Annotated in this window: 163 protein-coding genes and 9 pseudogenes; 89 read left to right on the top strand and 83 right to left on the bottom strand. The window is 63.7% G+C overall.

Translation table 11 applies throughout. The features are described 5' to 3' along the window. Nucleotides 1-176, bottom strand: a pseudogene (locus H3V53_RS05480) (2-methylcitrate synthase); the annotation flags it as partial. 20 nt (nt 177-196) lie between these two features. Beyond that, entirely contained in the window at nt 197-1090 is an 894-nt protein-coding gene (prpB, locus tag H3V53_RS05475) for a methylisocitrate lyase (RefSeq protein WP_336597073.1), read from the bottom strand. A gap of 199 nt (nt 1091-1289) precedes the next feature. Here prpB and prpR point away from each other — a divergent pair, with 199 nt between their 5' ends. Next, entirely contained in the window at nt 1290-3236 is a 1947-nt protein-coding gene (gene prpR, locus H3V53_RS05470; RefSeq protein WP_336597072.1) for a propionate catabolism operon regulatory protein PrpR, read from the top strand. 81 nt (nt 3237-3317) lie between these two features. Here the strand turns inward: prpR and H3V53_RS05465 are convergent, their stop codons facing one another. The 4 genes from H3V53_RS05465 to H3V53_RS05450 all read right to left on the bottom strand — a co-directional run bounded on the left by H3V53_RS05465 (nt 3318) and on the right by H3V53_RS05450 (nt 9204). Continuing rightward, nucleotides 3318-3896, bottom strand: coding sequence for a DUF4337 family protein (locus H3V53_RS05465; RefSeq protein WP_054922948.1), 579 nt, complete (start codon nt 3894-3896; stop codon nt 3318-3320). A 109-nt stretch (nt 3897-4005) separates the two neighbouring features. Then, nucleotides 4006-4935 (bottom strand): helix-turn-helix domain-containing protein, encoded by a 930-nt coding sequence (locus tag H3V53_RS05460; protein ID WP_336597071.1) that lies wholly within the window; start codon nt 4933-4935, stop codon nt 4006-4008. Nucleotides 4936-5429: 494 nt separating this feature from the next. Further along, nucleotides 5430-6551 carry a glycosyltransferase family 4 protein gene (locus tag H3V53_RS05455; protein ID WP_336597070.1) on the bottom strand — a complete coding sequence of 374 codons (1122 nt, stop codon included), beginning with the start codon at nt 6549-6551 and terminating at the stop codon, nt 5430-5432. Nucleotides 6552-6807: 256 nt separating this feature from the next. Continuing rightward, the gene (locus tag H3V53_RS05450) at nt 6808-9204 is read right to left on the bottom strand and encodes a PIG-L family deacetylase (RefSeq protein ID WP_336597069.1); all 2397 of its coding nucleotides are present in this window, start codon (nt 9202-9204) and stop codon (nt 6808-6810) included. 453 nt (nt 9205-9657) lie between these two features. On the opposite strand from H3V53_RS05450, the gene H3V53_RS05445 reads away from it, so the two are divergent. From H3V53_RS05445 to H3V53_RS05435, 3 genes are all read left to right on the top strand, one after another. Beyond that, nucleotides 9658-10848 (top strand): glycosyltransferase family 4 protein, encoded by a 1191-nt coding sequence (locus tag H3V53_RS05445; protein WP_336597068.1) that lies wholly within the window; start codon nt 9658-9660, stop codon nt 10846-10848. Nucleotides 10849-11138: 290 nt separating this feature from the next. Beyond that, nucleotides 11139-11876, top strand: a complete 738-nt coding sequence (locus tag H3V53_RS05440) for a class I SAM-dependent methyltransferase (RefSeq protein WP_336597067.1) — start codon at nt 11139-11141, stop codon at nt 11874-11876. Between the two features lie 72 nt (nt 11877-11948). After that, entirely contained in the window at nt 11949-13295 is a 1347-nt protein-coding gene (locus H3V53_RS05435) for a chloride channel protein (RefSeq protein ID WP_336597066.1), read from the top strand. Nucleotides 13296-13333: 38 nt separating this feature from the next. Here H3V53_RS05435 and H3V53_RS05430 read toward each other — a convergent pair. Together H3V53_RS05430 and H3V53_RS05425 are read right to left on the bottom strand one after the other, a co-directional pair. Beyond that, nucleotides 13334-15036, bottom strand: a pseudogene (locus tag H3V53_RS05430) (methyl-accepting chemotaxis protein). Nucleotides 15037-15208: 172 nt separating this feature from the next. Further along, on the bottom strand, nt 15209-16144 hold the full coding sequence (locus H3V53_RS05425; protein WP_336597065.1) for a LysR family transcriptional regulator: 936 nt from the start codon (nt 16142-16144) through the stop codon (nt 15209-15211). Nucleotides 16145-16334: 190 nt separating this feature from the next. On the opposite strand from H3V53_RS05425, the gene H3V53_RS05420 reads away from it, so the two are divergent. Then, complete coding sequence (locus H3V53_RS05420) at nt 16335-17675, top strand: MFS transporter (RefSeq protein WP_336597064.1); 1341 nt, start codon at nt 16335-16337, stop codon at nt 17673-17675. 68 nt (nt 17676-17743) lie between these two features. Continuing rightward, nucleotides 17744-19300 carry a M81 family metallopeptidase gene (locus H3V53_RS05415; RefSeq protein ID WP_336597063.1) on the top strand — a complete coding sequence of 519 codons (1557 nt, stop codon included), beginning with the start codon at nt 17744-17746 and terminating at the stop codon, nt 19298-19300. Nucleotides 19301-19302: 2 nt separating this feature from the next. Here the strand turns inward: H3V53_RS05415 and H3V53_RS05410 are convergent, their stop codons facing one another. From H3V53_RS05410 to H3V53_RS05395, 4 genes are all read right to left on the bottom strand, one after another. Further along, nucleotides 19303-19725, bottom strand: a complete 423-nt coding sequence (locus H3V53_RS05410; protein WP_336597062.1) for a TlpA family protein disulfide reductase — start codon at nt 19723-19725, stop codon at nt 19303-19305. Then, nucleotides 19707-20045, bottom strand: coding sequence for a prolipoprotein diacylglyceryl transferase family protein (locus tag H3V53_RS05405; protein ID WP_336597061.1), 339 nt, complete (start codon nt 20043-20045; stop codon nt 19707-19709). The genes H3V53_RS05410 and H3V53_RS05405 overlap by 19 nt, the downstream gene beginning before the upstream one ends. Before the next feature lie 392 nt (nt 20046-20437). After that, complete coding sequence (locus tag H3V53_RS05400; RefSeq protein ID WP_336597060.1) at nt 20438-20995, bottom strand: phasin family protein; 558 nt, start codon at nt 20993-20995, stop codon at nt 20438-20440. 147 nt (nt 20996-21142) lie between these two features. Continuing rightward, nucleotides 21143-21340 (bottom strand): hypothetical protein, encoded by a 198-nt coding sequence (locus H3V53_RS05395; protein WP_054922957.1) that lies wholly within the window; start codon nt 21338-21340, stop codon nt 21143-21145. 362 nt (nt 21341-21702) lie between these two features. On the opposite strand from H3V53_RS05395, the gene H3V53_RS05390 reads away from it, so the two are divergent. Then, the gene (locus tag H3V53_RS05390) at nt 21703-22119 is read left to right on the top strand and encodes a cupredoxin domain-containing protein (RefSeq protein WP_336597081.1); all 417 of its coding nucleotides are present in this window, start codon (nt 21703-21705) and stop codon (nt 22117-22119) included. Between the two features lie 28 nt (nt 22120-22147). Here H3V53_RS05390 and H3V53_RS05385 read toward each other — a convergent pair whose 3' ends face one another. From H3V53_RS05385 to H3V53_RS05370, 4 genes are read right to left on the bottom strand one after another with little or no spacing between them, the layout of a single operon-like run. Beyond that, a complete protein-coding gene (locus H3V53_RS05385) occupies nt 22148-22897 on the bottom strand; it encodes an amino acid ABC transporter ATP-binding protein (protein ID WP_336597059.1) in 750 nt (249 codons plus the stop codon). A 3-nt stretch (nt 22898-22900) separates the two neighbouring features. After that, complete coding sequence (locus H3V53_RS05380; RefSeq protein WP_336597058.1) at nt 22901-23593, bottom strand: amino acid ABC transporter permease; 693 nt, start codon at nt 23591-23593, stop codon at nt 22901-22903. A gap of 2 nt (nt 23594-23595) precedes the next feature. Beyond that, entirely contained in the window at nt 23596-24291 is a 696-nt protein-coding gene (locus H3V53_RS05375) for an amino acid ABC transporter permease (protein WP_336597057.1), read from the bottom strand. A gap of 54 nt (nt 24292-24345) precedes the next feature. Then, on the bottom strand, nt 24346-25191 hold the full coding sequence (locus tag H3V53_RS05370; RefSeq protein WP_336597056.1) for an ABC transporter substrate-binding protein: 846 nt from the start codon (nt 25189-25191) through the stop codon (nt 24346-24348). 784 nt (nt 25192-25975) lie between these two features. On the opposite strand from H3V53_RS05370, the gene H3V53_RS05365 reads away from it, so the two are divergent. After that, the gene (locus H3V53_RS05365; RefSeq protein ID WP_336597055.1) at nt 25976-29980 is read left to right on the top strand and encodes a response regulator; all 4005 of its coding nucleotides are present in this window, start codon (nt 25976-25978) and stop codon (nt 29978-29980) included. Beyond that, nucleotides 29974-30927, top strand: a complete 954-nt coding sequence (locus H3V53_RS05360; RefSeq protein WP_336597054.1) for a diguanylate cyclase domain-containing protein — start codon at nt 29974-29976, stop codon at nt 30925-30927. Before H3V53_RS05365 ends, H3V53_RS05360 begins: the two co-directional genes overlap by 7 nt. Before the next feature lie 155 nt (nt 30928-31082). Here the strand turns inward: H3V53_RS05360 and H3V53_RS05355 are convergent, their stop codons facing one another. Continuing rightward, nucleotides 31083-31964 carry a LysR family transcriptional regulator gene (locus H3V53_RS05355; protein ID WP_336597053.1) on the bottom strand — a complete coding sequence of 294 codons (882 nt, stop codon included), beginning with the start codon at nt 31962-31964 and terminating at the stop codon, nt 31083-31085. A gap of 127 nt (nt 31965-32091) precedes the next feature. Between H3V53_RS05355 and H3V53_RS05350 the strand changes: the two genes are divergently transcribed. From H3V53_RS05350 to H3V53_RS05325, 6 genes are all read left to right on the top strand, one after another. Beyond that, on the top strand, nt 32092-33114 hold the full coding sequence (locus H3V53_RS05350) for an ABC transporter ATP-binding protein (protein WP_336597052.1): 1023 nt from the start codon (nt 32092-32094) through the stop codon (nt 33112-33114). After that, a complete protein-coding gene (locus H3V53_RS05345; RefSeq protein WP_336597051.1) occupies nt 33111-34244 on the top strand; it encodes an ABC transporter ATP-binding protein in 1134 nt (377 codons plus the stop codon). Before H3V53_RS05350 ends, H3V53_RS05345 begins: the two co-directional genes overlap by 4 nt. A gap of 42 nt (nt 34245-34286) precedes the next feature. After that, a complete protein-coding gene (locus H3V53_RS05340) occupies nt 34287-35783 on the top strand; it encodes an ABC transporter substrate-binding protein (protein ID WP_336597050.1) in 1497 nt (498 codons plus the stop codon). Nucleotides 35784-35788: 5 nt separating this feature from the next. Further along, the gene (locus H3V53_RS05335; RefSeq protein WP_054922970.1) at nt 35789-36733 is read left to right on the top strand and encodes an ABC transporter permease subunit; all 945 of its coding nucleotides are present in this window, start codon (nt 35789-35791) and stop codon (nt 36731-36733) included. Next, nucleotides 36733-37617 (top strand): ABC transporter permease subunit, encoded by an 885-nt coding sequence (locus H3V53_RS05330; protein ID WP_054922971.1) that lies wholly within the window; start codon nt 36733-36735, stop codon nt 37615-37617. Before H3V53_RS05335 ends, H3V53_RS05330 begins: the two co-directional genes overlap by 1 nt. A gap of 66 nt (nt 37618-37683) precedes the next feature. After that, entirely contained in the window at nt 37684-39321 is a 1638-nt protein-coding gene (locus H3V53_RS05325; protein ID WP_336597049.1) for a gamma-glutamyltransferase family protein, read from the top strand. A gap of 96 nt (nt 39322-39417) precedes the next feature. Here the strand turns inward: H3V53_RS05325 and H3V53_RS05320 are convergent, their stop codons facing one another. Beyond that, the gene (locus H3V53_RS05320; protein ID WP_336597048.1) at nt 39418-40338 is read right to left on the bottom strand and encodes a response regulator; all 921 of its coding nucleotides are present in this window, start codon (nt 40336-40338) and stop codon (nt 39418-39420) included. Between the two features lie 479 nt (nt 40339-40817). Here H3V53_RS05320 and H3V53_RS05315 point away from each other — a divergent pair, with 479 nt between their 5' ends. The 9 genes from H3V53_RS05315 to H3V53_RS05275 all read left to right on the top strand — a co-directional run bounded on the left by H3V53_RS05315 (nt 40818) and on the right by H3V53_RS05275 (nt 49639). Then, nucleotides 40818-41834 (top strand): VTT domain-containing protein, encoded by a 1017-nt coding sequence (locus tag H3V53_RS05315; RefSeq protein WP_336597047.1) that lies wholly within the window; start codon nt 40818-40820, stop codon nt 41832-41834. A gap of 245 nt (nt 41835-42079) precedes the next feature. Continuing rightward, on the top strand, nt 42080-42997 hold the full coding sequence (locus tag H3V53_RS05310; protein ID WP_336597046.1) for a sterol desaturase family protein: 918 nt from the start codon (nt 42080-42082) through the stop codon (nt 42995-42997). A gap of 276 nt (nt 42998-43273) precedes the next feature. Next, on the top strand, nt 43274-44302 hold the full coding sequence (locus H3V53_RS05305; protein ID WP_054922975.1) for an aldo/keto reductase: 1029 nt from the start codon (nt 43274-43276) through the stop codon (nt 44300-44302). Between the two features lie 170 nt (nt 44303-44472). Beyond that, the gene (locus tag H3V53_RS05300; protein WP_336597045.1) at nt 44473-44877 is read left to right on the top strand and encodes a response regulator; all 405 of its coding nucleotides are present in this window, start codon (nt 44473-44475) and stop codon (nt 44875-44877) included. Nucleotides 44878-45148: 271 nt separating this feature from the next. After that, nucleotides 45149-46309, top strand: coding sequence for a porin (locus H3V53_RS05295; RefSeq protein ID WP_054922977.1), 1161 nt, complete (start codon nt 45149-45151; stop codon nt 46307-46309). 191 nt (nt 46310-46500) lie between these two features. Further along, entirely contained in the window at nt 46501-47379 is an 879-nt protein-coding gene (locus tag H3V53_RS05290; protein WP_336597044.1) for an RNA polymerase sigma-70 factor, read from the top strand. A gap of 185 nt (nt 47380-47564) precedes the next feature. Then, the gene (locus tag H3V53_RS05285; protein WP_336597043.1) at nt 47565-48044 is read left to right on the top strand and encodes a carboxymuconolactone decarboxylase family protein; all 480 of its coding nucleotides are present in this window, start codon (nt 47565-47567) and stop codon (nt 48042-48044) included. 68 nt (nt 48045-48112) lie between these two features. Then, complete coding sequence (locus H3V53_RS05280) at nt 48113-48520, top strand: cupin domain-containing protein (protein ID WP_336597042.1); 408 nt, start codon at nt 48113-48115, stop codon at nt 48518-48520. 117 nt (nt 48521-48637) lie between these two features. Beyond that, complete coding sequence (locus tag H3V53_RS05275) at nt 48638-49639, top strand: LysR family transcriptional regulator (RefSeq protein ID WP_336597041.1); 1002 nt, start codon at nt 48638-48640, stop codon at nt 49637-49639. A gap of 50 nt (nt 49640-49689) precedes the next feature. Here the strand turns inward: H3V53_RS05275 and H3V53_RS05270 are convergent, their stop codons facing one another. After that, a complete protein-coding gene (locus H3V53_RS05270) occupies nt 49690-51432 on the bottom strand; it encodes an FAD-dependent oxidoreductase (protein ID WP_336597040.1) in 1743 nt (580 codons plus the stop codon). A 239-nt stretch (nt 51433-51671) separates the two neighbouring features. Here H3V53_RS05270 and H3V53_RS05265 point away from each other — a divergent pair, with 239 nt between their 5' ends. The 4 genes from H3V53_RS05265 to H3V53_RS05250 all read left to right on the top strand — a co-directional run bounded on the left by H3V53_RS05265 (nt 51672) and on the right by H3V53_RS05250 (nt 55100). After that, nucleotides 51672-52112: an Ohr family peroxiredoxin gene (locus tag H3V53_RS05265; protein ID WP_336597039.1), complete on the top strand. Its 441-nt coding sequence runs from the start codon at nt 51672-51674 to the stop codon at nt 52110-52112. Nucleotides 52113-52237: 125 nt separating this feature from the next. After that, nucleotides 52238-52966, top strand: coding sequence for a hypothetical protein (locus tag H3V53_RS05260; protein ID WP_336597038.1), 729 nt, complete (start codon nt 52238-52240; stop codon nt 52964-52966). Between the two features lie 278 nt (nt 52967-53244). Beyond that, complete coding sequence (locus H3V53_RS05255; RefSeq protein ID WP_054923031.1) at nt 53245-53898, top strand: redoxin domain-containing protein; 654 nt, start codon at nt 53245-53247, stop codon at nt 53896-53898. A gap of 122 nt (nt 53899-54020) precedes the next feature. Then, on the top strand, nt 54021-55100 hold the full coding sequence (locus H3V53_RS05250; RefSeq protein WP_336597037.1) for an MBL fold metallo-hydrolase: 1080 nt from the start codon (nt 54021-54023) through the stop codon (nt 55098-55100). Between the two features lie 89 nt (nt 55101-55189). On the opposite strand, the gene H3V53_RS05245 is transcribed toward H3V53_RS05250, so the two are convergent. After that, complete coding sequence (locus H3V53_RS05245) at nt 55190-56632, bottom strand: aminotransferase-like domain-containing protein (protein WP_336597036.1); 1443 nt, start codon at nt 56630-56632, stop codon at nt 55190-55192. A gap of 260 nt (nt 56633-56892) precedes the next feature. Here H3V53_RS05245 and H3V53_RS05240 point away from each other — a divergent pair, with 260 nt between their 5' ends. From H3V53_RS05240 to H3V53_RS05230, 3 genes are all read left to right on the top strand, one after another. After that, complete coding sequence (locus H3V53_RS05240) at nt 56893-58344, top strand: amino acid permease (protein WP_336597035.1); 1452 nt, start codon at nt 56893-56895, stop codon at nt 58342-58344. Continuing rightward, a complete protein-coding gene (locus H3V53_RS05235; protein ID WP_336597034.1) occupies nt 58344-59576 on the top strand; it encodes an NAD(P)/FAD-dependent oxidoreductase in 1233 nt (410 codons plus the stop codon). Before H3V53_RS05240 ends, H3V53_RS05235 begins: the two co-directional genes overlap by 1 nt. Before the next feature lie 87 nt (nt 59577-59663). Beyond that, nucleotides 59664-60812 (top strand): branched-chain amino acid ABC transporter substrate-binding protein, encoded by a 1149-nt coding sequence (locus tag H3V53_RS05230; protein ID WP_336597033.1) that lies wholly within the window; start codon nt 59664-59666, stop codon nt 60810-60812. 132 nt (nt 60813-60944) lie between these two features. On the opposite strand, the gene H3V53_RS05225 is transcribed toward H3V53_RS05230, so the two are convergent. From H3V53_RS05225 to speC, 4 genes are all read right to left on the bottom strand, one after another. Further along, nucleotides 60945-61409, bottom strand: coding sequence for a GNAT family N-acetyltransferase (locus tag H3V53_RS05225; protein WP_336597032.1), 465 nt, complete (start codon nt 61407-61409; stop codon nt 60945-60947). Further along, nucleotides 61406-61579: a hypothetical protein gene (locus H3V53_RS05220; RefSeq protein WP_336597031.1), complete on the bottom strand. Its 174-nt coding sequence runs from the start codon at nt 61577-61579 to the stop codon at nt 61406-61408. The genes H3V53_RS05225 and H3V53_RS05220 overlap by 4 nt, the downstream gene beginning before the upstream one ends. 67 nt (nt 61580-61646) lie before the next feature. Next, nucleotides 61647-63896, bottom strand: coding sequence for a putrescine-ornithine antiporter (potE, locus tag H3V53_RS05215; protein ID WP_336597030.1), 2250 nt, complete (start codon nt 63894-63896; stop codon nt 61647-61649). A gap of 32 nt (nt 63897-63928) precedes the next feature. Beyond that, entirely contained in the window at nt 63929-66292 is a 2364-nt protein-coding gene (speC, locus tag H3V53_RS05210) for an ornithine decarboxylase (protein ID WP_336597029.1), read from the bottom strand. 691 nt (nt 66293-66983) lie between these two features. Between speC and H3V53_RS05205 the strand changes: the two genes are divergently transcribed. The 8 genes and pseudogenes from H3V53_RS05205 (at nt 66984) to H3V53_RS05170 (ending at nt 75749) form a co-directional block, all read left to right on the top strand. Beyond that, a complete protein-coding gene (locus tag H3V53_RS05205) occupies nt 66984-67262 on the top strand; it encodes a hypothetical protein (protein WP_336597080.1) in 279 nt (92 codons plus the stop codon). 659 nt (nt 67263-67921) lie between these two features. Continuing rightward, complete coding sequence (gene arcA, locus H3V53_RS05200; protein WP_336597028.1) at nt 67922-69175, top strand: arginine deiminase; 1254 nt, start codon at nt 67922-67924, stop codon at nt 69173-69175. 55 nt (nt 69176-69230) lie between these two features. Then, nucleotides 69231-70241, top strand: coding sequence for an ornithine carbamoyltransferase (locus H3V53_RS05195; protein WP_336597027.1), 1011 nt, complete (start codon nt 69231-69233; stop codon nt 70239-70241). A gap of 81 nt (nt 70242-70322) precedes the next feature. Beyond that, nucleotides 70323-71261 (top strand): carbamate kinase, encoded by a 939-nt coding sequence (arcC, locus tag H3V53_RS05190; protein WP_054923036.1) that lies wholly within the window; start codon nt 70323-70325, stop codon nt 71259-71261. A gap of 51 nt (nt 71262-71312) precedes the next feature. Continuing rightward, nucleotides 71313-72653 carry a DUF3300 domain-containing protein gene (locus H3V53_RS05185; protein WP_336597026.1) on the top strand — a complete coding sequence of 447 codons (1341 nt, stop codon included), beginning with the start codon at nt 71313-71315 and terminating at the stop codon, nt 72651-72653. Between the two features lie 12 nt (nt 72654-72665). Next, nucleotides 72666-73599, top strand: a pseudogene (locus H3V53_RS05180) (DUF2950 domain-containing protein). Between the two features lie 254 nt (nt 73600-73853). Beyond that, nucleotides 73854-74663 (top strand): hypothetical protein, encoded by an 810-nt coding sequence (locus H3V53_RS05175; RefSeq protein WP_336597025.1) that lies wholly within the window; start codon nt 73854-73856, stop codon nt 74661-74663. A gap of 396 nt (nt 74664-75059) precedes the next feature. Then, on the top strand, nt 75060-75749 hold the full coding sequence (locus H3V53_RS05170; RefSeq protein WP_336597024.1) for an HAD family hydrolase: 690 nt from the start codon (nt 75060-75062) through the stop codon (nt 75747-75749). A gap of 16 nt (nt 75750-75765) precedes the next feature. On the opposite strand, the gene H3V53_RS05165 is transcribed toward H3V53_RS05170, so the two are convergent. Continuing rightward, nucleotides 75766-76626, bottom strand: a complete 861-nt coding sequence (locus H3V53_RS05165) for a LysR family transcriptional regulator (protein WP_336597023.1) — start codon at nt 76624-76626, stop codon at nt 75766-75768. Between the two features lie 174 nt (nt 76627-76800). Between H3V53_RS05165 and mdtD the strand changes: the two genes are divergently transcribed. After that, nucleotides 76801-78252, top strand: coding sequence for a multidrug transporter subunit MdtD (mdtD, locus tag H3V53_RS05160; RefSeq protein WP_336597079.1), 1452 nt, complete (start codon nt 76801-76803; stop codon nt 78250-78252). 436 nt (nt 78253-78688) lie between these two features. On the opposite strand, the gene H3V53_RS05155 is transcribed toward mdtD, so the two are convergent. Next, entirely contained in the window at nt 78689-80866 is a 2178-nt protein-coding gene (locus H3V53_RS05155) for a malate synthase G (RefSeq protein ID WP_336597022.1), read from the bottom strand. A gap of 57 nt (nt 80867-80923) precedes the next feature. Further along, entirely contained in the window at nt 80924-81340 is a 417-nt protein-coding gene (locus H3V53_RS05150; RefSeq protein ID WP_336597021.1) for a heme-binding protein, read from the bottom strand. A 337-nt stretch (nt 81341-81677) separates the two neighbouring features. Between H3V53_RS05150 and H3V53_RS05145 the strand changes: the two are divergent. The 7 genes and pseudogenes from H3V53_RS05145 (at nt 81678) to H3V53_RS05115 (ending at nt 87555) form a co-directional block, all read left to right on the top strand. Further along, nucleotides 81678-82440 (top strand): annotated as a pseudogene (locus tag H3V53_RS05145) (fumarylacetoacetate hydrolase family protein). Then, the gene (locus tag H3V53_RS05140) at nt 82437-83207 is read left to right on the top strand and encodes a fumarylacetoacetate hydrolase family protein (RefSeq protein ID WP_336597020.1); all 771 of its coding nucleotides are present in this window, start codon (nt 82437-82439) and stop codon (nt 83205-83207) included. The pseudogene H3V53_RS05145 and the gene H3V53_RS05140 overlap by 4 nt, the downstream one beginning before the upstream one ends. A gap of 16 nt (nt 83208-83223) precedes the next feature. After that, a complete protein-coding gene (gene hpaE / locus H3V53_RS05135) occupies nt 83224-84681 on the top strand; it encodes a 5-carboxymethyl-2-hydroxymuconate semialdehyde dehydrogenase (RefSeq protein WP_336597019.1) in 1458 nt (485 codons plus the stop codon). Between the two features lie 33 nt (nt 84682-84714). Next, entirely contained in the window at nt 84715-85578 is an 864-nt protein-coding gene (gene hpaD, locus H3V53_RS05130; protein WP_336597018.1) for a 3,4-dihydroxyphenylacetate 2,3-dioxygenase, read from the top strand. A gap of 16 nt (nt 85579-85594) precedes the next feature. Next, a complete protein-coding gene (locus tag H3V53_RS05125) occupies nt 85595-85993 on the top strand; it encodes a 5-carboxymethyl-2-hydroxymuconate Delta-isomerase (RefSeq protein ID WP_336597017.1) in 399 nt (132 codons plus the stop codon). A 24-nt stretch (nt 85994-86017) separates the two neighbouring features. Then, nucleotides 86018-86821: a 2-oxo-hept-4-ene-1,7-dioate hydratase gene (gene hpaH, locus H3V53_RS05120; protein WP_336597016.1), complete on the top strand. Its 804-nt coding sequence runs from the start codon at nt 86018-86020 to the stop codon at nt 86819-86821. A gap of 119 nt (nt 86822-86940) precedes the next feature. Continuing rightward, nucleotides 86941-87555, top strand: a complete 615-nt coding sequence (locus H3V53_RS05115) for an HAD-IA family hydrolase (RefSeq protein ID WP_336597015.1) — start codon at nt 86941-86943, stop codon at nt 87553-87555. Nucleotides 87556-87565: 10 nt separating this feature from the next. Here the strand turns inward: H3V53_RS05115 and H3V53_RS05110 are convergent, their stop codons facing one another. Both H3V53_RS05110 and H3V53_RS05105 read right to left on the bottom strand, forming a co-directional pair. Beyond that, nucleotides 87566-88540: a bifunctional helix-turn-helix transcriptional regulator/GNAT family N-acetyltransferase gene (locus tag H3V53_RS05110; protein WP_336597014.1), complete on the bottom strand. Its 975-nt coding sequence runs from the start codon at nt 88538-88540 to the stop codon at nt 87566-87568. A gap of 114 nt (nt 88541-88654) precedes the next feature. Next, nucleotides 88655-91393 (bottom strand): MGH1-like glycoside hydrolase domain-containing protein, encoded by a 2739-nt coding sequence (locus H3V53_RS05105; RefSeq protein ID WP_336597013.1) that lies wholly within the window; start codon nt 91391-91393, stop codon nt 88655-88657. Nucleotides 91394-91572: 179 nt separating this feature from the next. Between H3V53_RS05105 and H3V53_RS05100 the strand changes: the two genes are divergently transcribed. Continuing rightward, entirely contained in the window at nt 91573-92517 is a 945-nt protein-coding gene (locus H3V53_RS05100) for a pseudouridine-5'-phosphate glycosidase (protein ID WP_336597012.1), read from the top strand. A 22-nt stretch (nt 92518-92539) separates the two neighbouring features. Here the strand turns inward: H3V53_RS05100 and H3V53_RS05095 are convergent, their stop codons facing one another. Continuing rightward, the gene (locus tag H3V53_RS05095) at nt 92540-93151 is read right to left on the bottom strand and encodes a hypothetical protein (RefSeq protein WP_054923012.1); all 612 of its coding nucleotides are present in this window, start codon (nt 93149-93151) and stop codon (nt 92540-92542) included. Nucleotides 93152-93400: 249 nt separating this feature from the next. Between H3V53_RS05095 and H3V53_RS05090 the strand changes: the two genes are divergently transcribed. After that, on the top strand, nt 93401-94252 hold the full coding sequence (locus H3V53_RS05090) for an alpha/beta fold hydrolase (protein WP_336597011.1): 852 nt from the start codon (nt 93401-93403) through the stop codon (nt 94250-94252). 18 nt (nt 94253-94270) lie between these two features. On the opposite strand, the gene H3V53_RS05085 is transcribed toward H3V53_RS05090, so the two are convergent. From H3V53_RS05085 to H3V53_RS05070, 4 genes are all read right to left on the bottom strand, one after another. Then, nucleotides 94271-94786, bottom strand: coding sequence for a GNAT family N-acetyltransferase (locus H3V53_RS05085; RefSeq protein WP_336597010.1), 516 nt, complete (start codon nt 94784-94786; stop codon nt 94271-94273). Nucleotides 94787-94850: 64 nt separating this feature from the next. Continuing rightward, on the bottom strand, nt 94851-95822 hold the full coding sequence (locus H3V53_RS05080; protein WP_336597009.1) for a LysR substrate-binding domain-containing protein: 972 nt from the start codon (nt 95820-95822) through the stop codon (nt 94851-94853). A gap of 80 nt (nt 95823-95902) precedes the next feature. Beyond that, nucleotides 95903-96982, bottom strand: coding sequence for a tartrate dehydrogenase (locus H3V53_RS05075; protein ID WP_336597008.1), 1080 nt, complete (start codon nt 96980-96982; stop codon nt 95903-95905). A 329-nt stretch (nt 96983-97311) separates the two neighbouring features. After that, nucleotides 97312-97440, bottom strand: coding sequence for a hypothetical protein (locus H3V53_RS05070; protein ID WP_336597007.1), 129 nt, complete (start codon nt 97438-97440; stop codon nt 97312-97314). A gap of 634 nt (nt 97441-98074) precedes the next feature. On the opposite strand from H3V53_RS05070, the gene phbB reads away from it, so the two are divergent. Beyond that, nucleotides 98075-98818, top strand: a complete 744-nt coding sequence (gene phbB, locus H3V53_RS05065; protein ID WP_336597006.1) for an acetoacetyl-CoA reductase — start codon at nt 98075-98077, stop codon at nt 98816-98818. A gap of 294 nt (nt 98819-99112) precedes the next feature. Then, nucleotides 99113-99271, top strand: a complete 159-nt coding sequence (locus tag H3V53_RS05060; RefSeq protein ID WP_336597005.1) for a hypothetical protein — start codon at nt 99113-99115, stop codon at nt 99269-99271. Between the two features lie 244 nt (nt 99272-99515). Here H3V53_RS05060 and H3V53_RS05055 read toward each other — a convergent pair whose 3' ends face one another. Beyond that, nucleotides 99516-100613 carry a TIGR03118 family protein gene (locus H3V53_RS05055; protein ID WP_336597004.1) on the bottom strand — a complete coding sequence of 366 codons (1098 nt, stop codon included), beginning with the start codon at nt 100611-100613 and terminating at the stop codon, nt 99516-99518. Nucleotides 100614-101031: 418 nt separating this feature from the next. On the opposite strand from H3V53_RS05055, the gene H3V53_RS05050 reads away from it, so the two are divergent. Beyond that, nucleotides 101032-101277, top strand: coding sequence for a hypothetical protein (locus H3V53_RS05050; protein ID WP_336597003.1), 246 nt, complete (start codon nt 101032-101034; stop codon nt 101275-101277). Between the two features lie 16 nt (nt 101278-101293). On the opposite strand, the gene H3V53_RS05045 is transcribed toward H3V53_RS05050, so the two are convergent. Then, nucleotides 101294-102394 (bottom strand): helix-turn-helix transcriptional regulator, encoded by a 1101-nt coding sequence (locus H3V53_RS05045; protein WP_336597002.1) that lies wholly within the window; start codon nt 102392-102394, stop codon nt 101294-101296. A gap of 41 nt (nt 102395-102435) precedes the next feature. Here H3V53_RS05045 and H3V53_RS05040 point away from each other — a divergent pair, with 41 nt between their 5' ends. Then, nucleotides 102436-103671, top strand: coding sequence for a helix-turn-helix transcriptional regulator (locus H3V53_RS05040; protein WP_336597001.1), 1236 nt, complete (start codon nt 102436-102438; stop codon nt 103669-103671). A gap of 2 nt (nt 103672-103673) precedes the next feature. Here H3V53_RS05040 and H3V53_RS05035 read toward each other — a convergent pair whose 3' ends face one another. Next, nucleotides 103674-104963 carry an APC family permease gene (locus tag H3V53_RS05035; protein WP_336597000.1) on the bottom strand — a complete coding sequence of 430 codons (1290 nt, stop codon included), beginning with the start codon at nt 104961-104963 and terminating at the stop codon, nt 103674-103676. Nucleotides 104964-105278: 315 nt separating this feature from the next. Here H3V53_RS05035 and surE point away from each other — a divergent pair, with 315 nt between their 5' ends. Then, nucleotides 105279-106073, top strand: coding sequence for a 5'/3'-nucleotidase SurE (gene surE / locus H3V53_RS05030; RefSeq protein WP_336596999.1), 795 nt, complete (start codon nt 105279-105281; stop codon nt 106071-106073). A gap of 83 nt (nt 106074-106156) precedes the next feature. Here surE and H3V53_RS05025 read toward each other — a convergent pair whose 3' ends face one another. Further along, the gene (locus H3V53_RS05025; RefSeq protein WP_336596998.1) at nt 106157-107857 is read right to left on the bottom strand and encodes a purple acid phosphatase family protein; all 1701 of its coding nucleotides are present in this window, start codon (nt 107855-107857) and stop codon (nt 106157-106159) included. A 525-nt stretch (nt 107858-108382) separates the two neighbouring features. Between H3V53_RS05025 and H3V53_RS05020 the strand changes: the two genes are divergently transcribed. Further along, nucleotides 108383-108688, top strand: coding sequence for a hypothetical protein (locus tag H3V53_RS05020; RefSeq protein WP_336596997.1), 306 nt, complete (start codon nt 108383-108385; stop codon nt 108686-108688). A gap of 6 nt (nt 108689-108694) precedes the next feature. Here H3V53_RS05020 and H3V53_RS05015 read toward each other — a convergent pair whose 3' ends face one another. Next, a complete protein-coding gene (locus H3V53_RS05015) occupies nt 108695-109561 on the bottom strand; it encodes an alpha/beta hydrolase (RefSeq protein ID WP_336596996.1) in 867 nt (288 codons plus the stop codon). A gap of 27 nt (nt 109562-109588) precedes the next feature. Beyond that, nucleotides 109589-109804 (bottom strand): hypothetical protein, encoded by a 216-nt coding sequence (locus H3V53_RS05010; RefSeq protein ID WP_054923040.1) that lies wholly within the window; start codon nt 109802-109804, stop codon nt 109589-109591. 286 nt (nt 109805-110090) lie between these two features. Between H3V53_RS05010 and H3V53_RS05005 the strand changes: the two genes are divergently transcribed. Then, complete coding sequence (locus H3V53_RS05005) at nt 110091-110855, top strand: ParA family protein (protein ID WP_336596995.1); 765 nt, start codon at nt 110091-110093, stop codon at nt 110853-110855. Between the two features lie 114 nt (nt 110856-110969). Here the strand turns inward: H3V53_RS05005 and H3V53_RS05000 are convergent, their stop codons facing one another. After that, nucleotides 110970-111374 carry a hypothetical protein gene (locus H3V53_RS05000; protein WP_336596994.1) on the bottom strand — a complete coding sequence of 135 codons (405 nt, stop codon included), beginning with the start codon at nt 111372-111374 and terminating at the stop codon, nt 110970-110972. Nucleotides 111375-111735: 361 nt separating this feature from the next. Between H3V53_RS05000 and H3V53_RS04995 the strand changes: the two genes are divergently transcribed. Next, on the top strand, nt 111736-112728 hold the full coding sequence (locus H3V53_RS04995) for a zinc-dependent alcohol dehydrogenase family protein (protein ID WP_336596993.1): 993 nt from the start codon (nt 111736-111738) through the stop codon (nt 112726-112728). A gap of 20 nt (nt 112729-112748) precedes the next feature. Here the strand turns inward: H3V53_RS04995 and H3V53_RS04990 are convergent, their stop codons facing one another. Beyond that, nucleotides 112749-116093 carry an adenylate/guanylate cyclase domain-containing protein gene (locus H3V53_RS04990; protein ID WP_336596992.1) on the bottom strand — a complete coding sequence of 1115 codons (3345 nt, stop codon included), beginning with the start codon at nt 116091-116093 and terminating at the stop codon, nt 112749-112751. A 361-nt stretch (nt 116094-116454) separates the two neighbouring features. Here H3V53_RS04990 and H3V53_RS04985 point away from each other — a divergent pair, with 361 nt between their 5' ends. Next, on the top strand, nt 116455-116826 hold the full coding sequence (locus H3V53_RS04985) for a YciI family protein (RefSeq protein ID WP_336596991.1): 372 nt from the start codon (nt 116455-116457) through the stop codon (nt 116824-116826). After that, nucleotides 116823-118089 (top strand): annotated as a pseudogene (locus tag H3V53_RS04980) (RNA polymerase sigma factor). Before H3V53_RS04985 ends, H3V53_RS04980 begins: the two are co-directional and overlap by 4 nt. Nucleotides 118090-118099: 10 nt before the next feature. Here the strand turns inward: H3V53_RS04980 and H3V53_RS04975 are convergent. Continuing rightward, complete coding sequence (locus H3V53_RS04975) at nt 118100-118453, bottom strand: hypothetical protein (protein ID WP_336596990.1); 354 nt, start codon at nt 118451-118453, stop codon at nt 118100-118102. Between the two features lie 259 nt (nt 118454-118712). Here H3V53_RS04975 and H3V53_RS04970 point away from each other — a divergent pair. The 3 genes and pseudogenes from H3V53_RS04970 to H3V53_RS04960 all read left to right on the top strand — a co-directional run. Continuing rightward, a pseudogene (locus H3V53_RS04970) lies at nt 118713-119294 on the top strand (cysteine hydrolase family protein); the annotation flags it as partial. Nucleotides 119295-119481: 187 nt separating this feature from the next. Then, complete coding sequence (locus tag H3V53_RS04965; RefSeq protein ID WP_336596989.1) at nt 119482-120477, top strand: ferritin-like domain-containing protein; 996 nt, start codon at nt 119482-119484, stop codon at nt 120475-120477. Next, entirely contained in the window at nt 120478-122334 is a 1857-nt protein-coding gene (locus H3V53_RS04960) for a beta-galactosidase (protein WP_336596988.1), read from the top strand. A gap of 16 nt (nt 122335-122350) precedes the next feature. Here the strand turns inward: H3V53_RS04960 and H3V53_RS04955 are convergent, their stop codons facing one another. The 8 genes from H3V53_RS04955 to H3V53_RS04920 form a co-directional block, all read right to left on the bottom strand. Next, nucleotides 122351-124300, bottom strand: coding sequence for an alpha-galactosidase (locus H3V53_RS04955; RefSeq protein ID WP_336596987.1), 1950 nt, complete (start codon nt 124298-124300; stop codon nt 122351-122353). Between the two features lie 15 nt (nt 124301-124315). Then, nucleotides 124316-124630, bottom strand: coding sequence for a heme-degrading protein HmuQ (gene hmuQ, locus H3V53_RS04950; protein ID WP_054923046.1), 315 nt, complete (start codon nt 124628-124630; stop codon nt 124316-124318). 130 nt (nt 124631-124760) lie between these two features. Further along, the gene (locus H3V53_RS04945; protein WP_336596986.1) at nt 124761-126029 is read right to left on the bottom strand and encodes an MFS transporter; all 1269 of its coding nucleotides are present in this window, start codon (nt 126027-126029) and stop codon (nt 124761-124763) included. Between the two features lie 54 nt (nt 126030-126083). Then, complete coding sequence (locus H3V53_RS04940; protein WP_336596985.1) at nt 126084-126794, bottom strand: SDR family NAD(P)-dependent oxidoreductase; 711 nt, start codon at nt 126792-126794, stop codon at nt 126084-126086. Nucleotides 126795-126911: 117 nt separating this feature from the next. Beyond that, entirely contained in the window at nt 126912-127838 is a 927-nt protein-coding gene (locus tag H3V53_RS04935) for a LysR family transcriptional regulator (protein WP_336596984.1), read from the bottom strand. A gap of 94 nt (nt 127839-127932) precedes the next feature. Continuing rightward, on the bottom strand, nt 127933-128553 hold the full coding sequence (petA, locus tag H3V53_RS04930; RefSeq protein ID WP_336596983.1) for a ubiquinol-cytochrome c reductase iron-sulfur subunit: 621 nt from the start codon (nt 128551-128553) through the stop codon (nt 127933-127935). Further along, on the bottom strand, nt 128550-129005 hold the full coding sequence (locus tag H3V53_RS04925; RefSeq protein WP_336596982.1) for a carboxypeptidase-like regulatory domain-containing protein: 456 nt from the start codon (nt 129003-129005) through the stop codon (nt 128550-128552). The genes petA and H3V53_RS04925 overlap by 4 nt, the downstream gene beginning before the upstream one ends. Before the next feature lie 533 nt (nt 129006-129538). Next, entirely contained in the window at nt 129539-129724 is a 186-nt protein-coding gene (locus H3V53_RS04920; protein WP_336596981.1) for a DUF3563 family protein, read from the bottom strand. Nucleotides 129725-130107: 383 nt separating this feature from the next. On the opposite strand from H3V53_RS04920, the gene H3V53_RS04915 reads away from it, so the two are divergent. Continuing rightward, a complete protein-coding gene (locus H3V53_RS04915; protein WP_336596980.1) occupies nt 130108-130341 on the top strand; it encodes a hypothetical protein in 234 nt (77 codons plus the stop codon). Between the two features lie 45 nt (nt 130342-130386). On the opposite strand, the gene metE is transcribed toward H3V53_RS04915, so the two are convergent. Beyond that, nucleotides 130387-132678: a 5-methyltetrahydropteroyltriglutamate--homocysteine S-methyltransferase gene (metE, locus tag H3V53_RS04910; RefSeq protein ID WP_336596979.1), complete on the bottom strand. Its 2292-nt coding sequence runs from the start codon at nt 132676-132678 to the stop codon at nt 130387-130389. Between the two features lie 112 nt (nt 132679-132790). Between metE and H3V53_RS04905 the strand changes: the two genes are divergently transcribed. Then, entirely contained in the window at nt 132791-133699 is a 909-nt protein-coding gene (locus H3V53_RS04905; protein WP_336597078.1) for a LysR family transcriptional regulator, read from the top strand. 120 nt (nt 133700-133819) lie between these two features. Here the strand turns inward: H3V53_RS04905 and H3V53_RS04900 are convergent, their stop codons facing one another. Together H3V53_RS04900 and H3V53_RS04895 are read right to left on the bottom strand one after the other, a co-directional pair. Then, entirely contained in the window at nt 133820-135145 is a 1326-nt protein-coding gene (locus tag H3V53_RS04900) for an epoxide hydrolase family protein (protein WP_336596978.1), read from the bottom strand. Nucleotides 135146-135401: 256 nt separating this feature from the next. Further along, on the bottom strand, nt 135402-136280 hold the full coding sequence (locus tag H3V53_RS04895) for an aldo/keto reductase family oxidoreductase (protein WP_336596977.1): 879 nt from the start codon (nt 136278-136280) through the stop codon (nt 135402-135404). Between the two features lie 103 nt (nt 136281-136383). On the opposite strand from H3V53_RS04895, the gene H3V53_RS04890 reads away from it, so the two are divergent. Both H3V53_RS04890 and H3V53_RS04885 read left to right on the top strand, forming a co-directional pair. Next, a complete protein-coding gene (locus H3V53_RS04890) occupies nt 136384-137298 on the top strand; it encodes a LysR family transcriptional regulator (protein WP_336596976.1) in 915 nt (304 codons plus the stop codon). A gap of 354 nt (nt 137299-137652) precedes the next feature. Beyond that, nucleotides 137653-138750 carry a sensor histidine kinase gene (locus H3V53_RS04885; protein ID WP_336596975.1) on the top strand — a complete coding sequence of 366 codons (1098 nt, stop codon included), beginning with the start codon at nt 137653-137655 and terminating at the stop codon, nt 138748-138750. Nucleotides 138751-138804: 54 nt separating this feature from the next. Here the strand turns inward: H3V53_RS04885 and H3V53_RS04880 are convergent, their stop codons facing one another. Continuing rightward, complete coding sequence (locus H3V53_RS04880) at nt 138805-139455, bottom strand: DUF1003 domain-containing protein (RefSeq protein ID WP_336596974.1); 651 nt, start codon at nt 139453-139455, stop codon at nt 138805-138807. 356 nt (nt 139456-139811) lie between these two features. Between H3V53_RS04880 and H3V53_RS04875 the strand changes: the two genes are divergently transcribed. Next, nucleotides 139812-140633 carry an alpha/beta fold hydrolase gene (locus H3V53_RS04875; protein WP_336596973.1) on the top strand — a complete coding sequence of 274 codons (822 nt, stop codon included), beginning with the start codon at nt 139812-139814 and terminating at the stop codon, nt 140631-140633. A 70-nt stretch (nt 140634-140703) separates the two neighbouring features. On the opposite strand, the gene H3V53_RS04870 is transcribed toward H3V53_RS04875, so the two are convergent. Further along, nucleotides 140704-140826 (bottom strand): hypothetical protein, encoded by a 123-nt coding sequence (locus tag H3V53_RS04870; protein ID WP_336597077.1) that lies wholly within the window; start codon nt 140824-140826, stop codon nt 140704-140706. A 69-nt stretch (nt 140827-140895) separates the two neighbouring features. Between H3V53_RS04870 and H3V53_RS04865 the strand changes: the two genes are divergently transcribed. Then, a complete protein-coding gene (locus H3V53_RS04865; protein ID WP_336596972.1) occupies nt 140896-141141 on the top strand; it encodes a hypothetical protein in 246 nt (81 codons plus the stop codon). On the opposite strand, the gene kdgD is transcribed toward H3V53_RS04865, so the two are convergent. The 6 genes from kdgD to H3V53_RS04835 form a co-directional block, all read right to left on the bottom strand. Further along, complete coding sequence (gene kdgD / locus H3V53_RS04860; RefSeq protein ID WP_336596971.1) at nt 141119-142036, bottom strand: 5-dehydro-4-deoxyglucarate dehydratase; 918 nt, start codon at nt 142034-142036, stop codon at nt 141119-141121. The genes H3V53_RS04865 and kdgD overlap by 23 nt on opposite strands. Before the next feature lie 82 nt (nt 142037-142118). Then, complete coding sequence (gene gudD / locus H3V53_RS04855) at nt 142119-143468, bottom strand: glucarate dehydratase (RefSeq protein WP_336596970.1); 1350 nt, start codon at nt 143466-143468, stop codon at nt 142119-142121. A gap of 66 nt (nt 143469-143534) precedes the next feature. Then, on the bottom strand, nt 143535-144614 hold the full coding sequence (locus H3V53_RS04850) for a lactonase family protein (protein WP_336596969.1): 1080 nt from the start codon (nt 144612-144614) through the stop codon (nt 143535-143537). A 46-nt stretch (nt 144615-144660) separates the two neighbouring features. Further along, complete coding sequence (locus H3V53_RS04845) at nt 144661-145554, bottom strand: 2-hydroxy-3-oxopropionate reductase (RefSeq protein ID WP_336596968.1); 894 nt, start codon at nt 145552-145554, stop codon at nt 144661-144663. 65 nt (nt 145555-145619) lie between these two features. Beyond that, entirely contained in the window at nt 145620-146405 is a 786-nt protein-coding gene (garL, locus tag H3V53_RS04840; protein WP_336596967.1) for a 2-dehydro-3-deoxyglucarate aldolase, read from the bottom strand. A 399-nt stretch (nt 146406-146804) separates the two neighbouring features. Beyond that, nucleotides 146805-147563, bottom strand: coding sequence for a FadR/GntR family transcriptional regulator (locus tag H3V53_RS04835; protein ID WP_336596966.1), 759 nt, complete (start codon nt 147561-147563; stop codon nt 146805-146807). A 310-nt stretch (nt 147564-147873) separates the two neighbouring features. On the opposite strand from H3V53_RS04835, the gene H3V53_RS04830 reads away from it, so the two are divergent. The 5 genes from H3V53_RS04830 to H3V53_RS04810 all read left to right on the top strand — a co-directional run bounded on the left by H3V53_RS04830 (nt 147874) and on the right by H3V53_RS04810 (nt 152748). Further along, nucleotides 147874-149037 carry a GGDEF domain-containing protein gene (locus H3V53_RS04830; RefSeq protein ID WP_336596965.1) on the top strand — a complete coding sequence of 388 codons (1164 nt, stop codon included), beginning with the start codon at nt 147874-147876 and terminating at the stop codon, nt 149035-149037. A gap of 139 nt (nt 149038-149176) precedes the next feature. Next, nucleotides 149177-149656, top strand: coding sequence for a DUF1348 family protein (locus H3V53_RS04825; protein WP_054923071.1), 480 nt, complete (start codon nt 149177-149179; stop codon nt 149654-149656). 200 nt (nt 149657-149856) lie between these two features. Further along, entirely contained in the window at nt 149857-151179 is a 1323-nt protein-coding gene (locus H3V53_RS04820) for a TIGR00366 family protein (protein ID WP_336596964.1), read from the top strand. Between the two features lie 58 nt (nt 151180-151237). Continuing rightward, the gene (locus H3V53_RS04815) at nt 151238-152269 is read left to right on the top strand and encodes a histone deacetylase family protein (protein WP_336596963.1); all 1032 of its coding nucleotides are present in this window, start codon (nt 151238-151240) and stop codon (nt 152267-152269) included. Between the two features lie 194 nt (nt 152270-152463). After that, complete coding sequence (locus H3V53_RS04810; RefSeq protein WP_336596962.1) at nt 152464-152748, top strand: hypothetical protein; 285 nt, start codon at nt 152464-152466, stop codon at nt 152746-152748. 35 nt (nt 152749-152783) lie between these two features. Here H3V53_RS04810 and H3V53_RS04805 read toward each other — a convergent pair whose 3' ends face one another. After that, nucleotides 152784-153392, bottom strand: coding sequence for a CDP-alcohol phosphatidyltransferase family protein (locus tag H3V53_RS04805; protein ID WP_336596961.1), 609 nt, complete (start codon nt 153390-153392; stop codon nt 152784-152786). A gap of 266 nt (nt 153393-153658) precedes the next feature. On the opposite strand from H3V53_RS04805, the gene H3V53_RS04800 reads away from it, so the two are divergent. The 6 genes from H3V53_RS04800 to H3V53_RS04775 all read left to right on the top strand — a co-directional run bounded on the left by H3V53_RS04800 (nt 153659) and on the right by H3V53_RS04775 (nt 162269). After that, nucleotides 153659-156910 (top strand): efflux RND transporter permease subunit, encoded by a 3252-nt coding sequence (locus H3V53_RS04800; RefSeq protein ID WP_336596960.1) that lies wholly within the window; start codon nt 153659-153661, stop codon nt 156908-156910. Then, complete coding sequence (locus H3V53_RS04795; RefSeq protein ID WP_336596959.1) at nt 156903-158147, top strand: efflux RND transporter periplasmic adaptor subunit; 1245 nt, start codon at nt 156903-156905, stop codon at nt 158145-158147. Before H3V53_RS04800 ends, H3V53_RS04795 begins: the two co-directional genes overlap by 8 nt. Nucleotides 158148-158149: 2 nt before the next feature. After that, the gene (locus tag H3V53_RS04790; RefSeq protein WP_336597076.1) at nt 158150-159661 is read left to right on the top strand and encodes an efflux transporter outer membrane subunit; all 1512 of its coding nucleotides are present in this window, start codon (nt 158150-158152) and stop codon (nt 159659-159661) included. Nucleotides 159662-159799: 138 nt separating this feature from the next. Then, nucleotides 159800-160486: a heavy metal response regulator transcription factor gene (locus H3V53_RS04785; protein WP_054923077.1), complete on the top strand. Its 687-nt coding sequence runs from the start codon at nt 159800-159802 to the stop codon at nt 160484-160486. Then, nucleotides 160483-161943 (top strand): heavy metal sensor histidine kinase, encoded by a 1461-nt coding sequence (locus tag H3V53_RS04780; protein ID WP_336596958.1) that lies wholly within the window; start codon nt 160483-160485, stop codon nt 161941-161943. Before H3V53_RS04785 ends, H3V53_RS04780 begins: the two co-directional genes overlap by 4 nt. Before the next feature lie 140 nt (nt 161944-162083). After that, nucleotides 162084-162269: a hypothetical protein gene (locus H3V53_RS04775; protein ID WP_054923079.1), complete on the top strand. Its 186-nt coding sequence runs from the start codon at nt 162084-162086 to the stop codon at nt 162267-162269. Nucleotides 162270-162288: 19 nt separating this feature from the next. Here the strand turns inward: H3V53_RS04775 and pqqE are convergent, their stop codons facing one another. The 7 genes from pqqE to H3V53_RS04740 form a co-directional block, all read right to left on the bottom strand. Beyond that, nucleotides 162289-163503: a pyrroloquinoline quinone biosynthesis protein PqqE gene (gene pqqE / locus H3V53_RS04770; protein ID WP_336596957.1), complete on the bottom strand. Its 1215-nt coding sequence runs from the start codon at nt 163501-163503 to the stop codon at nt 162289-162291. A gap of 4 nt (nt 163504-163507) precedes the next feature. After that, nucleotides 163508-163801: a pyrroloquinoline quinone biosynthesis peptide chaperone PqqD gene (gene pqqD, locus H3V53_RS04765; protein WP_336596956.1), complete on the bottom strand. Its 294-nt coding sequence runs from the start codon at nt 163799-163801 to the stop codon at nt 163508-163510. Beyond that, nucleotides 163798-164505 carry a pyrroloquinoline-quinone synthase PqqC gene (pqqC, locus tag H3V53_RS04760; protein ID WP_336596955.1) on the bottom strand — a complete coding sequence of 236 codons (708 nt, stop codon included), beginning with the start codon at nt 164503-164505 and terminating at the stop codon, nt 163798-163800. The genes pqqD and pqqC overlap by 4 nt, the downstream gene beginning before the upstream one ends. A 42-nt stretch (nt 164506-164547) precedes the next feature. After that, complete coding sequence (gene pqqB, locus H3V53_RS04755) at nt 164548-165468, bottom strand: pyrroloquinoline quinone biosynthesis protein PqqB (protein ID WP_336597075.1); 921 nt, start codon at nt 165466-165468, stop codon at nt 164548-164550. A gap of 232 nt (nt 165469-165700) precedes the next feature. Continuing rightward, nucleotides 165701-165775, bottom strand: a complete 75-nt coding sequence (pqqA, locus tag H3V53_RS04750) for a pyrroloquinoline quinone precursor peptide PqqA (RefSeq protein WP_082426903.1) — start codon at nt 165773-165775, stop codon at nt 165701-165703. Between the two features lie 397 nt (nt 165776-166172). After that, a complete protein-coding gene (locus H3V53_RS04745) occupies nt 166173-166379 on the bottom strand; it encodes a CstA-like transporter-associated (seleno)protein (protein WP_054923083.1) in 207 nt (68 codons plus the stop codon). Nucleotides 166380-166391: 12 nt separating this feature from the next. Continuing rightward, nucleotides 166392-168470, bottom strand: coding sequence for a carbon starvation CstA family protein (locus H3V53_RS04740; RefSeq protein ID WP_336596954.1), 2079 nt, complete (start codon nt 168468-168470; stop codon nt 166392-166394). Nucleotides 168471-168678: 208 nt separating this feature from the next. Between H3V53_RS04740 and H3V53_RS04735 the strand changes: the two genes are divergently transcribed. After that, on the top strand, nt 168679-170094 hold the full coding sequence (locus H3V53_RS04735) for a cache domain-containing protein (RefSeq protein ID WP_336596953.1): 1416 nt from the start codon (nt 168679-168681) through the stop codon (nt 170092-170094). After that, complete coding sequence (locus H3V53_RS04730; protein WP_336596952.1) at nt 170091-170732, top strand: response regulator transcription factor; 642 nt, start codon at nt 170091-170093, stop codon at nt 170730-170732. The genes H3V53_RS04735 and H3V53_RS04730 overlap by 4 nt, the downstream gene beginning before the upstream one ends. Nucleotides 170733-170763: 31 nt before the next feature. On the opposite strand, the gene H3V53_RS04725 is transcribed toward H3V53_RS04730, so the two are convergent. Further along, nucleotides 170764-171444, bottom strand: coding sequence for a Vgb family protein (locus H3V53_RS04725; RefSeq protein WP_336596951.1), 681 nt, complete (start codon nt 171442-171444; stop codon nt 170764-170766). A gap of 36 nt (nt 171445-171480) precedes the next feature. Continuing rightward, complete coding sequence (locus H3V53_RS04720) at nt 171481-172698, bottom strand: helix-turn-helix domain-containing protein (protein ID WP_336596950.1); 1218 nt, start codon at nt 172696-172698, stop codon at nt 171481-171483. A gap of 90 nt (nt 172699-172788) precedes the next feature. Here H3V53_RS04720 and H3V53_RS04715 point away from each other — a divergent pair, with 90 nt between their 5' ends. Next, entirely contained in the window at nt 172789-173658 is an 870-nt protein-coding gene (locus H3V53_RS04715) for a DUF2182 domain-containing protein (protein WP_336596949.1), read from the top strand. Nucleotides 173659-173696: 38 nt separating this feature from the next. Here the strand turns inward: H3V53_RS04715 and H3V53_RS04710 are convergent, their stop codons facing one another. The 3 genes from H3V53_RS04710 to H3V53_RS04700 all read right to left on the bottom strand — a co-directional run bounded on the left by H3V53_RS04710 (nt 173697) and on the right by H3V53_RS04700 (nt 176386). Next, a complete protein-coding gene (locus H3V53_RS04710) occupies nt 173697-174467 on the bottom strand; it encodes an SDR family oxidoreductase (protein WP_336596948.1) in 771 nt (256 codons plus the stop codon). 28 nt (nt 174468-174495) lie between these two features. Beyond that, on the bottom strand, nt 174496-175467 hold the full coding sequence (locus H3V53_RS04705) for a zinc-binding alcohol dehydrogenase family protein (RefSeq protein ID WP_336596947.1): 972 nt from the start codon (nt 175465-175467) through the stop codon (nt 174496-174498). A gap of 64 nt (nt 175468-175531) precedes the next feature. Continuing rightward, a complete protein-coding gene (locus tag H3V53_RS04700) occupies nt 175532-176386 on the bottom strand; it encodes an alpha/beta fold hydrolase (RefSeq protein ID WP_336596946.1) in 855 nt (284 codons plus the stop codon). A gap of 213 nt (nt 176387-176599) precedes the next feature. Here H3V53_RS04700 and H3V53_RS04695 point away from each other — a divergent pair, with 213 nt between their 5' ends. Together H3V53_RS04695 and H3V53_RS04690 are read left to right on the top strand one after the other, a co-directional pair. Next, nucleotides 176600-177232 carry a CGNR zinc finger domain-containing protein gene (locus H3V53_RS04695; protein ID WP_336596945.1) on the top strand — a complete coding sequence of 211 codons (633 nt, stop codon included), beginning with the start codon at nt 176600-176602 and terminating at the stop codon, nt 177230-177232. Nucleotides 177233-177274: 42 nt separating this feature from the next. After that, a complete protein-coding gene (locus tag H3V53_RS04690; protein WP_336596944.1) occupies nt 177275-177946 on the top strand; it encodes a haloacid dehalogenase type II in 672 nt (223 codons plus the stop codon). Nucleotides 177947-177956: 10 nt separating this feature from the next. Here the strand turns inward: H3V53_RS04690 and H3V53_RS04685 are convergent, their stop codons facing one another. From H3V53_RS04685 to H3V53_RS04665, 6 genes and pseudogenes are all read right to left on the bottom strand, one after another. Then, nucleotides 177957-178586 carry an ABC transporter substrate-binding protein gene (locus H3V53_RS04685; RefSeq protein WP_054923104.1) on the bottom strand — a complete coding sequence of 210 codons (630 nt, stop codon included), beginning with the start codon at nt 178584-178586 and terminating at the stop codon, nt 177957-177959. Between the two features lie 260 nt (nt 178587-178846). Beyond that, nucleotides 178847-179008: a hypothetical protein gene (locus tag H3V53_RS04680; RefSeq protein WP_419539421.1), complete on the bottom strand. Its 162-nt coding sequence runs from the start codon at nt 179006-179008 to the stop codon at nt 178847-178849. 70 nt (nt 179009-179078) lie between these two features. After that, nucleotides 179079-179198: pseudogene (locus H3V53_RS43575) on the bottom strand (CoA transferase); the annotation flags it as partial. A 31-nt stretch (nt 179199-179229) separates the two neighbouring features. After that, nucleotides 179230-180394 (bottom strand): annotated as a pseudogene (locus H3V53_RS04675) (acyl-CoA dehydrogenase family protein). Between the two features lie 30 nt (nt 180395-180424). After that, nucleotides 180425-181267, bottom strand: coding sequence for an HTD2 family dehydratase (locus tag H3V53_RS04670; protein ID WP_336596943.1), 843 nt, complete (start codon nt 181265-181267; stop codon nt 180425-180427). A 64-nt stretch (nt 181268-181331) separates the two neighbouring features. Beyond that, a complete protein-coding gene (locus tag H3V53_RS04665) occupies nt 181332-182258 on the bottom strand; it encodes an ATP adenylyltransferase family protein (RefSeq protein ID WP_336596942.1) in 927 nt (308 codons plus the stop codon). 141 nt (nt 182259-182399) lie between these two features. Between H3V53_RS04665 and H3V53_RS04660 the strand changes: the two genes are divergently transcribed. The 3 genes from H3V53_RS04660 to H3V53_RS04650 all read left to right on the top strand — a co-directional run bounded on the left by H3V53_RS04660 (nt 182400) and on the right by H3V53_RS04650 (nt 184441). Beyond that, nucleotides 182400-182651 carry a hypothetical protein gene (locus H3V53_RS04660; RefSeq protein ID WP_054923105.1) on the top strand — a complete coding sequence of 84 codons (252 nt, stop codon included), beginning with the start codon at nt 182400-182402 and terminating at the stop codon, nt 182649-182651. A gap of 125 nt (nt 182652-182776) precedes the next feature. Further along, on the top strand, nt 182777-183286 hold the full coding sequence (locus H3V53_RS04655) for a DUF1269 domain-containing protein (protein WP_336596941.1): 510 nt from the start codon (nt 182777-182779) through the stop codon (nt 183284-183286). Nucleotides 183287-183493: 207 nt separating this feature from the next. Further along, nucleotides 183494-184441, top strand: a complete 948-nt coding sequence (locus H3V53_RS04650; RefSeq protein ID WP_336596940.1) for a DMT family transporter — start codon at nt 183494-183496, stop codon at nt 184439-184441. Between the two features lie 60 nt (nt 184442-184501). On the opposite strand, the pseudogene H3V53_RS04645 reads toward H3V53_RS04650, so the two are convergent. Beyond that, nucleotides 184502-185357: pseudogene (locus tag H3V53_RS04645) on the bottom strand (metallophosphoesterase family protein). Beyond that, a complete protein-coding gene (locus H3V53_RS04640; protein WP_336596939.1) occupies nt 185354-186352 on the bottom strand; it encodes a diacylglycerol/lipid kinase family protein in 999 nt (332 codons plus the stop codon). The pseudogene H3V53_RS04645 and the gene H3V53_RS04640 overlap by 4 nt, the downstream one beginning before the upstream one ends. Nucleotides 186353-186913: 561 nt before the next feature. Here H3V53_RS04640 and H3V53_RS04635 point away from each other — a divergent pair. Together H3V53_RS04635 and H3V53_RS04630 are read left to right on the top strand one after the other, a co-directional pair. After that, a complete protein-coding gene (locus H3V53_RS04635; protein WP_336596938.1) occupies nt 186914-187930 on the top strand; it encodes an alcohol dehydrogenase in 1017 nt (338 codons plus the stop codon). 223 nt (nt 187931-188153) lie between these two features. Continuing rightward, nucleotides 188154-188621, top strand: a 468-nt coding sequence (locus H3V53_RS04630) for a DUF3348 family protein (RefSeq protein WP_336597074.1), incomplete at its 3' end; no start/stop codon positions are given.

Genomic DNA, 188621 nt, shown 5'->3' with positions numbered 1-188621 from the left:
TCGAATTCGCACGCGCCCGCGAGATCGAGAATGTCGTAGCCGCGGTAGTGCAGGTCGTTGCCCGTCTTGCCGACCGTGCACAACGCGGTATTGCCCGCCCTCACGCCCGACAGGGCCACGGATTTCTTCGGTTTGAATGCGCCCGCGTTCTGCGTGCCGTTGTCTGCTTCGCTCATGTGTCTTCCTCCAGATGCCATTACTTGTGTGCGGCGAACAGCGCGTCGAGCTTGTCCTCGTACGCGTGATAGCCAAGATATCTGTACAGGTCTTCGCGCGTCTGCATCGTCGGCACGGCTGCTTTTTGCGTGCCGTCGCGCATCACCGTCTCGTAGAAGTTCAGCGCCGCCGCGTTCATCGCGCGATAGGCGCCGCAGCAGTACAGCGCGATATCGACGTTCGCTTCGCGCAATTCCGTCGTGGTGAAGAACGGCGTCGCGCCGAACTCGGTCAGGTTGGCGAGAATCGGCACCTTCACGGCGGCCTTGAAGCGGCGATAGTCGTCGAGCGTTTTCATCGCTTCGGGAAAGATCATGTCCGCGCCGGCTTCGACGTACGCGACGGCACGTTCGATTGCGGCGTCGAGCCCTTCGGCGGCGGCGGCGTCGGTGCGGGCCATGATGACGAACTGGTCGTCGGTGCGCGCGTCGACGGCGGCCTTCACGCGATCCACCATTTCCTCTTTCGCGACGACTTCCTTGTTCGGGCGATGGCCGCAGCGCTTCTGTCCGACCTGATCTTCCAGATGCACGGCCGCGACGCCTGCCTTGATGAACGAGCGCACCGTGCGCGCGATGTTGAAGGCGCCGCCCCAGCCGGTGTCGATATCGACGAGCAGCGGCAGGTTGGTCGCATCGGTGATGCGGCGTGCGTCGGTCAGTACGTCGTCCATGGTGCTGATGCCCAGATCGGGAACGCCGAGCGAGTTCGCGGCGACGCCGCCGCCCGACAGGTACACGGCCTTGAAGCCGACGGCTTCGGCCATTTTCGCGGCATAGGCGGTGATGGCGCCGACGACTTGCAGCGGTTGTCCTTCGGCGACGGCCTGGCGGAACGAGGCGCCGGCGCTAGCGGGTTGTCTGATCGAGTTCAATTTGAGGCTCCGTTATTTGCGGGCCCTTATCTGCAAGCACCGTGCCAATTTGCGAACCACCGCTAAGTGACTGATTTGACGAGGTGCGCCGGTCGGCGCGGCTATGCGCAGATTGCAGAACTGAAATCTCCGGTTTCGATTGTGGAACGGCGCGCGCATAATGACGGCTGGTCCGTTCGCATTTCCCCAGGTCGAATTCATGAGTATCTCCACCGCTGTTTCGAGCCCGCGCCCGCGCGTCTGGGCGATGGGCATCAGCCGCTTGCGCGATCTGTTCGTGGACATTGCCAGCGAATATGCGGGCCGCGCCGACGTGCGCGTGGTGCCGCGCGGCTTCGGCGATGCCGTGCAGGAAATCGAGGCGGCAGGCAGCGAGCGTCCCGATGTGATCGTCGCGGGCGGTTCGAACGGCGCTTATCTGCGTACGCGCGTCGACGTGCCCGTCGTGGTGATCGCGCCGACGGGTTTCGACGTGATGCAGGCGCTGGCGCGCGCGCGGCGCGACGGCGATTCGGTGGCGCTCGTCACGCACGGCGAGACGCCCGACGAAGTGAAGCGCTTTGCGGCGGCGTACGGCATCGACGTGATTTTCGCCTCGTATCGCTCGACGGAAGATGCGCAGCAGTGCGTGCACGCGTTGCGGGAACGCGGCGTGGATGCCGTGGTCGGACCGGGCCACGTGACCGATCTCGCCGAGCGCGCGGGAATGGCGGCCGTCTTCGTGTATTCGCGCGCGTCGGTGCGCGGTGCGTTCGACACGGCGCTCGACGTCGCCCATGCCACCCGCGCCGAAGGCGTGCGCCGGCAGCGTCTGGACAATCTGCTGCAGCACCTGCGCGACGGCGTCGTGGCGCTGGACGCGCAAGGACGCGTCGAAGCGATCAACCAGCGCCTCGCGGGCGTGCTCGGCATCGATGCGGCGAACGCCGCGGGCATGCCGCTCCAGCAGCTTGCGCCGGAGCTGTCGAGCGCGCTGCCCGACACGGACGGCGACACGCTCGTGTCGTTGCGCGGCGCGAGCTATCTCGTGCATCGCGGGCCGCTGGCGGGCGCGGGCGCCGCAGCGGGCACCGTGCTGACATTCCAGGAGTCGCGCGCCGTCGAGCGGCTCGATCGCACACTGCGTTCGCGGCAGCGCGTGCAGCAGTTCACCGCGCGCTACCAGCTCGACGATCTGATCGGCGGATGTCCGTCGATCGAGCGCGTGCGCACGCTGGTGCGCCGCTATGCGAAATCCGATGCAACCGTGCTGATACTCGGCGAAAGCGGCACCGGCAAGGAAATGGTCGCGCAGAGCATGCATCGGCTGAGCGCGCGGCGGGACTTCGCGTTCGTCGCGATCAATTGCGGCGCGTTTCCGGAAGCACTGCTCGAAAGCGAATTGTTCGGCTATGAAGAGGGCGCGTTCACGGGCGCGCGCAAGGGCGGCAAGGCGGGGCTGATCGAAGCGGCGCATCGCGGCACGCTGTTTCTCGACGAGATCGGCGAAATGCCGCTGCCGTTACAAAGCCGGCTGCTGCGCGTGCTGCAGGAACGCGAAGTGGTGCGGCTCGGTTCGACGGAACCGACGCGCGTCGACATACGCGTCGTCGCCGCGACGCACCGCGCGCTGACGGAGGGCATCGAACTCGGGACGTTTCGCGCCGACCTCTATTACCGGCTGAACATTCTGAGCATTGCGCTGCCGCCGCTGCGCGAACGCACGACGGACGTCATGCCGCTTGCCGCCGAACTGTTGCTGCAGGCCGCCGCGCGCGAGCCGCGTCTGGCCGCGCGCGTTCCCGACCTGGAGGCGGCGACGCGCGTGCTCGCACCCGTCGGCGAGCCGCTGCGCCGCTACGCGTGGCCCGGCAACGTGCGCGAATTGCAGAATGTGATCGAACGGATTGCCGTCGAACTCGCGGATGCGGAAGGCGCGGCAGACGACGCTTTCACGCGCGAGATGCTCGACGTCGTGGCGCCCGAGCTGATCGCGTCAGCCCAGCCGCAAAAGAAGGGCGCATTGACGTTGCGCGAGCGCAGCCGGCATGTCGAAGCCGATGAAATACGCGCGATGCTCGCAGCTTGCGGCGGCGACCGCGACGCCGCTTGCAAGGCGCTTGGCATCAGCAAGACGACGCTGTGGCGCAAGCTCAATCCCGCGTGATGAGCGGTGCAATGAGTCACGCAACGAGTGACGTAACGAGTGACGTAAAAAGCGGCGCAAACAACCGCGCGCCCCGCTCGTTCACACGCCCAGCCATGCAGTCACGAACAGGCCGACTGCGATGACAGCCATGCCGACCGTGACCTTCTGAAGCCAGCGCTTTTTCGTGAGCAGCGTGATGGCGGCCAGCGCGATGGAGATCTGGATCAGGGTTGTGGCTTGCGCCCAGCGATGATGCTGATGTTGCAAGGATTCGCTTACTTCATTGTCCTGCTTGACCTGCTTCTCCAGCGATTCCGCCTGCTGGCGAATCGGCTCTTTCTCGGTCTTGTAGCGCTGCACGTCGGCGATGAACTTCGCGTGCGGCGCCGACGCGGGATCGCTTAACGCCGCGCCCAGTTCGGCGAGGTTCTGCTTTTCGCCCTTGGCCTGGTAGTACGCCCATTGATTCGCGGCTTCCGTCTTGAGGATGGCGGCTTCGTTCTTGTAGAAGAGCGCCTGGTTTTCGTTGGCGCCGCTCTGGTACGCGGCGATAGCGCCGACGCTCGCGAGAATGGCGGTCATCACGGCGATGCGCGACGCGCTGCTATCGCTTGCATGAGCACCGCCGTGCTCGAGCGCATGATCGTGCGGGCCGTGTACTTCGTATTCGTCGGACATCGTGATTCGGGAGGTCGGAAAGCCGCCAGCATACCGCAGCGCGGCAGCCGCGCAAAAGCGTTTTGCGTCGGTGCAAACCGCGTGTCGGGCAGCGCGCGGCGCGCGCGTTTCAGCACTGCATTCTGCGCTGCGCGCGATATTCCGTCGGCGACGTTTTCATGTGCCGCCGGAAGCTGCGCGCCAGATGATCGCCGCTCGTCAGGCCGGCGCGTTTGGCGACCTTGTCGACGGGCAGATCGGTTTCGACGAGCAGGTTGCAGACGAGCTGCAGCCGCGCGTGCATCAGATAGTCCGACGGCGTCATGCCGAGTTCGCTGCGGAAATGGCGCAGCAGGCTGCGCTCGCTCATCGCGGCGACCTGCGCGGCGTCTTCGATCGTCACGGGGCGGCGGCAGTTGTCCTGCAGCCAGTGCGCCGCCACGCGAACCTTCTCGGCGGGCGTACTGCCGACGACATCCTCGAAGATCGCATTGAGCATGTCGCGCGAGCACACCGAAAGTCGCTCGGCGACGCGGCGCGCCATGCCGTCGCCCATGTCGCGGCGAATCAGCTTCAACGCGCCCGTGAGCGCGTCGTTGAGGCTTTGCGATTTCGTCTTGCGCTCGCTTGCCCGCACGGCCGCGGCGGACATGTCGTCCTCGTTACATTCCCGCCCCGGAAGCGGCGCGCCGACAAACCGCACGTCGGCTGCTTTCGAGCGCGCGCGATGAATCCACGCGAGCAGCGTCACCGAGCGGGCATCGATGTGCCTGTCGTCGCCGATCAGCGCGAAGATCGCGTCGAATTCGTCCTCCGCGTGCGCATCGAATGCTTCCGTGCCGACGAGCAGCGCCGCGGAACTGGCCACGTAGCCGTCGTGATCCGATAGCGTGGCGATGTGATACAGCCATTGAATGGGGCCGCGCCCCGACAGCTCGCTGGCGATTTCCAGCGTGTTGGCGATGACGCTCGCGCTCAACAGGTCGAAGCCGTCGAACAGCGCAATGGCGACGCGGCGCACGCGCCGGGGGATGACGTCGCTGCCCTCCGGTTCCTTCAAATCGCTCGTTTGAGGCAGACGTGTCGACATCATTTTCTTCCCCAACCTGAATGAACTGGATCAGAAACACGAAGACCCGACCTCGATACGGTATAGCGCTCGCCCCCGTCACGCGTATCGGATAGGCGAAGCGCTCCAGTTCGGCCGCCGAATGCCCATGCTGCCTCGACCCAGCGACCAGCGGATGTGTGCAAGCGCACATAGCGCGATGCTTTCTTTCGGCGCGCAGCGCATCAGCAGTGCATGAATGGACGGTCAGCGGCGTGACGTTCGGCCGCCAGGCGGCGCGCCGTATCCGGCAGCGCGAGAAGGGTTCGCAGCGGGTGGCGCTGCGGGCTCAATGGCTATTGCAGCGCACGGATGAAGCGCTCCCGCCGCTGGCGGTCGCGCTCATGCCGGTTTCGTTGGGCGTGTATGGCGTTGGCCGGTTGAGCCGTGAGCCGTCGTGTCGGCACACGGACGAAACGATGCCGGAAGGGTTCGTATTCCCTCGCTCACATGGACTGGTTGTGCTTCCAGCTGGATATCGACGATCCCCCCGCATTGATGCCCGCGCCAGAAATGGCCTGCGCCACTTTCAGATAGCCCTCTGCGCTATCGCGCAACGTGTAGCCGTCGAGCGCGCGCCACGCGCGTGGCGCGTGCAGCGCGTCGACCAGCGCGCGCGCAAATGCGGCGGGGTCTTTCGTATCGACGAGTGAGACGGCGGGAAGCTCGCGCGCAAATTCGAATGCTTCGATGTGGCTTGCGACGACGGGAATACCCGAGGCCAGCGCTTCGAGAAAGCCAATGCTGTGCGCTTCCACATGAGAAGGCATCGCAAAGACATGCGACGTTTGCAGGATCTCGGCCACATTCGAGGTCGGACCAAGCAGCGTGACCCGCTCGTCCAGATTCAATCGATGCACGAGGTTCATCGCCGTATCGTGATACGCGAGATCTTCAATGGCGCCGTGCAGCAGCAGGCGCGCATCGGGCTCCGATTGCAGCACGATTTCAAACGCGCGAATGGTATCGAGTTGTCCTTTGTCGGCGATATAGCGGCCCAGCTGCACGATCAGCCGTGTGGGGTCGGCAGCGTCGATGTCCGGGGGCGCCGCGTGCTGATAGCGCGGCAGGTCGACGCCGTTGGGAATGACGGTCACGAGCGGATGCGGGCCGAATTCGCGCAGATAGTCCTGCGCATTGCGCGGCGACACGCCGACCACGGCTGCCGCGCGACGCGACAGGACACGCTCCGCCCAGCGCAGTTTGGGATCGGCGAAATCGTTGGAGCCGGAGTGCATCACGTAGATGACGGGCGCGACGTTCGGCAACAGACGGACGTAGAGCGCCGCGATCGTCGCATGCGCGATGATGATGTCGGGACGGAACTGGCGCACCACGCGCCACAGATGCGCGAGACGCCGGATTCTTCCTTGCGGGGTGTCCGGAAAGCAGCACAGCACGTTCGCGGCTTCGAGCTCGCGCCGGCTGTGTTCGAAGTCGTCCAATTGCGGTTCCATCGATGCAATGCAGACTTCGTGGCCACCCTCCCTGTGCTGGACCGCGACGCCCTTTGCGAGAACCTCGGCACCAGACAAACGTGGCGTATAGACGACCTGTAGTATCCGCACTTGTTACCGTTCCGATCGAGTCTTGTAGGTAGAGAACCGGTTCAACGAACCGTGTATCTCTTTCTTTTGTACAGCGTACGGTTGCGTGGGGCTATTGATAATTCGTTGGACCTTAGTGCCTATAACATAGCGCCTTGCCACAGTGAGCTTCGGTCAACGACTAGTCATTACTGGACACGCCCCCGGAAAAGAGGCATGGACAGGCCTCTTTTGATTCGAAGCGGCATGGCGGCCCGCCTCGCACGCACGCGTATCGCTATGGCGAGAGTCGTTCGAGCCATAGGGTTTCCGAGTACACGGCGGGTAATGGCTGAATGTCCATAGGCGTGATTTGAATCTCATTCGCATGAAAGCCATAGCGCACGAGCGATGCCGCACCTGCCGTGTAGAGCGTGTTGTTGAGGATCGCGTCGGCCCGCTCGTAAAAGATGAGCGCCGCCTGGTTGCCGGTTCGAATCAGCGCGGGCGTCGCATCCGCCCATCGGATATCGCGCAGCCAGCCAAGTAGAACGGGCGCGGTACCGGGATGCGCGAGGCTCCATTTCCATGCATCGACGCCGCCGGGTTCCGCATAGTGCGGGACGGTCATCACGATCGACGCATCGTCATCCGGGTAAACGTGAGCGCTGGTGAAGCGCGTGCTGTCGCGTCGGAATGTCGAGGGCAGCCACGACGTTGCGTTGACGCGCGCAGTGGCGCCGTCGACGTCGAGTTGCGTGACGGAAATACGGCGCTTGTCGTCGCTGGCGGACTGCAATGCGATAAACGCTGCGCCGCTTTTGCGAATGCCTCTCACGGCAAGCAATTGAACGTTGGCGGCAAGGCCGCTGTTGTTGAGGACTTCCGTTTGCTGAACACGGCCCGATTCGTCGGCGGCGACCGTCCATAGATCGATGCCGTTGGCTGCGTTCTGAACCGCAATGAGGATTCTTTCGCGCGACGACGCTTGCGTGGAGAAGGCGACGTATTGCTGCACGCGTTCTCCTGCTATTCGGGCGTCGCTCTGGAACCAGAGGACAGGCGCGGCGAAGCGGGTGCCCGTGCTGCGCAACAGCCAGAACGCCGAGCCGCCGTTACGCGGCGTCACGACCATCAGATCGGCGCGGCCATCGCCATCGAAGTCGCCCAGCAGAAAGCGCGCGCTATCGAAACACAGTGCGTCGGCGCCGCACGTCGGCGTCGTGGCGCGGCTGTCGAAGCGCACGGAACCTTCATACCAATGCTCGGGTTGCGCGGCTTTTCCCAATGTGGAGGTTTGCACGAGCACATCGAAGCCCGGGCCGTCCGCACGTCTTTGAACGAATACCGTGGACGGCTCGCCACCTCCCGTCACGTCGCCGTACATCGCGCCTGCAAGGCGCAAGTCGGTTGCCCATGACGGACGCGCCGTCGACCATCGGTATCGCGTCGTCAGGGACGCGCATCCGCGAATACGCAGGCGATTGTCGTCCTCGCCCAGGCAGCGCCGCGACGGCGTGAAGATCAGGCCGAAATCCCACGGCGTCCAGCGTTGCGCCGCGTCCCAGTCGTCGCACGGTTCTTCGGCGAGATTGCCATCGCGTTCCGCCACGCATTGGCCCGTCGAAACGGACACGAGCGCCGCATTGCGCTGGTTGCCCGCATACGTGGGCTTCGGTTGCCATTTCCATTGCTGGCCGGTCGAATCGTCGCAGGGTGCGAGTTCGGGTTCGTGGCCGCCGCCTCGCGACGTCAGGCACTGATTCGACGCGGCGTTGAACAGGACGGTCGGGCGGACGACGAAATCCGGCACGCGATCGAGCGTGGAGTCGGTGCGTTTGTAATTGCGCAGAATCCAGTTGCCGTCCCACTGGTATTCGCCGAACACGTGCGCAAAATCGTCGCCGTCGATCGAGAAATAACTCGCCGCCACATCGCGCTTGCGTTGCGCTTCTTCTCCAAAGAGCGTGGCGGGCCAATTCCCCGTCGGATACGTGACGTAGTACGAGATCGGCAACGACCGGCCCAGCGTCTGCGCGACATGGCGCGTGATGCGAGCGGCATAGATGTGATCGGGATGCTCGATGAAAGGCACCGTGTCGGGATTGAGCGTGTCGATTTGCGTCGCGTCCTGCAGGATCGACTTGAGCACATTCGAGAGCGAGTCACGCGTATAGCGCGCCGGCGTGAGTTCTCCGCGGCCCATCGGGTAGGTGGTCAGCGTGGCGCCCTGATCCCAGAGCAGCGCGAGCGGCACGCGACCGCCGCGCACCGCGCCGCCGGGAAGCCGAAGTTCGAGTAGCCGCACGCGCGGTTGCCCTTTCAATGTCAGCTGGAATACGGGCTTGCCGGCTATCTGCACCATCGACTCTTCCCAGTCGTTCGGGACACCGGCCACGCGCGCATACGCGAGCCGCGACGCTTCTTCGCGTTTTTGCACGTAGGCGAAGTTGGTGCCGTTAGCGCCGCCGATCAGATGAACGGTGGTGACGCACCATCCGGCGCGCAGTTGCTGACTGATTGCGGGTTCAACGAACAGCAGGTCGTCGTCGAGATGCGCGACGACCGTCACGAGCTTGCCAGCGCGGCAGTCAGGATCGGCCGCATATGCAGTGCCGTCGAATGCCGACCCTATGCAAAGAAGATAAAGGAAATAGCGCAACCACCGGGAAAGGGAGAGTGACGACGTTTTCATATGGTTGAGTTCTTCTCTGTTCTTCTTGGTGTTGTTCCCGAGAGCCGCTATCTGACGAATCGAGTAGCCTCGCGCTGTCCGCCCCGGCTATTCGCGGTTGTTTTTCGTTTGCAAATTGAAAGGCATGTGCACGCAGGTCGTTATCGATCGCGGAACGGCTCTGTCGATTGAACATGATGACGGTGTCGATGCGTTGTGAGCCGCCTTTTAATAGCGCGTCGTTGACGGATGATACAAAGAACGCCGCACATAAATCAGTACGGAATAGACAGAATTCAGTGTCGAATGGCAATTCATACCTTCTTCACGTGGAACCCGTAATAAAGTAACTTCCGACAGGCGCAACGTTCGACTGTTGTCTGAACATTGAAGCAAAGTCGATTTAACAATGGCATCCCGACGGGATAGCGCTACGCGCGCGTTTCTGCCAAAACTGCAGCGATTGAGGGCGTCATGCGGATGCTGTTCGTTATCGGTCACCTGGGTGACTATCATGTGCCGCGCTATGAAGCGCTGATGCGACTCGCTGCGAGGCGCGGCGACGAAGTCTGTCTGGTCGAGGTATTCGGCCGCTCGGGCTTTTATTCGTTTCCGCAAACGCGGCGCGCATCGTTTTTCGCGCAGTGTCACGAACGGGTCACGACGCTGGAGAACGACATCAGCGACGCGGGCGGACGCTGGCCAAGCGTGTTCGCGCAACTGGCGTCGATCGTGCGGCGCGTCGAGCCGGATGTCGTCGTCACGCTGGGCTATGACACGCCGTATTCGCTGTGGCTGTGTCTGCTCCGACGGTTCACGCGGCCATTCGCGCTCATCTACATGTCAGACTCGAAAGCCGACGATGGCGCGCGCAGCAGCATCAAGGAGCGCCTGAAGAAGATCCTGGTGCGCCGCTTCGACGGCGCGCTGGTCGCGGGAGAAAGGCACCGCGACTATGCGGAATTTCTCGGCATTCCGCGCTGGCGCTCGCGCATCGGTTTCGACGTGATCGATGTCGAGCAGTTCTCGCGCCGCGCGGCCGTCGCGCACGACACGGCCGACGAGGTGCGCCGCCTGCGTGGCTTGCCGCATCGCTATGTGCTTTGCGTCAGCCGCTTCGTCGCGCGCAAGAATGTCGATGTCGTGATCGACTCGTTCGCGCGAGCGCGTCTCGCGGAGCATGGCATTGCGCTGGTCCTCGTCGGCCAGGGGCGCGAGGAGCGAGCGCTGCGCAGCCTCGTGTCGCAAAAGGAACTGGACGCGAACGTCCATTTTCTCGATGCCTTACCCAATGCGGAGATGCCGGCCATCTACGGCCTTGCGGATTTCGTCGTGCTCGCGAGTGCATTCGATCAGTGGGGCCTGTGCGTGAACGAAGCGTTCGCGGCATCGCGCACGGCGATCGTCACGCACACGTGCGGCGTGGCGCGCGAACTGGTGATGAACGACATCAACGGCTACGTGGTCGATCCCGGCAACGCGGACATGCTGGCCGCGCGCATGCGAAGCCTTGCATTGGACGACGCGCTGCGCGAGCGGCTGTCGGCGCGGGCGCGTATGACAGTCGAGCAATGGAAGCCAGCCGTGTTCGCCAGCAATCTGATGGAACTCGCCGATTGCGTGCTCGAAGGCGATCAACTCGTTTCGCGAGCCGAACATGAGTAATGTGCGTTGGCGTACGTTGCATGAATGAATCGCGCTAACGCTTTGCTCGCGAGGCGCTCACAAATAATCCGCGCACTCGCGCGAGTGCTATTTCACCGATTCGACCGTGCTTCGCGCACGTGCGAATGTCATCGACGATGGTCGCCATCGCGGCTCATTGGCTAACGCCGAACTAATTCGCGCCCGATAGCCTGAGCAGAGAAATCAATCGGATCATGGGCGCGCTGCATTTGCGCATGCGTGCTCTGCGTCACCGTCCGATTGCCTTTGCCAGCCCAGGAGCATTAGCCATGTATGACCGTTCACCGTTTGCGACCTTGCTCGAAACCGCCATCGTGAAGAAGCCGCAGCCGAGGCGATCTGAAACCGGCTATCGCGAGATGCTGGAACTCATGAAACGAGGCGGGGAATATCAACTCGCAGGTCTTGAACTGGAGGTGCCGCGCGGCGTCTATCCGCCGCGACCGGGCAGTTCGACGGAGTTCTTTTTGAGGAACTGGTCCGCAGCGGGATTGAACGAGTCGGCAGGCTCGCTTCTCGATCTGCGAACCGGCTCGGGCGCGCTGGCGCTTCACGCCGCGCGTCGAGGCTGGCACGTGACGGGGTCCGACATCGACCCGCAGGCTGTGAACGCCGCGCGGCGAAATGCGCGCAACAACCGGCTCGATGTCGACTTCGTGTGCTCGGATCTCTTCGAAGCATTCGAACATTGCCGCTTCGATGCGATCACCTTCACGCCGCCGTTCGTCCCCAAGCCGGCTGCGGTTCAGTCGGGAGGGCGGACGCTCGCGCCCGTTGACGGCGAGCTGACGCAGCGCTTGCTGGACCAGGCGTCGCAGTTCCTGCGTCCTGGCGGCAAGCTGGTGTTTTCATATTCCAACTGTTCGGACGATCGCCTGCTGGACCGCGACGATTGGACTTTCGAGCTTGTCGCGTGCGACTACGAGGCGCTGGGGCAGTCCTGGCGCGCGCTGCTGGTCGCGACGCCCAATCTCGGTAAAAAGTCGTGCAAATCATCAATCAAGTAAATAAAGTCGTTGGATGAATCTGAGGGAAAACCCTATAGTAGGTACTTCCCAGTCTCATCGAGCAACGCCGCCATGCCGTCTTCGTCTTCCATCGCACGTGAGCGCAACGCCGTCATCCGCCTTGCCGTCGTCACCGTGCTGACCGGCGTCGGGGCGGGGCTCGGCGGCATGTTGCTCGCACTGCTTTTGCACGCGATCCAGCATCTCGCATACGGCTACAGTCTCGACGCGCTGGTCGGCGGCGAGAGCTTTCTGCAAGGCGTCGATGGCGCGTCGCCCGCACGGCGCGTCGCCGTGATGACCGTTTGCGGTCTGGTGGCGGGATTCGGCTGGTGGGCCGTGCGGCGCTTCGGGCGTCCGCTTGTCAGCGTCGCGCAGACGGTGAAATCGCCCGATGGCCGCATGCCGATGCGCAGCACGCTCGCCCACGCGGTGCTGCAGATCGTGACGGTCGCGCTGGGCTCGCCGCTCGGGCGCGAAGTCGCGCCGCGCGAAGTCGGCTCATTGGTTGGTGGATGGCTTGCGCGTAAGGCGGGGCTGTCGGCGCGTCAAACACAGGTGCTGATCGCGTGCGGCGCAGGCGCGGGGCTCGCCGCCGTGTATAACGTGCCGCTTGGCGGCGCCGTGTTCGTGCTCGAAGTGCTGCTCGCGACGTTCGACGCCACGACGGCCGCGATGGCGCTCGTCACGTCGGTGATCGCCGCCGTCGTCGCGTGGGTGGGCCTCGGCGACGAGTCGCAATACGCGATTCCGTCGTTCGCGCTGAGCGGCAGTCTCGTGGCGTGGTCGGTCGCTGCCGGCCCGCTCTTCGGCATTGCCGCCTACGCGTTCTCGCGGTTGATGGATCGGGCGCGCCAAGCCGCGCCGCGCGCGGGCTGGCGCATCATTGCGCTGAACGTGCTCAACTTCTCGGCGATCGGTTTGCTCGCCGTGCACTTTCCGCAATTGCTCGGCAACGGCAAGGGCACCGCGCAGTTGGGTTTCGACGGCCAGTTGAGCATCGGCCTCGCGGCGGCCCTGCTCGCGCTGAAGGTCGCCGTGAGCGCGAGCAGCTTGCGCGCCGGCGCCCACGGCGGCTTGCTGACGCCGGGCCTGACAGTCGGCGCGCTGCTCGCCGTCGTGCTCGGCGGCGCGTGGAATCTGCTCGGCGCGAGCGTGCCGTCCGGCGCGTTCGCGCTGGTCGGTGCGACGGCGTTTCTCGCGTCGTCGATGAACATGCCGATCACGGCGATCGTGCTCGTCGCCGAGTTTACGCATCTGGGCCACGACATGCTGTTCCCCGTCGTGTTCGCCGTGGCGGGCTCCGTCGGGGCGAGCCGTCTGTGTGGGCTGCTCGCGAACCGCGCAGCCCACCCCGTGGCGCAGCGAGCGTATGAGCCGTCAGCTGCGTTGAAGGTCTTGCCCGTCACGCGCAAGTGATGAACGGGCGGCGCGTCACCGGGTGTTAGCGCGTCGCCTCAGAACGTCTCCCAATCGACTTCGGCGCCTGCGAAAACCGTGGGCTGCGGTGCGGACGCGCTGCGCGGCGACACGCCGACAGCGGCGACAGCTTCGGTCGCGTGCGCCCGCGCAGCGGAAGAGGGCGCCGCATGGCTCGCCAGCTGGCCGCCCGGCAGCCTGAACACCGACACCAGCTCGCGCAGCGACGCGGCCTGCGAAGCCATCGATTGCGCCGCCGCCGACGCCTCTTCGACAAGCGCCGCATTTTGCTGCGTCACTTCATCCATCTGCGAGATCGCGACGTTGACCTGGTCGATGCCGCGATGCTGCTCGCCCGAAGCGACGCTGATCTCGCCCATCAGATCCGACACCCGACGCACGGAGAGCACGATCTCGCTCATCGTGCGACCTGCTTCGTCGACGAGCGCCGTACCGCTGCTCACGCGGTTAACCGATTCGTCGATCAGTTCCTTGATCTCCTTCGCCGCCGACGCGCTGCGCTGTGCGAGCGTGCGCACTTCGCCCGCGACGACCGCGAAGCCGCGTCCCTGTTCGCCCGCGCGCGCGGCCTCGACGGCGGCGTTCAACGCGAGGATGTTGGTCTGGAACGCGATCCCTTCGATCACCGAGATGATCTGCGCGACCTGTTGCGAACTCGTCGAGATGCCACGCATCGTTTCGACCACGCGGCCCACGACTTCGCCGCCGCGCGCCGCCGTCTGCGATGCGCGCGCCGCGAGCGCGTTGCCCTGGCTCGCGTTCTCGGCGTTCTGCTTGACGGTCGCCGTCAGCTCTTCCATGCTCGCGGCCGTTTCTTCGAGCGATGCCGCCTGTTCTTCCGTGCGCTGGCTCAGATCGGTGTTGCCCGACGCGATCTGCGCGGAGCCCGTCGCGATGCTCTCGCTGCTGGTTCGCACGCGGCCCACGGTATCGAGCAGACGTTCGTTCATGTGGCGCAGCGCGGCGAGCAACTGGCTCAGTTCGTCGGCGCCGTCGGCGCGTATCGTCGCCGTCAGATCGCCGCGCGCGACGGTTTCGGCGACATCGACGGCGCGTCGCAGCGGGCCGACGATCGAACGCGTGATGACCACGGCAATGGCTGCGCCCACGACGAGCGCCAGCGCGGACAGCGCGAGCGTCATGCGCGCGCGCTGCCGAACGCGGCGGCCGCCTGTTCGACTTCGCGCGTCGAGCCTTCGTGATTGAGCTTGATGTCGCTGTCGATCAGTTCGAGCGTGGCGTTAAAGCGCTGCGACGCCTCGCCTTCCGCGAGTTGCCGCGCGTCGGCGGCGCTGGCTTCGCCGGCTTCGATCAGTTTCTGCACCTTGTCGTCGACTTCGAGATAGCTCGCCCACGCCGACTTGATGTTGTCGAACAGCTGCTGCTCTTGCGGCGACGAAATCAGCTTCGAATACGCATCCATCGATGCCGCGAACGCATTCACGGCGTCGGCGTGCTGACCGCGCGCGGTGCGCAGGCGTTCGGCGTCTGCGCTCATCAACTGGCGCAATTGCAGGCGGCGCACGTCATCCGCGTGCGTGCGCAGCGTGCCGAGCGTTTCGATGCTGGGCAGCCAGTCGTGGCCGATCGCACTCGTGCCCTCGTAAATGCGCGAAGCCTGCTGCAAGCCGACGCCGCCGACAGCGCACAGCAAAAAGAGAACGATTGCGAAGCCAGCGCCGAGGCGAGGACCAATTCTGAGTGTGTTGAGAAACGCCATTGACCGTCTTTGCAGGGGTGAACGAATAGGCGTCTTATCGACCGCGGGATATCCCTTCTGCAATAAAGTTTCAAATTTGACGGAAGGCCGACAGCGGTACGACTGACCAATTACGGATTCGCGTCGCGTGTAAGGTCGAGAGGCAACTTGCGCGCGAGAACCCGGCGTGCGTTCACTTTCGGTTCGACGCGCGTACGCGCGGCGCGAACATCGACATTCGCGTCTCGATCCAGCCGAGCATTTCCTGCGCAGCGGCCGCGAGCGGCCGCCCCGATTTCACGAGCAGCCGCGCTTTTGCGCCTTGAAACAGCGGGTGATCGATGGGCACGATGGTCAGCTCTTCCGAGACAAGCTCGCGATGCGCCGCGAACTCGCCGATCAGCGTCACGCCGTCGCCGTGCGCGACGAAGCGCTTGAGGGCCGTCAGCGAATTGCTGGTCAGCGTCGCACGAATCTCGATGTTCTCGGCGAACTCGAGCATTTTCGCGGCATGGCCGATGCCGAACGTGGCGGGCATCAGCGCGAGCGGCCATTCGAGCAGGTCCTTCACGCCCGCCGGCCCGCCGCGCCGCGCGAGAGGATGATCGCGCCGCACCAGCAGCACGACGGGCTGCGCGGAACTCGCGCGATATTCGATGCGCGGATGCGGCGGCGGATTGTACGCGAGCCCGATATGCGCGCGGCTTTCGGCGACCTGACTGAGCAGATCGTCGACGGCGAGCATGTCGATGCCGACGTCCAGTTTCGGGTATTGCGCACAGAACGGCGCGATCACTTCCTCGATTAGCGTATCGACATAGCCTTCGCTGACGGCCAGTTGCACCTGGCCTTGCTGCAGCCCTTTGAGCAGATGGAGCTGGTCCTCGAGCTTTTCCTGTTGCGCCCGGTATCCGCGCCAGAATTCGAGCAGATGCGCGGCTGCCTCGGTGGGTTTGACGCCGCGCGCCTCGCGCTCGAACAGCGTCGTGTCCAGTTCTTCCTCCAGCAACCGGATCTGCCGCGTGATGACGGACGGCGACGTGTTGAGACTGTCCGCCGCGCCGCGAATGGTGCCGTGCGTCAGCACTTCGTGAAAGTAGCGCAGCCGCTGCTGATTGATTTCGCGCATGTCCGTCTCTCCCGACTGTGAAATGCCTGCCGTTGCCCGCCAAGCAACGAAGTGTGAACTTAGTTGCTCTTGCTCGCGCATTATGACGCCGACAACATGGCGGAACGCAAGCACCGTTTTCGAACCGGACAAGCCTTGCATGTACCGGAGGAGCGCCGACGCGCGCAGCCGGTCGATATCGGAGACAGACATGACAGCGATTCACACCCTGACGACGACCGTGAAGGAGAGCGACGCGGTGCGCGCGCTCTATCACCGGCTCAACTGGCGGCTGTTGCCGTTCCTGCTCGCGTGCTACATGTTCGCGTACCTGGATCGCGTCAACGTCGGTTTCGCAAAGCTTCAGATGCAAACCGATCTTGGTTTCTCCGATGCCGCCTACGGCGTCGGCGCAGGCATTTTCTTTCTTGGGTACGTGCTGTTCGAATTGCCGAGCAATCTGCTGCTGCCCAAAGTCGGCGCGCGCAAGACGTTCAGCCGCATTCTCGTGCTATGGGGTGTGACGTCGGCGTGCATGCTGTTCGTAAGCAACGTGCCGATGTTCTACGCGATGCGCTTTCTGCTCGGTATCTTCGAAGCGGGCTTTGCGCCGGGCATGATTTACTACCTGTCGTGCTGGTACGGGCCGACGCGCATGGCGCGCGCCATCGCGATCGTGTTTCTCGCGGGGCCGCTGGGCGGCATCGTCGGCGGGCCGTTGTCGGCGTGGCTGATTACGGCGTTCTCGGGCGTCTACGGCCTCGCTGGATGGCAATGGATGTTTCTCGTCGAAGGGCTGCCGTGCATCGCGCTGGGCGTCATCACGCTGCTCGTGCTGTCGAACCGTCCCGCCGACGCCCGCTGGCTCAATGCCGACGAAAAGCAGCTGCTCGAAACCGAAACCGGCGCGGCACAGGCGCACAACCATTCGTTCAAGGCGGTGGCGCGTGATCCGCGCGTCTATCTGCTCGCGTTCGCGTACTTCTCGATCATCTTCCCCATCTACGCGATCAGCTTCTGGCTGCCGACCTTCATCAAGGAGCAAGGCGTGAGCGACACGTTGCGCCTCGGCTGGTACGTGGCGATTCCGTATGTCGCGGCGGGCATCGGCATGTATGTCGCGGGGCGTCGCTCCGACCGGACGGGCGAGCGCCGCCTGCACTGCGCGTTGCCCGCGCTGACGGGCGCGCTGCTGCTCGTCGCGGCGATCTTCGCGCAGGGGCACCTGTTCGCGACGCTGGCGCTGCTGACGGCCGCGACCGCGATGATGTGGATGGCCTACACCGTCTTCTGGGCGATTCCCGCCGAATACATCAAAGGCCCGGCCGCTGCCGGCGGCATCGCTCTCATCAATACGATCGGGCTGTCGGGCGGTTTCTGGGGACCGGCTGCCATCGGTTGGGCACGCACGGCAACGGGCAATTCGCATCTCGCGCTGATCGTGATGGCATGCCTGCCGGTGATCGCGGGCCTGCTGATTCTCGCCAATCGCCAGCGGAGCGAACCGGCACGCGATGCCGCGCAGCTGGCACTGCATCCCGAATCGAACTGATGCCCGCCGCGCGTGGTCACGCATCGTGATGCGTGATCGCGCGCACTGAACGGAAGGACGCACGAATCATGAAAATCCTGATCGCCGGTTTCCAGCACGAGACCAATACCTTCGCGCCGACCAAGGCGTCGTACCAGAGCTTCGTTCAGGGCGAGGGCTTTCCGCCGCTCGCGCGCGGCGCGGACGTGCTCGCGCTGCGCGACGTGAACGTGCCCGTCGGCGGCTTCATCCGCGCGGCGCAGGCGTCGGGTCACGAACTGCTGCCTGTGATCTGGGCGGGCGCGAGCGCATCCGCGCACGTGACGCAGGACGCCTACGAGCGCGTCGCCGGTGAGATCGTCGAAGCCGTGCGCGCGGGCGGCTTCGACGCGATCTATCTCGACCTGCATGGCGCGATGGTGGCCGAGCATGTCGACGACGGCGAAGGCGAGTTGCTCGCGCGCGTGCGCGGCATCGTCGGCGAGGCGATGCCGGTCGTCGTGTCGCTCGATCTTCACGCGAACGTGACGCAGGCCATGCTGGCACTCGCCAATGCCGTCGTCGCGTATCGAACTTATCCACATGTCGATATGGCCGACACGGGCGAGCGCGCTGCCGCGCTGCTCGACGCGCTGCTGCAGGGCGAACGCCCGTTGAAGCGCGCGTGGCGGCGCCTGCCGTTTTTGATCCCCGTGAACGCGATGTGCACGCTCGTCGAGCCCGCGCGCGGCATGTACGAGCGCCTCGCCGCGCTCGAACGGGGCAGTGTGGCGTCGCTGTCGTTCGCGCCGGGTTTTCCGGCCGCCGACTTCCCCGAATGCGGCGCGATGATCTGGGGCTATGGCGACGACGACGAAGCGCTGACGCGCGCAATCGATGCGCTGTACGAGCGCGTGCTTGCCGACGAAGCGCAATGGGACGTGAATTTCCTGTCGCCCGACGAAGCCGTCGCGGAAGCCACGCGTCTCGCGCTGCAAGCGGACAGGGCACAGGCCGCCGGGCCTGACGCGGGCCGGCCCGTGATCATCGCCGATACGCAGGACAACCCGGGCGTCGGCGGCGACTCGAATACGATGGGCATGGTGCGCGCGCTGTTGCGCCACCGCGTGCGGGATGCCGCCGTCGGCGTGATCTGGGACGCCGATGCGGCTGCGGCGGCGCATCGCGCGGGCGTCGGCGCGCGAATCGAACTCGCGCTCGCGGGCCGTTCGGGCGTGCCGGGCGACGCGCCGCTCACGGGTGTGTTCGAAATCGAGCATCTGTCGAACGGCCGCTTTCGCTTCGACGGCCCGATGATGAACGGCATGCAGGGCGATCTCGGGCCTGTCGCGTGTCTGCGCATCGACGGCGTGCGGATCGTCGTCAGCACGATCAAGATGCAGATTTTCGAGCGCAACTTCTTTCGCGTCGCGGGCATCGAGCCGGAGCAGATGAAGATCCTGGTCGTGAAAAGCTCCGTGCACTTTCGCGCCGATTTTCAGGCGGCCGCGCATGCGATCCTCGTCGCGAAGGCGCCTGGCCCGATGGCCGCCGATCCTGCCGATCTGCCGTGGCAGCGCCTCGCCGCGCAGATGCGCGTGCGTCCCCTCGGACCGACCTTCGACGCATGGCGCGCGGCGCGTCTGGACGCTGTCACACCTGGGTGAAGTTAGCGTGACGTCTCGTCCAGCGAAGGATAACGACGCGCAAGCGCAGAATCGAAGGTCGCCTGCGATAACCGGCCCAGGTGTTTCTCCAGCAGTCGTCCTTCGGCATCGAAAAAGAGCGTGGTGGGATAGGCCGCGACGTTCATGCTTTTGGCGAGCGCCAGTTGAGGATCGAAACGCGAGTTGTCGAGGCGTAATTGCAGGCTGGCCAAAAACGCGTTCACTGCTTCTGTGCTCTCTGCCTGGTTCACGAACATCAGATCGATCTCGGGATGGCTTGCCTGCTCTTGTGCGAGCACGGGCATTTCCGCCCGGCATGGTCCGCACCATGTCGCCCACATGTTGACGACAAGCGGTTTGCCGTTGGGCGCGATGTGTCGGGGAATGCCTGATTCGTCGTAGAGCGTTATCGACGGCATGCGCATCCTGGGATCGGTGCGTTCTGCGCAGCGCTACCCCACGTGAGCAGCCCCGAGGCTACGACAGCGGCCAGCGGACGCCGTAGCGCGGCGCGTCGAAGCGCCACGACGAACGCGACCACGATGCCGGCGGCAATGCCAGGCGCCGCCGCGAAACCCGCATCTCTGAAGTCCAGCATGTGCACGAGGTTGCCGCGATAACTGGGCAGGTACTGAAGGACGAACACGACACGAGCGACGAACAGACCGGCAACTACCGCCGCGAAGACGGCGCGCTCGACCTGCGATCTCCGCTCGCCGCAGAATCGGCTGGCGAGCAAGGCCACGGCAACGCCAGCAAATAGTGCAAGAGGTCCGGCAGGAAACGCCAAAGGGCCGATATTCATTCAATGATTCCGGATATATTGCCGCGAACTGAATGGCCCGCAATATACCGCTGACGTCGCCAACCTGTGAACACGCAGGATGCTCACGAATATGCTCGATCGTCTCGCGGTTGCAGCGTCGGATCGATGCCGAAGCCAGGCTACCCGCGACCATCGCGCCTAACGAGCGTGACGGGGCGGGCATTCGGGAGAGCACGCCCGCGACAATGCGATCGCATCGCGCGCCACTGAACTCGAACCGTCCCATTGGCCGAGATCGATGTTCGCGCACACGTTGCCGATGCAACCCGGCAAGCGGTGGCACGCTTAACGCGAGGCGCGTTCCGAAGTTGTTATCGCTTCGCTGCCTGCAATGCGGGATCGACTGCGCGTCTCGCATTCTTCGCGGCTGCCGACGCTATTTCAAGGTTGCTTCGCGTCGCCTCGACCGCCTGCTGACCGGTGCTGCGCAGGGTTTCATAGAGTGTCGTGGCAGCCGCAATCGCGGAGTCCAGCGCGGTCATCGTGGCCTGGGAGCCCGCCGGCGCGCCTCTGGTGACATCCTCTACAACCGATTTCATCTGGCGCCCGTACGTCTCGCACTGGGCCTTTCCAACGCGCGCAAAATCGGCCTGCGTGGCTGACATCAGATCGAACACCTCGCGCCAATAAGTCTGCATGCGCTCTGCCGTCAGCGACGCCATGCTGTCCTGCAGCGCGAGCCATTCCTGCGCCTCCTTGATCGATAGCGACTTCTGCGCCAGGCCGAACATGTCCTCGAGCGTCGAGCGCATTGTATGCGCGTTCAGTGCGGCCAGTTTCCCGACGTTGTCGACTGCCTTGTTGCTCAGTTCGAAAAAGAGGCCAAGATTGGCCTTGCGGGTTTCAGCAACCTGTTCCGGGGTCAACATAGAAAAGCTCCTGTATGGGCGATCGGACGCAGACGCCGCGCCGATAGGCGCGCGCGATCTGCGACAGCGTGAGCGCGTGAGCGAATCGGGTAATGCGTGCCCGACGTGGCAGACGCACGACGGGTGTTCAGCAAGCGGCTTTGAGGATCAGTGTTTTCGGGCGACGGCTCGAAGAATCGAATCGCCGTCGCGGGTGAGAAAGAGGCGCCTGGCTCCCGACGAGAGTTGCTCCAGGGCGATGAGTTGGCGTTCCAGCAGCGTATCGAGTTCCTGGCGGTTCAGGTCGATCTGCTCGGGCGCAGTTGCGACCAGCATCAGGGTGGCGAATTCGTGCGGGCTCAGCATAGATGTGTCTCCGCTTTAATCTGGATTGAACGTTGTCGGGAAGCATCAGTACTTTGATGCGGCCGACCGTTTCCTATTCACTAGTAGTTCCAGTCTTTATTAGCGCCGGCATTGCGAATTCTGTGGCTTCAACGCCGGGACACAAATGTTAAATCCGAATGAGGGACGATACCGGATGAAAATAATGTATGAAGACGGCATCGTTGATAGAGCGTGCAGCAGGCCACCGTCGAAAGTCGCGATCGAAAGCGCGCTTACATTTGTGTCGCCAGGCGGAATTTTCTCGCGCCGCTTTTCGTTCTTACGTCGGGGTCGAACTGACGAACTGCAGTTCGAATATTCCGTTCGCGAGGAGAACCGCCATGAACCATGGGAAGCACGCCGCGCTGGTTTGCGCGGCCGCGATGCTCTTTATCGCCGCGCAACATGCCCGCGCCGACGAAACGATACATGTGATGCTGACCGACAACGAGATCCGACTCGATAACAACGAGGCAAAAACCGGGCGAATCACCTTCGACGTCAACAATGCGGCGAAAGACAAGACCGAACACGAGTTTGTCGTTCTGAGAACCGATAAGGACGCGGCGCACCTCCCGGTCCGCAAAGGCCAGGTGCCGGAAAGCGATTTCAGGAAGGTGGGCGAGGTAGAGGATATCGCGCAGGGCGCAAGCAAGCGCCTGTCGTTGAAGCTCGCCCCCGGACGTTATGTGCTGATTTGCAATCGTCCGGGACACTACGCGATGGGCATGCATACATCGTTTGTCGTTGCTCGCTGATCCGAATGGGGCGGATGGGAGACGAAGGCTAGACCGTCACGGCATTCGCCCACGGCGAGCGAATATCCGATAAGAAGCGCTGCGCGCGCGGATGTCCGGGCCGCTGGAAAAAGCGGTCCGGTTCCGCGCGTTCGAGCACCCGGCCCTGATCCATGAACAGCACACGGTCGGCCACTTCGCGCGCGAAGCCCATTTCATGCGTGACGCACATCATCGTCATCCCGTCGCGTGCGAGGTCTTTCATCACGAGCAACACCTCGTTCACCATTTCGGGGTCGAGCGCCGAGGTCGGCTCGTCGAACAGCATCACGGGCGGTTTCATCGCCAGCGCACGGGCAATCGCAACACGCTGCTGCTGACCGCCCGACAGCTGCCCCGGATAAGCATTGGCCTTGTGCGGCAGTCCCACACGCTCCAGCAGGCTCATCGCGAACTCCCGCGCATCCTTTTGCGGCATGCGCTTCAGACGCACAGGCGCAAGCACGCAGTTCTGCAAGACTGTCAGATGGGGAAACAGGTTGAACTGCTGGAACACGAAGCCGATGCGCGAGCGCAGCGCATTCACATCGACGCCGCGCGCATGCACATCCTGGCCGTCGACGACGATGCGTCCTTTCTGAATCGGCTCGAGCCGGTTCAGCGTGCGGATCAGCGTCGATTTGCCGGAACCGGACGGCCCGCACACCACCACGACCTCGCCTTTGCCGACGCTCTCCGTCACATCCACCAGCGCCTGATATTCGCCGAACCACTTATTGACGTTTTCGATCTCGATCATGATTCACACCTTGACGGGGGCGCGTGAGGCAAGCCGCCTTTCGAGCAGATACGCAAAGCGCGTCAGCCCGAAGCACATCACAAAGTAGCTGAACGCGAGCAGCAGATAGATCTGCGCCGATTGCGTCAGGGCCTGAGTACTGATCTGTCCGGCGACGAAGGACACTTCCGGCAGACTGATGATGTAGCCAAGCGATGTCTCCTTGATCGTCGATACGAGCTGATTCACCAGCGACGGCAGCATGTTGCGCAATGCCTGCGGCAGGATGACGAACGCCATCGACTGCATGTACGACAGGCCGAGCGAGCGCGCGCTCTCCGTTTGGCCTTTCGGCAATGCCTGAATGCCCGCTCGTACGATTTCGGCAAGATACGCGCCGTCGAACACCACGAGTGCTGTGAGCATCGTGCTGAACTGATTCGTGCGATGACCGGTCAGCGTCGGCAGGAGAAAGTACGCCCAGAAAATGACCATCAAAAGCGGCGTGCCGCGCACGCCATAAACGAGCGCGGTGGCGGGCCAGCGCAGCACGCGGAATGTACTGATGCGGCTTAGGCCGAACGCGATGCCGACGGGCAGCGCCAGAGCGAGCCCAGCGGAAGCAAGCAACAGCGTCAGCACGAGACCGCCGAGCGGCCCATGCGGATACTGGCCGACGAGGTAGTACATGCCGTAGGTCTGGAGTATGTCGATCATGGCTACATGCTCCGTACTGGATAGCGCTGCTGATACCACGCGGAAAACAGCGTGATCGCAATGGATACGGTCAGATATCCGGCCGTCGCGACGCCAAACGACTCGAAGCCCCGGAAGGACGCGCTTTCGACCTGCTGCGCCTGGTACATCAATTCGGCGACGCCGATCACCATCGCGATGCTGGAGTTCTTCCACAGGTTCAGCGTCTGGCTGACGAGCGGTGGGACCGTCACGCGCAACGATTGCGGCAAGACGACGAGCCACATTGCGTGAAGGAAACGGAAGCCGAGCGCGCGGCTGGCTTCGAGTTGTTCTTTGGGAATCGAGCGGATGCCGCTGCGAATGTCTTCCGCCATATACGCGGACGTGTACAGGACGAGCGCGATCAACGCGCTAGCCGCTTCGTAATTCCTGTTATAGAGCCACGTCTTGATGACGAGCGGCAGCAGTTCCGGCGCGCCGAAATACCAGAACAGCATGTGCGCAAGCAACGGAACGTTTCGGATCGCTTCGACATAGGCTTGACCGATGCCGCGAATGAACGCGACGGGCGCGAGGCGTGTCAACGCGACGGCGATGGCGAGCGGAAGCGAAAACACAAAGGCAAGTACGGACAGCTTGACCGACATCAGGAAGCCGCTGACGAGCCAGTGGCCGTATTGCCCTGAGAGCAGCACCGACAGATTCAATGTAGGCATGGTGTGTTTGGCCGCCCGGCGTCGGAGCGGGCGGCGGCCATAGATAGAGTGAAGTTAGTCGATCTTGTCGGTGGCGATCTTGAACGCGCGCGGCGGGAAGTTCATCTTCGTGCCCGGACCGAACCATTTGTCGAACTCTTGCTGCGCCTGACCATCGGATTCCATGCCGAGCAGCACCTTGTTCACCTGCTCGCGGAATGCCGGCTCGTTCTTGCGGATGCCCAGCGCGATGTGTTCCGTCGAGATGTTCTGCGGCACCAGCGCGTAATCTTTCGCCGCCGGGCCGAGCTTCGCGAGATTGCCGACCAGTGTGGTTTCATCGTTCACATAGGCTACGCCCTTACCCTGCTGAAGCGCGAGCAGCGCCTGCGGGCTGGTGTCGAACGACACGACATCCGCGTTCTTGATCGTCTTTGCGATGTTGGTTTCCATCGTCGAGCCTTTGACGGTCAGCACTTTTTTGCCGTCGAGTTGCGCGAGGCTCGTGATGCCGCTGTTGCGGCTGACCATCGCCTTCTGGCCCGTGATGAAAGTCGATACCGAGAAGTCGATCTGCGCTTCTCTTTCCTTGTTGTGCGTGAGCGACGCGGCAAGCAGGTCGACGCGGCCTTGCTGCAACTCGGGAATGCGCGCGGCAACGGCCAGCTGCTTGAGCACCGGCTTCACACCGATGCTTTTGGCAACCGCGTTGCACATGTCGACGTCATAGCCGACGATCTCGCGGCTCATGGGATCTTTCATGTAGCTAAAAGGCTCGTCCGTACCCAGCACACCGCAGACGAGTTCGCCGCGCTGCTTGATGTCCGCGAGCTGATCCGCTTTTGCTGCAAGCGTCATAGCCGACAGCACGGTCAACGCGGTAACCTGCGCAATGACGTGAAGTTTATGGATGCGTTTCATGGCTCTCCTCACATGTGTTGGACAACTAATAGATTTGTCATGGGCATGGCACATCGATGCACGCGGCTTTCGCACCGGTGCGAATTGTTTCTGACGCGTGCTGGATGTACTGGGTCTGGTCGCCGCCTCGTGAATGATCACGACAGCGGAGAACAAAAACATAAGCGCCGCGGCGGCTAGCCGGACGCGCGCGAAATGGGCAAGAAGAACCGGCCCTTAAAGAACATGGTGGACATGGCGGACATGCTGGGTGCTTCGAAAATGCGGGCCAATGTATTCATAACGAGTTGGTCGACTGTGATTATCGTCTTGCGTACCGCGCCTGTTGGTCCGCTTCTTTTAATGCGGTGTGCAACTATCTTACGGAGTCCAATCAGGAATATGTTTCCAAAGAGCCCGCCGATTCTCTTCAAAAGTAGATCGTGTTTTTTGATTCTGGCGGAATCGAAGATATTTATTCCACGTTTGGGGTAATCCCCAGGGTTGCGCTGAAAGAGTTGTTGCTGGCAGAAAGTGGGGTTTTGAAGCGACGCTGAGTTGGCTCGCGGGAGCCGGCGCTTTAAAGAACTCCGGGCGGTTGTCGTTAACGGGAATGTCAAGGTAGTCTCGGACATCGGCACCACCATAAGGCGCTGACCTTGCCTCCGCGAACGACGGGACGCGCGCGCCCGCGCCCGTCCGCATGCGGATGCCGGGCGCCGCAATTGGCCTCGACGTATCAAGGCCGCAAACATTGCTGGCGGGCCATCTTCAAATGATGTTGTACGCATGTCGGAGACTTTGTTTGGCCAGTCGGATTTCACTTCCTGTCCGGGTGACGTTGTTCATCGTCGTCGTGTGCGCGCTGCTGATCGGCAGCGACGTATGGCGCAGCATCGAATCGCGGCGTGAGCAGATGGAAGAAATGTCCGTCGCGACGGCCAACCTGGCGCGCGCGATGGCGCAGCACGCCGACGACACCATCAAGCAGGCCGATACGACGCTCGTCGGCGCGGTGGAGCGCGTCGAGCACGATGGCGCCGGACCCGCCGCCGTGGAGCGGCTGCACCGGCTCTTCGTGCAGCGCGTCGCCGAATTGCCGCAACTGAACGGCCTCTACCTCTACGACCGCGATGGCAACTGGCTCGCGAATTCGCAGCCGGTGCTGGCCAGGCACTTCAATAACGCGGACCGCGAGTATTTCATCTATCACCGCACGCACGCGGATCGCGGGCCGCATGTCGGCATGCCCGTGCAAAGCCGTTCGACGGGCAAGTGGGTCATTCCCTTGTCGCGGCGCATCGATGGGCCGGACGGCCAGTTCGCGGGCGTGGCGCTCGCGACCATCGACATCGACTTCTTCTTGCACTTCTACGACAGCCTCGACATCGGCCGCTATGGCGCGGTGGCACTCGTCGCGGACAACGGCACGATGGTCGTGCGCCGTCCGTACGAAGCGCGCTTCGTCGGCAAGGACGTGCGCGACACGATGCTGTTCAGGTCGCATCTGCAGCCGGGAGGCACGGCGCGCTTCGTGTCGAAATCCGCGCAGGACGGCGTGACGCGTCTGAACAGCGTGCGCAGTCTGAGCCAATACCCGTTGTTCGTCGCCGCCGCGCTCGCGCAGGACGAAATCCTCGCACCATGGCGCTCTGATACCGCATGGCATGCCGTCGGGACGGCGGCGCTCGTGCTGATGCTCGCCGTGTTCGGCTGGCGTCTCGTGAGAAATGCGAACACGCGCACGCGCATCGAACGCAAGCTGGCCGCCAGCCTCGACACGACGCGCGCGATTCTCGACACGGCTGTCAATCCCATCATCACGCTCGACCGCTCGGGCGTGATCCTGTCGCTGAACCCGGCGGGCGAGAAGGCGTTCGGCTATGCCGAGCACGAGATCGTCGGCAAGGACGTGCGCGTACTGGTGTCGGCCACGGTCAACGAGCTGTTCACGCGCTACGCGGCGCAATTCGCCGAGCGCAACGCGAAGAGCGCGAACGGCGCGCAGGACGCGCAAGAGATCGTCAGCGAGTGCGAGCTGGCCGGCTTGCGCAAAGACGGCAGCGAGTTCCCGATCCATGTGTCGACGGGCACGATGGTGACGGGCCGCGAGCGCCGCCTCGTCTGCGTGATCACCGACATGACCGTGCAGATTCGCGAGCGCGAGGAATTGCAGGAAGCGCGCGATCAGCTGCTGCTCGCCGCCGACATCGCGGAGCTCGGCATCTGGTCGTGGGACTTTTCGAACGATGCGCTGCGCTGGAACACGCGCATGTTCGAGATTTTCGGCTACGGCTCGACACCCGCCGACGGCCTGCGCTTCGAGCATTGGCTGTCGCGCGTGCATGAAGAGGACCGCGCGAGCGCCGTCGAAAAACTCGAAGCGGCGTTCGCCGGCGAGATCCAGACGAAGCAGATTCTTTTGCCGCTGTACCGGATCGTGTTGCCGAACGGGGAAATCCGCCACATCCACACGACGCTGACGGTGAAGCACGACGCGTCGGGCAAGCCGGTCGGCATGACGGGCGTGAACATCGACGTGACGAAGCAGCGCAACATCGAGCTTCGTTTGCGCGACGCGAAGCAGCAGGCCGACGCCGCGAATGCCGCCAAGTCGGCGTTCCTCGCGAACATGAGCCATGAAATCCGCACGCCGCTGAACGCCGTGCTCGGCATGCTAGACCTCGTGCAATCGACGGGTCTCAACGACCGGCAAGGCGGCTACGTCGTCAAGGCGGAAACGGCGGCGAAATCGCTGCTCGGCCTGCTCAACGACATCCTCGACTACTCGAAGATCGACGCGGGCAAGCTGCAGCTCGACACGCATTCGTTCGAGATCGAGCCGCTGATGCAGGATCTTGGCGTGGTGCTGTCGGGCAACCAGTACGACAAGGAAGTCGAAGTGCTGTTCGACATCAGCCCCGATCTGCCGCCCGTCGTGATCGGCGACAGCCTGCGGCTGCAGCAGGTGCTCGTCAATCTGGCGGGCAATGCGCTCAAGTTCACGATCAAGGGGCAGGTGGTCGTCAGCTTCACGCTGCTGTCGCGGCTCGATTCGGGCGTGCGCGTGCGCATCGCGGTGACGGACAGCGGCATCGGCATCAGCGCGGCGCAGATCGCGCAGATTTTCGATGGCTTCAGCCAGGCCGAAGTATCGACCACGCGCCGCTTCGGCGGAACGGGCCTCGGGCTCGCGATCAGCAAGCGGCTCGTTGAGCTGATGGGCGGCAAGCTCGAAGTGGCGAGCGAACTCGGCAAGGGCAGCCGCTTCTGGTTCGACATCAACCTCGGCGTAAGCGACGAGGCGCCCGTCGACGACATCGATGCCTATCTGCCGCGTGACCGCCGGCTGCGCGTGCTCGTCGCCGACGACAACGGCATCGCCCGCGAAGTGCTGTCGCGCACGGCGCGCGCGCTCGGCTGGGAAGCCGATGTGGTGCCGGGCGGCATTTCGGCCGTCAAGCTGACGAGCGCCGCCGAGCGCGAAAACGAAGGTTACGACGTGATCCTGCTCGACTGGCGCATGCCCGATCTCGACGGCCTCGCGGCCGCGCGGCGCATTCACGCGGCGCGCGCGGGCGGCAGCACGCCCGCCATCGTGATGATCACCGCGTACGGGCAGGAAGTGCTGGCGGCGGCGCAGGACTCCGACGACATGCCGTTCGATGCGTTCGTCACGAAGCCCGTCACGCCGCGTCAGCTTGCGCAGACCGTGCAGCGCGTGCTGACGGGCGAGAAGGTCACGCAGGCCAGACAGATGGCGCGCGCGCCGGCAGGCGCGGGGCGCCTGAATGGGCTGACGTTGCTCGTCGTCGAAGACAACCCGCTGAATCGCGAAGTGGCCGAGGGCCTGTTGAGCCGCGAAGGCGCGCAGGTGGCGCTGGCCGAAAGCGGGCTGGAAGGCGTCGAGAAGGTGCTGACGGGCACGCGCGTGTTCGATGCCGTGTTGATGGACATGCAGATGCCCGATGTCGACGGTCTCGAAGCCACGCGCCTGATCCGCGCGCACGCGCGCTTCGCCGCGCTGCCGATCATCGCGATGACGGCGAACGCGACGCGCGCGGATCGCGACGCGTGCCTCGCGGCGGGCATGAACGACCATGTCGGCAAGCCGATCGACGTCACGCATCTGGTGAACGTGCTGCGCTCGCATACGCGCGCGGGCGCGCTGGCTGCGCCGGCGACCCTTGTGCGCGCCGATGCGGCTGCGGCTGACGAACTGCTCGAACGGAAGGAGTCGATCGTCGCGCGCTTTGGCGGCAGCGAGGATCTGATCCGCAAGGCGCTGGGCGTGTTCGTCGACGAGATGGAGCGGCATCTCGACGACCTGCGCGACTCGACGCAACAGGGCGGCGCGCGCTGCGCGGCATTGCTGCACGCGATCAAGGGCAGCGCGGGCACGATGGGCGCAAAGAAGTTGTCGGAAACTGCGGCGGCGCTCGAGCATCGCGTGCAGGAGGCGGGCGATGGGACAAGGGCGGCCGTGTCGTCGGCTGAGGCGGACAGCCTCGAACGGCTGCTGCTCGACAGCGTCGCGCAGTTGCGGCTCGCGTTCGGCAACCGGCAGAACGCGGCTGCCGCCGACGCCGCGCAGATGAAGGCCGACGAATATCGCGCGCAGCTTGGACGGCTGCTCGAAAGGCTGGAGTCGTCGAATCTCGAGGCGCTCGATCTTGCCGAAACGCTCGCGCCGCATGTGCCTTCCGCGCAGCAGCCCGGCTTTGACCGGCTGCTGGCCGAAATCGAAGCGCTCGACTTCGTGACGGCGGCAGCGAGCACGCGGCAAATGCTGGACCAACTGACATGCTAGAACACCTTCCCGGAGACTGGGCTCACACGTTCACGCTGCGCCCCAAGCTGCTGATCGCGGACGATCAGCCCGTCAACGTTCGCGCGCTGCACGCGCTGTTCAAGGACGATTGCGACGTCTTCATGGCGACCAACGGCGCGCAGACGCTCGATCTGTGCCGCAAGGTGATGCCCGACCTGATCCTGCTCGACGTCGTGATGGACGGCATGGATGGCCACGAAGTATGCCGCCGCCTGAAGGCCGATCCCCTTACGCACACGATTCCCATCATCTTCGTCACCGCGCAGACCGACGAGGCGGACGAAGAACATGGCCTGTCGCTCGGCGCCGTCGATTTCATCACCAAGCCGATCAAGCCGGCCATCGTGCGCGCGCGGGTGCGCGCGCATCTGTCGTTGAAGATGCAGGGCGATGTGCTGCGTTCGATCGCCCTCGTCGACGGGCTCACGGGCGTCGGCAACCGGCGCAAGTTCGAAGAGGATCTCGACACGAGCTGGCGGCACTGTCTGCGCGAGACGATGCCGCTGTCGCTGGTGATGGTCGATGTCGACTACTTCAAGCGCTACAACGACCGTTATGGGCACCAGGCGGGCGACCGCTGCCTGCAGACGGTGGCGAAGCGGCTGACGCAGATGCTGCGCCGTCCCTATGACACCGTCGGACGGTATGGCGGGGAAGAGTTCGCGTGTCTGCTGCCGAACACGCCGCTCGAAGCCGCGACGCGCATCGCGCTGGGCATGGAAGAGGGCGTGCGCGCGCTGACGCTGGAGCATCTCGACTCAGGCTGCGCGGAAACGGTGACGATTTCGGCGGGCGTCGCGACGTTGATTCCCACTGCGGAGATCAGCCCAGCCGAACTGCTCGAAGCCGCCGACCAGCAGTTGTACGAAGCCAAGCATGCGGGACGCGCGCGCGTCGCTTCGGCGCTGAAGTCGCTGACGGGCTAGCGCCGCGCATTCCTATCTAGCGGTTTGCGCATGGATCAGTACCAAGGGTGACGCTTCCAGGCTTCGCGTGCGCGTGACGCGTCGCGTGCTGAATGCAGCCGGGCACGCACAGTGCCGTGAACCCCATCTCGAAACAACGCCCGACGACCCCTTCATCACGAACGATCGCGCGGCATCGCTTGCAACGTATCGACGATCTCGCGCATCAGCGCTTTTCTGTCATCCGATGCGCGTTGCACCATGCCGACCGTGCGCAGCGTCGGCGGGCTCGAAATCGGGATCACGCGCAGCAGCGGGTCGTTCAGCCAGTTGCCGCGAATCAGCAGCGGCAGCACCGCGACGCCCACTTTCTCGCGCACCAGCGCGGCAATCGTCTCGATCGAATTCAGTTCGAGATACTCGTTGACCATCAAGCCCGCTTTCTCCAGCGCCTGCTCGACCACCTGCCCCGTGCGCACGCGCCGGTCGAAGCGCAGAAAGCCGTGCCCACGCAAGATGCGATGCGGGTCGTTATCGGCGATGTCGCGGCTCACCACCAGCACCATCGGTTCGGTGTAGAGCGTGGTCCATTTGAGCGTGTCGGGCAGCGTCTCGTCCGCGCGCGCGACCACGGCCGCGACGTCCACGTCGCCCGCTTCGACCATGCCCGCCAGTTCGTCCGAGCGCGCCGACAGCAGCCGCACGTCGAGCCGCGGATGCGTCGCCTTCAACCGCGCGACGGCGAGCGACAGCGCGCCGATCACCGACACCACCGCGCCGATCGTGACGGGCCCTTCCATCGCGTCGGTGGGCTTCGCTTCGAGGTCGGCGAGCAGGTCGAGAATCTGCTCGACCTTCGGCCAGATAGTCAGCCCGTGCTGCGTCAGCGTGATCTGCCGCCCGCGGCGGTCGAACAACTGACGGCCCAGCGCTTCCTCGAGCCCGCGCATCTGCAGGCTGACAGCCGCCTGCGTCAGCGCGACCTTGTCGGCGGCCGCCGAGAACGAGCCGGTGCGGGCAACGGCCCGGAAAGTCTTCAGCATGCGTAGCGTCGGCATTCGTTCGATCCATGAGAAAAACTTAAGCGTCGAAAAGAAAGTTTAATATTTTTTGTACGTTGGCAGCCAGATAATCGATTTCATAACGATCTGGAAGGACGAGCCACGCAATGCGGAGTAAACAGGCATGACCGCAGCAGAACGCCGGCCGGTTCTCGATGTACAAGGCTTCTCGCTGAAGTTTTCGAATGTGCCCGACGTGCCGAACGTCGTCGACGACGTGTCTTTTCTCGTCCACGCGGGCGAGACGCTGTGCGTGGTCGGCGAGTCCGGCTGCGGCAAGAGCGTGACGTCGCTCGCGCTGATGGGGCTGCTCGCCAGCCCGCCCGCACGGCGCGTCGCGGGCACGGCGCATTTCGAGGGCGTGGATCTGTTCGGGCTGTCCGAGCGCGAACTCGCCGACATTCGCGGCAACCGCATGTCGATGATCTTTCAGGAGCCGATGACCTCGCTGAATCCCGCCTACACGGTCGGCGAACAGATCGGCGAGAGCATCCGGCGGCATCGCGGCGTCAGCCGCGCAGCGGCGCGCGAAGAGGCGCTCAAGATGCTGCGGCTCGTTCATATTCCCGCGCCGGAAACGCGGCTCGATGCGTTCGCGCATCAGCTGTCGGGCGGCATGCGCCAGCGCGTGATGATCGCGATGGCGCTCGCGAACAGCCCGCGCCTGTTGATCGCCGACGAACCCACTACCGCGCTCGACGTGACCATTCAGGCGCAGGTTCTGGCGCTCGTGCGCAATCTGCAGAAAGAGACGGGCACGGCGATGCTGCTGATTACGCACGATCTCGGCGTGGTCGCTGAAGTGGCGGATCACGTCGCGGTGATGTATGCGGGCAAGATCGTCGAGTACGGCACAGTGTCCGATCTGTTCGACGATCCGCAGCATCCATACACGATCGGGCTGATGGGCGCGATTCCGTCCGTCGGCAAGCGCGAAGGGTCGCTCGCGACGATACGCGGCTCCGTGCCGACGCCCGAGCAGATGCCGCGCGGCTGCCGCTTTGCGCCGCGCTGTCCGTTTGCCGAACAGCGTTGCATCGACGCCGCGCCGCCCGAGCGACCGCTCGAAGGCGAGCATCGCGTTGCGTGCTGGCTCGCGCCCGTCGAGCAGCTCGTGAAGCCCGCGCAGCAAAAGGAGCTGACATGAGGCCCACGGACACGTCACACATCGCGTCACAGATCGCAACGCCCATCATCGAAGCGAGCGCGCTTACCAAACGCTTCGGCGGCGAGCGGCAGATGTTCACGCGCACGCCCACGGTTCATGCCATCAACGAAGTCTCGTTCGCCGTGCAGACGGGCGAGACGTTCGCAATCGTCGGCGAATCGGGCTGCGGCAAGTCGACGCTCGGGCGCATGCTGCTGCGGCTGATCGACGCGACGCAAGGGCGCGTGCTGTATCGGGGCGAGGACATCACGCATTGGCAGGGCGCGAAGCTGCGCCGCCTGCGCCGCGACATGCAGATCATCTTTCAGGACCCGTTCGCGTCGCTGAATCCGGGCATGACGGTCGGGCAGATCATCGGCGAGCCGGTTGCGTTTCACGGTCTCGCCAGCAGCGGCAGCGCGCGCCGCGAACGCGTCGCGCAACTGCTGGCCAAAGTCGGCCTGCAGCCGGCGTATGCGCAGCGCTATCCGCATGAATTTTCCGGCGGCCAGCGGCAGCGCATCGGCATCGCGCGGGCGCTGGCGGGCGAGCCGAAACTGATCGTCGGCGATGAGCCCGTGTCGGCGCTCGATGTCTCCGTGCAGGCGCAGGTGATCAACCTGCTCGAATCGCTGAAGGCGGAACTCGGTCTCACGCTGATCATGGTCGCGCACGATCTGGCCGTGATCCGTCACATGAGCGACCGCGTCGCGGTGATGTATCTCGGCGAAATCGTCGAACTGGCGCAGGTCGACGAACTGTTCGACGCGCCGCTGCATCCGTACACGCAGGCGCTGCTGCGCGCGATTCCCGCCAGCAGTCCGCACGAGCGGCGCACGAAGCCCGCGCTGCAAGGCGATCTGCCCAGCCCGACGGCGCCGCCGCCCGGCTGCCGCTTTCATACGCGTTGCCCGCACGCGAAGCCGCGCTGCGCGCAGGAGCGCCCGCTGTCCGAAACGCTGCCGGGCGGACGGCAGGTCGCGTGTCATTTCTGGCGCGACGTGCAGAACGCGGGCGGCGGCGCGCCGCTCGTCGCGAGCGTCAGCACGAAGCTCAACCAGCGCCTCGCGATGTATCGCGAGAAGCAGAATCAGACGCAGGCTGCACTGAGCGCCGAAGCGAACCGCTAACGATCACCCATGGCAACCCGAACCGCAACAAGGACACGACGCATGCGAAGAATGTTGATTGCCGCCGCGCTCGCATTGAGCGCTTCCGCCGCAATGGCGCAGACCACCATCCGCATCGGCCTGCAGGACGATATTGGCTCGCTGGACCCGGCGCGCAGCGTGCAGTTCGAGGACCGTGTCGTGTTCGCGTCGCTGTGCAATTCGCTCGTCGATGTCGCGCCGGATCTGAAAATCGTGCCGATGCTCGCCACGTCGTGGACCACGGGCGACGACGGCAAATCGCTGACGTTCAAGCTGCGCCAGGGCGTCAAGTTCCAGGACGACGAGCCGTTCAACGCCGCCGCCGTGAAGGCGAACCTCGACCGCTACCGCACGCTGCCGACCAGCAACCGCAAGAGCGAACTGTCTTCCGTCGATCATGTCGATGTGATCGACGACAGCACCGTGAAAATCGTGCTGAAGCAGCCGGATGCGGCGCTTCTGGCCACGCTGTCGGACCGCGCGGGCATGATGCTCGCGCCGAAAACGCTGAGCGACGCGGCAGGCGTCGCGTCGCATCCCGTGTGCTCGGGGCCGTACAAGTTCGTGCAGCGCGTGCAGAACGATCGCGTGGTGCTCGAGAAGTTCGCCGGTTACTGGGACGCGGACAAGTATCCCGTCCAGCGCGTCGTGTTCCAGCCGATTCCCGACAGCACCGTGCGTCTCGCGAATCTGCGCTCGGGCTCGCTGGATATGCTGGAGCGTCTCGCACCTTCCGACGTCGCCGCCGTCAAGAGCGATGCGAATTTGCAGTTCAAGCCGGTCACGGGCCTCGGTTTCTACTACGTGACGTTCAACATCAACAACGGCCCGCGCGGCAACGGTCCGCTGAAGGACAAGCGCGTGCGCCAGGCGTTCGAGCTGTCGATCGACCGCGACGCAATCGACCAGGTGATCGGCGCGGGCATCTTCACGCCTGCGAACCAGGGCATTCCGAAATCGAGCCCTTACTACAACGCGTCGCTGCCGACCACGAAGCGCGACGTCGCGAAGGCGAAGGCGCTCTTGAAGGCGGCGGGCCAGGAGCATCCGACCATCGAGTTTGCGTATCCGAACAACACGGTCGCAAGCCAGATCACGCAGATGCTGCAGGCGATGCTCAGCGAAACGGGCATCACGCTGAAGCTGCGTCCGAGCGACTACGCAACGGAATTGAACGCGGGCCACAGCGGCGACTTCGAAGCGATGTACACGGGCTGGTCGGGGCGCGTCGATCCCGACGGCAACCTGCATCAGTTCAACACCTGCGCGGGCAACCTGAACTACGCGCACTACTGCAACCAGCAGGTCGATTCGCTGCTCGACTCGGCGCGCACCAGGCAGACCCAGGCCGAGCGCAAGTCCGACTACGACGCCGCGGGCAAGATCCTCGCCGACGACGACCCCATCGTCTATATCTACGCGCAGCCGTGGCCGTTCGTGCTGTCGAAGAAAGTGCAGGGCTTCACGCCTTACGCCGACGGTCTGGTGCGCCTGCGCGGCGTGTCGATCAAGGGCTGAGCGTCATGCTGCCGATCATCGCGAATCGCCTGCTCGTGGCCGTGCCGACGCTGATTTTGGTGTCGATGCTGATTTTCGGCTTGCAGAAGCTGCTGCCGGGCGACCCGGTCCGCGCGATGGCGGGCGAGGATCAGGACCCGCAGCTGATCGCGACGCTGCGCGTCAAGTATCACCTCGATCAGCCCGTGCCGACGCAGTACGCGCTGTGGATGCGCGATGTCGCGCACGGCGATCTCGGTTCGTCTTTGCGCACTGATGTGCCCGTGCGCGCGCTGATCGCGCAGAAGCTGCCCGTCACGATCCAGCTCGCGGTGATGGCGATGATTCTCGCCATCGGCATCGGCATTCCGGCGGGCGTGATTTCGGCGGCGAGCCGGGGCGGACCGCTCGACTACGCGGCGAACATCTTCGCGCTGTCGGGCATGTCCATACCGAATTTCTGGCTCGGCATCATGCTGATTTTCATCGTGTCGGTGCGCTGGCATCTGTTGCCGTCGTCGGGTTATGTGTCGCCGGGCGAGGACTTCTGGCTCAGCATCAAGACGATGCTGATGCCCGCGTTCGTGCTGGGCGCCGCGCTCGGCGCGCAGCTGATGCGCCATACGCGCAGCGCGATGCTCGGTGTCTTGCGCACCGACTACATCCGCACGGCGCGCGCGAAAGGGCTGCTGCGCGGCGCCGTGGTCGTCAAGCACGCGTTCCGCAATGCGCTGATTCCCATCGTCACCGTGCTCGCGCTGCTGTTCGGCGAGCTGCTCGCGGGCGCCGTGCTGACGGAACAGGTGTTCACGATTCCAGGCTTCGGCAAGCTCGTCGTTGATGCCGTGTTCAATCGCGATTACCCCGTCGTGCAGGGCGTCGTGCTCGTCACGGCGGTCGCGTTCATCGTCGTGAACCTGTGCGCGGATGTGCTCTATATCCTGCTCAATCCCCGACTGAGGCGCAGTTGATGGCTACTTCAATCGATGCCCGATCCACGTCGGCGGCCGCCGCGTTGCCGCGTCGCAAACGCCGCGGGCTCACGCGCTTCATGCGCAATCGCGCGGCTGTGTTCGGCGCGTTTCTGGTGGCGCTCATCGTGGTCATGGCCTTGTTCGCGCCGTGGCTCACGCACTACGACCCCGTGCAGGCGAGCTTCATGACCGTGCGCCAGGCGCCGTCGGCGGCGCACTGGTTCGGCACCGACGAACTCGGCCGCGACGTGCTGAGCCGACTCTTGTACGGCGCGCGTGCGTCGTTGCTGGCGGGCGTCGTGTCGGTCGGCATTGCGGTCGTGCTCGGTGTGCCGCTGGGTTTGATCGCCGGTTATTTCGGCAGGTTCGTCGACGGCGTGATCTCGCGCGTCGCCGATGCGCTGCTGTCGATCCCGTTCCTGATTCTCGCGATCGCATTGAGCGCATTTCTCGGCCCGAGCCTGACGAACGCGATGGCCGCGATCGGCATTTCGGCGATGCCGCGCTTCATCCGCCTCACGCGCGGCCAGGCCATCAGCGTGAAGGCCGAAGAATATGTGGAAGGCGCGCGCGCGATCGGCCTCGATCACGCGCGGATCATTCTGCGCTACATTCTGCCGAACGTGCTGCCGCCCATCATCGTGCAGGCGAGCCTGACGGTGGCGAGCGCGATCATCGCCGAAGCGAGCCTGTCGTTTCTCGGGCTCGGACAATTGCCGCCCGCGCCGTCGTGGGGCTCGATGCTCAACACGGCAAAAGACTTCGTGAGCCAGGCGCCGTGGATGTCGATCTTTCCCGGCATTGCGATCTTCCTGGCCGTGCTCGGCTTCAACCTGCTCGGCGACGGCCTGCGCGACGCGCTCGATCCGCGCGAATCGTGATGTTTTTTGCGCGCCACGGCTTTCGATGGCGCGCGGCCGTACCAGCAAAACCACCAGAGTGACAACATGACAAGCTTCAACTGGCAGAACCCTTATCCGACGCTGCGCATGCCCGTGTTCGCGCGCAACATCGTGTCGACGTCGCAGCCGCTCGCCGCGCAGGCCGGCTTGCGCATGCTGTGGAAAGGCGGCAATGCGATCGATGCGGCCATCGCGGCGGCGGCGGCCATCACTGTCGTCGAGCCGGTGTCGAACGGACTCGGCAGCGACGCGTTCGCGCTCGTGTGGGACGGCAACAGGCTGCACGGGTTGAACGCATCGGGCGTCGCGCCCGCTGCGTGGAACGTCGATTACTTCAGGCGCAAATACGGCGAAAACAACGGCCTCGCCGTGCAGCCCGTGCGCGGCTGGGACACGGTGACGGTGCCCGGCGCCATTGCGGGCTGGGAAGCGCTGCATCGCAAGTTCGGCTCGCTGCCGTTCGCCGATCTGATGGAGCCTGCCATCGAGATCGCCGAGCGCGGCCATGCCGTGGCGAGCGTCGTCGCGCGCAAGTGGGCGGCCGCCGTGCCCGAACTGAAGAACCAGCCGGGCTACGCCGATACGTTCATGCCGCGCGGCCGCGCGCCCGAAGTCAGCGAACTGGTGAAGATGCCGGGCCACGCAAAGACCTTGCGCATGCTCGCCGAACTCGGCCCGCGCGCCTACTACGAAGGCGAAATCGCGGAACGCATTGCGGCGTTTGCGCGCGAATGCGGCGCGGCCATGACGCTCGACGATCTGCGCAACTATCAGCCCGATTGGGTCGAGCCGATCGGCAAGAACTATCGCGGCTACACGGTGCACGAGATTCCGCCGAACGGGCAGGGCATTGCCGCGCTGATCGCGCTCGGCATTCTCGAACAGTTCGACGTGGCCGCGCTGAAGGTCGACGGCATCGAATCGCAGCATCTGCAGATCGAGGCGATGAAGCTCGCGTTCGCGGATGTGTACCGCTACGTCGCCGATCCGCGCTCGATGGAAGTGACGCCTGAGCAAATGCTCGACGACGCCTATCTGAAATCGCGCGCGAAGCTGATCGATCCGAAGCGTGCGACGCAGTTCGGCTTCGGCATGCCGAAGGCGGGCGGTACGATTTACCTGTCGGCGGCCGACGAGCGCGGCATGATGGTCAGCTTCATCCAGTCGAACTACATGGGCTTCGGTTCGGGCTGCGTCGTGCCGGAGATGGGCATTTCGCTGCAGAACCGCGGCTGCGGTTTCTCGATGGACCCGAAGTCGCCGAACGTGGTGGAGGGCGGCAAGCGGCCGTTCCACACGATCATCCCGGCGTTCCTCACGCAGCAGGTGGACGGCAAGCAGGAAGCGGTGATGAGCTTCGGCGTGATGGGCGGCGACATGCAGCCGCAAGGGCATCTGCAAACGGTGGTGCGCATGCTCGACTACGGCCAGCAGCCGCAGGCGGCATGCGATGCGCCGCGCTGGAAGGTCAACCGCGATTTCTCGATCGATATCGAATCGACGCTCGATCCGCAAACCTCGCGCGCGCTCGAAGGCCTGGGCCACACGATCAAGTCGATCGATGATCCATATATGGATTTCGGTTCGGGCCAGTTCATCTGGAAGCTCGACCGCAACGAGCCCGAGCGCGGCTATGTCGCTGCAAGCGACAGCCGTCGCGACGGGCTGGCTGCGGGCTTCTGAGCGGCGCGTCGGGGCAGAGTGCATCGGCGCGTGGCGTCGCGCGCCGGCCCTTTCTGCGGCAAACCGCGAAGGCGTCGGCCGACGCCTTCGCCACTTTCATTCGGGAATATTGCCCTCGTCGTTCTTGCGCTCGACGCGCCGCGCCGCCTTTTCGACCGCGAGCCAGTACTCGCGCATCGCGCCGATCCGCTTCTGGTCCGCGTGCACGGCAGCCATCGCGTTACGCACGCGCGCCTTCAGGACGGTGGGCTGCGCGTACTTCAGCACGCTGTCGGCGAGTCCGAGCAGCAGCGCCTGTTCGTAACGGGCGGCGTCGCCCGCGACGCCATTCGCGAGCAGCAGGATGGGCACGCCTTCGATCCGCGGCTCCTTTCTCAGGGCCGCGCACAATTCCAGTCCCGTCGTGTCGGGCAGCGTCGCGCTGACGAGGATCACCGTCGGCAGACTGTGCAGCGCGCGTTCGAGACCCTGTGCGCCCGTGGCGGCGGACGTGCAGCGGCCCAGGTCGTGCAGCAGATCCTGCAGGCTGCTCAAGCGGCCCGCATCGCTTTCGACGATCAGAATGTTGTCGGGCAAGGCGCCAAGTGTGGGCGGCAGGTACGAGCCGGAGCGAAAGCGCTCCGATTGCGTGAGAATCTTGAGCCGCTTGCGTAATTGCGTTTCGACGCGCGCGCGCAGTTGCGTGGCATTCAGCGGCTTTGTGACGTAATCCGATGCGCCGAGGCGGAACGCGTCGATCTCCAGCGCGGGCGCATCGTGGCTCGTGACGAAGATGACGGGGATTTTCGCGAGTTCGGCGTCGGCCTTCAGAATTTCGCAGAAGTCGAAACCTGTCATGCCGGGCATGCTCGCGTCGAGCAGGATCAGGTCCGGCGTGGACTGCCGCGCGAGCAGCAACCCCATTTCTCCCGACAGCGCGAAGCGCCGTTCCCCGTAATCGGAAAGCATATCGCTCATGATGCGCACGGTCGCGACGTCGTCGTCGACGATCAGGAGCTTGAACTTGTACGCTGACATGTGGTGTGTGTAGCGCCTCGGAGTGGAATGCTCAATGCGGCGTTTCGCGGACGCCGCTTGCGATGGGTGACCTGCCGTCCCTGAACGAACACAAGATTAGGCGGAGATTTGCCGATCCGACAATAGCGATTTCCCGATATCCGTTGCGAATGAACGTGCGTTCAATCCTCTCACGACGTGATATGACGCGCGTACGTCCGAAGTGTTCGGCTTTTCGCGGCGATCACTTTCTCATTTTCGGCACGTGTGTTCAAAATGGATTCGGATCAAGCGGGCGCGGCGCTGGCGCCGATGCGCGCGGTGTTTTCCGTTTGCATACGATGCGCAAATTGCGCAGCCGGACTCCATGCTTGCGCGAACTTGTCTAGAATCGCACGGGCGTCGTTGGCTGCGAAGGTCGGACATTCGCGCCGCGGCGCTGCGTTTTTATGCGCGGCACGCATGGATGCCGCCCGACCTTGCCTGAAAGGACCGCTGCCGTGTGGCATTTCCCCACTGCTGTTCCGCCTTCGCTCGGCCCGTGGGCCGTGTTTCTGAGCGTGCTGCTCACGCAGCTCGGCGTGCCCGTGCCCGCCGCGCCGATGTTGATGCTGGCCGGGACGATGGCGGCGATGGGCCAGGTGTCGTATGCGAGTGTGTTCTGCGCGGCCGTCGTCGCGACGCTGCTGGCCGATTCTCTATGGTTCTTCGTCGGGCGCGTGCGCGGCCGGCGGCTGCTGAACGGGCTCGTGCGCTTTTCGCTGTCGCTCGATACATCGCTGCGCGTGGCGCGCGGCGTGTTCGAACGGCACGGCGCGCCGATCCTGATGCTCGCCAAGTTCATCCCGGGCCTCGGGCTCATTTCGGCGCCGCTGCTCGGCACGACGGCGATCGCGCCGGGCGTGTTCCTGCTGTGGGACGCTGTTGGCGCGTCGCTATGGGCGGGCGTGTATCTGGTCGGCGGCGCCGCCTTGCATGACCAGATCGTGCAGGCGATGCTGCTGGTGCGGCACAACGGCGGCACGATTTTCGATGCGTTCGCCGCGATCGGCGTGACGATGCTGCTGTATCGCTGGGTGCGACGCATCCAGTTCCGGCGCGCGCTCGCGGAGCGGCGCATCAGCCCGGAACAGCTCGACGCGATGATGCGTTCCGACGCACCGCCGCTGATCTTCGATGCGAGACCTCGCAGCGTGCGCGAACAGGAGGCGTACCGGATCGCGGGCGCGTACCCGCTGGATCTCGATTCCCCCGGCCAACTGGAACCCGCCGTGCTCGCGCATCCCATCGTCGTATATTGCGTGTGCCCGAACGAAGCGACGGCGCGGCGCATCATCGAGCAGCTGCATCGCAAGGGCATTCACCATGCGCGCGCGCTGAAGGGCGGACTCGACGCGTGGGAAAAGCGCGGCTATCCCACGGAGCCGCTGCCCGCCGATTTCTCCACGTCGCTGCAACGCCTGGCCGTGGCCGTGCCGGAAGAAGAGTACACGGTCCGCGCGACCGTGGCGGGCTGAACGCGGGCGAGTCGCCGCGCCTCGATTCCTGCGTCCTCCCAGGCGCTTTTTCCGCTGCCGCTAAAACGCCGGAAACCCTTGCCGCACAACGGTCGGCGCGTGTGCGCCGCCTCGTGACACAGGTTGAAATAACTTCCGCATAGCCTGTAACGGCTGTCATCTCTACAGTGCACACATCGGATGCGATGCACTGATCGAACTCCACCGCAGACGATACCTCCGCCACCAACCGTTATGGCATCGTCATGGAATACGTCACCAAACTTGTTTTCGGCTTCACGGGCTTCGTCGTCGCGATATCGCTGATCGAAGCAGTCGTACTCAGCCGCAGGAAAAGCGCGACCACACCCTTCGCATGGCACGAGGTGTGGATTTCCCTCCTCGACCTCGCTGTGCGCAGACTGATGTCGCTGCTGCCGCTCTCGCTCGCGACACCGTTGTTCAGCTTCGCCTACGAGCATCGCCTGTTCACTGTCGATATCAATAGCGCGCTCATGGTGTTCGCGCTCTTCATCGGCCAGGAGTTCTGCTACTACTGGTATCACCGCGCCTCGCATCGCATGCGCTTTTTCTGGGCCACGCACGCCGTGCATCATTCGCCGAACCAGTTGACGCTGTCGACGTCATACCGTCTCGGCTTGACGGGCAAGCTGTCGGGCGCAACGCTGTTCTTCGCGCCGCTGGTCTGGCTCGGCGTGAAGCCAGAAGTCGTGATGCTGACGCTGTTCCTGAACCTGATGTACCAGTTCTGGCTGCATACCACATGGATTCCGAAGCTCGGCTGGTTTGAGTACGTGTTCAACACGCCGTCCGCTCACCGCGTGCATCACGCATCGAACGTCGACTATCTCGATGCGAACTACGGCGGCGTGCTGATCGTGTTCGACCGCCTGTTCGGCACGTACGTCGAAGAGCGCGAAGACGAACCCTGTGTGTACGGTTTCGTTACGCCGACCACGTCGCGCAATCCGTTCGTCATCGAGTTCGAACACTGGGCCACGCTGATTCGCGACGTCGTCAAGGCGAAGAACCCGTGGATCGCGCTCAACCACATCATCCAGCCGCCGGGCTGGCTGCCCGACGGCGGCGGCGAAACGACGGAAGAACTGCGCCGCAAGAACAAGGCCGTGGTGCAGAGCGCTTGCGAGACCGTCAACGGTTGATGTGTCACCAAGACGCAAGCCTGGATAATGGAAGGACCAGGCGGGGCGCGCAGACGGATGCGCGCCCCGTTTCTATTGGCACTCTGCTTGCTCAATCGCCGCAAATATCCATTGCGAATCGCGGCGTCTTTCAGAACGAGTCACGCTGATTCAGGTTGTATGGCACGCCAGCACGCCGCAGGCCAATGGAGTAGTCTATCGACCTGGCAGCCGCGCGCATGCGGCTCGCGAGCACGAAGCAACATCATCCAACCCGATCTCATCGATGAGGCCACTATGGAATATCGTCACCTGGGCGCGTCAGGATTCAAGGTTCCCGTACTGAGCTTCGGCACGGGAACGTTCGGCGGTAAAGGCGAATTCTTTCAGGCGTGGGGCGGGGCGGATGTCGCGCAGGCTCGCAAGCTCGTCGATATCTGTCTCGACGCAGGTGTGACGTTGTTCGACAGCGCCGACATCTATTCGAGCGGCGCATCGGAATCGATTCTCGGCGAGGCGCTCAAGGGTCGTCGCGACAAGGCCATCATCTCGACGAAGGCCACGTTCCGCTTCGACGAAAACGATCCCAATGCCGTCGGCTCATCGCGCTTTCATTTGATCAAGGCCGTCGATGCCGCCCTCGCTCGCCTGCAAACCGACTACATCGATCTGTTCCAGCTGCACGGCTTCGATGCCAAAACGCCCGTCGAAGAAACGTTGTCGACGCTGAACGATCTCGTGCGCGCGGGCAAGATCCGCTATACAGGCGTGTCGAATTTTTCCGGCTGGCATCTGCAGAAGTCGCTCGATGTCGCGGACCGTTACGGCTATCCGCGTTATGTCGCGAACCAGACCTATTACTCGCTGATCGGACGCGACTACGAATGGGAACTGATGCCGCTCGGCATCGATCAGGGCGTGGGCGCCGTCGTGTGGAGCCCGCTCGGTTGGGGCCGTCTGACGGGAAAGATTCGCCGCGGCCAGCCGCTGCCCGATCAGAGCCGTCTGCACAAGACGGCCGACATGGGGCCGCCCGTTCCCGACGAGTACCTGTATCGCGTGGTCGATGCGCTGGATGCCATCGCGGAAGAAACGGGCAAGACCATTGCGCAGATCGCGCTGAACTGGCTGCTGCAGCGGCCAACCGTGTCGACGGTGCTGATCGGCGCGCGCGATGAAACGCAGCTGCGCCAGAATCTGGGCGCCGTCGGCTGGAATCTTACGCAGGAACAGGTGGCGAAGCTCGACGAAGCGAGCAAGCTGAGGCCGGCTTATCCGTACTGGCATCAGGAAGGTTTCGCGGAGCGTAATCCGTTCCCCGTATAAGCAGCCGGTCCGCTGCTTGCGATGAAGTGAAGCAGGCCGGCGCGTCCGTGCGCAACGGGCAGCGCGACCGGCCCATCGATTTTTTTTTGCGGCAACATGTGAGGACGCGCTCGAACGGCACGAAGCGGCCGCGAGCGTCGTGCATCGAATGGTCATGAGCGAGGCCAGATATGCCGACAGTGCTGCTTGTAGACGACGACGCTGGAACGCTGGACGCATGGCAGACGGTCTGCGAGGCGCACGGCTATCAGACGTGTCTCGCGCAAGACGGACGCGCCGCACTCGATCTTCTGCACAAGCGTGAAGTGGACATCGTGGTCGCGGATTGGCGCATGCCCGTCATGTCGGGCAGCGTGCTGTGCTATCACGTGCGCAACGAGCCGAGTCTCGCGGATATCGTGTTCATCCTCGTGTCGGGCGAGCCGAGCCCACCCGCTTTCGTCTATTACGACGGCTTTCTGCGCAAGCCGCTCGACCCGTCCGATCTTCTGTCGGCAATGGACCGGCTGCTGCAGGAGCGCGCCGCCGACGGCCGCCGCCGGCGCAACATTCCCGCCATGCCGAAGAGTCAATAAACGTTCTCCTGATGTCGGCAAAAAAGAAGAGCATCTTTATCTGACTGAAAGCCGGGTCTCGCAGGTCGCGCTTCGTTCGCATCGTTTTTTGCGCACTGTCTCACTTCGACGCCGGATATTTTTGTCACGCCTATGATGGAAGCGCTGCGTTGAGCTGGCGCGTTGGTGGTTGCCAAACCGTTGTCCATTCTCTATGATCGCGCGCCCAAAATCGCAGACTCGTTGTCATGCGATCCGACTCGGCACAGCACCATCACGGAGCCTATACAACATGAAGAAATCACTACTTGCCCTCGCGACCCTCGGCGTTTTTACTGCATCCGCGCACGCGCAAAGCAGCGTGACACTGTATGGCCTGATCGATACGGGTCTCGTCTATACCAACAATCAGCAGGGCCACAGCAACTGGCAAATGCTCAGCAGCGCGACGCAGAATACCGTGTTCGGCCTCAAGGGCTCGGAAGATCTGGGCGGCGGCCTGCATGCGGTGTTCAAGCTCGAACAAGGCTTTCTGCTGAATAACGGCGCGCAGGCGTTCTCCGGCGATGCCTTCGGTTCGCAGGTGTGGGTCGGTCTGCAAAGCGATCCCTATGGCACGCTGACGTTCGGCCGCCAGTTCGACGTGATGAACGACCTCGTCGGCCCGCTGACAGCGGAATTCAACACGTGGGGTGGCAGCATGGCCGCGCATCCGTTCGAGAACGACAACCTCGCTGCGAACTCCGTCGTCGTCAACAACACGGTCAAGTACACGAGCCCCGTCTATCGCGGCATCACGTTCGCGACGATGTATGCGTTCAGCAACAAGGCAGGCGACTTTTCGAACAACCGCTCGTATGGCTTCGGCCTGTCGTACGCGATGGGCCCCGTCAATCTCGCGGCCGGCTATCTGCAGTTCAACAACGCGGGCAACGAAGGCGGCGCGATCACCGCATCCGATACGAGCGCGAACTTCATCGCGGAACGACAGCGCATCTGGTCGCTCGGCGGCAACTATACGTACGGCCCCGCGACGGTTGGTCTCGTCTGGAGTCACACGCAGCTCGACAACGTGGCAGGCGTGTTCTCGTTCGGCACGGGCAGCTATCTCGGCGCGAACGACTCGTCCGCGGGCACGTTGAATGGCTCGCTGCGCCTCGACAACTACGAAGTGAACGCGAAGTACGCGCTCACGCCCGCCTTGAGCGTGTCGGGTGCGTACACGTACACGCATGGCGCGTACAACGGCTCGTCGCCGGGATGGAACACGGCGATGCTGCAAACGGATTACGCCGTCAGCAAGCGCACGGATTTCTACCTCGAAGGCGTCTATCAAAACGTGCATGGCGCGCCGGCGGGCACGGTGCTCTCGCACGCGATGATCAACACGCTGTCGCCTTCGTCGACGGATACGCAGGTTGCCGTGACGGTGGGCCTGCGGCACGCGTTCTGATGCCACGCGCCCGTTCGCGCCACGCATAGCGACGCTGCGCCTGGCGCGAGGCGGGCGCCTGCGCCGTCATGTGCGGCGCTTTCTCATATCTGCCCCATACTCCATCGCTGTCGCGCATCCGTGGCAAACTTTGGTTTTGCCACCTTGCGCGCCGTCACGCTTGCGCGGCGGCCCCACGACACGAACCGTTCATGGACGACGTATCCGCCTTCGACCCGCTACGCCCACGCCTGCAGAAGATCGCCTACCGGATGCTCGGCTCCGTCGCCGAAGCCGAAGACATCGTGCAGGACGTCTGGCTGCGCTGGCACGGCGCCGACCGTCAGGACATCGACAACGCGGAAGCGTGGCTCGTTTCCGTGACGACGCGCATGTCCATCGACCGCTTGCGCGCCGCGAAGGTCCAGCGCGAGCACTACACGGGTATCTGGCTGCCGGAGCCGCTGATGACCGATTCGCCCGCCACCCCCGAAGAGATGAAGGAGCGCGCCGACGATGTCTCCGTCGCGTTTCTGCTGCTGCTCGAACGGCTGTCGCCTGAAGCGCGGGCGGCGTTCCTGCTGCGTGAAGTGTTCGACGCGGACTATGACGAAGTCGCCGGTGCAATCGGCAAGACGGAAGCCGCGTGCCGTCAGCTGGTGAGCCGCGCGAAGGCGCAACTGCGCGATGAACGTCCACGCTACGCAGTGCCGCGCGAGAAGCATCAGCAGCTGCTGCAGACCTTCGCACAGGCACTCGAACGCGGCGATTTTCCCGCCATCAACGCGTTCCTCGCGCAAGATGCCATCCTCATCGGCGATGGCGGCGGCAAGGTACAGAGTTTCCCGAAACCGATGGAGGGCGGCCGGCGCATCGCGCAGCTGTTCTACGCCGCCGCGCTGCGCTACAAGAGCGGGTTGCGCGTGAAGCTCGTGATGCTCAACGGCGAGGCCGCGTTGCTGCGCTATTTCGAAGGCGAGCTGGAGTCGGCGCAAACATTTGAAACGGACGGCGAGCGCATCGTCGCCATTCACGTACAGCGCAATCCCGACAAGCTCGCGCGTATCGCCGCCGCTTATCCCCACCCCTGAGCGCTGCGTCGTCATTTCTTCTGGTTGCCGATTGGTGTCCGGTGGGCAACACCGTGAGCCCGTCGGCGCGTCTACCGCGCTGCGAACCGCGAACCTAACATGACTGCATGCGGTTCACGACCGCTCGCGGCGCCGCCGCATCCGTCATCGCGGACGCCGCCGTCACCGACACCAGGAGAACGTTCATGACCCAGCGCGTCAACTACTTTCAGCAGTCGCCGGAACTGTCCAAAAAATTCATCGAGTTCAGCAATCTGCTGAAGGATTCCGCGATTGAAGCGGGAGTGCTCGACCTCGTCAACATCCGTGCATCGCAGATCAACGGCTGCACCTTTTGCCTCGACATGCACGTGAAGGAAGCACGCATTCACGGCGAGCGCGAGCTGCGCCTGCATCATGTCGCAGCCTGGCGCGAATCGACGCTGTTTTCGCCGCGCGAACGCGCCGCGCTCGCATGGACGGAAGTCCTGACGACGCTGCCCGAACACGGCGTGCCCGACGAAATCTATGAGCGCGTGCGCGGCCAGTACTCGGAGAAGGAAGTGTCCGATCTCACCTTCCTGGTGATGGCGATCAATGCCTGGAACCGCGCGAACGTCGCGTTCAGGCCCGTGCCGGGTTCCTTCGACAAGGCATTCGGCCTCGACAAGGCGAACCTCGCCTGAGCCCGATACGGTTGTTCTTTTTTACCCTGCGGCCCGCTTGCGGGCCGTCCCCATTGAAGGAGCACACAATGTTCCGCTCGAAGAAAAGCCTGGCGGCCGCGCTCGCGATCACGGGCGCGTTGACGGGCAAGGCATATGCCGAGGCCCCGGACGCGATCGTTACGCCCGTCATGACGAAGGCGCTTGCCGATTACCCCGGCAAGGAAGCGATGATGATCACGGTTGTGTATCCGCCCGGCTCGCAGGACCCGGTGCATCGGCATCATGCCCACGGCTTCATCTACGTGCTGGAGGGCTCGATCGTGATGGCGGTGAAGGGCGGCAAGGAAGTCACGCTGACGCCCGGCCAGGCCTTCTATGAAGGCCCCGACGACGTTCACACGGTCGGTCGCAACGCGAGCCAGACGAAACCCGCGAAATTCCTCGTGCTGCTGCTGAAGGACAAGGGCTCGCCCGTGCTGGTGCCCGAGAAGTAGGCGTGCGCCTGACGCGGCGTCGGCGCGGGTGCGCCGGAAAAAATCCGACGGACGGCGTCACAGACGGGAGCGCTCGAACGTCTAGTCTGTAAACGGACTCCACTTCTTTGGGCTTCCATGTCAGACTTCGCACCGCGCCGCTTCCGGTCCGGCGCCGACGACCCGATTGCAAGCACGTTTGCAACCAGTTTCGCCGGTGTCGTCGCGTTTCTTGCCGTTGCCAATGAGGGCAGCTTTGCCAGAGCGGGCGACCGTCTCGGCATAGGACGCTCGTCGGTGAGCCGCAACGTGCAGAAGCTCGAGGCCCAGCTCGACACTCGCCTCTTTCTGCGCACGACCCGCAGCACGTCGCTCACGCGCGAAGGCGAACTGTTCTATGAGAACTGCCAGGCGGGCGTCGAGCGCATCGTGCAGGCACTCGAAGAAATGCGCGAACTGCGCAATGGTCCGCCGCGAGGGCAGCTGCGCATCCATTCGACGCCGGGCTTCGGACGCAGGATCGTCGCGCCGCTGCTGCGCGGCTTTCGGGCGAGCTATCCCGACATCTCGCTCGAACTGCTGCTCAACGACCGTCCCGCCGACTTCACGGCCGAGCGTATCGACGTGTCGTTTCGCGACGGTCGCATGGAGGACAGCGAGATCGTCGCGCGTCAGTTGATCCCGATGCAGATGATCGTGTGCGCATCGCCTGCGTATGCGCGCACGCACGGCTTGCCGCGTGAGGTCGACGAACTGCCCGCGCACCAGTGCATCAACTTCCGGACTGCATCGGGCCGCGTGAAGGAATGGGAGTTCAAGATCGGCGGCGTGCCGCAACGCCGCCAGCCCGCCGCGACACATACGTTCAACGATGCGGAGCTGATCCTGCAAGCCGTGCTCGACGGGCAAGGCCTCGCGCAACTGCCGGGCTATCAGGTGTGCGACCTGCTCGGCGACGGACGCCTCGTCAGCTGTCTCGCGCAGCATGCGCCCGACGACAGCGGTCACTACATCTGCTATCTGAGCCGCAAGCACTTGCCTGCGCGCATCCGTGTATTCGTCGATTACATGACCGAGCACACGCGCGCACTCGACCTGGACTGTTTCACGCCGATGACCGCGCTGGCCGAGTGCGCGTAGCGGCGCGATGTCCTGGCGCGTGAACGCGCGCCAGCGGGTCTCGCGCCGCGCTAACCCGTCACGCGCGCATCCGCCAGCAGCCGGTGAATCTGCGCGACGACGGCCGCGCCTTCGCCGACCGCCGACGCCACGCGTTTGGTCGAGCCCGAGCGCACGTCGCCGATCGCAAACACGCCGGACACGCTGGTTTGCAGCGACATCGGCTGCAGGCCCAGACCGGGAATATCGGCGCCCGTCAGCACGAAGCCCTTGTCGTCGAGCGATACGCCGCACGTCTTCAGCCAGCCCGTATTCGGCTCCGCGCCGATGAACACGAACAGGTGATGCGCGGTCATGGTGCCTTCGATGCCGCCCGCGCCGCGAAAGCTCACGCGTTCGAGCCGCGCGTCGCCTTCGAGCGCGGTCAGCTCGAAGCGCGCATGGAGCGTGACGTTCGGCAGCGACATGATGCGCTCGACCAGATAGTGCGACATGCTGTGCTCGAGGCTCGCGCCGCGAATGAACATATGCACGTGCTCCGCGTGCGACGCGAGATAGACGACCGCCTGTCCCGCGGAATTGCCGCCGCCGACCAGCAGCACGGGTTCCTTGCGGCACAGCCTTGCTTCGATCGGCGTCGCCCAGTAGTACACGCCGGAACCTTCGAAGCGCGCGAGCCCGTCGATATCGGGGCGCCGATACTCCGCGCCGCTCGCGATCACCACGCTGCGCGCCGTGATGCGCCGTCCGTCCGTCAGTTCGACGACGGGCGGCTGTTTGTCGCAATAGAGCGCCTTGACCTCGCACGGAATGCCGATGTGCGCGCCGAACTTCTGCGCCTGCACGAACGCGCGGCCCGCGAGCGCCTGCCCCGTGATGCCCGTCGGAAAGCCCAGATAGTTCTCGATGCGCGAGCTCATGCCCGCCTGGCCGCCCGGCGCGCGGCAATCGAGCGCCGCGACCGACAGCCCCTCGGAGGCCGCATAGACGGCCGTGGCGAGGCCCGCCGGACCGGCGCCGACGATAGCGACATCGTAGACATGCGCGGGATCGAACTCGGGTATCAGACCGAGACACGACGCGAGCTGCCCTTCGTCCGGATTGCGCAGCACCGTGCCGTCAGGACACAGCACAAGCGGGAAGTCGTCGGGTTGCGGCGTCAGACGTTCGAGCAGCGCGATGGCTTCGGCGTCCTGGTTCGCGTCGAGCGTCAGGCTCGGGAACGCGTTGCGGCGCAGAAAATTCTGCAGCGCGACCAGCCTTCCATTGCCGGACGGACCGACGAGCACCACGCCGTGGCCGCGCTCGATCACGAGCACGCGCCGCAGGATCAGCGCGCGCATGATCTTCTCGCCGAGATCGGCCTCGCTGATCATCATCGCGCTCAGTTCCTCGGGACGCAGCAACATCGCCTCGACGTCTTCGGTCACATGCGCGTCGACGACGGCCGGCTTGTTCGACAGTTGCGTGACGTCCGACGTGAATTCGCCGCGCCGCGTGTACGTGTGAATGACGCGCGCGTGACCGAGGCCATCGCGGCCGACGATGCGCACCTTGCCCGACAGCAGCACGAACACGCCAGGGCACAGGCTGCCCGCGCGATACAGAAGCTCGCCCTTCGCATACCGCGACGCGTGACCGAACCGCCTGATCCGCTCGATCTCCGCTTCCGCGAGGACGGGAAACATCTGCTGATGACGCGGATGGTCGCGCACGCTCGGGTCTTCGAGGAGAGCATCGTCGGCGCCCCAGGGAGCGTCCGTCGCCTGCGGGCGGCTGGGCGTTTCGTCTGACGGCGTCGGCTCGTTGCTCATCGCGGATTCTCCTGCGTGGATGCATACGCAAGGGACAGCGTAATCGCGGCGAAAAATTCCTGCATGCGTGCGTTCGCGCCCTTCATCAGCGCGTATGCAGCCGGTGCTTAACTATCGAAAGTATTCGCGCTATTAAATCGTATGCGATTGACATGACATGCGCTTTCGTACAATATGCATCGCATGCGATTGAATCGCATACATAGGAAAACCCGATATCCAACATCCAGGAGTTCAGCATGACCAGAATCGACACCGTTCTCTTCACCGGCAAGACCCACACGACGGCAAGCAGCGGCGCAGGCGAGGCGCGCGGGCATGAAGGGCGTCTCGACATCAGCCTGTCCTCGCCCGGACAGGCGTCGCACCGGTTCGAGGCCGCCCAGCCCCATCCCACCGCGGAGCAACTGTTCGCGGGCGCGTGGTCGGCGTGTCTGTTCACGGCGATCGGGCTCGCGGCCCAGGCGCAGAAGGTCACGTTGCCGCCCGATCTCGCGCTCGACATCGAGATCGATCCGGGCATGACGAACAAGGCCTACTTTCTCGGCGCGCGCATCGACGTGAGCATGCCGGGTGTGGCGCGCGACATCGCCGAAGCAGTGGTGCACGCAGCGGACGACATGTGTCCGTATTCGAAGGCCACGCGCGGCAACATCGACGTGGCGATCAACGTGATCTGATCGCCTAAGCAGCGGCATGGCCCGGCGCGAGCGCGTCTGCCATGCCGCCGCCATGCGACTTCCATCGCGATCGAAGGGGCGCGCTAGAATAAAAATCCGCGCCTTTTGATCAACGGCAGATGGCCATGAACTTCCGCATCGCTCGCATCGTTCGGCCGACGCTGTCAGTCGCATGTGCCGCAGCCCTCAGTTCGTGCGGCGGGAGCGTGTGTATCGGTTTCAACGGTTGCACCGGACCGGTCGCGGCGCCCAGCCTCGCGCTTTCGGGCACCGCTGCGACGGGCAGGGCGCTCGCCAGCGCGACGGTCAGTGCAACGTGTGCGCAAGGCTCGGGCGCGACGCTGTCGGATGGTGGCGGCCGCTATAGCCTCACGTTCAGCGCAACGCTTCCTTGCGTGCTCACGGTCACGTCGGGCGGCACGACACTGCATTCGCTTGCATTCGCGGGCGGCGTGTTCAACACGACACCTGAAACGGAGCTGATGCTCGTCTACCTTGCCGCGCAACTCGGCACGAGCGAAGCCAATCTGCTGGCGAGCTTGTCCAGCGACACGCGGCTTCAGCAGGCGCTTTCGAGCCAGTCGAATGTGCAGGCTGCGCAAGCGGCCGTCGTGGCGAATCTGCAGCAGCGCTACATGCTCACGCTCGCCGTGCCCGCGTTTCTCACGACGCCGTTCAGCGTCGGCCAACCCGGCGTGGACAGCGATCTCGAAGCGCTGCAGGCGGCGGGCGCGATCGACTCGAATGGCATGCCCGATCCCGCAGCCGTGTCGCTGATGACGCAGGCAGGCGTGGCGCAACCGCTGGCGAAGGCGCCCACGCTTTCAGCCGTCGGCGCGACGCCCGGCATGTGAGACGGCTCGGTGCCCGCTCGCCTGCCCATCTTCGGGCGTGCCGCCTGGGTTGCTTCGTTGCGCTCTTCCAGCGCGCGGCCGCGTGCGTTCTCTGTGGCGCAACGCACATTGGAGCCGCAATATCTCGCGCCGACGGGCGGCTTACGAAAGCTGCAAATTGTTCTACCCTATAAAAGTTACCGGCCGCGCTTTTCGGCGGTGGCGGCTGCCGTCTGTCGCGCGGACGACGGCCGCAACACTCGACGCATCCATTCGCGCCATTCACAAGGAGGATGAAGATGACGATTCGACTAGGCGAAGTAGCACCCGATTTCACGGCGGAAACCACGGAAGGCACCATCAAGTTCCATGACTGGATTGGCGACAGCTGGGCCATCCTGTTTTCGCATCCGAAGGATTTCACGCCCGTCTGCACGACCGAGTTGGGCTACATGGCGGGGCTGAAGCCGGAATTCGACAAGCGCAATACGAAGATCATCGGTTTGAGCGTCGATCCCGTCAGCGATCACCAGAGGTGGGTGAAGGACATCGAAGAGACGCAGGGGCATGCGATCAACTATCCGATGATTGGCGATGCCGACCTGACTGTCGCGAAGCTCTACGACATGATTCATCCCGAAGCGAGCGGCGGCCCACGCACGGCCGTCGACAATGCGACGGTGCGTTCGGTATTCGTGATCGGCCCGGACAAGAAGGTCAAGGCGATGTTCGTCTATCCAATGAGTTCAGGCCGCAACTTCGACGAAGTGCTGCGTCTGCTCGACTCGCTGCAACTGAACGCGAAGCACACGGTGGCGACGCCCGTGAACTGGAAGCCCGGCGAGGACGTGATCATCCCGACGTCCGTGTCCGACGATGCCGCGAAAGAGAAATATCCGCAAGGCTTCAGGACCTTGAAGCCGTATCTGCGTTACGTGCAGCAACCGAAGTGACATCGTGACCCGCATGCCGATGCGCGCCGCCATGCATGGCGATGCGCGTCGGCGCCGAGTTCTCCTGCGTCCGGGCGTCGCGACGAAGCGCGTCCCCGGCGACCGCTACCAGCCGGGGCAACGTGAGCGCGCTTATCTTTCGACAGCTGTTCGATCAGCAATCGTCCACCTACACCTACCTGCTCGCCGACAGCGGCACGCGTGAAGCCGTGCTGATCGATCCTGTATTCGAGCAGGCGCGACGCGATGCGGCATTGCTCGACGAACTGGGCCTGCGTCTGCTGTACACCATCGACACACACGTGCACGCCGATCACGTGACGGGCGCATGGATGCTGAAGCAGCGCACGCACAGCGAGATTGCGATATCGGCGGCCAGCGGCGCCGGCGGCGCGGACCGCTATCTCGATCACGGCGACCGCGTGACGTTCGGCGCGCGGCATCTCGGCGTGCGCGCCACGCCTGGTCATACGAACGGCTGCATCAGCCTCGTGCTCGACGATCAGACGCTGGCCTTCACGGGCGACTGTCTGCTGATTCGCGGCACGGGGCGCACGGACTTTCAGAGCGGCGATCCGCATGCGTTGTTTCGTGCCGTGCACCAACAGCTCTTCACGCTGCCCGACACCTGTCTGCTGTATCCGGCGCACGACTATCGCGGCTTGACCGTGACGAGCGTCGCTGAAGAGCGGCGCTTCAATCCGCGCCTGGGCGGCGAGCTGTGCGAGGACGATTTCGTGGGCTACATGACCAATCTGGGACTCCCGCATCCGCGGCAGATCGACGTGGCCGTGCCCGCAAACCTCAAATGCGGCGTCGCGGCGAGTGATCCGTCGCAGAAACCGCTGCCCGGGTGGGCGCCGCTGACCTATACGTTCGCGGGCATCTGGGAGATTCACCCGCAGTGGCTCGAGGAGCATCTGCAAGCGGTGCAGATCGTCGATGTGCGCGAGCCCGACGAATACGACGGCCCGCTCGGGCGTATTCCGCGCGCGAAGCTGATTTCGCTGGGCAGCCTTGCGGGGCGCGCGGCGGAACTCGCCAAGGCGCCGCCCATCGTCACCGTCTGCCGGGCAGGGGGCCGCTCGGCGCAAGCGACGGTGATTCTGCGCCAGGCGGGATTCGACGACGTCGCGAATCTCGCGGGCGGCATGTTGCGCTGGCGCGCGGAAGGGCGCGTCGTCGAGAACGGCAGCTTGTAGTCCGTCTACCGTCTGTCCACGCGTGGCGCTCGACGCGAAGTGCACGCCGCGAAGTGTGTACCAAGCGGCCGCAGCATCGCGGCGCTGTATCAGATCGTGCCGAACAACGCGCGCGGACGATCGCGCAACGCCTGCGCGAGGGTTTGCAGCGCGCTTACCAGCTGTTCGCGCGACGACGCGCACGCCAGATTGATCCGCACGCCATGCTCGACTTCGGCGCGATCGACTGCGAACGCCGATGAGGGCATCACCACCACGCCGCGCGCCTTGGCATTCGCGGCGAAATCGTCGGCGCGCCACGGCGGCGGCAGCTTGAGCCACACGAACATGCAGGCCGGGTCCGACTCCAGCCACTCCTGTGGCAGGATCTGCCGCGCCAGATCGTGCCGCACGCGGATCTCGGCAAGCTGCGCATCCATGATGCGGCGCGCAGTGCCGTCTTCGATCCACATCGTCGCGATCAGCATCGACATCGGCGCGGGCATCCAGGCGGTGGTGCGCACGGCCTCGGCTGCCAGCGCCGAACGCTCGGGCGGACTCAGCAGGTAGCCGAGGCGCAATCCCGGCGCGAGGATCTTCGAGGTCGCGGCAATATGGAACGTCAGCTCCGGACAAAGGCTCGCGAGCGTCGGCAGGCGCTGCGAGACGAGCGGGCCGTAGACGTCGTCCTCGATGATCGCGACGCCGTAGCGGCGCGCGATATCGACGAGCGCAACGCGCCGTTCGAGGCTCATCGTCGTGACCGTCGGGTTCTGCAGGTTCGGCACGGTGAAGATCGCCTTCACGGGCACGCGGCTGCAAATGCGTTCGACTTCCCCCGTGATGAGCCCGTCGCGGTCGCTCGGCACGCTGACGATCTCGAACTGGAACACGGGCGCGAGCGCCTTCAGGCCGTAGTACGTAAGACGGTCGGCGACGATTACGCCATCCGTGCCGATCAGGCTGTTGAGCACCGCATAGAGCCCGTGCTGCGCGCCGCTCGTGACCACGAGATGCTCGTGCGACGGCGCGAAGCCGGGCGCCGTCATCCATTTCGCGCCCGCCGCGCGCGCCCACTCGGGCCCTTGCGGCGGCTGGTATTCCTGCAGGGACGCATAGCGCGGATCACGCGGCAGGTCGGCGAGCGTCGTGGCGAGCGCCGACAGGAACTCGCCCGTCGCGGGTCGGTTGACGGTCAGATCGATCGCGCCGCCGGGCGCTGCATTCGGCGCGCTCGCGGTTTCGACGCGCGGCATTGCGCCACCCGTCACGAGCGAGCCGCGCCGCTTGCTGCCGATCACGAGGCCGCGCAACTGCAATTCCTTGTATGCGCGCGACACCGTCGACACGTTGATGCCCAGTTCGGTCGCCAGCTGGCGCTGCGGCGGCAGCCGGCTGCCGGGCGGATAGATGCCGCCGCGGATCTCGTCCTCGATCGAAGCGGACACCTCGATATAGGTGGCGCGTTTTGTCTGGACGGGGTCGCCGTTTGTCTGGTCGATTTCGGCCGTGACGCCGTTGCTGCGCGGGGACTTGTGTCTGCTGGAAGCCATTGTCTTGCCCGTCTCCATACAAAACAGGCTTTGTCTGCCTGTTTGTGCCAGTTCGCCGGATTGTAATACCAGTTATGCCGCAATGCCATATCTTTCAAGGCCGGCAAGGTCCACGCCCGGCGATGCCAGGGAAACTCCTGGACCACACAATGCGGTTTTTAATTGCACACAAAAATCGGTTGTGTGATCCTTTGAATCAGGTTTTGTATGGTTTTGTTTGTATGGCATTCAACCTCGGTTCGAGCTGGAGGAAATTTCGCATGGCAGAGAGCAGGACACAGATGGGAGGACCGCGCGAGGCGGCAGGGAGCGCGGCGCCGCGTCTTGGCGCCGCATTGCGTCAGCGGCACGTGACGATGATTTCGCTGGGCGGCATCATCGGCGCGGGGCTTTTCGTCGGCAGCAGCGCGACGCTCAGCACGGTCGGACCGGCCGCGTGCCTGTCGTATCTGGTGGCGGGCATCGTCGTGCTGCTGGTCATGCGCATGCTGGGCGAAATGGCGCTCGCGGTGCCGGGCGTCGGCTCGTTCACGGAATACGCGCGCATCGGTCTCGGCGACTGGGCGGGCTTCACGAGCGGCTGGCTCTACTGGTACTTCTGGGTGATCGTCGTCGCCGTCGAGGCCGTGGCGGGCGCGGCCATCCTGCAGCGCTGGATACCTGCGCCCGTCTGGATGATCGGGCTCGTGCTGCTGTCGGTGATGACGTTCATCAACCTGATGTCGGTGAAGTCGTACGGCGAATTCGAATTCTGGTTCGCGTCCATCAAGGTCGCGGCCATCATCGTGTTCATCGCGATCGGCGCCGCGTGGGTGTTCGGCTTCGGCCACACGCACAGCGCGTTGGCCAATCTGACGGCCGCCAAGGGCTTTTTGCCGTTCGGCGCGATGTCGGTGTTCGCGGCCGTGCCGACTGTGATCTTTGCCGTCGGCGGCGCGGAGATCGCCACCATCGCCGCGGCCGAGTCCGACAACCCGGCCAAGAGCGTCGCCGCCATGACGCGTTCGGTGATCCTGCGCGTGATCACCTTCTACGTCGGCTCGATGTTCCTGATTGCCTGCATCGTGCCGTGGACCAGCATCGTCACGGGTCATTCGCCGTTCGTCGCTGCGCTCGAGACGATGCGCGTGCCCGGTTCCGCCGACATCATGAACGCGATCGTGCTGGTGGCCGTGCTGTCGGCGCTGAATTCGGGGCTGTACGTGTCGTCGCGCATCCTGTTTCGTCTCGCGGGCCGGGGCGATGCGCCGCGCGCGCTGTTGCGCCTCACGCCGTCGCGCGTGCCGCGTCTTGCCGTGCTGCTGAGCAGCGTGGTCGGCTACGTGACGATCGTCGCGGCCATCGTGTCGCCGCAGGGCGTGTTCCTGTTCCTCGTCAACGCGTCAGGCGCCGTGATGCTGTTCGTCTATCTGGCGACGGCGCTCGCGCAGATCCGCATCCGCCGCCGGCTGGCCCGCGACGGCGAACAGCCCGAGTTGCCGATGTGGCTCTTTCCGTGGCTCTCGTATGCCGTTGTCGCCGCGATCGTCGGCGTGCTGATCGCGATGGGCATGGATGCCGAACTGCGCCCGCAACTGATGGCGAGCATCGCGAGTCTCGCGTTCGCCTCTGCGGCATGGCTGCTCGCGGCGAAGCGCCGGCCTGCCGACGGCGGCACGCGCACCGGCTATCTCGCCGCCGCCGACGGTCGCGTCTTGTCGGGAGAACGTTGATGGCGGAGATCGGCATTGTCGGCGCGGGTTTCATCGGGCTTGCGAGCGCCGGCTGGCTGATGCGCGACGGGCACCGCGTCACGCTGTTCGATGCGTCGGGCGTCGCGCAGGGCGCGTCGTTCGGCAACGCGGGCACGTTCGCGCCGTATGGCTGCATTCCCGTGAACAACCCGTCCGTGTTTCGCGATCTGCCGCGTTTCCTGCTGTCGAACGAAAGTCCGTTCCGTTTGCGCTGGAGCTATCTGCCGCATCTGCTGCCGTGGCTCGCGCGCTTCATGGTCAACTCGACGCAGCGCCGCTACGAAGCGAGCGCCGGCGCGCTCGCCGCGCTGCTCGCGCAGGCGCAGGCGGGCTATGCGCCGCTGCTCGAAGAACCGGCACTGGCGAAGTACGTGCGGCCGCGCGAGTGCCTCTATCTGTATTCGAGCGGCGCCTCGTTCGAGGCATCGCGCGCTTCGCTGAGCTTGCGCGAGCGGCTCGGTGTGTCGTTCGACGTCTTGTCGGCGGCGCAGGTGCGCGAACTGGAGCCCTCGCTTGCGCCGATTTTCGAGCGCGGCGTGCTGTTTAGCGACAGCTGGCACTTCTCCGATCCGCAAGCCTTTCTACAAACGTTGTACGAACTGCTCGCGGCGCGCGGCGCGACGCTCGAGCGCAAGAACGTGACATCGATCGAGCCTTCGGCGCAAGGCGTCACGTTGACGACAGACGACGGCATGCCGCGCCGCTTCGATCACATCGTCGTCGCGACGGGCGCGCGCTCGGCGAAATTCGCGGCGCAGTGCGGCGACCGCGTGCCGCTCGATACCGAACGCGGCTACCACGTGCGCTACGGCGGCGCGACGCAGCTGATATCGCGCCCGTGCGGCTGGGCCGAACGCGGCTTCTACATGACGCCGATGGATGACGGCATTCGCGTCGCGGGCACCGTCGAGCTAGGCGGCTTCACCGAGCTGCGCAACCGTTCGCTGCTCGACCTGCTGACGTTTTCGTCGAAGCGGGCGTTGCCCGCATTGCAGCAGCCCGACAGCTCGTGGCTGGGCTTTCGGCCCACGCTGCCCGACGGCGTGCCCGTACTGGGCCGCGCAAGCGCCAGCGAGCGTGTGATCTACGCATTCGGTCATCAGCATTTGGGGCTGACGCTTGCGGGCGTGAGCGGACGCATCGTCGCCGATCTCGTGGCGCGACGTGCCCCGCCGCTCGACCTCGCTCGCTACGCGGCCACGCGGTTCTGACGTATTCATTCAGACGACTTCGACGCGTCGCGCATCGGGTCAGTCGGCGGACAAAGCGCGCGACATTTTTCTCGACAGGAGCGCATCATGAATCGACGTACATGGCTGGTCCGGTTGGCAGTTTGCGCTCTAGCAGCGCAAGCTTCGTTCGCCTTTGCCGCCGATCCGGAGATCGTCAAGATTGGTTTTGTCGGCCCGTTGACGGGGCCGGTGGCGCGGGTCGGCAAAGACCTGCAATACGGCGCGCAACTCGCGCTCGACGAGGAGAACGCGAAGCATCCGACTATCGCGGGCAAGCCCGTGAAGTTCGTGCTCGACGTGCAGGACGATCAGGCCGATCCGCGCGTCGCGATTCAGGTCGCGCAGAAGCTCGTCGATGACGGCGTGGTCGGCGTGATTGGACACTACAACTCGGGCTGCAGCATTCCCGCTTCGGCTGTCTATCACAACGCCAATGTCGCGATGATCACGCCGGGCTCGACCAATCCGCAACTGACCAAGCAGGGTTTCAAGAACGTGTTCCGCACGATGGGGCACGACGGCGTAGGCGGCGTGGTGGCGGGGCATTTCGTCGTCGAGCAGATGAAGGCGAAGCGCATCGGCATCATCGACGATCGCACGGCCTTCGGTCAGGGTCTGGCCGATGCGTTCGAAAAAGGCGTGAAGGAAGCGAACGGCAATATCGTCGCGCGCGAATTCACGACCGACAAGGCCGTTGATTTCCGCGGCATTCTCACGTCGATGAAGAGCAAGAACCCCGATGTGATTTTCTTCGGCGGCCTTGACGAGCAGGGCGCAATGCTCGTCAAGCAGATGCGCTCGCTCGGCATGCAGACGCAGCTGTTCGGCGCGGGCGCGCTGAAGAGCAATGCGTTCCTGCAGATCGCGGGCGCTTCCGGCGAACGCACGCAAGACCTCGAACCCGGGCCCGCGCTCGACAAGCTGCCCGCCGCGCAGGACTTCGGCAAGCGCTACAAGGCGCGCTTTAACCAGGACGTCGAACTGTACGCGCCGTTTGCGTACGATGCGGCGCTCGCGATGATCAAGGCGATTCACGATGCCAACTCGCTCGACCGGCAGAAGATCGTCGACAGCCTTGCGAAGGTCTCGCTGACGGGTGTGACGGGCAAGATCACGTTCGACCCTTACGGCGATCTGATCAAACCGCCGTACACGCTGTTCGAAGTGCAGCAAGGGCAATGGAAGAGCATCAAGACGGTTGGCGGCGGCGCGTGATTCACACGTCTGGCCGATAGTGGACGAAGTGCTGGAGATTGACTTCGGCAGCGAGAACCCGATAGCCGCCGCGCACGGTATTCGTCCGTGCGCGGCGGCTGCACCACAGGCGCGCCTCGCGCGGGCGCGCTGTCACAGATCGAGTTCCAGAAACCGCGTGCCTTCGACCGGATTGAACACGTAGGCGGAGATGGGCCGGAACCCGAGCGTCGCGTAGAGCTGTTGCGCGGCTTGCATGGTGGGCAGCGTGTCGAGCCGCATTTTCCGGTAGCCCGCTTCTCGCGCGGCCTGCACGACCGCTTGCGAAAGACGCCTGCCGAGTTGCTGGCCGCGGCCTTCGGGGCGCACATAAAGACGCTTCATTTCGCAGATGTCGTGCTCGAACGGACGTAGCGCGACGCTCCCGATTACGCGTCCCGTTTGACGTGCGAGCAGAATGATGCCGGCGGGCGGCGCGTATTTGCCGGGTAGCGCGGCCAGTTCGTCCTCGAATGACTGGAAGCTCAGGTCGATGCCGAGGCTGTCGGCGTATTCGCGGAAGATGGCGTGCACGGCATCGAGGTCGTCGGGAAAGCGAGCGGGTTCGATTGCAGTCATGGAGATGTCGCGGCGCTCGTGCGGCTCGCGAGCAGGAAGGTCAGCACGGTTGCGCTACGCACGCGTTGCGCATCGCGCACGCGTCGCGAGGGCGTGTGGGTCTCGTCGTCCCCGAGGTTCCAGCTCAGCAGCAGACACTGGATCAACGGATCGGAAGGGATGGCGGACACGGTGTCATCCGCCGAAGCGGCGATAGACGGATTCGGTCACGCAAGACATGTCGATTTCCCTCGTGCGTCATTCGGGCAAGATCGCCGCCCGGTAGAACTTTTTCGTGTCCTCATCCGGCTCGCCGAACCACTTCACAAAGAGTCCGCGATAGGCACCTGACGTGTACATCTTCGTGAGCGACGCGTCGACGAACAGCCGCATGTCCTCGTCGTCGCGCGCGACACCGAGCGAAACGGGCACGATGGTGAAGCGGCGCTGCAGGACCACCAGGCTATCCGACGCCGTGCTGCGCTTGACGGCATCCTGCAGGATCTGCCGCTCCGCAAAGAATACGTTGGTTTTGCGGTCGAGCACGAGCCGCACGCCTTCTTCGTGGCTCGACACGTTCACGACGCGCGCCGTCAGCTTGAACTCGTTGATGCGGTCATTGAGCCAGCGCGCCGTGGGCGAATCTTTCACGGCGGAAAACGTCTGCGCATTCAGCAGTTGCGCGGGCGACGCGCGCCAGATCGGGCCGTGCGGCTCGATATCTCCGCTCAGCAGTTCCCTGAGACCGCGCGGCGCGTCGGTGCGCATCAGCGCACCGACGCCGCCCGGATAGACGGGCACCGAATAGCTGATGAATTTGCGTCCCGTCAGCGTTTCAGGATCGCCGCACAGCAGGTCGATCCGATGATCCTGCAGCGCGCGATAGCGCTCGTCGAATGAAACCTGGGTCCAGTTCACCGTCAGCGCGGGCAGGCCCAGTCCATTCTTCACCTGATCCGCGATGCCCTGGCAGATCCCCGCGAGATAGCCGACGGCGCGGCCTTCGTTGTCGCGGTAGACGAACGGGCTGGCGACATCGACATAGCCGATGTTGATCTTGCCCGACTGCTTGATCCGCGCCAGCGCGCCCGACAGCGCAGTGCTCGCCCCCGCCGCATGCGCGGGACGCGGAGCGGGCGCACACAGCACGGCAAAGGCAATGATACTGGCGGCCGCGATGGCGGGCTTGCGCGCCTTCGCGCCGAGCAGCGAAAGCCGCGGCGCGATGAAGCCGTAGATCACGTAGCCAATCGCCATCACGAGCATACCGCCGAGCACGGCATCCTTGCCCGACGCATAGAGCGCGTAGACCGAGTAAGCCATGGCGATCACGGCGACGATGCCGTTGCGGCGGTAGACGGCGGGTTCCGTGCCCGCGTCGCGCATCATCACGAACAGCGCGGACAGCGACACGATATACGGCAACACGTTCGTGACGACGGCGAGATTGACGAGCGCGGCGAACTGCTCGGCGAGATTCGGCGATATCGTCGACAGCGCCATCAACGACTGCACGACGCCCATGATGATCATGCCGGGGATCGGCGCGCCGCTGTGACTGGCTTTGCTGAAGATGGACGGGAACATGTTGCTGTCGGCGGCGTCCTTGGCGGTCTGCGCGAGCGTGAACTGCCAGCCGAGCAGCGAGCCGACGCACGCCATGGCCGCGAGCGCCATGACGATGGAGCCGATGACCGGGCTGAACATGTGCGCGAACGCAAGGCCGAACGGGCCCGTCGATTTAGCGAGTTCCGCGTTGGGCACGATGCCCTGGATGGCCGTCGTCGACAGCACATAAATGACGGCTGCGCCGAGCGTGCCGAACAGGCACGCGAGCGGCACGTCGCGCTTCGGGTTTTCGACGGCCGACGAATTCTGCACGGCCGATTCCATCCCCAGAAACGCCCATAGCGTCAGCGCAATGCTCGAACCCATGCCGTCGATCAGCCGCAGTCCCTGCGGATTCCATGCGGCCGCGAAGATGTCGGAGCGGAACCAGAACCATCCCGCGATCGACATGAACCCGACGGGCAGGATCACGCCCCAGACGGTGACCGAGCCGATGCGCCCCGTCAGCTTGGGACCGCCGAAATTGGCGGCTGTGGTGATCCACAGCAACGCGATCACGCCGACGCAGGTGGCGACGGGCGACGACGTCAGTACAGGGAAAAACGCGGCCAGATAGCCGAGCGCCGAACTCGCGACGGCGACGTTCGCGATCGCCAGCGACAGGAAGTACAGAAAGAACACCTGGAAGTAGCCGGGTTTTCCGTAAGCATCTTCGGCATACGCGGCCATGCCGCCCGCCCGCTGGTTGAGAATGCCCGCTTGCGCGAAGCCGTAAGCGATGGCCATCGAGCCAAGCGCCGTCACGACCCACGACAGCAGTGAAATGGCGCCGACTTTCGCCATATTGGTTGGCAGCATGATGATGCCGGAGCCCATCATGTTGACGGTCACGATGAACGTCAGTTGCACGACATTCATCTTTTTCGGTTGATCAGCCATGGCGCAACTCCTTGGTGGCTTTGTCTTGTCGCTTATTCACTGACCACATAGGTGTAGAAACGGATACGACCATCCTCGCGTTCCTGGAACACGCCCTGGACTTCGTAATTGAAGCCGGGGAAGCGATTGAAGGATTCCTGGAACGCCATGAAGTAGTCCAGCATCGGCTGGGCGCGATCGTCCCAACGTTCGCCGGGCAGCACGACGCCGATGCCGGGCGGATAGATCAGCGCCAGCGTCGCGGAAATGCGGTTCTTGACCTGATCGAGCGGCACATAATCGACACGGTTCGCGACGAGCGCTTCGTAAGCGTCTTCCGGCGACATCGCCAGTTCCGGAAAGCTCGACGCGCGGAAACACAGCCGCTGCAGATTCTTGACGTTGGCCTCGCGATAGAACGCGTGCATTTCGTTGCAGACGCGGCGCAGCGTGTATCCCTCGTATCGTTCGCCGTGCACGGCACAAAGCGTTGGCAGTACTTCAGCGAGTGCGGCGTCGCGATCCCAGAGGTTCTTGAACTTGACGAATCTCGCGATCAGCGTGTTCAGCTTGCTTTCGTCTTCGGCGGGCGTCATCAGGAAGAGCAGGCTGTTCAGATCGCATTTCTCCGGCACGACGCCTTCCTCGCGCAGGAAGTTGGCCACCACCGTGGCGGGCACGCCGAAGTCCAGATATTCACCCGTCTTTCTGTCGATACCGGGCGTCAGCAGGTTGAGCTTGTTCGGGTCCGCCATCACGTAGCCTTGCGCGTAGCCCGTGTAGCCGTGCCAGGTTGCTTCGGGACCAAACTCCCAGCATTGCTGCTCATGCTTGATGACGTCAGTGGGAATGTCTTCCCACGCGACGTTCGACGCGTCGCCCATGAAATTCGAATGACGGATATCGACGACGTCGGGCACGAATGGATCGAAGAACCATTGTTCCAGCGCGCTCTTGCCCGTCGTTTCATAGTGGCGCGCGAACTGTCTGAACTTCTTGCGCGCCTCGATGCCAAGCTCGATACAGCCGTCCCACAGCATTTCACCCGCTTTCCCTTCATGAACTTTCGCGTTCACGTCGAGCGACGCGAACAGCGGATAAAAGGGCGACGTGCTGGCGTGGATCAGGAACGACTCGTTGAAGCGCTTGTGCTCGATATAACGCTTCTGGCCGCGAATATGATCGTCTCGCTTGTGGATCTGCGATGCCTGAGAAAAACCCGCTCCCTGCTTGTGGACGGACTGGGTCGAAAAGAGACCCGGCATCTCGGGCGTGAGATCGCTTAGACGCATCGGGCTGTGATCGTTGAACAGCGGATGAAACGCGTTGTAGCCGATCCACGCTTCGTCCCATAACACGTAGTCGCAGAGATGGCCGATCTTGTCGAGCACCTTGCGGACGTTGTAGATCGTTCCGTCGTAAGTAGCGAGCTGAATGCACGCGAGCCGGAACGGCCGCTCTGCATTCGCGCGCCCAGGGTCTTTCACAAGCGGGTTGTTGCGGATTTGCTGGCGTAAATAGTCTTCGCTCCAGGCTTGCCAGTCGACGGCGCCGATCATGCCGAACGCGTTGCGCGAAGTCGGAAGGAAAATGGGAATGGCTCCCGCTTGCACGAGTGCGCCCTGGTGAAGCGACTTGTGGTTGTTGCGATCGAATAGCACGAGATCGCCGCGTTTGAGCACGGCAGCCGTCACGATCTTGTTCGACGTGCTGGTGCCGTTGAGAACGAAATACGTCTGATCTGCTCCGAATACGTCGGCGGCGTGGCGCTGCGCCTCCGCGGCGGCGCCTTCATGCATGAGCAGGTCGCCGAGATCGACGTCGGCATTGCATAAATCGTTTCGAAAGATGCTTTCACCGAAATGCTTGAAGAACAATTGCCCCGCTGGCGACTTCCGATAAAACTGCCCGCCCTGATGACCGGGACAGTCGAAGGCGATATTCGCTTCGGCGTCGTACGCAACGAGTCCGCCGAAGAAAGGCGGCAACAGGCTTAAGCCGTATTTGACGAGGCTCGCCATGACCTGCTTTGCGTAAAAGCCTGGCGTTTGCTGTCCCAGGTAGATATATCCGTCGAGTTCGCCCAGGCCGCCCGTTATCGCGAGGTCCGATAGCCGGTGCGAGTTGGCGAGCGCCCACAGCGGCGTGCGAAAGCCGAGCGCGCGCACGGCAGCCGCCAGTTTGCGCGCGGGTTCGAGGCGCGCACCGTCGACGAGAACGATATAGGCGCCGACGTCGGCGTCTTCGTTGACGTCGCGAGTCAAGCTGTCGGTGACCTCGACGCCGTAATGTTCTGCCGTGATTTCGTCGAGTAATTCACGGGTCTGCGCGTCGGTGCCGTCCGCGATCGCGACGACCTTCAGGAGCTTGTGAAAAGGAATCGGAATAGTGGGTGCCTTGATGGGACGAGGAACCATGGTCACTCCTTTCGACAGGCGGCACTGACAGGCTTTGGGCAAGCCAGCGGCAGAGCCGGCTGCGCCGGGCTGCTACGCAAGATCATAAGCGCGCTGCTTTCAGCGATACGGGGCAAGTTCTTGTTACAGCTGAACAAGAGGCGGGAAGGTGGCCATCAAAACAACGTCTACCGAATCTTTTGAATCAACAAGACAATCTGCGCGGTTCTTTGGCCGAGCCTTGCCGTTGGTCTCCGGGTTTCTATTGATGTTCGATAAAGGGCGAGCCGATGCATGAATTGCAGGCGTTAGCTATATAGTTGGCACGCTTTTCGAACAATGCAAATTTTTTTTTAAAGTACTCTGTCGAGCCTCAACGTAACCAGTTAAACGTACTAAGAGAGTGCCGGCGATTCTGCCGGACGGGGTAAAAGGTTTAGAGGTAAAAGCTCATCGGAATGACGGCGTGACGCCGACGCGACATTCGCTTGCGGCCATGCGGCGGGTCGCCTATAACAGCCCACAGACCTCGTGTACACGGTCTGATTGCAGGCTTTCCAACTCGAGCGGGAGTTCGGCATCACGTTCGACGCCGAGCGATTCGCATTCGCACCAACGTCTCCACATTCCATTTGCCGCAATCGGTTTCAGCCGGCGCCTTTTTAGGCGGCACTACGCCTCCGGATGTGGTGGCCATGATCGGGAGAACATGATGAAAGTCATCGGAATCATTCTGTCTGCGGGTGCAGTCGCGCTCGCATCGACGGCATGGGCGCAAAACGATGCTGCATCGACGCCAGCCGCCGCGCAGGCGGGGCAGGGCGGCAGTAACGATGCGATCGTCAAGATGCGTCAGCAGGAAGCGGCCGCCAACCGCGCCTATGACAGGAAGGTGGCTGCCGCCAGGAAGGTCTATGACCAGAAGAAGGCAGAGGCCAGGAAAGAGCGTGACGCGGCGATTGCGGCGGCCCGCTACGGCAACACGCAATAACGGCGTGTCGTTTCCGACGAAATGCCGGCGTGCGGCGAACCTGACCGTTACGGTTCGTGAAAGTATCGACCGGATCGTTTCCTGCGTTATTACGCTGCAGAGCAGCGTAATAACCATTGTTTTCCCGTTGGTTGGAAATCTTGACAAACCCGTTTCATCAACCAGAATTGTGTGCAGGCGACTCGCCAATTCGTAGAAGATCTGAGAGGTAAAAGAGAACGTTCACAAGGGGATTATGCAGCGATTGATAAATACAACGGCTTGCCGGCATGCAACGGCGCAAACAGGAAATCGATGCGAGCGTGGGCGAGTCCATGCAACCCCTATGCTGCGTGGCCGCGCATGAAGACAGCATCGCGCCGAACTCGAAGCGAGTGCTTCGCTTCGACGGGGACGGGTATCTGCATTTGAAAATTGTCGCCGACGCGTCGTCGGTTCGCACGGATTCGGAATCTGCCAGACCAGTCGTCGTCGGAACTGCGCTGCGTGCCACAGCAATCTTTTTGTCGTAGAAAAACGCACATGTACTTCGTCCGGCTTTCAACGTTCGCGTCGAAAGCGGCGCGCTGCCCGGCCGCTGTTGCGGTCTTGGCGGCGTTGGCGGAATCCGTTCGTTGAAACGGACTCCTGATGCTTCAATCGGGATAGGGGATAGCGCGATGAATGCAGAGGTCGCCAGGCTCGGAGCGTATTCCGAGGTAGGTAAGCTGCGCATGGTCATGGTCTCGTCGCCAGGGCTCGCTCATCAGCGTTTGACGCCGAGCAATTGCGACGAATTGCTGTTTGACGACGTCATCTGGGTGAGCCAGGCCAAGCGCGATCACTTCGATTTCGTGTCCAAGATGCGCGAGCGCGGCGTCGAAGTGCTCGACGTGCACAACTTGCTGACGCAGACGCTAGACGTGCCGGAAGCCCGTCAATGGGTGCTCGACAGGCGAATCAGCGACGACAGCATGGGCATCGGCCTGAGCAGCGAAGTGCGCGCATGGATGAACGAGCTGGAGTCGCGCAAGCTGGCGGAGTTTCTCATTGGTGGCGTGTCGCTCGACGACATTCCTGCGAGCGACGCGCCCGTCGTCAAGCTGTTCCGCGAGTATTTGAATTACTCCAGCTTTTTGCTCTCGCCGCTGCCGAACATGGTCTTCACGCGCGACACCACGTGCTGGATTTACGGCGGCGTTACGCTGAACCCGATGTACTGGCCCGCGCGTCGCCAGGAAACGCTGCTCGAAACGGCCATCTACAAGTTTCACCCCATGTTCGTGAAAGCGGACTTCGAATTCTGGTGGGGAGACCCCGACCGCGATCATGGCGCATCGACGCTGGAAGGCGGCGACGTCATGCCGGTCGGTAAAGGCACCGTGCTGATCGGCATGGGCGAACGGACGTCGAGACAGGCCATCGGCCAGGTCGCGCGAGCGCTATTCGAAAAGGGCGCAGCTGAAAGGGTGCTCGTGGCAGGCATGCCGAAGTCGCGGGCGGCGATGCATCTGGACACGGTATTCAGTTTTTGTGACCGCGATCTCGTGACGATTTTCCCAGAGGTCGTCGGGCAGATCATCACGTTCACGATTCGACCCGACGACAAGACTCCATATGGAATGAGCATCCAGCGCGAGGACAAGCCCTTTGTCGAGGCTGTCCGCGATGCGCTCGGCCTGAAGGAGCTGCGCGTCGTCGAAACGGGTGGCAACCGCTTCGCGGCGGAGCGCGAGCAATGGGACGACGGCAACAACATGGTGTGCGTCGAGCCAGGCGTCGTCATCGGTTACGACCGCAATACGTTCACCAACACGCTGCTGCGCAAGGCCGGCGTCGAGGTGATCACGATTGCCGCAAGCGAGCTTGGACGCGGTCGCGGCGGCGGCCATTGCATGACCTGCCCGATTGCGCGCGACGCCGTCGATTACTGACAGGTTCGGCTGCGCGCCAATACGCGCGCAGCCGGCCGATAGATGGAGACAACTCATGGCCTTCAATCTGCGAAATCGCAATCTTCTAAGCCTGATGCATCACAGCGGACGCGAATTGCGCTATCTGCTCGATCTGTCGCGCGACCTGAAGCGCGCGAAATATGCGGGCACGGAGCAGCAGCATCTGTCGCGCAAGAACATCGCGCTGATTTTCGAAAAGACCTCGACGCGCACACGCTGCGCGTTCGAAGTCGCCGCCCACGATCAGGGCGCGCACGTCACGTATATCGATCCGAACTCGTCACAAATCGGCCATAAAGAAAGCATGAAGGATACGGCGCGCGTGCTGGGCCGCATGTTCGATGCGATCGAGTACCGCGGATTCAGTCAGGATATTGTCGAAGAACTCGCACAATACGCGGACGTTCCCGTCTTCAATGGCTTGACGGACGAATACCATCCGACGCAAATGCTTGCGGATGTGCTGACGATGCGCGAATACGCCGACAAGCCGCTGCACGATATCAGCTACGCGTACCTCGGCGACGCGCGCAACAACATGGGCAACTCGCTGCTGCTGATTGGTGCGAAGCTCGGCATGGACGTCCGTATCGCCGCCCCCAAATCGCTGTGGCCGGCCGATGCGCACGTTGCCGCATGCCGCGAATTCGCGCAGGCGAGCGGCGCGCGCATCATGCTCACTGAAGATCCGAAGGAAGCGGTCAAGCTGGTCGACTTCATTCATACGGATGTCTGGGTGTCGATGGGCGAGCCCGTCGAAGCGTGGGACGAAAGAATCAACGCACTCTTGCCGTATCAGGTGAACAAGGCGCTGATCGAGTCGACGGGGAATCCGCGAACCCGCTTCATGCACTGCCTGCCCGCGTTTCACAATTGCGAGACCAGGGTCGGGCAGCAGATCGCGGAGCGCTATCCGAATCTCGCGAACGGCATCGAAGTGACGGAAGAGGTGTTCGAATCCGATTACAACATCGCATTCGAGCAGGCGGAAAACCGGATGCATACGATCAAGGCCATTCTCGTTTCGACATTGGCCGATATCTGAGCGTACGAAGTGGCGGGCACACGCATCGACGGGCGGCATGCAACGGCTGCGCGTCGATGCGCACTGCAGGAGGAATGCATCATGCGCCTCGTAATTGCGTTGGGCGGCAATGCGCTGTTGCAGCGCGGCCAGCCGATGACGGAGAGCCAGCAGCGCGAGAACGTCAAGGTGGCCGCCGCGCAGATTGCCAGAGTGGCGGCCGGCAACGAGCTCGTGATCGCGCATGGCAACGGTCCGCAGGTTGGGCTGCTGGCTTTGCAGAGCGCCGCCTATGCGGATGTCGCGCCGTATCCCCTCGACGTGCTCGGCGCGCAGACGGAAGGGATGATCGGTTATCTGATCGAACAGGAACTTGGCAATCTGCTGCCGTTCGAGGTGCCGTTCGCGACCATCCTGACGCAGGTCGAAGTGGACCTCGACGATCCCGCGTTCAGTCATCCGACCAAGCCAATCGGTCCCGTCTATTCGGAAGAAGAAGCGCAGAAGCTGGCGCAGGAAAAAGGCTGGAGCATTGCGCGGGACGGAGACCGCTACCGCCGCGTCGTAGCGAGTCCGCGGCCGCAGCGGATCTTCGAGATTCGCCCGGTGAAGTGGCTGCTCGAAAAAGGGACAGTGGTTATCTGCGCGGGCGGCGGCGGCATTCCCACGTGCTACGACGCGGATCACAAGCTGCGCGGCGTGGAAGCCGTGATCGACAAGGATCTGTGTTCCGCGTTGCTCGCGCAGGAGCTCGACGCTGACCTGCTGATCATCGCCACCGACGTGAACGCCGCCTATGTGGACTGGGGCAAGCCCACGCAGCGGGCGATCGCGTCCGGTCATCCCGATGCGTTCGACAAGCTCGGCTTTGCGGCGGGATCGATGGGACCGAAGGTGCAAGCGGCCATCGAGTTCGCGCGGAACACGGGCAAGGACGCTGTGATCGGCGCGCTGCCCGACATCGAGGCGATCACGCAAGGCACGGCGGGGACGCGAATCAGCGTGCGCGAGCCGGGCATCGGTTTTTATCCGCTCGCGTAGACGGCCCCGGCGTGTGCGCAACGACGCGGTATCGATCGGACGGGAGGGCACATGAAACCGTGGAACAGACGACACGCAGCGGTCGTGTTCGTGTGGCTGTCTCTGCTGCTGTCCACGGCCACGTCCGCGTTCGCGCAGGGTGGTCCGCCAAGCCCACCCGCGTTCAAGCCTGAAGAGATCGAGGCGCTGGTCGCGCCCATCGCGCTCTATCCCGACCCGGTGCTGTCGCAGGTACTGATGGCGTCGACGTATCCGCTGGAAATCGTGCACGCGGCGCGCTGGGTCAAGGCGAACCCCGGCGTGAAGGGCGACGCCGCCGTCCAGGCCGTGCAGGACCAGACGTGGGACGCGAGCGTCAAGTCGCTGGTCGCGTTCCCGCAGATACTCGAGCCGATGAGCGACAAGCTCGACTGGACGCAGAAACTCGGAGACGCCTTTCTCGCGCAGCAGAAGGACGTCTTCGCCGCCGTGCAGCGGCTGCGTGCGCGCGCGAAGGAGTCGGGCAACCTGGAGTCTAACGAGCAGCAGAAGGTGATCGTCGAGCAGGCGCCGGCGGGCGCGCAGACCACGGTGGTGCGCATCGAGCCGGCCAACCCGGAGGTCATCTATGTGCCCGCGTACAACCCGACGGTCGTGTACGGCGCATGGAGCTATCCCGCCTATCCGCCGACGTATTGGCCGCCGTACCCCGCGTACTATCCCGGCGCGGCGCTCGCGACAGGCTTCGCGTGGGGCATCGGCCTCGCCGCGGCGGGCGCCATCTTCAGCGACTGCAACTGGAATGGCGGCGACGTGAACATCAACTACGACAAGGTCAAGAACGTCGACCGTAATTTCGATCGCACCAAGGTGCAAGGGCAAGGCGGCCGTTGGCAGCATGACGCGGGCCATCGCCAGGGCGTCGCGTATCGCGACAACGCGACGCGCGACAAGTTTGCGGGCCAGGTAGCGGGTGCCGATGGGCGCAGCCAGTATCGCGGCCGTAACACGGACGCCGGCACACGCGCCGGGGTGACGGACCGCGCCAACGCGGGTAATCGCGCAAGCACGGCCGACAGAGGCGGCGCAGGGAATGTCGGCGCTGGCGCGGACAGATCGGCGGGCGGCGATCGCGCGACGGCAGTGGACCGTTCCGGCGCTGCGGCAGATCGCGGCGGCGTCGCGAATCGCAATGCCTCGGGCGGCATGGATCGCGTCAGCAGCGGCAACCGCGCCGGTTCCAGTGGCGCCGGGCGGGACAGCGCGTTCTCCGGCGTAGGAGGCGGCGGCGCCGCCACGCAGCGCAATTACGACCGGGGCAGGTCGAGCATGCAGGGTTCGGGCTTCAGCCGACCCTCGGGCGGAGGCGGCGGCATGCGCGGCGGCGGCGGCGGGTTCGGCGGCAGGCGATAAGGAGCGAGAGCCATGAATGCCCTTTCACGCAGTGTGCCGGCTCGCGTCGCGTCGCGGTCGATGCGTCTCGCGGCCGCCGCCGTGCTTGCCGCCGCGATGACGACGGCCGCTCACGCGCAGCAGAATTTCAGTTCGCCGCAGGCAGCCATGGACGCCTTCGGCGATGCCGTGGTGAAGGATCGGGAAGACGCATTGCGCACGATCTTCGGCAGCGACTTTCGCGAGCTCATTCCTCCCGTCGGCGCGCGGGTGCGCGAGACGTTTGTCGCGCAATGGGCGAAGTCGCATACGATCGCGCCCGACGGCCCGACCGACACGCGCGCAGATCGCCGTCGGCGATGACGGCTGGACGTTCCCGATTCCCCTCGTCAAGACCGACAAGGGATGGCACTTCGATACGCGCGCAGGCGTGGACGTGATGCGCACGCGGCGCATCGGCCGCAACGAACTCGCCGTGATCCAGACGATGCTCGCCATTTACGATGCGCAACGCGAATATGCGCAGACCAATCACGACGGCGAAGGCGTGCTGGCGTATGCATCGAAGATGGTGAGTTCGTCCGGCAAGCGCGACGGCTTGTACTGGCCGACGGGGCCGGACGATGCGCCGAGTCCGCTTGGCGCCGCGTTCGTCGACGCGAGCGCGCGCAATACGCAGAACGCCGGCTATTACGGCTATCACTACAAGCTGCTGGAATCGCAGGGGCCGCATGCGCCCGGCGGCGCGTATGACTATGTCGTGCGGGGCAAGCTGTTCGGCGGATTTGCCGTCATTGCGTGGCCGGTGAAGTACGGCGAGACGGGCATCAAGAGTTTCATGGTGAGTCACGCAGGGCAGGTCTACGAGCGGGACCTCGGGCCGCAGGGCGCGGCGAAGGCGGAAGCCATGAAGTCGTTCGATCCGGGGCCGGGCTGGAGCAAGGTGAAGCACGACGATAGCGACTAGCCCTCGCTCGCAGGTGCGGGCCGCGCAGGTTGTCGACGCGTGCGGATGCCGGGTTCGCGCGGCGGACGACAGTCGATACGCAGCTCGACTACTTCGGTCTGTCCATCGGACGGACGTCGCTCATAGCCGGGACAGAACGCGTTCTACATCCAGGTGGACAGCGCATGGCGATAGTTCCATTCGCTTGCGATGGCAGGGTTGCTGCGCGGACGAACACGCGAAGAATCGCGTGTTCGATGGCGCTTATCGGCGGGTTGGCTGCGCTCGCGCCTGCTGGCGCGACCGTCCGCGAGCACTTGCCGCAGACTCTCACGCTGGTGCCGCAAGCACCTTCCCAGCCCGCGGAGCAACCTTCACCGATCGATCATGTCCTTCGACAGAACGGTCTCGAGCCGGGCTCGAAAAAAGCGCAGATCGTGGCTGCGTGGCTTGAGAAAGTGCACACCGACCCGGCAATCAAACGAGCCGTGCCCGGTGGACCGGATGCGCTGCACCGCATACTCAGCGACGCCAACACGCGCGATTCACTGATGACGAATGGCCTGGCGCGCCTGAGTCCGGCCGACCGCCTGCGCTACCTGAAGGTCTACACGCGCATCCTGGACGAACAGGTGCCCGTGAACTGCTTCGGCGTCTCCGACATGGGCGAGGTCATGGACCGGATCACACTGGGCGCGATGGCGCAGGGGGAGATCGAAGAGTACCTGGGCCTCTTGTACAAGGTCATCGTGAAAAGCGCGTCGTCCTCGGCGCTGCCGACGCCAACGCAGCGCCAGTACGAGAAGGCGCAGGGGATCTTGACGCGTGCGCTCGTGAACGAACTGGCAGGCGACAGCAACAATATCGAGCGATACCGGTATCTGGCGCTTCATCCCGAGTCGGCGACACCCGCCGATATGTGCTGGGTGACGAGAGTGACATTGCATGCGGTGTTGTCGATGCCCGATCCGTATCGCGACTTCATCGTGCTCCCGGCGATGACGAAGGACAGCGAGATCATCCCGTCCCGCGGCAAAAAGACCGATTCCGATTTCAGGCGCCCGCCGCCCACGCAAACCCCGTAAGGAAACGCGAGCGACCCGACGCGTCTCTCGAGGGACGATCGACGCTCCACAATTCGCAACTAACTGTCTGGCAGACCCACGCGCCCAACTGGCTGACGCGCACCCAAACCGTCTTCACCCGCGACGGGAGTACCGCGGCTCTGCCGCGCGCCCAAGGCCCGCGCGGGCCTTGGGCACCGTCGACGGCGCGCGGCGCGCGACAGTGCTAGGCTTTGCGCTGATCGCGCGTCGTGCGGCCCGACGAATCTGGTCGCGCTCGCGGGCGGCTGGCGCAGCACGGCGATGCGTCGCGAGCACGCCCGCCTTGGCTTGCACGACGCTTTCGCCGGGCGCCCACCGCGTGCCACGCAGGCCGACGCGCTCATCAACACAGACGACCGAGGCGAGGTAACGTGCATGAACACACCAGCAAGCAACGACGTTGTCTTTCTGTTCGATGTCGATAACACGCTGCTCGACAACGATCACGTGCTGACTGACCTGCGCGCGCACATGATGCGGCAGTTCGGCGAGGAGAACAGCGCGCGCTACTGGCAGCTTTTCGAGGAACTGCGCAGCGAACTCGGCTATGCGGACTATCTGGGTGCGTTGCAGCGCTACCGTAACGTGCATCACGACGACACGCAGTTGCTGCTGATGTCGTGCTACCTGATTGACTATCCGTTTGCGAACCGCGTGTTCCCCGGCGCGCTCGATGCGCTTCGCTACGCGAGCCAGTTCGGCAAGACGGCGATCCTGTCGGACGGCGATGTCGTGTTCCAGCCGCGCAAGGTGTCGCGCTCGGGCCTGTGGGATGAAGTCGAAGGGCGTGTGCTGATTTACATCCACAAAGAGCTGATGCTCGACGACGTGATCGCGCACTATCCCGCACGCCATTACGTGATGATCGACGACAAGCTGCGCATCCTGACGGCGATGAAAGAGAAGTGGGGTGACCGGCTCACGACGATCTTTCCGCGCCAGGGACACTACGCGCTCGATGTCGCGGAGATCGCGAAGTATCCCGACCCCGACATCACGATCGAACGAATCGGCGAGCTGACGTCGATCGATTTCGATGCGCTGAAGGTGAAAGGGCGCCGTTAGACGTCGCTAGACGCCGCTATTCGCTCATCCACTGGCCGCGCAGATCGCTGCCCTGGAGCAATTCGAGCAGCGTGCCCGCGGGATGACTGAGCCGCCTTGCGGCCAGCGCGATGAATTCCACATCGGGAAGCCCCGGCAGGCTCGCGCTGTTGACAGGCGGCGCGAGCCCACGCGCGGACACATACTGCGATTTCGCTGTGAGCCCGAGCCCGCCGCGCGCCGCGGCGATGCAGCCCGCGTGGCTGCTGCTCGTGCACACCACTTCCCAGCCGAAGCCTTTTTCCGCGAGTGCATTGAGCACGACGGCGCGCGTGACGCTCGGCTCCGCGACCAGCACCAGAGGCAGCGGCTGTTCGAGATCGACCATGGTGCCCGGCCGCGCGCTCCATTCGAGGCGCGAACGCAGCAACGGCGTGCCGCGCCGCTCGCCGAGACGCCGCTTGCCGACGAGCAGGTCGAGCGCGCCGTCATCGAGCAGTCCGTACAGGCGGCTCGTCATGCCGATCGTCAGTTCCAGTTCGACATCGGGATGCGCGTGGCGAAACGCGGCCAGCACGTTCGGCAGCGCGCCAAGCGCGATATCGTCCGAGGTGCCTAGCCGGACGCGTCCTTTCAGCCGTGGTTTGCGAAATTGCGATTCGGCGCGGTTCATGGCTTGCAGGATCACGTTCGCGTGCACGAGCAGCGCCTCGCCGTCGGCCGTCATCGCCAGCGAGTGAGTGTCGCGTACGAAGAGCCGTCTGCCGACGCTTTCCTCGAGGCGGCGAATGTGTTCGCTGACGCTCGACTGGTTCAGCCCGAGCCGCTTGCCGGCTTCCGTGAAGCTGCGGCAAGTGGTGACGGTGGCGAACGTCCTGAGCCAAAGGGGATTGAGCATGCGGCATTGTCATCGGCATCGACGATGACAGTCAATGCCTCCAGGCGACTTCCCGATTGCCGTTGGAATCGATACCATGGACGCTTGCCTCTGGACGAAGCGGCGCGTGGCGCCTGGCTGGTAGCTCGCGGCTCGTGTGTCCACGTTTGACGGCGCACACCGACGGCGAAACGCATCTCCGAGGCGCAGTCGCGAGGCCGGATTCAGCGGCTTCGTCGCGCCTTCGCAAACTTCATCATGACCCGGGATTCCTCACACACCGCGCTGCTCTGGATCGTCGCCGCCGCATTTTTCATGCAGGCGCTCGACACGACGATCGTCAACACGGCTTTGCCGTCGATGGCGAGCAGCCTGCACGCATCACCGCTGGCCATGCAGCCCGTCGTCGTGGCGTACACGCTGACGATGGCGCTTCTCACGCCCGCTTCCGGCTGGTTTGCCGACCGCTTCGGCACGCGCCGTGTGTATTTCGCGGCAATTCTCGTGTTCGTGCTCGGCTCGCTGTGCTGCGCGGCCGCGCATACGCTCGACCAGTTGGTGATCGCGCGCGTGCTGCAAGGCGTGGGCGGATCGATGCTGCTGCCGATCGGGCGGCTTGCCGTGCTGCGCAGGGTGCCGGGCGAGCAATACGTGTCGGCGCTCGCGTTCGTGTCGATTGCGGGACAAGTGGGTCCCATCGTCGGGCCGACGCTCGGCGGCTGGCTCACGCAGGCCATTTCGTGGCACTGGATCTTTCTCGTCAACGTGCCCGTCGGCGCGATCGGGCTTCTGGCCGTGCAGCGTTTCCTGCCGCACGACAACGCCGCGCATCCGCCGCCATTCGATTTCATCGGCTGCGCTCTCCTGTCGTTGGCCATGATCCTGCTCTCGCTCGCCATCGATCCGCCGATGAGCACGCACCGCGTCGAATGGTCGTCGGGCCTTGCGGTGGCGGGTCTGGCTGCCGCGCTCGCCTACATTCCGCATGCGCGCTCGCACACGCGCCCATTGTTCCGGCTCGCGCTCTTCAGTGAGCCGAACTTCAGTGTCGGCCTGGTCGGCAATCTGCTGTGCCGGATCGGATCGAGCGCGGTCCCGTTCATGCTGCCGCTGCTGATGCAGGTGCAACTCGGCTATTCGCCGCTGCGCTCGGGGCTGATGATGCTCCCGGCGGCCATCGCGGGCACCGTGTCGAAGCAATGGATTGCGCCGCTGATCAAACGCTACGGCTACGGGGCGTTTCTGCTCGTCAATACGATGATCGTCGGCTCGACGATCGTCGGCTTCGCGCTCGTGTCGCGCGAGTCCGCGCCGCTGCTTGAAATCACGTTGCTCGTCATCTTCGGCGCGGCCAATTCGATGCAGTTCGCCGCGATGAACAGCGTGACGCTCAAAGGCCTGTCGCATGCCGACGCGGGCAGCGGCAACAGCCTCTTCTCGATGGTGCAGATGCTGGCGATCGGGCTGGGCGTGTCGATCGGCGGCGGGCTCGTGAATCTGTTTTCGGTGCGGCTCGGTTCGGCATCGACGGGATTCATGCTGAGCTTCGCTTGCGTCGGCGTGATCACGTTGCTGTCGGCGCTCGTGTTCCGGCGGCTCGACATGTCGACGGCGCGGCCTGCTGTCGCGGCACGCACGGCGCGATAAAGAGGCACTGGCGCGTCTGATGTTACGTCCGTGCGCAACGCCGTAGGCTGTAGCGCTGCGAAAGCAAAAGCCATAGCGACAATTTCGCGCCCCACTACGCTGGAAAATTTCCCGCCTGGCACGATGAAAAAGCTCGGGCTCGACTACGGCGCGCTGTCGAGAAAATAGCGGTGTTGTTGCCGCTGACGCTCGGCGGCCGCAGACCCAGCGCGCGTCAGGCGCTGGCGAAGGTTGACGAGCATACGCAGGAAATCCTCTCGCGGCTCGCGCGCCGCGCGGCGGGCTGAGTCGTCGGCTGAGTCGTCCGTCGGCGCGTTGCGCGTGGTCACTCGCGCGAGCCGGTCTCGCCGCCTGACGACCAAACAATAAACGCCGGCTGGGTCTGAAGCGACCCTGCCGGCGTTCGCGTTCGCCTTTCGGCCGTCGACGAAAAACGCTATGCGTTGCCCGCCTTCAGTGCCAGGCGGAACTTGTGCAGCAGCGGTTCCGTATAACCGCTCGGCTGCGCGGTGCCTTCGAACACGAGCGCGCAAGCCGCCTTGAACGCGATCGACCGGTCGAAGTCCGGCGCCATCGGCCTGTAGTTCGGATCGCTCGCATTCTGCTGGTCGACGACCTTCGCCATGCGTTCCAGCGTCTGCCGCACGAATTCGGGCTTGACGACGCCGTGACGCAGCCAGTTCGCGATGTGCTGGCTGGAAATGCGCAGCGTCGCGCGGTCTTCCATCAGGCCGACGTTGTTGATGTCCGGCACCTTCGAGCAGCCGACGCCCTGATCGATCCAGCGCACCACGTAGCCGAGAATGCCCTGCGCGTTGTTCTCGACTTCATGGCGGATTTCGTCGTCGCTCCATTGCGCGCGCTCGACGACGGGAATCGTCAGCAGGCCGTCGAGCAGTTCGTCGCGCACGCCGGCGAGGTCGGTGCGCTCCAGTTCCTTCTGCACCGCCTGCACGTCGACCTGATGATAGTGCAGCGCATGCAGCGTCGCGGCCGTCGGCGAGGGCACCCACGCCGTGTTCGCGCCCGCTTTCGGATGGCCGATCTTCTGTTCGAGCATGGCCTTCATCAGATCGGGCATGGCCCACATGCCCTTGCCGATCTGCGCGCGGCCGCGCAGGCCCGCCGCGAGACCGACCAGCACGTTGCTGCGCTCGTACGCGGCAATCCACTTGCTCGACTTCATGTCGCCCTTGCGCATCATCGGGCCGGCTTCCATCGAGCTGTGCATCTCGTCGCCCGTCCGGTCGAGGAAGCCCGTGTTGATGAACGCGACGCGCGCCGCCGCTTCGCCGATGCACGCGGCGAGGTTCACGCTCGTGCGGCGTTCCTCGTCCATGATGCCCATTTTGATCGTGTTGCGCGCGAGGCCCAGCAGATCCTCGACACGCGAGAACAGCTCGCTCGCGAACGCAACTTCGGCGGGACCGTGCATCTTCGGCTTGACGATGTAGATCGAGCCCGTGCGCGAATTCAGCTTGTGCTTGCGGTCGTGCAGCGCGCACAGCGTCGTGACGACGCCGTCGAGAATGCCTTCGGGAATCTCATTGCCGTTGCGATCGAGCACGGCCGGGTTCGTCATCAGATGGCCGACGTTGCGGATGAACAGCAGCGAGCGCCCATGCAGCGTGACGGGCTGCCCGTTGGCGCCGTGATACTCGCGATCTGGGTTCAGGCGGCGCGTGAAGGTCTTGCCGCCCTTCGTGACTTCTTCCGTCAGGTTGCCGACCATCAGGCCGAGCCAGTTGCGATAAAGCTGGACCTTGTCGTCGGCATCGACGGCCGCAACCGAGTCCTCGCAGTCGATGATCGTGCTCACGGCCGCTTCCATCAGCACGTCCTTGACGTTCGCGGGATCGGTCTTGCCGATGGAATCGTTCGCGTCGATCTGGATCTCGAAGTGCAGGCCGTTGTGCCTCAGCAGGACGGCGGAAGGCGCGCTTGCGTCGCCCTGATAGCCGACGAACTGCGCCGGCTCCTGCAGGCCCGTCGTGCCGCTCTTGAGCGCGACCACGAGCTTGCCGTTCTCGACGCGATAGCCGGTCGCATCCTTGTGCGAGGCGCTGGCGAGCGGCGCGGCGTCGTCGAGAAACTTGCGCGCGAACGCAATCACGCGGGCGCCGCGCACCGGGTTGAACTTCGCGGTGCGCTCGGCGCCGTCGGTTTCGTCGATTGCATCGGTGCCGTACAGCGCGTCGTACAGGCTGCCCCAGCGCGCATTCGCCGCGTTCAGCGCGTAACGCTGGTTCGACAGCGGCACGACGAGCTGCGGGCCCGCCTGTTCGGCGATTTCGCGGTCGACGTTATCCGTCGTGGCCTTCACGCTCGCGGGCGCGGGCACGATGTAGCCGATGCTTTCCAGAAAGCTGCGGTAGGCGCGCAGATCGCGCACGGGGCCGGGGTTCGCGCGATGCCAGGTATCCAGTTCGACCTGCAGGCGGTCGCGTTCGGCGAGCAGCGCGCGATTTTTCGGCGCGAGGTCGTGGACGAGGGCGTCGAATCCCGCCCAGAACGCGGCGCTGTCGACACCCGTTCCAGGCAGGGCTTCCTGTTCGATGAACTGTTCGAGATTTGCGGCGACCTGCAATCCGCCGCGTTGGGTCAATTGAGTCATGGGCTGTTCCAAGAAGGGCGTAATCGAATAACGTTGGTCGAATCGTTCAGGGCGCGCTCAGACACTCGTCGTGCCGGCGACGGCCGCGGCACCGGCCTTTGCCACCTGCGCATCCTGATTGGCCTTCACGCCGGACACGCCGACGGCGCCGACCACCTGACCGTTTACCACAACGGGCACGCCGCCTTCCAGCGTGCCCGATAGCGGCGCGCTGAGAAACGCGGTGCGCCCGCCGTTGATCATGTCTTCGTACTGCTTCGACTCGCGCCGGCCCAGCGCCGCCGTGCGGGCCTTGTCCGTGGCGATATAGGCGCTGACAGGCGCGCAGTTGTCGAGGCGCAACAACGACAGCAGATGGCCGCCGTCGTCCACGACCGCGATCGCGACGGCCCACTGGTTGCGTTCGGCTTCGGCGCGAGCCGCTTCGATGATTGTCGTCGACTCGGCGACCGTCAGTACGGATTTTGTCTGCATGGTGCGGTTTCCTGAAACGATTGAGGTGATTCCGGCGACGGACCGTCCGCGCAGGCCGCCGCGATTTGCAAGGCGGCGACCACGCGCACGCACTGCCGACGTGCATGCGAGGCCCAGTCTTATATATGACTTGGCACCCATTGTTCCGCGTTCCGGCCGGCTTGTCGACCCCGATCGAACATGCGTCACCTCCGTTTTTCGCGCCCCAATAAACGCCGGCCCGCGATCCCGGCTGCGCGCCAGGGAAAACCCGCGCTGCGCCGCGATCCGCTTGACCGTCCGGCATATCGCGCGAATAATGCTAATATGTTAGTGAATTGCGGATCCGACCGGGCCTATGTTCGCACTTGACGATCATCTGATTCATCTCGAAGCCGAACCGCTCGCGCGCGATGTCGATGCGCGGAGCGCGAACGCGGTGCTCGCGGCCGGCGTGGCGTGCAGGGCGCCCGTGAACGGCTCGGTGTATGGAACGCTGCTGAACGATCGCGCCGCGCTCCAAGCACTCGGCGAGTCCGTCCACGCCGCGCCGTACAAGGCGCCGCCCAGGGCGCCCGTGCTGTATGCGAAGCCGCGCAATACGCTCGCGGGGCACGGCGCGCGTGTCGTGGTGCCCGACGACGCGCAAGGTGTGCAGGCGGGCGGCTCGCTTGGCATCGTGATCGGGCGAACGGCGTGCCGCGTGCCCGTCGGTGACGCGCTGGCGTGCGTCGCCGGATACACGATCGTCGCGGACCTGTGCGTGCCGCACGAAAGCGTGTATCGGCCGTCCGTGAAATACCGGGCGCGCGACGGCTTTTGCGTGATCGGACCCACGATCGTCGCGAGCCGTCATGTGCCCGATCCCGATACCTTGAACATCGTGATCCGTCGGGAAGGGCGCGAGGCGTTTGCGGCGAGCACGGCGACGTCGATCCGCCGCGTCGCGCAACTGGATCGCCGATGTCACCGACTTCATGACGCTCGCGCCCGGCGACGTGCTGACGCTCGGCGTCCCGCACGGCGCGCCCGTCGCGCATGCGGGCGACGCAGTCAGCATCGCCATCGCCGATTGGCCGCCGCTGCACTTTTCGATGACGGCGAAAGGAGGCGAACGATGATGCGCGGCCGGGTTGCCTACGCAGGCGCGATTCACGAAGCGTATCCGCACGAACGCGGCGTGCGGCTGGCGGATGGCCGCGTGCGCCGCGAGGATGAACTCGTGTGGCTTGCGCCCATCGAGCCGGGCACGATCATCGCGCTCGGTCTGAACTATGCGGAGCACGCGAAAGAGCTGCAATTCTCGAAGCAGGAGGAGCCACTCGTTTTTCTGAAAGGGGCGGGCAGTGTGATCGGTCATCGCGGCGTCACGCGGCGTCCTTCGGATGCGACTTTCATGCACTACGAGTGCGAACTGGCCGTCGTGATCGGACGATCGGCGAAAGGCGTGACGCGCGAGCACGCGATGCAGCACGTGGGCGGCTACATGATCGCCAACGACTACGCGATCCGCGATTACCTCGAAAACTACTATCGGCCGAACCTGCGGGTAAAGAACCGCGACGGCGGCACGGTGCTGGGCCCGTGGTTCGTCGATGCCGGCGACGTGACCGATGTCGCGCAACTCGAATTGCGCACGTACGTGAACGGCGCGCTGCAGCAGCGAGGCAACACGCGCGACCTGGTGACGGACATCCCCGCGTTGATCGAATACCTGAGCAGCTTCATGACGCTTGCGCCCGGCGACATCATCCTGACGGGGACGCCCGAAGGCGTGATCAATGTGAACGCGGGCGATGAAGTCGTGTGCGAGATCGACGGTCTGGGCCGACTCGTCAACGTGATTGCTTCCGACGCCGACTTTCATCGCGACCGACCGCGCGACTGATCCTTCAGGACTTGCAATGCGAATCGACCATCTGATCAACGGCAAACCGAAAGCCGCGCGCGACTACTTCGAAACGCTGAATCCGGCGACGCAGGAAGTGCTCGCGGAAGTGGCGAGCGGCACGGCAGACGATATCGATGCCGCTGTGCGCGCCGCGAAAGACGCGTTTCCCGCATGGGCCGCGACGCCCGCGAGCGAGCGCGCGAAGCTCGTGCGCAAGCTCGGCGAGCTGATCGCGAAGCACGTGCCCGAACTCTCCGATACGGAAACGCGCGACACAGGGCAGACCATTTCGCAGACGCGCAAACAACTGGTGCCGCGCGCCGCCGACAACTTCACGTACTTCGCCGAAATGTGCACGCGCGTCGATGGCCACACGTATCCGACGCAGTCGCATCTGAACTACACGCTGTTTCATCCTGTCGGCGTGTGCGCGTTGATTTCGCCGTGGAATGTGCCGTTCATGACGGCGACGTGGAAAGTGGCACCGTGCCTCGCGTTCGGCAACACGGCCGTGCTGAAGATGAGCGAACTGTCGCCGCTCACGGCTTCGATGCTCGGTCAGCTCGCGCTGGAGGCGGGCATTCCCGCGGGCGTGCTGAACGTCGTGCACGGTTACGGCAAGGACGTGGGCGAGCCGCTCGTCGCGCATCCCGATGTCCACGCCATTTCGTTTACGGGTTCGACGGCGACGGGCAACCGGATCGTGCAGACAGCGGGCTTGAAGAAGTTCTCGATGGAACTGGGCGGCAAGTCGCCCTTCGTGATCTTCGACGACGCCGACTTCGAGCGCGCACTCGACGCCGCTGTCTTCATGATCTTCTCGAACAACGGCGAGCGCTGCACGGCGGGCTCGCGCATTCTGGTGCAGAAGTCGATATACGCGCGCTTCGCGCAGCGTTTCGTCGAGCGCGCGCAGCGTCTGAGTGTCGGCGATCCCCTCGACGAGAAAACGGTCATCGGACCGATGATCAGTCAGGGGCACCTCGCGAAAGTGCGCAGCTATATTGAACTCGGTCCGAAGGAAGGCGCGACGCTCGCATGCGGCGGACTCGACACGCCGTCGCTGCCGCACGCGCTGAAGCACGGTAATTTCGTCACGCCGACCGTATTCGTCGACGTCGACAATCGCATGCGTATTGCTCAAGAGGAAATCTTCGGCCCCGTTGCGTGCCTGATTCCGTTCGACGACGAAGCGCACGCGATTCGCCTTTCCAACGATATTTCGTACGGTCTGTCGAGCTATGTCTGGACGGAGAACACGGGCCGCGCGCATCGCGTGGCAGCCGCCATCGAGGCGGGCATGTGCTTCGTGAACAGCCAGAACGTACGCGATCTGCGTCAGCCGTTCGGCGGGACCAAAGCGTCGGGTGTCGGTCGCGAAGGCGGCACGTGGAGTTATGAAGCGTTTCTGGAGCCGAAGAACGTGTGCGTCTCGCTCGGTTCGCATCACATTCCGCGCTGGGGCGCATGAGCGCCGCTCGCAACGAGCACACAGGAGAACGCGATGGGCAAGCTCGCATTGGCCGCGAAAATCACCCATGTGCCTTCGATGTATCTGTCGGAGCTCGATGGGCCGCACAAGGGTTGCCGGCAGGCCGCCATCGACGGGCATCGTGAAATCGGCCGGCGCTGCCGCGAACTGGGCGTCGACACGATCGTCGTGTTCGACGTGCACTGGCTCGTCAACAGCGAATATCACATCAATTGCGCGCCGACCTTCGCGGGCATCTACACGAGCAACGAGTTGCCGCATTTCATCAACAACATGGCCTATTCGTATGCGGGCAATGTCGAACTCGGCAAACGCATTGCCGAAGTCGCGAACGAAATGGGTGTAAAGAGCCGCGCGCATAGCGATACGTCGCTCGAACTCGAATACGGCACGCTGGTGCCGATGCGCTATATGAACGCGGACCAGCGCTTCAAGACCGTGTCGATCGCGGGTTGGTGCATGTGGCACGACCTGCCAACCAGCGCGCGTTTCGGGCTTGCGGTGCGCAAGGCAATCGAGGAACGGTACGACGGTACAGTTGCGATTCTCGCGAGCGGCTCGCTGAGCCATCACTTCGCGAACAACGGCACGGCCGAGCAGTTCATGCACAAGGTGTGGGACCCGTTTCTCGAACAGACGGACCGGCATGTCGTGTCGCTGTGGGAGAACGGCGACTGGAAAACTTTCTGCGCGATGCTGCCGCTTTACAACGAAAAGTGCTGGGGCGAGGGCGGCATGCACGACACGGCGATGCTGCTGGGCGCGCTCGGCTGGGATCGTTACGAAGGCAAGGCAGAAGTGGTGACGCCTTATTTCGGCAGTTCGGGCACGGGGCAGATCAACGCGGTTTTCCCCGTCACGCCGCTGCCCGCCTGATCGAAGGAGCATAGACGTGCCGCATCTCACACTCGAATACAGCGCCAATCTGGCGAACGACGAAAGCATCGCCACGCTGTGCCGCCTGCTGGCTCAATGTCTGGATGCGCAACGCGAGAACGGCGAGCGTGTGTATCCGACTGGGGGCATACGCGTGCGTGCTTTGCGCTGCGAACAGTTTTGCATGGCCGACGGCAGGGCCGACGCCGCGTTCCTGCATGCGAATCTCAAGATCGGCGCAGGCCGGTCGGAGCGCGCAAAGAAATCGACGGGCGATGCGCTGTTCGACGTCATTAAACAGCACTTCGCGGAAATCTTCGAAAAACAAGGGCTGGCGCTCTCGCTGGAAATCAACGAATTCAGTGAAGCGGGCACGTGGAAGCACAACAATCTGCACGCGCGCGTGAAGACCTGACGGCGCGCCTCGGAGAGAACCATCATGCTGGACGAACCAACCATTCGCGAGCTGGCCGCGAAGCTGGATCATGCCGAGCGAACCCGCACGCAATTGCGCCATTTTTCCGCTGCGTATCCCGACATGACCATCGAAGACGGTTATGCGATCCAGCGCGAGTGGGTGAAGATGAAGCTGGCCGACGGGCGTGTGATCAAGGGGCGCAAGATAGGTCTGACGTCGCGCGCGATGCAGCGTTCGTCGCAGATCGACGAGCCCGACTACGCGCCGCTTCTGGACAGCATGTTCATCGAGAGCGGTCAGGACATTCGCGCGGACCGCTTTATCGCGCCGCGTATCGAAGTGGAACTCGCGTTCATTCTGGCGAAGCCGCTCAAGGGGCCCGGCGTGACGCTGTTCGACGTGCTCGATGCGACGGCCTACGTGTCGCCCGCCGTCGAGATCATCGATGCGCGCATCGAGCAGTTCGATCGCGAAACCAGGGCGCCGCGCAAGGTATTCGACACCATTTCCGATTTTGCCGCCAATGCAGGGGTGGTGCTGGGCGGCCGTCCCGTGCGTCCGATGGAGGTCGATCTGCGCTGGGTCGGCGCGTTGCTCTACAAAAACGGTTCGATCGAAGAGAGCGGTCTCGCGGCCGCCGTGCTCAATCACCCGGCGACGGGCGTCGCGTGGCTCGCGAACAAGATCGCGCCTTACGACGAAAGCCTGAATGCCGGCGACGTCATCCTCAGCGGCTCGTTTACGAGTCCGCTTCGCGCGAGCGCAGGCGACACGTTTTACGTCGATTACGGTCCGCTCGGTAGTTTCGCGCTCAATTTCGTCTAGGCGCTTTTTTGAAAACTGCCTGATTGTCGGCGCATCGCGGCACAATGAGCGCTTCGTGCCTCGCGTTGCGTAGCCGGATGCACGCATAGCGTGGACGCTTTCGATGCGGAGCCGGCGCCATGACGTCATCCATCAAGCTCGTGCTGTTCGACATGGAAGGGGTGCTGTCGCACTACGATCGCGCAGCGCGCACGCAGCGCATGGCGCAACTCACGGGGAAGTCGCCCGATGCCGTGCGCCACGCAATCTGGGATTCGGGACTCGAAGCGCGTGCCGACTCGGGGCAGATCGGCGACGACGCCTACCTGCGCGAACTTGGCGACATGCTCGGCTGCACGGTCAGCCGCGATGATTGGCTGACTGCGCGGCACGCGTCGATTACGCCGAACCTGGACACGCTGGCTGTCGCAAGACGTGTGGCCGCCCGCCGCGCGATCGCCGTTCTGACCAATAACTGCCATCTCGTCACGGACTACATCGCGTATCTGAATCCGCCCGTTGCGCAGCTTTTTGGTGCGCGCGTGTTCGCTTCCGCCGCGTTCGGCGCGGCCAAGCCCGCGGCAAGAGCATATCTGGGGTGCGTCGCGCGGCTGGGTGTCGACGCGAGCGACACGCTATTCATCGACGATTCTGAAGCGAATGTCGCGGGCGCTATGGCTGCGGGACTTCGCGCGTATCGGTTCGTGAGCGCCGAGGCCTTGTCGGAAGAACTGGCGCGATTCGATCTGCTTTGACGCGAGCGTGTCATGCCCCCGCGTTGCGTCGCACGAAGCGCTGTTCGACGACCGTCTTTCCCCAATGTGTGCCTTCCGCCTCTTCGACGAGCCGGAAGCCGAACGCTTCATAAAGATGACGCGCGGCGTCGAGGCCTTTGAAAGTCCATAGATACGTTTCGTCGAAACGCGCATCCACGAAAGCCATCGCACGCGTCATCAGTTGCCGGCCGAGGCCCGAGCCGCGCAGCGTGTCGTCGACGATGAACCAGCGCAAATGCGCAACCCGCGTGGCCGGGTTGCCGTCGATCGCGAGCGATGCGAGTGTCCGGCTGTTATCGACGACGAGCCAAAGCTGCTTGTCAGGATCGGGCAGCGACGCCGCAAACTCTGCAAGCCCCGTCGCCACGATCTTCTCGAAGTACGCGCCGAAGCCCGAGTGCTGCGAGTAATAGCGCGCATGAAGGCTGGCGACATCGCCGATGCAGCCCGGCTGATAACCCTCGACGATGGGCGCGGTCACCACCGGCGGCTGCAATTCCTTCGCGTCGTTGTCCTGCGCGAGCGCGCTCGCATACAGCGACAGCGCGCGCACCAGCGCTTGCTGATCCGAAGGCGCGAGCTTGCGCAGCGCGCTCGACACCTGTTCCGTCGCGAACTTGTCGATTTTCTTGCGAAGCTGCTGGCCCGCCCTGGTCAGATAAAGCTCGGAGGAACGTGCATCGTCGCTCGAAACCGTGCGCTCCACGAGCCCCGCTGTTTCCAGTTTCGCGATCTGCCTGCTCGCGTTGGACTTGTCGAGCCGCAGCAAATGCGTGAGATCGCGTGCCTGCATGCCCGGCGTCGCGCCGATTTCCAGAATGGCGTGCACGGCGGACGGCGCAAGGTCACTGTCGGCGAGCGTGGCGCGCATGAAACCGAGTTCGCGCACGAGCTTGCGCGAGAATTCGCGCAATTGAAGAATGGTGCTGTCGCGCGACTGAGCGGGTCTGTCGACGATATCCATGGCTGTTCCTGAACAGTGCATAAGTTGCGGTATGCAACCATATGCAACGCACTATAGTTGCGATCCGCAACTTATGCAAGCGGCCGCGAAGCGCGCGAGCCGACGGCGACCGGCTTAGCGTCCCGTCTCGGGCACAGCGTCTTGCGCGACGGTCACGACGGCGGGCAGCGAGTCATGCGTGACGTGCGAGAGCTTCATCATGCGTGGCTGCAGCAGCAGCGCGACGAGGCCGCTCCAGCCCGTCTGATGCGATGCGCCGACGCCGCGTCCGTTGTCGCCGTGAAAGTACTCATGGAACAGGATCAGATCCTGTGAGCGCGGATCGGCTTGCAATAACGGATACGCAGTCATCACGGGCCGCACGCCTTGCTCGTTCTTCAGAAAGAGCGTGGTGACACGTCGCGCGAGATCGTCGGCGACCTCGCTGAGCGAGCTTGCATCGCCCGAGCCCGCGGGATGTTCGATGCGGAATCCGTCGCCGTAGTAGCGATGGAACTCGTACAGCGATTCGATCAGCAGATAGTTGACGGGCATCCAGATGGGGCCGCGCCAGTTCGAATTGCCGCCGAACACGCGCGAGTTCGACTCGGCAGGCTGATACTGGACGCACACGTTCACGCCGTCGTGGCTGAACTCATACGGTGCGTCGAGGTGCACGCGCGACAGTGCCCGCACGCCGTGCGCGGAGAGGAACTCGTTTTCGTCGAGCGCGCGCCTGAGCAGCGATTTCATCCGGTGGCCTCGCAACAGCGACAGCAATGTCGTGTTGCCTTTGCCGGGCTCCGTCCATCGTGACACAAGCTTTGCAAGATTCGGCCGGTGATCGAGAAACCACGCGAGACGCTCACGCAGCCCCGGCAAATGGCCATAGATGCCTTCGTCGAGCACGTGCACGGCGAAGAGCGGAATCAGGCCGACGATCGAGCGAATGCGCATCGGCACACGCGTTCCGTCGGGCAGATGCAGCACGTCATAGAAAAATTCGTCTTTTGTATCCCACAAGCCCGTGTTGCACGTCTCACCGCAACTGACGGCTTCCGCGATATACAGGAAGTGCTCGAAGAACTTCACGGCGATCTCGACATACGCGGCGTTTTCCATCGCGAGTTCGAGGCCGATCTGCATCAGGTCGAGCGCATACGAGGCCATCCACGCGGTGCCGTCCGCCTGATCGATGCGCCCGCCCGTGGGCAACGGAGAAGAGCGGTCGAAGATGCCGATGTTGTCGAGCCCCAGAAACCCGCCCTGGAAGATGTTGCGATCGTCGGCGTCCTTGCGGTTGACCCACCACGAGAAGTTGAGCAGCAGCTTATGGAACATCACTTCGAGAAACTCGTGATCGCCGACGCCCGTCACTTCGCGGTCGAGTTCATACACGCGCCACGTCGCCCATGCATGCACAGGCGGATTCGCGTCGCCGAACGCCCATTCGTAGGCGGGCAGCTGGCCGTTGGGGTGCATGTAGCGCTCTTTCACGAGCAGTTGCAGCTGCTTCTTCGCGAAGTCGGGATCGATCAAGGCGAACGCCACGGCATGAAACGCGAGATCCCATGACGCGTACCACGGGTACTCCCATTTGTCCGGCATCGACACGATGTCGCCATTGCACATGTGCCGCCAGTCGGCGTTGCGGCCATGTCTGCGCTCGCGCGGCGGCGCCGGTTGGCCGGGATCGCCGTCGTGCCAGCGCGTCACGTCGAACTGGTAATACTGTTTGGTCCACAGCATGCCGGCGAGCGCCTGCCGCTGCACGAGACGCGCATCGGCGTCGGCGATGTCGTGCTGAAGCGCTGCGTAGAACTCGTCGGCCTCCGCTTCGCGGCGCGCGAAAAGCGCCGGCAGATCGAGCGGCGCGGCATCGTCGGGCGACTCGGGACGCCAGCGCAAATACATCACGGCGCGTTCGTGCGGCGCGATCTGCATCGACACATGCGCGGCGGCGCGCGTGCCGGCATCGCGGCGGATGGCCTTTTCGTCGCCGTCGACGAGGTAATCGTTGAAGCCGTCCTTGAATGGTCCTTCGCCGTCGATGCCGAAAATGCGGCGCACGTTGGTCTCGTTCTCGCAGAACAACCATTCGACGGGCTGTTGCGCATGCGCCGTCACGATCGTCGTGCCGAGCGAGGGATTGCGGGCGATCACGCGCGCGCCGTCGGCACGCGTGTCGAGCGTCAGCGAAGGCTTGCCGGGCTTGCCCGACCACGACCAACGGTTGCGCGCCCAGAACTGCGGCAGCAGATGCAGCGCGGCTGTGCGGTCGGAGCGGTTCTCGACACTCACGCGCATCGCGATGTCATCGGGCGTGTGCTTCGCATATTCGATCCACACGTCGAAGTAGCGGTTGTCGTCGAACACGCCCGTGTCGAGCACTTCATATTCGGGCTGATCCGCGCCGCGCCGCGCGTTTTCCTCGATCAGGTCCCGATAAGGGTAGGCGTCGTGCGGATACTTGTAGAGCATCTTCATGTACGAATGCGTCGGCGTGCCGTCGACGTAGAAGTAAAGCTCCTTCACGTCCTCGCCGTGATTGCCTTGCGCATTCGTCAGCCCGAACAGCCGTTCCTTGATGATGGCATCGCGCCCGTTCCACAGCGCGAGCGACACGCACCAGTCGAGGGGGTCGTTGCCGAATCCGCCGATGCCGTCCTCGCCCCAGCGATACATGCGGCTGCGCGCATGATCGTGCGGAAAGTACTCCCACGCCGTGCCGTATTCGCTGTAGTCCTCGCGGACGGTACCCCACTGGCGGTCGCTCAGGTACGGTCCCCAGCGGCGCCATCGGGCGATGTCGGGACCGTGAAGACGCGCACCTTCCTTCGACTGAAGCAGATTGATAGCGCCTGGCAGCTGCATGGTGCCTCCCGAATCGAACGTCCGGCACGTTCATGGATGAACGTCCGTGCTTTTTCCATCACGTCTCGCGCCGCGCCGCTCTGATCGCGCAGCAGCCGACACCTCACGGAACCTATCATTTTCATTCCGTCGCGCGATGTGTGCATACTTGGGGACATCACATCGCTGGAAGCTTCGACATGGTTGCGAACCTCGCACGCGCGTGGCTGAGCTTCAGTGCGCCGGTGGCCGCCGCGCAGGCGGCCGGCCGACCGCTCGTAGCGCTGGAATCGACGATCATCGCGCACGGCATGCCTTACCCGCACAACGTGCGCACCGCGCGCGAAGTGGAGGCGCTGATTCGCGGCATGGGCGCCGAGCCCGCGACGATCGCCGTGCTTGGCGGGCGAATCCGCATCGGGCTGTCGGACGACGAGCTCGAACTGATCGGCCGTTCCGATGCGGTGCACAAGGTCAGCCGCCGCGATTTGCCTGCCGTGCTCGCGAGCGGTGCGCCTGGCGCGACGACCGTCGCGGGCACGATGATCTGCGCGGCGCTCGCGGGCATCGAAGTGTTCGTGACGGGCGGCATCGGCGGCGTGCATCGGGGCGCGTCCGAAACCTTCGACATTTCCGCCGACTTGCAGGAGCTGGCGAAGACGTCTGTCGCCGTGGTTTGCGCGGGCGCGAAATCGATCCTCGACATCGGCCTGACGCTCGAATACCTGGAGACGCATGGCGTGCCCGTGCTGAGTTGCGAGCAGGACAATTTCGCCGCGTTTTACACACGCGACAGCGGCTTTCGCGCGGATTTCAGACTCGACGACCCAGCCGCGCAGGCGCGCTTCATCCGCGCCAAATGGGACCTGGGGCTCGCGGGCGGCGTGGTGTTGAGCACGCCCGTGCCGCAGGCGGTGGAGATGCCGTCCGCGGAGATCGACGCGTTGACCCGCCAGGCACTCGCCGAGTGTGCCGCGCAAGGCATCACAGGGAAGGCTGTGACGCCTTTCCTGCTGGCGCGGATCAAGGCCCTGACGGGCGGACGCAGTCTCGCGACCAATATCGCGCTGGTGAAGCACAACGCCGAAGTTGGCGCACGGCTCGCGCTGGCGCTCGCCGACACGCAGCGCGATCGGGCGGACTAGCGTGTGGTCGGCGGTGGCGCTGTTACGCGGCCGTCACCTGTATCTGATAGAGACCCCACGGGCTCAACACGAAGCGGTCCTTCAGCGGCTTGGTCGCGAGTTCGGCAATGTGGTCCGCGTCGTAGATGGCCCACAACGGGCCCAGCCCGCCCAATGCCATCGGCTTGCCGTCCAGATGTGTCGCGACGATGAAGCGCCACGCGCGCACGTTCTCGAGCGTGGTCTGCACGACGTAGCCGTCGACGGCGCGCATGCCGATTCGGGTGTCGCCCGCCGTGGGCGCGCCGGCCTGCTCCAGCACGCTCGTCAGCAACGGACCACTCAGCGTGTGCGGCTTCGCGTCGTATTCGATCGTGGGCTTGATCGTCACGGCGGGCATGGCAGTGAGCGTCGGATAATCGAACGTGTAAGCGCCCGAGAATTTCACCAGCTGCCTGTTCATCATCTGGTCGAACGCCGGGTCGAGCGCGCCGCGGTTCGTGCGGCTGATCGCCCCCGAGAGCGTCAATATCGCAGGCGCTGGTGCGCACGCAGCGTGGTCGCGTTTCGCGCCTGTTGCGCTCGTCGCAGTGAATGCAGACGTCGTGGTAACGCCCAGCATAGCGGCGCTGGTCAGGAACTCGCGTTTTTTCATCTTCGATGGCTCCGCTGATGGCGTCCTGTGATCATCGTCGGATGATAGGGCATCGCGATGAACGTGCGTGTGACTGCGGACTCGGGCGGTTTCAGTGAATGCTTCACGAGCACACAGCCATTCGCCGACGTTGGATGGTCCGTGCGCCAATCAGAAAATCTGAACGCTTCGATCCGAATTACGCGTTTTTCTTACGACGCGGATTCCGGCATAGTAGCCGCAACACACCCCCGCGAGACTGCGACTGCCATGAACATGCGCACCGACCCTTCGTTGCTGGTCGATCCTCAACTGAACTTCGCGACTGCGGCATCGGGAATCTGCATTCCCTATGTCGAGCGGGGCGCGGGCGAGCCCGTTGTGTTCGTGCACGGCTCGCTGTGCGACTACCGCTATTGGGACGCGCAGATCGAACCACTGTCCGCGCATTTCCGCTGTATCGCACCGAGCCTCAGTCACTATTGGCCCGCCGCCGAAGCCTGTATTCAGAACGAGTTCGGCTGGCATGCGCATGTGGGCGAACTGGCGGAATTCATTGCGGCGCTGGATCTCGCGCCTGTTCATCTCGTCGGGCATTCGCGCGGCGGATGTGTTGCGTTTCAACTCGCGCGCGACTATCCGCGTCTCGTCAAGACGCTGACGTTGGCCGACCCCGGGGGTCCGCTGCAACTGGATAACACGCGCGAAGCGTCGTTGCCGCCGTCGATGAACGCGTTGCGCGCCAAGGTAGCGGACATGATCGAAGCGGGCGTCGTGGAGGCCGGTCTCGAACTGTTCGTCGATTCCGTCAGCGCGCCCGGTGCGTGGAAAAAAAGCACGGCGGCTTTTCGCAGAATGGCCGTCGACAATGCGAGCACGCTGCCCAAGCAGTTCAGCGATCCGCTGCCCGCCTATTCGCGCGACGCAGCGGCGCAGGTCGCATGCCGCACGCTGCTGATCGATGGGCAGAAAAGCCCGCGCATGTTCCGCAACAACGTCGACAGCCTCGAACAGTGGATCTATCTCGCGCAGCGCGAAACCATAACGGGGGCATCGCACGGCATGAACGTGGCGAACCCGGCGGCGTTCAACCGCATGCTGCGCTCCTTCCTCGATCACTGAGGCCCGTCGCGCGTCTCGTCAGACGAGACGCAACACCATCTGGACTTCGCGTTCGGCATCGTCGGCGAAATCGTCGTCGCACGGATCTTCTTCGACCGCTTCGAAACCCGCCGACCGGTACAGCGCGATTGCGCTGGCATTCGCGGCGCCCGTGTTGAGCGCAATATGCGTGAGGCCCATCGCGCGCGCGTGCTCGGTCGCGGCGACGATCAGTCGCCGCGCGATGCCGTTCCTGCGATGCGTCTGCACGACGAACAAGCCCCACAGAAAGCCTTTCTGCTGGACGGGGCGTAACGGATAACGCCTCAGCCCCGCCACGGCGACGAGCGTGCCCGCAGCAAACGCGCCGAACACGACCTGATTGGCCGTTGCGGCGATGCGCGCCACGATTTCATCGATCGATCGTTTTTCTTCTTCTTCTCGCGTCGACAGGAACGACTCCGGCGCTTCGTCGATAGCGAGCAGACGCAGCGACGCATACGCCGTGGCATCGCTTGCGCTCAAGGGACGGATGGTCGGGTGGTCGGTTGCCATCGCGTGAGTTTAAGGCACGAGCGCAAAGGCGTTGCCTGCTGCGTTTTCCTAAGGCACCCGACGCTCAGGCGAATCTCAACCCGGTTTCCTGCATCGCGTCGCGCAAGCCCAGCTTTGGATAGTGCTTGTCGATAGCTAGCAGATCGCTGTGCATTTCTTCGAGCAACCAGTCGCGCAGCCTATCGACAAGCGGGCGCAATGGCTTGTTCGCGGGCCGCACCAGACAGCATCGGCGGTCGGTCACGATCACATCGTCGTGCGCGGGCCGCAGCGCACCTCGCGCGAGCCAATGCGATACCACGTCGAGCCAGCCGGCCGCGATGCCCTCGCCGAGCAGCGCAGCCTGCACGACGGCCGCGCAATCGCCGGGACTCGACGTGTTCGCGGTGCAACGCCCCTGTTGAACCAGCGTATTGAAGCGCGTCTGCCAGCCATCGTGGTCCTGGTCCGCGACGAGCAGCGTATCCCCATGCGCATCGCCCGCGTCCGCTTCTGCAGCCTCCAGATAGCGCTCGCTGCACACGGGCACCCACGTTTCCGGCATCAGCAGCAAAGCGTGTTCGTCGATCTCGCTGTCGTGCAGAAAACGCATGCCGAGATCCACATCGTTGACGGGGCCGCCGTCGCGCGACGCAAGAAGCTGGAAGCGCAGGTCGACATGAGGGAAGGCGCGGTTCAGCCGGCTCATGCGCGGCATCAGCCAGTGCGTCGCAAAGCCCGTGGACACGGACAGCGTGACCGGCTCGACGCCAGTCGCGCGCGCTTCGATTTCGCTGATGGCGTTTTCGATGCCGTTGAAGCCTTCCGAGATCGCGCGATAGAGGATCTTGCCGCTCCCCGTCAGTTCGATGCCGCCGCGCATGCGTTCGAACAGACGCACGCCGAGATGGTCCTCCATCCGCGCGAGCATGCGGCTCACGGCGGGTTGGCTGACGACGAGTTCCTGCGCCGCGCGCGTGAAGTTGCCGCAGCGCGCGGCCGCTTCGAACACGAAGAGCGCATTGGCACTCGGCAATTTCTTGCGGAGATTGGGCATGACCTGATGTTATGTCTGATCCAGCCGCGCAAACATTGCGGCAAGCCCGTAGTGCCGCCGCGTTCGTGTATCCGCATGCTTCATGCAAGACGCTGCGCGATGGCCGCGCCGACCTCCTCCGTGCTCGCCTTGCCGCCAAGATCGCCCGTATGCGGGCCTTGCTTGAGCACGGCTTCGATGGCGGCGAGGATTGCGTCGTGGGCTTGGCGCTCCTGGCCCTGGCCGTTGCCGAGAAAGTCGAGCATCATCGCCGCGGACCAGATCATCGCGATCGGATTGGCGATGCCTTTGCCGGCGATGTCGGGCGCGGAGCCGTGTACGGGTTCGAACAGGGACGGGAACACGCGATCCGGATTCATGTTGGCGGAAGGCGCGATGCCGATCGTGCCCGTGCAGGCGGGGCCGAGATCGGACAGGATGTCGCCGAACAGGTTGGTCGCGACCACGACGTCGAAGCGGTCCGGATTCAGCACGAAGCGCGCGCACAGAATGTCGATGTGCTGCTTGTCCCACGTCACGTCGGGATATTGCGCGGCCACTTCGGCTGCGCGCGCATCCCACCAGGGCATGCTGATCGAGATGCCGTTGCTCTTCGTCGCCACGGTGATCTTCTTCGCGCGACGCTGCGCGAGATCGAACGCGAACTTGAGCACGCGCTCCGAGCCTTTGCGCGTAAAGATCGACTGCTGCACGACGAATTCGCGCTCGGTGCCTTCGAACATCGTGCCGCCCACCGACGAATATTCGCCCTCGGTATTCTCGCGCACGATCATGAAATCGATATCACCCGCCTTGCGACCCGCCAGCGGAGACGGCACGCCGTCGAACAGACGAGCGGGGCGCAGATTGATGTACTGCTCGAACTCGCGGCGGAACTTCAGCAGCGAGCCCCACAGCGAGATGTGATCGGGCACGGTGGCAGGCCAGCCGACCGCGCCGAACAGAATGGCGTCCATGCCTTCGAGCTGTGTCTTCCAGTCGTCCGGCATCATCTGGCCGTGCTGCGCATGGTAGTCGCAACTCGCCCATTCGATATGCCGGTAATCGAGGCCGATTCCGTAGCGCTTGCTGACGATATCGAGCGCGCGCAGCGCTTCGGGCATGACTTCCTTGCCGATGCCGTCGCCGGGAATCACTGCGATGCGATAAGTGCGGGTCATATGCGAGTCCTTGTCGGAAGATGGTTGAAATGCAGCTGCGTTGGGTTCGGCCTGTTGGCGCCGTTATTCGCGACTATGCACGAAGTGTGAATGAAGCGCTCAATTCGAAACCGTACCGATCATGTGTAAATAGCGGTGCGACAGGCGTCTTGCACAGCGCCGCGGAACGTAATGTCGGCGGCGTTCGTGCGCAATAGGCCGTTTATTGCGGTCTATCATGTCAGGGACAGCATTCGTTATCGAAGGAGACGATCATGCCTTCTCATCCGCCCGCCACTGCGGCCGACAAGCCTCGAGACCCCAAAAGAAGCTCGACGGGCAAGCCACCGTCACAAGCGCCACGCAACGACCAGCTCGATGCCGATGCAGCCGAGCCAGTACCACACGAGCATCTTCCTAGCCGCAGCGACGATAACTGAGGTGAGCGCGTGCGCGCCGGCAGAGGTGACACGCTTCATCTCGCAACCCAATCTGTCGAAACGAAATCGCGCCGCACAGCCCGTCGGCGCGTTTCGATCTTGTGCCGTATTTGCCTTCGCACTGACATGTCACGCAAACCGTCCGGTCGGTAACGCGGACCGTTAAGTGACGCCACCGAACCCTCGTGTTGCCACCCAGGGTAACTACCGACGCGAGAGTGCTCATCAATTGTCAAATGATGTGTTTAGAATGACGCTTCTATTGCTGCTTCGCACAAACAACTATTCATTGCGAACAGCCATGCTATTCGAATGACACAGTGCGGCCCCGCTGTGAACGTGGCGTCAGTCCATTTAGTAAGACTAACGGGAGTCGCGTGAATGCACACTCGGCATCGGGCAGTCCATACGGCATCGGAGTGGGTCGTTCCAGTTCATCGGCAAGCAGGACTCAATCTGCATACGAATAGGCGATTGAGTGACAAGGCGGCTACAGCGCGCGTGCGTCAGGCCGCCGTCGAGTAACTCGTCCACATTTAGCGCAGCGAAAGCAATGCGCAGGCCGCGCAAGCGGCCGGAACGATCAGTCGGGGAGACCAGTCAACGGCTGCATCTGCGAACCAGCCTTTGACGATCGGAGAGTTTCGCAACGAACGTCTGATAGGTGTAAAGGATGACTAATCGAATTGCTGTGATAACGGGCGGTATGGGCGGCCTGGGCGAGGCCATCAGTATCCGTCTGCACGACGCGGGATATCGTGTGGTCGTGACGTGCTCGCCGGGAAACACGTGCTCGGACGATTGGCTCGCGTCGATGGAAGCAGCGGGCCGGGTGTTCTACGCCTATCCTGTCGATGTCGCCGACTACGACTCATGCTATGCATGCATCGCGAAGATCACGGCAGAGGTCGGACCCGTCGATATCCTCGTCAACAATGCCGGCATCACGCGCGACATGACATTGCGCAAGCTCGACAAGGTGAACTGGGACGCTGTCATGCGCACCAATCTCGATTCCGTCTTCAACATGACGAAGCCGGTGTGCGAAATGATGATGGAGCGCGGCTGGGGCCGGGTCATCAATATTTCGTCGGTGAACGGCTCGAAGGGTTCTGTCGGGCAGACCAACTATGCGGCAGCGAAGGCCGGCATGCATGGCTTCACGAAGGCGCTTGCGCTTGAAGTGGCGCGCAAGGGCGTGACTGTCAACACGATTTCGCCCGGCTATCTCGCAACGAAAATGGTTACGGCGATTCCGCAGGACATTCTCGACACGAAGATCCTACCGCAGATTCCCGCTGGCCGACTCGGCAAGCCGGAAGAAGTGGCCGCGCTCGTCGCATTTCTCTGCACGGACGACGCGGGCTTCATCACGGGCGCGAACCTGGCCGTCAATGGCGGCCAGCATATGAACTGATCACATAACGACATACAAGGGCCCATGCATGTCTGGCGAAGGCGGACCAAGGGGCCCGACGAGGAAGAAGTGGTGGAGACAAAACAACAGCTTTATCAATGCCGGTGCACGAACCAGGTCGTCGTCGTGAATCGTACTTTCGGACCGCGCACTTCTGCGGATCGCGATGCGGGCCGTTATCGCGAACTGGTCTTCGAGCAGTGCATGCATGCCGCTAGCTGTCCGAAGGCAGGTCAATGCCCGCTTTGAATACATCGCGTATTACCGCGAGAGTGGTTGCTATAGGGGATGGCAATGAACGAAACATGGATTGGTGTTTTGCTGGGAGGGTCCGTGCTGTTGATTGCGTTGCTGTCGGTGGTGCAGCACTATCGCCGTGAGCGGTTGCGCGCGGAGTTGCTGAAGAATCTCGATCATCACAGCTGGTGCCATTTTTCGCGCGCGCGACGATAGGCAACGTTTGACAGCTTCGCGCCCTTGCGACATGCAAGGGCGCTCGCCTGGTTTATTCCGCGTTGCCGCCATACGAGCAAAAGATAAAACGTTTGCGCGGCACGTCAGAAGCGGTGAAAGAAGCGCTCAATTACGTCAAAGAGAAGCGCTCAATTACGTCAAAGCCAAACACGGCCAGACTGGTCGACTTATTTCCGGCTTATTTCCGCTAAGAGCGCCGTTCGCAAGACGATCGCGACCTGGTTCAATTCGCGGAGGCGTCGATACGTCCAAACACGCCTGTCGTCTTGCTTGGCCCTGCCGCATAGAAGAGGGTGTTCTTCGGCTGATTATCGACGTCGTTGCCGAAACTCATACCCCATAGCCCTGCTTGCGTGAACGGCTGCCCGCTATGCAGCGTGAGTTTGCCGAGGTCTTTGGCGCTGTTCGGATCGAATGCTTCGATCGTGCCGTCGCCGAAGTTGCCGACCAGCAAATCGTTGCTCAATGGCCCGAAGTTCGCCGGCGCCAGCGCGATGCCCCACGGTGCATTCAGCGCGCCCCCCATGCCCACGAACTGCCTGACGAAATGCCCGTCGAGATCGAACTCGTCGAGCACGCCCAAACCCGCACCGACAACCTGAGCATTGGCCGTTGCGTTCTGCTTCGCGTAGCTCACGAAGATGTTGTTGCCAACGGCCTGAATGCCGAACGGCGCAAAACCCGCGGGCAGGTTGGGGTCCCGGAACTGTCCGTCGAGCTGGATCTTCTCGAAAGCAGTATTGAACACATCGACCTTGCCGTTATGGAAATCCGCTGCGTACAGCAGGTTCTGGCCGTTCAGCGTCGCTGCCGTGAGTCCTTTGTAGATTGCGCCGCCCGTCGAATCGTCGAATGCGGTGACCGCTTGTGTCGGCAAGACTTTCGGCGACCATGCTGCAATCGTGCCGGCGTCCGTGGCCCATACGAACACGGCACTGCTGCTGTTGCCTGCGCCACTGATGACGAAATCGGATGTGGCGTTGAAGATGATGCCGGTCGGACCGGCGGGGCCGCGCGAGCCGTCGGGGATCGTCACGACGAGCGATTGCACCACGCCATTGCCGTCATATAGCGTCGACTTGTGCGTCGTGTTGTCGGATACCCAGAACGTGCCCTTGGGGTTGAACGCGATTCCCCAGCCATTTTGCAGATTCGCGTCGGTGTGCGCGGCGGGAATGCTGCCGTCGGAGACGAGCGTCGTCGACGTGAACGGACTGGGCGGCGCGGCAGGCGGGTCATCGCTGCCGCCTCCGCATGCTACGAGTCCGCTCGCGAGTATGCCGGCGATCGCAATAGTGCTAAACGATGTGCGTGCTTGCATGTTCCTCTTCCTCATGATCTGAAGTATCGATAAGAAGGATGACTTATCGATTGAATATGGCTCAATGAGTCGATTCGCTCATACGGGGAGAGCCTTCTTCAGAACGCCCATGCAAGTCTGTCTATTCCATCGGTTATATCAAACGACGTTGTCGGGGTCGCGGGCTCATTCAAGCCGCCAAAATGGCGCGATGCATGGCTCGAAGCGAAGCGATGTATCGCGAATGCGAAGTAATTTTTCAGGGCAATGACACGCGGCTATTGCGCGTGCCACGCAATGCTTTGAAAGTCGATCGACACGAGCAGCAGACCGTCGATCGCACGGCCAGCCTCATCATGCGCGAACACGCGGCGCCATATCGGCACGATAATGCCGCCGACGTTGCGGTAGTTACGGGCATTTCGAGTCGCGCGACGCAATGATTGCCGAGGCCGCCCGGCGGGCGATGCAAAAAGGTCAGGAGAAGCTCGACCCGTTATTTGCGGGCAAGAAGCGGCCGACGCTGGAGCAGGTGGTCGACATGTGGCTCGATCCTGACCATGTCGAGAATCGCACTGACGGCTGCGGAATCTGCACGCTGGCGGGCGAGGCGCGCTACGCGGGGCCGCAGGTTCAGCAAGTAGTGGCCGACTTGCAACGGCGAAGCCGATTGTTCCGCACCTGACTATTACGCTCGAGGTTCAGGCTTCGCGCTCCGCGTGAGAATACGCGTTGCGAAACACGGCCTTCAACTGCCCTTGACTGTGAACATCGAATTTGCCGTAGATCTTTCGAACATGATCGATAACGGTGTTTTCGCGGATACCCATCAGGCGCGCGATCTCGGCGTGCGAGCGTTCCAGCAACAGGTGCGTGCAGAGTTGCCTCTGCCGCTCGCTTAGGCCTAGCTGAAATCCCAATGTTTCTATTTCGAATGCGAGCGGCGGAAAATGCTCGACGTATATCGCAATGAGCGCGCGGTCCGCTATTGCATTCGCACCGTCAAACCGATATGCCTTGAATGCAAAGCGGCCGGCGGCATTGAACCGTTCGTAAGCAGGGGGAGCAGCATTGCCGCCGCGCCAGATTCTATTGAAGTTCGCGATCAGCGGTGTGAGCCATTCAGGAATTCGCGCATTGTGCGCAAGGCCGGACGTTTCGCCGCTCGCCAATGCAAGCAGCCTGCTGCCAACCGCATTTTGCATCACGACTTTACCCATATCGTCCGCCACGATGATGGACGATCGGCCATTTTCCCAATGATGCAGATGCCTGACTGTGGGGCAGGCGAGCGCGTGAGCAATATGCCTCGATAAAGGCCGAATGCTTGCCGAGTCGCTGTCGGAGAATGGCCGCGTATTCGGTGCGCGCTGCAAAGTAAGGCTGCCGCGCCCGCGCTCGCCGTCGAAAGCAGTAAGTTCCAGGCTGTAGCGAATCTGGAGCGGTCGCCAAAGCTCGTTGTATATGATGCTTTTGAGCAGTCTGCCGTCAACGCGTTGGCTGTTTTCATAGCCGCGGCCGCGGCGCATCGCGTGGCTAAAGTCGACGCCCATTACCCGGGCTTCTTCGTCCGTATTGTGTATCTGCGACAGGTACTGCGGCATGGCGGCGTACGTTGCGTCGTTCTGACTGAATACGTCGACCATTGCGTAATGCTCGTCCGCGTAAAAGAACATCCCGAATTCGGCGCCAACCATCGCTCGAACCGATTCGACGACGTGAGGAATCACGACGTGCGGCTCTACGCCAAGCGAGCATAGCCTTCGCACGTGACCGGCCAACGCAGCATGTTTGGACGACATGTCGATCTCCGTGAATCGTCGACCATGCGTTTCGGTTCGACATGACTATACTGTCAGACGGTAAGAGCAATCGTTACTCCCATTTGGGAGGGAAACGATTTAATGCAGAGGTGAACATGGCTCGCACCGATGACATTCATGCTGCCGTTCGCCACATCTATCAGGCGTCTCTGGTGCCAGGCGAATGGCAGCGTGCGCTCGAACAGATTACGCGCGCTCTTGGTGCGCACAAGGGCATTCTGAATGAGACAAGCATCGGCGACACGGGCTTGTTTGTGTTCACTGGTCTCACACGCACTTGCGCGTCGCGGTTACAGCGCGAATTCGACATGCGCGCTCCGGAGTGGATTCGCTCTATTCCCGTTGGTACGTCGCTGCGTCAGACATCGGCGATATCGGATGCGGACTTCATTCGGTCCGATATCTATAACGAGGCGGTGCGACCGGCAGGCGGGTTTTATGGAATCGTTGCATCGCTCGTGCGCACGCCGGTTCACGAAGTCTACTTCACGGTGGGCCGGGAATTGGGCGCAGCGGATTTCAGCGATGCAGATGCTGATGCAATGAACCTCATCGTTCCGCATTTAGTCAACGCAGTGGAAGTGCGACGCCGGCTCGTCGCCACGGATATGCAGGTTCGATCGGCATTTGATGTACTTGCCTATGTGGATATCGGCGTAATACTTTTCGACGTAGCGTTGCGTCCCGTGTTCGTGAATCGATGTGCGGAAGTACTCGCCTCACGCGGCGATGGTTTGCAGTTGAGCACGCGTGATGTTCTCGCCACGAGGCGAGACGAATCCGATGCGTTGCACCGAGCGATGGCGTTGTCAGCCGCGTGGTTTCAATCGGGCCGCGATGCGAGAGAGCGTGTCATCCAGCAGAAGCCGGCTGCGCGCCTGTGTTTGTCGCGAGAGCCGCCGCGCCTGCCGCTTGTCGTCAGTGTGATGCCCTTTGCAGCGGATGAAGGAGCGATTGAGCCGCTCGGTGCCAAAGGCGCGTGCGGCATGCTGCTCGTGAGAGAACCCGACGGTCCATTACGCCTCGATCTCGACGTGTTGATCGCCAGATTTCAGCTTACCCGTCGCGAAGCGCAACTGGCGGCGCTGCTCGCGCGGGGCAGCGATCTCGCGCAAGCCGCCGCGCGGCTCGGCATTGGTATCGGAACGGCGAGAGGCTATCTGAAGCAGATACTGACCAAGACATCCACGCACAGGCAGGCTGAACTTGTTGCGATGGTCTTGCAAAACAGTATGCGAGTTGCCGATGCAGCCTGATGCTATCGCGTGTTCGGCGGCATGGTGTTCTCGGCCAGATTGATGAGTCCGGGTCTGGCGCGCGAGCGCTGGCACATCACGCCGACGGCAAGCAAAAGAAGGGGATAAAGGATCGTGTAACTGAATCCCGCGAGCAGAAAGCCACAGGACAATAGCGCGAGCGGCGTGAGAAGCCAGCGCTGAAGTCGGGTCCCGATCTTCCAGCAGGCGAAGATGCAGACGAGGTACAACACCAGGAAGTTCTGATCGACCAGCATCACGAGATGCTGCACGCCGAGGTGAAGAGCCGCCGTCGCAATCAGCACGATCGCAAAGCACGCGGCAACGAGCAGCACGGCATTGCGCGGATTGCCTTTCTTGTCTAGGGCAGCAAAGATCTCCGGCAGCAAATGATTGCGTCCGGCCGAGTAGAAAAGACGGCTGGCGGCAAACACCCAGGCGTTGGCCGTCGCCTGTATCACGGCGAGCGTGACGAGTGCAAAGGGCGTTTGCCATTGCGACGGAACCAGCCGGGCAATGCCTTCCGTCGTGTTCACGCGCAGGTCATCGCCTGCGCCGTTCACAGCCGCGGCCAGGAAAAAATACAGCACGACCACGACGACAAAGCTGAAAAAATAGACGCGTTTGATGGTCCGCTGCGGCTCTTCAAATTCTTCGAGCCCGAACGAAACATTCTCCCAGCCCAGAAATGCCCAGAAAAGCAGGGCGCTCACTTTCCATATCTGCGATAGCGTCATGCCTGACCAGTCCGGGTGCGTCCATAACAGGATGCCCGCATGCACAGTCTCTGGACGCGCGGCACCGAGCGCAAGTACCGCCGTGACGATGAGACCCAGCGAAACGGTATTGACGAATGCAGTCGTGCGCACGCCGCACAGGTTGGAGATCACGGCGATGCCCAGGATCATCGCGGCCAACGGGAGCAGCGCGCGTTGATCCAGCCCGGAAGCGACCAGCGCATAGCTTGCGCCGATCATCGACTGCACGGGGACCGTCAGCGGAAAAGTGCCGCACAGTACGGCCGTGACCGCGTACTCGGCGCGTCGGCCGAGGGCGGCTTCGGCATAGCGCGAGATACCCGCTGCGCTCGCGTAGCGAGTGCCGAGAATCGCAAACACGCAAAGCAGCGGAGAACAGGCGACTGCGCAGACGAGCCATCCGAACGCGGCGATTTGTGGTGAGCTCACTTGCACCGCAAGGCCTGGAAGTCCGAATACACCCGAGCCGACAACCATGCCGACGGCCAACGCGGTGCCGCCAAATGGCGAAATCCGGCGACGCAGTTCGGTCATCTCAGTGCTCCTTGATTGCGTCGCTGATCGGGCAGTTCGCGGCGCGCGTCACGAGAGTGCAGGCATACGCGATGTCACCGGCGCGAGCGAAACGCGCTTCGCGTACGGGCGTATTTGATTCGCCGGCGATGGGATCTTAGCTACGCGAGCCTCGCGAGAGGCCCCCTTGCGAGGGGGTATCCGTTCGACGCTGTTTCCAGCTCGCCGCGCGGGCTGCGCGAACGTATCGCGCGCGGCGAGTGTGGTAGCGTGAAGACTTCCGCTTGCGCACGCCTGTTCGACGTTGCGATCCAATCACATAGAGGAGTTGTCTCGATGTCCGTCCTTCCCCGCAAAGTACAGCGTGTTCTGCTCACCAACGACGACGGCATCGACGCGCCTGGCCTCGCCGTGCTCGAAGCCGTCGCGTCGGAGATCGCCGACGAAGTATGGGTCGTCGCGCCCGAACACGATCAGAGCGGCACTTCTCATTCGATCAGCCTGCATTCGCCGCTGCGCGTGAGCCGCCAGGGCGAGCGCAGGTTCGGCGTGGTCGGCACGCCCGGCGATTGCGTCGTGATGGCCGTGCGTCATCTGATGCGCGACACACCGCCGACGCTGGTGCTCTCGGGTATCAATCGCGGCGGCAACCTGGGTGTCGAGACGATGTTCTCCGGCACCGTCGGCGCGGCGATGACAGGGCTGCTGCTCGGCCTGCCGTCGATCGCGTTGAGCCAGACCTTCACGGATCGGGAGAACGTGCGCTGGGACACGGCGCGCGAACTGGCGCCCGGCGTGATTTGTCAGTTGCTGGCAATCGAGCACGACGTGCCGGTGTGCCTGAACGTCAACTTTCCCGATGTCGATGCATCGGCGGCGGGCCCGCTCACGCCGACGAAACAGGGCGTGGGTCTCGTGCAGGGCATCGACGTGCTGCCGCAAGTCGATCCGCGCGGTCTCGAGTACCACTGGCTGCGATTCCAGCGAGGCCCGCGCGATAACGCGCCGGACAGTGAAACGGCGGTGGTCGCGTCGGGGCGCGTATCGGTGACACCGCTCTATTTCGATCGCACCGACGAAGCCACGTTTGCGAAGCTCGCGACATCACTGGGCACGTCTCGAAGCGCGTGACGCGCGGTGCGCCAATAAGAAAAACGCGGGCACATGGGCCGCGTTTCTGTTTGTGCGTTCATGCACGCAATCAGCTACGGCGATCAGCCGCGCCGATGCTTCGACAGCGTGATGGTTTCGAACAGGTCATACGTCGCCGTCGCTGTCTGGTCCGCGCCGAGGGCGTGATAGTAGTTCATCGCGATCGTCGTCTTGCCGCCGTGCGACCCCGGGTCGTAATCGAACACGGCGATGCCGTAGCCCGTGCCCGTGTCGCGCTGCGCCGACCAGATCGCATCTTCGAGCGCGTCGGCGTTGGCGCGCGTGAAGGTGCCCGCCGACGTGCCGGGTATCGGTCGATTGGGCTTCGTGAACACCTTCGCCTGCGGATTGCCGTTACCCGCATCGATGCCGTACACGTCGAGCGGCGCGCTTGTGCCGCCGCCGCCGAGAATCAGGTGGATCGTGCCGTGACTCGTGTCGAACGTGTTGCCGCTGCCCGCGTGCGGATGCGTTGCGGGCTTCGGCTGCAGCGTATCGACTTTCTCGCCCGTCGACGCATCGATCCCCGCGTGATGGTTGCAGCCGCGCACGGGGTAGCTGCGCTCGTAGTCGTGATCGTGGCCGCATAGCACGAGATCGACCCCGTAGCGGTCGAACAGGGGCAGCCACGCTTCGCGGATGCCCTTATCCGAGCCATTGCCTGTCTTCGACGAACTCAGCGCGTCCTGATGCATCTGCACGATGATCCAGTCGACGTCGTCATCGTCGGCGGCATGGCGCAGCGTCTTTTCGAGCCACCGTGTCTGCTCGCCGTCGCTATAGCCGCGAACGTAGAACGACGTGCCGGGCGGGATCGGCGGGTTTCCTGTACTGGCGGCGGGCACGAGCGGCGCCGGACCGGTGACGAACGCGGCGCCGTCCTGATAGACGATATCGTCGGCATCGAGCGAGATGAACAGCACGGAACTCACGCGGAAGCTATACCAGCGGCCTGGGAAATGCGTGCCGTTGTTCGGCAGCGTATAGCGCGTCAGATACGAATCGAAGCCTTGCGCGCCGTTGTTGAACTCGACTTCATGGTTGCCGGGGCAGGGCATCCACGGCCGGTTGGCGGCCGACGACTGGTTGTTGTTGCCGAAGTCGCGCCACACGTCGGGCTGGCTCTCTGGGTTCAGGTTCGCGTAGCACAGGTCGCCGTTGAGCAGGTGAAACAGCGGCTGAAAGCGCTCGACGGCCTGGACGGCGAAGCGGCTTTGCGGCGACGACAGCACCCAGCCCGTGTTCGGCGTCGCGAGGTCGCCATAGCTGGTGAAGCGGAATGGCGCGCGGCCGCGCGGCGCCGTTTTGAATGTCGCGGAGAACGGCGTGCCTGCGTTGCCGTCGTTATCGGCCGTGACTTCGTATTGATATGTCGTCGCGGGCTTGAGGTCTCGCAAACGCGCGTGATACGTGAACACCACTTCGCCGTTCAGGCCGTCGGTGTAAGTGCGTTGCACGGCAAGCACGGTCGCGTTCTGCTCGCCCGATGCGCTGTAGCGCACGCGCGGATTCGTCGCGGCTGCCAGCGACGCCCACGACACGACCACTTCGTCAGCAGGATCGTCGCCCCACGTCAGATGGATCTGTTCGGGCGTGCCGTCGGGTGTCGACGGGTCGGCCTTCGCGGAACCGGCCAACGTGCCCGCGGCCGTTGCGAATCCCGACGCGCCAGCGAGCTTCAGAAAGCCGCGGCGCGAGAATGTGTTGCCCTGCGTGGTGGCGGAATCGGCGGGTGGGGTATCGGGAGTGTGCTTTTTCGACATGTCGTTTGTTCTCGCGGTGGAAGGCAGACGACGCACGAAGACGCAGCGCAGCGGGCGCGTCGGCGCGGCTAAGGAACGGGAACGAAGTGCATTCCGGGCAACACGATATACCGGACTGTGTTGCCTCGTTGTGACAGCGCCGACGGTTGTCCGCCCTTCACCCCGTCATACCTGCACGAGACATTTGCATGCGGACATGAAGCCGCATTGCTGTATTAGACGATCCAGCGCTCGAAGTTTTCATCGCGCAGCATGACGTCTGCGCATTGGCCGCCAGGCGCGGCAAAGTGTTGTAACCACGCACACGACGCAACGTTTCGGAACGCCGTCGTTACAGTTGGCCTTGTCTGCGCGGTAGATCGCTTGCGTCATTCACGTTTGCTTACATACGCACACAGCTTGGCGGTTGCGGTTTGCATATAGTGCCCCCGATACACGAAGCCGGGAGTGCATGATGCAAGCAACATTCGCATTGTCGATGGATCTGCGTTTGTCACGCACCTTGCTTGCGGGAGGATGTCGACGATGACCGACTCATACGAAAGCGCGGGCGACGCGGACGTGATCGTCAGCGTCGACGAGCAGCCGTCGACGAAAGGGAGATGCGTCACGGTGCACGCGAACGGCCGGGCATTGTCGGCCGAATTCAGCGAATTGACGGGACAGCTTTGCCTGAGGGAGAACGGCGTGATGGTGCAGGAATGGTTCCCGCCGCATTCGTGGTTCGCGATTGCTTCTGTTGCGGGCGCGCGCAGCTGGGGCACGCAGCCGAGCGCGGACGACCTGCACGCGCTGATCCGCAACGAGCTGATCACGCGACGCATCGACTGACGCGCTTTAGTTCGGGCTCGAAGCGCGCAGCCAGTCAAGTACCTGTTGCCAGCGCTCGTCGTTCATCGCGTCGAACCAGCTGTCGTGACTGGCGTTTGGCAACAGCATCAGTTCCGAGCCTGGGTGTTCGCTCGCAAGCCGACCCGCATGCGCGACGGGTATCAGCGTGTCCTGCTGTGCACCGATTACGACGAGGGGCGCGCGGTAGCGCTCGAGCGCGGCGATGGAATCGAACGGATCATGCAGCATCCAGCGCACGGGGAAGAGCCTGTAGTGCTCCGCTGCCACGCTTGCGAGCGAATCCCACGGCGTAATGAGCACCACGCCGGCAACGGCCGTCTCGTTGCCGCGCACCGCCTGCGCGGCCATGCCCGCACCGAGCGATTCGCCCAGCAGATAAAGCGGCCCGCTCCATTGAGCGCGGGCTGCGCCGAGCGCGTCGCGCGAGGCCGCCAGCGCGGCCATCATCGTGCGCTCGCCTTCGCGTTTTCCCTGGCCCGGGTATTCGGCCAACACGACTCTGTAACCGTTGCGCACGAACACGTGGGCGACGGGCAGTTTGTCGCCGGCGGTTTCCGCATTGCCGTGAAATACGATGAAAGTGCCGCGCGGCGCCTGGGCAGCAGGTGTCACCACGTAGCCCGTGAACTGGCCGCCGGGATGCCACGGCTCGACGTCGTAGGCGCCACGATGCCCGGGCGGCGGATCGGGCATCTGCAGCGGCGCAGGCAGCAGCATCCTGTCCTGCATGCAGTAAAGCGCTACCAGCGCGAGCAGATAAACGGCCAGCGCAATGCCGACACAGAGCGCGAGCAACGACATGCGATGCCTTGCGAAACCGGGCGGCGTGCGGCGCGGCTGGCCGAGGTTCATGTTCGCCCGCCTGTCCGGGCGCGGGTGTCATGCATGCGCATGACGGTCCTGTTCGAGCGCCTTCAGCCGGGCATCGCCCGCGTCTTTCGCAGCGGCGCGGGTTGAGTATTTTTCGTCGGAAACGATGGCCCGTTTGACTTCGCGACCCGCGAAGTCGACCAATGCAATGATCCACACATAATCGCCGGCTTGCTCGGCTGTCTGCACAAAGGCGTGTACGTCGCCCTTTTCGCCTGCTTTCATCGTGACCTCCTAAAAGAAGAAAATGTCTGCGTGCGATGCTCGACGCGTTCAGTCATGCGTCTGAATCGATTCTAGGCGATGAATCCGGGCGCTACGAATGTGCGCCGAACGCGCGCCCCTTCAGACCGGTACGCAACAGCGCTGTGACTGGCGGGGCAGGTAAATGTTTCGTGCGCAGCGTCTCGTCCGGTAATCTGGCTGATGTATGCTGCTGGTTTTTCGGGCAGATTTGTTGGACCAGAGCAGGCGCCATCGCGGCCCTCTGGCCGACCATTGAGAGGGACACATGCGGCGGGTCGTATTCAATCAGAAGGGTGGTGTCGGCAAATCGACCATCGTGTGCAATCTCGCGGCCATCAGCGCCAGCGAAGGCCTGCGTACGCTCGTCATCGATCTCGACGCGCAGGGCAATTCGAGCCAGTACCTCCTCGGCGCGCGCGCGAACGAGGTGCATCCTACTGTGGCCGGTTTCTTCGAAACGGCATTGACGTTCAGCTTCAAGCCTGTGGACGTGACATCGTTCATTCATCCGACGCCGTTCGAAAACCTCGACATCATGCCCGCGCACGCGGATCTCGATACGCTGCACAGCAAGCTCGAATCGCGCTACAAGATTTACAAGCTGCGCGATGCGCTGAACGAGCTCGACATGTACGACGCGATCTACATCGATACGCCGCCCGCCCTGAATTTCTATACGCGCTCCGCACTGATTGCCGTCGAGCGCTGCCTGATTCCCTTCGATTGCGACGACTTCTCGCGCCGCGCGCTCTATATGCTGCTCGACAACGTGAAGGAAATCCAGCAGGACCATAACGACGCGCTGCACGTCGAAGGCATCGTCATCAATCAGTTCCAGCCGCGCGCGAGCCTGCCGCAACAGCTCGTCGATGAACTGGTCAGCGAGGGATTGCCTGTGCTTGGCGCACGGCTGTCGTCGTCCGTAAAGATTCGCGAGTCGCATCAGCACGCGACACCCGTGATTCACCTCGATCCACGGCACAAGCTGTCGCAGGAATATCTCGCGCTGCATCGCGAACTCGCGGGCTAGCGCGCGGTTTCCGAAACTGGCAAGCGAAGAAGGTGCGCTGCTTAATCGAATGTTCTTCGTTGCAGCGAACGGACGATGCGCTAACGGGTGCCCTGGACAGTACCGTTCATACGGTCACGATGCAGACCCGTAGCTTTCAATTAACGCGTTATTCAGCCCGAACGGCTTCAATATGGCTAATGCGTGCTCCGAGACGACGAGTCTCGAATCGTCCGCGATGCCGAGGTCGTCGCGTCCGGCGCGGCCTGTCACGCATAACCAGAGAAATTCGGGCAATTTCCGCTCCGGATAAATTTCCTGGAACGATTCGCTAACCGTTATTTCGACCTCGCGGCAAGTCATTCCGCTTACGCCCGCTTCATTCAATGCCGCGGCCGCTGCGTGCGTAATGATCAGTGCAGGAAAGCTTTCGAGTAGCGCGTCGCCAAGCCAGTTGATGATTCTGTAGTGCAGTTTGACGATGCCTGGCGGATGAATGGTTGTATCGGTCACGGTATTCTTGCCGAGGCCGCCCGCCACTTCGGGTTCGACATAATAAAACGCCATATCGCATTTAAGATCGGAGTGATCGGTATTGTTGGCTCACATTGCGGTTATAGCATAAGGGCGATAAGAAGTATTAATTCGTTGCGAAAGGCAACGTAATTGGAGAAAACCGTTTCGGTAATACGACGCATCGCGCATAAAGTCCGTGTTTTCAAATAAGCGTTTGAATCGGGGGCGCCGTGTGGGCGGGTTCGGCTCAGTGGCGCGGCCCGGCGCGCGTCTCGACGGCGTAAAGGTTCCTGTAAAGAGTGGCAGTCTTGCGTCGCACGGCGCACACGCGAAGAATGGAGGCGATGCCCGGCGATACGCTGGGCAACTTTCCAGGGAGCGATAGATGACCCGTGTTGTGCGCTTTCATGAATACGGCGATGCCGACGTGCTGCGTATCGAGAACGTGAACGTTCCTGCGCCTCGCGCAGACGAGGTTCAGATCGCTGTGAAGGCCATTGGCCTTAATCGTGCGGAGGTCATGTTCCGTACCGGCCGCTATCTGCAAGAAGCGGTCTTCCCCTCTCAGCTAGGCTATGAGGCTGCGGGCATCGTCAAGGCGGTCGGTGCGGACGTCAAGGGCTTTGCCGAAAACGATGCTGTCAGCGTGATTCCGACACCCGACATGTCGCGCTGGCCCACTTACGGCGAACTCATCAACATCCCCGCCCGATATGTCGTCAGGCACCCGGCGAATCTGACTTTTGAACAGGCCGCTGCATCATGGATGCAATACGTCACTGCGTGGGGTGCCCTCATTGCGCAAGGGAAACTGAATGCCGACGATTTCGTGATCATCTCGGCGGCATCGAGCAGTGTCGGGGTGGCCGCGATTCAATTGGCCCGTAGCGTTGGCGCGACCGTGATTGCGACGTCCAGGACCAGCGCGAAGGCTCAACCGCTTCGCGATGCCGGAGCACACCATGTGATAGCGACGTCAGAAGAAGACCTCGCGGCGCGCGTCAACGAAATCACAAGCGGGAAGGGCGCTCGCGTCGTTTTCGATCCGATCGGCGGCCCGGCGGTTGCGCAGCTTGCCGAGTGCATGTCGTTCGGCGGCATCCTGCTCGAATACGGCGCGCTCAGCATGGACGAAGGGACGTTCCCGCAGTTCGCGCTACTGGGCAAGTGCCTGACCATCAAAGGCTATCTTTACAGTGAAATCACTGGCAACGACGCCTTGCTCGAACGCGCGAAGCAATTCATTAGCGAAGGTCTGGAATCGGGCGCGCTTGTTCCGCTCATCTCGCGGACTTTCACATTCGATCAGATCCAGGAAGCAACCCGCTTCCTCGAATCAAACGAGCAAGTCGGCAAGATCGTCGTGACGGTCGACTAGGCGACAGGGATCGCCACTCGTCACCAATCGACCTTTCGCGAAGTCTCGATTGCGGCCAGCGCGGCGTCGACTTCGCGCCGCGCGCCATCGAACGCTGCCGCCGCCAGTGCCTGGCGCACGCGTCGAAGTTCTGCCAGAAGGGCTTCGTCGGCGCAATCGTCGAGTGCGGCAGCGAGCGCGCGTCCGCGCGCCGCGAACAATTGCGCCCACGGCAAGGGCTCAGCGCGCGTGTACTGCTCCAGTGCCTCGACATAGCGCCGCGCGCGGGCCGGGTCGCGCGCCGACAGCATCGCGTCGATCGCATCACGGTAGAACCACAGATGATTGTGCCCGACTGCGCCTCGCCGCAGCAGCTCCGCCCCCTCGTCAAGCATGCGCACGCGCTCGGCGTCGTCTTCGACCGCGCGGCTCAACGCGCTCAATGCCTTCGGCGCGCTGAATTGCATGCCGACTTCCCGGCACAACGCCAACGACTCTCTCAGGACGCGCGCCGCCTCCTCGTGTTGCCCGCTGACGAGCAACACACGCCCTTGCATCTCCAGGTTCTGCGCTCCGAAGCGGCGCGCGCCGAGTTGTCGGATCAACAGCATTTCCTGTTCGAGATGAACCCGTGTGGCGTGGGCGTCGCCCATTTCGTAGCACGCGAACGCGCCCAGCGTTTCGCACAGCATCTGCGCGCGCGGTTGCCCGACCAGCGACGCCTCGCGCGACGCGGCGACGGCATCGGCACGGGCCTCGCGCGCCTCATTCAGATAGATGCGGCTAAAGCCTTGCATCGACCGGTTGGCCACTTCGATGCGGCCAAAGCCGTGTTCGCGGCTCAGCGCGACGCAACGGCTGAAATGCTCGAAGGCCGTACGCATGCGTCCTTGCGCGTAGGCAGCATCGGCGAGACCGCCCAGCGCGCGCGCCTCCGCTTCGGGCAAGCCGAGGCGCTGCGCGTAAGCGAGCCCGCGTTCGTGTTCGATCCGGCAGTCGTCGATCCGTCCGAGCGGAAACAGGATATTGCCGCGCAGATGATGCACACGCGCCAGTTCCGTCGCCCGGTCCTCACGTTCCGCTATCTGCTGCGCGGCATCGAGCAACGCGAGCGCTTCGCTCAAGCCCTCGCTGACCCGCAACCCTTCGGCAAGGCCAAGCTGCGCGATACAACGGCTGGCATCGTCGGGCGCCGCATCGACAGCCGATCGATACGTGGCAATCGACGCGGCAATGTCGCCCAGATCGGACTGCAACTCGCCCTTGAAGCACGTCAGCGCGTGTGTTTCCTGAGGCGTATGCGCGATCCGGAGCCCGCGCTCGATGAGATGCAGCGCGGACTCCGTGAAATGCGCGGCGCGCAGCGCAAGCGCCGCCTCGAGGCAAGCCTGCGGCGCTCGCTCGTCTTCCGCGCGATCCAGATGCTGTGCGCGCAGCACGGCATCGCGCTGCGCGAACCAGTCGGCGGCGCGACGATGCAGCTCGCGCCGCCGCGCCCGCAGCAGCTGATACGCGATCTCCTGAATCAGCGCGTGCGCGAACAGAAAGTCGTCGCCTTCGGGCAGCACCAGCGCATTGGCGACCAGCGTGCTGCAGTCGTAATCGGGGTCCTCGATCAGCCGTCTGAGCAGCGCGAGCCCGAAGCGCTGCCCGATCACCGACGCCGCCTGGAACGCAGCGCGGTCGCGCGCTTCGAGCCGGTCCATGCGTGCGAGCACGAGGCTCTGGATTGACGCGGGCACCGCGTCGCTGCTGCCTTCTTCGACGTTGTGCAGAAGCTGTTCGAGGAACAGCGGATTGCCGTCCGCGCGTTCGATGCAGGCAAGCGCCACGCGCTGGGTCGCGTCGATGAAATGGCTCGCGAGCGTCAGCGCCTCGTCGCGGCGCAATGGCCCGAGATCGATCGTCGAAAGCGGCGTGTCGCGCATGCGGGCGCGCCACGCGGCATCGAGCGGATCGCCTTCGATGCGAGAGGTCATCACCAGCAGTCCTGCGCCGCTTCCGATACCCGACGCGAACGCGGACAGATAGCCGAGCACCTCGGCGTCGGCCCAATGCAGGTCTTCGACGACGATCATGCTTGGGCCGCGCCGGCATGCGTCGGCCATCATCGCCGCGACGACGGCCTGCTTGCCGCGCTTGCGCGCGCCGTGATCCATCGCGTCGTAAAGGGTGCGCCATTCGCCCGCTTGCGGCAGATCGAGCAGATCATCGAGAAAGACGCGCTGCTCAGGCGGGATGACGCCATCGCTGACGAGGCGCGCGGCGACGGCCTGACGCGCTTCGCTGTCCGCCGGGGACGACAGGTCGAGCAGGCTGTCGATGATCGCGCGCACCGGGTCCTGCCCCTTGCCCACGCCAAAGTCGAGGACGAGGCCGCGATGCACCGCAAAGCCGTGCGTCTGCGCAAACAGGCGCATCTCGTCGACGAGCCGCGTTTTGCCGATGCCCGCGTCGCCGCGCACATAAACGACGTGTCCCGCTCGCTGTTCGACGCACGCGTGCGCGATGCCGCGAAACTGCTCCAGTTCCGCCTTGCGCCCGACGAACCGGCCGCGGCTCGCACGCGCGGGTTCGTGCACGAGGCAGGCGAGGCGCCACGCGCGCGAGGGCATGTCGATACCCTTGAAATGCATGTCGCCCATCGGCTCGCAGACGGCGCGCTCGCCGAGCGCGCGCCGCACACCGTCGGACAATAACGTCTGTCGCGGGCCTGCCGCCGAAACGAGCCGCGCGGCGAGGTTCACCGCGTCGCCATGCACCGTGTAGTCCTGCGCATCGGCACGGTTGACTGCGCCTGCCACCACCTCGCCGCTCGCGATGCCGATATGCGCCTGTAGCCGATGCGCCGTTTTCGCGCTCAACTCGTCGAGCGCCTCGTGAATATCGAGCGCGGCGCGGGCCGCGCGCAGCGGATCGGTTTCATGCGCGCGCGGCGCGCCGAAGAGCGCCATCACGGCATCGCCGATGTGCTTGTCGATGGTGCCGCCGTACGCGAGCACGATGCCGTCGACCAGCCCGGTAAAGCGGTCGATCAGTTCGCGCAGCTCTTCGGGATCGAGTGTCTGCGAGAGCGCCGTGAAGCCGCACAGATCGGCGAACAGCACGGTGACCTGTCGGCGCTCCTGTAGCGGCGCGCCGACGTTGAGCGAGATGGCCTTGTCGAGCCCAGTGCGGGCCGCAGGCGGCGCATCGGCGGGTGCCGACATCTGTGCGATCGCCGCCAGCAGGCGCTTGCGATGCCCCAGCGAGCGAACGCCGAGTTCCTTCAGATCCGCGTCGCTCAGCGCGGGCAGCATCGACGCGTCGATGTCGTTGTCGGCAAACGCCTGGGCGTATTGCTCGAGCCCAAGTCCGCCGAGCCACAATTCGATATGCATCGTCATCGTCGGAATCGGTTTTCCGTTGCGCGCTTAAAAGATGAACGGCGAGATGAAAGGCGAGATGAACGGCGCCGCCTTGTCTAGTGTAGGTGTTGTGCGTACCGATCGAGGTGTGTGGGCGCTCGCATGCCGCAGGCTTTCTTCGGGGCGCGACAGGCTTTCCTCTGATGTTTCGACGCGCGGGCGGGGCGCCACCTGAACGACAGCTGCAAGGTGTAGTCTCTTTGCTCCGGACGCGCATGAGTCAGGCAGATGCGCCGTTCCGAATTTTTCGACGCAGCCTGTCCGTCAGCATGCGGCCCGCGCGTCATTGTGATGGCGGCCCGACGTGATCACCCGCCCCAACCCCATGACGGAGGCTCATATGCAATACCTGTTGATGATCTATTCAGAAGAAAGCCGCTGGAGCCAGATGACGGACAGCGAGCGGCAGCAAGGCGTGGCCGCGTATCAGGCATACACCGAATCGTTGAAAAAAGCCGAAGTGCTGGCGGGCGCGAACCGGCTGCAGCACACGAACACGGCCACCACCGTGCGGCTCGTCGACGCCAGACCGCAGGTGCTCGACGGACCTTTTTCCGATTCGAAGGAGCAACTGGCGGGCTACTACCTGATCGATGTGCCCAATCTGGACGCCGCAATCGCATGGGCGTCACGTTGTCCCGGCGCGGCGCATGGCGTCATTGAAGTGCGCCCGGTCTGGACTGCCCCCTACGATGCACCGTCCGCTGCATGAGTCCATCCGGCGGCGGCCGTGACGCGGGCGGCGGCGCGCGTTCGATTGCCGAGGCAGTCGCGCGCCGCAGTTACGGCAAGCTCGTCGCGCTGCGCGATGCGCACGCGCGACGTCGCCGCCGCCGAGGACGCGTTGTCCGACGCGTTTGCGGCCGCGCTTGCCGATTGGCCGGAGCGCGGCTGCCCTGCGAATCCCGAAGCATGGCTGATGACGGTCGCGCGGCGCCGCGCGATCGACGGCGCGCGCCATCGACGTGTGGGCGACGAAGTCGTGAACCAGCTCGCCATCCTCGCCGACGAGATCGACGAGCGTGAAGCAGGCGCGTTGCCCGACCGGCGGCTCGCGCTGCTGTTCGCGTGCACGCACCCGGCGCTGGAGGCCGCGATTCGCACGCCGCTGATGCTGCAGGTGGTGCTGGGGCTCGAGGCGGAGACGATTGCGTCCGCGTTCCTGATGTCGCCCGCGGCGATGAGCAAGCGCCTCGTGCGGGCAAAGAACAAGATTCGCGAAGCGGGCATTCCGTTCAGCGTGCCCGAGCACGAGGAGTTGCCCGGCCGGCTCGCCGCGGTGCTCGAAGCCGTCTATGCGGTGTATGCGGAAGGGTGGACCGACCCGATGGGTGGCGATGCCGGGCGGCGCGATCTCACCGGTGAGGCGCTGTTTCTCGCACAGCTACTCGTCGAACTGTTGCCCGAAGAGCCGGAGACGCTGGGTCTGTTCGCGCTGATGCTCTATGCGCAGGCGCGTTGCGACGCCCGACGCGATGCGGCGGGCGACTACGTCCCGCTATCGGCGCAAGATCCCGCCACATGGAACGCGCCAATGATCGACGCCGCCGACGCGCTGCTGCGGCGCGCGAACGCTCTCAATGCGATCGGACGCTTTCAGCTAGAGGCAGCGCTGCAGTCGGCGCACGTGCATCGCTGCCGCACGCATTGCGCGAACTGGGATGAGATCGTTCAACTTTACGATGCGCTGCTCACGATTGCAGCGTCGCCCGTGGTCGCGGTGAACCGCGCGCTCGCGCTGGCGGAGCGGGACGGGCCCGCGGCGGCGCTGGACGCGCTCGAGCCGTATGCGGACGATCCGCGGCTGGCCGATTACCAGCCGTACTGGGCGGCGCGTGCCGATCTGCTGGCGCGCGCCGGTGCGACGGCGCAAGCGCTTCGCGCATACGATCTCGCGATCGGCCTCGAACGTGATCCAGCCGTGCGCCGGTTCCTGCAGGGCAAGCGCATTGAAGTGTCGTCGGCGAGCCGGTAGCCTCCCAGATTCATCTTGCCAATAGCTTCGAATCGCGCCAGGTTGCGAATGCGCCTTTGAGGAAAGCATTGCCGGCCTTGTCGGCGAGCGCGTCGGCCTGCTGCTCGGTCATCCAGTATTGCTGGCTCGCCGCATCGTACTGGAGGTAGCCAGCAGCGGTGAGGTCGGCCAGCCACTCGCGCACGGAGCGCAATTCTATTCTGCTCGAATTCGCCAGTTCTTCTGCTGACGCAGGCTGGTTGACCAACGCTCTGTAGAGTTCCAATGTATTGCTGGCTGCTATCGTGGGCGCATATATGACAGGGTCATGGCGATGATGAAATACGCTATAGAACCTGGCGAGCTTCCCGGTATGAATCGCCATGATTGCCTCCTTGTCTTGGATAGCTGCAAAGACGGGCTCGACGGAATGGTCGACTGAAGCAGTTGATTCGCAGCCGTCGGATCGCGGACATGAGGAACGGGATGGCGTTAGTGTGTCGCGTTTGACGAAGCAAGAAAAGCTAATTTGCCTGAGCTCAATTAAGGAACGCTAATGTGGTCCGATGTGACTGAAGACCACGCGCTTCGGCTTCGGAGTGGTCGTGATAGAGTCAACCGTCCTTCTCTAACGCGTCGCTCCTATGTCGCCACGCATCGAATCCGAGCCCACGATCGTTCCGGCGCAGACAGCGCTAGTGGTCATGCATTATCAGACTGACATCATGGCGCTATTCCCAACGGTGGCGTCCACTCTGCTCGACAACACGCGCAGGCTGTGTGACGCCGCGCGAGCCAAAAACGTCAGTGTGTACTTCGTCAAGATTCACTTTAGTCCGGGCTATCCGGAAGTCAGTCCGCTGAACAAGAACGGACAGGGAATCAAACAACTTGGTCTGTTCGTCGACGACAAGATCGCGCCCGAACTCGGCCAGAAAGCTTCTGAGCCGCTCATCATCGCGCATCGTGCCAGCGCATTCTTTGGCACTGATCTGCAGACGCGGCTTGCCGCGCAAGGTATCGATACGCTGCTGATGGCGGGCATCGCATCGACGGGTGTCGTGCTGTCGTCGGTGGCTTACGCGAGCGATGCGGACTTCCGCTTGTTCACGGTGAAGGATTGCTGCTACGACCCCGATCAGGTCGTGCACGATCATCTCTTCGCAACCGCGTTCGATTCGCGAACGACGGTACTCTCGCTCGCTGAAGCTCAGGCGCTGCTCGCCTCGCGCGCGGCGACGTCTTCCCAGCCTTCGCCAGGCGGCTATACGCTACCGTCGGCCGCAAATCACGATGGCGGCGCGAGCCCATTGTGAGCCTGTGTGACACGCTGATGAAACGCGTGCCCGTCCGTTGCAGCAGACCCGAATCTTGCCGTAACCTGTCGCAGTCGCGGCTACCGGGGGCTTCGGAATGAGTGATCAGACACTTGATCCGTTCGACGTCGGACGGATGATTCCAGATTTCGTCGCGCCCCCGCTGACGCATCTCGGCCTCGATCGCGCGACGATCGACGCCGCCGACGTCAACACGCGGCAGTGGACCAGTCACGTCGACGGCCCGATCACGCCGGGCTCCGAGGTGCATTTGCGCGAGGTGTGCCGGATGTTTCGCGAGACCTTCAATCCGTATCGCCCGTCGGTGCTCGACTGGCCGACGCTCGAACCCGATACGCTGCACAGGATCGTATCGCTGCCCATCTGGGACATCGCGGTGCAGACGGAAGGCAAGGCGCGACTGCGCATGGCCGCCTATGCCGCGACACTCAGCGAACCCGACATGCGTAGCGCGCTTGCGCTTAACGCGTGGGAAGAGAACCGTCACAAGGAAGTGTTGTCGCGCATGGTCGCGGCATATCGAATTGCTTTAGCGAAAGAGGCGCCTTATGTGCATCCAGCCGATACGGAGTGGGCGTATCTCGTGACGGGTTTTAGCGAATGCATCGACAGCTTCTTTGCGTTCGGTTTGTTCGAGCTTGCGCATCGCTCCCGTCTCTTTCCGCCCGAACTCATCGATACGTTCGAGCCCGTCATGCAGGAAGAATGCCGTCATATCCTGCTGTTCGCCAACTGGCTGGCGTGGCATCGCGCGAGGCTGTCGCGGTGGCGGCGTCTCGTCTTCGAACTGAAAGTCGCCGCCGTGTGGCTGTTTCTAGGCTGGGAGCGCATTGGCCTCGCGCGCTCGTTCGACGCCGATGGGAACGAGCAGACGCAGGACAACAACTTCACGGTCAACGGTGCGCAAGCGGTATCGGGTGCCAAGATCGATGTGCGCGAACTGATGACGCTCTGCCTGCAGGAGAACGATCGGCGCTTCTGCGGTTATGACGCGCGCCTGCTGCGTCCGCAGACGATGCCGAAGCTCGTGCGTGTCGCGCTGCGCTTCATGCGCAAGAAAAAGGGAAGCTGAATGATGACACGCAATACGGGGCGCGCACGCGTGTTCTCCTTCGCGCCGCATGGGAGAGGCTTTCTGCTTGATGGCGTGCCGTTTCAGATTCGCAGCGGCGAACTGCATCCCGTGCGTATTCCTGTCGAGTACTGGCAGCACCGCATTCAGATGGCAAAGGCAATGGGGATGAATACCATTGCGCTGTACGTCATGTGGAATTATCACGAAGCAAGCGAAGGGGTATTCGACTTCCACACGGGCAATCGCGACATCGAGGCATTCATTCGCCTTTGTAACGCGGAGGACATGTGGGTACTGTTCCGGCCAGGTCCCTACGTGTGCGCCGAATGGGATCTCGGCGGCATACCCGCCTGGCTGCTGCGCTACGACGATATTGTGTTGCGCACCGATTCGGCTCATGACGCGCGCTACATGCAGGCTGTCGCGCGCTATATCGACGAACTCGCGCCGCGTGTGCAGCCGTTGATGGCAGAGAACGGCGGCCCCATTCTGATGATCCAGATCGAGAACGAGTTTGGATCATTCGCCAATAACGCTGTCTATCTGGACGAGATCAAACAGCACTGGATTCGCGCGGGCATTGACGGCCCGTTCTATACGGAAGATGGGCTCGCGCAACTCAAGCAAAACCGTTCGAACGTATCGGGCGGCGCGATCGCGTTGAGCAACGGCAACGCGGCCCAGATCGAGGCTGTCCGCCACGCGTTTCCGGATGTGCCCGCGATGGCCGGCGAGGTCTATCCGGGCTGGCTCACACATTGGGGCGACGATGCATTCCAGGGCACCACTGTCGATCTTTCCGTCACGCTCGACGATTTGATGCGCGAAGGCATGTCGTTCAATCTCTATATGATTCATGGCGGAACGAGCTTTGGCTTTTATGCGGGCGCGAATATCGATGCCGAATCAGGCGACTATCAGCCCGACATCACCAGCTACGACTACGCTGCGCCCATCAGCGAGCAAGGCATGCCGACGGCGCGTTACATGCGGTACCGCAGCGTGATCGGCGGATATCTTTCGGTGCCTTTGCCGCGAGTGCCTGCGCCTATCGCCACGATTCCCGCGGATCGGCTGCACCGCCTGATGCCGCAGCGTCATGCATCGCTGTGGGACAACCTTCCCGACGCGCTGCCACTCGCGCAAAGCGTGCGCCCGCGGCCATTCGAAATTTACGGCCAGGCATTCGGCTTCGTGCTGTATCGCAAGCGGCTGGACCGATATCGCGGCGGTCTGCTCGACATGGGCGATGTGCACGACTACGCGACGGTATTCGTCGGCGATCGCTATGCCGGCGCTGTGTCCCGCGCCCGCGTGCCCGAACATCGCGCGTTGCCGTTGAACATCGTGCAGCGCCGGCCGCTTGCGCTGCCCGATGTGTCTGCTGTGCGCGGTGCCGGCACGATGCTGGACATTCTCGTCGAAGGCATGGGACGGGTGAATTACGGTCATGCAATGATCGACCGCAAAGGATTCGTCGATCCCGTGACTTTGCGCGATTCGCAAGGCGCGAGCGAGGTGTTGAACGACTGGGAAGTCGTGCTTCTGCCGATGAACGAGGCGTTTGTCGAGAACCTGCGCCCGGTCTGCTCGAATCCGGATCGGGCGGGGCAGTTCTTCATGGCGGCGCTTTTCGTCGATGTAATTGGCGACGTCTATCTCGACATGAGCGAGTGGACCAAAGGCATTGTCTGGGTCAATGGACACAACCTGGGCCGCTACTGGAACATCGGCCCGCAAATGCGGCTCTATTGCCCGGCTCCGTGGCTGAGGGTAGGAGACAACGCGGTGCTGATCTTCGATCTGCATCAGACAGAACCGAAGCCAGTCCATCTCGCGACAACGCTTTCGTAGCGCGGCCCGATCGTGCTCAAGCCGGCGACAATTCGATGATCAGCACCTGGAACGGCTCCAGCCGGATCGGCTGCGGGCGATCCGCGTCCAGTCTCGTTGGGAATTGCGCCTCGGCATCGACAAAGGGCAAACGTGCGCTGAACCGGCCTTCGATGTGTTCCGGCAGTTCGAGCTGCGCGCGCAAATCGAGCGTGAAGTCGTGTGCCGTGTCATCCGGATTGCGCAGCGTCAGGATCGCGCGAAAGGGTGTCCACGCAGCCCAGCCGTAGATCTCCAGTTCGTCGGGCGCGCCGCCTATCCAGTGAGAATCGCGCAGCACGTCGGCGTTCTCGCGTGCCCAGCGTGCCGATTGCGCGAGCACGTCCCAAGCGTCGGGGCGCAGCAAGGAAGGCGTGAGGTAAAGCTCTTGCAACTGCGTGCCGCTGCCGAAGTACGAACGCACTTCGGCAGCGAACGCATGCGTGGGGTCGCTGTTGAGCCGAGGGTTCTCGCGGGCGTAAATGACGCCGTGGAGCATCAGCGAATTGAGCGGGAACAGCGGGCTTCTACACACGACGTTTCGATAGCTCTGCGCATCGCGATATGTGATCCACTGCTCGCGATCGCTGCCCTTGCCGGCGAATCCGTAGTCGGCGCCGTCGCGCCAGATCGAATCGACGTAGCGCAGCCAGAACGGCGACGCTTGCGTCCCCGTCGAAAGATTGACGAAGACATCGTGCTTTTTGCCGCGCAGTTCACCGATGAGTTCGACGGCCGCGTCCCAGTCGCTGTTGAACCGGCTGCCGGGCACGACCGTGTTCGCATTGCCCGTGCCGTCCAGCTTGAAGTGATTGACGCCGTGTACGTCGAGCAGGTCGAGCGCGACTTCGTGAAAGCGTCGATAGTAGTTCGGCCCCGAAAGCGCAAAGCCATCGCCGACGGTTTCATAGCCGACGGCGCGCCCGCGCGTCACACGTTCCGTGCGCGGCGGACCATAGCCGCCCCACGGCGATAACCACGCGCCCGGCGCGGCGCCGTATTGCGCGGCCGCTTGCTTCAACGGCACGAAACCGTCGGGGAACGCTGCGCTGAAGGACCAGTTGCCGCTGTAATCATCCCAGCCATCGTCGAACAGAAAGGAGTCGAGTTGCACGCCGCGCTTTTCGTGCAGCGCAACTCCGACGGTGTGAATGCGCTCGATGGCCTGTTCCTGCGTGTATGGCGTCAGGAAGCCGATGTCGTACCACGAGTTGTAGTGCAGAAACGGCCGATAGGGACGCGCCCGTTCGCGTTCGAGGTACGCAGCGAAGTCGCGGCGCAACTGGCCTGGACGAAACACGCCGGCAACGGCGGAATAGGCGAGCGTCTTGCCTTTTTCGAGCGGCAGTTCGCGGGTCACGCTCAAGCGGGCAATGCCGTCGCGCGCGTCGCTTTCCGACATCGGCAACTCGAAGCCCACATACAGATTCCCATCGACGATGGGCACCGCCGCGAGCACACCCGCTTTGCGTGCTTCAGGCGCGTGCATTTGCAGCAATGCCACGGACGCGATGTGTTCGTCCTGCAAGCGCGCGGTGATCGACAGTTGCTGGCGAAAATAGCGGGAACCGTCGCGTTGCTCCACGCTCCATTCGACGTGCAGCCGCCGCTCATGATCCGCGAGCAGCGCGATCACGCGCCGGCCGGAATGCCGGTCGGCTTCGCGCAGCGCATTGGAATCCGCGGGCAGCGCTTCTTCGCGCAGCGGCCCCGCCAGCCGCAGTTCGCCGGAGCCGAGCGAGCGGCCGTCAGCCAGTGTTATGACGAATGGTGCGCTTACCGTCAGCGCATGGCCGCGCGCGCGATCGAGGATGGACATGTCGCGCAGCACGCGGTCCGCGACCGTCCAGTTCAGCGCAATGACCGAGTTACCGAACGAATGGCGCTCGCCGTCTACGTGATAAACAGGTGCGCCCGGATCTTCCTGCGTGCCCTGGGTTGCATGCATGAAGCACCTCGCGCGTTACTTCACGGTTTGCAGCACCTCGAATCCCTCGAACTCGGGATGCCCCAGATAGAGCGGGCGCGATTGGTTGCCCGCATTGCGGTGCGCGGCGCGAAACGCTTCCGACTGCGTCCACGCCTCGAACGCCGCGCGATTCGCCCAGATGGTGTGACTCGAATACAGCACGTGATCGTCGCGTTGCGGGCCCTTGAGCAGATGAAACTCGATGAAGCCAGGCACGTCTTTCAGATGCGTGTCCCGCGTCGTCCATACTTCTTCGAACGCAGCTTCCGAACCCAACGTCACCTTGAACCGGTTCATGGCAATGAACATGACTCTCGCTCCTGAATGATTGCGATGCTCTGCAAGCCTGCACATGCTTCGGGAAGTCCACCGACGAAGTATAAGCAGAAGACGGCGAGAGCGCGCGCCGCGATGCCGAAGCTCGCGGCGCGCAAATCGGTTAGCGGCCGCGCGCCCAATGCGCGAATCCCGCGCATGCGACGAGCAGCGAGCCCGTCACGAAGAATACGGAATGCATGCCCAGATGAACGGCGATCTGGCCGCCGAGAATCGGGCCGAGCACTTGTCCGCTGAATTGCGCGGATTGCAGATAGCCGAGCATCGTGCCCGTTCTGCTTTCGTCGACGGCATGCCGCGCGAGCTTCGCGATGGCGGGCAAGAGGCCCGCAAGCGACATGCCCATCAACCCGCGCAAGGCGGCCAGTTGCCACCACTGGTGAACGAACGCTTGCGGAACCATCACGACGCCCGTCACGACGAGGCAACCGATAATCACGTTCCAGCCGCCGATGCGGTCGGCCAGCGCGCCGAGCCGCGCTGCCGTCAGCATGCTGCCGAATGCCGAACACGCCATTACGACACCCGCAATGCGCGCGAGATGATCGGGGGAGACGCCCAGGCTGCCGACATAGACCGTGATGACGGGCTCGATCGACATGTTGGCGAGCAGCACCATCATCGCCGTCACGAGCAGCGCGCCGATCACCGCATAGTGGGTACGTGCTCCGTGCGCGGCGTGAGTCGATGCGGCGGAAGCGCGCTTGCGCTTCGAATCGGCGGCCGGTTGGAAATCTTCCTTGACGACGAAGATGGTCAGCAGCGCGGCCACGGCGATCACCGCACCGCCCGCGAAGAACGTGCCGCGAATGCCGATCAGTCCCGGCAGCAATCCGCCGATCAGCGGGCCGATCAGGTTGCCCGCGAGCGCGCCCGTCGACAGCAGGCCAAGCGCCCAGCCCGCGCGCTCGCGCGGGGCCTGCGTGCCGACCATGACCGTCGACGCCGACGCGTATCCGCCCACCAGACCCGCGATCAGCCGCAGCCCGACCAGTTCGTAGACGTTATGCGCAATGCCGATCAGCGACATCACCACGGCCATGCCGACGGCGGCGCGAATCAGCATCGGCTTGCGTCCGTAGCGGTCGGCGAGCCGTCCCCACAACGGCGCGGTCACGGCCGTGCCAAGAAACGTCGCGCCGAACGCGACGCCCGACCACTGGATCACGTCCGCCTGCGACTCGACGCCGAGCTGCTTCACATACAGCGGCAGAAACGGCAGCAACATGCTGAGACTGACGAGCGTCGTGAAAGAACCGAATACGCAGACCAGCAGATTGCGCATCCAGTATTTCTGGTTGCGCTCCGTGTAGCTGGACGCGGAGACGTTCGGCGCGGCGGACGGGGCGAGCGCGGTAGCAGGCTGATTCATGAAATCGTTTTCCTCGGGGCGGTGGCGGCGTGACGTGCGATCTCTCGCGTGGACTCAGGAACCGACGTTGCTGCCGCCGTCCACATGCAGAATCTCGCCCGTCACGAAGCTCGCCGATTCCAGATACAGCACGGCTTCCGCGATGTCGGCCACTTCGCCGAGATGTCCCAGCGGATGGAAGCGCGCGAGTGCTTCGTGTTTTTCGCGCGGATGCAGCGGCGTCTTGATCACGCCCGGCGCAACGGCGTTGACGCGAATGCCGAGCGGCGCGTATTCGATGGCGAGCGAGCGCGTCACGGCATTCAGGCCGCCTTTGGTGAGCGCGGCCATCGCGGCGGGCAGCCCCGCGCGCGGCCGGTCGACGAGACTCGCCGTGATGTTCACGACATGGCCGCTGCGCGTCTTGCTCATCTGCGTCAGCGCGCGCTGCGTGATGTGAAAGAAACCGTTCACGTTGGTCCCCATCACGGCCTCGTAGTCCTCGCGCGTGTATTGATCGAACGGCTTGGCGACGAAGATGCCCGCGTTGTTGACGAGCGTGTCGATGCGGCCGAAGCGTTCGAGTGCAACGGCGATCGCCTGCTGCGCCGTGTCGGGAACGGCGATATCGCCTTGCACGACGGCGATGTCGGGATCATCGCTGGGACGGATCGTGCGCGACGTCGCCACCACGCGGAAATTCCGCTCGCGGTATGCCTTCACCAGCCCCGCGCCAATGCCCTGCGACGCACCCGTCACGATCGCCACTTTCTGTTCCGCACCCATGTCTGCTCCTTGAACCGGTTGGACCTCGCGGGCCCGTCGATGAATGGAGCAAGTGTAGATTGAGCCGTTCGCAGAGAGAATCCACGCAATGCGGCAGACATTATTCCGGGGCTCGGTTCAATCGCCGTCGGTGATGCGCTGCAACTGCTTGAAATGACGGCGCAGGCGCGGCGCGGCGAAGTCGACGAACGCGCGCACTTTCGGCACGGCAAGGCGGCCGTGCGGCGTCAGCAAATGGACGGGCAGCGGCGCGTGCTCGCTGTCGCGCAGCACGATCTTCAATTGCCCGTCCTTCACCGGCTGCGCGACGTGATACGAGAACATCCGCGTGACGCCGCGCCCTTCGACGGCGGACGCCACAGCCGCATCGATGCTGTTCACCGTCAGGCGCGGCGAGAAATGGACGACCTGCGCGACGGTCGAACCTTCCGCCGGCGGAAAATTCCACGAGTCGAGGCCGAAGTGCGTCATCGAGATGATCTGGTGCCGTTCGAGGTCGGCCGGCTCGCGAATCTGCGGGTGCTTCGCCAGATAGCGCGGCGACGCGGCCACGACGCGCCGCACTTCGCCGACGGGAATCGCAATCAGCGTGGAGTCGGGCAGATGCGCGATACGCAGCGCCACGTCGATGCCCTCGTCGATCAGGCTGACGGGGCGGTCGAGCATGTGCAGACGCACGGAGACGGCCGGAAACTGATCGATGAATTCGTCGAGTATCGGGCGCATCAGATCCTGGCCGGCGGCAACGGGCGCCGTCACGTTCAGGACGCCGCGCGGCGCCGAGCGCTCGCCTGCCACCAGCAGGTCAGCTTCTTCCAGGTCCGTGAGGATGCGCCGGCAGGCAGCGGCGTAACGCTCGCCCGCTTCGCTGAGCCTGATCGTGCGTGTGGTGCGATGCAAAAGCGGCGAGCCGACGTGCGCTTCCAGAAAGGCGATCGCGCGGCTCACCGCGGCGGGCGATCGCCCGAGCCGGCGGCTCGCGCCCGCAAGGCTGCCTTCGTCGAGCGTGGCGACGAAGACTTTCATTGCATCGATGCGATCCATGATGTGTCCGGCGGCGGGTGACGTTGCCGGGCAGTGTACAGCGGCGCGTCCTCGCCGCGCGTCGGCGCTTCACACTTCGCCGCGCGTGGACGCCTCACGCTTCGCCGCGCTCGTCTTCGCCGATCACAAGGCTGGCCGCCGACGCGAACCGGTAGCGCGGCACGTCGAGATTCTGCGGCGCGGGTTGGTCCTTGAACACGCGTCCCGCGAGATCGTACGTCGATCCATGACATGGGCACAGAAAGCCGCCAGGCCAGTTGCCGGGAAGGCTCGTCTGCGCGCCGGGCTGAAAGCGCGGACTCGGCGTGCAACCCAGATGCGTGCAGACGCCCACCACCACGAGCAGATTCGGATGATCGGCGCGCGAGCGGTATTCGTTGTTGCAGTACGGCGGCAACGGCATCGAAAACGGCCGCGCTGTGTGCGGATCGGCGACGAAGGCATCGGCGGCGCGCACGTCGGCGAGCATCGCCGCCGTACGGTTGACGACGAAAACAGGCTTGCCGCGCCATGCCACCGTCAACATGTCGCCCGGTTGCAGGCGGCTGATGTCGACCGTGACCGGCGCGCCCGCAGCGAGTGCGGACGCGGACGGCCTGAGCGATTCGACGAAGGGCGTCACGACCGCGACGCCCGCGATGCCGCCCGCCACGGACGTCGCAATCATCCACCGGCGACGCGTTTCGTCGACGGGCGTACCGGCGTCGGCGTTCACGACTCGCTCCCGTCCGCGTGGGCAGGCCACACGAACATCGAGCGCACGTGTCCCGACGACGACACGTCGACCACGCGCTGTTGCGCCTTGCCCTCGTAGCTCGCGGTGACCTTGTAGCGACCGCCCGGCAGCGAGGCGAGCAAGAACGGGCCGTTCGCGGTCGCCTTCAGAACCGTCGCGCCGTTCATGTCGGTGATGTGGACGGGCACATCGGCCAGATACTCGTTGCCCTGATGCGAAGCGCCCGCGAATTCGAGCACGAGCGGGCACTTGTGCATCACGTCCTTGATGGCGGTGGACTGGTCGCTGCCCACGCCGCCCGACATGTAGGTGACTTCGCCTTGCTGATGCAGCGGCGGAAGGTTCGACGACGCGGCGAACGCGGCGCTCGTCGCCGATTGGGCGAATACCAACGCGATGGCAACCAGGCTTGCCTTGGTGAACCTGTTCATGGTGACCTCCGTTGCGAAAGTAAAAAGCCGTTCATCGCCGATGCGCTGGAACGGACCAGGTTGAAGACGTCCGGCGTCATTCATCGGCGGATGCGCGTGAGTCTGCGTTCGCCGATCCGCGCGCATCGCTGGCGCAGGCTGGCTCGCAGATAAAACCGTCGCGCGCGGGACGTCGCACAAGCGCGCGAATGCATGCGCGCAACGCGGCATCGCACGGGTTTGCAATTCAATGCACTCACGATCGACCTCGAATGACGCGCCATTGCAGACCGACACCCGAACCGTTCGGCCCGTCGCGTGTCGGCGTGATTGCAATGTAGGCACCGCGAGTTAACTGAGACTTAAGCCGTTGAGACTTACGCAGGGCGGCAGTATCTGAATGCGGCGCATACGCTGCCGAGTGGTTCCGTGTCGGCGCGCGTTACGCGGGTGTCGTGTTCGGCTACGCGCATTGGGCATCGGCGGCGCGCGGATATCGGACGCACCGCGCGCCGTGCACGTTCCGCCTGTCCGTGACCGCGGAGTGGTGATCGTTAGTCGGCCATCTCGACCGCGCGCATGCGTCGTTCGAGATCGTGGATATCGACGGCCATTGCGAGGAAGGTGTCGCGGCGGCTGTGCTCGGCGCGCTCCAGCAGACGGTGCAGCAGGTCGAATAAATATGCGAACATGGCGTGCTCCCATTGGCGGGTGGTGCCGCACATTCGTGCATCGACCATGCCATTTCGATGGGAGTCATGTCCCACACGGCTTCACGCCCAGTTTCCATCGTTAGCGGCAGCGGAAGTGTTTGGTGCGCGCCAACTTTCGCGAGGCAACAGTTTGCTTGCTTCACGCTTTCGTTTTGTCGTTGTCCAATTGCCTGGCATTTGCGTTCAGGGGAGCGTGACCTCATGCTGGATTCGACTTTTTGCCGCTGGCCGTTTGCATCGATTGCCGCGTCGCCGACGGTGGCGACTGGTCGTGACGGGCGCGTTGGCGAGTTTTGCCGCCCAGCTGCTGATCGGCGCCGCGATGCTGCACATCTTCGGCAATCGTCGTCGCGTGCGGCTACTGAGCTTGAACGCGCACTGCAACGCTCGACGAACGGAGCATCCAATTGATGCCGCTACGAAGACTGGAAGGCTTCGATGACAGCATGGCTGCGCTTGCGCAGCCATGGAACGCGCCCGCGATCGGCGTGTGTGTCGTGGTGGACGGCGAGCGCGTGCTGACGCGCGGCTACGGCTTGCGCGAGTACGAAAGCAGTGGCCGTTCGCGCCATGGTGAAGTCGCGCCGCTCGATCAGATGACGGGCGCAGGGCGCTTCGTGCATCGCAAGGCCGCGCGAGCGTGATCGAGCGTTGACGGCACCTGCGCGACGACGGCTGATAGCAGTCGATCAGACCGACTGGCGCAGGGTTTTCGCGGCGGCCACCATGTTGGTCAGCGCGGGCAGCACTTCGGCCCACTGGCGCGTCTTCAGGCCGCAATCCGGGTTCACCCACAGACGCTCCGCCGGAATCCGTTCGGCTGCCTTCTTCATCAGCTTCACGATGTGCTCCTGGCTCGGAATGTTCGGCGAGTGAATGTCATACACACCCGGCCCGATTTGATTCGGATAGTTGAAGTTGTCGAACGCGTCGAGCAGTTCCATGTCGGAGCGCGATGTTTCGATTGTGATGACGTCGGCGTCCATATCGGCGATCGACGCGATGATGTCGTTGAACTCCGAATAGCACATGTGCGTGTGAATCTGCGTTTCGTCGCGCACGCCGTTCGCCGCGACGCGGAACGATTCCACCGCCCATTGCAGGTACGCGCTCCATTGCGCGCGGCGCAGGGGCAGACCTTCGCGCAGTGCAGCTTCGTCGATCTGGATCACGCGCACGCCGGCCTGTTCGAGGTCCAGTACCTCGTCGCGGATCGCGAGTGCGAGCTGGTAGCACGATACCGAACGCGGCTGGTCATCGCGCACGAACGACCAGTTCAGGATCGTGACGGGGCCCGTCAACATGCCCTTCATCGGCTTGGTCGTTTGCGACTGTGCGTACTTGATCCACTCGACTGTCATCGCCTTCGGGCGGCTGATGTCGCCGAACAGGATAGGCGGCTTCACGCAGCGCGAGCCGTACGATTGCACCCAGCCGAACTCGCTGAACGCGTAGCCGTCGAGCTGCTCGCCGAAGTACTCGACCATGTCGTTGCGTTCGGCTTCGCCGTGTACGAGCACGTCGAGGCCCAGCGCTTCCTGTTCCTTCACGGCGCGCGTGATTTCCTGCTCCATCGCCGCCTGGTAGCCGGCTTGATCGAGTTCGCCCGCCTTGAACCGGCTGCGCGCGTGGCGGATTTCTCCCGTCTGCGGGAACGAGCCGATCGTGGTCGTCGGGAACGGGGGCAGGTTCAGCATCGCTGACTGCTTCTCTGCGCGCTGTTCATACGTGCTCGCGCGTTTGCCAAGCGATGCGTCGATACGCGCGACAGCCGCCTTGACGACAGGGTTGTGCACGCGCGACGACGTACGACGGCTTTCGATAGCCTTCGCGTTAGCAGTGAGCGCTTCTGCGACCGAGTCATGACCGTTGTTCAATGCACCGGCCAGCACGTTCAATTCGTCGAGTTTTTGCAGCGCGAATGCGAGCCACGATCTGATCTCGGCGTCGAGCTTCTGCTCGCTGTCCAGATCGACGGGCGTGTGCAGCAGCGAGCATGACGGCGCGATCCACAGACGATCGCCGAGCGAACGATGCAGCGGTTCGAGCCACGCCAGCGCTGCCGTCAGATCGGTCTTCCAGATATTGCGACCATTGATCACGCCAACCGACACCACCGACGTCGCGGGCAATTGCGCCACGGCCTTCACGATTTCGTCGCGAGCGTTGATCGCATCGATATGCAGGCCATCGACGGGCAGCTTGCAAGCGAGTTCGAGGTTGTCCTGCAACGGGCCGAAGTAGGTGGCGAGCAGCACCTTCACCCGGCGCTCGGACAGCGCTTCATATGCTGTACGGAACGCTTGACGCCACGCCGCATCGAGTTCGGTCACGAGCACGGGCTCATCGATCTGCACCCATTCGATGCCCTGCGCCGTGAAGTAATCGAGCAGAGCGGCGTAGACGGGCAACAGGCGGGGCAGCAGCGCGAGCTTGTCGGAGTCGTCCTTCGCCTTGCCGAGCCACAGATACGTGACGGGACCCATGATCACGGGCTTGAGCTTCACGCCGAGCGTGCGTGCTTGTGCCAGTTGTTCGAGCAGACGCGACGGGTCGAGCGAGAAGTTCGTGTTCGCGTCGAACTCGGGGACGATGTAGTGATAGTTCGTATCGAACCACTTCGTCATTTCACCGGCGGCGACGCCGCCGCAGCATGCGCTGTGATCGTCTGCGCCTGGCGCTGATCGGCCACGCGCTACACGGAAATAGTTGTCGAGCGCATCGCCATGAAAGCCGCGCACGCGTTCGGGCAGATTGCCGAGCGTGAAGCTCATGTCGAGCACCTGATCGTAGAACGAGAAGTCGCCAACGGGAGCGAAGGTTAGACCCGCCTGGTCTTTCCAGTGACGCTCGCGAAGCTGCGCGCCGACCGACTTCAGTTCGTCGCGCGACGATTCGTTCTTCCAGTATTTCTCCAGTGCGAACTTCAGTTCGCGCTTTGCGCCGATGCGCGGAAAACCCAGGTTATGCGTAGTGACCATGTTCCGTTTGCCGTCCAGAGAATAGTAGCTGGGAGCGATGATAGAATTTTCGCTGCATGAATAAAAATGGATTTATTTCATGCAAACATCAATTCTGTTCATGGAGCGAGTCATGCTGGAGCGCAGTCATCTGATGGTCGTGCGTGAAGTCGAGCGGCAAGGCTCGCTGACGGCGGCCGCTGATACGCTCAATCTCACGCAGTCGGCGCTGAGCCATGCGGTGAAGAAACTGGAGCAACAACTGGGCACGCCCGTCTGGACGCGCGAGGGCCGCTCGATGCGGCTCACGCAGGCAGGCCAGTATCTGCTTGGGCTCGCGAATCGCATGCTGCCGCAGTTCGAACTGGCGGAAGAGCGTATCAAGCAGTATGCGCAGGGCGAGCGCGGCACGTTGCGCATCGGCATGGAGTGCCATCCTTGCTATCAGTGGCTGCTGAAGGTGGTGTCGCCTTATCTCGCGCGCTGGCCTGATGTCGACGTCGACGTGAAGCAGCGTTTTCAGTTCGGTGGCATTGGCGCGTTGATCGGCTATGAAATCGACGTGCTCGTGACGCCCGATCCGCTCAAGAAGCCCGACTTGCGCTTTCAGCCCGTGTTCGACTATGAGCAGGTGCTGGTCGTCGCCGATGAACACGCGCTGGCGAGCGAACCGTACGTCACGCCTGAACAGCTCGCGAAAGAAGTGCTGATCACGTATCCCGTCGAAACCGATCGGCTCGACATTTACACGCAATTCCTGACGCCCGCGAACGTGGTGCCGCGGCGTCACAAGGTGATCGAGACGACCGACATCATGCTGCAGATGGTCGCGAGCGGCCGCGGCGTGGCGGCGCTGCCGCGCTGGCTGGCGGAGGAGTACGCAGACTGGATGCCGCTTACGCCGCTGAAACTGGGGAAGAAGGGCATTGCGAAGCAGATTTTTCTTGGCACGCGCAAGGCCGATGACGAGCTCGACTATCTGGCCGCATTCGTCAAGACGGCGCGCGAGTCGAAGTGGAAGGCGGCGAAACTGCGAGCCTAGTCTGGCGAGACATCGCAGGTTGTCAGGGCAGCTCGACTCAGGTTTTGCGAAATGATCGAGCGTGCCCTTGTGCATATAGCGAGTACACGGATGACGCCGTGTCGGCGCCGTCCGTCACGTTCAGCGCAGTGTCCGGAAGCTCGCGCGAACCTCGTCCGTGAACGTTTGTGGCTGTTCCCATGCCGCAAAGTGTCCACCCTTCGGCAGGCGATTGTAGTGGATCAGTTTCGGATACGCGCTTTCCGTCCAGCTTCGCGGGGCCGCGTAGATTTCGTCCGGAAACACACTGACTGCAACGGGAATCGCGACATGCTTCGGGGCGAAGAAGTTGAGCTTGTTTTCCCAATACAGTCGCGCCGACGATACGGCCGTACCGGTCAGCCAGTAAAGCGTGACGTTGTCGAGCACGTCGTCTCGCGTCAGCCCTTCGGCCTGGCCATTGAAGACGCGTGCAATAAGCGCCTGACTGCTGGCGTCGTGGTCGAGCATCCAAGCGGCGAGACCGATGGGCGAGTCTTCAATCGCATACAGCGTCTGCGGACGATTCGCCATTTCCAGCGCATAACCAAGGCCGTGCTTGTAGAAGTAGTCGAGCTGTTCGTAGGCGCGCTGCTCGTCGCCTGAAAGACCGTTCGGCATTGGCTCGCCGAACTTGAGTGCATTCGCGATGTTGTCGGGGACGGTGGCGGGCATGTTGGTGTGAATGCCCAGCAAGCCGGGCGGCGCGATCAGCGCCATCTGCTCCGTGACAGCGTTGCCCCAATCGCCGCCTTGCGCCACGTAGCGCGTATATCCAAGGCGCTTCATCAGGACGACCCAGGCGCGTGCAATGCGTGCAGGATCCCAGCCGGTCGTTGTCGGCTTGCCCGAGAAACCATAGCCCGGAAGCGACGGAATCACCACGTCGAACGCGTCTGACGCCGTCCCGCCATGAGACGTTGGATTGGTCAGCGGATCGATGATCTTCAGTTGCTCGATGATCGAACCCGGCCAACCGTGCGTGATGATGACGGGCAGAGCGTCCTTGTGCTTCGACCGGACGTGGACGAAATGGATGTCGAGCCCATCGATTTCGGTCACGAACTGCGCCAGCGCGTTCAGCTTCGCTTCGACCTTGCGCCAGTTATAGTCGTTTGCCCAATAACGCGCGAGTGACTGCATCGTTGCAAGTTGCACGCCTTGCGACGCATCCGTGACGGTCTCCCGCTCCGGCCACTTCGTGGCCCGGATGCGCCTGCGCAAATCGACCAGTTGCGATTCCGGCACATGCACACGAAGCGGACGAATGGCCGACTTGTCGCCGCCTGCCGGTGCCGCGACGTCAATGGCGGCCTGATTGGTTTCTGCAAAAACGAGTTGACTCAACGACGCTGCTGCAATGCTCGCCGCTGCGGCTCCAATAAAGCGGCGACGCGACGGGATCGGGCAAGAAATTTCGTTTGACATACAAACTCCAGTGACGCATTTGATGCGATTTAATCGGATGCGATGCAGTGTTGCACGGGCGTTCTATGTTGTCAAGCGGTAGCGATTAAATCGTATCCGATCGATATGAGGGCCGTGAACGGAAAGCGCTGGCATTCACGTCCGACAAAACGCGCGGCAGCGGAGACGTCGTGGGAATCGCGGAAGGTCTTGCAGAAAGGGTTCGTCAAACAGAAGACAGCGCGCCGCGCGCTGTCTTGCCAACGATGAAGCGATCTTATGCGTGACCGCTTTCGCGTGTCCCGATGGCATCGAGTTCGGCCAGCACCGCATTCGTCAGATTCAGCCGGGCCGCCTGCATGTTCTCGCGCAAGTGCGCAAGCGACGACGTGCCGGGAATCAGCAGAATATTCGGCGCACGATGCAGCAGCCAGGCGAGCGCCACTTGCATCGGCGTGGCGTCGAGCCTGCGTGCCACGTCCGACAGCGCAGACGACTGGATCGGCGTAAATCCGCCGAGCGGGAAGAACGGCACGTATGCGATGCCCTTCGCAGCCAGCGCGTCGATCAGCGCATCGTCGTCGCGCTGGACGAGGTTGTAGTGATTCTGCACGCAGACGATCTCCGCGATGCGTTCGGCTTCCTCGATCTGCTTCGCGGTCACATTACTCAGTCCGATGTGCCGCACGAGTCCTTCCTGCTGCATATCCGCGAGCGCCGTGACCTGCTCTTCGATCGACCCTTCTGCGGGACTGTGAATATTGCCCATCACGCGGATGTTCACGATATCGAGCACGTCGAGGCCGAGATTGCGCAGGTTGTCATGCACGCCGCGCCGCAGATCATCCGGCTCGCGCGCGGAAAGCCACGCGCCGTCGTCGCCGCGAATCGCGCCGAGCTTGGTGACGATGGTCAGATCGTCGGGGTACGGATGCAGCGCCTCGCGGATCAGCTGATTGGTGATGTGCGGCCCGTAGAAATCGCTGGTGTCGATGTGATTGACGCCCGATTCGACGGCTTCGCGAAGAATCGCGACGCACGCGGCGCGGTCTTTCGGCGGGCCGAATACGCCGGGGCCCGCCAGCTGCATCGCGCCGTAACCCATGCGGCGAACTTCGCGGCCGGCAAGCAGAAAAGTGTCGTTGAACGTCGGCATTGCGCCCTCCTTGATTAACGATGAACGACAGTGTGGACGGATTGCATTGTTGAATAAAGGTATCTAAAGTGCACAGGTTGTTGAAAAAATTGAACAATTGACTATGGACCTGAACGATCTCGCGGCCTTCGTATCGGTTACGCGCGCGGGCGGCTTTCGCGATGCGGCGCGCACGAGCGGCGTGTCGGCGTCGAGCCTGAGCATCGCCGTGCGCCGCCTCGAAACCCGGCTCGGCTTGCGGCTGCTCAACCGCACCACGCGCAGCGTCGCGCCGACGGAAGCGGGGCTGCGGCTCATCGAGAAGCTCACGCCACTTTTCAGCGAAATGGAAGCGGCGCTCGATGTGCTCAACGTCTTTCGCGACAAGCCGAGCGGTACGCTCAAGCTCAACGTGCCGTCGAGCGCCGCGCGCATCGTGTTGCCGTCCGTGATCGAGCCTTTTCTGAAGACCTATCCTGACATTCGCGTGGAAGTGGTCGTCGAAGACGGCTTTGTCGATGTGCTGTCGATCGGTTGCGACGCGGGCATCCGCTACGACGAGCGGCTCGAGCAGGACATGATCGCCATTCCGATCGGCCCGCGCGTGCAGCGTTTCGCGACGGCCGCGACGCCCGCGTATCTCGATGCGCGTGGCCGCCCCGAGCATCCGCGCGAACTGCTCGACCACGCATGCTTGCGCGGCCAGTTCGCGGGCGGCGCCATGCCGACCTGGGACTTCGAGCGCGACGGCGAAGTAGTGCGGCTCGATCCGACGGGGCCGCTCGTCGTGCGGCCGAGCGCGGCGATCGAACTGGCCGTCAGCGCCGCACTAGCCGGTGTGGGCGTGATCCACCTGTTCGAGCCGATGCTGCAGCCGCATCTCGACAGCGGCGCGCTCGAGCCGATTCTCGAACCGTGGTGGCAGCGTTTTTCCGGGCCGTTTCTCTACTATCCGGGGCGGCGTCACCTGCCTGCGCCGTTGCGCGCGTTCGTCGATTTCGTGAAGACGGACGGCGCCGCGAATGGATCGTCCGGCTGACCCGCTGCATGCGCGCATCGCGTCGCCGTGCACTTTTGCTAAAGCGCCGCGTTCGACAAAAGCGCGGCGCACGCGCGCGCGCCAATATCGACGATGATCGACAGGCTTCCGTGCGCGCATGTCGAAGCCGGCATTGGAATAATCCACGGCGCGAAGTGTTGACGAGAGATCGGGCCACGCTAGCGCAAGTCGTGTCCCGAGTGGCCAGCGTGGAAATCGGCCGGGATGAAGCGGTTGCAAGCACGGTCCGCTTTTCGGGGATGTACTGCGCTTTCGACCCGGCGCCGCAGCGAGTTGCGGCTCTGCAGTGGGAGCGCGATCGATCAATCTGACTCTCCAGCTCTCGACATGAACATGGAACGCGTGTCTCTTCTCGGCAAGCAAAACCCGACGCTGACATTGACGCTTGCCGGGGCGCTGGCATTGTTCGTTTTTCTGGTCGATTCGTTCGGCCATTACGCAACGGCGATCATGGTGCTGTATTCCATCGTCGTCATGCTGGCCGCCACCGTGCTGTCGAGCCGGGGCACGCTGCTCGTCGCCGTGGCCTGCATCGGGGCGACCGTGATCGGCCATCTGATCGGGCATCTCGACGAAGAGACGTTCTCCTCGCTCGCCCGCGCGACTATCGCGTGCTTTTCGATCGTCGCGACGACGGCGCTGACATTGCGCATCCAAGCCGACAGCGTGCGCCTCGCGCAACAGGTGCGCGAGCTGAACCGCACGCACGAAGCGCTGAACCGGTCGACGGCCGAGCTTGCGCACGCGACGCGCGTGACCATGCTCGGCGAGCTCGCCGCGTCGATCGCGCACGAAGTGAGCCAGCCGCTCGCGGCGATCACGACACACGGAGAAGCGGGTCTTCGCTGGTTGAGGCGCGAAACGCCGAACCTCGACGAAGCCTGCCATGCGTTCGAATCGATGACGAGCAACGCGCGCCGTTCGAGCGAAATCATCCGCCGCATACGGGCGCTGGCCAGAAAGAGCGAAACGGTGTTCGCGCCGCTCGATATCAACGGCATCATCGTCGAGACGATCGACTTGCTGGATCGCGAAGTGAAGAAGCATGGCGCCGTCGTGAAGATGGATCTCACGCCCGGCGAGTTGACTGTCACCGGCGATCGCGTGCAGCTTCAGCAGGTGCTGATCAATCTGGCCGTGAACGGCTTGCAGGCGATGTCGTCGATTCACGACCGGCCGCGCGAGTTGAGGCTGCATACGCGTGTCGAAGAAGGGCGGCGCGCCGTTGTCGCCGTCGAAGACTCCGGCATTGGCATCGCGCCCGAGGTCGCGTCGCGTCTGTTCGTCGCGTTCTTCACGACCAAGGCGGAAGGCATGGGCATGGGGCTGTCGATTTGCCGCTCGATCGTCGAAGGGCATGGCGGCTCGATCTCGTGCGTCTCGCCGCCGCAACGCGGTGCGCGAATGCAGATCGAGCTTCCCATCGCGTGACAGCGCGCGATGTAGAATCCGGCGTCATCACGCATCCAGGACCAATCAAACAGTTCAGCGTGCTTGAAGCGCGTCGAAGGTAGCCGCGTCGTCCGCGCTGTTCGCCGCGGCGGCAGACGATGATTTCGCGTGCTTGTCGCGAGTGAGCTTCTCGTGAACGTCGTGCGTGAGCCGCGCGATCTGTTCCGTCAGTTCGCGGGTCAACTCCGTCAACGCCGTATTTTGCCGCAGCAGTTCCTGCATTTGCGCGGCCTGATGCGCGAGCGCCTTGTCGCGCCGTTCCGCCGCCAGCGCCAGCGCCTCGCGATGCCGCGCGTCGGCATCGGCGAGCGCCTTGTCCCTGTCGGCCTGACGCGTTTGCGCAAGCAGGATCAGCGGCGCCGCATACGCCGATTGCAGACTGAACGCGAGATTCAACAGCACAAACGGATACACGTCGAAACGCGTGACGCCGCTCACGTTCAACCCGATCCATATCGCGACGATCACCGTTTGCGTCACCAGAAATGCCGGCGTGCCGAAGAAGCGCGCGAACGATTCGGCCTTCAACGCGAACCAGTCGTTGCCGAACACGGTGGAGAGATGCGTGTACGGAAGCTGAAAACGCAAATGATCGCGCTGCTCCAGTTGTGCTTCGTTGGATGCGCAAGCATCGGCGGCAGGTTCGCTCTCGCGCGACGCGAAGGGCTTCGTGTTGCTTTCCATGATGTCGGGTGATGGCTCGAAACGGATGAAGGTGCGCGGCGTGGCGCGCGCACCGCATCTCACTCTAGACGTCGAGCGATGCGCGCTGTTGTGCGAACGCACGAGCGAATACGCATGCGCACGTCTTTGCTACACGACACACGTCGCCCTGGCGCAACGGGCGAATGGTCGTGCGGATAGCAAAGTGCCGGGGCGATGCGCAACGTGCGTGTTCCGTTCACGGGGATACTGGCCTGGCACGCGATGCACCGCGACTGTAGATCGCGTGGCGCGGATCGTGTATCTCGCCCCATCGCAGTCTCTCTGTTCGCGATGCGCGTGCGACAGTCGAATTGGCATCAATGAAGGAGCTAGTCATGGCAACGTTTGTATTGAAAGACGGTACGCAGCTTTTCTATAAAGACTGGGGCTCGGGCAAGCCCGTCGTGTTTTCGCACGGCTGGCCGCTCAACGCTGATGCGTGGGACGCGCAGATGATGTATCTGGCCGGGAAGGGCTACAGGGTGATCGCTCACGACCGGCGCGGGCATGGCCGCTCGAGCCAGCCGTGGGACGGCAACGACATGAGCCGTTACGCCGACGATCTCGCGGAACTGATCGAGTTTCTCGACGTAAAGGATGCCGTGCTGGTGGGGCACTCCACGGGCGGCGGCGAAGTGGCGCGCTATATCGGCCGACACGGCACGGCGTGCGTGCACAAGGCGGTGCTGATCGCCAGCGTGCCGCCGCTGATGCTGCGCACGCCTGCCAATCCTGGCGGCCTGCCGCTTTCGGTGTTCGACGAGATCCGAAAGGGCGTGAAGGAGAACCGCTCGCAGTTTTTCAAGGATCTCGCGACGCCTTTCTACGGCTTCAATCGCGAAGACGCGAAGCCGTCGCAAGGCACCATCGACGCGTTCTGGTACGCGGGCATGCAGTGCTCGATCAAGAGCGCGTACGACTGCATCAAGGCGTTTTCGGAAACGGACTTCACCGAAGATCTGAAGAAGATGGACGTGCCGACGCTGGTGCTGCAAGGGGACGCCGATCAGATCGTGCCCATCGACGATTCCGGCAAGCTCTCGTCGAAGATCGTGCCTGACGGCAAGCTGAAGATTTATGCGGGCGCGCCGCACGGCCTGTGCACGACGCACGCGGACCTCGTCAACGCCGATCTGCTGACGTTCATCCAGGCATAGCAGAAGCGGCCCACGGGCCAGGTTGGCAAACGTTTCGCACGGCATCGCGTGGTGTTCGCCGCGCGCAGGGTCATTGCAGCGCCCTGCGTGCGAAGCGGGAACGCAGCCACGTTCCCAACCGGTGGACGTACAGATAGACGACGGGCCTCGTATGGAGCACGAGCATCTGGCTCGCGAGCAGCCCGCCGACGATCGAAATGCCGAGCGGCCGCTGCAGACCCGCGCCTTCGCTGCTGGCGAGCGCGAGTGGTAGCGAGTGGTAATGCGCCGAGCAGCGCGGCGCTCGATCGTGCCGTTATGTTCGCCGCCGCTTGCCGAGCGCGAACATCCCATTGGTTCCGTCGCCGATCTGCGGCGTCACACGCTGATTCACAGCGAAGGGTCTCTCGTCGCATGGCGAGACTGGATGAGGCTGCATCGCAAGGCGGACCCGGGCAAACACGAAGCGGGCAAACGCACACGAATCGCCCGCACGGCCAACGCGATCATTGCGCACCAAGCTTCCTGATCAACGCATCGAGTTGCGCCATTTCTTCTTCGGTCAGATCGGTCAACGGCGCGCGCACGGGGCCCGCATCGTGCCCAACCAGCCTGGCGCCCGCTTTCACGATACTCACCGCATACCCTTGGCGGCGATTGCGAATGGCCAGATACGGCAGGAAGAATTCATCGAGCAGCTTGCCCGTCGTTGCGTGATCGTTGGCTGCGATAGCGCGGTAGAACTGCATTGCCGTCTTTGGAATGAAGTTGAACACGGCCGACGAATACACCGGCACGCCGAGCGCCTTGTATGCGGCCGCATACACTTCCGCCGTCGGCAGGCCGCCGAGATACGAGAAGCGCTCGCCCATCCGACGACGTATCGTCACCATGCTTTCGATATCGCCCACGCCGTCCTTGAAGCCGATCAGGTTCGGGCATTTGTCGGCGAGACGTTCGAGCGAATCGGCATTGAGCTTCGAATTGGCGCGGTTATAAATGATCACGCCCATCTTGGGAACGGACTTGCAGACCTGCTCGGCGTGCGCGGCGATGCCTTCCTGCGATGCTTCAGTCAGATAGTGTGGCATCAGCAGAATGCCGTGCGCGCCATTGCGCTCGGCTTCCTGCGCGTATTCGATGGCCACGCGCGTCGGGCCGCCCGCGCCCGCGAGGATCGGCACCTTGCCTTTGCAGGTTTCCGTCGCCGTGCGCACCACGTTCGTATAGTCAGACTTCGTGAGCGAGAAGAATTCGCCCGTGCCGCCCGCCGCGAACAGCGCCGTCGCGCCATACGGCGCGAGCCATTCGAGGCGCGCTGCATAGGTGTCGGCGCGGAAGTCGCCGTTGCGGTCGAAGTCGGTGACGGGAAATGACAGAAGGCCTTCGGAAACGATCGCTTTCAGTTCTTGTGGCGTGGTCATGATTGAGCTTGCTTGTGTGTCGATGAATGTGAAGCGGCCTCATTGGCCGCGTTTTTTTTGTTTGCCTTCGCCTTCGTGTGCTTTAACGCACGAGGCAAGGACGCTTGTTATCGAATTTCCAGTTCGGGATCAGATACTGCATTGCGACGCCGTCGTCGCGTGCGCCGAGGCCGTGTTGCAGATATAGCGCGTGCGCCTGCTCGATAGCGTCCATGTCCAGCTCGATGCCGAGTCCAGGCTTGGCCGGCACCTTCACCTTGCCGCCGACGATCTGCAGCGGCTCACGCGTCAGATATTGGCCGTCCTGCCAGATCCAGTGTGTATCGATGGCGGTGATCTTGCCTGGCGCGGCCGCCGCGACGTGCGTGAACATCGCGAGCGAAACGTCGAAGTGGTTGTTCGAATGCGAACCCCACGTGAGGCCCCAGTCGTTGCACATCTGCGCGACGCGCACGGAGCCTTGCATGGTCCAGAAGTGCGGATCGGCGAGGGGGATATCGACCGATTGCAGCTGGATGGCGTGGCCCATCTGACGCCAGTCGGTGGCGATCATGTTGGTGGCCGTCGGCAGCCCCGTTGCGCGGCGGAATTCGGCCATCACTTCGCGGCCCGAATAGCCGTTCTCGGCGCCGCACGGGTCTTCCGCGTATGCGAGCACGTGGTGCTGGTCGCGGCATAAACGGATCGCCTCGGCAAGCGACCACGCGCCGTTCGGATCGAGCGTCACGCGAGCTTCGGGAAAGTGTTCGGCCAGTGCCGTCACGGCTTCGATTTCGGCGTCGCCGGGAAGCACGCCGCCCTTGAGCTTGAAGTCGTTGAAGCCGTAGCGCGCTTGCGCAGCCTGCGCGAGACGCACCACCGCTTCGGGCGTCATGGCTTCTTCCGTGCGCAGACGTTCCCAGTCGTCGCGGCCGTCGGCGCCGCTCGCATACGGCAGATCCGTTTTGTTGCGGTCGCCGATATAGAACAGGTAGCCGAGCATCTCGACTTCGTCGCGCTGCTGGCCTTCGCCGAGCAACGCCGCGACGGGCACGCCGAGATGCTGGCCGAGCAGATCGAGCAGCGCGGCTTCGAGCGCCGTCACGGCGTGGATCGTCGTGCGCAGGTCGAAGGTCTGCAAGCCGCGGCCGCCTGAATCGCGATCGGCGAACTGCGTGCGTACCTTGTTCAGAATGGCCTGCAAATTGCCGATCGACTGGCCGACGACGAACGCGCGCGCATCGTCGATCGTCTTGCGGATGTTTTCGCCGCCCGGCACTTCGCCGACGCCCGTGTTGCCCGAGCTGTCGCGCAGGATCACGATGTTGCGCGTGAAGAACGGGCCGTGCGCGCCGCTCAGGTTCATCAGCATGCTGTCGCGGCCGGCGACGGGCACGACGCGTAATTCAGTGACGATGGGCGCGCCTTGGGTGGGTGTTGCAGTCGTAGACATGAGTGTCGGTCCTGGTTGGGTCCTTTGTATGCTGTTTCCGCTGCCTGTGGATTCAGTTCAGCGGAGTCACGGTGCTTCGCGCGGCGTTTGCCCGGCGATTTCGATCCAGTTCGCGCCGAGTCCGCCTTCGCAGCGCGACACGGCGGCGAGGGCGCCGGAGTCCGCGTCGATTGCGTACACGCTGACATGCGCGGATTTCTCGCCGCACGCGACGAGATAACGTCCCGACGGATCGATCGCGAAGCCGCGCGGCTGCATTTCCGTGTCCGTGTAGCCCGTGTAGTGAAGTGAGCGTTCGCGCGTCACGCGATACGCGACCAGGCGGCTCGACGTGCGCTCCGCGATGTAGAGGTAGCGCCCGTCGGGCGTGATCTGAAAGTCGGCGCTCCACACGTGCGACGCGAGCGTTGCCGCATCGGTCTGAGCGGAGCGCACGCGTCCGTCCTGCAGATGGGCGAGCGCGGGCGCGCGCGGCGACACCGATTGCGCCGCAAGCTGGCCGGTTTCGACATCGCGCGTGAAGACGGCGATGGTTGCGCGAAATTCGCTCGACACGTACAGCGTGCGTTGGTCAGGCGAGAAGCGCAGATGTCGCGGCCCGAAGCCCGCTTCGACCTGCACCTTCTGCACGAACTCGATCCGTGCGTCGTCGTCGGCGTGGCCGGTAATCGAAAAGCAGAACACGGCGTCCGAGCCGAGGGAGGTCACATAGGCGAAGCGGCCGTCCGCAGAAGCGATGACCGCGTGCGCATGCACGAACCCCTCGACCACCTGGCGTAGCTCGATTTTTCTACCGGCGCGATACAGGCTCAGCGAGTTTTCGCCGTACGACGCGCCGAGCAGCCACGTGTCCGAAGGGGTCAATGACAGATACGCGAGGCTCGCTTCGATGGGCGTGGTGCCGGCGTGCGTCAGGCGGCCCGTGCCTTGGTCGAGCGAATACGTAACGATGCTGCGTTGCACGCCGCGCGTTGCGGCGTACAAGGCTTTGCCGTCGGCGGACAGCGCCATCGGCATGACGGCCTCGCCGGCGGGATGACGCGCGACGGGGGCAATGGCGCCCGTCGCGCACTCGACGCGAAACACGGCGATGTCGCCGTCGGCCGCATTCGAGACGAATGCGTAGAACGATGTTTGCTCACTCATGATGGACAGTCGCTCACGCGACACCCGGCTATGCGCAGTGCGACGGTCATTTCTGCGGCTGCCCGATTTCGTGATCCGCGAGATATTCGAGCGCGCGCACCATACCGGAGTGATCCCATCCCTTGCCGCCGTGTGCGGCGCACGCATTGAACAGCGCCTGGCAAGTCGCCGTGTTCGGCAGCGATACGCCGAGCGCCTGCGCCGTCGACAGTGCGAGGTTCAGGTCTTTTTGATGCAGCTCGATGCGAAAGCCCGGGTCGAACGTGCGTTTGGTCATGCGCTCGCCGTGCACTTCGAGAATGCGCGACGAAGCGAAGCCGCCCATCAGCGCCTTGCGCACTTTCTCGGCGTCGGCGCCCGCTTTCGATGCCAGCAGCAGCGCTTCGCCCACGGCTTCGATGGTCGCGGCGACGATCACCTGGTTGGCGACCTTGCAGATCTGGCCTGCGCCGACTTCGCCGATCAACGAGACGTTCTTGCCCATCATGTCGAACAGCGGCTTGACCTGGTCGAACGTGGCTTGCGCGCCGCCCACCATGATCGTCAAAGACGCCGCCTTCGCGCCCACTTCGCCGCCCGACACGGGCGCATCGAGATAATCCGCGCCTTTCTCGCGCACGCGCGCGGCGAACTCGCGCGTTGCGATCGGCGAGATCGAGCTCATGTCGACGACGATCTGCCCCGTGCGCAGCGTGTCCGCCACGCCGTTTTCGCCGAACAGCACGCGTTCGACGTCGGGGGTATCGGGCACCATGATGAAGATCACGTCCGCTTTCGATGCAACCTCGGCGGCGCTCGAACAGGCCGTGACGCCTGCTTGCGTCAACTCGTCGGGCACGCCGCTGCGCGTGAAGGCGGCGAGTTCGACGCCGTTCTTGCGAAGATTCGCCGCCATGGGGCGGCCCATGATGCCGAGTCCGATGAAGCCTGCTTTTTGCATTCGTTACTCCCAGATTGAGTCGTGTTGTCGTTCGTCCATTCAGGTCGGTTCACGCGGTTCGGCCGTCAGCCCGGCATGAAGTGCTGGCGGACGCTTTGCGCCCCGCCGCGCAGCAGCCCCATATCGGCGCAGACGGACACCAGCGTGCAGCCCATACCCAGATAGCGGTCGGCGTCCTGCTGCACGTGCGCGAGGATGCCGGATGGCTTGCCCGCCGCGTTCGCGCGTTCGAATACGTGCGCAATGGCCTGCTGGACTTCGGCGTGACCCGGATTGCCCAGATGGCCGAACGCGGCGGCGAGATCCGATGGCCCGATGAATACGCCGTCGACGCCTTCGACTGCGACGATGTCATCGATCGACTCGACGGCGGCGCGGCTTTCGATCTGCACGATCACACAGATGTTGTCGTTGGCCACCTGCAGATAGTCGGTCAGCGAGCCGAAGCGGTTGCCCCGATGCCCGACCGACACGCCGCGAATGCCTTGCGGCGGATAACGCGTGGCGGCCACTGCGCGCCGCGCGTCCGCCGCGCTGTCGACGAACGGGATCAGCAAATTGAAGACGCCGGCATCGAGCATCCGCTTGATGATCACGGCGTCGTTGGCGGGCGGACGAACGATCGGCGCGGAGCGGCTGTCTTTCAGCGCCATCAACTGCGGGATCAACGTCAATTCGTCGTTGGGCGCGTGCTCGGCGTCGAGCAGAATCCAGTCGAAACCGACGGTGCCCAGCAGTTCCGTCGCGATCGGGCTGGCAAGCGATGCCCAGCAGCCGATCAGCCGTTCGCGACTTTTGACCGAGGCGCGAAAGCGGTTGGGCAGCGGTTGATACGTTGACGACAAAGCCATCTCGATCTCCTGACCGGCGAGTCTCGCCCGGCAATTGGCATTGCGGAACATGGTATGTCATAGGACGTCTGAGTACAAGGTATGTTGTCAGTCGGCCGGGAGAAGTGGTGGTAAACCCTGTGCCGTCCACATGAAAGCCTTCGCGCGGCAAGGGAGCGGTTTGCCATATTATGATTGCGTGTTGTACGATGACAGATGTTACGGTCTGCGGATAGATCGCGACAACGCGCGGCAGGCGAGAAAGCTCATGCCGATTCTCGAAACGCGGGGCGGAGCGCCTGCTGGGGCGATGGTTTCCGATGCGCCGTAGAAGTGTGCCGCGCGATGGCGCGCGGCGGCGCGTCGAGAATGAAAAAAAGCGGCCCACATTGGCCGCTTTTCATTGGTCAGCGCGACAGATCACGAAGCGCGCGTTGTCCCTTCCTCCGCCAGAATGCTCGCGCGGCGCAGGCGCTCGCGGCTGCTCGACAGGTGCATGCGCATCGCGGCACGCGCGCCGTCGGGGTCTTTGCGCGCGATCGCGTCCAGGATGTTCTCGTGTTCGAGATTCACGCGCGCCATGTAGGCGCTCAGATCGCTCTGCGCGAGCTTCGGCGAATCGACGCGATGCCGCGGAATCAACGCTGTTCCCAACTGTGTCAGGATGTCGACGAAATAGCGGTTGCCCGTCGCGGTTGCAATCGAAATATGAAAGCGCAGATCGGCGGCCGTGCTGTCGCCGCCCGCGCGGCTCGCTTCCTCGACGGCGTCGAGCGCCGCGCGAATCTTCGCGATATCGCGTTCGCTTGCGCGCTGGGCTGCGAGCCCTGCACATTCCGTCTCGAGACTGATGCGCAATTCGAGTACCGACAACACGTCGTTCAGCGTCGTGGCGGGCACCATCTCGAGACCGAGCGGCTCGCGGCGCGGTTCGAGCACGAAGCTGCCGATGCCGTGACGCGTTTCGATCACGCTGTTGGCTTGCAGCCGCGAAATGGCTTCGCGCACGACGGTACGGCTCACTCCGAGCAACGACATCAATGTGGTTTCCGTGGGCAGCTGGTCGCCGGGCTTGAGTGCATGCGATGCCACCTGCTCGTTGACATAAGCGACGACCTGATCAGCAAGGCTACCGCGTGCCCGCCTTGGGATCGAACCGGGTGCTGCAGACGCGGCCATTTGTACGCTCCTCGGAATTTCAGATTTATCTTCATTATACGTTGTCCTACAACGGAAAAATCAGATTGCCACGGGAATAACAGTGCGTTTTCAACGGCTTGCTGGCGAGTGCACACGGTGCCCGACTCATCCGTGCGCAACCGCTTGTCGGACATCGCATCGCCAGAACGCATTGGAGACGATTGAATCGGGAAGCGCCTGCTGTACGGTATATTGCGAGGCTGATCTGCAAGCGCAGATCAAATGGGCAAGCGGGCAACGTCGAAGCGATGTGCTCTTGCTCATGTCGCGAGCCTGCCTCCGGAGCCGTATGCCAGCCTTCGATCTTCGCACCGTCATTCTGATGTCGTCAGTCATGCCAGGTTTGATGGCGCTCGTGATGTTTTCATTAGGGCGCGGTTTTCCTGCCAATATCCGCGGCGTCGCGCATTGGGCGGCGGGCGCGCTGACCGTGTCGGTATCGGCGATTCTGCTTGCGCTGCGCGGGGGAATCGCCGACTGGCTTTCCATCGTGGTTGCCAACGTCGGCATCATTTTGGGCACAGGGCTGTGGCTCGTCGGCAGCCAGTTGTTTTTCGGGCAGCGTCCGTCGCGACGCTTCATCGCGCTGCTCGTCCTGACGGGCGCCATCGCGATGAGCTGGATGACGTGGGTGCAGCCCACCGTGGCGGGGCGCACGCTGTGCATGTCCGCGATATTGACGCTGACGTACGGCGGCAACGGCATCACGATGTTGCGCTTTGGCAGAGGCAGCCATTCGGCGCTGTTCGTCGGATCGATGCTGCTCGTGCAAGCGGTCGTCACGGCGACTCGCGGCCTGACCACGCTGACCGTGGACAGCGCGAGCGCCGGATTGTTCTCCGCGGATCTGATTCAACGGCTCTATCTGACGACAGGCGCATTGATGTCGCTGACGGTGACGGTCGGCTTGCTGTTCGTCGCAATGGACCGGCTGCGCAATCAACTCGAACAGCAGTCGTTCATGGACCCGCTGACGGGACTGCTGAATCGCCGCGCGTTTCTGGGCGCATACCAGCAGGAGCGCGAGAAGGCGATGCGCGCGGGCGGGCTATTGTCGCTATTGCTGATCGATCTCGACCACTTCAAGCAGGTGAACGACACCTACGGGCACGCAACGGGCGATCGCGTTTTGATCGACTTCGCGAAGCGTGTCGCCGGGATGTTGCCCGGTTCGCATCATCTTGCCCGCTGGGGCGGCGAGGAATTCGCCGTGCTGCTGCCGCGCGTCGCACCCGACGAGGCCCGCGAGCATGCCGAGCGCATCCGCCACGGCGTCGCGCAGAAGGACGATGCGGCATTGCCTCGCTACACATGCAGTATCGGCGTCGCATGCATGGCGTCGAGCGACGCGACGATCGAGCAGCTGGCGCGAGACGCCGACGAAGCGCTGTACGGCGCGAAGCGCGGCGGCCGCAATCGGGTCCAGCTCAGCGACAACGTCATTCTGCTGTAGACGGGCCCGCAAGGCGGCCGCACGTCCGTCTCGACATCGCGACTGCATGCATATCTGAAAGGACCGGGCGCTTCACAACGCGAGCACCCAGCGACTTTGCGAATAATGGCGGACACCATTTCCGGTGAAGGAGAAATCGATGTCCGGCAATTCAGAAGTTCGTCCGCCGCTGCCGCCGTTTACGCGTGAAACGGCCATTGCGAAAGTGCGGCAAGCGGAGGACGGTTGGAATACGCGCGACGCCGCAAAAGTCGCGCTCGTGTATTCCGTCGATACCTGGTGGCGAAACCGAGCGGAGTTCGTGCAAGGCCGCGATGAAGCACGCGCATTTCTCGAACGAAAATGGCGCAAGGAATTCGACTATCGCCTCATCAAGGAGATGTGGGCTTTCACGGACAATCGCATTGCGGTGCGTTTCGCCTACGAATGGCGCGACGACGCCGGTAACTGGTTCCGCTCATATGGCAACGAGAACTGGGAGTTCGGCCCGGACGGGCTGATGCATCATCGTCATGCCAGCATCAACGACCTGCCGATCAACGAAAGCGAACGCAAGTTCCATTGGCCGCTCGGTCGCCGGCCCGACGATCATCCCGGGTTGAGCGAACTGGGCCTTTGAACTTGCACGGACCTGTCATTCCTTTCAACGCGCTCATAACCGCATGATCCGACATCGGTTATGAGCGACGTCTCCTGCATGAAAACGCTTCCAGCGCGTGTCCGGACATCCGTTGTGCAGTTCGCCGACCCTTTGTGGACACCTGTGGCAGAATCTCGCGCGCATCAACGAACGAGTGCCGAATAAATGCAGGAGACGCCGTGATTCAAGGTATTGCCCGATTCTTTACGCAGGTGGTTCATCGCTTTCTGCCTGATCCGCTGATTTTCGCGTTGCTTCTCACCGCGATCACTTTTGCGTTGTCATTGGGCCTGACGCCCAAATCGCCCGACGAACTCGTGTTCATCTGGGGCAGCGGCTTCTGGAACCTGCTCGCATTCACGATGCAAATGGCGATGATCCTCGTCACGGGTCATGCGCTCGCCACATCGGGGCCCGTGAAGAACGTGCTGTCCGCGCTGGGCGGCATGGCGAAGACGCCGGCGCACGGCACGATGCTCGTCGCGCTGGTGAGCGGCATGGCGTGCGCGATCAACTGGGGCTTCGGTCTCGTGCTCGGCGCAATGTTCGCGCGCGAAGTGGCGCGGCGCGTGCGCGGCGTCGATTACCGTCTGCTCGTGGCGGCTGCGTATATGGGCTTTCTGACGTGGCATGGCGGCCTGTCGGGCTCGGTGCCGCTCGTAGCGGCAACCAAGGGCAACCCGATGGAAAAGGTGATCGGCCTGATCCCCGTTTCGCAGACGCTCTTTACTGGCTACAACCTGTTCATCACGGCTGCGTTGATCGTCGCGCTGCCGCTGCTGGTTCGCGCGATGATGCCGCGCGCCGACGAGGTCGTGTCCGTCGATCCCGCATTGCTCGCCGACGAGCCCGTGATGGAGCGCAAGCTCACGGCGCAGTCGACGGCCGCAGAACGTATCGAAGAAAGCCGCATTCTGTCGATCCTGGTCGCGCTGCTGATTGCCGCCTACCTGGTCATTCGCTTCATGAAAAAGGGCTTCAGCCTCGATATCGACACGGTCAATATCGTTTTTCTCGCCGCGGGCATTCTGCTGCACAAGACGCCGATGGCTTATGCGCGTGCAATCGCGAACGCGGCGCGCGGCACAGCGGGCATCATGATCCAGTTTCCGTTCTATGCGGGCATTCAGGCCACGATGGATCATTCGGGTCTCGCGGGCGTCATCACGAACTGGTTCATCGAAATTGCGAACGTCCACACGTTCCCGCTGCTGACGTTCCTGAGTTCGGCCGTGATCAACTTCGCGGTGCCGAGCGGCGGCGGCCACTGGGTCGTGCAAGGTCCGTTCGTGATGCCCGCTGCCAAGGCGATCGGCGCGGACTTGGGCAAATCGGCGATGGCCATTGCATACGGCGAAGCGTGGACCAACATGGCGCAACCGTTCTGGGCGCTACCCGCGTTGGCCATTGCAGGGCTGGGCGTGCGCGACATCATGGGCTATTGCGTGACGGCGCTATTGTTCTCGGGCCTGATCTTCGTGGCGGGGCTTTACCTGTTCTGACGACAGTCAGCGCAATCGGCCGGTAGACTGTGGGTCGTGTTCAACGGCCCTTACCGCCATGCTGACCATCTATAGCAGCGATCATCGCCTGCATCACGGCGTCGAACTCAAGGACGGCGCGATCTCCGCTTCATTCGAAAAACCCGCCCGCGCCGAAACCGTGCTCAAGCAGGTCGAGACGGTGCGCCTCGGCGACGTCGTCAGTCCCGATGCGTATGACGCGTCACGCTATGTCGGCGCGCATAGCGAGCGCTACGTGGCGTTCCTCGCGCGCGCATGGGACGACTGGACGGCAACGGGGCGCAGCTGTCAGGCGCTGCCGCTAGTGTGGCCCGTGCGCGGGCTGCCCAGCACGGCAATGCCGCAATTCATCGACGGCAAGCTCGGTTTCTTTTCAATGGATGCCGGCTCGCCCATCAACGCAGGCACATGGCAAGCCGTCTGCGCGAGCGCGAATTCGGCGCTGACGGGAATCGATGCATTGGCTCGCGGACAACGCGCGGCCTTCGCGTTGTGCCGTCCGCCAGGGCATCACGCCGGCCGCGAGTACATGGGCGGCTATTGCTATCTGAACAACGCCGCCATTGCCGCGCAGCGCTGCATCGAGCAGGGCGCCAGGCGGGTCGCGGTTCTCGATATCGATTTTCATCACGGCAATGGCACGCAGGACATTTTCTACGATCGCTCGGACGTGCTGTTCGTCTCGATACACGGCGACCCAGGCGTGTCGTATCCGTACTTTTCGGGCTTCGCCGACGAGCGTGGCATCGGCGCAGGCGAAGGCTTCAATCTGAACATGCCTTTGCCGAAGGGCACGCAACTCGATCAGTACGATTCCGCGCTCAGGCATGCGGGCGAAGCCATCGCACGTCATGCGCCCGATGCGCTCGTCGTGTCAATGGGCGTCGATACATTCGAGGGCGATCCCATCAGCCATTTCCGCCTGCGCACGCCGGACTATTTGCGCATCGGCCAAACGCTCGCGGGCTTTGGCGTGCCCACGCTGTTCGTGATGGAAGGGGGCTATATGGTCGATGAAATCGGCGTCAACGCGGTCAACGTGCTGCTCGGATTCGAAGCGCGTATCTGATTACGCGACGAAGATGGGAAGATCGCGCGGCGACATCATTCCAGGCGCATTACGCGAATCTGGCAGCTTCGTCATACTTTTGCCAGCGTTGCGCCACTCTGTAAGCGTAGACTGAAATCAGGCGTCACAGGCGGTGCGAGCGCCGCAGACGGCCTTGCTTGCTGCACAGTCTCTCGCGTTCAAGGAGCCTCGAAATGAAGCAACTTCTTCTCAGTCTCATGGTAACGGCAGGCGTAGCAGCCACGTCGAGCGCTTATGCTCAAAGCACGCCCGCCGACAGCCAGCCGATGGATCAGACGCAGGCACAATCGGCCAATGCATCGGCCGATACGGGTCAGGGCGGTGTCAATTGGGGCAGCGCTGCGCAGGGCACGCGTAACGATCCCCTCTCGCGTCAGGACGTGCGTCAGCAACTGATCCAGTCGGAGCGCGACGGCCAGCTGTCGACGCTCGATCACACGATCTATAAAGGCAATTGATCCGCAAATCTGATCCGCAAGTGCCTTGCTGACGTTCACGGCTTTGGAATGCGGATACGGCTGATCATCAGCGATCCGGAAATGCCGAAGATCAGCGTCAACGGATGCAGTACATGACCCGCTATTCGCCATTCGCCGAACCATAATTGCGGACCGAGAGCCCCCTGCCACGCCGCGACGGTCAACAGCAGAACGATGGCAAACGATGTCGGAATAGGCGTGCCTTCGAAGTGCGTCACTTTCCCCGTACCGCCCGACATCGCTTCCGTCGTCACGTTATAGCGCGCGAGACGCGACACGCCGCACGCCACGAAATACGCGAGCAGCACGCGGTCGAATAATCCGCGCATGCCGCAGCCATAGCCGATGATCGCGGGCGCGACGCCGAACGAGATCACGTCGGCGAGCGAATCCAGTTCCTTGCCAAGCAGCGACGCCTTCTGGCGCCAGCGCGCAATTCTTCCGTCCAGTACGTCGAACACCAGCGCCGCGAACACGAGTGCGCCGGCGAAATAGATGTGCACGACGTCTTCACTGACAAGGTAAGTCATCACCGAAAACAGCGCGCCAGTGCCTGCAACCGCATTACCGAGTGTGAACCAGTCGGCGAGATGGAACTCGCGGATCATCGAGAATCGCTTCATGTTGGCCTTTTTGTCGAGCGGTGAGCAACGATGCTTGCGTTCTGCAAGGCGTGTGCCTTCTCCCGCTGCCGCGGCACACGCAGGCTAGTCTTTCACACCTTTTCCAAACATGGCAATCCTGCCATTTTCGCGTCATCGATCCGTTGGCGCTACCAAACTAGCATAACGAGTTGATTGCTGCGGCGGCGCAGCAAGACGCGAACGCCGCCGCCCGGCGACACGCTCCACAGCTTCGCGCGCGCATCTTACGGAAACCAACACCAGTCATGTGGATCGTCAATCTTGCATTAAAGAGGCCGTACACGTTCATCGTGATGGCCATCCTGATCGTGCTGGCGACGCCATTTGTGCTGTTCTCGACACCCGTGGACGTGCTGCCCGAAATCGACATTCCCGTCGTCAGCATCATCTGGAACTATACGGGCCTGTCTGCCCAGGACGTGGCCAACCGCATCACGTCCGTCAACGAGCGCAGCCTGACGACGACCGTCAACGACATCGAGCACATCGAATCGCAATCGCTGGCGGGCATTTCCGTCATCAAGCTGTTCCTGCAGCCGAACGCGAACATCCAGACGGCCATCGCGCAGACCGTGGCCGTCGAGCAGGCGCAACTGAAACAGATGCCGCCTGGCGCGACGCCGCCGCTCGTGATCAGTTATTCGGCGTCGAGCATCCCCGTGATCCAGCTCGGCCTGTCGAGCCCGCGTCTGTCGGAGCAGGATCTGAACGACACGGCGCTCAACTTTCTGCGGCCGCAGCTCGTGACCATTCCCGGCGCGGCCGTGCCGTATCCGTATGGCGGCAAGAGCCGCATCATTTCCGTCGATCTCGACACGCGTGCGCTGCTTGCCAAAGGACTCACGCCCCTCGACGTCGTCAACGCAGTCAATGCGCAGAACCTGATCCTGCCGACGGGCACCGCGAAGATCGGACCGAAGGAATACACAGTCAACATGAACGGTTCGCCGAGGACCGTCGCGGGCCTGAACGACATTCCCGTGCGCACGGTGAACGGCGCGACGACGTATCTGCGCGAAGTCGCGCACGTGCGCGACGGTTTCTCGCCGCAGACCAATGTGGTGCGCGAAAACGGCCGGCGCGGCGTGCTGATTTCGATTCTGAAGACGGGCAGCGCGTCCACGCTGTCGATCGTCAATGCGCTGCATGCGCTATTGCCGAACGCGCAGGCTTCGTTGCCATCCGACCTGAAGGTCACGCCGCTCTTCGATCAATCGGTGTTCGTGAAGGCCGCGATCCAGGGCGTGGTGCGTGAAGCGCTGATTGCGGCGGCGCTGACGGCCGCGATGATTCTGCTGTTTCTCGGCAACTGGCGCAGTACCTGCATCATCGCCATTTCCATTCCGCTTTCCATTCTGACTTCGCTGATCGCGTTGCACGCGCTCGGGCAGACGATCAACATCATGACGCTGGGCGGCCTTGCGCTGGCTGTCGGTATTCTCGTCGACGACGCCACCGTCACCATCGAGAACATCGAGCGGCATCTGCACATGGGCACGAATCTGCACGATGCGATTCTCGACGGTGCGGGCGAAATCGCGGTTCCCGCGCTCGTGTCAACACTTTGCATCTGTATTGTGTTCGTGCCGATGTTCTTTCTGACGGGCGTCGCGCGCTATCTGTTCGTGCCGCTCGCGGAAGCCGTGGTGTTCGCGATGCTCGCGTCGTATGTGCTGTCGAGAACGCTGGTGCCGACGCTCGCGATGCTGCTGATGGGCCATGCGCACAAGGCCGATCCGCATGCACGTCCGAACCTGTTCATGCGTCTGTATCAACGCTTCGATCGCAGCTTCGAAACGATGCGCGCGGCGTACATCATGGTGCTCTCCAGTCTGCTTGTGCGGCGGCGGCTGTTCGGCACGCTGTTCTTAGGCTTTTGCGTCGTGTCGTTGGGATTGGCGTTCGTGCTCGGCGAGGACTTTTTCCCGCGCGTCGACGCGGGTCAGATACGCCTGCACATGCGCGCGCCCACGGGCACGCGCATCGAAGAAACGGCGCGGCTTGCCGATCAGGTCGAAAAGGTGGTGCGCGACGTCATTCCGCCGCACGAACTGGGCACGGTGCTCGACAATCTCGGCCTGCCGTATAGCGGCATCAATCTGTCGTACAGCAACGCGGGCACCATCGGCACGCTCGACGGCGAAATCCTGCTCGCGCTCAACGAAGATCACAAGCCGAGCCTCGGCTATATCCAGCGCCTGCGCGCGCTGCTGCCGCAGCGCTTTCCCGGCACCGAGTTCTTCTTTCAGCCCGCCGACATCGTCACGCAGATTCTCAACTTCGGTTTGCCCGCGGCCATCGATGTGCAGATCGTCGGTGCGAACCAGGAGGGCAATCTGGACATCGCGAGAAAGCTGACGAAGCAGATTCGCATGATCCCGGGCGCTGTCGACACGCACATCCAGCAGAAACTCGACGAGCCTGTGATCAATCTGCAGATGGACCGCACGCGCCTGCAGCAATTGAACCTGAACGCGAACAACGTCGCGCAGAACGTGCTGATCTCACTGTCGGGCAGCACGCAGACGTCGCCGGGTTTCTGGTTCAATTCGGCCAATGGCGTCGAGTACAACCTCGCCGTGCAGACGCCGCAGTATCAGATCTCGTCCATCGACCAGCTGTTGCGCACACCCGTTTCGGCGACATCGACGGGGCCGACGCAACTGCTCGGCAACCTCGTGCAGGTTTCGCCGCAGAGCCAGTTCGCGATGGTCACGCACTACAACATCCGCCCTGTGATCGATGTGTTCGTGAGCGTCGAAGGGCGCGATCTGGGCAGCGTCGACCGGCAGGTCGAGAAGCTCGTCGATCAGGCGCGCGCCGCGCTGCCACGCGGCAGCTCCATCGCCATACGCGGCCAGGTACAGACGATGCGCACGTCGTACTTTGGCCTCGGCATCGGCGTCGCCATGGCGATCGTGCTCGTGTATCTGCTGATCGTCGTCAATTTCCAGTCGTGGATCGATCCCCTCATCATCATCAGCGCGTTGCCGGCGGCGCTCGCGGGCATCGTGTGGATGCTGTTCCTCACGGGCACGCACCTGAGCGTGCCCGCCTTGACGGGCGCGATCATGACGATGGGCGTGGCGACGGCGAACAGCATTCTGATGGTCGCATTCGCGCGGCAGCGCCTGACGGCGGGCGCGCCGCCGCTGACGGCCGCGCTCGAAGCCGGCGCAAGCCGGATCAGGCCCGTGCTGATGACGGCGTTCGCGATGATCATCGGCATGATCCCGATGGCGCTGGGCCTGGGCGAAGGCGCGGAACAGAACGCGCCGCTCGGCCGCGCGGTGATCGGCGGCCTGCTGTTCGCAACGGTGTCGACGCTGTTCTTCGTGCCGCTGCTATTCGCAGGCATTCATAGCCGGCTCGAGCATCGAAAGACACGACGCGACCCACGCGAACCAGGACACCACGAAGGCGGCACGCATGGACGACACGACGACCGCGATGACGCGCGCGGACCCAGCCCGAACACGGACGATCCAGATGACTGAAAAGACGCATTCTTCGCTAGCGATTCCCGCGCGGGAAACCCAGGACGGACACGCGCTCCCGCCGCGTCATCGCGAATGGCGGCGCGCAAAGATCGCCGTGCTGATCGTGCTGGTGCTGCTCGCGATCGGCGCGCTGCGCACGGTGATCGCGAACATCGTGCAGAACCGCTCCATCGCGCAGATGACGCAGCAAAACGCGAGGCAATACGTCGATGTCGTGACGCCGACGGCCACGGACGGCGCGTCCGGCATGACCGTGCTGCCGGGCACGCTGCGCGGTTACGTCGAGTCGCCGATCTATGCGCGCGCGACGGGCTATCTGCTGCACTGGTATGCCGATATCGGCGCGCGCGTGCAGGCAGGGCAACTGCTTGCTGTGCTCGATACGCCGGAGATCGATCAGGAACTCGCGCAGGCCGTCGCGCAGCGCGACCAGATGCAGTCGAGCCTTGGGCTCGCGAAAAGCTCCTATGAGCGCTGGCAGCAACTGCGCCAGCGCGATGCCGTTTCGCAGCAGGAACTCGACGAACGGCAGAGCACCTACAACCAGGACGTTGCGAATCTGGCCGCCGCCGAGGCCAACGTGAAGCGCCTGCGGCAACTCGAAGGGTTCAAGCGGATCGTCGCGCCATTCTCGGGCGTGGTCACGCAGCGCAATGTGGACGTCGGCGATCTGATCGACGCGGGCAGCGGCACGAGCCGCGCGCTCTTCGCGCTCGCGCAGTCGGACCCGCTGCGCGTGTTCGTGCAACTGCCGCAGGCCTACGCGCAGAACATCAAGGTCGGCGAGGACGTCGTCGTCACGCAGGCGGAATTGCCGGGGCAGCAGTTCAAAGGACGCATCACCAACATTTCCGGCGCGATCGATGTGCCGACGCGTTCGCTGCAAGTCGAAGTGACGCTGTCCAATCCCGACGGCAAGCTGCGGCCAGGCGCCTACGTGCAGGTCGCGCTGCCTTCGGGGGCGCGCGCGCAACTGTCGGTGCCGGGCAATGCGCTGCTGTTCCGCGCGGAAGGACCGCGCCTGGCCGTCGTCGATAACGAAGGCGTGGTCCATCTGCGCACGGTGCAGATCGCGCAGGATCTCGGCCAGACACTCGAAATCGAGAGCGGCATCGAGCCGAACGATCGCATCATCATCAACCCGAGCGATTCGATTGCGGATGGCGATCATGTCGAGATCGCGGATCGGCAGTCGCAACCGCAAACCCCCGCCAGGAGCAAGGCAGCGTCGTGAACATGCTCATCCAGGCCGCGCGGCTCGGCACGCTGGCGATGGCGGCCACGCTTTGCGGGTGCGCCGTCGGCCCCGACTACAAGGCGCCGTTGACGGATGCGCCGCCCACGTGGCAAACCGATTCGTACTGGCGCCTCGCGCAGCCGTCGCATGCGCCGCTCGATCCGCAGTGGTGGCGGGCATTCGGCGACGCGACGCTCGACGGCCTCGAGACCCAGGCGCTCGAACAGAACCAGACACTCGCCGCTGCCAGCGCGCATTATGCGCAGGCCCGCGCGACGCTCGCGAACACGCGCGCGCAACTCGTTCCCGAGGTCGATCTGTCGGCGCTGGCGTCGCGCCAGCGCATTTCGGCGAACCGGCCGTTGACGAACTACGCAATACAAAATCAGTCGACGGTGCAAAACGATCTGCAGATCGGCCCGACCATCAACTACGACGTCGATCTGTTCGGCAGCATCCGGCGCCAGGTGGAAGGCGCGCGGGCGTCGGCGGAGCAGTCGCGCGACGATCTCGCGAACGCGCGGCTCGTGCTCACCACCGATCTCGCCACCGACTACTTCTCGCTGCGCGAACTCGATGCCGAAATCGACGTGCTGAACCGCTCGGTGCAATTGCAGCAAAAAGCGCTCGATTACGTGACGACAGAGCACGATCTCGGCTCCGTGTCCGGGCTCGACGTACTGCAGCAAAAGTCGCTGCTCGATCAGACGCGCGTGCAGGCGCAACTGCTCGTCACGCAGCGCGAGCAGTTCGCCCATGCGATCGCGGCGCTCGTCGCGGTGCCCGCGCCGCAATTTTCGATCGAGCCGAAAGTGGTCGAATATCAGGTGCCGCCGATTCCACTCGGGTTGCCGAGCGACCTGATGCAGCGCCGGCCCGACATTGCATCGGCGGAACGCGCGATGGCGGCGGCGAACGCGCAGATCGGCGTCGCGAAGGCCGCGTTTTTCCCGAGCCTGACGCTCACGCCCGGCATCGGCTGGCAGGCCACGGACTTCGCGAGCCTGATCAGCGCGCCGAGCCTGATGTGGTCGCTCGGCGCCGCATTGAGCCAGGTCGTGTTCGACGGCGGGCGGCGCGCGGCGAACGTGGACTTCGCCAACGCCGGCTATCAGGCCGCACAGGCGAATTACCGGCAATCCGTGCTGAGCGCGTTCCAGCAGGTGCAGGACGGCATCACGGGGCTGTCCGTGCTCGATCGCGCATCGGCGCAGTCGCACGACGCCGTCGCCGACGCGCAGCGTCTTCTTTCGCTTGCCAACGACCGTTATTCGGGCGGCCTCGTCGCGTACCTCGACGTGATCACCGCGCAACAGTCGCTGCTGACGAGCGAGCGTCAGGACGTGCAGATTCACGGGCAGCAGATGACGACATCGGTGGCGCTCGTGAAGGCGCTGGGCGGCGGATGGGATGTGCAGGACGCGGCCGCGCAGAAGGCGGAGGACGCGATGAAGGATGCATCGAACGATGCGAAGTCTTCTGGCGGGCGTGCGCCGCGCGCGCCGGAATGACACGCGTGGGCCTGTGTCGAAGGCGGTATGTCATGCAGGAAAGCGTCACAAGCGCGAATGCAGGGAACGCAAAAAGGTCGGGCTGAACGCGTTTGAAAAGCCTACTTATAATGAAGAAGACAATACAGAGGAGCGCCCATGAAGCTGCTCATCGTGGAGGATGAATTCAAGGTCGTCGATTATCTGCGCCGTGGGCTGACGGAGCAGGGCTGGGTGGTCGACGTTGCGCTCGACGGCGAGGAAGGGCTGCATCTCGCGTCGGAGTTCGACTACGACATCATCGTGCTCGACGTGATGCTGCCCAAGCGCGACGGGATCAGCGTGCTGAAGGCGCTGCGCATGCGCAAGTCCACGCCCGTCATCATGCTCACCGCGCGCGATCACGTGAACGATCGCGTGCGCGGCCTGCGCGAAGGCGCCGACGACTACCTGACCAAACCCTTCTCGTTTCTCGAACTGGTCGAGCGCCTGCATGCGCTCGCGCGACGCACGCGCGTGCAGGAATCGACGCTGATCGCCGTCGGCGATCTGTATGTCGATCTGATCGGCCGGCGCGCGACACGCGGCGGCGTGCGGCTCGATCTGACCGCGAAGGAGTTCCAGCTGCTCAGCGTGCTCGCGCGCCGGCAGGGGGATATCTTGTCGAAAGCGATGATCACGGAGCTGGTGTGGGACGTGAACTTCGACAGCCACACGAACGTGGTCGAAACGGCCATCAAGCGGCTGCGCGCGAAGCTCGACGGGCCGTTTCCGACCAAGTTGCTGCACACGATGCGCGGCATGGGTTATGTCCTCGAAGTACGCGAGGAAGCAGAGGCATCATGATTCGCTCGAACCGTTCCATTGCGCGGCGCCTCGCGCTGATGTTCGCGCTCGTTGCGCTATCGGTCTTCACGCTCGTCGACACGGGGCTTTTTCTCGTGTTGCGCTCGCAACTGGAACAGCGTCTGCGCGATTCACTCGATAGCCGGACGGAAGTGGCGCGCATCATCGTGTACCACGCGATCAACCGCGACAAGTGGCGCATGGCGCAAGAGAAGCTCGCCGACATGACGCCGCACGACGGCTCCAGCGTCTATTCGATTTCGAGCACCACGCCGCTTTTCAATTACGGTCATCCTGTCACGGGCACCGTCGCGCAGCAGTGGAACGGCGGCTACGCGCGCATCGCGCACAGCGACAGCGGGCACGACATGCTGACGCGCACGCTGGCGCTTGCGCCGAACGGAGAGCGTCCGCAAGTGCAGTTGCAGGTCGCGACCAGCTACGCGCCTGCCGATCAGGCGCTGCGCGAATTCGGCCTGGCGCTCGCGGCGCTGTCGGCGCTCGGCGCGTTCGGCGCGTCGCTGCTCAGTTACTGGGTCACGCGCATCGGGCTCGCGCCCTTGCGCCGACTCACGACCGACGCATCGGAAGTCAGCGCCGACAACCGCTCGCAACGGCTGCGTACCACGGAACTGCCATACGAGCTGAACGATCTCGCGCATTCGTTCAATGGCGCACTGGAGCGGCTCGATCAGGCCTATTGCCGCCTCGAATCGTTCAACGCCGACGTCGCGCACGAGTTGCGCACGCCCGTCACGATACTGATCGGTCAGACGCAGGTGGCGTTGACACGCAACCGCTCCGTCGACGACTTGCGCCGCACGCTGCAATCGAACCTGGAGGAGTTCGAGCGTATGCGCGGCATCATCAACGACATGCTGTTTCTCGCGCGCGCCGATCAGGGCGAGCGGGCTACGGAACTGGTCGAGGTATCGCTGGCGACGGAAATCGCGCGCACCGTCGAGTTCCTCGAAATGCCGATGGAAGAAGCGCAGGTGCAGGCCAAGCTGCACGGCGATGCCGTCGCGGGCGTGAACCGGTCACTGTTCGGCCGCGCGTGCGCGAACCTGCTGATCAACGCGATTCATCATTGCACGCCGGGCGCGACGATCAACGTGACGATTTCGCGCGAGGCAAGCCGCGTGTGGGTCGCCATCGCCAATCCCGGCGAGCCGATTTCGCCCGACGTGCTCGATCACGTGTTCGACCGCTTCTATCGCGCGGAACTGTCGCGCACGAACAGCCGCGAGAACCACGGGCTAGGCTTGGCGATCGTCAAGGCGGTCGCGGAAATGCACGGCGGCGTGGTGTTCGCGCGCAGCAGCGACGGCGTGAATACGTTCGGGTTTTCGATCAGAAGCATCGACAGGACGCGCACGGCGTCCGTCGATCCCGCTGCGAAAGAAGCCCAGGTGGCGTCGCGGCCGATAGCGGCGGCGCCGCTGAAATCGCCCTGAAAGATGAGCGTGCTGTCGAAACCGGTAAATTGGTCGGCGTGTTGGCTTCTGTTCAGGGGAATGACGGTCGAATTGACCGGATACGCTGGTGTGGTCGCGGGCAATGCGCCACCTCATGCGCAACGGGCAAGGAGACGGATGTGGATCTGATTGAAATGGCGAAGAAATCGGGCATGCAGGTGTTGCTGGATGCGCAGATCGGCAGTCAGATGTATCACAGCGTCTGCGGGCCGCTTTCTTCGTTGCAGCGCTTCGCCGATGAGGTGGGCAAGGCACTCGCCGCGGAAGCAGCGCAACGCGCGGCGAGTTCGGCGGCGCAGACCTGAGCGCGGCTGCGGCGGCGTATCAGCGAACGGTGTTGGCTGGCGCGGTGCCGTTCGCCGGGTGGTCCGATAGTCGCCGCGAGTTCGCGTCGTTGCGAAACAGCACCGGCTGTTCGCCGGGCGCGAGCGTCGCCGGACGCTGCGCCGCCTCGCGCACCACACGCACGACCTTCTCGTGTTCGGGCGACTTGTCGCACACCGGGTCGGCGTTGGCGGGGTCGAGCGTCAGCAGATAGGCCTGGCAGCGGCAGCCGCCGAGATCCCGGGTCTTTTCATCACAGCTTCGGCAAGGCTCCTTCATCCAGTCGAAGCCTCGAAAGCGGTTGAACGCATCGCTGTCGTACCAGATCTGCGCGAGCGGCGTGTCCTTCACGTTCGGAAACGCGAGGCCCGGCAGCGAGCGCGCCGCGTGACAGGGGAGCGCGGCGCCATCGGGCGCGACGCCGAGAAACACCGAGCCCCAGCCGTTCATGCAGCGCTTGGGCCGCGTTTCGAAGTAATCGGGCACGACAAAAAAGATCTTGCAGCGATTGCCGATTTCTTCCCGGTAGCGCTCCACCACGGCTTCCGCCTCGCGCAACTGTTCGGCCGTCGGCATCAGCTGCGCGCGGTTCGCGTGCGCCCAGCCGTAGTATTGCGTGTTCGCAAGCTCCAGATACTCAGCGCCCATCGCGAGCGCCATGTCGATGATCTTGTCGACGTGCGGCAGGTTGTAGCGATGCAGCACGCAGTTGAGCACCATCGGAAAGCCATGCGCCTTGATGGCGCGCGCGACGCGATTCTTCAGATCGAATGTGCGGGTGCTGCTCAGAAAGTCGTTGAGTTCCTGCGTCGAATCCTGAAACGACAGCTGGATGTGATCGAGCCCGTTGGCCTTGAGCGTGTCGAGACGCGCATCCGTCAAGCCGATTCCCGATGTGATCAGGTTCGTGTAGAAACCCAGTCCGCGCGCTTCGGCGACGAGCGTGTCGAGATCGTCGCGCATCAGCGGCTCGCCGCCGGAAAAGCCGAGTTGCGCGGCGCCGAGCTTGCGCGCCTGCTGCAACACGTCGAGCCATTGCGCGGTGCTCAATTCGTCGCGGTGTCCGGTGTAGTCGACCGGGTTGTAGCAGAACGCGCAATGCAGCGGGCAGCGATACGTGAGTTCCGCCAGCAGCCACAGCGGCGGACCGACACCGCTCGCAGCCGGCGCATGTTGCGGCGCATTTTTCCGATCCGCCAGCGCGCTGTCGCTCATGTCGTCACTCCAGCCAGCCGCGCAGGCGCGCGTGCTCGACGAAGGCTTCCACTTCCGGCGCAATGCCTTTCGCGTTGAACGCTTCCTCCAGTTCAGCGACGAGCGCAGGCAGATCGCGCGTGCCGTCGCAGCGCAACAGGATCTGCGCGGCGCTCTGATTCAGCTTCACCATGCCTTCGGGATAGAGCAGCACGTGCGCATCCTGCGCGGGCTCCCATTGCAGGCGAAACAGGCTGCTCAGTTTCAGCCCGTGCTGTTCGCCGCGTTGCGCGGTGGGGTCGGTCGTCGGCGTGTTCATGCGGGAAAGGCCTTTTCGATCGCGTCGAGCATCGTCCAGAGAATGTCGAGCTTGAATTGCAGGATCTCCAGCGCGCGCTCCTGCTGCTCGCGCGTGCGGAAATGATCGAGCGTCACGGCGAGCCCATGTTCGACGTCGCGTTGCGCGAGCGAAATGCGCGAACGGAAATACGTCAGACCTTCGGGCTTGATCCACGGATAGTGCGCTGGCCACGTCGAGAGACGGTCCTTGTGGATCTGCGGCGCGAAAATCTCCGTCAGCGACGAACACACGGCCTCCTGCCACGGCGCGCGCCGCGCGAAATTCACATAGGCGTCGACAGCAAAGCGCACGCCGGGCACCACGTGTTCGAGCGACCACAACTCGTCGCGCGACAGCCCCACGGCATCGCCGAGCCGCGCCCACGTTTCGATGCCGCCTTCGTCGTCGCCATAGCCGTCGTGATCGAGAACGCGCAGCACCCAGCGGCGGCGCGTTTCGCGGTCAGGACAGTTCGACAGGACGGCTGCATCCTTAAGCGGTATGTTGATCTGGTAGTAGAAGCGGTTTGCAACCCAGCCGCGAATCTGCTCGCGCGAGCATCCGCCGCTGTTCATCTTCACGTTGAACGGATGATGAATGTGGTACGCCTGACCCTTCGCGCGCAATTGCGCCTCAAATGCTTCGCGTGTCCAGGCCGGGCCGATGTCGCCTTTCAAATTCATCGATCGCATCTCCTCGCGTGATGTTGTGGCGCGTTGTGCGGCTTACAGTTCGAACAGCATCCCGTCGTGCGCCACTTCGATGCCATGCTGTGCAAGCAGCTGCCTTTGCGGCCCGTCGTCGATCAGGATGGGATTCGTGTTGTTGATATGGATGAGCACCTTGCGCGCGTTCGGCCGGTCGAGCGAATCGAGCACGTCGATCATGCCGCCTGGTCCCGTTTGCGCGAGATGGCCCATATCGGCGGCCGTCTTTTTTGACAAGCCGAGTTCGATCATTTCATCGCCGGTCCACAGCGTGCCGTCGACGAGCAGCAAATCGGCGCTGCGCATCGCGTCGCGAATGTGCGGCTCGAGCGTGCCGAGTCCGGGCGCGTAGAACACGCGCTTGCCCGATCGCGGCGCCGTCAGCAACAGGCCGATGTTGTCGCCGCGCTGCGGCGCCGCGCGATGCGGCGAGTAGGGCGGCGCCTTGCTCGATAGCGGCAGCGCTTCGATGCGCGCGCCCGGCAGCGCGGCAATCTCGAACGGGCCGGCGTCGATGGGAATCGTGTGCCGCTCGATTCCGCAGTAATGCGACAGGATGGAAGCGATGGGAAAGCCTGTCGACAGGTCTTGCCATACGGCGTCCGTCGCGTGCAATTGCAGCGGCGCGCTGTTTTCGCGCAACATCAGCAGGCCCGTGACGTGATCGATCTGCGCGTCCATCAGCAACACGGCCGCGATGCCCGTATCGCGCGCGCGACGCGCCGGCTGCAATTCGGGGCTGGCGGCGATCTGCGCGAGGATGTCGGGCGACGCGTTCACGAGCAGCCACGCCACGCCGTCGACGCTCACGGCAATCGACGACTGTGTGCGCGGTTGCGCCGCGATCATGCCGTGGCGCACGCCGTCGCAATTGCGGCAGTTGCAGTTCCACTGTGGAAAACCACCGCCCGCCGAGGAGCCGAGCACCTTCACCTTCATCATCCAAACGCTCCGAAAAGGCCCGTCGATCAGGCCGCGCTTGCCGGTGTGAAGCGCCATCGCGGGACGCCGTCGGGATGTGTTTCGTGGATGAGGCGCGAGTGCCGACGGTGGCGAGGCGAACCAGGAGTGCGGCGCGGCGCCGCGCGAATCTTGCAAACGGGAACGCGCAAACCGCATCGCAGGAAACAGATGGGGCCGCTGCGCGTTGCACGAAACGGCCCCTGCCAGGCTAACGCGTGGCGATATACATCGTGACTTCGAAGCCGAAACGCATATCCGTGTAGCCAGGGGTGGTCCACTGCATAGTCGTCCTCCTTTCGCGATGAAAAGTGCGGTAAAAACGGCGGTTCCATCGCAACGGGCGCCTTCGTGCGGCACGCCCATCGCGTCGGCCCATGTTGCTGTCGCAACTGTCGTACCAGCTGCCAGCCAAACGGGAAGAAAATGTCGAAGACCGGTTCCGTTCCAGCTTACGCGCCTTACAGCAGCGCAACGGCAGCCAGATGGGTCGCACGAGCCGATTGCCCATTGTGGACGCATTTTTCATTCGATGCACGCGACGCCCGGCCGCCCAAGGGGGCGAATCCGGGCAAAAGCGTCGGTCCGTGCAATGCGCGCAACCGCGACGCAAAAACAAAACGGGCTTGCCAAACCGGATGAACCGGCAGGGCAAGCCCGTTTTTCAGATCAGCGAGCAAGGCTCAGCAGCACTTTCCTGCGCCGCCGCCGTATCGCGCGGACTGGCGCTCGCGGAAAAATTCCTCGTAGCTCATCACGGCGCCGTCGGGGTGCGTCTCGCGCATGTGCGCGACGTAGGTCTCGTAGTCGGGCAAGCCGACCATCAGACGCATCGCCTGCCCGAGATAGCGCCCCGCGTTGCGCACGTCGTCACGCAGTGTCGAGAACATCGCGCGCTCCGCTCAGTGCGTGCCGCTGGCGCGCTGGCCTGCGGGCAGCATTTCGAACGGCGTTTCGCGCACGGTCGGACGCTCGGCGCGGCGCGCGCGCAGCACGGCCAGCACGCCATACACGACCACGCTGACGACGACGAACATGAAGAGGCCCGCCAGCGCCGCATCGACGTAGTCGTTGAACATGATCCGATGCATCTGTTCGATCGATTTCGCCGGCGCGACGATCTTGCCTGCGTCGGCAGCGGCGCCGAGCTTCGCGGCGTGCGCGAGGAAGCCGACCTTCGGATTCGCGTCGAAAATCTTCTGCCAGCCTGCCGTCATCGTGCAGATCAGCAGCCAGGCCGTCGGCACGAGCGTCACCCATGCGAAGCGCTCGCGCTTCATCTTGAACAGCACGACCGTGCCGAGCACCAGCGCAATGCCCGCGAGCATCTGGTTCGAGATGCCGAAGAGCGGCCACAGCGTATTGATGCCGCCAAGCGGATCGACCACGCCCTGATAGAGGAAGTAGCCCCATGCGGCGACGCACAGTGCCGTCGCGATCAGGTTCGCGGGCAGCGATTCCGTGCGTTTGAGTGCAGGGTGGAACGTGCCGAGCAGATCTTGCAGCATGAAGCGGCCGGCGCGCGTGCCTGCATCGACGGCCGTCAGGATGAAGAGCGCTTCGAACAGGATCGCGAAGTGATACCAGAACGCCATCATCGCCTGACCTCCGATGACCTGATGGAGGATCTGCGCCATGCCGACCGCGAGCGTCGGCGCGCCGCCGGCACGCGCAACGATGGTCGTTTCGCCGACAGCCTTGGCGGTTTGCGTCAGCATGTCCGGCGTCAGCACGAAGCCCCACTGCGAGACGGTCTGCGCCACGGCGTCGGGCGCGGCGCCGAGTACGGCGGCGGGCGCGTTCATCGCGAAGTAGATGCCCGGCTCGATCACGGCAGCGGCGACCAGCGCCATGATCGCGACGAACGACTCCATCAGCATCGCGCCATAGCCGATGAAACGCGCGTTCTTTTCGTTGTCGAGCAGCTTCGGCGTCGTGCCCGACGAGATCAGCGCGTGGAAACCCGAGACGGCGCCGCACGCGATCGTGATGAACAGGAACGGGAACAGGTTGCCCGACCACACCGGGCCCGTGCCGTCGACGAACTTCGTCAGCGCGGGCATCTTCAGTTCCGGCGCGACGACGAGAATGCCGATCGCCAGGCCGAGAATCGTGCCGATCTTCAGGAACGTCGACAGATAATCGCGCGGCGCGAGCAGCAGCCACACGGGCAGCACCGACGCGATGAAGCCGTAGCCGATCAGAATCCACGTGAGCTGCGTGCCGCTGAAGGTGAACCAGGCGGCGAGCGCGGGCGAATCATGGACCTGCTGGCCGAACACGATCGACGCCATCAGCAGCACGAAGCCGATGATCGACACTTCGCCGATGCGACCGGGGCGGATGAAGCGCGTGTAGACGCCCATGAAGAGCGCGATCGGAATGGTCGCGGCGACGGTGAACGTGCCCCACGGCGAATTCGTCAGCGCCTTCACGACGATCAGCGCGAGCACCGCGAGAATGATCACCATGATGAGGAACGCGCCGAACAGCGCGATCACGCCGGGCACGGTGCCGAGTTCCATCTTGACGAGATCGCCGAGCGAGCGACCATCGCGGCGCGTCGAGATGAACAGCACGATGAAGTCCTGCACGGCGCCCGCGAACACGACACCCGCGAGAATCCACAGCATGCCGGGCACGTACCCCATCTGCGCCGCCAGCACCGGGCCGACGAGCGGGCCGGCGCCCGCAATCGCCGCGAAGTGATGGCCGAACAGCACGTACTTGTTGGTCGGCACGTAGTCGAGGCCGTCGTTGTGCCGCATGGCGGGCGTCATGCGCTGGCCGTCGAGCTGCAGCACATGATTCGCGATGAAGCGGCTGTAGAAGCGGTAAGCGATCAGATAGACGCAGACGGCTGCAATCACGACCCAGAGGGCGCTGACCTTTTCGCCGTGCGCAAGCGCGATGGTGCCGAACGCGAACGCGCCCAATAGCGCGACCGCCGTCCAGACGAGAAAACTGGATGCCCGGTTCATGGGGAGTCTCCAATGTAGTTTTATACGAAAGCCCGTCAGCGCCCGCTGGCGAGACCCTTTGCAGCGCTTTGGGAGCACGCCGCGCATGGTCGAAGATGTGCCATGCTTTGGGCGTGTAGTATTCGTCGTTGTCGAACGCGCCACAAGCGCACAACTACGTAAGCACGCTACGTAGAATTACGTAGAAGGTCCGACGGGCTTTCCGAAGATGAAACTCAAGGCAAAGATATTTCTGCTGGCAATCGTGCCGTTTCTCGCCGCGATAGCAGGCATTGCATTCGGCGTGCGCCATCAGGCGACGGCGCTCGCGTTCGCGCAGCACGACACGACGCAGTCCGCCTACATGGCCAGCAAGGAGATCGAGTTGCGGCATTACGTCGATCTCGCGACCAGCGCGATCAAGCCGCTCTACGACGAAGCTGGCCACAATGCGCGCGACGACTCGCTGCTGCGCGACCGCGCGCTGGCCATGCTCGAAAAAATGGACTTCGGCCCGGATGGCTACTTCTTCGTCTACGACATGCACGGCCGCTCGCTGATGCATCCGCGCGAGCCGGATCTCGTCGGGCGCGATCTGTGGACGCTGCGCGACCCCGCCGGTTCGCTGACCATCCAGCAGCTGATCGCGGCGGCAGCCGCGGGCGGCGGCTATGTGCGCTACGTGTGGCACCGGCCGTCGACGGGCAAGCTCGCGCCCAAGCTCGGCTATGTCGTGCCGCTGCCGCGCTGGGGCTGGATGCTCGGCACAGGCATTTATCTCGACGATGTGGACACGACGCTGGCGCGCATCGATCAGCGCGCTTCGCTGGACATCCAGCACACGATGCTGTGGATCGGCGCCATCGCGCTCGCGGGTCTTTGTGTGATCGCCGTGTGCGCGCTGGTGCTGAACGTCAGTGAATATCGCAGCGCCGATGCGAAGCTCAAGCGGCTCGCGCAGCAAGTGGTCGAGTCGCAGGAAAACGAACGCGCGCGGCTGTCGCGCGAATTGCACGACGGCATCAGCCAGATGCTGGTCTCCGCGAAGCTGATGCTGGAGTCGGCGCTGGCGCGCTTCGAGTTGAGCGAGCCGCGCGTGCAGCCCGCCGAAGCGGCGCTGTCGACGGGCATCGGGCGGCTGGGCGAAGCGTTGCGCGAAGTGCGCCGCATCTCGCATGCATTGCGTCCTTCGATGCTCGACGATCTCGGTCTCGCGGCGGCGCTGGAGCAACTCACACGCGAGCTGAACACGGAGAGCCAACTGTCGATCGGCTTCACACAGGTCGCGCACGACCACGCCGCACCGTTGCCCGATACCGTCAAGACGGCGCTGTTCCGTATCGCGCAGGAAGCGCTGACGAACATCTTCCGCCATGCGCACGCGACGCAGGCGGCCGTCGCGCTGGATGTGTCGGCCAATCGCGTCACGCTGTCGATCAGCGACAACGGACGCGGCTTCGATGTTGAACGCGTGCAGGCCGATCCGCGCGCAGGTGTCGGCCTGCGCAACATGCGCGAGCGGCTCGAAGCCGTCCACGGCGAATTGCAGCTCGCGTCACGCGAGGGCCATACGCTCGTCACGGCGAGCGTGCCGCTCTTTGCGCGTGAAGCACGTCAGATCGAATTGCAGGCAGACCATTCATGAATAGTCCAACGGGCGCGGCGCGCCTCATTCTCGTCGACGATCACCCCCTCGTGCGCGACGGCTTGCGCGCGCGGCTCGAAGCCGTGCCGGGCTTTGCCGTCGTCGGCGAAGCGGGCAACGCCGAAGAAGCGTTGGCGCTCGCGGCCGAATACGAGCCCGACCTCGCGCTGATGGATGTCGGCATGACGGGCATGAACGGCATCGCGCTGGCGGCGCTGTTTCATGAGCGTTTTCCGGGCATCCGCGTGTTGATGCTGTCGATGCACGACAACGTCGAATATGTGACGCAGGCGGTTCGCGCGGGCGCGAGCGGTTACGTGCTGAAGGACTCGCCGGGCGCGGAGATCATTCGCGCGATCGGCGCGGTGCTGGGCGGCAGGACCTTCTTCAGCGAAGGCCTTGGCGCGCGGCTGATCCAGGCATCGGCGAATCGCAATCCGATCGAACGTCTGACGCCGCGCGAGCGCGATATTCTGGACCAGCTCGCCGAAGGGCTGTCGAGCAAGCAGATCGCGCAACGCAATGGTCTTTCCGTGCGAACCGTCGAGACGCATCGGCTGAACCTGAAGCGCAAGCTCGAAATCGAAGGGCAGGCCGAGCTGATCAAGTTCGCAGTGGAGCATCGGCGCACGGGATAAGGCGCGTTCGCTCCGGCAAACTTTCAAACGCTCAAACGCTCGGGCTGCTTGCGCGTGCCTCATCTTCGCTGCGCGCGGCGTCACTTCTGGGCTTGCGCACCGCGCGCACCTTGCCGCTGTTGCCGCCACCGCAATAGAACCGTTCGCCGCCGTCGCACTCGAGCCCCGACACGATGGTGTTTTCCGGCATGTCTAGCGTCTCCAGCACTTCGCCTGTGTGCGGATCGATATGCCGCAGCTCGCTCTTTTCGTCTTCCCACGTGCCGTGCCAGAGTTCGCCGTCCGCCCACGTCACGCCCGTGACGAACCGGTTGCATTCGATCGTGCGGATAATCGCGCCCGTTTGCGGATCGAGTTGCCGGATCTTACGCTCCTGATACTGGCCGACCCACAGCGAGCCTTCCGCCCATGCGAGGCCCGAGTTGGTGCCGGGCGGCGCGGGAATGGTCGCGACCACGTTGCCCGTCAGCGGCTCGATTTTGCGGATGCTGCCGTCGGCGATCTGATACAGATGCTGGCCGTCGAACGCCGTGCCCGCCGTCGCAGGGACGTCGATCGAGCGCACGGTGGCGCCGCTCGACGGATCGAGCGCGTTCACCTTTTCTCCCGATGCGAACCACACGTTCTGTCCGTCGTACGTGACGCCCGCCACGCTGGCGACGCCCGGAAAAGGTCCATATTCACGCACGATCTCCGCCGCTGAACGCTTCATGCTTTCATCCTCGTGACTGGAAGTTGACTTGACATGCTAGTCGATCGGCAACGGCATGGGGAGTAACAAAGCCGTCGCGAATCCCGGCATGGGCGGCATGGTCCAGCGCCGCGCGCGGCCTTGACCGAACGACTGCACCTTGCCCGCCGACGCGAGCGCGTCGAGCGCGCGCTGCAGCGCGCGCTGCAGCGCGCGCTGCAGCGCGAGTGCGGAGCTCGACCACGATTCGCCGTCGGCGAGCAGCGCGAGCAGCGACGCATGTTCTTCGTCGACGGGGCGCGCGAGCACGACTACCTCGGACGCGCGATGCGGCAGCAGCACGAAACCGTGCTTGGTTGCCGCGATATCGGCGAGCGCGCCGAGCATCGTGCGAAGGCGGCCGATCTCGACGCGCAGCCGCGCGCGATGGGTTTCGTCGGCGTGCTTCATGCGAAAGGCGCGCGCGATGAGCGTGTCGCGCGGCACGTCGGCGGGCCACGCTTGCGCGAGCAGGCGCACAAGCATGAACGGCACGGGGCGCGTGGCGAGCGGCACGACGATGCCTTTCTCGCGCACGGCATAACGGCAGGCATCGATCACGAGCGCATTCGACGCCATCAATGCTTCGACTTCGTCGAGCAGCAGCAGCCGTTCTTCGCCGCGTTCGATCAGGCGTGCGGCGGGCGTGTCGAGCAGGCGCGAGGCGCTCGCGACTTCAGACGCAAGACCGGGAATGCCCGCATGAAGCGCCGCGCGTTGCGCGTTGGCGAGCGCGGTGCGCGCCGTCTTCGTGCGCAGCCGCCGCATCGCGATACCCGCCACGATCAGTGCATGCGCGGCACTCGAAGCCGGCGGAAAAAGCGTGGTATCGAAGCCGTCGAGCAGACGTTCCGCCTCGTCGAGATGTCCGATCAGCAACAGGCGGCGGGCCTGCAGATAGCGCGCGTGTGCGGCATTGACGCGGTCGCCGTGCGCCTCGAGCGTGGCGCGCGCGGCAGCGAGTGTTTTGACAGGCCAGCCGAGATCGCGTGACGCGAGCGCAATGTCGGCTTCGGCGACGATGCATCGCGCGCGGGCCACGGCGTCTTTTGCGCCGAAGGCGCGCGCCGCGCTGCGCACCAGTGCCTTCGCGCGCGGCAGATCGCCGAGCTGCGCCATCGCGATGCCCCGTAGCGCGAGCGCGGGCGCATCGTCGCGCAGCGCGACGCCGTTCAGCGCGCCGAGTGCGTCACCTGCCGCGAGCGCGCGTGCCGCTGCTTTGATCACCAGGTCCATTCGAATCTCGCCACACTTGTCACTCCCGTCGGTCGAATGCGCGAGACTAATCTAGCACACGACATCGGACATTCGACGGAGGGACCCGCGATGATCGTGCACATCATCATGAACGCGGTTGGCGCGACGTTGCGACGGAGCCCCGCGCGAGATGCGACTGCTGCGCCGTTCTCGCAGCGCGCTTTTCCCGGCGCCGCGACGATCGCATTCGCGGCCTGCGCGGCGCTGGCGATTGCATGGGGCGCATCGATATGGTCGCTGTGGGCGATGTCGTCGATGGGTGACGTGCCGATGCCAGGCGGCTGGAACATGTCGATGATGTGGGCGCCCATGTGCGGCCAGAAGTGGCTGCGCGTCGCCGCGTCGTTCGTCGGCATGTGGATCGTGATGATGGTCGCGATGATGCTGCCTTCGCTCGCGCCCGCACTGCGGCGCTATCACGAAGCGCTGGGCCGCACGGGTGCGCGGCGCACGCTGTGGCTCTCTGTGCTCGCCGGTCTCGGCTATTTCTTTGTGTGGGCGGTGTTGGGCGTGGTTGTGTTTGCGCTCGGCAGCGCCTTGATGGAAGCCGCGTTGCGCTTGCCGGCGCTCGCTCGCGCTGTGCCCGTCGCGGCAGGCGTCGCAGTGATGGCGGGCGGCGCGCTGCAGTGCAGCGCCTGGAAAGCGCGCTATCTGGCGTGTTGCCGCGCGGCGTCGGTGGCTCCAAAAATGCGGCGCGGCAGCTACGCGGCGTGGCACCACGGCATTCGGCTCGGCGTGCATTGCATCGCCTGTTGCGCAGGATTGACGTCGGCTCTGATCGTGAGCGGCATGATGGATTTGCGCGCGATGGCGCTCGTCACAGCGGCGCTGACGGCCGAACGATTCGCTCCTTCCGGCGCGCGCGTCGCGCGAGCGATCGGCCTCGCCGTCATCGCGACGGGATGCTCGATGCTCGTGCTTGCTGTAGCAGGCCATTGATGCCGCGCTCACTAACGCGCCGCACCGGCCCGCACCGATCAGATCGACTTCACTTCTCCGCCGTCCATGCGCAGCGTCGACCCCGTCATCCAATGCGCGGCGGGCGACACGACGAACGCCATCAGTTCGGCGATTTCCTCGGGTGTGCCGTAACGCGCGATGCCTGCCTCCAGCGGAAATTTCGCGGTCGCTTCTTCGACACTCATATTGTGCAGCGGCGCCCAATGTTCGAGATACGAGCGGCGGCGTCCCGTCATCACGGGGCCGGGCAACACGCTGTTGACCTGCACGCCGTCGACGATGCCGCGATCCGAGAACGCCTTGGCCAGCGCGACGATCGCCGCGTTGATCGCGCCGACGGCGGCATACGGCGCCTTCGGAAACAGCGCGGAATTGCCGGACATCAGCACGACGGAGCCCGACGCCTGCTTCAATGCGGGCCATGCCGCGATCGTCAGGCGGCGCGCGCCGTGCAGCTTCAGCGCGAGGCCTTGCTCCCACTGCTCGTCGGTCATGTCGAATACGTCGATTTGCGGCACCGCGCCCGCGATGTTGAGCAGCGCGTCGATCCGCCCAAACGACGCCAGCGCCTGATCGACCACTTGCTGCGCGGCATCCGCCAATGACAGATCGATATCGATGGCAAGCGCCTTCGCGCCTGCATCGGTGACGGCGCGCGCCGTCTCTTCCAGATTCTCGCGATTGCGCGCGACGAGCACGAGCGCGCCGAAATCGCGTGCAAGCCGGATCGCCGTCGCGCGGCCGATGCCCTGGCTCGCGCCCGTGACGATTGCTACCTTGCTGGACATGTCAGTTCTCCTCGCAGATGTCTGTGCGTCAAACAACGACCACCATCTTGCCGTTTGCTTCGTTCGCTTCCATCACGCGATGCGCTTCGCGGATCTCGTCGAACGCGAACACACGCGACGGCTTTGCATCGAGCCGTCCGGCGGCGACGTCAGCGGCAATCTGTTGCAGCGGCACGTCGGACAGCGGAAACCCCGGCGTGCCGAACACGAAGCTGCCGAAGAACGTCAGATAGACGCCGCTCGACATCTGCAGCAGCGGGTTGAAGTCCGCGATGGGCGCGAGGCCGCCCAGCCAGCCAGCAAGGCACGCGCGGCCGCCGCGGCGCAGCATCGCGAGCGAATCGAGAATCACGCTGTTGCCCACGAGATCCAGCACGGCATCGATCTGCTTCGCTTCGGCGATGCGCTTCGACAGGTCCGGGCCTTCCAGTTCGACGCGCGACGCACCGAGCGCTTCGAGCATCGCCACGCGTGCCGGGCTGCGCGTGGTGGCGATGACTTTGGCGCCCGCATTGACGGCCAGCTTGACGGCGGCCTGACCGAACGACGACGTTGCGCCGCGAATCACAAGCGTTTCGCCTTGCTTGATGTCGAGGTTGCGGAACAGGCAGGTCCACGCGGTCGCGTAAGTTTCGGGAATCGCCGCGAGTTCCGCCCACGGCACGTCGGCTTCGATCAGCGCGACGTTCGAAACGGGTGCTCGCGTGTACTCGGCGTAGCTGCCGTTGATCGTGCGCCCGAGGCCGCCCATCAACGCCGCAACCTTCGCGCCGACGGGGAATTCGCCGCCGGGACACGACTTCACGATGCCCACGCATTCGATGCCGCTCACCTTCGCCGCTTCGGCCCATTCGCCGCGACGCATGTGCATCTCGGCATGGTTGATGCCGAACGCCTTGATCTCGATGACGACATGACCTTCGAGCGGTTCTGGCTCCGGCAACTCCGTGTAGACGAGGCTGTCGAGGCCGCCGAACTTTTCGAGCACGATGGCGCGCATGAGTGTTCTCCTGAATAGATGGCGCGTCGGGACGACGCAGTGTTGTCGGCGCAGTCGCGCCGAATCAGCGGATCAGAAAGCCGGCGATGGCGGCGGCAATGTCGGCCGCATGGGTTTCGAGCGCGAAGTGCCCTGTGTCGAAGAAGCGCACGTCGGCGTGCGGCAAGTCGCGCCGGAACGCCTCGGCGCCCGCGGGCAGGAAGAACGGATCATGCTTGCCCCAGACGGCGAGAAACGGCGGCTGATGCGTGCGGAAGTACTGCTGGAACGCCGGGTACAACGCGACGTTGCTTTGATAATCGCCGAACAGATCCAGCTGGATGTCATGCGCGCCCGGACGGTTCATGTAGTAGTCGTCGAGCGAATAGCCGTCGGGCGATACCAGCGTCGTGTCGCGCACGCCATGCGTGTATTGCCAGATCGTCGTTTCCTTCGTGAGCAGCGCGCGCAGCGCGTCGCGGTTCGCCTGCGACGGCTCCCGCCAGTAAGCCTGAATCGGATTCCAGCCGTCGCTGAGCCCTTCCACATACGCATTGCCGTTCTGCGACACGATGCCCGTGATGCGCTCCGGATGCTTCAGCGCGAGGCGAAAGCCCGTCGGCGCGCCGTAGTCGAAGACATACACGGCATAGCGGTCGACGCCGATCGCTTCCGTGAAGCGGTCGATCACATTCGCCAGATTGTCGAACGTGTACGCGAAGGTGTCGCGGGCCGGCAGATCGGATTGGCCGAAGCCCGGCAGGTCCGGCGCGACGAGGTGAAAGCGGTCCGCCAGCAGCGGGATCAGGTCGCGAAACATATGGCTGGAACTCGGAAAGCCGTGCAGCAGCAATAGCTTCGGCGCGCCGGCGCGGCCCGCTTCCCGATAAAACACGTTGAAACCGTCAACGTCGGCGTGGCGATGGGCAATCGTGGACATGGCGTTCTCTCCGCAAATGAGGTTGCTTCAACTTAAGGAGCGCGGCATGGGCCGCACGTTACTCGCTGCTTCGCACCTTGACTCGGAAACCGTGTCGTCGTCTTGGTAACCGTTCAAAGCATGTTGAATAGGTTACGAACTGTGAGTGTAACTTGTCAAGAGGTTTTTTAGCGGTTACGATCTGCATATCGACATTCTCATTCGTCAGAGCAAATGGACTACCATCAGATCCCCGCCATGTTTCTCGCCGACGCGCCGGGCCTCGATTTCCTGAACTCGATTGCGACGCCCGTCGACGTGCCCGTCGACTGGATCGGCGATGGCGAAGGTTTGCTCGCGTGGCTGGAGCAGGCGGGCATGGTGCCGCCGGAAGCCATCGCGTCGATTCGCGCGCGCGCCACGCCCGCCGAACTGGACGAAGTGGCGGAGAAGGCGCGCAGTCTGCGCGAATGGTTTCGCGGCTACGTGCAAAAGAGGAAAGGGCGTGCGCTCGCGGCGAAGGACGCGCGCGAGCTGGAACCGCTGAACCAGCTGCTCGCGCGCGACGAACAGCATGGAGAGATCGTCGCGAATACGCATGACGAAGCGATGGCGTTTTCATTTCGGCTTCAGCGGCGCTGGCCGTCGGCGGAATCGCTGCTGATGCCGATTGCCGAGGCGCTGGCGCGCGTCGTGTGCGAAGAGGATTTCACGCACGTGAAGGCGTGCGAAGGGCCGGCGTGCACGCTGCTATTCGCCGATCACACGCGGGGTCACGCGCGCCGCTGGTGCAGCATGGCCGTGTGCGGGAATCGCGCCAAGGTGGCCGCGCATCGCGCGCGCCAGAAAGAAGCGAAGCACGGCTGACGCGGACCGGGGAACACTTCACATCGTTGGGAAGGAGGCGGCATGAATCACATCAAGGCGATTGCATTCGATCTTTACGGCACGCTGTTCGACGTTCACTCCGTCGCGAGCAAATGCGACGTGGCGTTTCCCGGACGCGGTCAGGAGATCAGCAATGTGTGGCGTCAGAAGCAGCTCGAATACACGTGGCTGCGCAGCCTGATGAACCGCTACATTCCGTTCGAACACGTGACGGAAGAAGCGTTGCAATATGCAACCCGGCACCTCGGGCTGGCGCTGGACGAGCGCGCGGTCCGTCCGCTATCGGATGCGTATTTGCGGCTGCAGCCGTTTCCGGAAGTGCCCGAGGCGCTGCGCGCGCTGCGCGGCCATGGGCTGAAGCTGGCGATCCTGTCGAACGGCTCGCCGCATTCGATCGATGCCGTGGTCGGCAATGCGGGCCTCAGGGACAGCTTCGACCATCTGCTGAGCGTGGACCCGGTGCGCGTGTACAAGCCGGACAATCGCGCCTACGAACTCGCAGAGCACGCGTTCGGATGCAATCGCAGGGAAATACTGTTCGTGTCGTCGAACGCGTGGGACGCGACGGGCGCGCGCTACTTCGGTTTTCCCACCGCGTGGATCAATCGCGGCGGCAAGGTGTTCGAAGAAATGGGCCAGCGGCCCGACTGGGAAACGAACGGCCTCGACGACGTGGCGAAGCTGTTCGCTTGAGCGTTGCGCATCATTGCTTGCCCGATGCAAGCTGCTGGTTCCGGTCGGTCAGGAAGCGCAGCAGCCCGTCGATGCCGCTTTGCTGGATCGTTTCGCCGAACTGCTGCCGATAGGTCTGCACGAGCCACGCGCCCATCACGTTGAGGTCGTACACGCGCCAGCCTTGCGGCGTCTTGTGCAGGCGGTAGTCGATTTCGACGGGCTGCGCATTGGTGGACGCGATCGTGCGCACCACGGCGTCCGTATCGGTCGGCGCAATGCGCATCGGCGGGTATTCGATCTGCTGGTCGGGGCGCAGCTGCGCGAGCGCGCCCGAATACAAGTGGACCAGCAGCATCTTGAACTGCTGCACGAGCTCCTGTTGCTGCGCCGGCGTCGCCGTGCGCCAGTAACGGGCGAGCGCGAGCTGCGTCGTATGCTCGAAGTCGATATACGGCAGGATGTCGCGATTCACGATGTTCATGATGCGCGGAATGTCCTGCGGGTCGATTGCGCGCGAGTGGACTTCGTCGAGCACTTTCTGCGTCACCGTCTTGACGAGCAGCTGCGGATCGGAGCTGTCGACGGCTTGCGCGGATGCCGCCGTGCTGAAGGCAAACAGCGAACAGAACAACGCGGCAACGAAGAAAAGCGATCTCATGTTGGGAAAATTCATGATGCGAATCCGTGAATAAAACCTGTGGGAAACCGCTGTGGACAGACTGCGGTGGAGACAGTTCAGGCACGCATGGCCTTTCGGCAGCGACAGACATTGTAGGGGCGCCGCCCGGTTTTGGCAGATGAGGTGACAGCGCCTTCGAGCGGGAAATGCGGCTCACGCAGCGGGGTTCGTCAGAAGCAGGCACGACGCTTTGGCGTCGGTTCGATTCCGTTTGCCCTGCACGCAGCCGCGCGTTGCGTCTAGATGGCAGCCGCCGCGCGCAATGCCTGGGCGTCCGACGGACTGAAGCCGAGTTCCTGCAAGATGGCTTCTGTGTGCGCGCCGAGGGCCGGCACGGGGTCCATGCGCGGCAGGTCGGCGGCCGTCATGCCGGGTGGAACCAGCGCGGGAATCGTGCCCAACAACCGTATCGACCCGCGTCCACCGTTCGCGGGCTTGCAGTTGTTCGTGGTTCCATACGTCGTGCCTATTCTTGATGACGCGCGCGCCGAGATCGGTGCGTTGCCGCGTGCAGAACGGCGCGGCGATGGCATGTTCGAATGTGACGACCTTGATGCCTTGAAGCGGACGCGTGATCGGACTCACTGTCATGAAGGACGCGGGAAAAAGCGCTGGCAGCGCGTCAGAACGAGCGCGGCAGACCCAGCATATGCTCGGCGACATACGCGAGGATCAGGTTCGTCGAGATCGGCGCGACCTGATAGAGACGCGTTTCGCGGAATTTGCGCTCGACGTCGTACTCGGCCGCGAAGCCGTAGCCGCCATGAAACTGCAGACAGGCATTGGCGGCTTCCCATGATGCGTCGGCGGCGAGCAGCTTCGCCATGTTGGCCTGGGCGCCGCACGGCTCGTGCGCGTCGAAGCGGCGCGCGGCCTCGAAGCGCATCAGGTTGGCCGCTTCGACATTGACGTACGCGCGCGCAATCGGAAACTGCACGCCCTGGTTCTGGCCGATGGGACGGCCGAACACGACGCGGTCTTTCGCGTATTGCGACACCTTGTCGATGAACCAGTAGCCGTCGCCGATGCATTCGGCGGCGATCAGCGTACGCTCCGCATTCAGGCCGTCGAGAATGTATCGAAAGCCCATGCCTTCCTCGCCGATCAGATTGCTGGCGGGAATCTCGAGGTTGTCGAAGAAGAGTTCGTTGGTCTCGTGGTTCACCATGTTCGCGATTGGCCGGACCGTCATGCCTCGGCCGATCGCTTCGCGCAGATCGACGATGAAAACCGACATGCCTTCGCTTTTTTTTCTTCACGTCGGCAAGCGGCGTGGTGCGTGCGAGCAGGATCATCAGATCGGAATGCTGGACGCGCGAGATCCACACCTTCTGGCCGTTGACGACATAGCGGTCGCCTTTGCGCACGGCCGTGGTCTTGAGCTTTGTCGTGTCGGTGCCCGTGGTCGGCTCGGTCACGCCCATCGATTGCAGGCGCAGTTCGCCGCTTGCGATCTTCGGCAGATAGAACTGCTTCTGCTGTTCCGAACCATGGCGCAGCAGCGTGCCCATGTTGTACATCTGCCCGTGACAGGCGCCCGAATTGCCGCCGCAGCGGTTGATCTCTTCCATGATGACGGACGCCTCCGTCAGGCCGAGCCCCGAGCCGCCGTATTGCTGCGGAATCAGCGCCGCGAGCCAGCCCGCTTTCGTGAGCGCCGCGACGAACGCTTCGGGATAGCCGCGTTCTTCGTCGATCTTGCGAAAGTACGCGGACGGAAACTGCCCGCACAGATCGCGAATGGCTTCGCGGATGTCCTGAAACGAATCGGCAGCGGTATCTGTCATGGTGAGCGTCTTTCGTGGACAGGGGCGCAGTCACGCGAGCATCGCGTGGGCGCTCATGGTCAGCCAGCCTTCGTGATCCTTCGACCACAGTTCGACCGTCCTGCCGTCCGCCGACGGTCGGCCGCACAGATGCATCACATTGCCCGCGAAGCTCGGACGCATCGCCTTGTAGCTGAAATCGAGCACGGTGGCGGCGGGGCGCTGGCGACGCAGCAGGTCCATCAGCAGCGTGGCGATCAACGGTCCATGCACGACGAGGTTCGGATAGCCTTCCGTCTGCGTCGCATACGGTTTGTCGTAGTGGATGCGGTGCGCGTTGAAGGTCAGCGCCGAGTAACGGAACATCAGCACTTCATCGGGGACGATGTCGCGGTGCCACTGCGCGTGGTCGGGCGCGGTCACCGGCGACGCAGCGGGCGATCCGGGCGCGGCTGGCTCGCGGTACACGATGTCGTGTTCTTCGTCGATTGCGAGCATGCCTTCGCACCAGATTTTATGGTTCACCGTGACGAAACCGAGCCTGCCCGTACGGCCTTGCTTTTCGGCGATGTCGACAATGGTCGATTCACGCGTGATCGCGCTGCCGACGCTCAGCGGCGCGAGAAAACGCAAACGTCCGCCCGCCCACATGCGACGCGGCAAGCCGAGGTCGGGCAGAAAGCCGCCTTTTTTCGGGTGCCCGTCATGGGCGATCTGCGATTGCGGGACGGTGGGGCGGAAGAAGATCCAGTGCCACAGATGAGGCAGCGGCTCGCCGGGAAGCGGGGGCCTGTCGTAGTCGAGCGTGGCGCTCATCGCCGCCACGGCAGCCGGCTCGACGGTATCGGCGGCGCGCTGCGTGTGCGCATCGTTTGCGGCAGACGGGTCGTTCATGTCGGTCTCCGTTGGTGGCGTCGGGCCAGCGGGTTTGTGGGCGCTACGGCGCGTGGCAACAGTGTCACGCGCTCGACGCGAAGGCCACGCGCCGCAGCACATTCATCGGCCCAATGCGTTCGACGAGTTCCCGATGCGCGGCGTCACGCACGAACAGCGAACCCGCAAATCCCAGCGCGTTCACGGAGATGCCTTCGACGCACTCCGCCAATCTCGGAACGACCAGCATCCAGCGGCGCGTAACCAGCAGGTTGTACGGCATCGCCTGACACGCCTGGCCATCTCGCTCGATCGCGCCCACGCCCGCCGCTTCGAGCAAGGCGCAGTAGCACGACAGCGCCGTCTTCGCGGTCTCGTCAGGCGCTGTTTCGTCGAATGCGATGCGCGCGAATGCGTGTCGAAACGGCAGGCGCGGCAGGTTCCACACGGCGCCCACGGAGCCTTCGATGACGGCATCGGCGAATAGCGATTCGATCGGCACAGCCGGCCCATCGTCGCCGAGCGGCAGCGGCACGATCTGCAGATGCTTGTGCGGCTGGCTCGCGCCCGCATCCGTGCCGCCGTTATAAAACCCGATCCCGTCGAACTCCGCGATGCAGCGCATCAGCGCGTCGAAGTCGGCGAGATCGAGCAGCGTCTCCTGACGCTCGAACGCACGCGTGACGATCAGCAGGTGATGGTCGATGACGCTGAACTTGTTCAGCAACGCCAGATGCGTGTCGGAAATGTCGGCGACGAACAGGTCGGGTTCATAAGGAAGAAACGGATTCGCGGCCGGCTGGTGCTCGCGCTGCACGCGCGCCGCCTGCCGCCGCTCAAGCTCCTTGCGCGTGAGGCTCGACACCTGCCGCACGACAAAGCGCACATCGTCGCATTCGATCACTGTCTGCACGGTATCGATCGGTTTGAGCGCGCCGCATTGCAGCGCGTGTTCCGTTCGCTCGACGATGGCGGGCCACAGCGTACCCGGCACGAGGTGAAGAGATTTCATGGCGTGTTGATGACTGGCATGGATGGCGCGACGCGCACGAATGCCCATGATGCTGCAACCTGGGTGCGTTGCGCAGGCTCGGAAACATCGCGATACAAATCGTGCCGGATGCAGCCGCGCGGCTATGGGACAATTCGCAGCATGAAAACGACCCGAATTTCACTCATCGCGGTGCTGTGTGTCGCGTTCAGTCCGCTGGCGCACGCGAGCCTGTCGAGCGGCGCGCACCAGTTCAAGAACGACGTCAAAACGGCGGGCCGGGACACCGGGCACGCCGTTCGCTACGCGGTACATGCCGTCGGACACGGCGCGAAATCGGCGGGTCACGCCGTAGCCGATACGACGAAGCACGGTTACCACGCGACGAAAAAGTTCGTGACGGGACACGGCTAGGCACCTTTACGCCGCAGCCGGGCGCCTAAAATTAACTATCAAACGTGCCGGGCTGAAGTCGCGCTTTCGCACGCCGCCTGAGCTCACGCATCTGTCGCGACTGCCCGCCAGTTCATGGAGGGTCTATGAGACGCCTGTATTTCCTTGCTCCCGACGCACCCACCGCGAAGGCGATCGTCGACGACCTGCTGCGCGCGCGTATTACATGGCGGCATATCCATGTGCTCGCCAATCACAGCGTGACGCTCGAATCCTTGCCGGAAGCATCCTTGCTGCAAAGCAGCGACGTGGTGCACGCGCTCGAGCGCGGCGTCGCGCTAGGCGGCGCGACGGGCGCGCTGCTCGGCCTCGTCGCGCTGGTGTTTCCGCCCGCCGAGCTGGCAATCGCGGGCGGTGCCGTCGTCATGCTGACATTGGCGGGCGCCGGTTTCGGCGCATGGACAGCTTCGATGATCGGCGTCAACGAGTCCAATTCGCGGCTCGAGCGCTTTCGCGAAGCGATCCGCGCTGGTCAACTGCTGATCATGGCCGACGTGCCCGGCTCGCGCGAGCACGAGATCGAACAGATGGTCGCGCAGCACGTTCCACGGGCCGATCTGGAAGGCGCCGAACCGACTACGCCGATCTTTCCCTGAGCGTCGTTCGGGCGTCGTCTGAACGGACGGCGATTCGACAACACAGCCCAAATCGCCGACAATCGGGAGCCTTGCAGGCGGGGCGGCTCGATCCGCTTCGTCGTGACGTTGCGTTGCGCCGCCGCACGAAAAGCGCCGACATTCCTGCCTGCCGCGCAATCCATCCCTGCGAATCCACGCTTTCGCACCCGACCCGCTGGTATATCGATGAGAAAGAATCTGGACGGCCTCGCCGTTTCGAGCATGGTGCTGCTGTGCCTGATCTGGGGGCTGCAACAGGTTGCAATGAAGTCGATCGCGGCGGATGTCGCGCCGCTACTGCAGGTGTCGTTGCGCTCGGGCGTCGCGGCCGTGCTGGTCTGGCTGGTCAGCAAGCTGATCGTGCGCGACCGGTGGCTCAAGGGCGTCGCGCGCGGCGCGGGGCCGCTCGTCGGCGTGCTGTTTGCCGCGGAATTCCTGTTCGTCGCCGAAGGCCTGCGATGGACGACGGCGTCGCACATGGCCGTGTTCCTGTACACCGCACCGATGTTCGCCGCAGTCGGCCTGCAATTGGCGCTGCCCGCCGAACGCATGACACGCGTGCAATGGGCGGGCATTGCAATCGCGTTCGTCGGGATCGTGGTGACGTTCGCGGGACCGGGCACGCCGGCAGGCGCGGGATCATCGTCACCGAACTGGATGTTCGGCGACCTGCTGGGCATCTGCGGAGGGGCCGCGTGGGGGCTGACGACAGTCGCCGTGCGCGCAACGCGCCTGAGCGAAGCGCCCGCCACGCAGACGCTGTTTCATCAGCTCGCGTGGGCCTTCGTGATCTTGCTGCCGTTCGCGCTGATTTCCGGGCAGACGGCTTTTCACGGCACGACGATGGTGTGGGCGAGCCTCGGCTTTCAGGCGATCATCGTCTGCTTCGGCAGCTATATGGCGTGGTTCTGGCTGCTGCGGCTCTACCTTGCATCGCGGCTGGGCGTGCTGTCGTTCATGTCGCCGCTGTTCGGCGTCGCGATGGGCGCGCTGCTGCTGCACGAGCGGCTCGATCCGAACTTCCTCGCGGGCGCCGCGCTCGTGCTGGCAGGGATGCTGGTCGTCAACGGGCGCGACTGGCTGAAGGTCGTGTTCGCGCGGCAGCGGCGCGACGGAAAGATCGGTCAGGTATGAACCAGCAGGCGCCAACCTCGCGCGCCCATTGCTGCCGGCCCGCAAGGCTCGCAAGTTCGATCACGACGACCCCGCCACGCGGGCATAGTCGGATGAGGGCGCTGTCAGCGCGTCGGCCAGGCCGAGTTCGTTGCGCAGCATCGGCACGAATGTATCGCGGGTCGCGTCGTAATCGTAACGGGTGACGACGGCCTTGCGCCCGTCCGGCTCGCCCGCTTCGTAGCGGATCAGATTCACCGAGTTCGAAATCCGCGCGCGCATGCGCGTCGACACGGCCGTGCCTGCCTGCACGGCCCATACCGGCCGCGCGATGTCCATGCGGCTCGCGAGCGGCAGCACGTAGGGCAGGTGAATATGCCCGCCCACGATCAGATCGATGCCCGCCTGCGCCCATCGGCGGATCGCGGCCTGGCGGCCATGCAGCAGGTTGCGGGTGTCCTCCGGCGTCACGGACGCCACGGGATGATGCATGGCCACCACGCGCAGTTGCGCGGGCGACGCGCGCAGCACGTCGCGCGACGTGCTCGATCTGCGTGGCCGACACTTCGCCGTCCGTGTGCCGCGACACGCGCGCGGTGTTCAGGCCGATCACGAGCAGATCGCGCGACTCGAACACGGGTTCGAGGTCCGCGCCGAACGCGCGCCGGTGATTCGCGTAGGGACGCAGCACGCGCGCAAACACATTGAAGAGAGGAATATCGTGATTGCCGGGCACGGCCAGCACGGGCATGGCGCCCAGCCGGTCGACGAACGCGCGCGCGGCCGCAAACTGCGTGCGTCGCGCGCGCTGCGTGATGTCGCCGGACAGCACGGCGAGGTCGGGCTTTTCTTCGGCGGCGAGCCGCAGCAGGGCCTCGACGACGGCGGGCCGCTCGGTGCCGAAATGCGGATCGGAAATCTGGAGCAGCAGCGTCATGTGCGGTTCAGGGCGGCGACATCGGCCTCGGGTTTCAGCAGATAAAGCGGCGTTTCGCCGACGCGGAATTCGAGCGGCATAGGCATCTTCATGACTTCGCCGTCCATCGCGATTTTGACACGCCTGCGCCGCTTCGACGGATGCGTGACCGTGAAGCGGCGAAAGCCGAAACCGGTCACGTTGTCCGCATCGCTCATTCTGCTGATCGCGCCGCGCAGCGACAGCACGATCTGCGCAAGCCGGCCTATCGCGCGCGGCGCCAATGCGACCAGCAAACCTTGCGCCAGCAACGGCGCCTCGGCCGCGCCGACCTGTTCGAGCTGAAGCCGGTTATTGGCGACGAACAGCGTCGACGTGCGGATTTCCTGCATCGTGCCTTCGTGATCGACATGCAGGCGCAGATGCCGGTGCCTTCTCATCAGCATCGCGATGGCCGAGCACAGCGCGACGATCCGGCTGCGTCCGAACTGGCGCTTATAGATTTCGCGATGCTCGAGCATCTTCGGATACAGGCCGAGGCTCGCGTTGACGAGAAACATGCGGTCGTTGACATAACCGACCTGCACGGGATGCGCGCGCGCCGTCAGCAGCAGCGCAATGGCTTGCTCGGTGTCGGCGGGAATGCCGTGGTCGCGGCTGAAATAATTGAACGTGCCGCACGGCAGCACGCCGAACGTGCAACCGCTGCCGATCGCGGCCTGCGCGACGGCGCACAGCGTGCCGTCGCCGCCCGCTCCGACGACGGCGCCGCCGCGCGCGACAGCGAGTTCGACGGCACGCTGCGCCGTGGCGGCGAGTTGCGACGGATCATCGACGAGCAGCAGTTCATACGTGCGGTTCGCTCTGCCGAACGCGTGCTTCAGCAGGTCAGCCGTGATCTCGCCGCGCTTGCGGCCCGATCCGGCGTTCATGACGATCACAAAGGGCGCGTGCGGGTCCACCTGCCGGGCTTCGCCGTGCAGAAGCTCAACGGATGGACGGGCGGCGTAGGTCATGGCGTCAGCGGTCCGGACACGAGATAGATGCGCTTTCGGTCGCGCGCCCGACGGCCGCGCACGTGTACTGCAGCGGAAGTATTCGCTGTCCAGCCACATCTGCGCAAGGTCCCGGTAGTGCGGGCTGTCGGGGTTGCGCGATTCATTGTGCGATTAGCCGGGCAGATTCACCGGGCACATTATCCGGGCACATTATCCGGGCACTTAGCCGGGCAGATTCACCGCGCGACGTCCACGATAACGCGAAACGACAGCCCGTTGATCTGCGGGAAATTGCTTGTGCGATCGCGTGGCATGCCTGCTTGCGGCCGCAACCTTTCGCGCTGGCAGTACGCGGGTACATCGCGCACACAGTGCCCGTGAGATTACCGTGACCGGTCGCCATTGCGGCACATCGGTGCACATCGGCGTGCGCGCGACCGCTCGATTGCAGGCGTTCACGACAGCCCCTAACATCGCATTCGGACCAGCCGGCCGCCTGGCGATGCGGCACGTCTGACGCAAGCGCCGACGCGAATCCGGCCGCGCTGGGGTGACTGTTCTTCGACTGGAGCAATTCCGATGCGAAAGATGAGAGCGGTACAGGTGAGCGGACCCGGCGGGTCGCTGGAACTGGTCGAGCGCGATGTACCGGCGCCAGGCCCAGGCCAGGTGCTGATCAAGGTGCAGGCGTGCGGTATCTGCCACAGCGACTCGCTGACCAAGGACGGACTGTGGCCCGGCCTGACCTTTCCGCGCGTGCCGGGGCATGAGGTGGCGGGCGTAATCGATACCGTGGGTGCGGGCGTCGAAGGCTGGAAGGCGGGCGAGCGCGTAGGCGTGGGCTGGCATGGCGGTCACTGCGGGCACTGCGCGAATTGCCGGCGCGGCTATTTCGTCGTGTGCGAGAAAGGGCAGGTGCCGGGCATCAGCTACGACGGCGGTTACGCCGACTTTCTCGTCGCGCCCGTCGAAGCGCTCGCGCGCATGCCCGAAGACCTGAACGACGTGGACGCGGCGCCGCTGCTCTGCGCAGGCATCACCACGTTCAACGCGCTGCGCAACAGCGGCGCGCGGGCGGGCGATACCGTCGCGATTCTCGGCATCGGCGGGCTCGGGCATCTCGGCGTGCAGTTCGCGCGGCGCATGGGCTTTCGCACGGTCGCGATTGCGCGCGGCGAGGACAAGGCGCCGCTCGCAAAGCAGCTCGGCGCGCATCACTACATCGACAGCCGCACGCAGAATCCCGCCGATGCGCTCAAGGCGTTGGGCGGCGCGAAAATCATCCTCGCCACGGTAACCAACGCCGACGCGATGACGGCCACGCTCGGCGGCCTGGGACTCAACGGCAAGCTGATCATCCTCGGCGTCGCCGACAAGCCGATCGAAGTGCCGCCCGTGCAGTTCATCATGGGGCGCAACGCGGTGCAGGGATGGCCGTCGGGGACATCGGCGGATTCGGAGGACACGCTCGCGTTCAGCGCGCTCGCCGACGTCAAGCCGATGATCGAAACCTTCCCGCTCGAACGCGCCGCCGAAGCGTACGAGCGCATGATGAGCGGCGCCGCGCGGTTTCGGGTGGTGCTGACGATGCATTAATGGCTCAGGGATGGGCCGTCCGTCGTGCAGCAGCGCGATGGCGGCCTTGTTTTCCCAGGTCATTCTTCCCGGCGTTTGTTTCCGGCGCTTTTTCGCGATTTGCCGTTTGATTTCCGGGCTTGCGGCACGTGCGGTGCGCGTCGCGCTGTCCATCGACACCTCCCCCAGGCGGTTTCGCTCCCGGCAACGTGTAAACTGCTGCCTTTTCGAAAATTCTGGTGGTATGGTTCAAGCCCCTCAGCGCACCGTGGTCAGTGGTCCGACCCTCGTTCGCCTGCTTGCGCGCCTGACGGCCGCCGATGCTCCCGCTTCCAGCCAGTCGCTGTCGGATCAGTTGAGCCAGTGGCTCGGCTGGACGGACGCCATTGCGCTGTCGACGGCGCTCAACGGCACGCCGCCCGCCGTCGCCAGACTAGCCATGATAGCCGCTTCGAGCGTTGACGCGCGGCGCGCACGCACGAGCGCGGCCGGCGCGTCGCTGGCGAGCACCTTCTCGGCGTGCATCAGCGAGATGCGATCGCAGCGCTCTGCTTCGTTCATGAAGTGCGTCGAGATGAAGATCGTCACGCGGTCGCGGCGGGCCAGATCGAGCCATCAGCTGCCAGAAGCTGTCGCGCGCAATCGGGTCCACGCCCGAGGTCGGTTCGTCGAGAATCAGCAGTTCCGGCTTGTGCACCATCGCCACCGCGAG

The sequence above is a fragment of the Paraburkholderia bengalensis genome, from assembly GCF_037126505.1.
In the GTDB taxonomy this organism is placed as follows: Bacteria; Pseudomonadota; Gammaproteobacteria; order Burkholderiales; family Burkholderiaceae; genus Paraburkholderia; species Paraburkholderia bengalensis.
The sequence above is the reverse complement of the archived record's forward strand: the minus strand, read 5'-3'. Positions and strand labels throughout refer to the sequence as shown.

Coding starts and splice junctions, on each gene's coding strand:
- H3V53_RS04805 (WP_336596961.1), bottom strand. CDS start 153,392: ATGAAGCGATTCTCGATGATCCGCGAGTTCCATCTCGCCGACTGGTTC.
- H3V53_RS04975 (WP_336596990.1), bottom strand. CDS start 118,453: ATGGCGATTCATACCGGGAAGCTCGCCAGGTTCTATAGCGTATTTCAT.
- H3V53_RS05400 (WP_336597060.1), bottom strand. CDS start 20,995: ATGTTGACCCCGGAACAGGTTGCTGAAACCCGCAAGGCCAATCTTGGC.
- H3V53_RS04985 (WP_336596991.1), top strand. CDS start 116,455: ATGCAATACCTGTTGATGATCTATTCAGAAGAAAGCCGCTGGAGCCAG.
- H3V53_RS05265 (WP_336597039.1), top strand. CDS start 51,672: ATGACCAGAATCGACACCGTTCTCTTCACCGGCAAGACCCACACGACG.
- H3V53_RS05085 (WP_336597010.1), bottom strand. CDS start 94,786: ATGGCAACCGACCACCCGACCATCCGTCCCTTGAGCGCAAGCGATGCC.
- H3V53_RS04905 (WP_336597078.1), top strand. CDS start 132,791: ATGCTGGAGCGCAGTCATCTGATGGTCGTGCGTGAAGTCGAGCGGCAA.
- H3V53_RS05420 (WP_336597064.1), top strand. CDS start 16,335: ATGACAGCGATTCACACCCTGACGACGACCGTGAAGGAGAGCGACGCG.
- pqqD (WP_336596956.1), bottom strand. CDS start 163,801: ATGAACACGCCGACGACCGACCCCACCGCGCAACGCGGCGAACAGCAC.
- H3V53_RS04865 (WP_336596972.1), top strand. CDS start 140,896: ATGCGCCGAGCAGCGCGGCGCTCGATCGTGCCGTTATGTTCGCCGCCG.
- hpaD (WP_336597018.1), top strand. CDS start 84,715: ATGGGCAAGCTCGCATTGGCCGCGAAAATCACCCATGTGCCTTCGATG.
- H3V53_RS04810 (WP_336596962.1), top strand. CDS start 152,464: ATGAAGCAACTTCTTCTCAGTCTCATGGTAACGGCAGGCGTAGCAGCC.
- H3V53_RS05025 (WP_336596998.1), bottom strand. CDS start 107,857: ATGTCGAAAAAGCACACTCCCGATACCCCACCCGCCGATTCCGCCACC.
- H3V53_RS04890 (WP_336596976.1), top strand. CDS start 136,384: ATGGACCTGAACGATCTCGCGGCCTTCGTATCGGTTACGCGCGCGGGC.
- H3V53_RS04835 (WP_336596966.1), bottom strand. CDS start 147,563: ATGGCCGCGTCTGCAGCACCCGGTTCGATCCCAAGGCGGGCACGCGGT.
- H3V53_RS04745 (WP_054923083.1), bottom strand. CDS start 166,379: ATGTTCTCGACACTGCGTGACGACGTGCGCAACGCGGGGCGCTATCTC.
- H3V53_RS05350 (WP_336597052.1), top strand. CDS start 32,092: ATGACCGCAGCAGAACGCCGGCCGGTTCTCGATGTACAAGGCTTCTCG.
- H3V53_RS05245 (WP_336597036.1), bottom strand. CDS start 56,632: ATGGCTTCCAGCAGACACAAGTCCCCGCGCAGCAACGGCGTCACGGCC.
- H3V53_RS05450 (WP_336597069.1), bottom strand. CDS start 9,204: ATGAAAACGTCGTCACTCTCCCTTTCCCGGTGGTTGCGCTATTTCCTT.
- hpaE (WP_336597019.1), top strand. CDS start 83,224: ATGCGAATCGACCATCTGATCAACGGCAAACCGAAAGCCGCGCGCGAC.
- H3V53_RS05375 (WP_336597057.1), bottom strand. CDS start 24,291: ATGCCTACATTGAATCTGTCGGTGCTGCTCTCAGGGCAATACGGCCAC.
- H3V53_RS05060 (WP_336597005.1), top strand. CDS start 99,113: ATGAACGAAACATGGATTGGTGTTTTGCTGGGAGGGTCCGTGCTGTTG.
- H3V53_RS05295 (WP_054922977.1), top strand. CDS start 45,149: ATGAAGAAATCACTACTTGCCCTCGCGACCCTCGGCGTTTTTACTGCA.
- H3V53_RS05290 (WP_336597044.1), top strand. CDS start 46,501: ATGGACGACGTATCCGCCTTCGACCCGCTACGCCCACGCCTGCAGAAG.
- H3V53_RS05110 (WP_336597014.1), bottom strand. CDS start 88,540: ATGGATATCGTCGACAGACCCGCTCAGTCGCGCGACAGCACCATTCTT.
- H3V53_RS04790 (WP_336597076.1), top strand. CDS start 158,150: ATGCTCATCCAGGCCGCGCGGCTCGGCACGCTGGCGATGGCGGCCACG.
- H3V53_RS04730 (WP_336596952.1), top strand. CDS start 170,091: ATGAATAGTCCAACGGGCGCGGCGCGCCTCATTCTCGTCGACGATCAC.
- H3V53_RS05080 (WP_336597009.1), bottom strand. CDS start 95,822: ATGCCCAATCTCCGCAAGAAATTGCCGAGTGCCAATGCGCTCTTCGTG.
- H3V53_RS04710 (WP_336596948.1), bottom strand. CDS start 174,467: ATGTCCAGCAAGGTAGCAATCGTCACGGGCGCGAGCCAGGGCATCGGC.
- H3V53_RS05070 (WP_336597007.1), bottom strand. CDS start 97,440: ATGAAGCGTGTCACCTCTGCCGGCGCGCACGCGCTCACCTCAGTTATC.
- potE (WP_336597030.1), bottom strand. CDS start 63,896: ATGGCTGATCAACCGAAAAAGATGAATGTCGTGCAACTGACGTTCATC.
- H3V53_RS04830 (WP_336596965.1), top strand. CDS start 147,874: ATGCCAGCCTTCGATCTTCGCACCGTCATTCTGATGTCGTCAGTCATG.
- H3V53_RS05435 (WP_336597066.1), top strand. CDS start 11,949: ATGCCGTCTTCGTCTTCCATCGCACGTGAGCGCAACGCCGTCATCCGC.
- H3V53_RS04640 (WP_336596939.1), bottom strand. CDS start 186,352: ATGACCTACGCCGCCCGTCCATCCGTTGAGCTTCTGCACGGCGAAGCC.
- H3V53_RS04795 (WP_336596959.1), top strand. CDS start 156,903: ATGACTGAAAAGACGCATTCTTCGCTAGCGATTCCCGCGCGGGAAACC.
- H3V53_RS04995 (WP_336596993.1), top strand. CDS start 111,736: ATGACCCGTGTTGTGCGCTTTCATGAATACGGCGATGCCGACGTGCTG.
- H3V53_RS05140 (WP_336597020.1), top strand. CDS start 82,437: ATGATGCGCGGCCGGGTTGCCTACGCAGGCGCGATTCACGAAGCGTAT.
- H3V53_RS05355 (WP_336597053.1), bottom strand. CDS start 31,964: ATGCCGACGCTACGCATGCTGAAGACTTTCCGGGCCGTTGCCCGCACC.
- H3V53_RS04705 (WP_336596947.1), bottom strand. CDS start 175,467: ATGCGCGCCATCGTGCTCGAAAAGTTCGGCGGCCTCGACAGCCTCGTC.
- H3V53_RS04720 (WP_336596950.1), bottom strand. CDS start 172,698: ATGGACCTGGTGATCAAAGCAGCGGCACGCGCGCTCGCGGCAGGTGAC.
- H3V53_RS05015 (WP_336596996.1), bottom strand. CDS start 109,561: ATGAACCTCGGCCAGCCGCGCCGCACGCCGCCCGGTTTCGCAAGGCAT.
- H3V53_RS04655 (WP_336596941.1), top strand. CDS start 182,777: ATGAGACGCCTGTATTTCCTTGCTCCCGACGCACCCACCGCGAAGGCG.
- H3V53_RS04915 (WP_336596980.1), top strand. CDS start 130,108: ATGCCGCTACGAAGACTGGAAGGCTTCGATGACAGCATGGCTGCGCTT.
- H3V53_RS05205 (WP_336597080.1), top strand. CDS start 66,984: ATGAAAGTCATCGGAATCATTCTGTCTGCGGGTGCAGTCGCGCTCGCA.
- H3V53_RS04815 (WP_336596963.1), top strand. CDS start 151,238: ATGCTGACCATCTATAGCAGCGATCATCGCCTGCATCACGGCGTCGAA.
- H3V53_RS05395 (WP_054922957.1), bottom strand. CDS start 21,340: ATGCTGAGCCCGCACGAATTCGCCACCCTGATGCTGGTCGCAACTGCG.
- H3V53_RS05260 (WP_336597038.1), top strand. CDS start 52,238: ATGAACTTCCGCATCGCTCGCATCGTTCGGCCGACGCTGTCAGTCGCA.
- H3V53_RS05235 (WP_336597034.1), top strand. CDS start 58,344: ATGGCGGAGATCGGCATTGTCGGCGCGGGTTTCATCGGGCTTGCGAGC.
- gudD (WP_336596970.1), bottom strand. CDS start 143,468: ATGTCTACGACTGCAACACCCACCCAAGGCGCGCCCATCGTCACTGAA.
- H3V53_RS05170 (WP_336597024.1), top strand. CDS start 75,060: ATGAACACACCAGCAAGCAACGACGTTGTCTTTCTGTTCGATGTCGAT.
- H3V53_RS04825 (WP_054923071.1), top strand. CDS start 149,177: ATGTCCGGCAATTCAGAAGTTCGTCCGCCGCTGCCGCCGTTTACGCGT.
- surE (WP_336596999.1), top strand. CDS start 105,279: ATGTCCGTCCTTCCCCGCAAAGTACAGCGTGTTCTGCTCACCAACGAC.
- metE (WP_336596979.1), bottom strand. CDS start 132,678: ATGGTCACTACGCATAACCTGGGTTTTCCGCGCATCGGCGCAAAGCGC.
- H3V53_RS05045 (WP_336597002.1), bottom strand. CDS start 102,394: ATGTCGTCCAAACATGCTGCGTTGGCCGGTCACGTGCGAAGGCTATGC.
- H3V53_RS04880 (WP_336596974.1), bottom strand. CDS start 139,455: ATGGAAAGCAACACGAAGCCCTTCGCGTCGCGCGAGAGCGAACCTGCC.
- kdgD (WP_336596971.1), bottom strand. CDS start 142,036: ATGACCACGCCACAAGAACTGAAAGCGATCGTTTCCGAAGGCCTTCTG.
- H3V53_RS04955 (WP_336596987.1), bottom strand. CDS start 124,300: ATGCATGCAACCCAGGGCACGCAGGAAGATCCGGGCGCACCTGTTTAT.
- H3V53_RS05100 (WP_336597012.1), top strand. CDS start 91,573: ATGGTTGCGAACCTCGCACGCGCGTGGCTGAGCTTCAGTGCGCCGGTG.
- H3V53_RS04685 (WP_054923104.1), bottom strand. CDS start 178,586: ATGAGATCGCTTTTCTTCGTTGCCGCGTTGTTCTGTTCGCTGTTTGCC.
- H3V53_RS04895 (WP_336596977.1), bottom strand. CDS start 136,280: ATGCCGACGTTCAACGACACTTTTCTGCTTGCCGGCCGCGAAGTTCGC.
- pqqB (WP_336597075.1), bottom strand. CDS start 165,468: ATGAAGGTGAAGGTGCTCGGCTCCTCGGCGGGCGGTGGTTTTCCACAG.
- H3V53_RS04885 (WP_336596975.1), top strand. CDS start 137,653: ATGGAACGCGTGTCTCTTCTCGGCAAGCAAAACCCGACGCTGACATTG.
- H3V53_RS05240 (WP_336597035.1), top strand. CDS start 56,893: ATGGCAGAGAGCAGGACACAGATGGGAGGACCGCGCGAGGCGGCAGGG.
- hmuQ (WP_054923046.1), bottom strand. CDS start 124,630: ATGTTCATTGCCATGAACCGGTTCAAGGTGACGTTGGGTTCGGAAGCT.
- H3V53_RS05005 (WP_336596995.1), top strand. CDS start 110,091: ATGCGGCGGGTCGTATTCAATCAGAAGGGTGGTGTCGGCAAATCGACC.
- H3V53_RS05105 (WP_336597013.1), bottom strand. CDS start 91,393: ATGCAGCTGCCAGGCGCTATCAATCTGCTTCAGTCGAAGGAAGGTGCG.
- H3V53_RS05225 (WP_336597032.1), bottom strand. CDS start 61,409: ATGACTGCAATCGAACCCGCTCGCTTTCCCGACGACCTCGATGCCGTG.
- H3V53_RS05050 (WP_336597003.1), top strand. CDS start 101,032: ATGATTGCCGAGGCCGCCCGGCGGGCGATGCAAAAAGGTCAGGAGAAG.
- H3V53_RS04700 (WP_336596946.1), bottom strand. CDS start 176,386: ATGTCCACGATTGCCCATCGCCACGCCGACGTTGACGGTTTCAACGTG.
- H3V53_RS05185 (WP_336597026.1), top strand. CDS start 71,313: ATGAAACCGTGGAACAGACGACACGCAGCGGTCGTGTTCGTGTGGCTG.
- H3V53_RS05285 (WP_336597043.1), top strand. CDS start 47,565: ATGACCCAGCGCGTCAACTACTTTCAGCAGTCGCCGGAACTGTCCAAA.
- H3V53_RS05340 (WP_336597050.1), top strand. CDS start 34,287: ATGCGAAGAATGTTGATTGCCGCCGCGCTCGCATTGAGCGCTTCCGCC.
- H3V53_RS05010 (WP_054923040.1), bottom strand. CDS start 109,804: ATGAAAGCAGGCGAAAAGGGCGACGTACACGCCTTTGTGCAGACAGCC.
- H3V53_RS05165 (WP_336597023.1), bottom strand. CDS start 76,626: ATGCTCAATCCCCTTTGGCTCAGGACGTTCGCCACCGTCACCACTTGC.
- H3V53_RS05035 (WP_336597000.1), bottom strand. CDS start 104,963: ATGACCGAACTGCGTCGCCGGATTTCGCCATTTGGCGGCACCGCGTTG.
- H3V53_RS04660 (WP_054923105.1), top strand. CDS start 182,400: ATGAAAACGACCCGAATTTCACTCATCGCGGTGCTGTGTGTCGCGTTC.
- H3V53_RS05320 (WP_336597048.1), bottom strand. CDS start 40,338: ATGTCAGCGTACAAGTTCAAGCTCCTGATCGTCGACGACGACGTCGCG.
- H3V53_RS05390 (WP_336597081.1), top strand. CDS start 21,703: ATGAACCATGGGAAGCACGCCGCGCTGGTTTGCGCGGCCGCGATGCTC.
- H3V53_RS04940 (WP_336596985.1), bottom strand. CDS start 126,794: ATGGGTGCGGAACAGAAAGTGGCGATCGTGACGGGTGCGTCGCAGGGC.
- H3V53_RS05425 (WP_336597065.1), bottom strand. CDS start 16,144: ATGCGCGAAATCAATCAGCAGCGGCTGCGCTACTTTCACGAAGTGCTG.
- H3V53_RS05280 (WP_336597042.1), top strand. CDS start 48,113: ATGTTCCGCTCGAAGAAAAGCCTGGCGGCCGCGCTCGCGATCACGGGC.
- H3V53_RS04650 (WP_336596940.1), top strand. CDS start 183,494: ATGAGAAAGAATCTGGACGGCCTCGCCGTTTCGAGCATGGTGCTGCTG.
- pqqE (WP_336596957.1), bottom strand. CDS start 163,503: ATGAGCGACAGCGCGCTGGCGGATCGGAAAAATGCGCCGCAACATGCG.
- H3V53_RS04920 (WP_336596981.1), bottom strand. CDS start 129,724: ATGGTCGATGCACGAATGTGCGGCACCACCCGCCAATGGGAGCACGCC.
- H3V53_RS04800 (WP_336596960.1), top strand. CDS start 153,659: ATGTGGATCGTCAATCTTGCATTAAAGAGGCCGTACACGTTCATCGTG.
- H3V53_RS05310 (WP_336597046.1), top strand. CDS start 42,080: ATGGAATACGTCACCAAACTTGTTTTCGGCTTCACGGGCTTCGTCGTC.
- H3V53_RS05095 (WP_054923012.1), bottom strand. CDS start 93,151: ATGAAAAAACGCGAGTTCCTGACCAGCGCCGCTATGCTGGGCGTTACC.
- H3V53_RS04785 (WP_054923077.1), top strand. CDS start 159,800: ATGAAGCTGCTCATCGTGGAGGATGAATTCAAGGTCGTCGATTATCTG.
- speC (WP_336597029.1), bottom strand. CDS start 66,292: ATGGTTCCTCGTCCCATCAAGGCACCCACTATTCCGATTCCTTTTCAC.
- H3V53_RS05325 (WP_336597049.1), top strand. CDS start 37,684: ATGACAAGCTTCAACTGGCAGAACCCTTATCCGACGCTGCGCATGCCC.
- H3V53_RS05090 (WP_336597011.1), top strand. CDS start 93,401: ATGAACATGCGCACCGACCCTTCGTTGCTGGTCGATCCTCAACTGAAC.
- H3V53_RS05150 (WP_336597021.1), bottom strand. CDS start 81,340: ATGCAGACAAAATCCGTACTGACGGTCGCCGAGTCGACGACAATCATC.
- H3V53_RS05305 (WP_054922975.1), top strand. CDS start 43,274: ATGGAATATCGTCACCTGGGCGCGTCAGGATTCAAGGTTCCCGTACTG.
- H3V53_RS05055 (WP_336597004.1), bottom strand. CDS start 100,613: ATGCAAGCACGCACATCGTTTAGCACTATTGCGATCGCCGGCATACTC.
- H3V53_RS05385 (WP_336597059.1), bottom strand. CDS start 22,897: ATGATCGAGATCGAAAACGTCAATAAGTGGTTCGGCGAATATCAGGCG.
- H3V53_RS04635 (WP_336596938.1), top strand. CDS start 186,914: ATGCGAAAGATGAGAGCGGTACAGGTGAGCGGACCCGGCGGGTCGCTG.
- garL (WP_336596967.1), bottom strand. CDS start 146,405: ATGGCTTTGTCGTCAACGTATCAACCGCTGCCCAACCGCTTTCGCGCC.
- H3V53_RS05440 (WP_336597067.1), top strand. CDS start 11,139: ATGTATGACCGTTCACCGTTTGCGACCTTGCTCGAAACCGCCATCGTG.
- H3V53_RS05075 (WP_336597008.1), bottom strand. CDS start 96,982: ATGACCCGCACTTATCGCATCGCAGTGATTCCCGGCGACGGCATCGGC.
- H3V53_RS04665 (WP_336596942.1), bottom strand. CDS start 182,258: ATGAAATCTCTTCACCTCGTGCCGGGTACGCTGTGGCCCGCCATCGTC.
- hpaH (WP_336597016.1), top strand. CDS start 86,018: ATGCTGGACGAACCAACCATTCGCGAGCTGGCCGCGAAGCTGGATCAT.
- H3V53_RS05445 (WP_336597068.1), top strand. CDS start 9,658: ATGCGGATGCTGTTCGTTATCGGTCACCTGGGTGACTATCATGTGCCG.
- H3V53_RS04900 (WP_336596978.1), bottom strand. CDS start 135,145: ATGTCAAACGAAATTTCTTGCCCGATCCCGTCGCGTCGCCGCTTTATT.
- H3V53_RS04990 (WP_336596992.1), bottom strand. CDS start 116,093: ATGACGATGCATATCGAATTGTGGCTCGGCGGACTTGGGCTCGAGCAA.
- H3V53_RS04735 (WP_336596953.1), top strand. CDS start 168,679: ATGAAACTCAAGGCAAAGATATTTCTGCTGGCAATCGTGCCGTTTCTC.
- H3V53_RS04850 (WP_336596969.1), bottom strand. CDS start 144,614: ATGAGTGAGCAAACATCGTTCTACGCATTCGTCTCGAATGCGGCCGAC.
- H3V53_RS04965 (WP_336596989.1), top strand. CDS start 119,482: ATGAGTGATCAGACACTTGATCCGTTCGACGTCGGACGGATGATTCCA.
- H3V53_RS04960 (WP_336596988.1), top strand. CDS start 120,478: ATGATGACACGCAATACGGGGCGCGCACGCGTGTTCTCCTTCGCGCCG.
- H3V53_RS04925 (WP_336596982.1), bottom strand. CDS start 129,005: ATGAACAGGTTCACCAAGGCAAGCCTGGTTGCCATCGCGTTGGTATTC.
- H3V53_RS05300 (WP_336597045.1), top strand. CDS start 44,473: ATGCCGACAGTGCTGCTTGTAGACGACGACGCTGGAACGCTGGACGCA.
- H3V53_RS04845 (WP_336596968.1), bottom strand. CDS start 145,554: ATGCAAAAAGCAGGCTTCATCGGACTCGGCATCATGGGCCGCCCCATG.
- H3V53_RS04945 (WP_336596986.1), bottom strand. CDS start 126,029: ATGAATCAGCCTGCTACCGCGCTCGCCCCGTCCGCCGCGCCGAACGTC.
- H3V53_RS05465 (WP_054922948.1), bottom strand. CDS start 3,896: ATGTCCGACGAATACGAAGTACACGGCCCGCACGATCATGCGCTCGAG.
- H3V53_RS05020 (WP_336596997.1), top strand. CDS start 108,383: ATGACCGACTCATACGAAAGCGCGGGCGACGCGGACGTGATCGTCAGC.
- H3V53_RS05345 (WP_336597051.1), top strand. CDS start 33,111: ATGAGGCCCACGGACACGTCACACATCGCGTCACAGATCGCAACGCCC.
- H3V53_RS05330 (WP_054922971.1), top strand. CDS start 36,733: ATGGCTACTTCAATCGATGCCCGATCCACGTCGGCGGCCGCCGCGTTG.
- H3V53_RS05360 (WP_336597054.1), top strand. CDS start 29,974: ATGCTAGAACACCTTCCCGGAGACTGGGCTCACACGTTCACGCTGCGC.
- H3V53_RS04935 (WP_336596984.1), bottom strand. CDS start 127,838: ATGGATCGCATCGATGCAATGAAAGTCTTCGTCGCCACGCTCGACGAA.
- arcC (WP_054923036.1), top strand. CDS start 70,323: ATGCGCCTCGTAATTGCGTTGGGCGGCAATGCGCTGTTGCAGCGCGGC.
- H3V53_RS05335 (WP_054922970.1), top strand. CDS start 35,789: ATGCTGCCGATCATCGCGAATCGCCTGCTCGTGGCCGTGCCGACGCTG.
- H3V53_RS05370 (WP_336597056.1), bottom strand. CDS start 25,191: ATGAAACGCATCCATAAACTTCACGTCATTGCGCAGGTTACCGCGTTG.
- H3V53_RS05155 (WP_336597022.1), bottom strand. CDS start 80,866: ATGACTCAATTGACCCAACGCGGCGGATTGCAGGTCGCCGCAAATCTC.
- H3V53_RS04740 (WP_336596954.1), bottom strand. CDS start 168,470: ATGAACCGGGCATCCAGTTTTCTCGTCTGGACGGCGGTCGCGCTATTG.
- H3V53_RS05275 (WP_336597041.1), top strand. CDS start 48,638: ATGTCAGACTTCGCACCGCGCCGCTTCCGGTCCGGCGCCGACGACCCG.
- H3V53_RS05040 (WP_336597001.1), top strand. CDS start 102,436: ATGACTATACTGTCAGACGGTAAGAGCAATCGTTACTCCCATTTGGGA.
- H3V53_RS04695 (WP_336596945.1), top strand. CDS start 176,600: ATGGACTACCATCAGATCCCCGCCATGTTTCTCGCCGACGCGCCGGGC.
- prpR (WP_336597072.1), top strand. CDS start 1,290: ATGAGTATCTCCACCGCTGTTTCGAGCCCGCGCCCGCGCGTCTGGGCG.
- H3V53_RS04725 (WP_336596951.1), bottom strand. CDS start 171,444: ATGAAGCGTTCAGCGGCGGAGATCGTGCGTGAATATGGACCTTTTCCG.
- H3V53_RS04715 (WP_336596949.1), top strand. CDS start 172,789: ATGATCGTGCACATCATCATGAACGCGGTTGGCGCGACGTTGCGACGG.
- H3V53_RS05270 (WP_336597040.1), bottom strand. CDS start 51,432: ATGAGCAACGAGCCGACGCCGTCAGACGAAACGCCCAGCCGCCCGCAG.
- H3V53_RS04780 (WP_336596958.1), top strand. CDS start 160,483: ATGATTCGCTCGAACCGTTCCATTGCGCGGCGCCTCGCGCTGATGTTC.
- H3V53_RS04670 (WP_336596943.1), bottom strand. CDS start 181,267: ATGAACGACCCGTCTGCCGCAAACGATGCGCACACGCAGCGCGCCGCC.
- H3V53_RS04690 (WP_336596944.1), top strand. CDS start 177,275: ATGAATCACATCAAGGCGATTGCATTCGATCTTTACGGCACGCTGTTC.
- H3V53_RS05195 (WP_336597027.1), top strand. CDS start 69,231: ATGGCCTTCAATCTGCGAAATCGCAATCTTCTAAGCCTGATGCATCAC.
- H3V53_RS04875 (WP_336596973.1), top strand. CDS start 139,812: ATGGCAACGTTTGTATTGAAAGACGGTACGCAGCTTTTCTATAAAGAC.
- phbB (WP_336597006.1), top strand. CDS start 98,075: ATGACTAATCGAATTGCTGTGATAACGGGCGGTATGGGCGGCCTGGGC.
- H3V53_RS05380 (WP_336597058.1), bottom strand. CDS start 23,593: ATGATCGACATACTCCAGACCTACGGCATGTACTACCTCGTCGGCCAG.
- H3V53_RS05230 (WP_336597033.1), top strand. CDS start 59,664: ATGAATCGACGTACATGGCTGGTCCGGTTGGCAGTTTGCGCTCTAGCA.
- pqqC (WP_336596955.1), bottom strand. CDS start 164,505: ATGAATTTGAAAGGCGACATCGGCCCGGCCTGGACACGCGAAGCATTT.
- H3V53_RS05415 (WP_336597063.1), top strand. CDS start 17,744: ATGAAAATCCTGATCGCCGGTTTCCAGCACGAGACCAATACCTTCGCG.
- arcA (WP_336597028.1), top strand. CDS start 67,922: ATGAATGCAGAGGTCGCCAGGCTCGGAGCGTATTCCGAGGTAGGTAAG.
- H3V53_RS05410 (WP_336597062.1), bottom strand. CDS start 19,725: ATGCGCATGCCGTCGATAACGCTCTACGACGAATCAGGCATTCCCCGA.
- H3V53_RS05115 (WP_336597015.1), top strand. CDS start 86,941: ATGACGTCATCCATCAAGCTCGTGCTGTTCGACATGGAAGGGGTGCTG.
- H3V53_RS05255 (WP_054923031.1), top strand. CDS start 53,245: ATGACGATTCGACTAGGCGAAGTAGCACCCGATTTCACGGCGGAAACC.